The following is a 223,971-nucleotide window of genomic DNA, read 5'->3' as shown; positions in this document are numbered from 1 at the left end:
GCAGCTTGCCACCGGGGCAGATCTCCACCGACTCGGTCTGCGCCAGCTTGTCGCGCAGCACGGTCAGCGAGCCGTCGGCGGCGTCGTAGCGCATCAGCCGGCCGTCGTCGTGGCGGTCCTCGATGGCGTACAGGTTGTCGCCGTCGGCCTTCAGGCCCTGCACGTCGCGGCCCATGAACAGCTGGGTGACCTTGCCGTCCTTGAGCAACTGCACTGGCTTGTTGTCGAACTCCTGGCTGAAGGCGTGGCCACCCAGGAAGGGTGCCAGGCCGTCGGGCTTGGTCAGGCCGTCGACAATCACCGTGCGGGTGCCGTCCGGGGCGATACTGCTCAGGCGGCCCTTGTCGTCACGCAGTTCCTCGGTGACCAACACGTTGGCGCCGTCCAGGCCCAGGCCCGCGGCCTTCTCGACCTTGTCGTAGACCAGGCGCGTGCTCCAGCCGGAGGCGGCCTGCACCGGCCAGTAATGCTGCCAGCCCAGAAAACCCAGTGCCCCGACAACGGGGACGGCGGCCAGCAACAACAGCGGTTTGAGTTTCATCAGCGTTCCATGCGGTTAGTGATTGACGGTGTAGGCCAGCATTGCCGACAGCTGGCACATGGGGCGCCCGCTCTCGGCCTGCCATTGGTTGAACACTTCCTGGACCTTGGCCTGGTCGCGCTTGCTGCTGGGCACCTTGTCGACGATGCCCTGGGCGTTGAGCGCGGCCACCACGTCCCAGGTGGGGATGAAGGTGTCCTTGCCCACCATGCGCAGGAAGCGTGGCGCCGACAGGCCACCCATCTGGTTGCCGTGCTTGGCCAGGTACTGCCACAGGCCGGTGATGTCGGTCACTGGCCAGTCGGCGATGAAGTCGCCGAAGCTCTTGTGTTCGTGCTCGATGTCGAGGATCAGCTGGGCGTTGCGCGGCACGCTCTTGAGCTTGCCCAGGTGGCGGATGATGCGCGTGTCCTGCATCAGCCGCTCCAGGTGCTCGGCGCCCATCAGCACCACTTTCTCCGGGTCGAAGCCGAAGAACACCTGCTCGAAGGCCGGCCACTTGGCGTCCACCAGGCTGTGCTTGAGGCCGGCACGGAACACCCGCAGGGCCATGGTCGACAGGTAGCGGTCAGCGGGGATCTTGCGCAGTTGTGCCGGGGTTTTCGCGTCGGGGAGATGGTCTTGCAGTGCCTGCGCCGAGCCGAAGCGGTTAAGGCAGTATTCGTGTAGCCACTTGTAGTCCTGCATTCACACCAGGCCCTCTCCGGCCAGTTTCCGATTCAATTGAAAGCGCCAGCGCACGTACAGCAGGGCGCTGGTGAACACCGCCAGGCTGGCGGCCATTTCCAGCAGGCCGAACAGTTGGCGGTTGGGGTCGAAGGCGGCCAGGGCGCCCTTGATGAAGTACAGGTTGACCGCAAAGCAGGTCCACGAATGCCCGCGTGGGCTGCCCAGCAGCATGCCCGGGGTGAGCAGCAACAGCGGCACCAGCTCGATCAGCAGGATGACCCAGGGCCGTGCGCCGTGCAGGTCGGCCACCAGCAGGTAGTAGCCGCACAGCAGCGCGATGAAACCCAGGAAGCAGCCAAGGCTGGCCCAGCGCGCGGCCCGCACCCGCGGTTGCAACCAGTCGACGCCGGGCAGCACCCTGGCGCGTTTAGCCACGCGCCGGCTCCAGTTTCTGGGCGATGCCGCCCAGGCGCTGGCCCAGGGCGCGGCACAGGGCAATCTCGTGCTCGTCCAGGGCGCGCTTGCTGTCCGCCCCGGCGTGGTGGCTGGCGCCGTAGGGCGTGCCGCCGCCGCGGGTGTCCAGCAGTGCAGATTCGCTGTAGGGAATGCCGCTGATCAGCATGCCGTGGTGCAGCAACGGCATCATCATCGACAGCAGGGTGGTTTCCTGGCCGCCGTGCAGGCTGGCGGTGGAGGTGAACACCGAGGCCGGCTTGCCCACCAGGGCGCCGCTCAGCCACAGGCTGCTGGTGCCGTCCAGGTAGTACTTGAGCGGCGCCGCCATGTTGCCGTAGCGGGTAGGGCTGCCCATGGCCAGGCCGGCGCAGTTTTTCAAGTCGTCGATGCTGGCGTAGGGCGCGCCGTGCTCGGGAATGCTGGGGCCGCTGGCCTCGTGGTCGGCAGACACCGGCGGCACGGTGCGCAGGCGCGCCTCGATGCCGCTCAGCTCCACGCCGCGGGCGATATGCTTGGCCATCTGCGCCGTGGCGCCGCCACGGCTGTAGTACAACACCAGGATGTACGGCTGGGTCACGACAGGATCTCCAGCACTTTCTCCGGTGGGCGGCCGATGGCGGCCTTGTCGCCGGCAATCAGGATGGGCCGTTCGATCAGGCGCGGGTGCTGCACCATGGCCGCGATCAACTGGTCTTCGCCCAGGGTGGCGTCGGCCAGGTTCAGGGCCTTGTATTCGTCTTCGCCGGTGCGCAGCAGGGCCCGTGCGTGCAGGCCCAGCTTGGCCAGCACGGCCTTGAGGGCGGCGGCGTCAGGCGGGGTTTCCAGGTATTTCACCACGTTGGGTTCCAGGCCGCGGGCCTGCAGCAGTTCCAGCGCGGCACGGGACTTGGAGCAGCGCGGGTTGTGATAAAGCGTCAGGTCGGTCATTTGCGGTCGCACCTTGAGTCAAGTGGGGGCTATTCTAACCCTGTGGCGGGCAGTGTCTAACCGCTCGCCACCTTTTTGGCAGCACTTTAAGGAAGGTAGCAATCATGGCATGGCGTGTGGCGGTGTGTCTGGCCCTGGTGTTGTTGAGCGGGTGCGGGGCGGACTACGGGGTGGACCAGAACGGCAAGCTGGTCAAGGCGCGGCAGTTGCAGGATCAGTGGCTGGTGGTGAATTACTGGGCGGACTGGTGCGGCCCGTGCCGCAGCGAGGTGCCACAGCTCAACGCCCTGGCCGAGCAGCTCAAGGGCAAGGGTGTGGCGGTGCTGGGGGTGAACTTCGACGGCCTGCACGGCGATGACCTGAAGAAGGCCGCCCAGGAGCTGGGCATCACCTTCACGGTGCTGGCCGACGACCCGGCGCCGCGTTTCGACCTGCCGCAGAATGACGCGCTGCCCATCACCTACATCATCGATGCCAAGGGCAAGGTGCGCGAGCAGTTGGTGGGGGAGCAGACGGCGGCGGGGATCAGCGAGAAGCTGGCGAAGTTGAAGAGTTCGTGAGGGCGCCGGACGCGGCCTTTGTGGGAGCTGGCTTGCCAGCGAGCTTTTAAGGCCTCAACAGCTCGCTGGCAAGCCAGCTCCCACAAGGTCAGCCTTCGTCAGGCCACAGGCGCAGCGGCTTGCCTTCCTCGGGCCAGAGGCGAATCTGGCCTTCCTTGGACACGCTCCAGCGCTGCACGCCACCCAGGGCCTGCAGGAAGCGCTGTTCCTGCTCCATGGTGGCCGGGTCGCACAGGCGGCGCGTGCTGCCCACCGCACCAAACGTCAGGTGGTGATGCGACAGCGTGTACGGCGCGAACCAGTGGTTGCAGCCAGCGTTGCCGTAGGCGCGGCCGTCTTCGCCCAGGGTCAGGCTGATGTGGCTGTAGTCCATCAGCGGCTTGTCGCCGATCCACTCCAGGGTGTACGCCTGTTCCTGTTGCAGCTTGGGCCCGGACGCGCAGCCCGCGAGGGTGGCGGTCATTGCCGCCAGCAGCAGGGCTTGTTTCACGGGCGCGGCTCCTGGCATTTGCGGCACAGGTGCTTGTCGCCCTCGGTGCTCCAGCCCAGCTCGGCGATGCGCGCCGTGGCGGCAGGCTTCTGCGCCTTGGTGCCCAGCTTGGCGTCGACCGCGAATTCGAACTCGAGGTCCGCTGCACAGGCGTCGCACTGCACGTGCCACTGGTGAATGGCCAGCTCGCCGAACACCGGGCCACGGGCCACGGCTACCCATTGCCCCGGCGGGTTGATCAGGTGGCGGACTTTTTCGATGGTCAGGCGCATGGACAGGGTCTTGCTGCCCTTGAGGGTCACCAGCAGAACGTCGTCGTTGTGAATCGAACCACCGTTGCCGGTGACCTGATAGCGGCCTGGTGCCAGGGCGCGGCATTCAATCAGGGTGTGGTGCGGGTTGAGCAGGCTGTAGCGAAAATCGTGTTCGACCATGGGTCCTCCAAATCTGCGCGACATGCTAGCACGGGCGGCGGGTCAAGCCTCGACCAGATTCTGCGGGCAACCACGCCCCCAGTCGGAAATATTGGCCAGGGTGGTACTGGCGATCGCGGCCAGGGCCTCGCGGGTCAGGAATGCCTGGTGGGCGGTAATGATCACGTTGGGGAAGGTCAGTAGCCGGGCCAGCACGTCGTCCTGCAGGGGCAGGTCGGAGCGGTCCTCGAAGAACAGCTGGGCTTCCTCTTCATACACGTCCAGGCCCAGGTAGCCCAGTTGGCCGCTTTTCAGCGCGTCGATCAGCGCCGGGGTGTCCACCAGCGCTCCACGGCCGGTGTTGATGAGCATGGCGCCGGGCTGCAGGGTCGCCAGGCTGTGGGCGTTGATCAGGTGCTGGGTGGCGGGCGTGAGCGGGCAGTGCAGGCTGATGATCTGCGCCTGCGCCAGCACCTCGTCCAGCGGCAGGTAGCGCGCGCCCAGGGCCAGCACCGCGTCGTTGGGGTAGGGGTCGTAGGCCAGCAGCTGGCAGCCGAAGCCGTGCATGATGCGCGCGAAGGCGGCGCCGATCTGGCCGGTGCCGACCACGCCCACGGTCTTGCCCACCAGGTCGAAGCCGGTCAGGCCGTGCAGGGTGAAGTCGCCGTCGCGGGTGCGGTTGTAGGCGCGGTGCAGGTGGCGGTTCAGCGCCAGGATCAGCGCCACGGCGTGTTCGGCCACGGCGTGGGGCGAATAGGCCGGCACGCGCACCACGGCCAGGCCCAGGCGCCGGGCGCAAGCCAGGTCCACGTGGTTGTAGCCGGCCGAGCGCAGGGCAATCAGGCGCGTGCCGCCGGCGGCGAGTTGCTCCAGCACCGCGGCGCCGAGGTCATCGTTGATGAACGCGCATACCACCTCGAAGCCGGCGGCCAGCGGCGCGGTGTCCGGGGTCAGGCGCGCCGGCTGGAAGTGCAGGTCGATATCGGGGTCGCGAGGCACGGCCAGGAAGCTGTCCTGGTCGTAGTGCTGGCTGCTGAACAGGAGGGTGCGCATGGTCGGGCTTCCTTTGGCGGGAGGTTTGGAACCGTGGCGCGGCTATCGCGACCAAGGTCGGCTCCTACGCGGATCGTGGTAGGAGCCGGCCTTGGCCGCGATGGGGCCGACGCGGTCGTCAGGCAGAAATGCGCGCATGCTCGGCCAGGCGCAGGATGGCGGCATCCAGCTCATCCAGTGCGTCCTGCGCCTCGCTGTCGTTCTGCTTGAGCAGCGTCTCGCTGCGCTGGCAGGCCGCGCGCAGTTGCGGCACGCCGCAGTAGCGGGTGGCGCCGTGCAGGCGGTGCACGCGTTCGATGGTCAGGGTGTGGTCGGCGTCCTTGCGGGCGGCCTGGATGGCCTGACGCTCTTCTTCCAGCGAGGCCAGCAACATGGCCAGCATGTCGGCGGCCAGGTCTTCCTTGCCGGCGGCCAGGCGCAGGCCTTCGTCGGGGTCGAGCACGTGCAGCACGTCGTCTTCCTGCACCCATTCGCCGCGCTCGCTGGTGCGCGTGCGCAGCACCAGGCCGGTCCACTTGAGCACCACCTGGGCCAGCTGGCGGTCGCTGATCGGCTTGGTCAGGTAGTCGTCCATGCCGCTTTGCAGCAGGGCGCGTTTCTCGTTGGCCATGGCGTGGGCGGTGAGCGCCACGATGGGTAGCGCCGGCCCCGGCTGCGCGGCTTCCCACAGGCGGATTTTCTCGGTGGTCTCGCGGCCGTCCATGCCCGGCATCTGCACGTCCATCAGCACCAGGTCGAAGCGCTCCTCTTGCACCGCGCGCACGGCGCTGGCGCCGTTGTCCACGGCCAGCACCTCGGCGCCCAGGTCTTCGAGCAGGGTTTGCACCAGCAGCAGGTTGGCCGGGTTGTCGTCCACGCACAGCACCCGTGGGGCGCGGTTGATCAGCGGTTCGCTGCCGTCGGGGCTGTCGTGGCGCAGGCGCTTGGGGTTGATCAGGTCGCTGAGGCCGCGGCGCAGCTTGCGCGTGCAGGCCGGCTTGGGTTGCAGTTGGCTGTGCGGGTTGGGTACGGCAGGGTGGAACAGCGTCTGCTCGGTGGTGGGGCAGAGCACCAGCACCCGGCAGCCGGATTTCTCCACGTCGCGCACCTGCTGGGCCAGGCGATCGGGGCCGACGTCGTAGCTGGTCAGGCCCAGCACGGCCAGGTCGATGGGCTGGCCGGCCAGGTGCGCGGCGTCGGCGGCGGTGATCAGTTTTTCCACCGAGGGGAAGGTCACCACGTTCAGCCCCAGGTCTTCCAGCTGGTGCTGCAAGGCCTGGCGCGCCAGCTCGTGCTGTTCGACCACGGCAATGCTGCGGCCGTTGAGCGGCTCGCCGGGCAGGTCCTCGGCGTCGTCGCGGGCCTTGGGCAGACGCAGGCTGATCCAGAACTCCGAGCCTTCGCCGGGGGTGCTGTCGACGCCGATCTCGCCGCCCATCTGTTCGATCAGGCGCTTGGAAATCACCAGGCCGAGGCCGGTGCCGCCGGGCTGGCGGCTGAGGGAGTTGTCGGCCTGGCTGAAGGCCTGGAACAGGGTGCGCACATCCTGGCTGGACAGGCCGATGCCGGTGTCCTTGACGCTGATGCGCAGCTGCACGCCGTCGTCGCTTTCATCCTCGAGCATGGCGCGGGCGACGATGGTGCCTTCGCGGGTGAACTTGATGGCGTTGCTCACCAGGTTCGTGAGGATCTGCTTGAGCCGCAGCGGGTCGCCGATCAGCGAGATCGGGGTGTCGCGGTACACCAGGCTCACCAGCTCCAGCTGCTTGGCGTGGGCGGCGGGGGCTAGGATGGTGAGGGTGTCCTGCAGCAGGTCGCGCAGGTTGAACGGAATGCTGTCGAGCACCAGCTTGCCGGCCTCGATCTTGGAGAAGTCGAGGATCTCGTTGATGATGCCCAGCAGGCTGTCGGCGGATTTCTCGATGGTGCCCAGGTAGTCCAGCTGGCGCGGCGTGAGGTCGCTTTTCTGCAGCAGGTGGGTGAAGCCCAGGATGCCGTTGAGCGGGGTGTGGATCTCGTGGCTCATGTTGGCCAGGAACTCGGACTTGATGCGGCTGGCCTCCAGGGCTTCCTTGCGCGCCAGGTCCAGCTCGATGTTCTGGATCTCGATGGTCTCCAGGTTCTGGCGCACGTCTTCGGTGGCCTGGTCGACGCTGTGCTGCAGTTCTTCCTGGGCGCCTTGCAGGGTCTCGGCCATGCGGTTGATGCCGGCGGCCAGCTCGTCCAGTTCGTGGCTGCCCAGCGCCGGCAAGCGTGCTTCCAGGTTGCCGTCCTTGAGCTGCACCACGGTCTGCTTGATCTGGCTGATGGGGCCGTTGATGCCACGGCTCATGCGCATGGCCAGCAGGCCGGTGGCCAGCAACCCGCCGGCAATCAGCATGAGGCTGGCGAACAGGCCGCGGTACACCCGCAGCAACGTGCCGTCGTGGGACAGCTCCAGCTCCACCCAGCCCAGCAGCAGGTCGGCCTCGCTGGGTACCACTTCCCCGGCCAGGTCGCGATGGTGGCCGAACACCGGTAGCAGGTAGCGGGTGGCGTCGTTGCCGCTGCGCAGCAGCAGGTGGGTGCTGTTGCCGATGGGCACCGGGTTGAGCATGCTCGGCCCGGCGTGGGCCAGGGGCGTGTGGTCGGCGGCCAGGAACGACACCGCGCGCACATCGGCCTGTTCCAGCGCCTGGGCGGCGATGCGCTCCAGCAGCGGCGAGTCGTTGCGGGCCATGCCGCGGGCCACCAGCGGCGCCAGCTGCTCGGCAATCATCTGCCCGCGGCGCAGCAACTGCGCCTGCAGTTCGGCCTGCTGCATCCAGCTGAAATAGCCGCCCAGCAGCACCGCCATCAAGGTGGCGGGCAGCAGCGCCAGCAACAGCACGCGGCCGCGGATCCCGAGTCGTTTCAGCACGCCTGTTTCTCCCTTCAGGGCCGTGGTGGTTTACCCGGGGAAAATACCTCGATAGCGCCACTTATGCACTTCATACCTGCCGTTGTGTCGGGCAATGGTTGCCTAGAAGATGAAACATCCTGAATAATTAGTTATTGATAATCACTTCTAGATGCCAATGAATCCTGCAATCAGTTGTGTCGGCCACATCCTCGCCATCGAAGACGACCCGGTGCTGGGCGCCTACGTGCACGAGGAGCTGGGCCGCTGCGGGTTCCAGGTGACCTGGTGCCAGAACGGCAGCGACGGCCTGGCCCTGGCCCGCGGCGAGGGCTTCGACGTGGTGCTGATGGACATCCTGCTGCCGGGCATGAACGGCCTGGACGTGCTGCAACACCTGCGCGAGCACTCGGCCACGCCGGTGATCCTGATGTCGGCACTGGGCGCCGAGGCGGACCGCATCACCGGCTTCCGCCGTGGCGCCGACGACTACCTGCCCAAGCCGTTCAGCGTCGACGAGTTGCAGGCGCGGGTGGAGGCCATCCTGCGCCGCGTGGCCCTGGAGCGGCGGCGCAGCCAGGTGCCCCAGCGCAGCGAGGGCGACGGCCTGCACTTCCACGACACGCTGTTCGACGTGACGTTCGGCGATAAGGCCGCCGGCCTCACCCGCAGCGAATTCCGCCTGCTGGACACGCTCAACCGCAGCGCCGACGAGGTGCTGACCAAGGCCTTCCTCTACCAGCACGTGCTGCAGCGCGGCTACGCCCAGCACGACCGCAGCCTGGACATGCACATCAGCCAGATCCGCCGCAAGCTCAAGGCCGTGGGCTACCTGGCGCGCCAGGTGCGCACGGTGTGGGGCAAGGGCTACGTGTTCACCGCCAACGAGGACGTCTGAGGTGCCGGGGCGTCAGTCGCTGTTCTGGAAACTGGTGGTGCTGCTGGTCGCCTTCTGCCTGCTGATGATCTGGCTGAGCTGGTCGTGGGGGCGCTACATGGAGACCCAGAACGCCTTCCTCTCCCGCGACGCCAAGGCGCTGCTGGCCGACTACGCCGAAGACGCCGAGCGGGCCTGGGAGCAGGGCGGCAGCGCCGGGGTGGATGCCTGGCTGGCGACCATGGCCCGCCGCGAGAAGGGCTGGACGGGCGTGATTGGCCACGACCTGCAGCCGCTGGGCAGCCAGCCCCTGACCGACGCCCAGGCCCAGCGCATGACCTTCCTGCGCGGCCTGGACTGGCCCGTGAGCCGGCGCAGCATGGGCCTGCCGTGGCTGCGCGTGCCGTTTCCCGGCAACCCCCGCGCCGGCAGCCTGGTGATCGAACTGCCCGAGCGGCTGATGCCCGGCCGCTACGCGCTGCTGTGGCACCTGACCATCACCGGCATCATCCCCGGGGTGTTCACCTTTCTGTTGTGCGTGGGCCTGTACCGCCTGCTGATCGCGCCGTTGAACCGCCTGCGCGAACAGGCCAACGCCTGGCGCGCCGACCCGCTGCAAGGGCGCCTGAACGCCCAGGCCACCAGCCGTGCCGATGAGCTGGGCGAGCTGGGGCGCGCCTTCGACCACATGGCCGAGCGCCTGCAAAGCACCGTGGCCCTGCAACGCCAGCTGCTGCGCGACCTGTCCCATGAACTGCGCACGCCCCTGAGCCGCCTGCGGGTGGCCGGCGACAGCGAACAGGACTGCGCGCGCCTGCGCGACCGGGTGCAGCGCGAGGTGCAGGGCATGCAGCGGCTGGTGGACGACACCCTGCAACTGGCCTGGCTGGACACCGAGCGCAACGCCCCGGCCCTGGAACCCATCCAGGTGCAGGCACTGTGGGACATGCTGGCCGAGAACGCCTGCTACGAGAGCGGCTGGCCCAGCAGCCAGCTGCACTGCGCGGTGAGCGCCGACTGCTGGGTGCAGGGCAACCTCAACGCCCTGGCCCAGGCGCTGGAGAACATCCTGCGCAACGCCATCCGCCATTCGCCGCCGCGCGGCGTGGTCAGCCTGCACGGCCGTCGCGAAGGCGACCAATGGTTGCTGTGGTTGGATGACCAGGGCGGCGGCGTGGCCGAGCGTGACCTGGAGCGCATCTTCCACCCCTTCATTCGGCTGGACGGCTCGCGCCCCGGCGACGGTGGCTTCGGCCTCGGGCTGAGCATCGCGCGCAACGCCCTGGCCCGCCAGGGTGGGGCGATGTGGGCGCAAAACACCGGCGTGGGCCTGCGCCTGAACCTGCGCGTGCCGGCTGCTTATAGTTCAATGGAATAAGCCGCGCACTTTGCGTGATATGGCCTTGGGGCGTTTGCCGGTATGATAGGCGCCCCCGCAGTCCGGATTGCGAAGACGCCATGACCCTGCAGTACCCAACCATCGCCGATTGCGTCGGCAACACGCCGCTGGTGCGCTTGCAGCGCCTGGCCGGCGAGACCAGCAACATTCTCTTGCTCAAGCTCGAAGGCAACAACCCGGCAGGTTCGGTGAAAGACCGCCCGGCGCTGTCGATGATCAGCCGTGCCGAAGCGCGTGGCCAGATCCAGCCCGGTGACACCCTGATCGAGGCCACCTCCGGCAACACCGGCATCGCCCTGGCCATGGCGGCAGCGATCAAGGGCTACAAGATGATCCTGATCATGCCCGACAACTCCACTGCCGAACGCAAGGCGGCCATGACCGCCTACGGCGCCGAGTTGATCCTGGTGACCCGTGAGCAGGGCATGGAAGGCGCCCGCGACCTGGCCGAGCGCATGCAGGCCGAAGGCCGCGGCAAGGTGCTGGACCAGTTCGCCAACGGCGACAACCCCGAGGCCCACTACGTGAGCACCGGCCCGGAGATCTGGCGGCAGACCAACGGCACCATCACCCATTTCGTCAGCTCCATGGGCACCACCGGCACCATCATGGGCACTTCGCGCTACCTCAAGGAGCAGAACCCCAACGTGCAGATCGTCGGCCTGCAGCCGATGGAAGGCTCGGCCATCCCTGGCATCCGTCGCTGGCCCACCGAATACCTGCCGAAAATCTACCAGGCCGACCGCGTCGACCGTATCGTCGACATGGCCCAGGCCGAAGCCGAGGACGTCACCCGCCGCCTGGCGCGCGAGGAAGGCATCTTCTGCGGCGTGTCCTCGGGCGGTGCCGTGGCGGCCATGCTGCGCCTGTCCCGGGAAGTGGAAAACGCCACCATCGTCGCGATCATCTGCGACCGCGGCGACCGCTACCTGTCCAGCGGCATTTTCGATGCGACCAACTGATGGCTAAGAAGAACGTCGGCCTGCGCTTCCAGCCCACGGGCGGGCAGCGCGCCGTGCAGGTCCCTACCGGCAAGAAACAGCGCCTGGACATCGAGCGCCTGAGCAACGATGGCCGCGGCATCGCCTTCCTCGAAGGCCGCACCTGGTTCGTGCTGGGCGCCCTGGCGGGCGAGCAGGTGGAAGCCCGGGTGCTCAACGCCCACGGCAAGGTGGTGGAAGCACGCACCGAAAAGGTGCTCAAGGCCAGCGCCATGCGCCGCCCTGCATCCTGCAAGCATGCCGACCGCTGCGGCGGTTGCAGTGTGCAGCACGTGCCCCGCGAAGAGCAGCTGGCGCTGAAACAGCGCATGCTCGCCGAGCACCTGCAGCGTGCGGGCAATATCGCCCCGCTGCAGTGGGACGCGCCCCTCACCGGGCCCGAATTCGCCTACCGCCGCCGTGCCCGCGTGGCCGTGCGCTGGGACATCAAGGCGCGCAAGCTCGACGTCGGCTTCCGCGCCGCCGCCAGCCAGGACATCGTCGCCATTGATGAGTGCCCGGTGCTGGTACAGCCCTTGCAACCGATCATGAGCGGCCTGCCCGCGGCGCTGGCCGGCTTGAACAAACCCCAGGCCATCGGCCATGTGGAACTGTTCGCCGGCACCGCGCTGTGCGTGCTGGTGCGTCATACCGCAGCGTTGCCCGACGCCGACCTGCAAGCCCTGCTGGCGTTCTGCGCCCAGCACGGCGCCCAGCTGTGGCTGCAAGGCGAAGGCGCGCCGCAACCGGTGGATACCAATGCCACGCTGGGTTTTGCCCTGGCGCCGTGGGACCTGACCCTGGCATACCGCCCGGGCGATTTCGTGCAGGTGAACGAAGGGGTCAATACCGCGATGATCGAACAGGCTTTGGCCTGGCTCGAGCCGCAACCCCAGGAGCGCGTGCTGGATCTATTCTGTGGTTTGGGCAACTTCGCCTTGCCGCTGGCCACACGGGTGGCCGAGGTGGTGGCGGTGGAAGGCGTGCAGGCCATGGTGGACCGCGCGCAGGCCAACGCCCAGAGCAACAAGCTGGATAACGTGAAGGTTTTTCAGGCCGATCTGTCCCAGCCGCTGGCTGGCGCCGACTGGGCCGCCGGGGGCTTTTCTGCGGTACTCTTGGACCCACCGCGCGACGGTGCGTTCGAGGTGGTCAGGAACCTGCCGGCATTGGGTGCCAAGCGATTGGTGTATGTGTCCTGCAACCCGGCAACTTTGGCTCGCGACGCGGTCGAATTGATCAAGCAGGGCTACCGGTTAAAACGTGCCGCAATCCTCGACATGTTCCCCCAGACAGCGCATGTCGAGGCGATGGCGTTATTTGAAGCGGACCAGGACGGTCCGTCTAATCCGACTGGTGCTTGAAAGCAAGTCCTTCGCCGGCCCAGCGAAGGTCAAAGCCAGCGATCTGTTGATGCGTTAGCAACGTGTCATAGGGAAGGTAAACAAGATGGTACAGGTGAGAGCACACCAGCCGATCAACACTGACGGCAGTATCAATCTCGATGCATGGCTGGACCACATTGTCAGTGTCGACCTGGCACTGGACCGTGAGGCCCTGAAGGCGGCGTGCGAGTTCGCCCTGCAGGCCGAGCAGCAAGGCAACATGGCCAAGCATTCCTGGGCCGACGGCACGTCGTGTTTCCAGGCCGGCCTGGAAATAGCCGAAATTCTCGCCGACCTCAAGCTGGACCAGGACACCCTGGTGGCCGCGGTCATCTACCGCGCCGTGCGCGAAGGCCGGGTGACCCTGGCCGAGGTCGGCGAGCGCTTCGGCGCCGTGGTCACCAAGCTGATCGACGGCGTGCTGCGCATGGCCGCCATCAGCGCCAGCCTCAGCCCGCGCCAGTCGCTGGTGCTGGGCAGCCAGGGCCAGGTGGAAAACCTGCGCAAGATGCTCGTCGCCATGGTCGACGACGTGCGCGTGGCGCTGATCAAGCTGGCCGAGCGTACCTGCGCCATCCGCGCGGTGAAGAACGCCGACGAGGAGAAGCGCAACCGCGTGGCCCGCGAGGTGTTCGACATCTACGCGCCGCTGGCCCACCGCCTGGGCATCGGCCACATCAAGTGGGAGCTGGAGGACCTGTCCTTCCGCTACCTGGAGCCCGACCAGTACAAGCAGATCGCCAAGCTGCTGCACGAACGGCGGCTGGACCGCGAGCGCTTCATCAGCGACGTGATGACCCAGCTGCAGAACGAGCTGCTGGCCACCGGCGTCAAGGCCGACATCAGCGGCCGCGCCAAGCACATCTACTCCATCTGGCGCAAAATGCAGCGCAAGGGCCTGGAGTTCAGCCAGATCTACGACGTGCGTGCGGTGCGCGTGCTGGTGCCGGAAATGCGCGACTGCTACACCGCGCTGGGCATCGTCCACACCCTGTGGCGGCACATTCCCAAGGAGTTCGACGACTACATCGCCAACCCCAAGGAGAACGGCTACCGCTCGCTGCACACCGCCGTGATCGGCCCCGAAGGCAAGGTGCTGGAGGTGCAGATCCGCACCCACGCCATGCACGAGGAAGCTGAGCTGGGCGTGTGCGCGCACTGGCGCTACAAGGGCACCGACGTCAAGTCGGGCTCCAACCACTACGAAGAGAAGATCTCGTGGTTGCGCCAGGTGCTGGAATGGCACGAGGAACTGGGCGACATCGGCGGCCTGGCCGAACAGCTGCGCGTGGACATCGAGCCTGACCGCGTCTACGTCTTCACCCCCGACGGCCACGCCATCGACCTGCCCAAGGGCGCCACGCCGCTGGACTTCGCCTACCGGGTGCACACCGAGATCGGCCACAACTGCCGTGGCGCCAAGATCAACGGGCGCATCGTGCCGCTCAACTACAGCCTGCAGACCGGCGAGCAGGTGGAGATCATCACCAGCAAGCACGGCACGCCGAGCCGCGACTGGCTGAACTCCAACCTGGGCTACGTGACTACTTCGCGCGCCCGGGCGAAGATCGTCCACTGGTTCAAGCTGCAGGCCCGCGACCAGAACGTGGCGGCCGGCAAGACCCTGCTGGAGCGCGAACTCAGCCGCCTGGGCCTGCCCCAGGTGGACTTCGAGCAGCTGGCCGAGAAAGCCAACCACAAGACCGCCGAGGACATGTTCGCCGCCCTCGGTGCCGGCGACCTGCGCCTGGCGCACCTGGTCAATTCGGCCCAGCAGCTGGTGGAGCCGGAGCGCGGCAACGAGCAGCTGGAACTGATACCGCGCAAGTCCAGCACCGGTTACAAGCCGGGCAAGCGCGGCGACATCCAGATCCAGGGCGTGGGCAACCTGATGACGCAGATGGCCGGCTGCTGCCAGCCGCTGCCGGGCGATGCCATCGTTGGCTACATTACCCAGGGCCGCGGCGTGAGCATTCACCGCCAGGACTGCGCCTCGGTGCTGCAGCTGGCCGGCCGCGAGCCGGAGCGCATCATCCAGGTCAGCTGGGGCCCGGTGCCGGTGCTCACCTACCCGGTGGACATCATAATCCGTGCGTACGACCGTTCCGGCCTGCTGCGTGACGTCTCCCAGGTGCTGCTCAACGAGCGCATCAACGTGCTGGCGGTGAACACCCGCTCGAACAAGGAAGACAACACCGCGCTGATGTCGCTGACCATCGAGATTCCTGGCCTGGACGCCCTGGGGCGCCTGCTGGGGCGTATCTCGCAGTTGCCGAACATCATCGAGACCCGCCGCAACCGTACCCCATGAGTTACGATCCTGACACTGAACCTGTCAGGGTTTGAGAACACCTGTGGGAGCTGGCTTGCCAGCGAGCTTTTGAGGCCCCCAAAAGCTCGCTGGCAAGCCAGCTCCCACAGGGCATGTACCGAGGCTGATTGATGTACTCACTTGAAGACCTGCTACACCTCATGGCCCGCCTGCGCGACCCGCAACACGGCTGCCCGTGGGACATCAAGCAGACCTACGCCACCATCGTGCCCTACACCCTGGAGGAGGCCTACGAGGTCGCCGACGCCATCGAGCGCAGCGATTTCGAACACCTGCAGGGCGAACTCGGCGACCTGCTGTTCCAGGTGGTGTACTACAGCCAGCTGGCCCGCGAGGAAGGGCGCTTCGAGTTCGACGGCGTGGTCGACAGCATCACCCGCAAACTGATCCGTCGCCACCCTCACGTGTTCCCCACCGGCGACCTCTATGCGCCCCTGGACACCCCCCGCCTGAGCGAGGAGCAGGTCAAGCACCGCTGGGAAGAGATCAAGGCCCAGGAGCGCGCCGAGAAGGCCACGGCCCCCGAGCAGCTATCCCTGCTCGACGACGTGCCCCACGCCTTGCCGGCCCTGGCCCGTTCGGCCAAGCTGCAGAAGCGCGCTGCCGGCGTTGGCTTCGACTGGCCTGAAGCGCTCCCGGTGCTGGACAAGGTGCGCGAAGAACTGGACGAGGTGCTGGAGGCCATGGCCGGCGACGACCAGGCCGCGGTGGCCGAGGAGGTCGGCGACCTGCTGTTCAGCGTGGTCAACCTGGCGCGGCACCTCAAGGTCGACCCGGAAAACGCCCTGCGTGGCGCCAACGGCAAATTCGAGCGGCGCTTCCGTTTTATCGAACAGGCATTGCGCGACACCCACCGTCCCATTGAAGATTGCACCCTGGAAGAATTGGACGCCCTGTGGGGCGAGGCCAAACGTCAGGAAAAGAACCTGCCCAGCTGTGGCTGAGCCCGTTGCATAAGTGAGCCCGTACATGAGCATCTCTCTTCGTGACCAATTGCTGAAAGCCGGTCTGGTCAACCAGAAACAGGTCAAGCAAGCCAGCAAGACCCAGCAGAAACAGAAACGCCTGGAGCAGAAGGGCCAGGTCGAAGTCGACGACACCCAGCAGCGCCTGGCCAAGGAAGCCATGGCCGAGAAGGTCAAGCGTGACCAGGAGCTGAACCGCCAGCAGCAGGAAAAGGCCGAGCAGAAGGCCCGTGCCGCCCAGGTCAAGCAGCTGATCGAGGTGTCGCGCCTGCCCAAGCTGAACACCGAGGACTACTACAACTTCGTCGACGACAAGAAGGTCAAGCGCCTGTCGGTCAACACCCTGATGCGCGCCAAGCTGAGCTCAGGCTCCCTGGCTATCGTGCACCACGCCGGTGGCTACGAAGTGATCCCGCGCGAGGCGGCCCTGAAGATCCAGGAGCGCGCGCCCGAACGTATCGTGCTGTTGAACGTGGTGACCGAAGAGCCGGACGCGGATGACCCGTATGCCGCCTACGTCATCCCGGATGACCTGATGTGGTAAGCCACGCCCGTTAAACAAAACCCCGCCGAGGCGGGGTTTTTTATTGAAGGCAGTAAAGTTGGAAAGGTGACTTACTGCTGGGTGCGTTGCGCTTCCAGGTTTTCCAGTTCGGCCTTATAGCTGTGGGCGTCGTTCTCGTTGTGGAACATGCCGACCAGCAGGTCTTGTTGGTATACGTCCCAGATGCGGATGCCAGCGGCCACGCCTTCGTGAGACATATGTGAATCGTCGCGTTCGGTTACTTTTACAGTCATTTGAAAGCTCCAATTTCTCAAGTTATGCAGCAAGGCTCTGCATGACTCTTTTATAGAATTTGTTAGCTTCCTAAGTAAACACTCGATTTCTGCAAGGGTTTTTTGCAGGAACTGCGCGAATGGCCGAAAGCCCCGGCCCAGGCGGCCTGCGGCGGTTTGTCGCACCCTGCTCGGGGTTCATGAAAGTATCTTCATATTGTTTTATGGAACAAAAAAGCCCCGCGAAGGCGGGGCTCTTGGGGGAAGGGGGACGTTATTCGTCGTCGCCCATGCCCGACTGCAGGTAGTTCTCCAGGCTGACCTTGTCGATCAGGCCCAGCTGGGTCTCCAGCCAGTCGATGTGCTCTTCCTGGTCTTCGAGGATGTCTTCCAGCATTTCGCGGCTGCCGTAGTCGCCGGAAGTTTCGCAGTGGGCGATGGCGGCCTTGATGTCGCCATGGGCCTTGCGCTCGATCTTCAGGTCGCATTCCAGCATTTCGCGGGTGTGCTCGCCGATCAGGATCTTGCCCAGTTCCTGCAGGTTGGGGATGCCTTCCAGGAACAGGATGCGCTTGATCAGCTTGTCAGCGTCCTTCATGGCCTGGATGGACTCTTTGTACTCGAACTTGCCCAGCTTGTTCAGGCCCCAGTCTTCGTACATGCGCGCATGCAGGAAGTATTGGTTGATGGCGATGAGCTCGTTCCCGAGGATCTTGTTGAGATGCTGGATGACGCTGATATCGCCTTTCATGGTGGGGTCCTGTCCTGGTTGAAGTGTGCCAATTCAGGAAGTTTGAGCCCGACAACTTCGGCTGTCAAACCTAAGTTATTGAATAATATATAAAAATTAATCGGAATAAGAATGTTTGAGTTCTGCATCCAGCGCGTAACTACTTGAATTGCAGGCATAAAAAAACCGGACACTGGGTCCGGTTCCTTTGAATTCGGTGAATCAGGCGGCGGTAAATTCTACCGGGTAGGGCAGGGCGGCCTGGGTGGCTTGCAGTTCGGTGAGGGTTTCACGCACCACCTGCTTGGCCAGGCACGCGCATTTGCCACATTGTGAGGCCACGCCCAGGGTCTGGCGGACGTCCTTGTAGCTGCAGCATCCTTCATAGATCGCGTCACGGATCTGACCGTCGGTCACACCTTGGCAGAGGCAAACATACATAGGGGTACACACCGTCGCTGTGTCGTCTTGGTGCGGTGAGACTAATCGTAATGAGAATGCTTGTCAAAACAACTTCGCTCTATAAAGCGTGAGGGTCGATGAGCGGTCATTCAGGGAGGCTGGATGGGGAAAGAAATGTGGGAGCTGGCTTGCCAGCGAGCTTTGCAGAGGCAAAAACTCGCTGGCAAGCCAGCTCCCACAATGATCACGAAGTGATCAGAGAGGCGCAATCAATGATCGAAATCTTCCCAGCCGCCCATTTCCTTCCAGCGGTTGACGATGCCGCAGAACAGCTCGGCGGTCTTCTCTGTGTCGTAGCGCGCCGAGTGGGCCTCGCGGCCATCGAAGTCGATGTCGGCGGCCTGGCACGCCTTGGCCAGCACGGTCTGGCCGTAGGCCAGGCCCGCCAGGGTGGCGGTGTCGAAGCTGGAGAAGGGGTGGAACGGGTTGCGCTTGAGGTCGTTGCGCGCCACGGCGGCGTTGAGGAACCCCAGGTCGAAGCTGGCGTTGTGGCCGACCAGCACCGCGCGCTTGCAGCCGTTGGACTTCAGCGACTTGCGGATGCTGCGGAAGATTTCCGTCAGCGCCGACTCCTCGCTCACCGCCATGCGCAGCGGGTGGTCCAGCTTGATGCCGGTGAACTCCAGTGCGGCGGCCTCGATGTTGGCGCCCTCGAACGGCTCCACCCGGAAGAACAGGGTGTGCTCGGGGTACAGGAAGCCCATCTCGTCCATGCCGATGATGGTCGCGGCGATCTCCAGCAGGGCGTCAGTGGCGCTGTTGAAGCCGCCGGTCTCGACATCGACCACGACTGGCAGGTAGCCGCGGAAACGCGCCGCCATGGGGTGGCGCGACGCGCTGCTGCCGCTGTCCAGGTCTTCGTCGAATTGGTCTTCACTCACGCGTTTTGCTCCAGCAGGCGCCAGCGCAGTTTTTCACCGGCGCGCAGCGGGATGACGGACAGCTCGCCGAACGGCAGGCTGGCCGGGGCAGTCCACTCTTCGCGGACCAGGGTGATGGTGTCGGTGTTCACCGGCAGGCCGTAGAAGGCCGGGCCGAACAGGCTGGCGAAGCCTTCCAGCTTGTCCAGTGCGTTGCGCTGCTCGAAGGCCTCGGCGTACAGCTCGATCGCCGCATAGGCGGTGTAGCAGCCGGCGCAGCCGCAGGCCGATTCCTTGGCGTGCTGGGCGTGGGGCGCCGAGTCGGTGCCCAGGAAGAATTTCGGGCTGCCACTGGTGGCCGCGTCCAGCAGCGCCACCTGGTGGGTGTTGCGCTTGAGGATCGGCAGGCAGTAGAAGTGCGGGCGAATGCCGCCCACCAGCATGTGGTTGCGGTTGTACAGCAGGTGATGCGCGGTGATGGTGGCCGCCACGTTGGCCGAGGCCTCGTTGACGAACTGCACGGCATCGCCGGTGGTGATGTGTTCGAACACCACTTTCAGCGTCGGGAAGCGTTCCACGACGCGGCGCATGTGCTCGTCGATGAATTGCTTCTCGCGGTCGAACACGTCGACTTCGCCACGGGTCACTTCACCGTGCACCAGCAGCAGCATGCCCACTTCGGCCATGGCTTCGAGCACCGGGAAGATCTTGTCGACGCTGGTCACGCCCGAGTCGGAGTTGGTGGTGGCGCCGGCCGGGTACAGCTTGGCGGCGTGCACGAAGCCACTGGCCTTGGCGGCGCGGATCTCGTCGGGGGTGGTCAGGTCGGTGAGGTAGAGCACCATCAACGGCTGGAACTGGCTGCCGGCCGGGCGTGCGGCCAGGATGCGCTGACGATAGGCGTCGGCTTCCTGGGCGTTGCGCACGGGTGGGACCAGGTTGGGCATGATGATCGCGCGGCCAAAGGTGCGCGCGACGTCGCCGACGGTGTGGGGCAGCACGGCGCCATCGCGAAGATGGATGTGCCAGTCATCGGGACGCAGGAGGGTCAGGCGGTCGGACATTGGGGGGGTTCCAGGCGGTTCGAACTCGGGGGAATGCTACCGCAAATGGCCTCGGCAGGCACTCGCTATCAAGTTTTGCCGATGACGTCCGATAGCCCGAGGGTATGTGGTACAAATCTGTGGAGCCTCCCGTGCGCCAGCGTTATCTAGCCCTGTTCAGTATCTTCGCCAGCCTGCCCGCCATGGCTATCACTTTCCAGACCCGCCTGGAGAACGTCGAGTGGAAGGTCGAGGGCGACCAGTTCGAATGCCGTCTTGTCCAGCCGATCACCGACTTCGGCTCGGGTGAGTTCGTCCAGCGCGCGGGCGAGGGCGCCGTGTTCAGCCTCAAGTCCAGCAGCCGCCTGCTCGGCCGTGGCTCGGCGACCCTGCTGGCCGCCGCCGCGCCGTGGCAGCCAGGGCGTGGCGACATCAACCTGGGGGCGGTGCGCATGGGTGACGGCGCGACGCTGTTCAGCAGCTCCCAGGGCCAGGCCAGCCGCCTGATCGGCGGCTTGATCGAGGGCCGCAGCACCGTCATCCGCACCTTTTCCGGCACCACCGGGCGGCCGACCGAAGTGCGCGTGCTGCCGGTGAAATTCAGCCAGGGCTATAGCGACTTCCAGGCCTGCACCACCAAGCTGCTGCCGATGAACTTCGACCAGGTCAGCCGCACCCAGGTGGGCTTCCCCGGCGGCGGCAATGACCTGGACGCGGCCGCCAAGCGGCGCCTGGACACCATCCTGGCCTACATGAAGGCCGACCCGACGGTGAACCATGTGGAACTGGACGGCCACTCCGACAACAGCGGCAACCGCCTGACCAACCGCGACGTGTCGCGCCGCCGCGCCCTGGCGGTGATGGATTACCTCAAGGCCGCCGGCGTGCCGGAGTCCGACATCGTCATGCGCTTCCATGGCGAGCAGTTCCCGGTAGCGCCGAACACCAATGCCGCCAACCGGGCGCTCAACCGCCGGGTGAACATCCAGCTGTCGCGGGTGGCCGCGGCGGACAAGCCAGCGGTGCCGCCTGAGGCGGTGCAGCAGGCGCCTGCGCAGCCGGGCCCGGCGCAACCCAAGCCTCCCGCGCAACTGTAGCCGCTGCCGGCAGGCTGCGCTGGCCCTATGCCTCGCCGGAAAACTCCCGTGTATGAAGGGGCCAGCGCAGCCTGTCGGCAGCGGCTACGGGGTCGCCGAGGCGAAAGTTATTGTCGCTTCATCGTCATTTGCTGTCGCGCCTCTGTAATTCTGCGGGTTTGAACGGTAGACTAATCGGCTTTCCGTACAACCCCGTGGAGTGATGGCATGGCGGACGTAAACAAGGTCGTTCTGGCGTATTCCGGCGGCCTGGACACTTCGGTGATCCTCAAGTGGCTGCAGGACACTTATAACTGCGAAGTGGTGACCTTCACCGCTGACCTGGGTCAGGGCGAAGAAGTAGAGCCTGCACGTGCCAAGGCGCAAGCCATGGGCGTGAAAGAGATCTACATCGACGACCTGCGCGAAGAATTCGTGCGTGACTTCGTGTTCCCGATGTTCCGCGCCAACACCGTCTATGAAGGCGAGTACCTGCTGGGTACCTCCATCGCCCGTCCGCTGATCGCCAAGCGCCTGATCGAGATCGCCAACGAAACTGGCGCCGACGCCATTTCCCACGGCGCTACCGGCAAGGGCAACGACCAGGTACGTTTCGAGCTGGGCGCCTACGCCCTCAAGCCAGGCGTGAAAGTGATCGCCCCTTGGCGTGAATGGGACCTGCTGTCGCGCGAGAAGCTGATGGACTACGCCGAGAAGCACGCGATCCCGATCGAGCGTCACGGCAAGAAGAAGTCCCCGTACTCGATGGACGCCAACCTGCTGCACATCTCCTATGAAGGCGGCGTGCTGGAAGACACCTGGACCGAGCACGAAGAAGACATGTGGCGCTGGACCGTCTCGCCAGAGAACGCTCCGGACACCGCGCAGTACCTGGAACTGACCTACCGCAACGGTGACATCGTCGCGCTGGACGGCGTCGAGATGACCCCGGCCACCGTGCTGGCGACCCTGAACAAGATCGGCGGCGCCCATGGCATCGGTCGTCTGGACATCGTCGAGAACCGTTACGTGGGCATGAAGTCCCGTGGCTGCTACGAAACCCCTGGCGGCACCATCATGCTGCGCGCCCACCGTGCCATCGAGTCCATCACCCTGGACCGCGAAGTCGCTCACCTGAAAGACGAGCTGATGGCCAAGTACGCCAGCCTGATCTACACCGGCTACTGGTGGAGCCCTGAGCGCCTGATGCTGCAACAGATGATCGACGCCTCCCAGGTCAACGTGAACGGCGTGGTACGCCTGAAACTGTACAAGGGCAACGTCATCGTCACCGGCCGCAAGTCCGACGACTCGCTGTTCGACGCCAACATCGCTACCTTCGAGGAAGATGGTGGCGCGTACAACCAGGCCGACGCGGCGGGCTTCATCAAGCTCAACGCCCTGCGCATGCGCATCGCTGCCAACAAGGGCCGCAAGCTGTTCTGATTGCCCCTTGGTTGCACCCGAAAGCCCCGGCCCTTGCCGGGGCTTTCGCGTTTCCGGGCGCCAGTTTTCATGCCGGCGGCGCCGCTTGCCGGGCCGGCAGGCCGCCCTGGCGGCGGCTCAGCGTGGTGAGCGCGGCTTCATCCAGGTCGTAGGCGCTGATGGTGCATTCGGCGTTGTGCTCGAAGGCTTTGCCCAGCAGGTGCCCCAGCACCACGCTCACCGGGCTGCGCAGCTGCGACAGGCGATACAGCATGATCAAATGTCGTTCCCCAGGCGCTTTGGGGCGCAAGATCTCCTTGATCATGGCGTCCAGGTCCTGCTCGTTGGTGAAATGGCTGTAGTCGAGGATGTACAGGGCCCGGAACTCCTCGCTGCGGCCTTGGCGGACCACCGGCACATCGGCAACGGGCAGCGGGTGGCCAGGGGCGGCCGAAGGTGGCGGGAGCGGCGGTGGAGGCGTGTTGGTGTTGCCAGCCTGGGCGGGTGCCGGCTGGCCTTTGGCAATGTCCAGGAAGTCCTGTTCGTTGCTGAAGTCGGAGGGGGAATAAAGCACCTTGTAGTTGAAATTCAATGTTACAAAGAACAACAGTGTCAGGAACGGCGGGAAGCCGATAAGGAACCATGTATACAGGTCCTGGCTGTCGTCCTTTAGAAAGGGCAGCGAGGCCAGGGCTGACGCTTCGACTATGGCGGCAAATATGGCAATGATGGTCAGCGGGTTCTTTGTATGGGGCGGCGGGCTGGACATGAAAACTCCTTGGCACGGCCTGTTACCGGGCCGTATCTGTCGTTGGAATTCTAGAGTTTCTGCGGTGGTCGACCGGCTATGTATAGTTATTTTATTTGCGCATGTTGCGAATATATCGATTTATTCAGTTGTCATTTCCGTCGGGGCGGGAACGGCTTTCCCGCTGGATGCCTCGCCGGGCCCGGCCTGTAGGAGGATCTGCAGGAAGTGACAGGTGTAAGGTTATTTACAGTTCGATATAAAGAGAGACAACGGCAGTGAGCAGTATCTGCCACCCCACGACGTTATCCGCAGGTCGGATAATGTGCCCGTCTGGCTGTCCGACACAGAATGAATGGCTTGTAAGCAAATACTCAATTGCTGCTCATAAACCGATGTGCAATGCTTCTTGGTGTCAGATATTTTTCAATGTAGGGCTACCAATTGTCGGAAAAATCTGGAGAGAACTTCAAGGAGTGAGGTTTTCTGTAGGAATAGTCTCTCTCGGTTGTAGGTCTTGTCTTTGCCGTTAGGTAGCTGGCAGTGACGCAATGCAAAGTGCCGGACGACTAGGCTATTGTGCGGGCTCTAAAAATTCGAACAGCGAAAATTGGATTTTCCCATGAATAAAGTGCTGATCGTGGATGATCACCCTGTGGTTCGCCTGGCGTTGCGCATGCTGATGGAGCGCCACTGCTACGAAGTGGTCGGCGAAACCAACAATGGCGTGGATGCCTTGCAAATGGCCCGTGAGTACCAACCGGACCTCGTCATACTCGACATCTGCATTCCCAAGCTCGACGGCCTGGAGGTGATGGCGCGCCTGAGCAGCGAGCGCCGTGCCACCAAGGTGCTGGTGCTGACCTCGCAGATGCCCGGGCATTTTTCCATGCGTTGCATGCAGACCGGCGCGGCGGGCTACGTGTGCAAGCAGCAGGAGCTGACCGAGCTGCTCAGTGCCATCAAGGCGGTGCTGTCAGGCTACAGCTACTTCCCCAACCAGGCCCTGCATTCGGTGCGCTCCAGCCTGGGCAACGCTTCCGAGTCGCAGATGATCGAGCGCCTCTCGGGCCGCGAGATGATGGTGTTGCAGCAGTTGGCGCGGGGCAAGAGCAACAAGGAAATCGCCGACGGCATGTTCCTCAGCAACAAGACCGTCAGCACCTACAAGACCCGTCTGCTGCTCAAGCTCAATGCGCGGTCGCTGGTGGACCTGATCGAGCTGGCGCAGCGCAACGGCCTGGCGTGAGCCGGCCCGCGGCCGGCGCGCGAAAGGGCAGGGTGGAAAAAGGGTTATAGATCGAAGTCGTAGTCGGCCAGCTGCTTCTGCAGGCGACGTTCTTCCAGCAGGTTGTCGATGGTGCGGCGCTTGCTCAGGTTGGTTTTTGCGGTTTCCGCAGGGGCTTCGGCTTCATCGTTGTCGACAGGGGCAAACTCGTCTTCCACATCCAGTTCTTCTTTACCGGTGCTCATAAAGTCAACTCCAGGCTTGCAGTGCCATTGGCGCACCTTATATCGGTAAATCTTTCGCGCGTAAAAAAGATTTTTTCAATCGCCTGGTCAGCTTTTTCAATAAGCCTTCAATCGTCGGAGGTCTTGTGCTTGTAATCGCACAAATCTTCGATACGGCAGCTGCCGCAGCGCGGCTTGCGAGCCTGGCACACGTAGCGGCCGTGCAGGATCAGCCAGTGGTGGGAGTCGAGCAGGTATTCCCTGGGCACGAACTTGAGCAGGTTCTTCTCCACCTCCAGCACGTTCTTGCCTGGCGCGATGCCGGTGCGGTTGGCCACGCGGAAGATGTGCGTGTCCACCGCCATGGTCGGCTGCCGGAAAGCGGTGTTGAGCACCACGTTGGCGGTCTTGCGGCCCACGCCGGGCAGCGCTTCCAGGGACTCGCGGTCCTGGGGCACCTCGCCGCCGTGCAGCTCCACCAGCATGCGGCAGGCTTCGATCACGTTGCGTGCCTTGCTGTTGTACAGGCCGATGGTCTTGATGTACTCGGACAGGCCTTCCACGCCCAGGGCATGGATGGCCGCCGGGGTGTTGGCCACCGGGTACAACTTGGCGGTGGCCTTGTTCACGCCCACGTCCGTGGACTGGGCAGACAGAATCACCGCAATCAATAGCTCGAAGGCCGAGGTGTAGGCCAGTTCGGTCTTGGGTTCGGGGTTGTCTTCATGCAGCCGGCGAAAGATTTCCCGGCGTTTGACGTTGTTCATCGGTCACGGTGTCCTGGGTTCGGGGCGTCGGCGGTGGCGGCCTGCTGCGCCTTGATCCGCGCCAAGGCCGCTTGTATCGGGTCGCTGATGGCGGTGGGCGCAGGCGCCTGTGCGGCTGGCGCCGGGCGCTGGGCCTCGCGCCGTGCGGCCAGGCTGGCCAGCCGCGCGTTGCGCTGTTCGAAACGCCTGCGGGCGCGGTCACGCTTGAGGGTGCGCGCCTGGCGTTCGCCATCGGTCTGCGCCAGGCCGCCGACGATGGCCACGCTGGCGTTGGCTGGCAACGGCCGCAGTTCGATGCAGTCCACCGGGCAGGGCGCCAGGCACAGGTCGCAGCCCGTGCATTCGTCGACGATCACGGTGTGCATCAGCTTGGCCGCGCCGACGATGGCGTCCACCGGGCAGGCCTGGATGCATTTGGTGCAGCCGATGCATTCGGCTTCACGGATATAGGCCACCTGGGGTGGTGCGCTGCCGCGGCTGGTGTCCAGGGCGATGACCGGCACCTGCAGCAGGTTCGCCAGGGCGGCGAGGGTCTCGGTGCCGCCGGGCGGGCATTTGTTGATTGCGTCGCCCCTCGACATCGCCTGCGCATAGGGCAGGCAGCCGCCATGGCCGCATTTGCCGCACTGGGTCTGGGGCAGCAGGGCGTCGATGCGTTGGGTCAGGCTCATCTTTCTGTCCGGCATGGCCATGAACAATTGTGGGAGCTGGCTTGCCAGCGAGATTTTGAGGTGTCCCAAAAAGCTCGCTGGCAAGCCAGCTCCCACAAGGGTATTACTTGATGCGCTGGCCCGGCTTGGCGCCGCTGTCAGGGCTCAGCAGGTAGATCTCTTCGCCGCCAGGGCCTGCGGCCATGACCATGCCTTCGGACATGCCGAAGCGCATTTTGCGCGGCTTGAGGTTGGCGATCATCATGGTCAGGCGGCCTTCCAGCTCGGCCGGGTTCGGGTAGGCGCTCTTGATGCCCGAGAACACGTTGCGCTGCTCGTCACCGATGTCCAGGGTCAGGCGCAGCAGTTTGTCGGCGCCCTCCACGTGCTCGGCCTTGACGATCAGGGCCACGCGCAGGTCCACGGCAGCAAAGGTGTCGAACTCGATTTCCGCGGCCAGGGGCTCCTTGACCAGCTCGCCGTTGCCGGCCGGGGCGTTGGAGGCCTGGGCGGCTTCCAGGTCTTCCTTGGAGGCGTCGACCATGGCTTGCACCTTCACCGGGTCGATGCGGCTCATCAGCGCCTGGAACGGGTTGAGCTGGTGGTTGGCCAGCAGCGTGGCGTGGTCGGCCCAGGTCAGCGGTGCGACGTTGAGGAACGCCTCGGCGTCGGCGGCCAGTTGTGGCAGCACCGGCTTGAGGAAGATCACCAGCTGGCGGAACAGGTTCACGCCCAGGGCGCACACGGCCTGCACTTCGGCCTGTTTGCCTTCCTGCTTGGCCAGGGCCCACGGTGCCTTGTCGGCGATGAAGGCGTTGGCGCGGTCGGCCAGGGCCATGATCTCGCGCATGGCGCGGGCGAAGTCACGGTTCTCGTAGGCTTCGGCGATGCTTGGCGCGGCGGCCAGGAAGGCGTCGGTCAGCTCCGGCGCGGCGTTCTCGGCCACCAGCACGCCGGCATTGCCCTTGTGGATGAAGCCTGCGCAGCGGCTGGCGATGTTGACCACCTTGCCCACCAGGTCGGAGTTGACCTTCTGCACGAAGTCTTCCAGGTTCAGGTCCATGTCGTCGACGCCACGGCCCAGCTTGGAGGCGTAGTAGTAGCGCAGGTATTCGGGCGACAGGTGGTCCAGGTAGGTGCGCGCCTTGACGAAGGTGCCGCGCGACTTGGACATTTTCTGGCCGTTGACGGTCAGGTAGCCGTGCACGTTCACCGCGGTCGGCTTGCGGTAGCCGGCGCCTTCGAGCATGGCGGGCCAGAACAGGGCGTGGAAGTTGATGATGTCCTTGCCGATGAAGTGGTACAGCTCGGCGGTGGAATCCTTGGCCCAGTAGGCATCGAAGTCCAGGTCCGGACGGCGCGCGCACAGGTTCTTGAAGCTGGCCATGTAGCCGATCGGCGCGTCCAGCCACACGTAGAAGTACTTGCCTGGCTCGCCCGGGATCTCGAAGCCGAAGTACGGCGCGTCACGGGAGATGTCCCATTCCTGCAGGCCGCTGTCCAGCCATTCGGCCAGCTTGTTGGCGACGGCGTCCTGCAGGGTGCCGCTGCGGGTCCACTCCTGCAGCATGGCCTGGAAGTCGGGCAGCTTGAAGAAGAAGTGCTGGGAATCCTTGAGCACCGGGGTGGCGCCGGAGATCGCCGACTTGGGGTTCTTCAGCTCGGTGGGCGCGTAGGTGGCGCCGCATTTCTCGCAGTTGTCGCCGTACTGGTCTTCGGCCGCGCACTTGGGGCAGGTGCCCTTGATGAAGCGGTCGGCCAGGAACATCTGCTTGTCCGGGTCGAAGTACTGGGTCACCGAGCGCTGGGAGATGTGGCCGGCGTCACGCAGCTTCAGGTAGATCTGCGAGGACAGCTCGCGGTTCTCTTCGGCGTGGGTGGAGTGGAAGTTGTCGAACTCCACCAGGAAGTCGGCGAAGTCGGTGCTGTGCTCGACCTGCACGCCGGCAATCAGCTGCTCTGGCGTGATGCCTTCCTTTTCCGCGCGCAGCATGATGGCCGAGCCGTGGGCGTCGTCGGCGCAGACGTAGGTGCACTGGTTGCCGCGGTGCTTCTGGAAACGCACCCACATGTCGGTCTGGATGTACTCGACCATGTGGCCAAGGTGGATCGAACCGTTGGCATAGGGCAGGGCGCTGGTGACGAGAATCTTGCGGGGCTCGGACATGGGGCTCGGCTACTTAGAAGTCAAAACAAGATCGGCCACTATAAAGGCCTGGCGCATTTTTTTCACCCCCGTAGCCGCTGCCGAAGGCTGCGCTGGCCCTCGAATGCACCGAAGAACCGCAGTGGGGCTGCCGGCCAGCGCAGCCTACGGCAGCGGCTACGGGATTGGCGCAGATTTCCGGGCGCGGACGCGCTAGGATAGCCGTCTGTCTTGCTCTGTCTTTATAACGGGAGAACCCATGGGTGCCGTCAATCGCGCCGCCGTCGAAGCCGTACTTGGCCAGTACACCGATCCCTACCTGAACCAGGACCCGGTCAGCGCCGGGTGTGTGCGGGCCATCGATATCGACGGCGGGCAGGTCAACGTGGTACTGGAGCTGGGCTACGCCGCCGGCCTGTTCAAGAACGGCTTCGCCCAGGTGCTGCAGACCGCCGTCGAAGGCCTGGACGGCGTGAGCCGCGCCACCGTGCGCATCGACTGCGTGATCGGCGCCCACAAGGCCCAGGCCCAGGTGCCGGGCATGGCCAACGTCAAGAACGTCGTCGCCGTGGCCTCGGGCAAGGGCGGGGTGGGCAAGTCCACCACCGCCGCCAACCTGGCCCTGGCCCTGGCCCGAGAGGGCGCGCGCGTGGGTATCCTCGACGCCGACATCTATGGCCCCAGCCAGGGCGTGATGTTCGGCATCGCCGAAGGCACCCGCCCGCAGGTCAAGGACCAGAAATGGTTCGTGCCGCTCAAGGCCCATGGCGTGGAAGTGATGTCCATGGCCTTCCTCACCGACGACAACACGCCCATGGTGTGGCGCGGCCCCATGGTCTCCGGCGCCCTGCTGCAGCTGATCACCCAGACCGCCTGGGACGACCTCGACTACCTGGTCATCGATATGCCGCCAGGCACCGGTGACATCCAGCTGACCCTGGCGCAGAAAGTGCCGGTGGCCGGCGCGGTGATCGTTACCACGCCCCAGGACCTGGCCCTGCTGGACGCCAAGAAAGGCGTGGAGATGTTCCGCAAGGTCAACATCCCGGTGCTGGGCGTGGTCGAGAACATGGCCGTGCACATCTGCTCCAACTGCGGCCATGCCGAGCACCTGTTCGGCGAGGGCGGTGGCGAGAAGCTGGCGGCGCAGTACGGTGTCGAGGTGCTGGCGTCGTTGCCGTTGTCGATGCTGATTCGCGAGCAGGCCGACAGCGGCAAGCCGACTGCCATTGCCGAGCCGGAAAGCCAGATCGCCATGGTCTACCAGGAGCTGGCGCGCCACGTGGGTGCGCGCATCGTGATGCAGGAAGCGGCCGCCCCGGCCATGCCGAGCATCACCGTCAGCGACGACTGAACGTGCCTGTCGCCGCTGCCCCTGGCAGCGGCGACGGTAAACCGCAGGCATAAAAAAACCCCGCTCGTGAGCGGGGTTCTTTTGAACTGTTCAGTACAAGTTAGATAACTTGAACTTCTTCAGCTTGCATGCCTTTCTGGCCGCGGGTAGCGACGAAAGAAACCTGCTGGCCTTCTTTCAGGCTTTTGAAGCCGTCAGCCTGGATAGCTTTGAAGTGAACGAACAGGTCGTCACCGGATTGTGGAGTGATGAAGCCGAAGCCTTTTTCATCGTTGAACCACTTAACGGTACCGGTTTGGCGATTGGACATGGTGAGTCTCCTTGGACAAAGTTAACTGCGGTTCAGGAAATGCCCTGGCCGAGACTGAGTGCAAAGAGCAGGAAAATTCATGGAGATGTAAAACATCGGGTAGAGATTCTCAGTGACACAAGCAACACAGTGACGCCACCTTAACCCTTTTTCCGGGGCCTGCCAATGCCATTCGCCGCGAATAACACAAATCATGACTGACGGTGCCGGCAGGTGGCGAAAAGTCGCAGTTTTCGCGGGCTGCAAGGCATGAAATGACCGGGCGGTCCGAACAAATGACCACGGCGCTTTGAGCCGTGGCGCCCGGTCCGGTAAGATGCGGGCAACATTTTCACCACCTCGCTATTCAGGACACCCCGCCATGAGCATCAAATCGGACAAGTGGATTCGCCGCATGGCGCAAGAGCACGGCATGATCGAGCCTTTCGTCGAGCGCCAGATGCGCGGTGAAGGCGCCGACCGTCTGATCTCCTTCGGCGTGTCCAGCTACGGCTACGACGTACGCTGCGCCGATGAATTCAAGGTGTTCACCAACATCAACTCGGCCACCGTGGACCCGAAGAACTTCGACGAGAAAAGCTTCGTCGACGTGAAAAGCGACGTCTGCATCATCCCGCCGAACTCCTTCGCCCTGGCCCGCACCGTCGAATACTTCCGCATCCCGCGCAACGTGCTGACCATCTGCCTGGGCAAGAGCACCTACGCGCGCTGCGGCATCATCGTCAACGTCACCCCGCTGGAACCGGAGTGGGAAGGCCACGTGACCCTGGAGTTCTCCAACACCACCACGCTGCCGGCGAAAATCTACGCCAACGAAGGCGTGGCGCAGATGCTGTTCCTGGAGTCCGACGAAGAATGTGAAGTGTCCTACAAGGACCGTGGTGGCAAGTACCAGGGCCAGCGTGGCGTGACCCTGCCGCGTACATAATCCGACCGGCGCAAGGAATTAGTCGGGAAAAAGGCACTCTATCGAGGTGAACTGTTCCGTTTCGCGTCATGCGAAGCGGGCCATTGACCAGGGAGTGCCTATGAAAATCGACCCGACCATCAGCGCCGAACTGGCCAGGCTGGAGCCCAACCAGGTTGGCGTGCTTGCCTGGACCTTGCTGGCCAACCCCATGGCCCACCAGGCGGGCGGCGTACCGGGCCAACCGGACCCCGATCCCAACCCCGATTACCCGCAGCCCGAAGAACCGGGCGAGCCGACCATCCCCGATCAACCCCCACCCGCGCCCGTGGCCTGACGCCGCACCGGCCACACCTGGCCGTCGCCGACCACGAACAGCTGGTCGGCCCGGCCGGGGCGCAGCGCATGCCCCCCTGTGAAGGCGCCGAACGCCGGTAGCAGGCTGACCTCTTCCCCAAAGCTGAAACACGGCAGCCGCAGGCTTTGCCGCCCTTTGCCCTGCAAGCGGTACACCGGGTGCACGTGGCCGGCCAGCACCGGCAGCCGCGGGTGCGGCTCGGGTTCATGTTGCAACGCGAACGGCCCCAGCGGCAGCGGCTCGGCCACCACCTCGAACGCCAGCGAGGCAGGCGGGTCGCCGGCGCGGCGGTCGTGGTTGCCGCGAATCAGCGTCACCGCCAAGCCGCCATGCCGATCACGCCACTGCTGCAGCGCCGCCAGGGTCGCCGGCCCCTGGGAGCCGGGGGCGTGGAGGAAATCACCGAGGAAGACCAGCCGCTGGCAGTCATGCCGTGCCAGCAGCCGGTCCAGCACCGCCAGGTTGCTCGCGGTGGTGCCATGGGGCACCGGCTGGCCCAGGCGGCGGTAGGCGGCAGCCTTGCCGAAGTGCGCGTCGGCGATCAGCAGGGCGCGTTGCCCGGGCCAGTAGATGGCCTTCTCCGGCAGCAGCCACAAGGTGGTGCCGTGGAAGTCGAAGGCGTGATGGCCGCTCATGGCCCCGCCGCCGTTTCCAGGTCGCTGACCATGCGCGCGATGCGGTCCGCCAGCTTCTCCGAGCTGAGGCTTTCGCGGAAGCGCTCCACCATCAGCGGAAAGCCCAACGGCGTGGCGCGCTTGAGCGCGTGCAGGTCCAGGCGCTGGCCTTGCATGCGCACCAGCGTCTGTTCCAGGCGCTGCACGTCCAACTCCTGGCGCAGCACTTCTTCCTGGGCCTGGGTCAGCAGCAGGTTGCCGGCGTCGTATTGCTTGAACACCTCGAAAAACAGCCCGCTGGAGGCCTGCACCTGGCGGGTGCTTTTCTGCGAACCGGGGTAGCCGCCGAACACCAGCCCGGAGATACGCGCGATCTCGCGGAAGCGCCGCAACGCCAGTTCGCCGGCATTGAGGCTGGCGAGCACGTCGGCCAGCAGTTGCTCGGGGCTCAGCAGCGTGCCGTTCAGCCACTGCGACCAGTCCACGGCGGTGGCGCTGAGCAGCTCGAAGCCGTAGTCGTTGACGGCGATGGAGAAGGTCAGTGGCTGGCGTTGGCTCATCCGCGAGGCCAGCAGGCTGCCCAGCCCCAGGTGCACCTGGCGGCCAGCGAAGGGGTAGAGGAACAGGTGCCAGCCTTCGCGGGACTTCAGGGTTTCCGCCAGCAGGGTGTCGGGGGTGGGCAGGGCCGACCAGTGCTGCTGCACCTCCAGCAGCGGCCGCACCGCGCGCATGGGCGGGCTCTGGTATTCGCCCTGCGCGGCCAGGCCCAGCTGGCGCACCAGGGCGGCGGCCAGTTCGCTGGACAGCGGCATGCGCCCGCCATTCCAGCGCGGCACGGCGGCCTTCTTCGCGGTGCTGCGCTTGACGTAGGCGGTCATGTTTTCCACCCGCACCAGCTCCAGCTGGCGCCCGGCGAACAGGAAGCCGTCGCCGGGCCGCAGGCGGGCGATAAAGCCTTCCTCGACACTGCCCAGGGAGCGCCCGCCACCGCCTTTGCTCCAGAACTTCAGTTGCAGGCTGGCGTCGCTGACGATGGTGCCGATGCTCATGCGGTGGCGGCGCGCCAGGCGCGCGTCGGGCACGCGCCACACGCCGTGTTCGTCGGGTTCCACGCGGCGGTAATCGGGGTAGGCGGTGAGCGAGTGGCCGCCGTGGCGCACGAACGCCAGGGCCCAGGCCCATTCGTCGTCCGTGAGATCGCGGTAGGCCCAGGCGCTGCGCACTTCGGCCAACAGTTCATCGGGCCGAAAGCCGCCGCCCAGGGCCATGCTCACCAGGTGCTGCACCAGCACGTCCAAGGGTTTGTGCGGGGATTCACGCGGCTCGATCTGCCGCGCCGCCACGGCTTGTTCGGCCGCCGCAGCTTCCACCAACTCCAGGCTGTGGGTGGGCACCAGGGTCACCCGCGACGGCCGGCCGGGGGCGTGGCCCGAGCGCCCGGCGCGTTGCATCAGGCGCGCCACGCCCTTGGCCGAGCCGATCTGCAGCACCCGCTCCACGGGCAGGAAATCCACCCCCAGGTCGAGGCTGGAGGTGCAGATCACCGCCTTGAGCTGGCCGTCCTTGAGCGCGCGCTCCACCCAATCGCGGGTCTCCCGGGCCAGGGAGCTGTGGTGCAGGGCAATGATGCCGGCCCAGTCGGGGCGAGCATCGAGAATCGATTGAAACCAGATCTCCGCCTGGGAGCGGGTGTTGGTGAACACCAGGCAACTGCTGCTGGTGTCGATCTCGCCCACTACCTGGTCGAGCATGCGCAGGCCCATGTGGCCGCCCCAGGGGAAGCGTTCGATGGCCGCCGGCAGCAGCGTGTCGACTTCGATGCGCTTGGCTTCGGCGCCTTGCACAGTGATGCCCTGGCCGGCGCCCAGCAGCACGTCCTGGGCGTGGGCCTGGTTGCCCAGGGTGGCCGAAATACCCCACACGATCAGCCCCGGCTGCCAGCGGCGCAGGCGCGCCAGGGCCAACTGCAACTGCACGCCGCGCTTGTTGCCGATCAGCTCGTGCCATTCATCCACCACCACCATGGCCAGGCTGGCGAATTCTGTCTTGGCGTGCTCGCGGGCCAGCAGCAGGGTCAGGCTTTCCGGGGTGGTGATCAGCGTGGTGGGCAGCCGCCGGCCCTGGCGGGCGCGCTCGGCGCTGCTGGTGTCGCCGGTGCGCAGGCCCAGTGACCAGGGCAGTTGCAGGTCGTCCAGGGGCGCTTGCAGGGCGCGATGGGTGTCGGCGGCCAGGGCGCGCATGGGCGTCAGCCACAGCACCGTCAGCGGCGCGGTGCGCGGGCCGGGCCTGGCGAAACGGTTGAGGGCGGCGAACCACAAGGCGTAGGTCTTGCCGGCGCCGGTGCTGGCGTGCAGCAACCCCGACTGCCCAGCCTTGACGGCCGCCCAGACCTGTTTCTGGAACGCGAAGGGCTTCCAGTGGCGGGCGGCGAACCAGGGTTTGGCGTGGTCGGGCATGGGCGCTGTCCGTGGGGGTTAAACCAGTGACAGCGGGGCGGGCAAGTTAGTTTAGTGTGGTCTGGGCTGCCCTCATCGCGAGCAAGCTCGGCTCCTACGGGATTGATGCGTTCCGTAGGAGCCGAGCTTGCTCGCGATGAGGGCGATAGGGTTACTTCAGGTTGCCACTGAGGAACTGGCGCAACCGCTCGCTCTTCGGGTTGCCCAGCACGTCCGCCGGCACCCCTTCCTCCTCCACCAACCCTTTGTGCAGGAACATCACCTGGCTGGACACCTGGCGCGCGAAGCTCATCTCGTGGGTGACCATGATCATGGTGCGGCCTTCCTCGGCCAGGCCCTGGATCACCTTCAGCACTTCACCCACCAGCTCCGGGTCGAGCGCCGAGGTAGGCTCGTCGAACAGCATCACCTCCGGCTCCATGGCCAGGGCGCGGGCGATGGCCACGCGCTGTTGCTGGCCGCCGGAGAGGAACGCCGGGTACTGGTCGGCGACGCGCGCCGGCAGGCCAACCTTCTCCAGGTAGCGGCGGGCACGGTCCTCGGCCTCGTGCTTGCTCACGCCCAGCACCCGCCGCGGGGCCATGGTGACGTTCTCCAAAACGCTCATGTGGCTCCACAGGTTGAAGTGCTGGAACACCATGGCCAGGCGCGTGCGAATGCGCTGCAGTTCGTCAGGGTCGGCCACGCGCATGCCGTGGCTGTCTTGCACCATGCGGATCTGCTTGCCGTCCAGGCTCATGGCGCCGTCGTTGGGGGTTTCCAGGAAGTTGATGCAGCGCAGGAAGGTACTCTTGCCCGAGCCGCTGGCGCCGATCAGGCTGATGACGTCGCCGGTCTTGGCCTTGAGCGAAACCCCCTTGAGTACTTCGTTGTCGCCGTAGCGTTTGTGCAGGCCATCGATGGTCAGTTTGTACATGGGCAATCAGGTCTCAAGGCGAAAGAAGGTAGCCGCTGCGGTAGGCTTCGCGGCCGGCGACGTGGGCCACCACCATGCCGGCGGTGGCCATGCGCCGCAGCGAGCGGGCGTACATCACCCCGGCCTGGGCGCAGCGCACGGCGGTGATGCGGTCGCTGATGGGGTCGATGACGTCGGCGATCAGTTGGCCGGCGCTCACGACCTCGCCCGGCAGCACATGGAACACCAGCAGGCCGCCGGCGGCGCTGACCACCGGTTCCACCGCCGCCAGGGGCGTGGCCGGGTAGGGCAGTTCGGGCAGCGGCGGCTGCTCGCCGGCGATGGCGCCGTGGTGGGTCAGGTAGTCGATGATCGCCTGGCAGTCGGTGGCGGCGGTGTGGTGGTCGACATCGCCCTGGCCGCGCAGCTCCAGGGTCACCGAGAAGCTGCCCTGGGGAATTTCGAAGCGGTGGTTGAAGCGCTGCTGCAGCTCCCACCACACCAGGGTGAAGCACTCGTCGAACGACTGCCCGCCCGAGTCGGTGGCCAGCAGGCTGGCCTGGGCGCCCAGGTAGCGCGACAGTGGCTCCACCTTCGGCCAGGCCTCGGGCGTGGTGTACAGGTGTGCCACGGCCTCGAAGTCGCAGTGCAGGTCCAGCACCATGTCGGCGTCGCAGGCCAGGCGCTGCAGGATCAGGCGCTGGGACTGCAACTGCGTGGCCGGCACCTGGGCTTCCAGTGCCCGGCGCAGCGCCGCGCGGATCAGCCGCGCATTGTGCTGCGGGTCGTCGCCCAGGTGCGGCGCCACCTCGGTGCCCACTTCGTCGCTGAGGTCGACGAACAGGCGGTTGAAGTTCTGCCCGCTCTCCAGCTCGTAGCGGCCCAGGGGCACGTCCATCAGCACCTGCTCCAGCCCCACCGGGTTGGCCACGGGCACCAGGACGATCTCGCTGTTCAGCTGCCCGGCCTGCTCCAGCTCGGCCAGGCGCTGCTTGAGGTGCCAGGCCACCAGCATGCCGGGCAGTTCGTCGGCGTGCAGCGAGGCCTGGATGTAGATCTTGCCGGCGCCGTCCGTGGGGCCGTAGTGAAAGCTGTGGATCTGCCGGCCGGTGCCTGGCACCGGGCTGATAAGGTCATGGGTGCGATGGTGCATTTCCGGTTCCTAGTGCGCAGGGCCGAGGAAGGCCAGCCAGCGGCGTTCCGCCAGGCGAAACAGGCCCACCAGCGTGAAGGTGATGGTCAGGTAGATCAGCGCGGCGATGCCGAACGACTGGAAGGTCATGAAGGTGGCCGAGTTGGCGTCGCGGGCCACTTTCAGGATGTCCGGCACCGTGGCGGTGAAGGCGACGGTGGTGGAGTGCAGCATCAGGATCACTTCGTTGCTGTAGAACGGCAGCGAGCGGCGCAGGGCCGACGGCATGATCACGTAAGTGTAGAGCTTCCAGCCAGTGAGGCCGTAGGCCTTGGCCGCTTCCACCTCGCCGTGGTTCATGCTGCGGATGGCGCCGGCGAAGATCTCGGTGGTGTAGGCGCAGGTGTTCAGGGCGAAGGCCAGGATGGTGCAGTTCATGGCGTCGCGGAAGAACGCGTTCAGCTCTGGCTGGTTGCGCACCGCCTCGATGCTGTAGATGCCCGTGTAGCAGATCAGCAGCTGGATATACAGCGGCGTGCCGCGGAACAGGTAGGTGTAGAACTGCACCGGCCAGCGCAGCCAGAAGTGCGTGGACACCCGGGCGATGGACAGCGGGATGGACACCACGAAGCCGATGGCGATGGAGGCGGTCAGCAGCCACATGGTCATGGCCAGGCCGGTGATGTGCTGGCCGTCCGAATAGAGGAACGGGCGCCAGTATTGTTGCAACAGTTCAATCATCGCACGGCCTCCCGGCTGCCAGCGCTGTAACGCCGCTCGGCCCAGCGCAACACCACGTTGGAGGCGCTGGTGATCAGCAGGTAGATGACGGCCGCCAGGACCAGGAAGTAGAACAGCTGGTAGGTGCTCTTGCCTGCGTCCTGGGCGGCCTTGACCAGGTCGGCCAGGCCGATGATCGACACCAGGGCGGTGGCCTTGAGCATCACCATCCAGTTGTTGCCGATGCCTGGCAGGGCGAAGCGCATCATCTGCGGGAACACCACGTAGCGGAACCGCTGGCCGCGTTTCAGGCCATAGGCGGTGGCCGCTTCCACCTGGCCGCGCGGCACGGCGAGGATGGCGCCACGGAAGGTTTCGGTGAAATAGGCGCCATAGATGAACCCGAGGGTGATCACACCAGAGGTGAAAGGATCGATCTCGATGTAGTCCCAGTCCATGGCATCTGTGAGATTGGTCAGCCAGGTTTGTAGGCTGTAGAAGATCAGCAGCATCAGCACCAGGTCGGGCACGCCGCGAATCAGGGTGGTGTACAACTGTGCGGGAACCCGCAGCACTTTAAGGCTTGAGAGCTTGGCGCTGGCGCCCAGCAGGCCCAGGCCAACGCTCACCAGCAGTGACAGCACCGCCAGCTTGATGGTCATCCAGGTGCCTTCCAGCAGGATCGGGCCAAAGCCCTTCAGGCTGAATGCCGAAAGCCCCAGGTTTTGTAATAGGTCGTCGAACATGGATGGTGCCTGTGCAGGTAGAAAAAACGCCTTCCCCCGGACGGGAGAAGGCGTCGTTACCAATTGTTACTTGCCGCTGTACAGGTTCAGATCACCGAAGTGTTTCTTCTGAATGGTGTCGTAGGTGCCGTCCTTGTGTAACGCTTCGATACCTTTGTCCAGCAGGGCCTTGAGCTCTTTGTTACCCTTTTTGATACCGACGGCGGTCTTGGCCGGCAGCAGTGGGTCGTCAACCGGCTTGCTGACTTCGTAGTCGGCGCCCTGTGGCGATTTCAGGAAGCCCAGTTCGGCCTGCAGCATGTCCTGGATGGAAGCGTCCAGGCGGCCCGAGGTCAGGTCGGCATAGACCTGGTCCTGGTTGGCGTAGGCCTTGGTGGTCACGCCGGCCTTGTCCAGCACGGCCTTGGCGTAGGCTTCCTGGATGGTGCCCTGCTCGTAGCCCACGGTCTTGCCTTTGAGCGACTCGGGGGTGCTGTAGCCTGCACCTTTTTTGAACACCAGCGCGGTCGGGCCGGAGAACAGTTCGCTGGAGAAGTCGATGACCTTGGCGCGCGCGTCAGTCACGGTCATGGACGAGATCACGCCGTCGAACTTGCCGGCGTTGAGGCCGGGGATCATGCCGTCGAAGTCATTCTCGACCCACTTGCACTCCACTTTCAGCTCTTTGCAGATGGCATTGCCCAGGTCGATGTCAAAGCCCACCAGGCTGCCGTCGGCGGCCTTGGATTCGAACGGTGCGTAGGATGGGTCGACGCCGAAGCGCAATACCTTGTAATCCTTGGCCATCGCGGCGCCAGCAGACAAACATAAGGCCAGTGCAGAAAGGGTCAGCAATGCTTTTTTCATTGTGCAGTCCTTAGAACCTGAGAAGAGCGTACAGGTGTACGCGACATTCGTTACCGGCGGATGCCAGACATCATTCTGATAGCAATTTTCGCACCACAGTACCCGAACGAGCGTTTAAATGGGGCGCCCGGAAGGCTCTGGCGCGGCGGCCTGCCCAAAATCGGGCAGCCCCGCAAACGCGCCCCAAAAGTGGGCAATCAGCTCAACAGGTCTTGCAGCGTAGCCAGACTATCGGCTTCTTCCACCGGCTTGTCATGCCGCCAGCGCAACATGCGCGGAAAACGTACGGCAATGCCGCTTTTATGACGTTTTGACAGGGCAATGCCCTCGAAACCCAGCTCGAACACCAGGGTAGGGCGCACGCTGCGCACCGGGCCGAATTTTTCCACCGTGGTCTTGCGCACGATGGCGTCGACCTGGCGCATTTCCTCGTCGGTCAGCCCCGAGTAGGCCTTGGCGAACGGCACCAGGGTGCGCTCGCTGGCTTCGGGCGGGCCGTCCCACACGGCGAAGGTGTAGTCGCTGTACAGGCTGGCACGGCGGCCGTGGCCGGCCTGGGCGTAGATCAGCACGGCGTCGACGCTGAAGGGGTCGACCTTCCATTTCCACCAGGTGCCCATGTCCTTGGTGCGGCCCACGCCATACAGGGCGTCGCGGGCCTTGAGCATCATGCCTTCCACGCCCAGGCGCCGCGACTGTTCGCGCAGGCGGGCCAGGTCCAGCCAGCTCTCGCCATGCAGCAGTGGCGACAGCTGCAGCACGGGCGCCGCCGTGGCCGCCACCAGACGCTCCAGCTCGGCGCGCCGTTGCCCCTGGGGCCGGCTGCGCCAGTCGTGGCCCTGCCATTCCAGCAGGTCATAGGCCAGCACCACCACGGGCACCTCTGCCAGCAGCTTCTTGCCCAGGGTCTTGCGGCCGATGCGCTGCTGCAGCAGGGCGAACGGCTGCACCTGGGGCTGGGCGTCGGCTTTCCACACCACGATCTCGCCGTCGATGACGGTGCCGTCGGGCAGGCTTTGCTCCAGCGCCATCAGCTCCGGGAAGCGTTCGCTGACCAGTTCTTCACCGCGGGACCAGATCCACAGGCGGCCGTCGCGCTTGACCAGTTGCGCGCGGATGCCGTCCCATTTCCACTCCACCTGCCAGGCGTCGACCGGCCCCAGCAGGGCGTCGAACTGGTCCACTGGCTGCTGCTGCGAGTGGGCGAGGAAAAACGGGTAGGGCTGGCCGCCGCGCTGAGCGTGTTCGTCGGCGGATTCAGCGGCGATCAGCGTGCGGTAGCTGTCGGCGGTGGGCCGGTGGGACAGATCGGTGTAGCCCACCAGGCGCTGGGCCACGCGCTTGCTGTCGATGCCGGCCAACTGCGCCAGCGCGCGGGTTACCAGCAGTTTCGATACGCCCACGCGGAAGCTGCCGGTGATCAGCTTCAGGCACACCATCAGGCTCTGCCGGTCCAGTTGCGCCCATAGCTGCGGCAGGCGCTCGGCCAGGGCCTCCGGCGGCAGGCCGCGCAGGGGCAGCAAGGCTTCTTCCACCCACCAGGCCAGGCCCTGGTCGCTGCTGTGGGCGGTTTCCGGCAGCAGCAGGGAAAAGGTCTCGGCCAGGTCGCCGACGGCCTGGTAGCTTTCCTCGAACAGCCACTCGGGCAGGCCACTGGTGTGCACTGCTATGTCACGCAGCACGCGGCTGGGCACCAGCTGGCGCGGGCGGCCACCGGAAAGGAAATACACCGCCCAGGCGGCGTCGGCGGCGTCGGCCTGGCTGAAGTAGGCCAGCAGTGCGTCGCGCTTGGCGTTGGTGGAGGTGGTTTCGTCCAGGCGCCCGTAGAGTTCGGCAAAGGCTTTCATGCGCTGGCTTGCTCCTCGTCTTCATCACCGTACTCGGTGGTAAAGCCTTGGGCGTCCAGCCCCAGGTCGCGCAGGTAGCGCACCAGCACCGCCACCGAGCCGTGGGTGACCATGACCCGTTCGGCGCCGGTCTGCTCGATGGCCCACAGCAGGCCGGGCCAGTCGGCGTGGTCGGACAGCACGAAGCCGCGGTCCACGCCGCGCCGCCGGCGGGTGCCGCGCAAGCGCATCCAGCCGCTGGCGAAGGCGTCGCTGTAGTCGCCGAAACGGCGCATCCAGGTGCTGCCACCGGCCGAGGGCGGGGCCAGGATAAGCGCCTGGCGCAGGGCCGGGTCGGTCTTCTTGAAGTCGCCGGCGTACTGGGTCTGGGGAATGTGGATGCCGCCCTCGCGGTACACCCGGTTCAGCGGCTCGACGGCCCCGTGCACCAGGATCGGGCCAATGCTGGCGTCGATGCCGTGGAGGATGCGCTGGGCCTTGCCGAACGCGTAGGCGAACAACACGCTGGCCTTGCCGGCTTGGGTGTTGGCCCGCCACCAGTCATCTATTTCGGCGAAGATCTCCCGTTGCGGCTGCCAGCGGTAGATGGGCAGGCCGAAGGTGGATTCGGTGATGAAGGTATGGCAACGCACCGGCTCGAAGGGCGCGCAGGTGCCGTCGGCCTCCACCTTGTAGTCGCCGGACGCCACCCACACCTCGCCCTGGTATTCCAGGCGCACCTGCGCCGAGCCCAGCACGTGGCCGGCCGGGTGGAAACTGAGGGTGACGCCGTGGTGCACCAGGCGCTCGCCGTAGGCCAGGGTCTGCAGGTTGATGTCGGCGCCCAGCCTGGCGCGCAAGATGCCGGCGCCGGGGCTGGCGGCCAGGTAATGAGTGTTGCCGGTGCGCGCGTGGTCGCCGTGGCCGTGGGTGATCACAGAGCGTTCCACGGGCCGCCAGGGGTCGATGTAGAAGTCCCCGGGCGGGCAGTACAGGCCTTCGGGGCGGGCAATGACAAGGTCCATGGGCTGCGGCCTGTGGCAGGGGGCTTAATCGTCAGAGGCTGCGCCACCGCCGGAAGTTCGCTAATTGTGCGCGTTTGCGTAGGGACGTGACTGAGGGTAGGTTGGAGGTTCAAATCACTGAGGATGGCTGCCATGAACCTGCGCTGGATAACGGTTCCGCTCTTGATGCTTGCCGCCAGTGGGCCGGTGCTGGCCGCCGATTGCCCGGAACTGCTGCAAGGGCAGATGACCAAACTGCGCGGCAAGGAGGCCATCGACCTGTGCCAGCGCTTTGCCGGCAAGCCGCTGGTGGTGGTCAACACCGCCAGCTACTGCGGCTTCGCCCCGCAGTTCAGCGGGCTGGAAGGCCTGTACATTCGCTACAAGGACAAGGGCCTGGAAATGATCGGCGTGCCGTCCAATGACTTCAAGCAGGAGGCCCAGGACAGCGCCGAGACCGCCAAGGTCTGCTACGCCAACTACGGCGTCACTTTCACCATGACCCAGCCGGCGCCCGTGCGCGGTGCCGACGCCACCCATTTGTTCAAGGTACTGGCGGAGCAAAGTAGCGCGCCCAAGTGGAACTTTTACAAGTACGTGGTGGACCGCCAGGGCAATGTGGTGGCGAGCTTTTCCAGCATCACCAAGCCCGACGACCCGGACCTGATCGCCGCCGTGGAAAAAGCCATCGCCTCAAAACCCTGAGGCATGAAAAAACCCGCCGAGGCGGGTTTTTTCGTGCTGCAGGTACGTGAATCAGAAGCGGTAGGTAATCGAGGTACCGAAGCCGCTGGCGCTGTTCTTGTACTTGGAGCTGTAGGCCAGCTTGGTAGCCGACACTTCGTTGATCTTCACGCTCTCTTCCCACAGGTAGGAGTAGGCGAAGTCCAGGGTGATGTTTTCCACGGGGGTGTAGCCCACGCCGAAGCTGACGGCCTGGCGGTCGCCGGTAGGGATGCGTGGCGAACGGTCGACGTTGTTGGTAGGCGACTGGTCAACCGAGTAACCGGCGCGCAGCACCACTTCCTTGTTCAGCTGGTAGGCGGCACCGATGGCGTGGGCCCAGGTGTCGTGCCAGTTCTGCTCTTCGGTGATGGTGCTCAGCGAGCCCGACAGCAGCGCAGGCACGCCTTTGTTCTCCACGGTGATGTCTTTCAGGCGGCTCCAGCGGGTCCAGGTGCTGCCGGCGTACACGGTCCAGTCGTCACCCAGCTTCTGGGTCACGGAGAAGTCCACGGATTCCGGGGTGTCCAGGTCCAGCGAGGCGTCGTAGCTGTGGCCGCTCAGGCCCAGCAGGCTGAAGGTGCCGCCGGTGACCTTGGTGTCGCCGTCCAGGTGGTAGTCCACCTTGGAGTGGTAGGTCAGGCCCAGGCTGGTGGTCGGCGTGGCCTGCACCAGGATACCGGCGTTGAAGCCGATGGCGGTGTCGTTGCCGTTGATCTTCACCTTGCCGTCGTTGGTGCCGGGGGTGAAGGAGTTGGGCACCATGGAGCTCAGTTCGCCGTCGATGCGGTTGATGGTCGGGCCGAAACCGATCGACACGATATCGTTGAACGCATAGCTGACGGTAGGCTGGAAGGTCATGACCGAGACCTTGCTCTTGTTGGCGTAGTAACGGCCAGCGAAGTCGCTGTGGTAGTCGGTGATCAGGCCGAACGGCACGTAGAAGCCGACACCGAAGGCCCAGTGGTCATCGATTGGCTGTACGTAGTAACCCATGGGCACGGTAGTCACCGGCACCATGTCGCCACCCTCCTTGCCCCCCAGGGTGGCCTTGGTGTCGCTGATGTCGGTCTTCGCGTCAATCACGGCCGCGCCCACGGTGGCTTGGGCTTTCTTGAGGCGCGACATGCCGGCAGGGTTGCCGTAGATGGTGCTGGCGTCATCGGCAGAAGACGAACGGCCGGCGAAGCCGGTGCCCATGCCGCTGATGCTGGTTTCGTTGATGGCAAAGCCACTGGCGAACAGCTGGGTAGAGGCGAGTGCGACGGCGATGCTGATTGTGGTCTTGAGCATTACTTTTTTCATTATTAGAACTCCATGTGATCACCGAAGCGAAAACTACCAACATTTTCGCCGCGGCGCTATAGCCCGTATCGCAGGAGATAGAGCGGTTTTGTAGGACAATCCGACCAGGCTGGAAGCTTATAAGCTGGCGTTATGCCATGATCTTCAGCTGGCTAATCTGTCAGTAACGGTGATGCAGCTTGCCCAGGCGGCGGTGAAATCCCTTAAACGACCCTGGGGTTGGAAGGTTTGGCGCCATATTCTGGCCATGCCGATAACATCATCGGCCTGTGGCAAGGGCGTTTTCTGCTCTTCGATCAACAGCCAGGCAATAGCCGTGGCGTACCGAAGGTTGACGGTCAATTCCTGATGCGGGCCACTTAAAAAAGCATGCTGGCTGGCGAGCCCCCTCACGAGGCTGGCCAAATCGGGGTCCAGGGCCAGGTAATGGTCCCACAAGGCCTGGTGGCGCAACGCGCCGATGCGGTACAGGCCGTGGCCACGACGATCGTGCAGGGCGGTGCCCAGGGCCGATTGGCTGGCCGCCACGCCCAACAGCAAGGCCTCGGCGGTAGCGCAGTGACGGCCCAGGTACAGCAGCGTCGGGCGTATCACGTACTGGCTCAATTCCCGTGCGGCGATCCCCATAAAACCCTTCGACCTCTCTGTCTGGCCGACGGAACCTGGGTGCTTGGCAGCAGTGAATCGGATGGCTCCGCCGGAAGCGGCTTGGGGCCGCTTGAATTGAAGTGTAGTGTCATATTTGTGCTGTAAAGGGCTGTTTTTAAATTATTTGCCCGTTTGAGGTGGCGGCGTATATGCCCTCAGGTGATAAAGAAACCGGCTTGCAGCACGTAGCAGCGGCCGCAGGCCGCGTCCAAGGCGCCGCGCTGTTCCCGGCACACCGCGATGAACCCGGCCGCCGCCTTCGGCGGCTGCTACAGGGCGCGTTAAGTCATCACCCATAAAAAAGCCCCGCTCATGGCGGGGCCTTGGGTGCAGCCTGGGCGTTTTAGGCGACCAGTGCCTGGCGCGTACGGTCGATCACGGCCTGCAGCGGCTCGGCGCTGGAGTATTGCTCCGGGTACAGGCGTTCGCTGTGGCGGGCAATACCGTGCTCGTTGACGACGGTGAAGCTGAAGCAGCCTTTGCGAGCTGCCATGATCAGGCAGTTCAGCGGTGCGAAGGCGTTAGTCAGGGTGCGCATGGCGTCTTGGGTATGAATAGTGTTCATAGTTATTGGATGTTCCTGCAAAAGACACGGATATGATCCGTGCACACTAAAAACGTTCCAGTAACGCGGGCCACCATTGGCCGGACGAAGAACCTGACTGGAACAAAGCAGCCAGTGTGAGCGCATTTAAAATGTGGCGCTTGGGCTGACCGGTAGGTACTTAGGAGGACAGGCAACACACCGGGGCAAAGGTTCGCTGCCCGTGGGTGAAGATCCTGATCAATCAGCAGGTTGGTTAGGTCAGAGTAAAGAGGCTTGTCAGCGATGCCTGGCGTTGGCCACGGCTCGTGAAGTGTTTACCTGGAAACCATCGAGTAGGTCGGGTCCGCTGTTTCAGCAGGGGGTTCGCTTTGCTGCGAACGACGTGCTGGAGGACTGTGTCGACCAGAAATTGACTTTCAGCTTGGTACTAACAGTGGCAAGCCTAACTGATAGCCTGGGTGACTTGCAAGTGTTTTTTCAATTCACCTGCTGTATCACCGGCGGCCCGGGGTGCACCCTTGTGCCTCAGATCAGCAGCAGACCAGTTTGCCTACAAAAACTCGCCCTGTGAAGCCCCTGAAGTCGCTTTTTCGCGCCCCACGCTTGACAGGGAGTACGAAAATGGTGCGGCCCCGTGCCTCCATTCAGGGCGGTTGTACACATGTGGCAATGAAACCGTCATGTCCCTGCAAACGCCTTGCCGAAAGTTCCCCTACGCCGCATTGAAAATTTAAGTCAATGAAAAAAAACGCTTTTTTTAACTGGTGAAAAAATCGACAGTTTGACTGGAGGCCCTATTCTACAAGGGTTTGCGGGCGGGGAAGGGCGGTTGTCCACTGACTTATCCACAGCTTCTGTGGATTGTCCCGAGCGCTTGCTCTAGCACGGGCGTACCCGGATATTTCATGTTTCTTACCAAGTCGCCAGCGGATTTTGTCAATGGTGGGAGGGGGTAAAATTTCATCGGCCGGGCGCTGATATTTTTTTTTCCAACCGATGCAAACACGTGCGGCTATCGCCCGACCGGAGGCATTCACCTGTACGGGTTTGCCGCCAGTCGTCGCTTCGCTCAGACTGTGACCTTTGTTAGAACGCGGTGGAATTTGAAATGGCATTTGACATCACCAGCCTGTTGCTCGGCCTGCTGCTGGCGGGGGCGCCGAGCCTGGCGCTGGCCTGGGGCATACAGCGTCGCCTGAGCGCTTTGAGCGCCGAGTCGGCGCTGTGGCAGGAGCGCCTGACCACCGCGCAATTGGCCCAGGACGGCCTGAGTGCGCAGCTCGATGCCAGCCGCGACGAGGTCAGCGACCTGTCCCAGGCCAACGCGGTCAAGCAGGCGGAGCTGGCGGCCCAGGGGCGTGAGCTGGACCTGCTGCAGATCGAGCGCGACAACGCCCGCGATGCCGCCCACGCCTGGAATATCGAGCGCAGCGGCAAGGAAGGCGAGTTGCGCCGCCTGGATGCCCAATGCGCGGCGTTGCAGGCCGAGCTGCGCGAGCAGCAGGACAGCCACCAGCAGCGCCTCACCGACCTGCAGGGCTCGCGCGACGAGCTGCGGGCGCAATTCGCCGAGCTGGCCGGGAAAATCTTCGACGAGCGCGAACAGCGCTTCGCCGAGACCAGCCAGCAGCGCCTCGGGCAACTGCTGGACCCGCTGAAGGAACGCATCCAGTCGTTCGAGAAGCGCGTGGAGGAAAGCTACCAGCAGGAGGCCCGCGAGCGTTTCTCCCTGGGCAAGGAACTGGAACGCCTGCAGCAGCTCAACCAGCGCCTGAGCGACGAGGCCACCAACCTCACCCAGGCCCTCAAGGGGCAGAAAACCCAGGGCAACTGGGGCGAGCTGATCCTGGAGCGCGTGCTCGAGCATGCGGGCCTGGAGAAGGGCCGCGAGTACCAGACCCAGGTCAGCCTCAAGGGGCCCGACGGCGAGCGCTTCCAGCCGGACGTGCTGATCATGCTGCCGGGCGACAAGCAGGTGGTGGTGGACTCCAAGGTCAGCCTCACGGCGTACCAGCAGTACATCAGCGCCGATGACCCGGCGGTGGCGCAGACGGCGCTCAAGCAGCACGTGCTGTCGCTGCGCAACCACGTCAAGGGTTTGTCGGGCAAGGACTACAACCGCCTGGAAGGCCTGCACAGCCTGGATTTCGTCCTGCTGTTCGTGCCTATCGAGGCAGCGTTCTCTGCGGCGTTGCAGGCCGAGCCCAACCTGTTCCAGGAGGCCTTCGACCGGCAGATCGTCATCGTCAGCCCGACCACGCTGCTGGCCACCCTGCGGGTGATCGACAGCCTGTGGAAACAGGAGCGCCAGAGCCAGAACGCCCGGGAGATCGCCGAGCGCGCCGGCTGGCTGTACGACAAGTTCGTGCTATTCATCCAGGACCTGGACGAGGTGGGCAACCGCCTGCAGCAGTTGGACAAGGCCTACAGCGCGGCGCGCAACAAGCTCACCGACGGCCGTGGCAACCTGGTCAGCCGCACCGAGCAGCTCAAGCTGCTGGGCGCCCGCGCCAGCAAGAGCCTGCCGGCCGACCTGCTGGAGCGCGCCATGACCGACGCCGAGGGCGCCTCACTGCCGGCTGAGGTGCCGGTTCAGTAAGGCACGCAGCGCCGCCGGTTTCACCGGCTTGGCCAGATAGTCGAGGCCGGCGGCGTGCACCTGGGCCAGTATCTCGGGGCGGCCGTCGGCGCTGATCACCATGCCCGGCAGGGGCGCGCCCAATTGCGCGCGCAGCCAGGCCATCAGCTGCGGGCCGGTGTCGCCTTCGTCCAGGTGAAAGTCCACCAGCGCCAGGTGCGGGCGCATGCCCTGGGCCAGCAGCTGGCCGCAAGTGGCGCGGTCGCGAGCGGTGAACACCTGGCAGCCCCAGCGGCTGAGCAGGCTGTGCATGCCCATGAGAATGCTGTCCTCGTTGTCCACGCACAGCACCTGCAGGCCGGTGAGGTCCTGGCCCTTGCTGGCGATGGCGGTGACTGGCGCGCTGGTTTCGGCGGCCGCCAGCGGCACGCGCACACTGAACACGCTGCCCTTGCCCGGCCATGAGCGCACCTGCAGGCTGTGGCCCAGCACCCGGCACAAGCCGTCGGCAATCGCCAGGCCCAGGCCCAGGCCCTTCTCGGCGCGGGTCTGGTGGCTGTCCAGGCGCTTGAACTCCTCGAAGATCACCTGCAGCTTGTCCTCGGGGATGCCCGGGCCACGGTCCCACACCTCCAGGCTCAGGGCGTCACCCTGACGGCGTACGCCCAGCAGGATCGGGCTCTTGCCGTAGCGGAAGGCGTTGGTCAGGAAGTTCTGCAAAATACGCCGCAGCAGCTTGATGTCGCTGTTCACCCGCAGCTTCGACGAGCGCAGGTGGAACGCCAGGCCTTGCTCCTGGGCCAGGGCCTTGAACTCGGCGCCCAGGGTGTCGTACAGGTCACCCAGGGCGAAGGGCTTGCTGTCCGGGGTGATCTTGCCGTTTTCCAGGCGCGAGATGTCCAGCAGGTCGCTGATCAGGTCCTCGGCCGAGCGCAGCGAGCTGTCCAGGTGCTGCACCAGTTGCTGCGCTTCGCCGGACAGGCCGTCGCCCTGGTGCGACAGCGCCGCCGAGAACAGCCGCGCAGCGTTCAGCGGTTGCATCAGGTCATGGCTGACCGCGGCCAGGAAGCGCGTCTTCGACTGGTTGGCGGCTTCGGCGGTGTTGGTGGCCTGGGTCAGCGCCTGGTTGAGCTGCGACAGCTCGTGGGTGCGCTCCGCCACGCGCTGCTCCAGGCCCTCGTTGGCGGCGGTCAGAGCCTGTTCCGCCTCGCGGAACGCGGTAATGTCGGTGAAGCTCATGACGAAGCCGCCGCCGGGCATGGGGTTGCCGATCAGCTCGATCACCCGGCCATTGGGGAACAGCCGTTCGGAGGTGTGCGCACGGCCCTGGCGCATCCAGTGCAGGCGGCGCGCCACATGCACCTCGGCTTCGCCGGGGCCGCACAGGCCGCGCTCGGCGTTGTAGCGGATGATGTCGGCAATGGGCCGCCCGACGCTGATCAGGCCGTCGGGGTAGTTGAACAGTTCCAGGTAGCGGCGGTTCCAGGCCACCAGGTGCAGCGACTGGTCGACCACGCTCACGCCCTGGCTGATGTTCTCGATGGCGCCCTGCAGCAGCGCCCGGTTGAACTGAAGCACTTCGCTGGCTTCGTCGGCGATCTTGACCACATCTTCCAATTGCATGTCGCGGCCTTCGATGGCCGCGCGCACCACCGCGCGGGTCGAGGAACTGCCCAGCACGCCTGCCAGCAGGCGCTCGGTGTGGGCGATCCAGTCGTTGTCGGCGCTCTGGCTGGGGTCGAAGCCGATGCCCTGGCGGTAGGCGAAGCGGATGAAGCTCTGGCGCGCCCGTTCTTCGCCGACGAAACGCGACGCCAGGGTCAGCAGGTCTTCGATCTGCACCGACAGCGGCAAGCGGCCGCCGGGGCGGGCGCTGGTTTCCTGGCCGATGAAGCGGCCGGCCTGCCAGTGCTCCGAGACCCGCGTGCGCGACAACGCCGAGACCCAGGCGAAGAGGGTGAAGTTGCCGGCGAGCGACAGCACCACGCCCAGGGTCAGCGGCGTGATGGGCAGGCCCATGGCGTCGTCGTGCAGCCAGGCCAGGCCCGGGAACACATGCAGCGACAAGCCCAGGCTGTGGGCCGCCAGTGGCAGCACCAGGGTGTAGAACCATACGAAGGTGCCAGCGGCAAGGCCGGCGAACACGCCGCGGCGGTTGGCTTTTTTCCAGTACAACGCCCCCAGCATGGCCGGCGCCAACTGGGCCACGGCGGCGAAGGCGATCTGGCCGATGGTGGCCAGGCTGGCGGTGCTGCCCAGCAGGCGGTAGCTGACGTAGGCGAGCAACAGGATCATCACGATGCTGATGCGGCGCACCGACAGCATCCAGTGGCGGAACACCTCGAACGGCCGCTCGGCGCTCTGCCGGCGCAGCAGCCACGGCAGCAGCATGTCGTTGGAGACCATGGTCGACAGCGCCACGCTGGCGACGATGACCATGCCGGTGGCGGCGCTGGCGCCACCGATGAACGCCAGCAGCGCCAGGGCCGGGTGGGATTCGGCCAGGGGCAGGCTGATGACGAAGGAATCGGGAATTACCGAGCTGGGCAGGCGCAGTTGCCCGGCCAGGGCGATGGGCACCACGAACAGCGCGGCCAGCACCAGGTAGGCGGGGAATACCCAGCGCGCCAGGCGCAGGTCCTGGGGCTCGATGTTCTCCACCACGGTGACGTGGAACTGGCGGGGCAGGCAGATCATCGCCATCAACGCCACGCCGGTCTGCACCACCATGGACGGCCAGTTGATGGTCTCCTGCCAATAGGTTTCCAGGCGCGGCGCCAGGCTGGCCTGGCTGAGCAGGTCGTCGAAACCATCGTAGAGGCCGTAGGTGATGAAGGCGCCCACGCCCATGAAGGCGAACAGCTTGACCAGGGCCTCGAAGGCGATGGCCAGGACCATGCCGCGGTGGTGCTCGGTGACGTCCAGGCTGCGGGTGCCGAAGACAATGGTGAACAGCGCCAGCACCAGCGACACCACCAGGGCCGTGTCCTGCACGCGGGTGCCACTGGCGTCCGCGCCGGCACCGATCAGCAGGTTCACGCCGAGCACGATGCCCTTGAGCTGCAAGGCGATGTACGGCAGCACGCCCACCAGGCAGATCAGCGCCACCACCACCGCCAGCGATTGCGACTTGCCGTAGCGGGCGGCGATGAAGTCGGCGATGGAGGTGATGTTTTCCTGTTTGCTGATCAGGATCATCTTCTGCTGCACCCACGGCGCGAACACCATCAGCAGCACCGGCCCCAGGTAGATGGGCAGGAACGCCCACAGCTGCTCGGCGGCCTGGCCGACGGCGCCGAAGAAGGTCCAGCTGGTGCAGTACACCGCCAGCGACAGGCTGTACACCCAGGCCCGCAGGCGCGGCGACAACGGCGTGGCGCGCCGGTCGCCGTAGAAGGCAATGGCGAACATGACGGCCATGTAGGCCAGGGCAACCGCGGCGATCAGCCCGCTGGACAGCGACATCAAAGGCTCCGTTGCAAAGGAAGGGCCCCCGTAGCAGCGGCCACAGGCCGCGTCACCGGCGACGCGCCGGGGCAGGAAGACCGGGTGGGCCAGGACGCGGCCTGGCGGCCGCTGCTACGGGGTAGCGTGGTGCGTTCAGTCTCGCATGGCGCGGGGCGGCGCGTCAGCGGCGACGAAGGTCGCAGGCCAGGCTCAGGTCCACCAGCTCGTGCATCTGCTCGATGCTGGGCGCCGATTCGGCGAACAGGATGCGGTACACCACCGGGGCGACGATCAGGTTCAGCAGGTGGTCGGCATCGGGCGCGGTGTCGCCGCGCAGCCTGGCGCGCTCGATGATGGTCTGCAGCTGGCCGCGCAGCACGGTGGCGCACTGGAACGAGCAGCCGCTGGCGATGAAGTCGCGCATCATGTTGCGCCCCGGCTCCGAGTTCATCTCGTCCAGGTACTGCTCGGCCCAGGCCAGCAGGTCGCCGCGCAGGGTGCCGGTGTCGGCAGGGTCGCTGTCTGGGCGCAGGCGCGCCAGGCTGACATCGGCCAGCAGCGCGGCCAGCTCGCCCCAGCGCCGGTAGATGGTCGATGGGGTGACGCCGGCGCGGCTGGCGATCAGCGGCACGGTGAGGGTGTCGCGCTCCTGCTCTTGCAGCAAGGCGCGGACGGCCGCGTGTACGGACTCTTGCACACGGGCACTGCGGCCGCCCGTGCGAATACCTTCTTTGATAGCCATGCATGTACCTTAACACAAAGCGTTTGCTTTAAGCGCGAAGCAGGTGCAGACTCCACTAACGCAATAAATTAGCTTTAAGGAGCCCGCCATGTCCAACGTCTTCTCTGCGAGAAACAGCCTGGCCTACCTCTCGGTGGTGCTGCTGACCTTCCTGGCCGCCTCCAGCGCGCCGACGCCGCTGTACCATCTGTACCAGGAGGCCTGGCAGTTTTCGCCGGGCATGCTGACGATGATCTTCGGCGTCTACGCCCTGGCTCTTCTGGCAGCGCTGCTGACTGTGGGCGCGTTGTCGGATTATATCGGCCGGCGCCCGGTGCTGCGCATGGCGCTGGTGCTGAACATGGTGTCGATGCTGGGCTTTATCTACGCCCGCGACGTCAATTGGCTGCTGGCCGCGCGCATCCTCCAGGGCTTCGCCACGGGCATGGCCACCAGCTCCCTGGGCGCTGCGCTGCTGGACAACGACCGGCAGAAAGGCCCGCTGCTCAACAGCCTGGCGCCGCTGCTGGGCATGGCCCTGGGCGGCCTGGGTAGCGGCCTGCTGGTGCAGTACGCGCCCATGCCGCTGAGCCTGGTGTACATCGTGCTGCTGGTGCTGCTGGTAGCGCAGGCGGGTTTGCTGGTGTGGCTGCCGGAAAGCGTCAGCGCCCAGCCCGGCGCGCTGGCGTCGCTGCGCCCACGCCTGGCCGTGCCCGCCCAGGCCCGCGCGGCGGTGTGGCGCATGCTGCCGGTGAACACCGCGGTGTGGATGACCGGCGGCTTCTTCCTGTCGCTGGCACCGTCACTGGTGCGCGCCGCTACTGGCGCCACTTCGAACCTGATCGGCGGCGCGCTGGTGGCGACCCTGACCCTCAGCGGCGCGGCGGCGATTTATGCCCTGCGCGCCAGCGCCGCTGACAAGGTGCTGCGCCTGGGCACCGTGCTGCTGCCCATCGGCGTGGCGCTGGTGCTGGTGGCGGCCAGCCAGCAGGTGCTGGTGCTGTTCTTCATCGGTGCGGTGATCGCCGGCGCCGGTTTCGGCAGCGGCTTCCTCGGCTCGGCCCGCAGCGTGCTGCCCCTGGCCCACGCCCACGAGCGCGCCGGGCTGATGTCGACCTTCTACGTGCTCAGCTACCTGGCGTTCTGCGTGCCGGCCATTCTCGCGGGCTTCCTGGTGCGCAGCGTTGGCTTGCTGGCCACCAGCGAAGGCTACGGCCTGCTGCAGATTGCCCTGTGCCTGGCCGCCCTGCTGGGCATGTGGCTGCGCCGGGATGCGCGAGCTATATCTGCATAATCGATGACCTATAGCGAAACTACCCGTTTAGCAGATAAGCCAAGGACGGCTAGCATGGCCTGACCTCACACGAGGACAGGAGACCCCATCATGCAACGCCCGATTCCCCTGGCCACCCGGCCGTTCAGTGCGCTTCAGCACCCCCGCGAAGTGATTCGCCAATTCACCCCCAACTGGTTCGCCGTGGTCATGGGCACCGGCGTGCTGGCCCTGGCCCTGGCGCAATTGCCGGCCGGCTGGCCGCTGGTGCATGGCCTGGCCCATGGCCTGTGGCTGCTGGCGGCCGTGCTGTTTGGCGTGTTCACCGCTCTGTACGGCGCGCGCTGGGTGCTGTTCTTCGACGAGGCGCGGCGCATTTTCGGGCATTCCACCGTGTCGATGTTCATCGGCACCATTCCCATGGCCCTGGCCACCCTGATCAACGGCTTCGTGCTGTTCGCCTTGCCCCAGGTGGGCAACGCCGCGCTGCCATGGCTGCAGGGGCTATGGTGGCTGGACGTGGCCCTGTCGCTGCTGTGCGGGGTGGGTATACCGTTCCTGATGTTCACTCGCCAGCAGCACAGCATCGACCAGATGACCGCCGTATGGCTGCTGCCGGTGGTGGCCGCCGAAGTGGCTGCGGCCAGCGGCGGCCTGCTGGCCCCGCACCTGCCGGACCCGGCGGCGCAGTTCGGCATGCTTATCACCAGCTTCGTGCTGTGGGCGTTCTCGGTGCCGGTGGCGTTCGCCATCCTGACCATCCTGATGCTGCGCATGGCCCTGCACAAACTGCCCCATGAAAGCATGGCGGCGTCGAGCTGGCTGGCCCTGGGGCCCATCGGCACCGGCGCCTTGGGCATGTTGCTGCTGGGTGGTGACGCCCCGGCGATTTTCGCCGCAGCCGGCGTGCTGCCAGGTGTGGGCAGCATGATCGACGGCCTGGGCGTGGTCAGCGCGGTGATCCTCTGGGGCATGGGCCTGTGGTGGATGCTGCTGGCGGTGCTGATCACCGTGCGCTACCTGCGCAGCGGCATGCCGTTCAACCTGGGCTGGTGGGCGTTCATCTTCCCGTTGGGCGTGTACACCCTGGCCACGCTGCGCCTGGGCAACGTGCTGCACCTGGGCTTCTTCACCTGGTGCGGCCAGGGCCTGGTGGCCTGCCTGGCAATGTTGTGGGCGGTGGTGATGGCGCGCACCCTGGGTGGCGCCTGGCGCGGCGAGCTGTTTGTGTCGCCGTGCATCGCGGCGCGCAAACTTTAGGTAATCTAGGTGGCGGATGTGGCTTGCAGGGCAGCAGGCCGCATCCAATGCCAAAAGCCTATGCCGCAAGCGGCGCCACCAAGGTGCAAAGGACGATGAGTCACCCCTCGCAATTCAGCCTGTTGGGCAAGCGGCGCTTCCTGCCGTTTTTCCTCACCCAGTCCCTGGGGGCCTTCAACGATAACGTGTTCAAGCAGTCGTTGATCCTGGCCATTCTCTACAAATTAAGCATCGGCGGCGACCGCTCCATCTGGGTCAACCTGTGTGCGCTGCTGTTTATTCTGCCGTTCTTCCTGTTTTCCGCGCTGGCGGGGCAGTTTGGCGAGAAATTCGACAAGGACACGCTGATCCGCCTGATCAAGCTGGGCGAGATCGTGATCATGGCCGTGGGCGCCACTGGTTTCCTGTTCGACCACTTGTGGATGATGCTGGCGGCGCTGTTCGCCATGGGCACCCATTCGGCGCTGTTCGGCCCGGTGAAGTACTCGATCATGCCCCAGGCCCTGCGCGAAGAAGAGCTGGTAGGCGGCAACGGCCTGGTGGAAATGGGTACCTTCCTGGCCATTCTGGCGGGCACCATCAGCGCGGGCGTGCTGATGTCCCAGGCACACTACGCGCCGTTGGTCAGTGCCGCGATCGTCGGCGTGGCCGTGCTGGGCTACCTGGCCAGCCGTGGTATCCCGCGCGCGGCGGCCGACACCCCCGGGTTGAAGCTTGACTGGAACATCTTCAGCCAGTCCTGGGCCACGCTGAAAATGGGCCTGAACCAGACGCCTGCGGTGTCGCGTTCGGTGGTGGGCAACTCGTGGTTCTGGTTCGTCGGCGCTATCTACCTGACGCAGATCCCGGCCTACGCCAAGGACTGGCTCAACGGCGATGAAACCGTGGTCACCCTGATTCTCACGGTGTTCTCGGTGGGCATCGCCTTGGGCTCGGTGCTGTGCGAGAAGCTGTCGGGGCGCAAGGTGGAGATCGGCCTGGTGCCGTTCGGCTCGTTCGGCCTGACCCTGTTCGGCCTGCTGCTGTGGTGGCATTCGGGCGAGTTCGCCCAGGCGCCCCAGGCCAATGACTGGCTGACCCTGCTGGGCATCGGCCACACCTGGTGGGTGCTGCTGGATATTCTCGGCCTGGGCATGTTCGGCGGCTTCTATATCGTGCCGCTGTACGCGCTGATCCAGTCGCGCACCGCCGAGAACGAGCGGGCGCGGGTGATTGCCGCCAACAACATCCTCAACGCGCTGTTCATGGTGGTGTCAGCCATCGTCTCCATCATTCTGTTGAGCGTGGCCAAGCTGTCGATTCCGCAGCTGTTCCTGGTGGTGTCGGTGATGAATATCGCGGTCAACGCCTACATCTTCAAGATCGTCCCCGAGTTCACCATGCGTTTCATGATCTGGCTGCTCAGCCATTCCATGTACCGGGTGGAGCACCGCGACCTCGAGCGCATTCCCGACGAAGGCCCGGCGCTGCTGGTGTGCAACCACGTGTCGTTCGTCGACGCGCTGCTGATTGGTGGCGCGGTGCGGCGGCCGATTCGCTTCGTGATGTACTACAAGATCTTCCGCCTGCCGGTGCTCAACTTCATCTTCCGCACTGCCGGGGCGGTTCCCATCGCCGGGCGCAGCGAGGACCCGCAGGTCTACGAGCAGGCGTTCAAGCGCATCGCCCAGTACCTGGCCGACGGCGAGTTGGTGTGCATCTTCCCCGAGGGCAAGCTGACCACCGATGGCGAGATCGACGAGTTCAAGAGCGGCGTGACCCGGGTGCTGGAGCAGACCCCGGTACCGGTGGTGCCGTTGGCGTTGCTGGGGCTATGGGGCAGTTTCTTCAGCCGCGACCCGGCCAAGGGCTTCTTCCGCCGCTTGTGGTCGCGCGTGGTGCTGGTGGCCGGGCAGCCGGTGCAGGGCGACGACGCGGTGCCGGCGCAGCTGCGCGCCCGGGTGAGCGAGCTGCGCGGCGCCGGCCGTTGAGCAGCAGGCGTTGAGGCTCAGGCGCTGATTTTCAGGCCAATCAGGCCGGTGATGATCAGCGCCACGCTGGCGATGCGCATGGGCGCCACTGATTCGCCGAACAGCACGATGCCGGCGATCACCGTGCCCACCGCGCCCACGCCGGTCCAGATGGCGTAGGCGGTGCCCAAAGGCAGGTCGCGCATGGCCAGGCCCAGCAGGCCAAGGCTGGCCGCCATGGCGGCAACGGTGAGCAGGGTAGGCAGGGGGCGGGAAAAGCCGTCGGTGTATTTCAGGCCAATGGCCCAGCCCACCTCGAACAGGCCGGCGAAGAATAGAATCAACCAGGACATGAGCACGCTCCATCATCCAGTTTCAGTGATGGGGTCGTCCCCTGGGCAATAAAAAAGCGCATCGCCGGGTCGTCCCGTCGATGCGCATTATAGTGCACATTTTGCCGCGCAAGGGCAAGCCAGCCCTTATGGGCGGTCTTTCATCTTGCGGAAGAAGGTCGCCAGCAGGGCCCCGGAAATGTTGTGCCACACACTGAACAGCGCGCTGGGCACCGCCGCCAGGGGCGAGAAGTGCGCGCTGGCCAGGGCGGCGCCCAGGCCGGAGTTCTGCATGCCCACCTCCAGGGCCAGCGACTTGCGCTGCGCCAGGGGCAGCTTGAACAGGCGGCCGGTGACGTAGCCCAGCACGAAGCCGAAGCTGTTGTGCAGGATGACCACCGCCATGATCAGCAGGCCCGACTCGGCGATTTTTGCCTGGCTGGCGGCCACCACCGCGCAGACGATCATGACAATGCTGACCACCGACACCAGCGGCAGCACTTCCACCGCGTAGCGCACCCGCGCGCCCAGCAGGCGCTGGGCAACCACGCCCAGCACGATCGGCAGCATCACCAGCTGCAGGATCGACCAGAACATCTCCATGAATGACACCGGCAGCCAGGCCGAGGCCAGCAGCCAGATCAGCGCCGGCGTCAGCAGCGGTGCGAGCAGGGTGGTCACGGCGGCAATCGCCACCGACAGCGCCAGGTCGCCCTTGGCCAGCCAGGTCATGACGTTGGAGGCAGTACCGCTTGGGCAGCAGCCTACCAGGATCACGCCCACGGCGATCTCGGCCGGCAGGTGGAACAGCTGGCACAGCAACCAGGCCATGCCCGGCATAATCACGAAGTGGGCGCCCACGCCCAGCAGCACCCGCCAGGGGTGGCGGCTGAGTTCGGCGAAGTCGTCCATTTTCAGGGTCAGGCCCATGCCGAACATCACCAGGCCCAGCAGCGGCACGATCAGCACCTTGAGGGCGACGAACCATTGCGGGAACAGCAACGCCAGCACGGCGAACAGCAGGACCCAGTAAGCGAAGGTGTTGCCGACGAAGCGGCTGAGGGCGGCCAGGGCGCGCATGGGAGGTGTTTCCTTATTATGGATTGCGGTGGCAATGACGCGGCCTACGGCCGCTGCTACAGGTTTTTGTAGCAGTGGCCGTAGGCCGCGTCAGGGCCGCATCAGATACCTTGCGGCAGTTCTTCACCGCCCAGCGCTTCGAACAGCGCCGGCAGGAAGTCGCCGAAGGTCAGCATCATCAGGGTGAAGCTGGCGTCCAGCTGGCCCAGGGCCTCGTCGCCGCCGTCTTCCTCGGCCTGGTCCTGCAGCAGTTCCTCGAACTTCAGGCGCTTGACCACCATCTTGTCGTCCAGCACGAACGACAGCTTGTCCTGCCAGGCCAGGGCCAGCTGGGTCACCAGCTTGCCGGTGCTCAGGTGCAGCTGGATCTCGTCGGCGGTCAGGTCCTGACGCTTGCAGCGCACGATGCCGCCGTCTTCTTCGACGTCGCGCAGTTCGCACTCGTCCAGTACATAGAAGTCCGGCGCGGCTTGCTGGGTTTTCACCCACTCGGTCATCACGGCGGTCGGCGAGGTCTTCACGGTCAGTGGGCGCACCGGCAGCGAGCCCAGCACTTCGCGCAGGGTGGACAGCAGGTCTTCGGCGCGTTTCGGGCTGGCCGAGTTCACCAGGATCAGGCCCTGCTTGGGGGCGATGGCGGCGAAGGTGGCCGAGCGGCGGATGAAGGCGCGCGGCAGGAAGGCCTGGATGATCTCGTCCTTGATCTGGTCGCGCTCTTTCTTGTAGACCTTGCGCATCTGCTCGGCTTCGATCTCTTCGACCTTCTCCTTGACGGCGTCGCGCACGACGCTGCCTGGCAGGATGCGTTCTTCCTTGCGGGCGCTGATCAGCAGGAAGTCGCCGCTGACGTGAACCAGGGGCGCGTCCTCACCTTTGCCAAAGGGAGCGACGAAGCCGTAGGTGGTCAGCTCCTGGCTGGCGCAGGGGCGGGCCGGCTTGGTGGCCAATGCGGTTTCCAGTGCTTCGGCGTCGAAAGGAATATCTTGGGTCAAACGGTAGACAAGCAGGTTTTTGAACCACATGGGGTGAATCACTCCTCAGCACATAAGGGGCGCATTATTGTCCCGTGTGAGGGCGCAGGCCAACCCTGCGCTAAGTGTTTGGAAGGCTTGGAAAAATAATTTAAAAAAGAGCTTGCCAGGCCCTGGGTGCGTCCGTAGAATGCGCGCCACACCGAGAGACAAGGGTGATTAGCTCAGCCGGGAGAGCATCTGCCTTACAAGCAGAGGGTCGGCGGTTCGATCCCGTCATCACCCACCACTCAGTGTATCGCGCAGCGGTAGTTCAGTCGGTTAGAATACCGGCCTGTCACGCCGGGGGTCGCGGGTTCGAGTCCCGTCCGCTGCGCCATATTCGGTATCAGGAACACTGAACGCCTGATACCTACGAAAAAGCCTGCCTAGTGCAGGTTTTTTTTCGTCTGCAGAAAATGATTGGTGTCTCGATGCAATAATTGTCATTTTGCGGCTTGCCATATGCAGAATCCATCCGTAGAATGCGCGCCACACCGAGAGACGAAGGGTGATTAGCTCAGCCGGGAGAGCATCTGCCTTACAAGCAGAGGGTCGGCGGTTCGATCCCGTCATCACCCACCACTCGCTCACAGTGTATCGCGCAGCGGTAGTTCAGTCGGTTAGAATACCGGCCTGTCACGCCGGGGGTCGCGGGTTCGAGTCCCGTCCGCTGCGCCATATTCGGCACCAGGAACACTGAACGCCTGGTACCAAAAAAGAAGCCTGCCTTGTGCAGGCTTTTTTTCGTCTGCGATTTTTGTGGGGGAGTGGGACGCGGCCTGGGGCCGCTGCTACGGGGTTGTAGCAGCGGCCACAGGCCGCGTCTTTACTTGCCGGGTGTCAGCGTCAGGCGCTGGGTGCCGTAGGCGCGGTCATAGTTCTGCGACTGCAGCGGAATGCTCACGTACTGCGCCTTCATCCAGCCATCGATGCCGTCGGCGTAGTGCGGGCTGGCCGGGTTGCCGGACTGGCCCGGGCTGTTCTGCGCAAGCAGCGGTTCGTTCTGCGCGAAGTCGACGATGAAGCGCATGGACGCCGCCTGGGTGACGTCGAAGTTCGCGCCCCAGGCGTAGGCCGCGGCATTCAGGGTGGTGTGGTCGCCACCGGCCTGGCGCACGGGCAGCTGCGGACCCTTGGTGGCCCACTGGTAACGGTGCAGGTTGCCCCACTGCCAGGCCTTGTGGTCGGCGTCCAGTTGCCGCTCGCCTTCGTTGACCGCCGCCGCCAGGCTGCGGGCCAGGATGGCCGGCTTGTCTTCCTTCTGCGGGGTGCGCGAGTCATCCCAGAACGGGCTGTCCTCGCGCGCCAGCAGGTGGTCGGCCTGGGCCGAGTACGACAGGCTGCCCACGGTGACGAAGGCTTTCCAGGCCTGGCTGTCCTGCGGGCCGAGTTTGTCGAGGAAGGTCTGCTTGGCGCTTTCCTGCAGGAACAGTTCGTACAGGGCGGCGTCCGCGGACTGCGGCGCCAGGTTGCCGTTGAACGCCAGCAGGCGCGTCAGCGCTTCCTGGGCCTTGGCGCGGTCGGTGGCGGGCAGGGCGTCGATGGCCTGCTTCAACGGCTGAGCCATGCCCGGTGCCTGGAACATCGCCTTGAGCTTGTTGGCGAAGGTGGTGGTCTGGTCGTACTGCATGGCGATCATGCTGCGCGTGTCCTGCTTGCCGGCGCCGGCCAGTTCGGCCAGGCGCTCGCTGCGCTCCGGGTAGTACCAGGAGTTGGACAGCTGCATGCCGTAACCCTTCGGCACGGTGCGCTGGTTGGCGGTGCCCAGCCAGCCTTGCGGCGGGTCCTGGTCGTAGGGGTGCAGTATGGCGTCGGCGTAGCCGTCCCAGTCGTAGCGCCCATCCCAGCCCGGCGACGGCACCAGCCCGCGGCCTTCACGGCGGTTGGGCAGGCGGCCGGTTACCTGCCAGCCCACGTGCTGGGCGTCGGCAAAGACCATGTTGACGGCGATGGCGCGAACCTCACGGCTGGCATCGGACGCCGCTTCCACCGACTGCGCGCGCGACAGGTCGAACAGCGCGTCCAGGCTCTTGTCGTCCTTGTAGTCCGGGGTTTGCAGCGCCAGGCCCAGGCCGTTGGCGAGCGGGGCGCCGGCCAGGGCGCTGTTGAGCAGTGCGCCGTGGCGGGTGTCGTACACGGCTTCGCGCAACGGCGCCTGGCCCTTGATGAAGAAGGTCTCCTGGCGCACGCCCGCTGGGCGCCACTTGCCGTCGGCCAGGTACTGCAGCTGGTTGCCCTGGCGTTGCAGCTTCTCCAGGAACAGGTCCTGGTTGTCGCCCATGGCCGGGGCCATGCCCCAGGCGACCTTGCCGTTGAAGCCGGCCATGATGCCAGGGATGCCCGCCAGGGAGACGCCCGCTGCCTGGAACTTCGGCGCGCGGAGCTGCACGTAGTTCCACAGCGACGGGCTGGCCAGCGGCTGGTGCGTGTCGTTGGCCAGCAGGCTGCGGCCGCTGCGGGCGCGCGCCGGGGTGATGGCCCAGTTGTCGCCGCTGCTGATGCTCGACAGGTTCAGGCCCGCCAGGTCGCCGGCGACCTTGTCGACGTTGGCCAGGCCCGGGATCTGCGCCAGGCTGACGCCCTTGAGCTTGTCGGTCTCGTCGAAGGGCAGCGGTTCGTCCGGGTAGGTGGGGATCAGCCAGGCCAGCTTGTCGACGCCCACTTTCTGCGCCAGGGTCAGCGACGCCAGCTCTTCGCGCAGGTTCACCGACAGGCTGAAATTGAACAGGGCGAAGATCAGCGCCGAGTCTTCCGGCTTCCAGTATTCGGGCTTGTAGCCCGACTCGGCCAGGTCCATCGGCAGCTTGTCGCGGTAGCGGAACAGGTAGGCGTTGACGCCGCGGGCGTACACCTCGAAGAAGCGCTTGAGGCGCGGCGACGCCGCTGCGTACAGCTCATCGGCATTCTTCTTGAGATTGACGGCGCGCATGAAGCGGTCGACATCCAGCATCTGCGGGCCGGCCATCTCGGACAGGCGTCCCTGGGCCAGCAGGCGCATGCCCACCATCTGGCTGATGCGGTCGCTGGCGGCCACGTAGCCTTGGGCGAACAGCGCGTCATGGAAGCTGCTGCTTTCGATCAGCGGCATGCCGCTGGCGTTGCGGCGCACCGAGACGTTCTGGGCCAGCCCCTTGAGTGGCTGCACGCCGCTGTCGGGCGGCACGCTGTCGGCGTAGCGGCTGTCGAGCCAGGCCTGGCAACCGCTCAGGCTGATCAGCCCGGCCAGGGTCGCGGCGGCGCCGAACCGGGGAATGAAGTGAGTAAAGGCTGGCGAGGCCATGGCGGAAGCTCCTGCGGGGCTGGCGGCTAAAAGGCGCTACGTTAGTGAGCGCGCACACGCCACGCAAGCGGGCGGCCAGCTTTATTTGCATGGCAGGACGGCCGGTGCCCCGGGCCTTGCAGGCAAGGTCCGGAGGCGCGACGAAAATCAGGCTTTTGGCGGGTTGATCCGCTCGACCCAGGCGTACGCACGCCCGGTGGCCGGGCGCGCCTGGATGGCCAGGAACCAGCGTTTCAGGTTCGGGAAATCGTCGAGGTCCTGGCTCTGGCGCTGGTAAGGCACCACCCAGGGGTAAATGGCCATGTCGGCGATGCTGTAGGCCTCGCCTGCCACGAAGGCGCGGTCGGCCAGGCGCTTGTCCAGCACGCCATACAGGCGCGCAGTCTCGTCGATGTAGCGCTTCATGGCGTAGGGGATTTTTTCCGGAGCGAACACGTTGAAGTGGTGGTTCTGCCCCGCCATCGGCCCCAGGCCGCCCATCTGCCAGAACAGCCACTGCAGCACTTCTTCACGGCCACGCAGGTCCTTGGGCAGGAACTGGCCGGTCTTTTCCGCCAGGTATAAAAGGATGGCCCCGGACTCGAACAGCGAAATCGGCTCACCGCCGTCGGCAGGCTGGCTGTCGACAATGGCCGGAATGCGATTGTTGGGGGAAATCTTCAGGAAGGCCGGCGCGAACTGTTCGTTCTTGCCGATGTTCACCGGATGGACCTGGTACTCAAGCCCGGCTTCTTCCAGGAACAGGGTGATCTTGTGGCCGTTGGGGGTGGTCCAGTAATGCAGGTCGATCATGAAACGCTCCACGTTGAGGGGGCTACATCAAGAACGACTGTTGTACTGCGCCAGCGTTTTTGTTTCAAAGCATTTCAGTATTCCACGGCCAGGGCGCGGGCGCCTGGCCGTGGATCATTCAATCAGGCGCCGTGGCACTTCTTGAATTTCTTGCCGTTGCCGCAGGGGCACGGGTCGTTGCGGCCAACGTCCTTCAGGGCGTTGCGCACAGGCTCCTGGGGTTCGTGGTTGCAGTGCGGACCGTGTACATGGCCGTGGTCGTGGTGGTGATCATGGTCATGATCGTGGTTGCAGTCAGGGCCATGGACATGGGGTTGCTGGGTCATCTGGGTGTCTCCGAATTAGAACTGGGGGGAATTATCTCATTGCTGGTGGGGGGTGGGGAGGGCGGGGATAAAAGAAATGTCCTGCGTTGGGATCGGAAGCGGCTGACTGCGAGGAATGAGGTTTTTCCCCAGGCTTTCTTCTTTCGCACTGCGACGCGGAGTCATTATGGAAAAAGCCCTGTTTGAGCGCCTGCTGAAGGGGATGAAGGAAATGGGTGAAATCCATCGGGGGGCCAAGCGCCCTGTTCTGGTGACAAGGGTCGTTTGCAGAAACCGCCATTTGCTACTGCTTGGCGATGATTCCGAACCGGGGTGCGCAAGGCCGAGCTACAGCCCTCCTGGCTCGATATGGAGGGGGGCGAAGTAGCCGCTGCCGAAGGCTGCGCTGGCCCTTGGCTATGCTGAAGATCTCCAATGTGCACACCAGCGAGCGCAGCCTGTCGGCAGCGGCTACAGGATCGATGGCGCCGGTAATTGTGGCTACTTACCCATCAACTCCCCAGGCATGATCTCCCCGCTGCGCCGCAGCACCACGTCATCGCCCCAGAACCACCCGGTCTTCAGTTCCCCCTCCAGCCGGTAGGGAATCGGCCGGTCGGGGTGGCGCAGCAGCTTGACCACGTCGCGCAGGTGCTGCCACAGGTTGGTGCGGATCGGCACGTTGAAGCGGGCGCTGGAGTGGCCGTCCACGCGCAGCCATTCGTCGTATTCGTCGTCGGCCAGCAGGATATCGGCCAGGTGCACGCGGTAATGCAGGCCGCGCACGGTGAGGGTGCTGTCGTTAGGGTTGTCGATGCGGAAGTGCAGCATGAACTTCTGCTGCACCAGCTTGGCCTTCACCACCTCCACGGCCAGCAGGTGCACCTGCGGGGCCTGGCTGTCGTCGGCAAACCAGCTGGCGCAGCCGTTCAGGCCCAGGAACAGGCAGAAGGTGAGCAGGCGCAGTGTCCGTGTGTGCATGGCTGATCCCTCGCGATGCCTTGAGTCTACCCAATGCCACGGCTCGCTTGTTGGCAAAATCGCAGATGGGCCATACTGATGCCATTACTCTCGGTGGGCCAGTGCCCGTCAGGCAGGAGGCACAGGATGGGGTTGTTCGAAATTGTCTTCAGGGGCCAATTGGTGCCCGGCGCGCAGCTGGCGCTGGTGAAGGCCAACCTGGCCAAGCTGTTCCAGTCCGATGGCGCGCGTATCGATGCGCTGTTCAGCGGCCGGCGGCTGGTGCTCAAAAGTGACCTGGACCCCCAGGCAGCGGAAAAATATCGCTCTACCCTGGAACGCGCGGGCATCATCGTCACGGTGGAAGCGGTGCCGGTGCAGATGGAAGAAATCGAAATGGCACCGCCGCCGGACGCTCCCGGCTTTGTGCGCAAGCCCAGCAAGATGGTAGAGCCGTGGGTGCCACGTGATTGCTACATGGCGGCGTTCGTCGAGGTGCAGGCCCCTGGCTATGAAGTGGCCGAGGCGGGTGCCGACCTGCAGCCGCAGAAGCCCGATGTGGAGCCGCCGCGCCTGAACCTGTCGCAGTTCAGCCTGGCGCCGGCCGGCAGCGACATGGGCCAGGCCCGCGCGCCCGCCGCGCCGCCGGCGCCGGACACCGGGCATATCAAGCTTATGCCGTGACGTAGGCGGCGCAGCACTTCTTGAATTTCTGCCCGCTGGTGCAGGGGCAGGCGTCGTTGCGGCCAGCCTTCAGCGGCACGGTCGGGTCGATGAAGTACCAGCGCCCGCCGTTCTGTACGAAGGATGAACGTTCGCGGTGGCTGTGTTCCCCGCCCAGGTCATGCCAGCGCGCGACGAAGGTCACGAACGCATGCTCCGGCTGCCCGCCGAACACCTCGGCGCTTTCCACGGTCAGCCCCAGCCAGGTGCTTTGCGCGCTCCAGTCGCTGATGGACTGGCGGTCCAGGCCCGCTTGCTGCACTGGCAGCGTGGTGGCCACCAGGTAATCGATCAGCCCCAGCACATAGGCGCTGTAGCGCGAGCGCATCAGCGCCTGGGCGTCGGGGGCGGGCACGCCGCCATGGTAATGGCCGCAGCAGGCGTCCAGCAGGTTGCCGCTGCCGCACGGGCAAATGCTTGTACTCATTGCATCACCACCAATACTTGCCGAAGTTTTCCGGGTTGGCCCAGAACCGCGAGTTGAGCCAGTCAGGCACCTGCTTGTATTCGCGCAGGTCGTAGTTGAACAGGGTCAGCACCTGTTCGTCGCGCTGGAAGCGCTCGTTGGCCTGCAGCGCCAGGGCATAGAAGTCGGTTTCGCTCCAGCCGCTGGCCGCCAGGTCCACCAGCACGGCCAGGCGGCTGGCGTTGAGGTTGCGGATGCCGCCCAGCAGCTCCAGGGCCGTGCGCTTGGGCACATGTTCCAGGCAGTCGACCACTACCGCCAGGTCGAAACGCTGGCTGGCCAGTTCCGGCGGCAGCACGCCCGGCGCGGCCTGGGCGACGACGCTGTCGGGGTGGGCGTCCTTGAAGGCGGCCAGGGCCGGGAAATCACTGGCGCCCACCACCAGCAGGCGCTGCGGGGCGTAGCGGTCCAGCAAGGCGGCCAGGGCTTGTTGCGGCGTGCGCGAAGAAAAGCGTGCGGTCATTGAACGTCCTCGGTCAGAGCTGCCAAGGGTAGCCTTGTTCACGTCGGCAGCCTAGCCATATGGCTTATTGCTGGCGCATCTGCAAAGTGCCGTCTTTACTCCCAATGCATCGGTTCATGCGCCGATTTACCCCCCATCTGGAGAGAGACCTGATGAGCATAGTGAGTAAGGCATTACCTTTGGTACTGCTAACCAGTGTGTTGACTGGTTGCGCAGGGTTGCAGAAGACCGATTGGCCCAAGTGCGCGGCTGTCGGGGGTGTTACCGGTGCGGCGCTGGGCTCGCTGCAGAACTCCACCTACGCCGGTTGGGGCGTGCTGGTGGGCGGCGGCGTGGCGGCGGCCTACTGCTGGGTGCACGGCGATGGCGACGAGGACGGTGATGGCGTGCCGGACAGCCGCGACAAGTGCCCGCACACGCCTAAAGGCACCCCGGTGGATGCCACCGGCTGCCCATTCCCGCCACCAGCCCCAGCGCCTGTCGCGGAGCCGGCGCCGCTGCCCAAGCAGGAAGTCATCGTCATTCGTGACGTGCACTTCGAGTTCGACTCGGCCAAGTTGACCGGCCCTGACAAGATGCAGTTGGACAAGGTCGCCACCAAGCTGAAGACCGAGGCGCCTTCTACCCAGCTGACCGTGACCGGCCATACCGACAGCGTCGGCAAGCCTGGCTACAACAAAAAGCTGTCCGACCGCCGCGCCCATTCGGTTGTCGACTACCTGGTAGGCGCAGGCATTCCTCGCTCAAGCTTCGTGTCCATCAGTGGCGCCGGCGAGACCCAGCCTGTCGCCAGCAACAAGACTGCCGATGGCCGCGCGCAGAACCGTCGCGTGGAGATCCGCATCGACCGCTGAAAACCTCGCCCCGCGCGGCTTGTGAATTTCACAGGCCGGTCTTTACTCCTGTGTTACCGGCACCGGCCGGTGACACAGGAGCATTCATATGAGATTAATCTGGCGGGCAGCACTTCCCGTTCTTCTGGTCAGCAGTGTTCTCTCCGGTTGCGCCACTACCAGTGATGGCAGTGCCCCGCTCAATCAAAGGAACTGGCCTATCTGCAGCCTTATCGGTGGTGTGGTGGGTGGCGGCCTAGGCGCCATCAAGAGCTCTTCCTGGGCCGGCGGCCTGGGGGTATTGGGCGCGATCACCGGTGGCTTGATCTGTTACGCGCAGGATGGCGACGAGGACGGCGACGGCGTGTTCGACCGCCGCGACCATTGCCCGGGCACCCCGCCCAACACCCCGGTGGACCACATGGGTTGCCCGTTGCCGCAGTACCCGGCGACCGTGAAGGCCCCTGAACCCACCCCCGTACCCGAAGAAGTGATCACCCTGAGCGACGCCGGCAACGTGCTGTTTGCCTTCGATTCCTCGGCCCTGACCCAGGAGGCGCGCAACCAGCTGGTCGCCTTGCTCGACAAGCTCAAGGCCGCCGACGTGGTGAGCATCAAGGTGGTGGGCAATACCGACAGCAAGGGCAGCGATGCCTACAACCAGAAGCTCTCGGAGCGGCGTGCCGACAGCGTGGCGAAGTTCCTGATCAGCCAGGGCGTGCCTGCCAACAAGGTGACCAGCGAAGGCGACGGCGAACGCAAGCCGGTGGCCGACAACGACACCGACGAGGGCCGGGCGAAAAACCGCCGCGTGGAGCTGCACATCAACCGCTAGTCACGCGTGCTGTAGCCGCTGCCGCCAGGCTGCGCTGGTCCTGTGCTGCGCTGAAGTTCTTCAGGGTTCACACCGGCCAGCGCAGCCTGGCGGCAGCGGCTACGGATTGTCAGCACAATACTGTCATTTTTTGTTCATGCAGATATGGCACAAACACCACCCCGGCGTTACTGTGCGGGGAAAGAATAATCAATGGGGGCGGGCATGGCGTGGTGGTGTACCCTGGGCAAGGCCTTGACGGTGTTGTTCTGGTGGGTGGTGCTGGTCAATCTGCTCATGCCCATGACACATCCGTTCCGCACGCTGATCAACTTCACCGGCGCGACGCTGATGCTTCTGCACGTGCTGGAAGTCCTGCTGTTCCAGGCCAGCCTGCGTGGCCGCACCCATCCCTGGTTTGACCGCCTGCAGATCCTGCTGGTGGGTATATTTCATGTGCGTTCAATTCCGACCCGGTCGGTGCAGGAGAGCAACAATGCGTAGGTTGTGTCTGGTAGCGGCGTTGTTCACGCCTTTGGCGATGGCCGAAAGCCTGAGTGTCGAACCTCATTCATTGATGCGTCTGCCGGGCAAGGACGGCGTGCTGACCCTCGACCGCCTGGTGGTGGAGGACTACGCCACCCTGCTGGTGCCGGACAACCTGGTGGAACTGAAGGTGGGCGAGCTGCGCCTGGGCCATGAGGCGCGCATCGCCATCGTGCCGGGCCAGCAGGAGCTGCGTATCGAGGCGCGCCGCGCCGAACTGGGCGAAGGCAGCCAGATTCTTGCCCGTGGCGCCCCCGGCACCTATGAGAAGGCCGCGCTGCCTGGGCGCAACCTGGTGCTTCAACTGCAAGCGCTGCAAGGCCCGCAACTGGCGGTGGACGCCCGTGGCGGCGCCGGCGCGCCAGGCTACTTCGGCCTCGACGGCGCCAACGGCCAGGCGCCGGGCTGCCTGTGGGGCGAGGCCGGCCGCGGTGCCGATGGCCTCAACGGCGGCAACGGCCATGACGGCGCCAACGGCGCGCAAGTGCGCCTGCAGGTGCCCCGCGACTACCCCAACGACGCCATCAAGGTGCAACTCGACGGCGGCGTCGGCGGCCTGGCGGGTGCAGCGGGCAAGGCCGGTGCCGGTGGCAAGGCCAAGGGCTGCTTCATCTATAGCACCGCCGGTGCCAAGGCCGGCCGCCCTGGCCAGCCGGGCGAACCCGGTGTTGCCGGCCAGCCGGGCGCGCTGACGGTGCAGCGCCTGTAGGCAGCGTCAGAACGGTGGCCGCGCCGCGGCCACCGCCACCAGCAGGAACCCGATGATCAGGTTGATGCCCACCAGCCGGCGTATCTGCGCCAGGCTGGTACCCGCCGTGGCCCAGTCCTGGGCCTGGACCGCCGTATTGAACGTCGGCAACTGCAGCATTGTGATGCGAATGAACAACGCCACCATCACCAGGTACAAGCCCATCATCACCTGCACGTAGCGCGGCGCGGTCTCGAACCCGCTGAAGCTGATCTGGATCATGGCGATGCCACTTATCGGAAGAATCAGCACGGCCAGCCAGACCCAGAGAAAAAAGCGTCGGAAAACTTCCGCCCACAGCTTCAGCCGCGCAGGTGCCTCCAGGGCTGTAACCGCCGCCGGGCGCAGCACCAGCCAGGCGAAGAACATGCCGCCCACCCAGATGAGTGCTGCCCAGACATGCAAGGTGTAGAGGGGGGCATATGCAGCCATGTGGATCTCCGTTCAGCGCGCGAGGGTTTAGCGGGGTATGATAGCGGCCCTTAATGAAACACTGAAAATTTATCCAGGCGTTCACGCCCCAGAATCATGATCAGCAACCAACTCAAAACCCAGATCCAGGGCGCCTACACGCGTTTCCTCGAAGCCAAGAGCCTCAAGCCTCGCTATGGCCAGCGCTTGATGATCGCCGAAGTCGCCAAGGTACTGGGCGACATCGAGTGTGACGACGAAGGGCGTCGCTCGGGCGAATGCGCCGTGGTGGCCGTCGAGGCCGGCACCGGCACCGGCAAGACCGTGGCCTACAGCCTGGCGGCGATCGCGGCTGCCAAGGAAGCGGGCAAGCGCCTGGTCATTGCCACGGCCACCGTCGCCCTGCAGGAGCAGATCGTCTACAAGGACCTGCCGGACCTGATGAAGAACAGCGGCCTGAACTTCACGTTCTCGCTGGCCAAGGGCCGTGGGCGCTACCTGTGCCTGTCCAAGCTCGACATCCTGTTGCAGGAAGGCCACGCGCAGACCGCCACCGCCCAGCTGTTCGAGGAGGAGGGCTTCCGCATCGAGGTGGACGAAGCCAGCCAGAAGCTGTTCACCAGCATGATCGAGAAGCTGGCCGGCAACAAATGGGACGGTGATCGCGACAGCTGGGCAACCGCCCTGGAAGACAAGGACTGGGCGCGCGTCACCACCGACCATAGCCAGTGCACCAGCCGCCATTGCCCCAACTTCCAGCAGTGCGCCTTCTACAAGGCCCGCGAAGGCATGGGCAAGGTCGACGTGATCGTCACCAACCACGACATGGTGCTGGCCGACCTGGCCCTGGGCGGCGGCGCCGTGCTGCCCGACCCGCGCGACACCATGTACGTGTTCGACGAAGGCCACCACCTGCCGGACAAGGCCATCGGCCATTTCGCCCATTACACCCGCCTGCGCTCCACCGCCGACTGGCTGGAAAGCACGGCCAAGAACCTTACCAAGCTGCTGGCCCAGCACCCGCTGCCGGGTGACCTGGGCAAGTGGATCGAGCAGGTGCCGGAGCTGGCGCGCGAGATCAAGAACCACCAGCAGTTCATGTTCAGTGCCTGCGAGCAACTGGCCGATTTCCGCGCCGGCGAGGACATGGAAGGCCGCGAACGCCCACGCCATCGCTTCGTCGGCGGCGTGGTGCCCGAGCACATGCGTGAAATGGGCATCGAGCTGAAGAAGGGCTTTGCCCGTCTCAATGACCTGTTCACCCGCCTGGCCGACCTGCTCAAGGAAGGCATGGACGCCGAGAAGAGTATCGGCATCCCCAGCCACCAGGCCGAGGAATGGTATCCGCTGTTCGGCAGCCTGCAGTCCCGCGCCCTGGGCAACTGGGAGCTGTGGACCGCTTTCACCGCCGAGGACCCGGAAGACAGCCCGCCCATGGCGCGCTGGTTGACCCTGGCCGAGGCCGGCGCCATGTTCGACATCGAGGTCAACGCCAGCCCCATCCTGGCCGCCGAGATGCTGCGGCGCAACCTGTGGAACGTCGCCCATGGCGCGGTGGTGACCTCGGCCACCCTGACTGCGCTGGGCAAGTTCGACCGTTTCCGCATGCGCTCGGGCCTGCCCAAGACGGCTGTTACCGCCGTAGTGCCCAGCCCGTTCCACCACGCGGATGCTGGTTTGCTGCGCGTGCCAGACCTGCGCGCCGACCCGCGCGACGCCACGGCGCACACCGCGGCCATCATTCGCGACCTGCCCGGCCTGGTGGAAGGCTCGCGCGGCACCCTGGTGCTGTTCTCCTCGCGCCGGCAGATGCAGGACGTGTTCGACGGCCTGGACCGCGACTGGCGCAAGCAGGTGTTCATCCAGGGCAACCTGTCCAAGCAGGAAACCTTGAACAAGCACAAGGCGCGCGTCGATGGCGGCGATTCCAGCGTGCTGTTCGGCCTGGCCAGCTTCGCCGAAGGTGTCGATTTGCCGGGTGCCTACTGCGAGCACGTGGTCATCGCCAAGATCCCCTTCGCCGTGCCGGACGACCCGGTGGAAGCGGCCCTGGCCGAGTGGATCGAAGCGCGGGGCGGCAATCCATTCATGGAAATCGCCGTGCCCGACGCGTCCCTGAAGCTGATCCAGGCCTGTGGCCGGTTGCTGCGCACCGAACAGGACCGCGGCACCATCACCCTGCTGGACCGGCGCCTGGTCACCCAGCGCTATGGCAAGGCAATCCTCAACGCGCTGCCGCCATTCCGTCGCGAAATTTCCTGAAGCACGCAGGGTGAAAAATCCCTGCTTTGCTGTCTATAACCCTGACCGAGGCCGACACCGGCCATCAAGGAGAGCTGGAACCCCATGATTCGCCGTTCGTTACCCGCTGTATTCGCACTGCTGTGCACCACCCCGCTGTTGGCGGCCCCCGGTGCGCAGCAGACGCTGTTCAACTTCGTCCGTCCCGCCGATGTGGTACAGGTGACGGTCGCGGATGCCAGCCTGCCGCAGTACAACGCCGAACAGACGGCCGAAGGGGAGGTGTTGCGCCGGGTGACGTTCAACCCGGTGGCCGCGCCGAGCCTCACCCTCAAGCCCCAGGCCGGGGCCTGGGACTGGTCTGCCGACAGCGCCATGACCCTGCGTGCCCAGAGCGCCATGGACTGGGCGGTGACCCTGTACGTGAAAATCCAGAGCAACGACGGCAAGACCCTGACCAGCCGCATCGACCTGCCGGCCGGCCCGGCGCAGACCCTGGTCATCCCGCTGCAGGCCAATTCGGCCCTCAGCCAGGGCATGCGCGCAGGCCCGCCGATGCCGTGGATGCATGACGGCCAGCGCACCCTGCTGGCCAGCAGCCAGGGCGAGCTGACCGCCAGCCAGGTGGTGTCGGTGACCCTGTCCATGGACAAGCCGGCGGTGGCCCAGAACATCCTGCTCGAACGCTTCGGCGTGGTGGAGGGCGATGAGTTGCAGAAGGCTGCCTACGCCGACCTGGTCGACGAGTACGGGCAGTTCAACCGTGGGCGCTGGCCGGAAAAGGTCAGCAGTGACGATCAACTCAAGGCCGCCGCCAGCCGCGAACAGCAGCAGCTCAAGGGCTGGCTGGCCGAGCGCGGCAAGGCACCGCTGGACAAGTTCGGTGGCCTGGTCCAGGGGCCGGCGTTCAACGCCAGTGGCTTCTTCCGCACCGAAAAGCGCGATGGCCGCTGGTACCTGGTGACCCCCGAAGGGCACCCGTTCTATTCCCTGGGCGTGAACGCCGTGGCCGCCGACAACGACCGCACCTACGTGCAGGGCCGCGAGTGGATGTTTACCCACCTGCCCAAGGCCGACGAGCCCGAGGCCCAGTACTACGGGCAAAGCAACAACCAGGACGGCAACGGCTCGTCCGTGGGCCGTGGGTTCGGCAGCGGTCGCTGGTTCGACTTCTATGGCGCCAACCTGCAACGCACCTATGCCACGCCGTGCACGCCAACGGCCCAGGCGCCGTGCGCGAAGCAGCCGTTCGATGCCATTCGCTGGCAGCAGCACACCCTGGACCGCCTGCAGGCCTGGGGCTTCAACACGTTGGGCAACTGGAGCGCGCCGGCGCTGGAAGGCAACCAGCGGGTGCCCTACGTGCTGCCGTTGTCGATTGTCGGCGATTACGCCAGCATCAGCACCGGCATGGACTGGTGGGGACGCATGCCTGACCCGTTCGACCCGCGTTTCGCCATGGCCACCGAGCGTGCCGTGGCCATCGCCGCCCGCGACCACCGCGACGACCCGTTCCTGATCGGCTACTTCGCCGACAACGAACTGGCCTGGGCCGGCCCCGGCAACGACCCGAAATCGCGCTATGCGCTGGCCTACGGCACCCTGCGCCAGACCACCGACGTGCCGGCCAAACGCGCGTTCCTCAAGCAGCTGCGTGATAAGTACCGCAACCAGGAGGGCCTGTCCAAGGCCTGGGGCATCAGCCTGCCGGCCTGGGAACTGATGGAAGACCCCGGCTTCGAGGCGCCGCTGCCCAACCCGGAACATCCGGAGATCGAGGCCGACCTCAAGCAGTTCCAGCGCGTGTTCGCCGACACCTACTTCAAGACCATCGCCGACGCCCTGAAGTGGCATGCGCCCAACCACCTGCTGCTGGGTGGCCGCTACGCCGTGTCCAGCCCCGAGGCGGTGGACTCGTGCGCGCAGTACTGCGACGTGCTCAGCTTCAATTTCTATACGCCCAAGCCCCAGGACGGCTATGACTTCGCCCGCCTGCGCCAGTTGGACAAGCCGGTGCTGGTCTCCGAGTTCACCTTCGGCTCCCGCGACCGCGGCCCGTTCTGGCCTGGCCCCATGGAAGTGGCCAAGGAAGAGGACCGTGGCAACGCCTACGCCGGCTTCCTCAAGGCGGCCTTGCAGGAACCGACGATCGTCGGCGTGCACTGGTTCCAGTACCTCGACCAGCCCGTGACGGGCCGCCTGCTGGACGGCGAGAACGGCCACTTCGGCCTGGTGGGCATCACCGACGTGCCGTACCAGGGTTTCATCGCCGCGGTGCGCAAGAGCAACCAGGACACCCTGGACCAGCTGGCCAAGACCCTGCCCGCACCAGCCCCGGCCGAGAAAGGCGACAAAGGCGGCGCAGCCCACAAATAACCTGTAGCAGCGGCGGGGCGGCCATCCGCGGGAAGGCCGCGCCCTGCGGTCCAGGCCATTTCCCTCGCCGCAGCAGTTACACGCTGTATGCAGAAAGATACCCACCAACTGACCGGCATCTGTTCACAAAAGCCCCAAGGGCTGAAACAATGCCGGCCACTTCGTTCAATGTCGTGCAGGAGTCACTGGGTGCAGATTCAGGGTCATTACGAGCTTCAATTCGAAGCGGTGCGCGAGGCGTTTGCCGCCTTGTTCGACGATCCCCAGGAGCGTGGCGCAGCGCTGTGCATCCAGGTGGGCGGGCGGACGGTCATCGACCTGTGGGCGGGCACCGCCGACAAGGACGGCCAGGAAGCCTGGCACAGCGACACCATCGCCAACCTGTTCTCCTGCACCAAGACCTTCACGGCCGTCACGGCGCTGCAACTGGTGGGGGAAGGCAAGCTCGACCTCGACCTGCCCGTGGCCCGCTACTGGCCCGAGTTCGCTGCGGCGGGCAAGGAAAACGTCACCCTGCGCCAGCTGCTCTGCCACCAGGCCGGCCTGCCGGCGCTGCGCGAGCTGCTGCCGCCCGAGGCCCTGTATGACTGGCAGGTGATGGTCGATGCGCTGGCGGCCGAGGCGCCCTGGTGGACGCCGGGCACCGGCCACGGCTACGCCGCCATCACCTACGGCTGGCTGGTGGGCGAGCTGCTGCGCCGTGCCGATGGCCGCGGCCCCGGCGAGTCCATCGTCGCCCGGGTCGCCCGCCCCCTGGGGCTGGACTTCCACGTCGGCCTGGCCGACTCGGAGTTCCACCGCGTCGCGCACATCGCCCGTGGCAAGGGCAACATGGGCGACGAAGCCGCCCAGCGCCTGCTGCAGGTCACCATGCGCGAGCCCACCGCCATGAGCACCCGTGCCTTCACCAATCCGCCGTCGGTGCTCACCAGCACCAACAAGCCCGAGTGGCGGCGCATGCAGCAGCCGGCGGCCAATGGCCACGGCAATGCCCGCAGCCTGGCGGGCTTCTACAGCGGCCTGCTCGACGGCAGCCTGCTGGAGCCCGAACTGCTGGGCGAACTGACCCGCGAGCACAGCGTTGGCCCGGACAAGACCCTGCTGACCCCGACCCGTTTCGGCCTGGGCTGCATGCTCGACCAGCCGGCCCTGGCCAACGCCACCTTCGGCCTCGGGGCCAAGGCGTTCGGTCATCCTGGCGCCGGTGGCTCGGTTGGTTTTGCCGATCCCGAGCGCGACGTGGCCTTCGGTTTCGTCACCAACACGCTGGGCCCGTACATCCTGATGGACCCGCGCGCACAAAAGCTGGTGCGGGTACTTGCCACTTGTCTATAAACTGCGCGAATCGACCGACGGGCAGTTGCAAGCGGTCGATTCATCTAATATCAAATCAACGGTTTAAACGGGTTTTCTAACCCGCTTTGTATCAACCTCATCCTTGTGGAAAGCTTATGTACTCCAATAAATCCATCGCGTTTGCCCTGTGCCTGGCCGTGACCGGTTGCGCCCAGACTCCACAGAACAGCACGGCAGACAACAGCGGCTTCCGCTGGTGGCCGTTCGGTGCTGCGGACCACGCAGCCGACAAGAACGTGGCCGGCGCGATCAACGACAAAGTTGCCAAGGATGAAGCCAAGTCTGCAGCCGCCCCTGTAGTTGCCCCTGCCGTTGCCGCCGCGCCTGCCGACACCGGCAAGCACTGGTACTGGCCGTTCGGCGGCAGCAGCGATGCCGCCAAGCCAGCCGCCCCGGCCGTTGCCGTGGTGCCCAAGATCGACACCAAGATGACCCAGGCGTGGCTCGACAGCTACGAGCCGAAAGTGCGTGAAGCGGTCAAGGGCAGCAACTTCCAGGTCGAGCGCCGCGAAGACGTGCTGGTGGTCATCGCCCCGATCGACAGCAGCTTCAACCCGCGCCGTCCCGAACTGCTGCTGCCTATCACCCTGAGCCCCATCACCAACATCGCCAAGGCCGTCGAGAACGACCCCAAGACCGCCGTGCTGGTCCTGGGCCACGCTGACGCCAGCGGCGCCGCCGACGTGCAGGAAATCAGCCAGAAACGTGCGGGTTCCGTGGCTGCCATCTTCCACCTGAGCGGCCTGGACCGTAAGCGCCTGGCCATGCGTGGCATGGGCTCGCTGATGCCACGTGCCGCCAACGACAGCGCCCAGGGCCGTGCCCTGAACCGCCGTGTCGAAATCCTGCTGACCCCGCAGGAAACCATGGTGGCCCTGGTTGCCAAGTACAACTCGCCAACGCCGCCAGTGGCCGAAATGGTCGCCACCCAGGACGTCAAGCCAGTGGTAGCACCGGCGCCGGCCAGCAAGAAAGCCGCGGCCAAGAAAGCCACCGCGAAGAAGGCCCCGGCCAAACCCGCGGCCAAGAAGAAAGTGACCCCTGCCAAGGCGGCAGCGCCGGCCAAGAAAAAGGCTGACGCGGTAGCCCAGACCCAGAACTGATAGTCCAGGAAGCGCGCAATGACCCAGGCACTCGCCGACATGCGCCGTGACTACACCCGTGACGGCCTGACCGAGGCGAATGCCCCGGTCGAGCCGTTTGCGCTGTTCACGCGCTGGTTCGAAGAAGCGCTTGCCACCGAGCAAGCGCCCGTGGAGGCCAACGCCATGACGTTGGCCACCGTCGATGCACAGGGCCGGCCACACTGCCGCGTGCTGTTGCTCAAGGCCCTGGACCCCCATGGCTTTACCTTCTTCACCAACTACGAAAGCGACAAGGGCCGGCAGCTGGACGCCAACCCCTTTGCCGCCATGACGTTCTTCTGGCCCACCCTGGAGCGCCAGGTGCGCATCGAAGGGCGGGTGAGCAAGGTCAGCCATGACGAGTCCGACGCCTACTTCCAGGTGCGCCCGCTGGGCAGCCGCCTGGGTGCCTGGGCCTCGCCGCAGAGCCGGGTGATCGCCGACCGCGCTGAACTCGAGGGCCTGCTCAAGGCCACCGAGCAGCGCTTCAGCGACACCCAGCCCCACTGTCCCGAGCACTGGGGCGGCTTCCGCCTTGTGCCCGAGCGCATCGAGTTCTGGCAGGGGCGCTCCAGCCGCCTGCACGATCGGCTCAACTACCGCCTGGTGGACCAGGCCTGGCAGCGCGAGCGCCTGGCCCCCTGATCGGCGCGGCAGACCTTTTCCTCTCCTCAGTTGTCCAGACGATGTGGCATGATTGCACGCAAGCGTGCCATTTCGTCGGCCCTCCAAAGCCCGCCAGAACGGCTGTACTTCAGCTGAATGGACGCAATTTATTACAGCTGGCGTCGTGACACCCTGCGACGGCCAGCGTTTAATGGGCACCTACGCCCCACGGAGAATTTTCATGCGTAAATCCGCACTGCTTCTTGCCTGCTTCACGACTTCGTCCCTGTTCCTGGGTGGTTGCGTCTCCAACCTGCAGGGCGACACCTACTCGCGTGATGAAGCACGTCGTGTGCAAACCGTGCGCATGGGCACCATCGAGTCCCTGCGCCCGGTGAAAATCGAAGGCACCAAGACCCCGATCGGCGCTGGCGCCGGCGCCGTGGTCGGCGGCGTGGCCGGTAGCGCCATCGGTGGCGGCCGTGGCAGCATCATCACCGCCGTGATCGGCGCCGTGGCCGGTGGCCTGGTAGGCTCCGCTGCCGAAGAAGGCATGACCCGCGCCCAAGGCGTGGAAATCACCGTGCGCGAAGACGACGGCAGCATGCGTGCCTACGTGCAGCAGGTGCAGGAAAACGAGATCTTCCGCGTCGGCGAGCGTGTGCGCATCATGACCGTGGACGGTACCAGCCGCGTTTCGCACTGATACCCGCACGCAGCACACGAAAAACCCGGCCTAGGCCGGGTTTTTTTGTGCCGCATGGCCAGGTCAGGCTTTGCGGCTGGCCATCGCTGTCACCGCATAACCGATGAACGCCGCCAGGATCGAGCCCGTCAGGATGCCCATGCGGTCCTCGCCGGCGAACGGGCTTTGCCCCGGCACGTAGGCCAACGAGCCGACGAACAGACTCATGGTAAAGCCGATGCCGCACAGTATCGACACCCCCAGCAGCTGCCTCCAGCTGGCGCCTTCGGGCAGTGCCGCCAGGCCTGCCTTGATCGCCAGCCAGGTCAGGCCGAACACGCCCAAGGTCTTGCCCACCAGCAAGCCGGTGGCGATGCCCAACGGCACGTGGTGGGTGAAGCTTTCCAGGGTCACGCCCGCCAGTGGCACGCCGGCGTTGGCGAAGGCAAACAGCGGCAGGATGGCGTAGGCCACCCAGGGGTGCAGGGCATGCTCCAGGCTGCGCGACGGCGATGGCTCGGCGTTGCGGGTGCGCAAGGGAATGCAGAAGGCCAGGGTGACGCCCGCCAGGGTGGCGTGCACCCCGCTCTTGAGCACGCACACCCAAAGGATGGCGCCCACCACCAGGTAGGGCGCCAGCTTCACCACCCCCAGGCGGTTCATGGCGATCAGGGCCAGCAGGCAAGCGCCCGCCAGCATCAGCGCCAGGCTGGAGATGGCCCCCGAATAGAACAGGGCGATGACCACGATGGCGCCCAGGTCGTCGATGATCGCCAGGGTCATGAGGAACAGCTTCAACGACACCGGCACGCGCTTGCCCAACAGGGCCAGCACGCCCAGGGCGAAGGCAATGTCGGTGGCCATGGGAATGGCCCAGCCACTGAGGGCGGCGGGGTTGTCCTTGTTCAGGGCCCAGAAGATCAGCGCCGGCACCACCATGCCGCCAATGGCTGCGGCGCCCGGCAGGGCTACCTGCGAGACGCTGGACAGCTGGCCCTCCAGCACTTCGCGTTTCACCTCCAGGCCAATGATCAGGAAGAACAGCGCCATCAGCCCGTCGTTGATCCACAGCAGCAGCGGCTTGGCGATTTGCAAGGCGCCAACCTGGGCCACTACCGGCGTGTCGAGGAAGCTGTGGTACAGGCCGGAGAGCGGCGAATTGTTGATGATCAGCGCCAGCACGGCGGCCGCGATCAGCAGCAGGCCGCTGGCCGCTTCCAACTGAAAGAAACGTGTCAAAGTACTACGCAGAGGCACGGTCGCGCTCCATCCTGGTGTTCGAAGGGGGACACCCTAACCCGTACCGGCAGTTGTTAAAACAAAAGTTATATTCGTTTTTGTTATAACAAAAATGGCAGGCAAGGCAGGGCAGTGGACCCTAACAGCGAAGGACGCCAGGGGAGATAGGACGTGTCTGATTCGGATGTAGGACATTTCCCGTAGCAGCTGCCGCAGGCTGCGTCTTGAGCACCCAGGTGCTTCGGACGCCGCCTTCGGCAGCTGCTACAGGGGTTATCAGGCGTCGATGCCCAGCATGCTGCGGGCTACGGCTTCGGCGATGCGGATGCCGTCCACGCCGGCGGACAGGATGCCACCGGCGTAACCAGCGCCTTCGCCGGCCGGGAACAGGCCCTTGACGTTGAGGCTCTGGAAGCTGGCATCACGGGTGATGCGCAGCGGCGACGAGGTGCGGGTCTCGATGCCGGTGAGGATCGCGTCCGGGCGGGCGAAGCCGCGGATCTGCTTGTCGAAGGCCGGCAGTGCTTCGCGGATCGCCTCGATGGCGAAGGCCGGCAGCGACAGCGCCAGGTCGCCCAGGGACACGCCCGGTTTGTAGGAAGGTTCCACGTCACCCAAGGCCGTGGACGGCGTGTTGGCGATGAAATCGCCCACCAGTTGCGCCGGCGCCTGGTAGTTGCTGCCACCCAGCAGGTAGGCGGTGGACTCCAGCTTTTCCTGCAGCTCGATGCCGGCCAGCGGGCCACCCGGGTAGTCGACTTCCGGGGTAATGCCAACGACGATGCCCGAGTTGGCATTGCGCTCGTTGCGCGAGTACTGGCTCATGCCGTTGGTGACCACCCGGCCTGGCTCGGAAGTGGCGGCTACCACGGTGCCGCCCGGGCACATGCAGAAGCTGTACACCGAGCGGCCGTTCTTGGCGTGGTGCACCAGCTTGTAGTCGGCGGCGCCCAGCTTTGGGTGGCCGGCGTACTTGCCCAGGCGCGCCTGGTCGATCAGGCCTTGCGGGTGCTCGATGCGGAAGCCGATGGAGAACGGCTTGGCTTCCATGAACACGCCGCGGGCGTGCAGCATGCGGAAGGTGTCGCGGGCGCTGTGGCCCAGGGCCATGACCACATGGCGGGACATCAACTGTTCGCCGTTCTCCAGCACCACGCCTTGCAGCTGTTCGTTGTCGATCAGCAGGTCGGTGACCTTGTGCTCGAAACGAATCTCGCCGCCCAGGGCCTCGATCTCCTTGCGCATCGTCTCGACCATGCCGGTGAGACGGAAGGTGCCGATGTGCGGCTTGCTGACGTAGAGGATCTCTTCCGGCGCGCCGGATTTGACGAACTCGTGCAGCACTTTGCGGCCGTGGTGCAGCGGGTCCTTGATCTGGCTGTACAGCTTGCCGTCGGAGAAGGTGCCTGCGCCGCCTTCGCCGAACTGCACGTTGGACTCGGGATTGAGCACGCTTTTACGCCACAGGCCCCAGGTGTCCTTGGTGCGCTGGCGCACTTCCTTGCCACGCTCCAGCACGATCGGCTTGAAGCCCATCTGCGCCAGCAGCAGGGCGGCGAAGATGCCGCACGGGCCGAAGCCGACTACCAGTGGGCGTTCTTCCAGGCCTTCGGGGGCATGGCCCACCACCTTGTAGCTGACGTCCGGCGCCGGGCCGACGTTGCGGTCCTCGGCGAAGCGCGCCAGCACGGCGGCTTCGTCGCGCACGTTGAGGTCGATGGTGTAGATGAATTGCAGCTCGCTGTTCTTCTTGCGCGCGTCGTAGCTGCGCTTGAACAGGGTGAAGTCCAGCAGATCGGCGTCGGCGATCCCCAGGCGCTGCACGATGGCCGGGCGCAGGGCCTCGTCGGCGTGGTCCACGGGCAGTTTGAGTTCGGTGATTCGTAACATGACAGGGTCCAATATCCGGGCCACAGGGTTGACCCGGCAGCTTTGCACTAACCGGCCATTATAAGCGTTCGGAGGCGATTGCCGTCAGGTTTTAACTGCCCGACGGCAGATCTTCAGTCGTTGCGGGCGCCACCGAAGTAGGCGCAGCCCCGGTACGGCTGGTCATTGACGCGCAATTCGGCGCTCATCTGCATCACCCCGCCGGTGGTCGGGTCTACGCAGCGCTGGGGGGCCACCCACAATTCCACCTTCAGGCCGTTGGCCTCGGTGCTCAGGCTCAGGCGGCCGTCGGGCAGGGTTTCCTCGACGAAGGGCACGGCCAGCGGTGGCTGGTCGGCGCGGCTCAGCTCCAGGCCCTTGCCGCTGGCGCGCAGCTCCCACTTAGACGGCTCGGTGCCGGCGGCGCGCAGGGTCAGCAGCTTGAAGTTGGGGTCGTTGCAGGCGGTGGTGGAGCGTTCCAGGCGGTAGAACTGGCGCAGGTCGATGGTGCCGTCCAGGCCGCCGGTCTTGCTGGCCTCGAAGCGCCCGCGCACGTCGGCGTAGACCTGCCCGGACTTGCCGACGATGCCGGCGGCTTCCTGCAGCACGCCAGTATTACCGACATCGGTGACGGTGTAGTGGCGCTGTTCGCCGCAGGGCTGGAACAGCAAGTGGCCGTTATTGCCCATCAGCACGCCCTGCATGCGCGTGAGGTCGGCGTGGGAAGGCTGGCTGGGCGCGGAGGCGAACAGCTGGCAACCGGCGAACAGCGGTAGCAGGGCAAAACACAGCAGATTACGGGCAACGCGCATCGGGGGCCTCCTGGTCAGTGGGGCGCACCCTAGCACAGCAGAAGTGAAAATTCTGCGGCCCGCTAGCCGACGATAAACACCTGGCCGGTCTGCAGGCCTTCCACGCTCTTGGCGTAGGCCAGTGCCACCTCGGCGGCGGGCACCGGCTTGTAGCCGCGGAAGTAAGGCGCGTAGCTGCCCATGGCTTCCACCAGCACCGTAGGGCTGACGGCGTTGATGCGCAGGCCGCGAGGCAGTTCGATGGCTGCGGCGCGAACGAAGGCGTCCAGCGCGCCGTTGACCATGGCCGCCGAAGCGCCGCTACGGATCGGGTCGCGGTTGAGAATGCCCGAGGTCAGGGTGAACGAGGCGCCGTCGTTGGCGAACTCGCGGCCGATCAACAGCAGGTTTACCTGCCCCATCAGCTTGTTGTGCAGGCCGAGGCTGAAATCGCTGTCGGTCATTTCCCCCAGTGGCTTGAAGGTGACGCTGCCTACGGCGCTGACCAGGGCATCGAAACGCCCGGTCTGCTCGAACAGCGCGCGGATGGAAGCCGGGTCGCTGATGTCCACCTGGAAGTCACCGCTGGTGCGGCCCACGCGAACGACCTCGTGGCGCTGGGCAAGCTCGCTGGCGATGGCGGAACCGACGGTGCCGCTGGCACCGAGCAACAGAATCTTCATGGCTGAATCCTCGTGGGGAGAGTGTGCGACCAGTGTAGGCATTTGCTTTTCGCGGATAATCCCTCTAATAGGCAACCTTTGGTTTTCATATGGAAACAATCCATGAGCGAACTTGATGACCTGGCGGCCTTCGCCGTGCTGGTCGAGGCGGGCACCTTTACCCGGGCCGCCGAGCAGCTGGGCTGGAGCAAGGGGCAGCTGTCCAAGCGCATCAGCGCCCTGGAGGCCGGCCACGGCGTGCAACTGCTGCACCGCAGCACCCGGCGTTTGAGCCTTACAGCGGCGGGCGCGGCGCTGTTGCCGGAGGCGCAGGCCCTTGTGGCGCAGATGCAGCGCGCCCATCGGGCTTTGGCGCAGCTCAAGGACGAGCTGGCCGGGCCGGTGCGGCTGACGGTGCCGGTGTCCCTGGGCGAGACTTTTTTCGAAGGGTTGCTGCTGGCGCTGGGCCGCGATTACCCGCAGATCAACCTGGAGTTGGACCTGAGCAACGCCTACCGCGACCTGGCCCGCGAGGGCTTTGACCTGGCGGTGCGCGAGAGCGTGGCCAGCGACGAGCGCCTGGTGGCGCGGCCGCTGCTGACCATGCAGGAGATTACCTGCGCCAGCCCGGCCTACCTGGCTGCGCGGCCGGCCCCGCAAACCCCGCAGGACCTGGCCGCGCACGCCTGCCTGCTCAACAGCCACTACAGTGGACGGGAGGAGTGGCGCTACCACCTGCAGCATGAGCTGATCCGCGTGGCCGTGGCCGGGCCGTTCGCCAGCAACCATTACAGCCTGCTGAAGAAAGCTGCGCTGGCGGGGGCCGGGGTGGCCAGGTTGCCGTCATACATGCTGCACGAGGACCTGGCAGAGGGCAGGTTGGTGTGGCTGCTGCGTGAGTACCAGACCTCCAGCGCGCCTTTGTTCCTGGTGCATCCTTACCAGGGTGGCTTGCCACGCCGGGTGCAGGTGGTGGCGGATTACCTGGCGGCCTGGTCGACGCAGTAGGCGGTGGCTGTAATTGTCCTTGTGGGAGCTGGCTTGCCAGCGAGCTTTTGGGGCCTCAACAGCTCGCTGGCAAGCCAGCTCCCACAAGTTGGTTGTGCGCACAAAAAAGCCTCCACAAGGGAGGCTTTTTTAACGGTGGGGCAGGACCTTAGTTGGCCTTGGCCGGTGGCTTGCCTTGCAGCTTCTCGATGGCGTCGATCAGGCGCTTGGCCAGCGCCGGGTAATCTTCATCGAAGTGGTGGCCGCCAGGCAGCTTGAGGGTCTCGCCGGTGTAGGTCTTGTTGTCGGTGCAGCCGGTTTCATCGGCCTCCTCGACACCGTACACGCACAGAATCTTGTTCTGCGGCATCTTGGCGATTTCCGGCCCGGTCGGTGCTTCCTTGCCGGCGTTGCCCAGCCAACCCTCGACCTCGATCTCGAAGCTGCCGCTGCGGGCGAAGGCCAGCAGCAGCACGCCGTCGATGCGCTTCTGGTCATCGGCCGGCAGGCGGTTGTAGGTCGCAGGCAGCACGTCGGCGCCGAACGAATAACCGGCCAGGATGAAGCGCTTGGTGCCCCACTTCTGGCGGTAGTGCAGCATCAGCGCGGACAGGTCCTCGGCGCTTTGCTCAGGCGTCTTGTGCTGCCAGTAGTAGCGCAGCATGTCGATGCCCACCACCGGGTAGCCCATCTTCGCCATCTCGCCCGCAACGTCGCGGTCCAGGTCGCGCCAGCCGCCGTCGCCGGACAGGAACAGGGTCACGGTGTCGGTGGCCTGGCCAGCCGGCACTTCCACCACGGGCATGCTCAGGGCGTCCTTGTTGTCGCCCACCAGCAGCTTGGTCAGCTCGTTCTTGAGCACCTGCGGCAGGTGCACGTCGTAGTCGCTGATGCTGGTCTCGGCGTTGGGGGTGTCGCGCACGAACGAGGCGCTGGCGTCGTCCGGGTTGTCGTTCCAGGCGACGATCCAGTGGCCGTGGTCGGCCTTCTTCGGCAGCGGGGTGGCACAGCCAGGCTGTTCCAGGCTGAAGCCCACCGACACGGCGGTGGCCTTGTCGTCGGTCTGCTTGGCCAGCCATGACCAGGCTTCGGCCGCGCCGGAGCCAATGCCGCCGAACACGGTCACCGGGCCGTCCAGGTGCTGGGCGGCGGCCTTGATGTCGTTTTCCTGCTCGTCGCAGTCGGACTTGGCCAACAGTACCTGCACCAACTGCGCCGAGCCGTCCTTGCTGAGGTCGGTCAGTTGCTTGTCGGTCAGTGCCTGTTCGGCCGGCACCGACAGCACGACCCGGGCCTTGATGTGGCTGCCGGGGGTGACCAGGGTCACGGTGTTGCCGTCGTCCAGCTTCACCTGTTCTAGAAGGGGCGCGGGGGCGGGGCGGTTCATGTACCAGTAGACCGCCGCGGCGCCAGCGATCACTACCACCACGACCGCCAGCCCTTTACGCCAGTTGCGTCGAATCATCAGCGTTTCACCAATCCTGTCAGGCCGCCCGCGATAAGGGCGGCGGTATCGGCCAGTGCCACCAGCGGATCGAGTCCTGCGGGCACGGCCATGTAACGGGGTTCCCAGTCGGGCTGGAATTTATCCTTGAAGCGCCGCAGGCCCTGGAAGTTGTAGAGCTGCTCGCCACGGCGGAACACCATCGAACCCAGGCGCTGGGTCAGCGGTGCGCCGCGACGTGGTTGCAGGCCCGACAACGGCACCATGCCCAGGCTGAAGCGCGCGTAACCATGACTCTTATAATGTTGGATCAGGCCGACCATCATGAACTCCATGGTCAGCTTTGGTGCCTCGGGGTGTGCGCGCATCAGGTCGAGACTGGCCAGCTCATGGCTGTGGGTCTCGAGCAGGTTGGCGAACGCCACGGGGCGTCCCTCGAAATGAATGATTGCAATACGAAAATGCTGCAGGTACTCCGGGCTGAAACGACCCAGGGAGAAGCCTTTTTCCCGAACGTTCTTGCCGGTCAGCCAGGCATCGGAAATCACCTTCAGCTCGTCCAGCGGCGCCTGGCCCGGTTCGTGGATCTCCAGCGACAGGCCGTCGCGGGTACCGCGGTTCCAGGTGTAGCGCAGGTCCTTCATCTCCTTGCCCTTGGCTTCCAGGTCGAAGCGTTCCAGGTCCACCCGGGCTTCCTCGCCCAGCTTGATCGCAGTCAGGCCGATGTCCATGTAGAACGGCAGGTTCTCGGCACGCACCTGGTAAAACACCGGGCGGGCATGATGGAAATCGCACAGGTCACGGAACTGCCAGATCATTTCCGCCCGTTGCTGGGTCGAGCCAATGGGGTCGTACAGCGCCACCAGGCTCCGCCCGCGGCGGGCGTACATCATGAAGGCGTTATCGTTGGGGTGGAAGAGCAGGGCCTTGTCACCCGTCAGCGCCAGGCCACCGTCCGGCTGATCGGAGGTCATCAGGATCTTCGCCGCCTTGTGCAGTTCCTCGCTGTCGGGCAGGTGGATCACCGGCCGCGCAGTGCGCAGCAGCCAGGTCAGGGCGACGATCACCAGCAGCACGGCGCTGCCCAGGGCCGAACGCAGGCCACGGGGTGCGTCAGCGTCGAGGGTGAACTGCCACCACAGTTGATGTTTGTACGGAATGTCCTGGTAGGCGAACAGCAGCAGCCAGATCGAGGCACCGACCACGCAGGCGCTGGCCATCAGGTAGAACGGCGAGAACGGCAGCTCCAGCAGGCGGCTGGGGCGGTAGAACGAGCGGCGGAAGATCGCCAGCAGGCCCGCCGTGAAGATCAGCAGGCTGGCTTCCTCCCAGTCAAAGCCCTTGAGCAGCGACAGCAGCGCGCCCACCAGCAGCAGTGTGGTGGTCAGCATCCACGCGGCGGACAGGCGCCGGCGCAGGCCCTGGGCCAGCAGCAGGCACAGCACGCCGATCAGGCTGGCGCCGAAGTGCGAGGCGTCGATCAGGCGGTGGGGGATCAGGAAGCCCAGGTGCTCCAGGCGCGTATCGATTTCCGGGGTGGCGCCCGAGAACAGCAGCACCACGCCGGACAGGAACACCAGCAGCGCCAGGATCGGCGCCGCCATGCCCGAGGCCACGCGAATGGCCTGCTGGGCGAAGAAGAAGCGCTTGGCTTCGGTGGCCAGCAGCACGATACAGGCCAGCAGCAGCGGCAGCATCACGTAGATCAGGCGGTACAGCAGCAGGGCGGCGGCCAGGGGCGCGGCGCCCAGTTCGTTGGTGAACGCGGCCAGCAGGATGGCCTCGAACACGCCGACCCCGCCCGGCACGTGGCTGAGCACGCCAGCCGCGAGGGCCAGCAGGTACACCAGCACGAAGGCGCCGAACGGCGGCGCTTCGGGCAACAGCAGGTACAGCACGGTAGCGGCCAGCAACACGTCGAGGGCGGTGATCACCAGTTGCAGCAGGGTCAGGCGCACGCCCGGCAGGCGCAGGGTGCGACGGCCGACCTTGACCAGCAGGTTGTCCGCAATCGGTTGCTCGCCCAGGCGGCGGCGATAGATGCCGGCGGCCAGCAGCAGAGTCAGGGCAATCACGGCACCCGCGATGGCGCCCAGCACGCCGGGGGCGATGTGCAAGGCGGCGGATGCGGCCGGCAGATTGCTGAGGGTGGCCAGGGCAGCCAGGGGCGGCAGGGCGCAGCCCAGCGACAGGCTGGCGAACAGGGTCATGCGCGCCACTTCGGCGGCGCCGATGCCGTGGCGGGCGTACAGGCGGTAACGCACCGAGCCACCGGACAGCAGCGACAGGCCGATGGCATTGCCAATGGCGAACGCGGTGAAGCCGCCCAGCACCAGGGTACGGCGTGGCAGGGTCACGGCAGCGTAGCGGCTGGCCGACCATTCATAGCCCAGCAGCACGACGAAACCGGCGGCGGCTGCGGCCAATGCACCGAACAGGGAAGCCTTGGGCGTGCTCAATACCGAATCATGCAGGGCATAGATGTCGAGTTCCGCCAGCAGGTGGCGGCAGGCGATCAGGGCGATACCGAACAGCAACAGGGTTACGACCAGGCCGATGGGTTGGCGGTACTTGCTCAGCAGTTCCAGCCAGCGCATTTTGCTTGGGTTCAACGGATGTGGGGCAGTCACGGTTTCAGGCAGTTCTGGCGAGTCGGGGCGCATCAATCACCTCGTGGATTGTGCGCAACAGGATGAAGGTATCCAGTCAAGTTACCAATCCCTATACAAAAATAATTCGGAATATATTAACCCGTTTGACCTTTTATCGGGCTCGGACGCTTTATCTATAGGGGAAGTTTCATGTTTCTTCCACCTGCAGGTCCCGCAAGGGTGGACAACAATACGGCAGGTTTGTGCCGATTTTATTTCTGCGCGCAAACGAAAAAGGCCACTCTTGCGAGTGGCCTTCTACGATATTTGGTTGCGGGAGCCGGATTTGAACCGACGACCTTCGGGTTATGAGCCCGACGAGCTACCAGACTGCTCCATCCCGCGTCTGTGGGGGCGGATTCTACAGCACGGCGGCGGGGTGTCAACCGTTAATCCAGTGCTGCGACAAACTGGCGCGCTTCAGGCAAGTCTTTGAAGTGCTTAGGAATTCATCAATCTCCGTAGCAGCTGCCGAAGGCTGCGTCCAGGAGCGACGCAGCCTTCGGCAGCTGCTACGGGATGCAAAATACACGCGCACAAAAAAGGCCACTTTTTCAAGTGGCCTTCTTTGATGTTTGGTTGCGGGAGCCGGATTTGAACCGACGACCTTCGGGTTATGAGCCCGACGAGCTACCAGACTGCTCCATCCCGCGTCTGTGGGGGCGGATTCTACAGCACAGCGGCAGTGTGTCAACCGTTAACTCCTTGAACTACCAAATAATTCCCGCAGCAGCTGCCGAAGGCTGCGTCCAGGAGCAACGCAGCCTTCGGCAGCTGCTACGGGGGAGCGTATTATTTGAAACAAGCGGAAACAAAAAAGGCCACTTTTTCAAGTGGCCTTCTTCGATGTTTGGTTGCGGGAGCCGGATTTGAACCGACGACCTTCGGGTTATGAGCCCGACGAGCTACCAGACTGCTCCATCCCGCGTCTGTGGGATTGATTCTACAGACTTCCCCAGGCGTGTCAAACGCCCGCTGCAGGAAAAGTCTTTTCGTTCAAGCGCTTAGCACTTCGAAAAAAGGCTGCGAGGCAGGCGGGGCGGGGGTTTCAGCCCTATCGCAAGGCGCTGTTCAATTAAAAAAATAAATATCGGATCCGCCTTGGGTTCGCCATGGCGGCAGGCTGGGTGAGATACTGGTCAGCGTTTCGTACGAAAACGCCTCCTTTATACACAGACACATTTTGGCCATGACGCAGCGCAAAATCATCCACGTCGACTGTGACTGCTTCTACGCCGCCATCGAAATGCGCGACGACCCCAGCCTGGCCGGCAAGCCCTTGGCTGTGGGCGGCTCGGCGGACCGGCGCGGCGTGATAGCGACCTGCAACTACGAGGCCCGCGCCTATGGCGTGCGTTCGGCCATGTCGTCGCGCCACGCGCTCAAGTTGTGCCCCGACCTGACCATCGTCAAGCCGCGCATGGAGGCCTATAAGGAAGCGTCGCGGGAAATTCATGGCATTTTCCGCGAGTACACCGAGCTGATCGAGCCGCTGTCGCTGGATGAGGCCTACCTGGACGTGTCGGAGTGCGCGCACTTTGCCGGCAGCGCCACCCGCATTGCTGAGGACATCCGCCGCAAGGTGTCGCGGCGGTTGCACATCACCGTCTCGGCCGGGGTTGCACCCAACAAGTTTCTCGCCAAGATCGCCAGCGACTGGCGCAAGCCCAACGGCCTGTTTGTGGTGACGCCGCGGGAGGTGGAGGACTTTGTCGCCGCCTTGCCGGTCAGCAAGCTGCATGGCGTGGGCAAGGTCACCGCCGACAAGCTGGCACGCCTGGGCATCAGCAGCTGCCTGGAGCTGCGCGACTGGAGCAAGCTGGCCCTGGTGCGCGAGTTCGGCAGCTTTGGCGAGCGGTTGTGGGGGCTTGCCCGTGGCATCGATGAGCGCCCGGTGCACAACGACAGCCGCCGGCAGTCGATCAGCGTGGAAAACACCTACGACACTGACCTGCCGGACGTGGAGGCCTGCCTGGCGAAATTGCCGGAGCTGATGGAAACCCTGGCCACGCGCATGGCGCGCATCGACAGCAGCTACAAGCCGGGCAAGCCGTTCGTGAAGGTCAAGTTTCATGATTTCAGCCAGACCACCCTGGAGCAGGCGGGGGCGGGCAGGGACCTGGACAGCTACCGGCAGCTGTTGAGCCAGGCGGTGGCGCGCGGCGGCAAGCCAGTGCGCCTGCTGGGAATTGGCGTGCGCCTGCAGGACCTGCGTGGCGCGTTGGAGCAGTTGGAGTTGTTTGGTGAGAATGGGTAACGGCTGGACGCCGCCTGGCGGCAGCTGCTACACGTGATCCCGTAGCAGCGGCCGCAGGCCGCGTCCATCTGCGTCCCGGCTACAAGCCGGGATCAGCCACCAGGCGCCCCGCGTCGCGGGTCAGCGAGCGCAGGAATTGCTGTTGCAGTTCCGGATCGTTGCGGGTCAGCTCGATCAGGCTCTGCTCCAGTTCGCTGGCTTCCTCTTCCATGCCCAGGTCGGACAGGCGCTTGACCCGGTGCACCCACTGGCGCACGTCCTCGCCTTCGAGGTCGTCGTAGATCAGGCCATGGGCCTCCACCAGCTTGCCGCGCAGGTCACTGCCCAGCCCCAGCGTCGCATCGGCGCGCACGTTGTCGTCGGCGTCCTCGACACTGATCTTCAGCTGGTTGACGTTCTTCAGGTCCTGGTCAGCGAAGGGGCTGTCCAGCAGGTTGATCTTGAGCACGCCGTTGCGGTCGGTGGTCAGCTCATAGGTCTGCTTGCCCGACTGCACGTCCACCGGGCGCTCGCTCCAGGGCAGGCTGGTGGTTTCCAGGCGCTTGTCTTTCTGCACCTGGTCGACACCCGCGAGATTCTGTTGCGCGCGGCCGTTGGACTGCACGTTCATGAACGGGTTGAGGCCGGCGAAACCGTAGTTGATCCAATCCTTGGTGACGCTGTCAGGCAGTTGCCCGAACATCAGCACGTTCACCACGTTGGCGCCGACGCCGGCGACCACCGCCACCGCGCCCAACGGCACTTCGTACAACTCGCGCCAGGGCTGGTAGGGCGTGTAGCGATCGTAACGGCGGGTTACCTCGAACTCGGTGACTTCGAAGGTCTTCTGTTCGTGGATGCGCACCCGCCGTTGCGGCAGCTCCAGGGCCGCCGGGCTGCCGGCGTCGATCTGCAGGCTGTGGTCGATCAGCTTGCGCTCCACGCGCTCGTCATGTTCGCTGCGCTGGGACATGTGGTTGGCACAGCCGCCCAGCAGCAGAGCACCGCACAAGGCGGTGCTCCCCAGTTTTAAGCCACTTCGCTTGTACATGGTTTCCCTGAGTCTGGATCAGCGACGCACGCGGGCCTGGATGAACGACAGCACGTCGGCGACCGGAATGGCCTGGGCCTCGCCTTCGGTGCGGCTCTTGTATTCCAGGTTGCCTTCGGCCAGGCCGCGGTCGCTGACGACGATGCGATGCGGAATGCCGATCAGCTCCATGTCGGCGAACTTGATGCCGGGGCTGGTCTTCTTGTCGCGGTCGTCCAGCAGCACCTCGAAGCCTGCGGCGGTCAGGTCGGCGTACAGCTTGTCAGTCGCCTCGCGAACCTGCTCGGTTTCGTAGCGCAGCGGTACCAGGGCGATCTGGAACGGCGCCAGGGTGTCGTTCCAGATAATGCCGCCGGCGTCGTTGTTCTGCTCGATGGCCGCAGCCACCACGCGCGACACGCCAATGCCGTAGCAACCCATGGTCAGGGTGACCGGCTTGCCGTTCTCGCCCAGCACCTGGCACTTCATCGCTTCGCTGTACTTGGTGCCCAGTTGGAAGATGTGGCCCACTTCGATGCCGCGCTTGATCACCAGGGTGCCCTGGCCGTCCGGGCTTGGGTCGCCCTCGACGACGTTGCGCAGGTCGGCGACTTCCGGCAGCGGCAGGTCGCGCTCCCAGTTCACGCCGAAGTAGTGCTTGTCGTCGATGTTGGCGCCCACGCCGAAGTCGCTCATCAGCGCCACGGAGCGGTCGATGATGCACGGCAGCGGCAGGTTCAGCGGGCCCAGGGAGCCAGCGCCGGCGCCGATGGCGTCACGCAGTTCGGCGTCGCTGGCCATCACCAGCGGGCTGGCAACCAGTGGGTGGTTGCCGGCCTTGATTTCGTTCAGCTCGTGGTCGCCACGGACCACCAGGGCGATCAGCTTGCCTTCTTCGGCGGCGTGCACGATCAAGGTCTTGACGGTCTTCTCGATGGCCAGGCCGAAGTTTTCCACCAGCTCGGCGATGGTCTTGGCGTTAGGCGTGTCGACCAGGCGCAGTTCCTCGGTGGCGGCGCCACGTACGGTTTCGCGCGGGATGGCCTCGGCCTTCTCGATGTTGGCGGCGTAGTCGGACGTGTCGCTGAAGACGATGTCGTCTTCACCGGACTCGGCCAGCACGTGGAACTCGTGGGAGCCGGCGCCGCCGATCGAGCCGTTGTCGGCTTCCACCGGGCGGAACTTCAGGCCCAGGCGGGTGAACACGTTGCAGTAGGCCTGGTGCATGCGGTCATAGGTCTGCTGCAGCGAGGCCTGGTCGGCGTGGAAGGAGTAGGCATCCTTCATGATGAATTCGCGGCCGCGCATCAAGCCGAAGCGTGGACGGATCTCGTCACGGAATTTGGTCTGGATCTGGTACAGGTTGATCGGCAGCTGCTTGTAGCTGTTGAGCTCGTTGCGCGCCAGGTCAGTGATGACTTCTTCGTGGGTTGGGCCGGCGCAGAAATCACGACCGTGGCGGTCGTTCAGGCGCAGCAGCTCAGGGCCATACTGTTCCCAGCGGCCCGATTCCTGCCACAGCTCGGCAGGCTGGATGCCGGGCATCAGCACTTCCAGGGCGCCGGCGGCGTCCATTTCCTCGCGCACGATGTTTTCCACCTTGCGCATCACGCGCAGGCCCATCGGCAGCCAGGTGTACAGGCCCGAGGCAAGCTTGCGGATCATGCCGGCGCGCAGCATCAGCTGGTGGCTGATGACGACCGCGTCGTTGGGGATTTCTTTCTGGGTGGCGAGCAAATATTGACTGGTGCGCATGATAGGCCGTGTCTGTTGCTGAATTTTATCGAAGCTGGGCATTGTACGGTGCACGCCCGGCGACGTACAGGGTAGTGGTCATGAGGTATGGCGAGCAAAAGAAAGCCCGGCGTGCGCCGGGCTTCTTTATATAGCTGTCGTTACCGCTGGCGAGTGCCCTGTGGTTACAGGATCGACAGTGGGTAGTCGACGATCAGGCGGAACTCGTCGACGTTGCCTTCGGCCTGGTCGGCGTTGCCGCGGTGCCAGGCTTGGCGGATACGGAAGGACAGGTCTTTGGCTGGGCCTTCCTGTACTACGTATTTGGCCTCGACGTTGGTCTCGTGGTGCTTGCCGTCTTCACCGTAGCCGTAGGCGCGGTAAGGGCTGTCAGCAGCCATCTTGGTGCCGTCGATGTCATCACCGTGGGCGTAACGAGCCATGAAGCTCAGGCCAGGCACGCCGAAGGTAGCCATGTTCAGGTCATAACGAGCCTGGAACGATTTCTCGCCTGGGCCGTTGAAGTCGGAGTATTGGATGGAGTTGGCGAGGAAGATCGAGTCGCCACCGCGGTTGTTGTCACCCACACCGATGTAGTCGAACGGGGTGTCGCCGTTGACCTTCTGGAAGCCCAGGGTAATGGTGTGTGCCGACAGGAACGAGTAGGCAGCCGACAGCGAGAACGTGTTGTTGTCGATGGTGCCTGCTTTCGCGCTACCGGTGTCGGTGGTGCGGTAGTAGTTGAAGTCGAAGGTCAGCGACTGGGTATCAGCCAGTGGCAGCACGTAGTTCAGGTTGGTGTAGTACTGGTTCCAGATGTCTTCCAGCTTGGCGCCATACAGCGAAGCGGTGAAGTTGTCGTTGAACGCATACTTGCCGCCAGCGTAGTCGATCGAGTCGGCTGGCACGTTGGCGTAGGTGGCCCAGAGGGAGCCATCACGGTTGGTGCTGCTTTCGCTCGAAGCTGAGTAGAAGTGACCGCCTTCCAGGTCCAGGCCCTTGATCTCGCTGCTCATCAGGGAGATACCCGACGCGGTCTGCGGGGTCAGGCGCGAGCCGCCCACGGCGAATACCGGCGCGGTGCTTGGCTGCTGGTCACCGATTTTCAACATGGTCTTGGAGACGCGGAACTTGATCGCGGCGCCGGCCTTGCCGTAGCTGTCGTTCGGGCCGTCTTCGCCCACGGTCAGGTTGTTGGTGCCGGTGGTGCCTTTGGAGCCGTCCAGTTTCAGGCCCAGGTAGCCGAACGCATCGATACCGACGCCGATGGTGCCTTGGGTGAAGCCGGAGGTGAATACGCCCTGGATGCCCTGGGTCCAGTCAGCCGACTTGTGGTCGGAACCGAACGAGTAGCGGTTGAAGTAGTAGTTGCGCAGCAGCATGTTCAGGGTGGCGTCTTCGACGAAGCCCTTCGAGTCTGCTTGATCGCTAACGAATGCTGCGGCGCTGGCCAGCTGCGTGCTAGCCGCGGTAACTGCCAGTGCGATTGCGCTCCACTTAATCACTTTCATCGTGATTTGCTCCTTTGGTTTTTAGGAAGAGTACTGCCGTCCCACCTGGTTTATTATCTGGGCGGCTCTTTCTTTTTGTGTCGGCGTGAACTTATATCACGCTGACGCTTTATGGCGATACTTCTAAGCTCAATCGTCCGGCTTCTTCTCGAGCCTGTCGCAAAAACTTCCGTCCGTGTCGCAAACCACAGCTTCGGGTAACACAAGCTGCACAACTACAGCGCTGTTTTCAAGGGGGCGAGCATAGGAAAAATGGTTCTAAGCTCCTGCCTGAAAACTCCTTGGTCTTCCGTGCAGCTGTTGTTATTTGTCGCAAGTCATCCCGTCCCGGGCTGCCTGCCGACTTGGGTGGGTAGGAATGCAACAAGCGCGCCCAAACGTGCCAGAGCATGACATTTCTTTCACTTTTTTTGCGGTAGGGCCCTGCCGCCTCATGAAATCGGGGGTGCGCCGGGGAACTTGACGCGGTGGTGAAGATCGGGTGCGCTTCCAGGGCGTGACGGAAACGTTACCGTTGTCGTGCGCAAGTGGGAACTTGGCGGATGACTGGCGCACTGGCATTACTCACTCCGGTCTATTTTGGTGCGAAAAGTAGCGGTTGCCCCAGGCAGCCTAGCCCACAGTTGCACTTTGGCAAACCGCCCCGCCGGACGGGAGTGTTTCCGAATTAAACGATTGCGCGGCGGGCTCTGGCGGGAGGTGAGGGGCCGGCCAAAAAACCTTGAAGGGAAGGTGGTTTTTTGGTGCGTCACGCACTGTAGTGGTGCGATTTTCAGAGGTCCTGGCGACCCTTCTCCGGAGGCGCCAGCACGTTCTCCGTGAACGCAGGAGTGATCGCGGGTATCCTGTCGGTGCATGGTCCCTCCTGGTTCATGGGGCTAAAAAAATTTTCACCTTGCCGGAGATCTCGCGGTGTTTTCTTTAGATTCGCGCCTGCAGCACGACACCCACGTCATCGGGGATTTTCCCCTGAGCCGGCTGCTGCTGAGCAACGACGCCAACTATCCATGGTTTATCCTGGTGCCACGCCGCGACGGTATCAGCGAGCTGTTTCAGCTCAATGACACCGAGCAACTGCAACTGTGGGAAGAAACCAACTCTCTGGCGAAACTTCTTCACCAACATTTCTCAGCCGACAAGATGAATGTCGCCACCCTGGGTAACGTTGTCAGTCAGTTACATATGCACGTCATAGTTCGTTACAAGGAAGATGCCGCATGGCCGGCGCCGGTCTGGGGCAAAGTTGTTGGCCAGCCTTACAGCGCAGAACAAGTAGTGGCTATTCGCGAGCGGCTGAAAGGGCTGTTGCCGGCGGACTTCGTGTTTCTGGAGGCTCATGATGACGCTTGAGGCGCGGGTAATGGAGCTGGAGAGTCGCCTGGCGTTCCAGGATGACACCATCCAGGCGCTCAACGACGAGCTGGTGCAGCAGCAGCGGCAAGTGGAGCGCCTGCAGTTGCAGATGGCCGCCTTGCTCAAGCGCCAGGAGGAGATGGTGGGGCAGTTCGGTGTCAGTGAGCATGAGGCGCCGCCGCCGCACTATTGAGCGCCGCCCCGTCGCGGTGTCCGGGACGCTGCCTGGCGGCAGCTGCTACGGGGGGTGATTTGCAGGCATAAAAAAACCGCGCCAGGCGCGGTTTTTTTGTGGCTGGCGATCAGCGCCGCGGCGAGGCGGCGATCACGTCTTCGGCCTGCAGGCCCTTGTCGCGGTTCATGACCGAGAACTCGACGCGCTGGCCTTCGACCAATACACGGTGGCCCTCGCCACGAATGGCGCGAAAGTGCACGAAGATGTCATCGCCCGAATCGCGGGAGATAAAGCCGAACCCCTTGGAAGTATTGAACCACTTCACGGTGCCGGTATCGCGGTTGCTCATGTCGTAGGACGGCGCGGCAGCGGCAGGCGACGACTTGTAGAAGCTGACCGCCAGGTGTACCAGCACCGCCAGCACCGCGCAGGCCAGGCCTGGCAGTTGCGCCGGGAAGCCGGCGATGGTCGGCCATTCGGCCAGCAGGGCCACGGTCTGCGTCACTACGGCCAGGATCAGCAGCACGCTGACCAGGTTTTGCGCCTGATGGCGAGGGCCTTTGTTCCAGTAGGGAATCACTGGGGCCAGGGTCAGGTTGAGCAGGCCGAACAGTGCCAGGTAGATAGCTTCGGGTTGTTGCAGGTAAGGCACGGCTTCGGCCCGCAGGCTGGGTATGAACGACAGCAGCAAGGCTGCAGCGCCCGTTAGGAGGTGAACAATTTTCAACATTTTATTTAACTCACGTTCAGACGGATCACGAGGAAGAGCTGGCACGACACGGTGCGCATCGGAACAAAATGAGACGCAGTTCACGGGGCGGGCTCAGCCTGTGCGCACGCACGCAATGAAGGTGTACGTGGCACAGGTGTTCTATTTAACAGCAAAGCCGGTAGGTACTCAAATCAGCGCACCGGACGGTCATTTCGACGACGAGTCACCAAACGTTTGCGGTCTGCCTGCAGGGTGGTGTGGCGCTGCAATAAGAACAGGCTGCTGATGTTGTAGGGGGCGCGCCATTTACCGGTAGGGCTACTTGTTGGTAGGCGATTAAAACATTCGGTTGGCTCGCGCGTGGTGAGCCGCTCGCAGCGAAGTCGGGCGTCGGCCTGCAGGCACCAGCCAGCTTGGCTTTAAGCCGCATGGGCAGGGTTTTGAAGTGGTGTTGAGGTAAATAATTTACTTGTGTTTAGCGGCGTGTTCCTACGGTTTGAAGTGGCGCTTCCGCTGGTTGTAGATATTTAGTTAGGGCTTCATGGGGAGAGGGAATTGCTAAAACTGTAACTGTTTTTTCTCAGTGTTGTTTTACACAAGGATGTGGTGATGAATATGCCCAGCGAAATACTTCCAATTAGTCGAACAGTGGCCAGAACGGGAAAGATACCCCATGATCCTTTTCTTGCGGATTTCAATATGCAATTGGCGCAGCCTTTGTCGCGGTCGGTGCGGCTGAACGGCTTTGCCACTTGCCTGCGCCTGGAGTCGGTGTACTGGAAGGTGCTGGAGCGCATCGCCAGGGCCAATGGCTGTTCGGTCAATGCCATCCTGTCCCACGTCGATCGCGAGGTGCACCTGCGTCACGGTGGGGTAAAGAACTTCAGCGGGCTGGTGCGCGTGGTCTGCGTGGTGCACCTGCTCGAACGGTGTGCCAGGGCCCAGTGAGCGGGCTTGTAGGGGGAGGGCGACATTCGGGGTGTCGTCACGGCTGCACAGGCGCGCGGTATAAGGATATAATCCCGCTCTTTGCCGCAAAGTGCGGCCTGTGCCGTGTACCTGCTTGCCGAGACGTTCCCATGCCCATGTATGACTATCAATGCGCTTCCTGTGGTCACCAGATGGAAGTCATCCAGAAGATCAGTGCGTCGCCGTTGACGGACTGCCCGGCCTGCCAGGCCCCGGAGCTGAAGAAGATGCTCTCCATGCCAGGCTTTCGCCTGAGTGGCACGGGCTGGTACGAAACCGACTTCAAGACCGGCAGCAAAAAGAATCTGGCGGGTGGCGACAAAGCCGATTGAGTTGAACTGCACCCGCAGGGTCTTGCACTATTAGGCCAGCCAAGGCTTGCAAGGCCTTCCCCGAATACCGAATACGAGAAGCGAAACCACCATCATGATGCGCAGCCATTATTGCGGCCAACTGAACGAGACCCTGGACGGTCAGGAAATCACCCTTTGCGGCTGGGTCCACCGCCGTCGTGACCATGGCGGGGTTATCTTCCTCGATATCCGTGATCGTGAGGGCCTGGCCCAGGTGGTCTTCGACCCGGATCGCGCCGAGACCTTCGCCGCCGCCGACCGCGTGCGCAGCGAATACGTGGTCAAGGTCACCGGCAAGGTGCGCCTGCGCCCGGCCGGTGCCGGCAACGCCAACATGGCTTCGGGCATGATCGAAGTGCTGGGCTACGAGCTGGAAGTGCTGAACGAAGCGGAAACCCCGCCGTTCCCGCTCAACGAATACTCCGACGTCGGCGAGGAAACCCGCCTGCGCTACCGCTTCATCGACCTGCGTCGTCCGGAAATGGCCGAGAAGCTGCGCCTGCGTTCGCGCATGACCACCAGCATCCGTCGCTTCCTGGACGAGAACGGCTTCCTCGACGTCGAGACGCCGATCCTGACCCGCGCCACCCCTGAAGGTGCCCGCGACTACCTGGTGCCTAGCCGTACTCACGCCGGCAGCTTCTTCGCCCTGCCGCAATCGCCCCAGCTGTTCAAGCAGCTGCTGATGGTGGCCGGCTTCGACCGCTACTACCAGATCGCCAAGTGCTTCCGCGACGAAGACCTGCGTGCCGACCGTCAGCCTGAGTTCACTCAGATCGACATCGAGACCAGCTTCCTCAACGAGGAAGACATCATGGGCCTGACCGAAGGCATGATCCGCAACCTGTTCAAGGAAGTGCTGGACCTGGAATTCGGCGAATTCCCGCACATGACCTTCGAAGAGGCCATGCGCCGCTACGGTTCCGACAAGCCGGACCTGCGCAACCCGCTGGAGCTGGTTGACGTTGCCGACCAGCTGAAGGACGTGGAATTCAAGGTGTTCAGCGGCCCGGCCAACGACCCTAAATGCCGCGTTGCCGCCCTGCGCGTGCCTGGTGGCGCAAGCATGCCGCGCAGCAAGATCGACGACTACACCAAGTTCGTCGGCATCTACGGTGCCAAGGGCCTGGCGTACATCAAGGTCAACGAGCGCGCCAAAGGCGTCGAAGGCCTGCAGTCGCCAATCGTCAAGAACATCCCTGAAGCTGCGCTGAACACCATCCTGGACCGCGTTGGCGCGGTCGATGGCGACATCGTCTTCTTCGGCGCCGACAAGGCCAAGATCGTCAGCGAGGCCCTGGGCGCGCTGCGTATCAAGGTTGGCAACGACTTCAACCTGCACACCTGCGAATGGGCACCGATGTGGGTCGTCGACTTCCCGATGTTCGAAGAGAACGAAGACGGCAGCTTCACCGCGCTGCACCACCCGTTCACCGCGCCGAAGTGCTCGCCTGAAGAGCTGGAGGCCAACCCGGCCACCGCCCTGTCGCGCGCCTACGACATGGTGCTGAACGGCACCGAGCTGGGTGGCGGTTCGATCCGTATCCACCGCAAGGAAATGCAACAGGCCGTGTTCCGCCTGCTGGGCATCAACGAAGCCGAACAGGAAGAGAAATTCGGCTTCCTGCTGGACGCCCTGAAGTACGGCGCACCGCCGCACGGCGGCCTGGCCTTCGGCCTGGACCGCCTGGTGATGCTGATGACCGGCGCCCAGTCGATCCGCGAAGTGATCGCCTTCCCGAAAACCCAGAGCGCCGCGTGCGTGATGACCCAGGCCCCTGGCCTGGTCGACGCCAAGGCCCTGCGCGAGCTGCACATCCGCCTGCGCGAACAGCCCAAGGCTGAGTAAGAGCTGCACCAGAGCGCATCTTCGGATGCGCTTTTTACATGGCAGAGGGTTCTGCCTCCCCATCCAAAGTGGGGCACTGTTCCTGTGGGAGCTGGCTTGCCAGCGAGTTTTCAGGGCTTTCCAAAAAGCTCGCTGGCAAGCCAGCTCCCACAAAAAACACCTCCAGGTGTTTTGAAAAAAGAATTTCGGAGTTGTTATGGCTGGCCATTCCAAGTGGGCGAACATCAAGCACCGCAAAGAGCGTCAGGATGCCAAGAGAGGCAAGATCTTCACCAAGTGGATTCGTGAGCTGACCGTCGCTGCCCGTCAGGGTGGCGGCGATCCGGGCTCCAACCCACGCCTGCGCCTGGCCCTGGACAAGGCCCTGGGCGCCAACATGAGCCGCGACATCATTGACCGCGCGGTAGCGCGCGGCACGGGCGCCGCGGCCAGCGACGACGTGGTCGAGCTGACCTACGAAGGCTACGGCCCGGGCGGCGTGGCGGTGATGGTCGAGTGCATGACCGACAACCGCAATCGCACCGCGGCAGCCGTGCGCCATGCGTTCAGCAAGTCGGGCGGCAACCTGGGCACCGACGGTTCGGTGGCCTACCTGTTCGAGCGCAAGGGCCAGATCAGCTTTGCCACCGGCACCGACGAAGACGCGCTGATGGAAGCGGCGATGGAAGCCGACGCCGACGACGTGACCACCCACGAAGACGGCTCCATGGACGTGTTCACCTCGTTCGCCAGCTTCTACGCAGTGCGCAACGCCCTCGAAGCGGCGGGCTTCAAGTCCACCGACGCCGAGATCGTCATGGTGCCGAGCACCAGCGCCGAGCTGGACCTGGATGGCGCGGAAAAGGTCATCAAGCTGATCGACATGCTCGAAGACCTGGATGACGTACAGAACGTCTATTCCAACGCGCAGATCCCGGACGAGGTAATGGAAAAGCTCGGCTGATCCCGCGCCACGTTCTACTCTTGAGGCCGGAGCAGCAGAATCGCGTTGAACAACGCGACTTTGCCGCTCCGGTTTCTGCTTTTTCGGCACCCTTCGAGCTGCAGGCTTTATGACGTTAATTCTTGGTATCGACCCCGGTTCGCGCATTACCGGCTACGGCGTGGTGCGCGACACCGGGCGCGGGTGCGAGTACGTGGCTTCGGGCTGCATCCGCACCGGCAGCGGCGAACTGCAGGAGCGCCTGCAGATCGTCTTCCGTGGCGTGCGCGAGGTTATCCAGACCTACGGGCCGGTGACCATGGGCATCGAGAAGGTGTTCATGGCGCGCAACGCCGACTCCGCCCTGAAGTTGGGCCAGGCCCGTGGCGCCGCCATCGTCGCGGCCATGGAGGAGGGCCTGGAAGTGGCCGAGTACACCGCCACCCAGGTCAAGCAAGCCGTGGCCGGCACTGGCGGCGCCAACAAGGAACAGGTGCAGATGATGGTCATGCACCTGCTGAAACTGGTGGCCAAGCCGCAGATCGACGCCTCCGACGCCCTGGCCATTGCCCTGACCCACGCGCATACCCGTTCCAGCCTGATTCCCCACGGCCTGGGCACCGCCCGCAGCCGCGGTGGGCGCCTGCGGCTCTGATAGCATCATCTGCTGAAGATTTTTGACTTGCATGGCCCGCCGGGCCTGCAATGATGGCGAGCATTGCTTGCCTGGTATCGAACATAGGATTGAAACGTGATTGGACGCTTGCGCGGCACCCTGGCGGAAAAGCAGCCGCCGCACCTGATTCTCGACGTCAACGGCCTGGGCTACGAGCTGGAGGTGCCGATGACCACGCTGTATCGCCTGCCGCCGGTCGGGCAAGCGGTGACTTTGCATACCCATCTGGTGGTGCGCGAGGATGCTCAGTTACTCTACGGCTTCTTCGAGAAGCGCGAGCGCGAGCTGTTTCGCGAGCTGATCCGCCTCAACGGCGTGGGCCCCAAGCTGGCCCTGGCGCTGATGTCGAGCCTGGACGTGGATGAGCTGGTGCGTTGCGTGCAGGCCCAGGATGCGTCGGCGCTGACCAAGGTGCCGGGCGTGGGCAAGAAAACCGCCGAACGCCTGCTGGTCGAGCTCAAGGACCGCTTCAAGGCCTGGGAAACCGCGCCGGCGATGTTCGAACTGATGCCTACCGGGCCTAATACCGCGGCGCCGGTGCCAAGTGCCGAGAGCGACGCCGTGAGCGCGCTGATCTCCCTGGGCTACAAGCCCCAGGAGGCCAGCAAGGCCGTTGCCGCCATCAAGACCAAAGGCCTGAGCAGCGAAGAGCTGATCCGCCACGCCCTGAAGGGAATGATTTAAGTGATCGAAGCCGACCGCCTGATTGCCGCCACCAGTGGCCGCGACCGGGAAGAACAGCAGGACCGGGCCATTCGCCCGCTCAGCCTGGCCGACTACATCGGCCAGCCTACCGTGCGCGAGCAGATGGAACTGTTCATCCAGGCCGCCCGCGGGCGCAACGAGTCCCTGGACCACACCCTGATCTTCGGGCCGCCGGGCCTGGGCAAGACCACCCTGGCGAACATCATTGCCCAGGAAATGGGCGTGTCGATCAAGAGCACCTCGGGCCCGGTGCTCGAGCGCCCCGGTGACCTGGCCGCGCTGCTCACCAACCTCGAACCGCACGACGTGCTGTTCATCGATGAAATCCATCGCCTGTCGCCCATCGTCGAGGAAGTGCTGTACCCGGCCATGGAGGACTTCCAGCTGGACATCATGATCGGCGAAGGGCCGGCGGCGCGCTCCATCAAGCTCGACCTGCCGCCGTTCACCCTCGTGGGTGCAACCACTCGCGCCGGCATGCTCACCAACCCGCTGCGCGACCGCTTCGGCATCGTCCAGCGCCTGGAGTTCTACAGCACCGCGGACCTGGCCACCATCGTCAGCCGCTCGGGCAATATCCTCGGCCTGCCGGTGGAAGACGAGGGCGCCTTCGAAATCGCCCGTCGTGCCCGCGGCACCCCGCGTATCGCCAACCGCCTGCTGCGCCGCGTGCGCGACTTCGCCGAGGTGCGGGGCAAGGGCCATATCACCAAGCCCATCGCCGACCTGGCGCTGAACCTGCTGGACGTCGACGAACGTGGCTTCGACCACCAGGACCGGCGTCTATTGCTGACCATGATCGAGAAGTTCGACGGTGGCCCGGTGGGCGTCGACAGCCTGGCCGCGGCCATCAGCGAGGAGCGCCACACCATCGAGGACGTGCTGGAGCCGTACCTGATCCAGCAGGGCTACATCATGCGCACCCCGCGCGGCCGGGTGGTCACCCGTCATGCGTACCTGCATTTCGGCCTGAACATTCCCAACCGCCTGGGTGAAATGCCGGCCAGCGAGCAGTTCGTCGATCCGGCTGACGAATAACGCCATGGTGGCGATTTAATTGGAGTTTTTGCGGTCCTAGGGTGCGAGCAGTGTTTTGCCCTACCTGAACGGCGCAAAAACGATGAAAAAACAGTTGCCTGGCCGGATTGGCAACCTGAGGAGTAAGCACTAGAGTATGCGCGCGCAAAATGGGGTTGAGTCGTTCGCACATCGCTGTCGCGTCTATTACGAGGACACCGATGCGGGCGGCGTCGTTTATTACGTCAACTATCTCAAGTTCATGGAGCGGGCACGCACCGAAAGGCTGCGTGGGCTGGGGTACGTGCAGTCGGTTCTGGCACGCGAGAACCTGCTGTTCGTGGTGCATTCCAGCGAGGCGCGCTACCTGGTGCCGGCCCGCCTGGACGACGAGTTGCTCGTCACTGCGCAAGTAATTGAATTGAACCGTGCCAGCCTGCGCTTCAAGCAGCAGGTCTGGCGCGCAGCGGATATGACGCTGCTCTGCGAAGGGCAGTTTTTGGTGGCCTGCGTGCGCGCCGATACTTTCAAACCCCGGGCCATTCCCGAAGCTCTGCGCGCGGCCTTCGCCGCGGCAGACGGCCCGGGTACACACTCAAAAGCAGGAGATTAAGCGTGGAAGCTAACGTCGTCGACCATACCTCCATGTGGAGCCTGGTCAGCAATGCCAGCGTGGTTGTACAGCTGGTGATGCTGATTCTGGTAGCCGCATCGGTCACTTCATGGGTCATGATTTTCCAGCGCAGCGCACTGATTCGTGCCGGCCGCCGGGCCCTGGACACCTTCGAGGAGCGTTTCTGGTCGGGCATCGACCTGTCCAAGCTGTACCGCCAGGCGGGCAGCAACCCGGACCCGGATTCGGGTGTGGAGCAGGTCTTCCGCGCCGGCTTCAAGGAGTTCTCGCGCCTGCGCCAGCAGCCCGGCGTCGACCCTGACGCCGTGATGGACGGCGTCGGCCGTGCCATGCGCGTGGCCATCTCCCGCGAGGAAGAAAAGCTCGAGCAGACCCTGCCGTTCCTGGCCACCGTGGGTTCGGTCAGCCCCTACATCGGCCTGTTCGGCACCGTGTGGGGCATCATGAACTCCTTCCGCGGCCTGGCTGGCGCCCAGCAGGCCACCCTGGCCACCGTTGCCCCAGGTATTTCCGAAGCCCTGGTGGCCACCGCCATCGGCCTGTTCGCGGCCATTCCGGCGGTTATCGCCTACAACCGCTTCGCCGCCCGCAGCGAAACCTTGATCAGCCGTTACTACACGTTCGCTGACGAGTTCCAGGCCATCCTGCACCGTAAAGTGCACACCAGCGAAGAGTGAGCAGGTAATTACCCATGGCCCGAGTTCGCCAGAAACGCAAGCCGGTCGCCGAGATGAACGTGGTGCCCTACATCGACGTGATGTTGGTACTGCTGGTTATCTTCATGGTCACCGCACCGATGCTCAACCAGGGCGTGAAGGTTGACCTGCCCAAGGTTTCCAGCGAAGCCTTGCCGCAGGACAACAACACCCAGGTCCTGACCATTTCGATCAAGGCCGACAAGACCTACTACTGGAACCTTGGCAGCGAAGTCGACGCCGACAAGGTGCAGGACAAGGCGATGACCCTGCCTGCCATGACCGACGCCGTCACCAAGATCATTCGCGCCGGCAACGAAGGCGGCAAGCGCACCCAGGTGTTCATCCGCGGCGACAAGTCCGTGGACTACGGCGCCGTGATGGGCGCCATGGGTGGGTTGCAGAAGGCGGGTGTCGGTAACGTTGGCCTGATTACCGAGGCGCCCTGATGCGACAACGAGAGCCCTCCGCCTCGGAAAGCTATTTCTGGCCCAGTGTCTGGGCCATTGCCCTGCATATCCTGATTTTTGGCATGCTGTTCGTAAGCTTCGCCATGACCCCGGATCTGCCCCCTGCCAGGCCCATCGTTCAGGCTACGCTGTATCAGCTGAAGTCCAAGAGCCAGGCCACCACCCAGACCAATCAGAAGATTGCCGGGGAGGCCAAGAAGTCGGCTGCCAAGCAGACCGAAGTCGAGCAGATGGAGCAGAAGAAGGTCGAGCAGGAGAAGCAGGAGCAAGCTGAGAAGGCCGCGGAACAAAAGCAGGAAGAAGCCGCTCAAAAGGCCCAGGAAGCCAAGAAGGCCGATGACGCCAAGAAGGCTGCTGCCGACGAGGCCAAGGCGGCCGCGGCGGACGCTGCCAAGAAAGCCGACGACGCCAAGAAAGCTGCTGAAGCCAAGAAAGCCGAGCAGGCCGACATAGCCAAGAAGAAAGCCGAGGAAGCGGCGAAGGAAAAGGCCGAGGAAGACGCGAAGAAGGCTGCCGAGGCTGCGAAGAAAGCCGCCGAGGACGCCAAGAAGAAAGCCGCTGACGACGCCAAGAAAGCCGCCGAAACTGCGCAAGAGGCGAAGAAGAAAGCCGCCGAGGATGCGAAGAAGGCTGCGGCCGACGACGCCAAGAAGAAGGCCCAGGCAGCAGCCCGCAAGGCCGCTGAAGACAAGAAGGCGCAGGCCTTGGCCGACCTGTTGTCCGATACGCCGCAGCGTCAGCAGGCGTTGGCGGACGAGCAGGGCGACCAGACCGCCGGCAACTTCGATGACCTGATCCGTTCCCGTGCCGCCGAAGGCTGGACCCGTCCGCCCTCCGCGCGCAAGAACATGACGGTCGTGCTGCAGATCAACATGTTGCCTGACGGCACCGTGACCAACGTGACCGTGGCCAAGTCCAGCGGTGACGGTCCGTTCGATGCGTCGGCAGTGGCAGCGGTCAAGAACATTGGTCGTTTGACCGAAATGCAGGGCCTGAAACCCAGTGATTTCAACCCTTACCGCAATTTCAAGATGACATTCACCCCTGAGGACCTTGCCTTGTGATTAACCTTCTTCGAGGACTGCTGGTTGCACTGTGCTGCGTCGCAGCCGTTGCCCAGGCAGATGAAAAGAACATTCTGGTCACCAGCGGCAGCGACCGGGCCACCCCGATCGCCGTCGTGCCGTTCGGCTTCCAGGGCGGCTCCGTGCTGCCCGAGGACATGGGCCAGATCATCGCCAACGACCTGCGCAACTCGGGTTACTACTCGCCGATCGACAAGCAGAACATGATCAGCACCCCGTCGCAGCCAAGCGAAGTGGTATGGCGCGACTGGCAGGCCCTGGGCGCCCAGTACGTGATGGTCGGCAGCATCGTGCCCGCGGGCGGCCGCCTGCAGGTGTCGTATGCACTGCTCAACGTCAGCAGCCAGCAGCCCGTGCTGACCGGCAGCGTGTCGGGTAGCGTGGACCAACTGCGCGACATGGCCCACTACATCTCCGACCAGTCGTTCGAGAAGCTGACCGGCGTGAAGGGCGCGTTCTCCACTCGCCTTCTTTATGTAACGGCCGAACGCTTCAGCACCAACAGCACCCGCTACACCCTGCAGCGCTCGGACTACGACGGCGCCCGCGCCGTGACCCTGCTGCAATCGCGCGAGCCGATCCTGTCGCCACGCTACGCCCCGGATGCCAAGCGCATTGCCTACGTGTCGTTCGAACAGAAGCGTCCGCGCATCTTCGTGCAGAACGTCGACACCGGTGCCCGCCAGCAGATCACCAACTTCGAAGGCCTCAACGGTGCCCCGGCGTTCTCGCCTGACGGCAGCAAGCTGGCGTTCGTGCTGTCCAAGGACGGCAACCCGGAGATCTACGTGATGGACCTGGCCTCGCGTAACCTCACCCGCCTGACCAATGATCCGGCCATCGACACCGAACCGTTCTGGGGCAAGGATGGCTCGACCATCTACTTCACCTCCGACCGTGGTGGCAAGCCACAGATCTACAAACAGTCGCTGGGCGGTGGTGGTGCAACTCGCGTGACCTTCATCGGCAACTACAACGCCAACCCGAAACTGTCGGCTGATGAAAAGACCCTGGTGATGATCCACCGTCAGGATGGTTTCACCAACTTCAAGGTGGCCTCGCAGGACCTGGAACGCGGAACTGTAAAGATCCTCACAGATTCAAGTCTTGATGAGTCGCCTACTGTTGCGCCCAACGGCACCATGGTAATCTACGCCACCCGCCAGCAGGGCCGGGGAGTCTTGATGCTCGTGTCGCTAAACGGCCGCGTGAGGCTCCCGCTTCCTACCGCTCAAGGCGAAGTCAGAGAACCGTCCTGGTCCCCTTACCTGAACTGACGCGGCGCTACACGTTTTACTTAACACATTGGGGTTCATTAGGAGTTTCACGATGGAAATGCTGAAGTTTGGTAAGTTTGCTGCGCTGGCTCTGGCCATGGCCGTAGCTGTAGGTTGCTCTTCGAAAGGCGGCGACAACGCTGGTCAAGCAGCTGTTGACCCTAACGCTGGTTACGGCGCAAACACCGGTGCCGTTGATGGCTCCCTGAGCGAAGAAGCTGCTCTGCGCGCAATCACCACCTTCTACTTCGAATACGACAGCTCGGACCTGAAACCAGAAGCCATGCGCGCTCTGGACGTCCACGCTAAAGACCTGAAAGCCAATGGCGCTCACGTCGTACTGGAAGGCAACACCGACGAACGCGGTACCCGCGAGTACAACATGGCTCTGGGCGAGCGTCGTGCGAAAGCCGTTCAACGCTACCTGGTCCTGCAAGGCGTTTCGCCAGCTCAGCTGGAAATCGTTTCGTACGGCGAAGAGCGTCCAGTTGCAACTGGCAACGACGAGCAGTCGTGGGCTCAGAACCGTCGCGTCGAACTGCGTAAGTAATTCGATATGCGAACGTGCCGCCGTGCTGTAACTATTCTGGCTCTTGCCCTGCCACTCGTGGCCTGGGCAGAGGTTCCTGTGGTTGATGGTGATGGTACCAACGGTACCAGCAGTACTCCGCCATCGGGTTATGGCACGAGCGGCGCCTACGCTGATGCCGGGGCGCAAGCCCCGGTTTCCGCGCAGGGCCAGCTGTTCATGCAGCTGCAACAAATGCAGGAAGACATCGCGCGTCTGCGCGGACAGGTCGAAGTCCAGCAAAACGATATCCAGCAGCTGAAACAGCAGAGCCTGGAGCGTTATCAGGATCTCGATCGTCGCATTGGAACCGGCACTGCACCTGCAGCCGCCGCACCTTCCGAGAATTCTCCAGCCGGTGGCGATATCAACGCCGCTGGTTCGCCGGTACCTCCGTCAGCCGCCCAGGCGCCTGCCGCAAGCACCGAGCCGGGTGACCCGGCAAAAGAAAAGTTGTACTACGATGCCGCCTTCGACCTGATCAAGGCCAAGGACTTCGACAAGGCCAGCCTGGCGTTCGCCGCCTTCCTGCGCAAATACCCCAACAGCCAGTACGCAGGCAACGCCCAGTACTGGCTGGGTGAGGTGAACCTGGCCAAGGGTGACCTGCAAGGCGCCGGCCAGGCCTTCGCCAAGGTCAGCCAGCTGTACCCGAAGCACGCCAAGGTGCCTGATTCGCTGTACAAACTGGCCGATGTCGAGCGCCGCCTGGGTCATACCGACCGGGTCAAGGGCATCCTTCAGCAGGTTGTCAGCCAGTACCCTGGTACTTCCGCTGCGCAATTGGCCCAGCGCGACCTGCAGAAAATGTAAGCTGGCACTGCCAACGTGAAGAAACCCGCGCTTGCCGCGGGTTTTTTCGTTAGAATTGTTGCCCTTTTATTCGAACACGCTTCCCTGGACTACGCGTTTGCGGGTTCATCGAAGTGCCCAACGGAGGCGGTCAGCCTGTTTAGCTGTCACGCCCGTGGACCCTATGCAAGACACACTACGCATTACCGAAGTCTTCTACTCGCTGCAGGGGGAGACTCGTACGGCGGGCCTGCCCACGGTTTTCGTGCGCCTGACCGGCTGCCCCCTGCGCTGCCAGTACTGTGACAGCGCCTACGCCTTCACCGGCGGCACCATTCGCACCCTCGATTCGCTGATGGAGCAGGTGGCCGGCTTCAAGCCGCGCTACGTCTGTGTCACCGGCGGCGAACCGCTGGCCCAGCCCAACGCCATTCCCCTGATCGCGCAGCTGTGCGATGCCGGCTATGAAGTGTCGGTGGAAACCAGCGGCGCCCTGGATATCTCCAAGGTCGACACCCGCGCCAGCCGCGTGCTGGACCTCAAGACCCCGGCGTCGGAAGAGTCGCACCGCAACCGCTACGAGAACATCGAACTGCTGACCCCCAATGACCAGGTCAAGTTCGTGATCTGCTCGCGGGACGACTACGATTGGGCGGTCTCCAAGCTGATCCAGTATGGCCTCGACCGTCGCGTCAGCGATGTACTGTTCTCGCCGAGCAAGGGCCAGTTGAACGCCACCGACCTTGCCGACTGGATTGTCGCCGACAACCTGCCGGTACGCTTCCAGGTGCAACTGCATAAACTGCTGTGGAACGACGAACCCGGCCGCTAAGGTCCCGTAGCAGCGGCCGTCAGGCCGCGTCAGGCCGCACCGCGGCGCCTGTGACGCGGCCTGGGGGCCGCTGCTACAGGTCGATTTTCTTCAAGGACACCAGACATGACTGACAAAAAAGCGGTAATCCTGCTCTCCGGCGGCCTGGACTCGGCCACTGTCGTCGCCATGGCCAAGGCCGAGGGCTACAGCGTCTACACCATGAGCTTTGACTACGGCCAGCGCCACCGCGCCGAGCTGGACGCCGCTGCGCGCGTCGCCAAGGACCTGGGTGCAGTGGAGCACAAGGTCATCGGCCTGAACCTCAATGGCATTGGTGGCTCGGCCTTGACCGACAGCAGCATCGACGTGCCCGAGGCGCCCACCGAAGGCATTCCTGTCACCTACGTGCCGGCGCGCAACACCGTGTTCCTGTCCCTGGCCCTGGGCTGGGCGGAAGTGCTGGGTGCCCGTGACATCTTCATCGGCGTCAACGCCGTGGACTATTCCGGCTACCCGGACTGCCGTCCCGAGTTCGTCGAAGCGTTCGAGCGCATGGCCAACCTGGCCACCAAGGCTGGCGTGGAAGGGCAGGGCTTCACCATTCAGGCGCCGCTGCAGAACCTCAGCAAGGCCGATATCGTCAAGGCCGGTATTGCCCGTGGCGTGGACTACAGCCTGACCGTTTCCTGCTACCAGGCGGATGACCAAGGCCGTGCCTGCGGGAAATGTGACAGCTGCCGCCTGCGCGCCGAAGGCTTCGCCGCGGCTGGTGTCAGCGACCCAACCAGATATTTTTGATCTTTTTTCAAATTAGGTATTGAATTCTCGTTATAAATCAGTATTATACGCACCACAACACAGCGGGTCGTTAGCTCAGTTGGTAGAGCAGTTGGCTTTTAACCAATTGGTCGTAGGTTCGAGTCCCACACGACCCACCATATGCAAGAAGAAAAAAGCCGGAAAGCACCCAGTGCTCTCCGGCTTTTTTTCGTCCTCGATTTTGTCGCGGGGCAATCAATGAAAAAAAACTTGAATTCGCGCCATAAACCAGTAATATGCGCACCCCAACACAGCGGGTCGTTAGCTCAGTTGGTAGAGCAGTTGGCTTTTAACCAATTGGTCGTAGGTTCGAGTCCCACACGACCCACCATATGCAAGAAGAAAAAAGCCGGAAAGCACTCAGTGCTATCCGGCTTTTTTTCGTCCCGGTTTTTTGCCCTGCCAGGCTAGGGCATCGAGGGCTGGCTGATGTGCTCGGCCAGGTAGTCGATCAGCGCCCGGCACTTGGGCGGCAGGTAGCGGTTGGGCGGGTACAGGATCCAGGCCCTGCCGTGGTAGGTGGTCTCGTAGCGCCAGTCGCTCAGCACCTCCACGATCTGCTGGTTCGCCAGCGCCTGGGCAGCGGTGAAGTACGGCAGGCAACCCACGCCCAGGTTGGCCAGCACCGCGTTGAGGCGCACCTCGCTGTGGTTGCTGACGAAGCGGCCCTTGACGTTCACCGTGACCTTTTCGCCGCTGGGCCCATGGCGCAGCTGCCAGCGGTTGTCGCTCGGGGTTTCGCCCAGGTAGATGCAACTGTGGCGCGCCAGGTCGTCGGGGTGCTGTGGCGTGCCGGCCTGGGCCAGGTAGTGCTCGGTGGCGCACAGCACGTGATGCACGTCCAGCAGCGGCCGGGCTGCCAGGCCCAGGGGCGGGGTGTCGGTGATGCGGATCAGCAGGTCGAAGTCGTCGCTGATCAGGGCGCTGGGCTGGTCGCTGAGCATCAACTGCACGTCGACTTGTGGGTACAGGCGCAGGAATTGCGGAATCAACGGACTGATGATGATCTTGCCCAGCGCCTTGGGCGCGCTGACCTTGATCAACCCCTGGGGGCTGCTGACAAAGCGCTCGGCTATTTCCTGCACGGCGCGCGCCGAATCCACCATCTCCTGGCAGCGGGCGAACACCTGGGTGCCGACCTCGGTGAGGCGCAGCTTGCGGGTGGTGCGTTCCAACAGCTTGACGCTGAGTGCGCTTTCCAGAGTCGCGATCTGCCGGCTTACCGCCGAGGCCGTCAGGCCTATCTGTTCGGCCGCCGCAGAGAAACTGCCCAGCTCAACCACCTTCACAAACACCGACATATAGGGCATCAGCCGATTGGTTGATTCGTTCTCGTGGCGCAAAACTGTTGTCCCCAAAGGTGGGCTAATAGCCAGCCACCGGGCCATCGATAATTCCGGGGCACTCGCTGCATTCCCACTGATTGGCCCAAGGAGAGCCCGCTGCATGACCCGAGAAATGGATGTTCGAAGCCTGGACGACCTGGCGTTTATCGCCGAGCGCACGCCCCATGTGCTGACCCTGTTCAGCGGTGGCCTGGACAGCAGCTACCTGCTGTACCACCTGTCGAAACTGGACTGCAAGGTCACTGCACTGGCAGTGGATCTGGATGAAGGGGCAGATTACGCGGAACTGGAACGCATCACAAATTTCTTCGGGGCCACGCTGATGGTGGTCGATGGCCGCTCTGCGTTCGTCGAACAGGCAGTGTTGCCGGCCATCCAGGCCCAGGCGCAGTACCTGGGCATGTACCCGGTCAGCTCGTCGCTGTCACGTCCGATCATTGCCCGCTTCGCGGTGGAGACCGCGCACAAGCTGGGCTGCGGGGCACTGCTGCACACCGCCAACCAGTCGCAGAACAGCCTGCGCCGCCTCAACGGTGCCATCAAGCAGTTGGGCTACACCGGGTTTACCGGCAGCCCGTACGAATATTCGGCGCTGAGCCGCCAGGAAAAGGTGGCGCAACTGAGCGAGGCCGGCCTGAGCGGCTTTCAAGCCCGGGGCATGAGCGGCGACGCCAACCTGTGGGTGCGCGAATACGAGTCGGGCAGCCTGGACAACCCGGAAGACTTCAAGGTCTCGCCCGACATCTACCGCTGGACTCGTCCTCGCCAGCCCCGTGAGGTCGACCAGTTGGAAATCGAATTCCGCAGCGGCCGGCCGTTTGCCTTGAACGGGCAGATCCTGCCGCTGATCGAACTGATCCACCAGGTCAACCATCTGGCTGGCTGTTTCCAGATTGGCCGCTACAGCGGGCTTGAGCACCTGGAAGGCGGCGAGAAGGTGCTGGAAGTACGCGAGGCACCTGCCGCGGCCATCCTGCTGCAGGCGTATCGCACCCTTGAAACCGCGGTGCTGGACGCCGAGCTGATCCGCGAGAAGATCAGCCTCGAACAGGTGTGGGTGCGCGAGGCCATCGAGGGTCGCTGGTATGGCGCCTTGCATGGCGCGGCCAGCGCGTTCATCGCGCAAACGGCTACCGCGGTGACTGGCAAGGTCACCCTGCAGCTCAGCGAGGGCAGTGCGCAATTGGCTGCCATCAAGGCCCCTGCGGCGCTGTACCTGACCGACCGCGACCAATGGGAAAAGGACATTGCTCGGGAGCGCGGCAGCCGCAGCCTCGCCGAGCAGCATGGCCGCCGCCCGCTGCGTGGCGCCAGCGTGGCAGAAGGAGTGCACCCATGAGCCTCGTCTGTGCCGACATCGAGCTAGCTGCGCCCGCCGTGCAGTCGATCAGCGACGACATCAAGAAGCAGGGCTGGGCGTACCGGGACGGCGACGGCCTGGCCCGGCACTTCAACCTCGACGCCGAGAGCTGGGCCGAATTCGCCGGCTATTGGGACGGCCTGGTGCTGGACGAGTACATGGCTGACCGCGGCACCTACCGCTACCGCCGCTACAGCGAGTTCGACTTCAGGGACGGTGGCAGCCTGCACAAGCTGCCCCACGCACCCTACGAGCAGGCCAGGTACATCAATACCCTCAACGGCGGCGTGGCGCGGCATTTCCTGCCGCTGGAACAAGGCATGGTCGAGCATCCGTTCTTCAACGCCTTGCTCAGCGGCATGGCGCGGATCTTCGACGCCGCCGAAGGCACCACCTGCGACTGGAACATCCGCCTGCACCCGTATCGCATCGTCAGCAATGACGAGGAGCAGGGCAAGCCGACGCCCGAGGGCCGCCACCGTGACGGCGTGGACTACATCGTCATGCTGCTGATTCGTCGGGTGGGTATCACGGGCGGCACGACACGGGTGTCCACGCCGCTGAACAAGACGCTGTGCGAAGTAACCCTGGCCAACGGCCTGGACATGATCCTGGGTGACGACCACCAGATCATGCACGAAGTGTCCCCCATCAATAGCCTGGAAATCGGGCGCCAGGGCCATCGCGACGCGCTGGTCATTGCCTTTACCCGCAAGGGGAGCTGAACATGTCTCTATCGAAAATGCGCATCGCCGAAATCATGCTGCTGCTGGTGGCCTGCATCTGGGGCACCAGCTACGGCGTGGCCAAGGGCGCCCTGGTGTTCTACCCGGTCATGGGCTTCCTGTGCGTGCGCTTCATCATGACCTTCGTGCTGCTGTTGCCGGCGCTTCGCGGCCACCTGAAAACGGCGCTGCTGCCAGGGTTGGCGCTGGGCACCATCCTGCTGGGTATCTTCCTCAGCGAGACCTATGGCGTGCACCTGACTACCGCCAGCAACGCGGCCTTCCTGATCAGCATGTGCGTGGTGCTGACGCCGCTGGTGGAGTGGGCGGTGTTCCGCCGCAGGCCCAGCGCCGAGGCCATTGGCATTGCGTGCCTGTCGGTGGTGGGGGCGATGATGCTGACGGGCGCGTCCCAGGTGGAAATGAACACCGGCGACTGGCTGATGATTGTCGCGGCCGTCCTGCGCGCGTTCATGGTCTGCTCCACCAAGTACCTGCTGCAGAACGTCAAGGTGCCAGCCCTGGCGCTGACCGCGGTGCAGGTCGGGGTGGTGGGGTTCGGCAGCCTGCTGATCCTGTTGGTGACCACCGGCGGCGTGCCGGCGCTGCCCACCGAATGGTCGTTCTGGACGGCCACGGTGTACCTGGTGCTGTTCTGCACGCTGTTCGCCTTCTTCGCCCAGAACTATGCGCTGCAACACGCCAGCCCCACTCGTGCGTCCTTGCTGATGGGCTCCGAGCCGCTGTTCGGGGCCTGCTTCGCGGTGCTGTGGCTCAACGAGCAACTGACCCCGCTGGCCTGGTGTGGTGGTGGCCTGATCCTGATTGCTGCGCTGGTAGGCGGGCGCCCGGAGAAAGTCGTCAAGGCGCCGGCAGTGGCCTGAGCCGGCTCATCCACATGACAGGCGCAGCACGCCGGCATCGGTGATTGCCGCCTGCCAGGTGTAGCGGCAGCGGTGGCGGTCGACCTGTTGCTGCAAGGGCGCGTCCAGGCCGCTGGGGTTGTGCGCCAGGTCCAGGGGCGGGCCCAGCAGGTAGGCGGTGCTGGCGGGGCCCGGGTCGGCGGTGTCGGTGAAAAATCGATGCCTTGCCAGCGCCGGGTCCAGCTCGCGGTAGCGCGACACCGCCGCGGCGGCCCAGCCTTGCACCAGGATATTGCTGGGCGGCAGGCTCGCCAGCCATTCATACACGCCGGGCGCGCGAGACAGCCGGTAGGCACTGTGCTCGGCGAACGGCCAGCCTTGCAGCATCAGCACCCCGGCCAGGGTCCAGGCCAGCAGTTTGGGCAGCCGCCCCGGTTGCCCCAGCAGTTCGGCGATTACCAGGGCGTCGATTACCAGGCTCATTGCGGCCAGCCATAGCCATTGCCGGGGGTTGCCTAACGGCAACAGGCCCGTTGCGTGGGTGAACAGCAGCACGCACAGGACCAGTACGAACGCGCGGTTCAGGCTGCGCGCCAGGCCTTGGCCGAAACCTGCCAGCAGCGCCAGGTGGGCGGCCAGCGAAATCACCAGCAGGGGCAGGCCATAGGCGCCCATGGCGGCGGCCAGGGCGTCGGTGTCGGCCAGGTTGTGTGGCTGCATGTAGCGCCAGGACAACAACGCGCTCAGCAGCCACAGGCCGCCCTCGATCCGCCGGCCTGCCTGGCTGGCGGCAACCGCCAGTATCAACAGCAGGCCGCTGCTCAGCGCCAGCAGGTGGAAGGTCAGTTCGGGGAACAGCACCGGGCTGCCCAGGCAGTGGCCTGCCAGGCCCACGGCCAGCAACCAGCGCGCGCCGCGCCAGGGCGCCAACAGTTGGCCCAGCGCGGCGGCCAGCAGCACGGCGATCGCCAGCGCCCACAGGCGCAGGGAGACCACCGAGAACGGCAGGCCGCTGCCCAGCGGGGCGAAACACAGGCACAGATAGAGCAAAGCCAGCAGCCCGGGCGCTGCGAAGGCGCGGGCCGGAAGGAAGGCGTTCATGATGCAGTTCCTCATGCCAGGCCGCGTCTGGGCACGCGACCTGTAGCAGCGGCCGCGAGGCCGCGTCCGGGGGCGCCGTTACGCGACCTGTACGGGGGCGGCGTTACGTTGGGTCGTAGCGCCCCAGGCAGGCGCGTACCAGCACCGCCAGCACGGCCAGGTTGCCGCGCACGCTGCTGATCTTGGTCGGCACCTCGCCCTTGGGGTAACGGCGCACCGTGGGTAGTTCGATGCAGCTGTAGCCCAGGCGCGGCGCCTTGTAGGACAGGTACGCCAGCAGTTCGTAGGTCATGAACACATCGCGAAAGACCGCTACCCTGGGGTCGCTCAACAGCTGCCGGCTATAGGCCCGGAAACCCTGGGTGGTGTCGGTCCAGGCGAAGCCCGAGGCCCAGCTGAGCAGCGGCGCATGGATGAAGCGGATGGCCAGGTCCCGCGCGGCCGGGGTGTTCTCGGCCACGCCCCCGGCGATGAAGCGCGACGCCTGGACGAAATCCGCGCCGTGGCGCAAGGCCTGGATGAAGTCGGGAATGGCCTGGGGGTCGTCCTTGTCGTTGCCATCGATGGTCACCACGCCCTCGTAGCCCTGGTCCAGGGCGAAGGCGTAGGCGCAGCGCAACTGGGCGCTGAGCTGGCCGGGCCCGGTCTTGACCAGCAGCCCGCGCACCCGCGTGGCCTGCAGCAGGCCTGGCGGCAGCGAACCATCCTGGCTGCCACCGTCGACGATGATGATGTCGGCCAGGCGATCCAGGGCCAGGTTGGCCATGCGCTCCAGCAGCCGCCGAATCCGTGGGCCTTCGTTGATCACCGGGATCACCACGCACCAGGCGTGCTGGCGCCCCAGCCACAGCGGCGTGTCGAAGCGCGGCACCTGCCGCGGTGCCAGGTCGGCGGGGATCAGTTCAGCTGAACTCATGGGGTGGATCTCCTGTACGACTCAGGCCACGCGCGCGGTAATCAGCGCCACGCCGGCGATCACCAGAAAGACCCCGGCACCGGTGGTCCAATGAAAAGGCTCGCGCAGGAACAGCACCGAGGACAGCGCCACGGTGGCCACCGCGCCCGCCGTCAACACCGGGTGCGCCACGTTCAACGGCAGGCGCGCCAGGGCTGCGGCATACAGCAGGAAGGCGCTGCCATACAGCGCCAGGCCCAGCCAGAACGGCCAGTTGGCCAGCGCTTGCAGCGGCTCGGCCAGGGACGGAAAACGCCGCGGTGGCATCATCGCCATCTTCACCAGCACGCTGGCCGAGGCGTTGGACAGGATGCCCAGGATCAAAATTGCCCATTTCATGCGCTCACCCCGTTTCCCATGTGGCGGTAATGACGGCTCGCCGCCAGCAGCGCGCGTTCGATCGCCGGCAGCGGTGGCGCGCCGGCTTGGGTCAGCATCTCGATGGTCACCACGTGCCCGGGCAGGTGAGTGCGCAAGGCCTGGCGCATCCGCGCGTGGTCGGTAGTGCCATCGCCCAGGGGCAGCAGGTGGGGTTCGCTGGCGTGCACATGGCCGATCAAGTCGGCGCAGTCGTGCAGCACCTGCGCCGGGTCCTCGCCGTTGAGGGTCAGGGCCCCGGTATCCAGTTGCATGCGGATGGCGCCATGGGCCACGCGCCGCACTACGCGCGCCGTCTCGGCGCTGGTGAGCATGAAGTTGGCGCCGTAGCAGGCGGGGTTCGGCTCCAGGCAGATGATCACCCCGTGGTCGTGGGCGATATCCCCCAGGCGGCAGAAGAAGTCGCAGGCAATCTCCAGGCTCTGCTGGTCGTCCAGGCCGCTGCGGTCGCGGTTCTTCGGCGAACCGAAGACCAGGCGCCTGGCGCCCAGCCCCGCGGCGATACGGCAGACCGCCGCCAGGTGCAACAGCATCGCTGCCTGGCTGTCGCGCCCGCCGAACAGGTTCAGGCCCTGGGTGCCGAACAGCAGCGATTGCATGCCGGTGATCTGCACGCCACGGGCGCGCCACCAGCGGCGCACCTGGGCGATCTGGGCTTCGCTGGTGCGTGCCGGGTCGGCAAAGTACTTGCCGGGCGCCACGTCGATGGCATCCACCTGCAGGCGCTGCAACAACAGGCTGACGGCGTTGTCGTGGGGCCGGTCCCAGGCGATGTTGGAGATGGCCAGCCTCATGGGCATGCCTCGCTCGCCGCCAGGGACGGTTCGGATTGCGCATAGGCGCGCACGGCCAGCAGGGTATCGCGGGCGCTGTAGGGGTAGGGGCCGTTGGCGCCGTACAGTTGCGCGTGGCGGCTGCGCAGGTCGTAGCGGGCCGGCGGCGGCGGCAGGTGCTGCTCCAGCGCGCGGCCAAAGCCTTGCCACGCCAGGTCCGCCACGCTGATGGGCGCGGCGCACAGGTGCACCAGCGACAGCCCGGCCTGCAGCGCCACCTGGATGTCGTGCCAGAGGTTGACCATGGGGTAGAACTGGAACACCCCGCGGCTGTCCACGGCCGCCAGGTTGTTGTCGTGCCGCAGGTCGTACACCACGTTCTTGCGCAGCCCTGGCCCGACCAGGCCGGGCAGGCGCACGATCAGGTGGCGGGGAAAGTGCCCGGCCACGAAAGTCTCCAGGCGCCGCCGATGCAGGCCGTAGGGCTGCAGGCCCTGCTCGTCCACCGGGCTGCTTTCATCCACGCCAATGGGATGGGCGAACACATCCACGGTGCTGATCAGCACGAACACCTTGCAGCGCACGGTGCACAGGTGGTGGATCAAGGTGTCGATCGCCCGCAGGTCGCCTGCGGGGTCGCGGTTCGCCAGCCACTTCTGCGCCGGGGCGCCGGCGCACACCAGGGTATCGAATTGCTCATGCTCGATATCGGCGATGGTGGTGGAGCGGTAGCAGGCGTCGAACCGGGCCTGGCGCAGCAAGGTGGAACCGACGAAACCGGTATGGCCGATCAGCCCGTGGCGGGTGCTGTTCATGGAGTGCCTCGGCAGTTGAGGTGAAGAAGTTCGGCATCGGTGACGCTGAGCACCGAGGTGTAGCTGCAGTGGTAGCGGTCCAGGGCGCGCTGCATCAGGTTGCCTACCCCGGTCTCGCCGGGCTGCAGGTCCAGGTGCGAGGTAAGAAAGTACACCGAGTCGCCGGGGCGCTCGGCGAACAGGCGGTCGACGTCGGCGGCCATGGCCACCATCTCCTGGTTGGGGTCGCGGCGGTGGGTGCTCTCGTCGAGGCTGGTGATGAAGCGCTGCTGGTTCAGGCCGGGGTCGATCAACCGGTAGTATTCCAGCGACGGCTCGGCGTTGGGGTGCACCAGGATATCGCTGGGCGGCATGCCGGAGATGTACTGGTACAGGCGGTTGTTGTCGGTGTACTGGTAGTTCTCGCCCTCCAGGTTGTTGTAGCAGGCCTTGGCGGCCTGCAGCCCCAGCACCGCGAACAGCGCCCAGCCCAGCACTTTCAGGCCAAGGCGCGAGCTTGTGCTGAAGCGGACAATGGCGAAGGTGGAAATTACCAGGCTCAGGGGCACCAGCCAGATCACGTGGCGCGGGTAGACGGCAGGGTAGAAGCCCGCCACCTTGCCTACCAGCACCACCACGACCAGGGCGCAGAAGAACTGGTTCACCCGGTACAGGTAGTCGCGCTGGCCGTACCTGAGCAGGGCCAGGCTGGCCACCACCGAGACCGTCATCAGCGCCTTGCCGTAGGCGCCCAGCAGCGCGCGCACCACATCCTTCAGGGCGTCCAGGTGGCTGCTGGCGGCGTAGCTGTTGTAGTTGCCCAACTGGTACATGGTCAGGTACTTCATGTACAGGTACGACAGCGCCACGCAGGCGCTGGCCAGCAGGAAGCCGCCGATCTTGTAGCCGCGCTGGCGGCCGTCGTCGCGGGTCACGAACCACAGGCAGGCATAGGCCAGCAGGCCACCGGCGATGATCAGCGTGGAGAACCCCAGCAGGCTGACCAGCGCGGCCACCAGCAGCGTCCAGTAGATGTCCTGGTGCTCCTCTGCCTCGCGGATCGCCAGGATGGCGAGGAAGCTGCCGCTCATTTCCAGGAAGTAGAACTTGAGCTCGGTGAAGTGGAAACCGGTGGAAAACGAGTTGCCGATCAGCGCCACCAGGAACACGAACAACCCCCAGCGCTGCTGGCGAAACAGCAGCGCCACCGGCGCCACCAGCAACAGCGACAGCCCCAGCACGGACAGGCGCAGGGCGCGGATGTCGTAATGGAAGACCGCCGTCATCGCCTTGAAGAACACCGACGCCAGCACCGGCTCAGCCTGGTCGTAATAGGGCAGGGGCGCGGCGAAATCGGCCGGGTTGTCGATGGCGATGATGTTCTTCAGCAGCATCGCCTCGTCCAGCCACACCGAGCGGCTCGCCAGCGTCAGGAAGATGCTCGCCAGCACCAGCAGGGCCAGCAGCGTGCACACCCTGGGCAGGTCAAAGTATTTCGTCATCGAGCTTCTCCAGCACGTCGTAGAGGTTGTCGATCTTGCCGCCCAGCACCGAGTAGCAGCCGTGCAACGTGGCGTGCCGTTCGAACAGGATCGGCCGGCCGTCGTCGCCTTCGTTGCGTTGCAGCACGGTCTTGACCTCATACAGCGAGTCCACCGGCCGGGCGTCGAACACCGCCGGGATGTAGCGCCCCACGTCACGCACCATGCGTTCCACGCGGCTCACGGCCTGGTAGTCGTGCAGCTTGCCGTAGGGGTCCAGCCCGGCCTGGTCCTGCCAGTGCAGGTGCGGGGTGAAGCGCACGTGGGACAGGGTGTGCAGCCCGCGCGCGGGGAACGGCATCAATGAGAAGAACGGCCCGTCCATCACCGTGATGCCCAACCCGGCCAGCGCCGGTGGCATGGCCATCAGCGCCATTTCGGTGATTTCCTGCTTGAGCCCGGTGCTCACCCCGGGAAAGTCGCCGCCCAGTTGATTGGTGCCGCTGTAGGTGCAGTTGAATACGTAGCGGCAGCGTACGCTGCTGCCGGTGCCGCCGTGGTGGTGCAAGTGCACCCGCAGGGCCGGCCCGGGCTGGCGCTCAATGGCCGTGGCACGGGTGCGGTAGTGCACCTGCACGGCCTGGCGCTGCAGTTCGTGCAGCGCCCAATCGGCCAGGTGGCGGGTGTCGAACGCGTACTCCTGCACCTTGAACACTTGCTCGATCAGGCGCGGCTCGAACAGCCCGCGCAGGTGCGCGGGCGCCGGCTCGATGGCCGCGCCGATGTCGTGGCAGAAGCGTTCGAACTGGCGCGCAGTGACCTTGGAGTTCTGCCGGGCGATGGCGTAGAGCTTGGTGAAGTCCTGCCGTACCGCGCCGGGCCAGTCCTGCACGAAGCGCGGCAGGTTGATCCGGCTGCGGTAGGCGGTGGTGTAGCTGCGCGGGTAGTGATAGCCGTTGTGCACCCGCGCCTGGTTGTTGTACGAGGCGCGCTGCATCAGCGCTGCCTCGCGCTCCACCAGCAGCACGCGCTTGAGGCCGCGCTGGGCCGCCAGGTACACGGCGATGGCCGAACCGTAGAAACCGCCGCCGATGACCACCGCATCGAACGCCTCGTCGTTGCCCGCCATCACGAAAACCGTCCGCTGACGACCACGGTGCTCTCGGCGGGGCCGGCCACGGCTTCCTCGATGTTCAGGTGGTCGCGGCGGGTCATGCGCGCGCTGGTGAATTCCTGCGCCACGTGGCACACGGGCCCCTGCTGGGCGGCCCCGGCCATGTTCATCAGGTACTCGCCCAGCACCATCAGCACCAGGGATATCAGGAAAAACATGCCCGACTGCTGCAACGACAGGCTCACCCACCCCGGGGCGACGTCGGCCTTGAAGAAACCGATGCCCACCACGTACACGCAATACATCAGGTTGGTCACCGCGCCGAACAACGACAAGGCTGTGACCACGCGCATGGGCGCGCGTGTGGTGGACAGCAACAGGCCCACGCCGCGGTCGACGTTGTCGCGCAGGCGCTTGCGCCGCTGGGGCCTGGGCGGTTCGCTGTAGCGCAGGTTGGCGCGGGCGAAGCCGCCGGTGGCCGGCAGGTGGCGGTAGCCGATCACCGGCTTGGGGTGCTGCAGGATGAAGTTGATGACTTCCCGGGACATCAATCGATAGGGCGGCGCCTCCCGGGCCAGGTTGATGCCGTTGAAGCGCTGGTACCACCAGTGGAACGCCCGGAACGCCAGGCGGTAGAGCGGGCCCTGGCGCGGCCGCTGCTCGTTGTAGACGAACACCACGTCGGCGCCCTGGCGCGCCTGGTCCAACAGGTGGGGCAGGTAGTGAATGTCATCGGTCATGGGGTCGATCACCGCCACGTGGTCGCCCAGGGCGTTCTCTACCCCCACCCATGAGGCGGTGTCCAGGTCCACCTCCTTGGTCAGGGCGTAGACCTGCAGGTTGGCGATACCGGCCTCGGCCGTCAGGGTCTTGAGCATGGCGATGCTGGCGTCCGTGGAGGCGTTGTCGACCACGATCAGCTCGTAGTCGCGCACCATGGTGCTGACCACGGCGGTGGCGTCCAGCAGCAAGGTTTCGAGTGCGTCGGCGTGGTTGCGCACGACAAACACCACCGACAGGAAGCTTGGGGCCTGGGCCATGATGGAGGTTCTCTTTTCGACAGGACGACGAAAACAGCCCGGGGAATGGGCTGGGCGAAGGCAGAGTGGGGGGGGGACGCAGGCAAAGGGCGAGGCAGGCAAGCTACCGCCATGGCAACCCACGACGCGCAGCGGCGGGGGAGTGCCCGGGCGCCTGTCATGGGCGTAACGCAGCAGGGCAGGGAGCCCTTGATTAAACATCCTGTTACAGCCGAGGCTAGCGCAAGTGGCGGGCCCTTGGCTACAGGGGCAAGATGAAAAGTGCCAGGCTGCTGCCACCATCCGTCGTCAGCGGCGGCCAAGGGTGCCCGCACCCGGTAAAAAAATCTTTGGAAATCACATCATTGGCTGTAGCCTTCCCCGGCCCGGCGGTTTGTACCACCAGGGAAACAACGCCCAGGCTCGCGTAAGCCCGGGTGGTATACTCGACTTTCGCGCACAAGCGCCTGCAGGTCTTGACAATAATGACGCAGATTTCCGAACGCCTTCTGGTCCAGGCCCACCTCGATGCCAAGCAGCCCAAGCCGCTGACAGCCGAGCAGGAAGCCGACTACCGTGCCGCCATCGCCGCCGAGCTCAAGGCTCAGGACGCCGTGCTGGTCGCGCATTTCTACTGTGACCCGGTGATCCAGGCCCTGGCCGAGGAAACCGGCGGTTGCGTGTCCGATTCCCTGGAAATGGCCCGCTTCGGCAAGAACCACCCGGCCAAGACCGTGGTGGTGGCCGGCGTGCGCTTCATGGGCGAGACGGCGAAAATCCTTACCCCGGAAAAGCGCGTGCTGATGCCCACGCTGGACGCCACCTGTTCGTTGGACCTGGGTTGCCCGGTGGAGGATTTCTCGGCGTTCTGCGACCAGCACCCCGAGCGCACCGTGGTGGTGTACGCCAACACCTCGGCTGCCGTGAAGGCGCGCGCCGACTGGGTGGTGACCTCCAGCTGCGCGCTGGAAATCGTCGAAAGCCTGATGGACAACGGCGAGACCATCATCTGGGGTCCGGACAAGCACCTGGGCCGCTACATCCAGAAAAAGACTGGCGCCGACATGCTGCTGTGGGACGGTTCGTGCATCGTTCACGAAGAGTTCAAGTGGCGCCAGTTGGCCGACATGAAGGCCCTGTACCCGGACGCCGCCATCCTTGTGCACCCCGAGTCGCCGGAATCGGTGATCGAACTGGCCGACGCGGTGGGTTCCACCAGCCAGCTGATCGCCGCCGCCCAGAGCCTGCCGAACAAGACCTTCATCGTCGCCACCGACCGCGGCATCTTCTACAAGATGCAGCAGCTGTGCCCGGACAAGATCTTCGTCGAAGCCCCCACCGCCGGCAACGGCGCCGCCTGCCGCAGCTGCGCGCACTGCCCGTGGATGGCCATGAACACCCTGGAGCGCACGCTGACGGCGCTGCGCGAGGGCCGCAATGAAATCTTCGTCGACCCGGCGCTGATTCCCCAGGCCATCCGGCCGCTCAAGCGCATGCTCGACTTCACCCAGGCGGCGCGGATGAAACTGTCCGGCAACGCCTAAGCCCGGCTGGGCACGCCCGTCGCCACCGGCGCCGGGCTGGTCAGCCGCTTGTTCCAGTCCAGCCACTGCGCCAGGGCCAGCATCAGGCCCAGGCCCGCCAACGCGGTGGCAACCTGCATGGGCAGGCGGTCATCGCCCAGTGCGTTGGCCATGTCCGCCAGCGGCGCCAGCAGCACGCTCAGGCAGAAGATCTCCAGCGAATAGCGGCCCATCATCGCCACCCTCTGCACCAGCCAGTGCTGCACCCACGCACCGTCCGGCACCAGTTTGCCCACGCAATAGGCCAGCGCCAGGAAGTGCAGCAGGCGCACCGGCGCCAGGTTGGTCTTGCTGATGGGGTACAGGCGCTCGGCGATCCAGGTGGGCATGAAGGCGTCGTGCAACGCCGGCCACTTCCAGCTCAGCGCAACCACCGCGCTGACGCCCAGCGCGATGGCGCAGGCCATGAATAGCGGCTGCTGGCGCAGCGGCCGGGTAGCGGCCACCTGCGGCGCCTGGGCGTGCAGGGCCGCGGCGCCACCCAGCACGAACAGCGCCTGCCAGGCATAGGGGTTGAAATACCACAGGCCGTTGCCGTGGGCGGGAATGTTCCAGCCAAACCACTGGGTCAGGCCATACACCGCCAGCGACACGCCCACCGCGTGCCCCGTGTGCTTGATCAGCACCGGCAGCACCAGCGGCAGCCCCGCCAGCAACACGATGTACAACGGCAGCGGGTCCATCAGGTTGGGCTTGAAGCGCAGCAGCAGCTCATCCACCAGCGCCTGCTGGGGGTTGAGGATGAAGTAGTTGAGGTTCATCTCCTGGATCATGTCGCGGGTCTCGACATGGCTGTTGGCGACGAAAATGATGCCCATCAGCAGCACCAGCAGGAAGATGTGCACGATGTACAGCACCCAGGCGCGGCGCAGGATGCGCACCGTGGCGATCAGGTAGCCGCTGCGCAGGGCGATCTTGCCGTAGGCCAGCACCGCCGCGTAACCGGCCAGGAACACGAAGATCTCCGCCGCGTCGCTGAAGCCGAAATTGCGCGCGGTGAAGTTGGCGAGCGGGTTTTGCGGTATGTGATCCCAGAAAATGAAGATCAACGCCAGCCCTCGATAGAAGTCGATGCGGTGGTCGCGGCGAGTGATCATGATGAGTGGCCTTGAACGAAAGGTGATGGAATAAGGATAGGCATTCGGCAGGCAGGTTCCGCGTGAAGCATGACGACCGATCAGCGGCGGGGAGGGTCGCGTTTTTTGCCGGCGAATGCAAAACCGGGTTATTACCGAATGTCACAAAAGCGTCGCAAAACGAATGTTTGCATCACCCATTCACTAACCTGATGGTGCATGAGCCTGGCCGCTTCCTTCACTAGACTGGCCTCTACCATTCAAGGAACACAGGGCATTGGCTATGCACAATCGCATGATGATCACTGGCGCCGGCTCGGGCCTGGGCCGCGAGATCGCACTTCGTTGGGCCCGTGAGGGCTGGCACCTGGCGCTGGCTGACGTCAACGAGGCGGGCCTGGCAGAAACGCTGAAGCTGGTGCGCGAGGCGGGCGGCGACGGCTTCGTGCAGCGCTGCGACGTGCGCGACTACAGCCAGCTCACGGCCCTGGCCCAGGCCTGCGAGGAGAAACTGGGCGGCATCGACGTCATCGTCAACAACGCCGGCGTGGCGTCGGGCGGCTTCTTCAGCGAGCTGCAGCTGGAAGACTGGGACTGGCAGATAGCAATCAACCTCATGGGCGTGGTCAAGGGCTGCAAGGCCTTCCTGCCGCTGCTGGAGAAGAGCAAGGGCACGATCATCAACATCGCTTCCATGGCAGCCCTGATGCAGGGGCCGGCCATGAGCAACTACAACGTCGCCAAGGCGGGCGTGGTGGCGCTGTCGGAAAGCCTGCTGGTGGAACTGCGCCAGCAGGAAGTGGGGGTGCACGTGGTGTGCCCGTCGTTCTTCCAGACCAATCTGCTCGACTCGTTCCGCGGGCCTACCCCGGCCATGAAGGTGCAGGTGGGCAAGCTGCTGGAAAGCTCGCCGATCACCGCGGCCGACATTGCCGATTACGTTTACCAGCAGGTGGCGCAGGGTGTGTTCATGATCCTCCCACATGAGCAGGGGCGCCAGGCCTGGGCGTTGAAGCAGCAGCACCCGCAGGCGCTGTACGACGAGATGGCGAGCATGGCGGAGAAAATGCGCGCCAAGGCGCGGCAGGGCTCGTAACCACGGCGCTATCCTGAGTATCCTTGAAAAGCCCGGGCCAGACGCCCGGGCTTTTTTCTACCCGGGAGGCGCTGTGCTCAACTATCTGTGGTTCTTTTTGGCGGCGGTCTTCGAAATCGCCGGCTGCTACGCCTTCTATATGTGGCTGCGCCTGGGCAAGAGCGCCTGGTGGACGGTGCCCGCATTGCTCAGCCTGACCTGCTTCGCGCTGCTGCTCACCCGCGTTGAAGCTGCCTACGCCGGGCGTGCCTACGCCGCCTACGGTGGCCTGTACATCGTGACCTCGCTGGCCTGGCTGGCGCTGGTGGAGCGGGTGCGCCCGGCCGGTAGCGACTGGCTCGGCGCGGTGCTGTGCGTGATCGGCGCAAGCATCATCCTGTGGGGCCCGAAACTGCACAGTTCATAAGGGTTGAATGGCGTTCGAATTGGTGTGATTTGGTTCGTTCCTACGGCATTTCCTCAGACTTTTCTGTAGGCAAAGTCGACAAAGCTTGTAGGGCGATCCTGTTTTGATCCGTAAGCATTGATAGCGGTCAATACCCGGCGCAGTCTCAGGGTTCATTCAATGAGCGTGAGGGTTGGACGATGCTGGTATTGACGCGATCGGTGGGCGAGGCCATTGCCATAGGCGATGACATCTGGGTAAAAATTATCGAGGTGCGGGGCAACCAGGTGCGGTTTGGCATCCAGGCGCCCAAGCACATCGAGATTCACCGTGCCGAAGTGTACCGGCGCATCATGGCGCAGACGGCGCGCGAAGCAGCGGCGGTGATGCACCCAGGTTGACAGCCTGTGGGAGCTGGCTTGCCAGCGAGCTGTTGAGGCGCTAAAAGCTCGCCGGCAAGCCGGCTCCCACATGGCCGGCACGGCTGTTCAGTCGAACAGCTCCTTGGGAATATCGTGCTTGAGCATCAGCGTGCACTGCTGGCTCTCGGGGTCGAACACGATGAAGGCCTGGGCCTTCGCCAGGGCGTGGCGCACCCGCTCCACGCGGGTCTGCAACGGCGTCTCGTCGCCGTTGTCGGTGCCGTCGCGGGTGACGAAGTCCTCGATCAGCAGGGTCAGGGTCTCGGGCGACAGTTGGTCGTGGGGAATCAGCATGGCAGCTCTCGCAAAATGTCATGGCATCTTACCACGCGGGTCAAATGGCATTCGGCTCGAAACTGTCGGCGCGGGCCATGGCCCACATGCGCTGGTAGAACTCGCCGCTGACCTCGCCACTCAGCAGCTCACCGGGCTTGAGGAACACATGCAGCTGGGAAAACAGCTTCACCTCGGTGGCCGACATGCGCCGCACCAGGTGCTTGGCTTCCAGCTGCGAGGGGTGCACCAGGCCGGCGGCGGCGAGCATTTCCGCCAGCGCCTTGAGGGTGTTGTGGTGGAAGTTGAGGACCCGGTTGGCCTTGTCCGGCACCACCAGGGCGCGCTGGCGCAGCAGGTCCTGGGTGGCGACGCCGGTGGGGCATTTGTTGGTGTGGCAGCTTTGCGACTGGATGCAGCCAATGGCGAACATGAAGCCGCGCGCCGAGTTGGCCCAGTCGGCGCCGATGGCCAGCACGCTGGCGATGTCGAACGCGCTGACGATCTTGCCGCTGGCGCCCAGCTTGATCTTGTCGCGCAGGTTCATGCCCACCAGGGTGTTGTGCACGAACAGCAGGCCCTCGCGCATGGGCGTGCCCATGTGGTCGGTGAACTCCACGGGCGCGGCGCCAGTGCCGCCTTCCTTGCCGTCCACCACGATGAAGTCCGGCAGGATGCCCGTCTCCAGCATGGCCTTGGCGATGCCCATGAACTCCCACGGGTGGCCCATGCAGAACTTGAACCCCACCGGCTTGCCGCCGGACAGTTCGCGCAGTTGGGCGATGAAATGCATCATCTCGATGGGCGTGGAGAACGCCGAGTGGCGTGACGGCGACACGCAGTCCTCGCCCATCATCACCCCGCGGGTGTCGGCGATTTCGCGGGTGACCTTGTGCTTGGGCAGGATGCCGCCATGGCCGGGCTTGGCGCCCTGGCTCATCTTGATCTCGATCATGCGCACCTGCGGCTCGCGGGCCTGCACGGCGAATTTCTCCGGGTCGAACAGGCCGCTGCTGGTGCGGCAGCCGAAGTAGCCGCTGCCCAGCTCCCAGGTCAGGTCGCCGCCGTGCTCGCGGTGGTATGGGCTGATGCTGCCCTCGCCGGTGTCGTGGGCGAAGTTGCCCAGCTTGGCGCCCTGGTTCAGCGCGCGGATGGCGTTGGCGCTGAGGGCGCCGAAGCTCATGGCGGAAATGTTGAAGATCGACGCCGAGTAGGGCTGGGTGCACTGCGGCCCGCCGATGATCACCCGGAAGCTGGCCGGGTCGCTGAGCGGCGCCGGGCGCATGGAGTGGCCGATGAACTCGAAGCCGGGGTGGTACACGTCGATCAGGGTGCCGAAGGGCTTGTCGGCGGTCTCGTTCTTGGCTCGGGCGTACACCAGCGAGCGCTGGGCGCGGGAGAAGGGCAGGGCGTCGCTGTCGGACTCCAGCAGGTATTGGCGGATCTCCGGGCGTATGCCCTCCACCAGGTAGCGGATATTGCCCAGGATGGGGTAGTTGCGGCGCACCGCGTGCGGCGTCTGCAGCAGGTCGAAAATGCCGATCAGGCTGAGCACGCCGCTGCCGAACGCGAACGGCCACAGCCAGTCGTGCTGCATGAACGGCATGCAGGCGAGGGTGAACAGGACACAGGCGGCAAAGAAGGCGTAGCGGCTCAACAGCGACAGGCTCATGCAATATCCCCGGGTGACCAGTACATGTCAGGCTCAGGTGTTCTGGGCCTGCAGGAATATGGAAAATAGCTCGGATTGCGACTTGATGCCCAGCTTGCTGTACATGTGTTTCTTGTGCACCTTTACGGTTTCCACCGAAATATCCAGCTTGCGCGCGATCTCCTTGCTGGAGCAGCCGCTGAGCATCAGCCGGCCCACGTCCAGCTCGCGTGCGGTGAGCTGCGCGCCCTTGAGCTGCTGCACCGAGGCCTCCAGCTGCACCCGCCAGTCCGGGGCGGCGGCCACCGCGGGCGGGTTGCTGTCCTCGAACGCCAGGCGCTGGCGCAGCAGTGCCAGCACCCACGGCTGGACAAGCGACAGCAGGGCAATCTGCTCATTGCCGAAGCGCTGGGTGCTGCCCAGGGACAGGCACAGGGTGCGGTCGGCGTTGATGCGGCAGTTGAACTGGATCTCGTCGGCCACCACGTTCAGGCGGAAGTAGCGCTGGTAGTATTCGGTCAGCTCGAAATGCTCGGGCGCCACCTCGGCCAGGCGGTACAGGCCGTCGGGGGTAGGCTCGCGGCTGGCGATGTAGAACGGGTCCAGCAGGTACAGGCCCTTGAGGTAGTCCTGGAACAGCTGGTCGGGGCTGCCGTCCTCGCCCGGGCACTCGGCGAACACCACCGGCCGCTGGTTGCTGCTGAAAAGCAGCGCCACCCAGCTGTCGAAGCTGACGTACTCGCCCAGCAGGCGCACCAGGCGGGTCCAGAAATTAGCCTTGTCGAGGCCCTCGATCAATTGCCCGACGGCCCGGTGCCAGGCCACGTCGTCCAGCGAAAGACTCATGCAACTACCCCTATCGGGTTACCCCGGCTGCGTAATTCCCCTGGCGGGGTTGTGCTGCGCATACTGGCTCAATCCCGTAGCAGCTGCCGCCAGGCGGCGTCCGGCGCCACCACGGCGTTGGCAGTGACGCGGCCTGCGGCCGCTGCTACGGGGAATTCGTTATTCAACAAGGAGAACCCATGAAGGTCGAACTTGCCCAGCTGGCTGGCCAGGACAATGCCACCGCGTACAACCTGGAGCGCGCCCTGGCGGCCATTGCCGCGTGCGCCGAGGATACTCGCCTGGTGGTGTTCCCGGAAACCCACCTGATGGGCTTCCCCTCCGCCCACACCGTGGCCGCCGTCGCCGAGCCGCTGGACGGCCCCACCGTGCGCGCCATCGAGCAGGCTGCCCGCGAGCGCGACATCGCCGTGGTGATTGGCGTGGCCGAGCACGACCAGGGAAGGTTCTACAACACCACGCTGCTGATCACCCCCGAAGGCATCGCCCTCAAGTACCGCAAGACCCACCTCTGGGCCTCGGACCGTGGCGTGTTCAGCGCCGGTGACCGCTTCGCCACCACCCTGTGGCAGGGCGTGCGCGTGGGCCTGCTGATCTGCTACGACATCGAGTTTCCGGAAAGCGCCCGCGCCCTGGGGCAACTGGGCGCCGAACTGATCATCGTCACCAACGGCAACATGGACCCCTACGGCCCCACCCACCGCACCGCGATCATGGCCCGTGCCCAGGAAAACCAGGCGTTCGCGCTGATGGTCAACCGTGTCGGCAACGGCGACGGCGGCCTGGTGTTCGCCGGTGGCAGCGCCCTGGTCGACCCGTTCGGCACCCTGCTTGAAGAAGCCGGGCGCGACGAGCAGCAGTTCAGCGTCGAGCTCGACCTGGCCCGCCTGCAAGCCGCGCGCAAGGACTACCGCTACCTGGACGACCAGCGCCTGCGCCTGCCCGGTGAGGTGGTCGAGCATGCCAACGGCCTGCGCGAGTTGCTGATCCCGCGCTGATCCACCCTTGGCGCGCGGGCCCGCAGAGGCCCGCCGCCCACTGTTTTTGCCGACCTCGGTTCTGCCATAAATCCAATAATTCGCGGAGTAGTCGTACATGGCTCGTTTGCAACGCACCCTTTCCTTGGGTTCGGTGGTGCTGTTCGGCATCGCCTACATGACCCCGATCATCGTCCTGGGCACCTTCGGCATCCTCGCCCAGTCCACCGCCGGCATGGTGCCGGCCGCCTACCTGGCGGCACTGGTGGCGATGTTCTTCACCGCCATGAGCTACGGGCGCATGGCCGCGGCCTTCCCGGTGGCCGGCTCGGCCTACAGCTACGTGCGCAAGGCCATCAGTCCCAAGCTGGGCTTCCTCGCCGGCTGGGCGGTGCTGCTGGACTACCTGTTCCTGCCCATGGCCATCTGGCTGATCGGCGCCGCCTACCTGGGCTCGGCGTTCCCCGCCGTGCCGCAGTGGCTGTGGGTGCTGGCGTTCATCGGCGTCACCAGCCTGATCAACTGCGTGGGCCTGAAGCTGGCCAACACCGTCAACGCGCTGCTGATGCTGGTGCAGTTCCTGGTGCTGGTGGCCTTCGTCGCGCTGGCCGTGCACTACGTCGCCGGTGACGCCAGCACGCCGCTGTGGACCCTGGCGCCGTTCTTCAACGGCGACATGCAGATGCCCCTGGTGATGAGCGGCGCGGCCATCGCCTGCTACTCGTTCCTGGGCTTCGATGCGGTCAGCACCCTCACCGAGGAGACCCGTGACCCGCGCCGCACCATCCCGCGGGCGATCATGCTCATCACCCTGATTGGCGGGCTGATCTTCGTGGCGGTGTCGTACTTCGTGCAGCTGGCGCACCCCTCGTTCGTGTTCGACAACGTCGACTCGGCGGCCTATGAGATTGCCCGCAACATCGGTGGCGACCTGTTCGTGTCGATATTCATGATTGGCCTGATCGTCGGCCAGTTCGCCTCGGGGCTGTCGGCCCAGGCCAGCGGTTCGCGGCTGTTGTTTGCCATGGGCCGCGACGGCGTGTTGCCCAAGGCGTTCTTCGGCAGGCTCAGCGAGCGCTTCGGCACGCCGGTCAACAGCATCCTGCTGTGCGGCGTGGTGGCGTTGCTGGCGCTGAAAATGGACGTGACCACCTCCACCTCGTTCATCAACTTCGGCGCCTTCCTGGCCTTCAGCCTGGTGAACCTGTCGGTGATCTTCCATTACTGGATCAACGGCGACAAACGCGGGCCGCGAGAAGTGCTGCTGTTCCTGTTGTGCCCGTTGATCGGCCTGCTGGCGGACCTGTGGCTGATGATCAGCCTCGACCACCTGGCGATCATCCTCGGCGTCAGCTGGTTGGCGCTGGGCTGCGTGTACCTGCTGGTGCTGACCGGCGGCCTGCGCCGCCAGCCGCCGGAGATGGATTTCCAGGAAGCGGCTTGACACGCACCGTTCATGACAAATACCGCGGCTTTGTGGGAGCTGGCTTGCCAGCGAGATTTTCCGGGCCTCAACAGCTCGCTGGCAAGCCAGCTCCCACACTGTGCAGCAACGCGGCGCGCAGCGCTGGGGTTTCGGGTTCCCAATATTGCGGCTTGCCGGCGACGATCGCCGCCACCGGCAAGCCGTCGCGCAGCACCAGGCGGTTGCCGCTGATGGCCGGCACCTTGGCGCCGGGCAGCAAGGTGCCGGCCAGGTTCAGCGGGTCGCTGGCGCTGATGGCCACCAGGCTGTCGTCCAAGGGCCGCCTGCGTACCTCGCGCAGCACCGGAATGGCCTCGGGCAGGGCGAACTGCTCACCCGCCAGGCCGCTGACAAAACGCCCGCCGCGTATCTCGCCGCGCGCCTCCAGCCGATGGTAGGTGCGCAGCAGCTCGCGCCAGCTGGGCAGCCAGTCGGCCTCGCGCTCCAGCAACCGCCAGAACACCACGCCATAGCGGCGCAGCAAGGTCATGGCCACCTCTTCCAGCGGGTCACGTTCGTCATTGCCGACTGGCCGCAGCAGCGCCCAACGCCCTGCGTCGTCCATGCCGCCGATGAACGCGCCGCGCCCGCGCCGGGGGCTGCGGGCCTGGCGTTTGCTGGCGGGGGTGATCAGCGCGCGCAGGCCGGCGAAGCTGTCGGCGTTCACCATGCCCGCCGACACCAGCTCCTGCAGGGCGGTTTCCAGCTCGCTGCGCAGCAGGTGCGCGTCGCTGCCCAGTTCGTCGAAGAACAGTGCGCCGTGTTGCCCCAGCACCTCGTGCACCTTGCGCGCCCGCGGTGACAGTTCATCCACGCCCACTGCCGGCGACAGGCCGCGCCACAGGTTGGCCCGCGCCCGCGGCAGCAACACGATGGGCGTGCTGCGCAAGGTCGCGGTCAGCGCCTTGCCGCTGGCGGCCAGGCGCGTCCACAGGGTCTTGCCGGTGCGGCAGGCATCGTCCAGCCATTGGCCGCTGTAGCCCTTGAGGCGGCAGGGCAGCAGGTCGCTTTCCCAGGCGCCGGCCGGCGCGCTGTAGCCCTCCAGCAGGTCGAGCACCTGGCCCAGCGCCGCCTGGCCTTGCAGGCGGGTGCTGCTGCCCAGGTGCTGCCAGTCGAGCAGGAAGCGCATGAAGTCCTGCAGGCTGACCGGCTCGATCTCCCGGCGCAGGCGCTTGACCGTGTAGCGATGGATGCGCGCCAGCAGGTGGCGCTCGCACCACTGGCTGTCGCGCAGCCCGGGGCGGAACTGGCCGCGCAGCAGGTAGCCCTGGCCTTCGAGCCGCGCCAGCGCCTGCTCCACCTGGGGCAGCGGCAGGTTCAGCGGCCCGGCGATTTCCCCCAGGCGCAGCGGCGCGAAACCGCTCAGGCGCGCGCGCAGCAGTTCCTGGCAGGCAGCGTCGTTGGCCCAGGGCTCGTCGAAGCCGGGCAGCGGCTGCAAGGCCGGCGTGCAGTGTGCGGCGGGGTACAGCGCCTGCAGCAGCGGCAGGCGCTCCACCGCCAGCCACAGCAGCTGGCCGTTGCCGGCGTCCATCAGCGTTGCGCGGCCGCCCGCCGCCAGGGCCTGCAGCCAGCCTTGCCAGTGGGGCTGGCCGGCGGTTTCGTGGCTGTTGATGGCGGCCAGTTGCATCAGCGCTTCGTGCATCTCGTCAAGGCTGTGGGGCGCAGGCCAGGCTTCGGCGGCCACGGCGGTGATCGCCTCGGCGTCCAGCGCCCCCAGGTCGTCGGCGGCCTGGGGTTCGTGCCAGCGGCGGCTGAGCACCGCCTGGGTGCGGCGCTCCTCCAGCGGCGCGTCGTCGAGAAACGCATAGGGTCGGGCATTCAGAATCGCCGCGGCCAGCGGCGAGGGTGCCGGCAGGTCGTGGCTGATCAGCCGCACCTGGCCCTGTTCCATGCGCCGCAGCAGGGCCAGCCAGCCTTCGCTGTCCATGGCCTCGTGCAGGCAGTCGTCGAGGGTCTGTTCCACCAGCGGGTGGTCGGGAATCTCGCGCTCGCCGACGATGTTTTCCAGGCAGGCGATCTGGTCGGGAAATACGGTGGCAATCAGGTCTTCGCTTTTCATGCGCTGCACCTGCGGCGCCACCTTGCGCCCACCGGTGTAGCGCGGCAGCGCCAGGGCCACGCCGGTGGTCCAGCGCCAGCGCACGCCGAACAGCGGCGCGTCGAGCACGGCCTGGATCAGCAGGTGTTCGGCGCTGTTGCTGTTGAGGTAGCGCCACACCTCGTCCAGGGCGAAGCTGTGGCTGGTGGACAGCGACAGCACGATGGCGTCTTCGCTGGCGGCCGCCTGCAGCTCGAAGTTGAAGGTGCGGCAGAAGCGCTTGCGCAGCGCCAGGCCCCAGGCGCGGTTGATGCGGCTGCCGAACGGCGTGTGGATGATCAGCTGGGTGCCGCCGGACTCGTCGAAGAAACGCTCCATGATCAGCGTGTCGCGCGAGGGCAGGGCGCCCAGGGCGTTGCGCGTGCGGGCCAGGTAATCCACCAGTTGTTCGGCGCTGTCGGCGCCCAGGCCCAGCTCGGCCTGCAGCTGCTGGATCAACGCCGGCAGCTGGCCGTCGAGGGCGCCCAGGCGGGCGTCGATGTGCCCTTGCAGGCGCGCCACCGCCAGCGAAAGTTCGTCGCTGCGCCCCGGCGCCTCGCCCAGCCAGAATGGAATGTTCGGCGGCTGGCCCTGGGCGTCTTCCACGCGCACCCGGCCGGTCTCGATGCGCAGGATGCGGTACGAGGTGTTGCCGAGCTGGAAAATGTCGCCGGCGATGCTTTCCACCGCGAAGTCTTCATTGACGCTGCCCACGTTCAGGCCCTGGGGCTCCAGGACCACGCTGTAGTCGGCGTTGTCGGGGATGGTGCCGCCGCTGGTGACCGCGGTCAGCTGCGCGCCGCGGCGGCCACGCAGGGTGCCGCTGACCGCGTCGCGGTGCAGGTAGGCGGCGCGCACGCCCTGGCGGCCGCTGTAGCCCTCGGCGAGCATGCGCAGCAGCGCCTGATAATGGGCCGGGTCCAGCTGCGCATAGGGCATGGCCCGCTGCATCAGTGCCAGCAGCGCGTCTTCGTGCCATTCCTGGCAACTGACCTCGGCGATGATCTGCTGGGCCAGCACGTCCAGCGGCGCCCTGGGCACGTGCAGCACATCCAGCTCGCCGCGGCGCACGCAGTCGAGCAGCGCCGCGCATTCGATCAGGTCATCCAGCGAGGTGGCGAACAGCCGGCCCTTGGGCGTGCCGCCCACCTGGTGGCCCGAGCGTCCTACTCTTTGCAGGAACGCCGAGATCGAGCGCGGGGAGGCGATCTGGCACACCAGTTCGACGTCGCCGATGTCCAGGCCCAGCTCCAGCGAGGCGGTGGCCACCAGCACCCGCAGCTCGCCGCGCTTGAGCCGCTGTTCGGCGTCCAGCCGTTGTTCCTTGGCCAGGCTGCCGTGGTGGGCGGCCACCGCGTCGCGGCCCAGGCGGTCGCTCAAATGCCGCGCCAGGCGTTCGGCCAGGCGCCGGGTGTTGACGAAAATCAGCGTGGTGCGGTGCTGGCGGCTCAGTTCGGCGAGGCGGTCGTAGACCAGCAGCCACACGTCGTTGGCCATCACTGCGCCCAGCGGCACCGGCGGCACCTCGATGGCCAGGTCGCGGGGACGGGCATGGCCGATGTCGACGATGGCGCACGGCCGTTCGTGCCCCACCAGGAACCGCGCCACGCGCTCGATGGGCTGCTGCGTCGCCGACAGGCCGATGCGCCGCAGCGGCGCCGGGCACAACGCCTGCAGGCGCTCCAGGCTCAGCGCCAGGTGGCTGCCGCGCTTGCTGGCGGCCACGGCGTGGATCTCGTCGACGATCACCGTGCCGACGTTGCCGAGCATCTTGCGCCCCGAGGCCGAGCCCAGCAGCACATACAACGATTCCGGAGTGCTGACCAGGATGTGCGGCGCCTGCTTGCGCATGGCCGCGCGCTCTTTCTGCGGGGTGTCGCCAGTGCGCACCGCCGTGCGGATCGGCACCGGCGGCAGGCCCATGGCCTGCAGTTGCTCGCCGATGCCGGCCAGGGGGTGTTGCAGGTTGATCTGGATGTCGTTGGACAGCGCCTTGAGCGGCGACACGTAAACCACCAGGGTCTGCTCGGGCAAGGCGTCGCCCAGCTGCACCAGGTCGTCGATCACCGCCAGGAACGCCGTCAGGGTCTTGCCCGAACCGGTGGGTGCGGCCACCAGCAGCGATTCGCCAGCCTTGATCAATGGCCAGGCGCGCGCCTGGGCCGGGGTCACGGCCGGGAAGGTGTGCTGGAACCAGGCACGCACGGCGGGGTGGAAACCGTCGAGCGCCGGGTCGTCGGAGGCAGGCAGGTTCATTCAGTATTGATGCCCTCGCTGGCTGCAAGTTGCAACCACCGCCGACACCTTTCCAACAGGCCATGGCACGTTGCAACAAAATGTAGGAGCCGGGTTTACCCGCGAAAGGCCGCGCGGGCGGCCGGTAGTCGCCGTGATTGAGTCCCGAGACGAGCCGCGTATACTTCGCGGTTTTTTGGGAGCCGCCATGAACCGTACCATCCACATCGCCGCCGCCCTGCTGATCGGCCCCGACGGCAAGACTCTGCTGGTGCGCAAGCGCAACACCCTGGCGTTCATGCAGCCTGGCGGCAAGATCGAGCCCGGCGAGCAGCCGGTGCATGCCCTGGCCCGCGAACTGGACGAGGAACTGGGCGTGCGCATCGACGCTGCCCAGGCGCAGTACCTGGGCGCCTTCAGCGCACTGGCGGCCAACGAGCCGGGCTTCGAGGTGCGCTGCGAGCTGTTCCGCGTCGACGTGGCGGGGCCGGTGACCATCGCTGCCGAGATCGAAGAGGCGGTATGGGTGGATGGCGACAGCCATGCCCAGCTGAAGCTGGCGCCCCTGACCCGTGACCACATACTGCCGATTTACACTGCCCTGTAGCCGCTGCCGCAGGCTGCGCTGGCCCTGAGCCTCGCTGAAAATCTCCTGTGCAAACGAGGGCCAGCGCAGCCTGCGGCAGCGGCTACAACGTAATCAGCGCACCGCGCTGACCCCATCCAGGGTCGAGAACGAGGTGTCCTTGGCCGTCAGCAGGAAGTCGCGCATGTACGGCGCGTCGAGCATGTCGGCGCGCACCGCCGCGTACAGCGTGGCGAACAGGCCTTTCTCGCCCAGGCGCTTGCCCTTCACGTAGCCGCGCGAGCTGTATTCATGCAGCGCCCAGTGCGGCATGCCGCACACGCCGCGGCCGCTGGCCACCAGCTGCATCATCATCACCGTCAGCTCCGAGGTGCGCACCTGGGCCGGCTCGACGTCGGCCGGCTCCAGGAAGCGGGTGAAGATGTCCAGGCGGTCGCGCTCCACCGGGTAGGTGATCAGGGTCTCGCTGGCCAGGTCATCGGGCACGATGTACGGCTTGCTGGCCAGCGCGTGCTGGTTGGCCACCGCCAGCATGGCCTCGTAGGTGAACAGCGGCACGTAGGTGATGCCCGGCAGCTCCAGCGGGTCGCTGGTCACCACCAGGTCCAGGTCGCCACGGGCCAGGGCCGGCAGCGGCGCGAAGGCGAAGCCCGAGGCCAGGTCCAGTTCCACTTCCGGCCAGGCGTCGCGGAACTGGTCGATGGTGGGCATCAGCCACTGGAAGCAGCTGTGGCACTCGATGGCCATGTGCAGGCGCCCGGCGGTGCCGCCGGCCAGCCGCGCGATATCGCGCTCGGCGCCACGCAGCAGCGGCAGGGTGGCGTCGGCCAATTGCAGCAGGCGCAGGCCGGCGCTGGTGAAGCGGATAGGCTTGGTCTTGCGCATGAACAGCGGCAGGCCCAGGCGCTCTTCCAGCTCCTTGAACTGGTGCGACAGCGCCGATTGCGTCAGGTGCAGGCGCTCGGCCGCTTCCACCAGGCTGTCGGCCTCGCGCAAGGCGTGCAGGGTTTTCAGGTGTCGGATTTCCAGCATGAGCGCCTCTATGAAAATTTCTTGTGATCAACACGAATAGATTGAGTTTGTCTCATGTTGTACCGAATGTCGATAATGCGCCCATCGAATACGGAGTACTGCACCATGGCCAACGCCACCCCACACGACCTGTCGTTCTACACCCAACGCCTGCTGGACGAGGTCGAACAGGCCCGGGCGCGCGGCGAGATGCCACGGCCGGTGCTGATGGGGCCGCTGAGCTATCTGTGGCTGGACCAGGCCAACGGCAGCGACGTCCGCGCGCTGAGCCGCCTGGAAGTGGTGCTGCCGGTGTACGGCGAGATCCTGGTGCGCCTGGCGCGCCTGGGCGTGGAGTGGGTGCAGATCGACGAGCTGATCCTAACCCAGGCGTTGCCCCAGGCCTGGAAGAGCGCCTTCGAGCGCGCCTACCACATCCTCCAGTATTCGCCGCTGAAGAAGCTGCTGGCCACTTACGGCGGCGCGCTGCAGGACAACCTCGGCCTGGCCGCGCACCTGCCGGTGGACGGCCTGCACGTGGACCTGGCCAGCGCCCCCGAGCAGCTGACCGCGGTGCTGGACCGAGTGCCCAGCTACAAGGTGCTGTCCCTGGCGGTGGCCATCGATGGCGCCGACCTGTGGTGCTGCGAGCTGGAAGCGGTGCAGGCACAATTGCAGCCCGCCCGCCGGCGCTTCGGCGAAAACCTGTGGCTGTCAGGTGCGCGCTGGTTGGCCGACCTGGGCGCCCTGCTGCCCGACCTGCGCCCCGCCGGGCATGCCTGCCACATCACCAGCTGAGCGACCATTCAGCGAGGTTCATCAAACTGTCACTGAACTGTGGCAGCGCGCCCGCACGAAGTTCATCACACTCGCGCTCTACTGGGGATCTGCGTTTGTGGTGTTTTTCATGCGGGCAATTTTGTTTCTGGCGGCGCTGTTGTGCAGCCTTTCTTCTTTCGCGGCGTCTAGCTGTGATGTAAACGTCCCGGTGCGTCACGCACTGCTCAAGGACGTCAACCTGGCCTACCAAAGCATCGGTCGCGACTCCGACCCGGCGTTGCTGTTGGTGATGGGCCTGGGCGGGCAGCTCATCCACTGGCCCGACGAGGTGGTGGTGGCGCTGTGCGAGCAGGGCTTCCGGGTGATTCGCTATGACAACCGCGACGTCGGCCTGTCCAGCTGGGCCCAGGCCCCCGACAGCGTCAACCTGACCTTCGAGGTGCTGCGCTACAAGCTCGGCCTGCCGGTGTCGGCGCCCTACAGCCTGACCGACATGGCCAACGACGGCCTGGGCCTGATGGACGCGCTGCACGTGGGCCGCTTTCACCTGCTGGGCGCGAGCATGGGTGGCATGATCGCCCAGCACATGGCGGCCATGGCGCCGCAGCGGGTCGAGAGCCTGACGCTGATCATGAGCAGCTCCGGTGACCCCGGCCTGCCCATGCCCAGCCCGGCGCTGCTGCAACTGCTGGCCCGGCGTGGCGCGCCGAACCGCGAGGTGGCCATCGAGCAGCAGGCCGACCTGCTGGCGGCGCTGGGCAGCCCGGACGTGGTGGACGACCGCCAGGTGCTGCTGCACCAGGCGGCGGTGTCCTACGACCGCGCGTTCAACCCCGAGGGCGTGAAGCGGCAGATTTTGGCGATACTCGCCGAGCCCAGCCGGGTGACGCTGCTGGACAGCCTGCGGGTGCCGACCCTGGTGGTGCATGGCACGGCCGACCCGTTGCTGCCGGTGATGCACGGCGTGCACCTGGCGGCGCATATCCGTGGCAGCGAGCTGAAGCTGATTCCGGGGTTGGCGCACCGGTTCCAGGAAGCGTTCAAGGCGCCGTTGCTGGCGGCGGTGTTGCCCTACCTGGATGCACAGAAACTGCACGACGCGCCGGTGGCGGGGTTGTAGAAACCCGGGTGGGAGCTGGCTTGCCAGCGAGCTGTCCAGGCCGCCAAAAGCTCGCTGGCAAGCCAGCTCCCACACGCTTTTATCAAGCCCTACCGAGCAAACTTGCTGACCTGGATCGCCAGCTTCTTCAGCCGGTACCACAGGCTGCGCTCGGTAATGCCCATCAACTGCGCCGCTGCGGCCTGCACGCCGTTGGTCTGCTGCAGGGCGGCCAGGATCCAGGCCTTTTCCACCTCGGCCAGTTTGCCGTCCAGGTCATTGGGCACGCCGCTGGGCACGGCCTCGTCGGCCTGCCCGGCAGCGGCCTCGAACAGGTACGCGGGCAGGTCCTGCTGTTCGATCAGCGCGCCCTGGGCGACGATGGTTGCGCGTTCCACGCAGTTCTGCAGCTCGCGGATGTTGCCCGGCCACGGGTAGTTGAGCATCGACTGCATGGCCTGCGGGCTGAAGCCGGTGATGCGCTTGCCCGCCTCGGCGCCCAATAGGCCGGCGAAGTGGTGGGCCAGGCCGGGGATGTCCTCGCTGCGCTCGCGCAGGGCGGGCAGGGGGATGGGGAAAACGTTGAGGCGGTAATACAGGTCTTCGCGAAACTCCTTGCGCGCCACGGCTTCCACCAGGTTCTTGTGGGTGGCGGCGATGACCCGCACGTCCACCTTGCGCTCGCGGCTGTCGCCCACCGGCTCGATCAGCCGCTCCTGCAGCGCGCGCAGGATCTTGGCCTGCAGCGCCAGGGGCATGTCGCCCACCTCGTCGAGGAACAGCGTGCCCTTGTCGGCCTGCTGGAAGCGGCCGATGCGGTCGCTGACCGCACCGGTGAACGCGCCCTTGCGGTGGCCGAACATCTCGCTTTCCAGCAGCCCCTCGGGGATGGCCGCGCAGTTCACCGCCACGAACGGCTGGTCGGCACGGTTGCCGTGCTGGTGGATGGCGCGCGCGACCATTTCCTTGCCGGTGCCACTCTCGCCGGTCAGCAGGATGGTGGCGCTGCTCTCGCGCACCGAATCGATGGCCTGCAACACCCGGCGAAAGGCCGGGCTTTCGCCCACCAGGTTGTCGAACTGGTGATGGTTGTCGAGTTCTGCGCGCATGCGCGCGTTGTCGCGCAGGATGTCGCGGAATTGCAGCGCCTTGTGCACGGTGATGTCCAGCTCGTCGATGTCGAACGGCTTGGCGATGTAGTCGAAGGCCCCGTCGCGCATGGACTTCACGGCGTTCTTCACCGTGGAGTAGGCAGTCATGACAATGACCGGCACCTGGGGAAAGCGCTGCTTGATCTCGGCCAGCAGCTGCGGGCCGTCCATGCCGGGCATGCGCCAGTCACTGATGACCAGGTCGATGCTTTCCTGCTCCATCACCTCCAGCGCCAGCAGGCCGTTGCCGGCGGTGAACACCTGCACCTGGTCCTGGCTGAGTGCCGAGACCAGCAGGTCGCAGAGTTTCGGCTCATCGTCGACTACCAGGACGTTATGGCTCAAGCGGGCTCTCCTTCGCGGGCCGGTATGTACAGGTTGAACGTGGCGCCTTGGCCCGGGGTGCTGATGCACTCCACGCGACCGTCATGGTTTTCCATGATCGAGAACACTTTTGCAAGCCCAAGGCCGGTGCCCGAGGCCTTGGTGGTGACGAACGGGTTGAAGATGCGCTCCATCAGGTCGCTGGAAATGCCCTGGCCGTCGTCTTCCACGCTCAGGCGCGTGTTGGCGCCGTCGGTGCCGATGCCCAGCACCAGGTGGCCGCCGTCGGGCATGGCGTCGATGGCGTTGAGCACCAGGTTCAGGCAGGCCTGCTTGAGCTGGCGGCTGTCGGCGTACAGCGTGGCGCCGGGGGCCTGGTCTTCGATCAGCGCGTGAATGTCATGGGTGGCAAGCTCCGGCGCGCAGAAGCCGAGTATGTCTTCCAGCAGCGCCCGCGCTGACATCACCGTGCGGATCGGCGGGCTGGGCTTGGCGAAATCGAGGAACTCGGTGATCAGTTCGTTGATGCGGGTGACTTCCGAGATCACGTATTCCAGGTGGCGCATGTCCGCCTCGGGCAGGGCTGCGCGGCGGTGTAGCAGCTGGGTGGCGGTCTTGATGATGCCCAGCGGGTTGCGAATTTCGTGGGCCAGGCCCATGGCCACTTCGCCCATGGTGTGCAGGCGGTCGCGGCGGCGCATCTGCGCCTCCAGGTGCTGCAGGGCCTGCAAGCCCTTGGTCATGTGGTTGAAGGTCACGCCCAGCTCGGCCAGCTCGTCGTTGCCCAGCACTTCCACCTGTTGGCTGTAGTCGCCGGCGGTCACCGCGCGCACGCCTTCGGACAGGGCGCGCATCGGCCGGGTGAACCGCCGCGTCACCAGGGTGCCGACACCCAGGGACAGCGCCGAGCTGAGCAGGAAAATCAGCACGAACAGGTTGCTCTGGTTCACCAGCCCCAGCAGGTTGCTGTGGCGCAGCAGGCCGCTGAACACCACGCCCTGCAGGTTGCCCTTGTCATTGAGCAGGGGCCGGTACAGGCCGCTGTACTGGCTGGTGAACTGTTCGGTGGGGCTCTTGGTGTCGCGCAGCACCTGCTCGATGCGTTGTGGCAACAGGGGCGGGTGGTTTTCGAAGCGCTGGCTGGAAAACACCTCGGCGTAGCCCTGGTCGCTGGACAGGTACAGGCGCAGGTCGAGGGTGTGCACGTCGGCGACGCTGGTCAGGAAGCTGGCGTCGAGGAAGGTGGCGACCAGCAGCTGGTAGTCTTCGCCGTTCTGCTGGGTGGGAAAGGTGGAGACCACGGTGCCGATGCGCGCGCTGCCGTTGTGGATGGTCTGCAGCACGGCGTCGGGCGCCAGGCTGATCTGATCCACCACGTCGGCGGCGGCGGTGGAGAACACCACCTTGTGGTCACGGCTGCGGATCAGCGCCACCACGTCGATGCCCATGGCATCGGCGATGTCACCGATCAGTTTGTCCTGGTGCTGCGCGCGTTTCTCGGTGGGTGCCTCGGCCCGGGCGTAGCGCAGGAACAGTTGGGCGACGCGGGCGTTGTCGCGCAGGATCTCGCTGATTTCGTCCTCGACGATCTTGGTCGATTCCTGCAGCCAGACGCGCACGTTGCTGTCGAAAATTTCGGCCAGGGTGGTGGCGGCCAGTTCGGAGGCGATCATCGTCGGCACCACGCTGACCAGCCAGAACGCCAGGATCAACTTGCGTTGCAGGTTCCAGCGCGACAGTCGAAAGGCGGACGGTTTCGGGGCAGGGGGCGTCATCGATACTCGCTTATGGCCAGGTCGCAAATCCTCGTAGCAGCTGCCGCAGGCTGCGCTGGCCCTTGCGTACGCTCGAGATCTTCAGTGTACGCAAGGGCCAGCGCAGCCTGCGGCAGCGGCTACAGGGGTAGAGCATGCGGCTATCAGGATGCCTGGGCAAGGCCCGGGGCGTGAAGCTGGATGAACTCTGCGCTCAGGCTGATCACTTTCGGGTATTGCAGGTCCACGGTGATCATGTGATAGCAGTCGTCGAGCAGTACCTTGGTCACCGGGCCGCCGATGTGCGCTTCAATGTAGTCGGCGTTCCAGCGGCTGGTGATGTCGTCTTCGCTGGAATGCAGCACCAGCGCCGGCGCCTTGATGGTAGGCATGCCGCGTTTCACTTCGGCTACCAGGCGGTGCAGTTCGCGCACACTGATGCCCGACATGGTCAGCAGCCCTGCGTTGGCGCTCTCGCCGGCTTTCATCTGCTTCTCGACGATGGCACGCAACCGCGGGTTCTTGATCCCGTAGGGTGACTTCTCGTTGAAGCGGCAGATGTGCACGCCGAACGGGATGGCCATGAAGATGTTGGTCATGCGCGCCACCCAAGGCATGTTCCAGCCGTCATAGCGCAAGGTGGTCGAATACAGCAGCAACCCTGCCACTTCACCTGGCCGCTGGGCGGCCAGGTGCATCGACAGGACCGCGCCCATCGACAGGCCACCGACGAACACCTGCTCGTGCACCTTGCGGATGCCCTCGAAGGTGCTCAGCGCGCTGGCGTACCAGTCGCGCCACGTGGTGGCCTGCAGATCGGCGTTGTCCCCGCAGTGGCCAGCCAGGGTGGGCACGTACACCGTGTACCCCGCCTTGGCCAGCCCCTGGGCAACCTTGCGCAGCTCGGTGGGGGTGCCGGTCAGCCCGTGGATCAGCAGCACGGCCACCGGGCCGTTGCCGAGCACGAAGCTGGCGTCGCCAACACCCATATCGATCTGCGCGGCACTCACTTCTGGGTGACCCGGTGCAGCAGGCGGTCGAGCAGGGCGATGGCCAGGTCGATTTCCGGGTAGCTGATTTCCAGCGACGGTGCCAGGGTGATCACGTTCTTGTAGTAACCGCCCACGTCGAGGATCAGGCCCAGGCGGCGGCCGTCGATCTCGATGTCGCCCTTCATGCCTTCCTCGACCATTTCGTCGAGCTTGGCCTTGTCCGGGGTGAAGCCGTCTTCGCCGCAGATTTCCATGCGCAGGGCCAGGCCCAGGCCGTCGACGTCGCCGACGATCTTGTAGCGCTTCTTCAGGTCTTCCAGGCCGGCCAGGAAGTATTTGCCCTTGGCCATGACCATGGCGCCGTAGTCCACTTCGCTGGTCATCTTGAACATTTCCAGGCCCACGGCGGTGCCCAGCGGGTTGGAGGCGAAGGTGGAGTGGGTCGAACCTGGCGGGAAGATGCCCGGGTTGATCAGCTCTTCACGGGCCCAGATACCGCCCAGCGGGTTCAGGCCGTTGGTCAGTGCCTTGCCGAACACCAGCACGTCGGGTTTGACGTCGAAGTGCTCGATGGACCACAGCTTGCCGGTGCGGTAGAAGCCCATCTGGATTTCGTCGACCACCATCAGGATGCCGTGCTGGTCCAGGACCTGCTTCAGCTCGCTGTAGAAGTTCATCGGCGGGATCACGTAGCCGCCGGTGCCCTGGATCGGCTCGACGTAGAAGGCTGCGTATTCGCACTGGCCGACTTTCGGGTCCCACACACCGTTGTATTCGGTCTCGAACAGGCGGGCGAACTGCTTCACGCAGTAGCTGCCGTACTCTTCCTTGCTCATGCCCTTGGGGCCGCGGAAGTGGTACGGGAACGGGATGAACTGCGCGCGCTCGCCGAAGTGGCCGTAGCGGCGACGGTAGCGGTAGCTGGAGGTGATGGACGAGGCGCCCAGGGTACGGCCGTGGTAGCCGCCTTCGAAGGCGAACATCAGGCTCTTGCCGTTGGAGGCGTTGCGCACCACTTTCAGCGAGTCTTCGATGGACTGCGAACCGCCGACGTTGAAGTGTACGCGACCGTCCATGCCGAATTTCTTCTTGGCATCGACCGCGATCATTTCCGACAGCTCGATCTTGCCCTTGTGCAGGTACTGGCTGGCGATTTGCGGCAGGGTGTCGATCTGCTGCTTCAGGGCGTTGTTCAGGCGCGGGTTGGCGTAGCCGAAGTTGACCGCCGAGTACCACATTTGCAGGTCGAGGTAGGCCTGGTCATTGGTGTCGTAGACGTAGGAACCTTCGCAGCGGCTGAAAATGCGCGGTGGCTCGATGTAGTGAACGGTGTCACCGAACGAGCAGTAGCGCGATTCTTTGTCCAGAAGGATCTGGTCTTCTTCGCTGGTGATACGCGGGGTGTTAGACATGGTGGAAGAGTTCCTGCTGTTCTGAATTGAGGTGTGGAACGGTGTTGCGGGTGTCTTGCGGCAGGGCGGCCAGCAGGGCTGGCAGCTCGGCGAACGAATCGAAGCGGGCGTGGGCGATGCCATTGCGTTCGCAGTGGTCGGCCAGGCTGCCCTTGGCGAACACGAAGTCGGCGGTGCCAGCCACGCACATGTCGGACTTGCCGTCGCCGATCACCAGGATGCGTTTGCTGCCGGGCGTGGACTTGCATTTGCAGTTGCCGGAAGCGGCACGGCAGGCGTCGCTGGCGTGGGGGAACACGATGCGCCAGCTGTCGGCGTCGACCTGGCGCAGCTGGTTGGCAATGATCGGCAGCAGCGGCGCGCCGTTGCGCGCCAGGATGCGGGCGATGGCCTGCTCCAGGCCGTCGCTGACCACCGCCAGGCTGGCGCCGCGCTCCAGCACCAGCTCGACGAAGGCGGTGAACGCCGGGTCGATGGTGACGCTGTCGAAGTATTCCAGCAGCTGGGCAGGCTGGGCTTTCACCAGGGCCAGCTGTTGGCTCAGGCATTCACGCGAGCCGATTTCACCGGCCAGCCATTGCGCTTCGATGGCTTCCCAGCGTGGATCGGCGAAGCGATCCAGGATGTTGTCGATGACATCGCTCGGGGTGATGGTCCCGTCGAAGTCACACACGATATGCCAGTGCATCATCTGCAGTTACCTATGGGTCAGCAGCGCAGTTCGCGCTTGCCCAGCGGTAGAGCAGGGAGCGTGCCAACCCGGTTGAGCCCTTGTTCTGCGGGCTCTGGCGCTGCTTCGTAAGCGCGAAGCTACAATTTTTGTAGGTTGCTACAAAGAACATGAGTGCTTGCGCCGGCAGCCTCGCGTGCGCGTTCATGCGCGTACGAAAAACGTCACGAGAATTGCGATGTCACGAATCAACCTGCTGCTGGGGCTGCTGCTGACCAGCCTGGCCGGTGGCGCCTGGGCCACGCCATTGACCGGCGATGCCGGTGTGGGCCTGTCCTACCAGCCCAGCGAACCTTCCGGCAGCCGCTACGAAACCAAGCCCATGCCGTACCTGGACCTGACCTGGGGCAACATCGGCATCGACTCCGATGAAGGCCTGACCTGGGCCGCGCTGAAGACCGGCAACGGCTGGAGCGCTGGGCCCCTGGCCAACCTGGTGGAAGGGCGCGACGGCAATGACCGCCTGCGTGGCCTGCGGGATGTGCCGGACATGGTCGAGCTGGGCGGCTTCGTGCAGTACAGCCCGGTGGACTTCTGGCGCGTATACGCCCAGGCCGGCCGGGCTGAAGGGGGTGGCCATGGCCAGGGCGGCCTGCTGGGGCGGCTGGGCACCGAGCTGGATTACCCGCTGGGCGGCGGGGTGTTCGGCGCCACCGAACTGGTGGCGCATTTCGCCGACCAGCGCATGAACCAGACCTTCTTCGGCGTTGATGCCAGCGAGGCCCAGGCCAGCGGCATCGGCGCCTACCGCGCCAGCGGCGGGCTGCAGAACTGGACCCTGAGTCAGGGCGCGCAATTCCCGTTGGCGCCCCATTGGTCGTTGCTGGCCAACGTGGAGTGGGTGCACCTGAGTGGCTCGGCGGCGGACAGCAGCATCGTCAGCCAGCGCGGGCGGGTGAACCAGGGCGAAGTGCAGACGGCGGTGGCCTACAAGTTCTGAGGTGCCTGGGGGCGCAGCTGTTTTTGTGGGAGCTGGCTTGCCAGCGAGCTGTTGAGGCCCTAAAAGCTCGCTGGCAAGCCAGCTCCCACAATGCAGGTTGATGGTGCAGCTTATGACAGCCCGTACTTCTTCACCTTGTCGAACAAGGTGGTCTTGGCCATGCCCAGGTCCTGGCTGGCCTGGCTGAGGTTGCCGTTGTTGCGCGCCAGGGCGTCGCTCAGCAGGTTGCGCTCGAAGGCCTCCACGGCCTCGGCGAAGCCCACCCCCGGCACGGCCTGGGCGCCGCTTTTCTTGAACGCCGGCAGGCCCAGCGCGTAGCGCTCGGCGACGTTGCGCAGCTCCCGCACGTTGCCGGGCCAGTCGTGGCTCATCAGGCGCGACAGGGTCTGGCTGTCCAGTTCGGGCACCTCGCGGTCGAAGCGCAGGGCCGACTGTTCGAGGAAGTGTTCGAACAGTTGCAGGATGTCCTCGCGGCGCTCGCGCAGCGGCGGCAGCTCCAGGGTCACCACGTTGAGCCGGTAGTAGAGGTCGCTGCGGAAACCGTTGCTGCGGCTCAGTTCGTCGAGGTCGGCCTTGGTGGCGGCGATCACCCGGCAATCCACCTCGATGCTCTGGTTCGACCCCAGGCGCTCCAGGGTGCGCTCCTGCAACACCCGCAACAGCTTGATCTGCAGGTTCAGCGGCATGCTTTCCACTTCATCGAGGAATAGCGTGCCGCCGTTGGCGTGCTCGATCTTGCCGATGCGGCGCTTGCCGGCGCCGGTGAAGGCGTTGGCCTCGTGGCCGAAGATTTCGCTTTCGAACAGGTTCTCCGGCAGGCCGCCACAGTTCAGTGCCACGAAGGGCTGCGGCTGGCGGCGGCTGAAGTCGTGCAGGCAGCGCGCTACCAGTTCCTTGCCGGTGCCGGTCTCGCCTTCGATCAGCACGTTGGCCGACGTATCGGCGACGTTGGCGATCAGCTCGCGCAGGTTCTCCATGGCCGGCGAGCGGCCGATGATGCGCCCCTCGAGGCTGCTGCGCCCGGCCAGCTGGCGGCGCAGCGAGCTGACCTCGCGGGCCAGGCCGCGCTGTTCCAGGGCGCGGCGCACTACGTCCACCAGGCGCTCGGGGGAGAAGGGCTTTTCCATGAAATCGTAGGCGCCGCTGCGCATGGCGCCCACCGCCATGCTGATGTCGCCGTGGCCAGTGATCAGCACCACCGGCAGGCTCGGGTCGCGGGCCTTGAGGCGGTTCAGCAGCTCCAGGCCGTCGATGCCCGGCAGGCGAATGTCACTGACGACAATGCCGGCGAAGTCGTCGCCGATCAACGCCAGCGCTTCCTCGGCGCTACCCACGCCCTGGCACGGGATGTCTTCCAGGCTCAGGGCCTGTTGGCACCCGAGCAGCACATGGGGATCGTCCTCGACGATCAGAACGGTAAGCGAGGTGTTCATGACGGCTCGACTGGTGAAGTGGGCGGTTGGGCATTGAGTGCAGGCAAGGTCAGCACGAAGGCGGTGCCGCCGTCGTCGGGGTGCTCGGCGCCCAGGCTGCCACCGGCGGCGGCCGCCAGGCTGGCGGAAAGCGTCAGGCCCAGGCCCAGGCCTTGCTCGCCCGGTTTGGTGGTAAAGAACGGTTCGAACAGGTGCTGGCGCGTCTGCGCGGGCACGCCATGGCCGTTGTCGCGCACGCGCAGGCGGTAGCGGCCATCGTCCAGGGTTTCGCCCTGCAGCCACAGCGCCGGCTGGGCGATGCCCTGCAAGGCGTCCAGGGCGTTGCCGGCCAGGTTGCCGAGGATCTGCTCCAGGCGCGTCTGGCCCATGGGCAATTGTACCTCGATGAACTGCCGGTGTACCTGCACGCCCTGGTCACTGAGGCGCGCGGCCAGCACCTGCAGGGTGGCGTCCACGGCCTGGGTCAGCGAGGCGCGGCCACGGTCTTCGCCGCGGCGGGCGAACGAGCGCAGGCTGGCGGTGATGCGGCCCATGCGGTCGATCAGTTGGTTCATGGTGGCAAGGTTGGTGCTGGCCGTGTCCAGGGCACCGCGCTCGAGGAAGCGCACGGTGTTGCCGGACAGCGTACGCAGCGCCGCCAGCGGCTGGTTCAGCTCGTGGGCGATGCTGGTGGACATCTGCCCGATGGCCGCCAGCTTGCCGGCCTGCACCAGTTCGTCCTGGGCGTGGCGCAGGGTTTCCTCGGCCTGGCGGCGTTCGCGAATCTGGCTTTTCAGCCGTTCGTTGCTGGCGCGCAGGTTCTCGGTGCGCGCGGCGATGCGCCGCTCAAGCTGGCTGTTCGCCTCTTCCAGCGCCTCGCGGGCGGCCAGGCGGGTGGCGATGACCTTGCGCCGTTCGTTCCAGGCAATCAGCAGGAACGCCAGGAAGGCAAACGCCACCGCCACCAGCACGCCCTGGACCATGGCCTCGCGGCGCAGGTCCTGCAGGGGGGTGAGCAGGGTGAAGTGCCAGGGCGTGTCTTTCAGCTCGCGGGTCTGCGCCAGGTAGCTGACCTGGCGAGGGCTGCCGGTGCGGGTGGCGGGGCCGGGGAAGCTCAGGCGCTCCACGCCCTCGGCCAGGGTCTCGCGCTCCAGCGGTTGCAGCTCGGTGAGCGAGAACCAGTAGTACTGCAGGCTGCGGGCCAGGCGCTCCTTGATGTCCGGGGTCAGTGGGCGGACCGATTTCAGCCGCCGCGCCGGGTCGCTGGACAGAATGATGATGCCGTTCTCGTCGCTGACGAAGGCCTCCAGCTGCGCCTTCTGCCAGCGCTCCTCGAGGCTTTCCATGCGCACCTTGACCACCGCCACGCCGACGATCTTGCCGTGCTCTTCGAGGCCATGGGCCAGGTAGTAGCCGGGCTCGCCGGTGGTCGTGCCGATGCCGTAGAAGCGCCCGTCCTGGCCGCGCACGGCGTCCTGGAAGTAGGCGCGAAAGGACAGGTCCTCGCCCAGGTAGCTGTTGGCATCGCGCCAGTTGCTGGTGGCCTGCACCCGGCCGGTGGTGTCCAGCACGTAGATGGCGCTGCTGTGGCTGCGGCGGTTGAGGCCTTCCAGGTAGTCGTTGACCGCCTGGCGGTGGCCTTCGCCGTCGGGGTCGCCCAGCAGCGTCGAGACGCTACCTTCCAGCTCCAGCAGGCTGGGCAGGAAGGTGTATTTGTTGATCTCGCTTTCCACCGCCCGGCCGTTCAGTTCCAGCTGGCGCTCGCCGCTCTCGCCCAGGGTGCGGATGCCGTTGTACAGGCTGGCACGATAGCCGGCATAGCCCAGGCCCACGGTCAGCAGCAGGATCAGGGGGGGCAGGAACAGGTGGCGAATCAGACGGGGTTTCACGGCTAGGGCAGGCGAGGTCGCACGGGAGTGATCAGGGTCGCATTTCATCACAGTGCCTTGGGGCCTGCCAGCGCCGGGTGCCGGTGAGGGCACCCGGGCAGGGCTTTTAGTGTTGCAGGATCTTGGCGAGGAATTGCTGCGCACGTTCCGAACGCGCGCTCACGTCGCCGAAGAACTCTTCCTTGGGGCAGTCTTCGACGATCTGGCCCTTGTCCATGAAGATCACCCGGTTGGCCACCTTGCGCGCAAAGCCCATCTCGTGGGTCACGCACATCATGGTCATGCCTTCGTGGGCCAGCTGCACCATCACGTCCAGCACTTCGTTGACCATTTCCGGGTCCAGCGCCGAGGTGGGTTCGTCGAACAGCATGACGATCGGGTCCATGGCCAGCGCCCGGGCGATGGCCACGCGCTGCTGCTGGCCGCCGGACAGCTGGCCGGGGTGCTTGTGCGCATGGGCCGACAGGCCGACGCGCTCGAGCAGCTTCAGGCCCTTGGCCGTGGCCTCTTCCTTGCTGCGGCCCAGCACCTTGATCTGCGCGATGGTCAGGTTCTCGGTGATGGTCAGGTGCGGGAACAGCTCGAAATGCTGGAACACCATGCCCACCCGCGAGCGCAGCTTGGGCAGGTTGGTCTTGGGGTCGGCGATGGAGGTGCCGTCGACGTTGATGTCACCCTTCTGGAAGGGCTCCAGGGCGTTGACGCACTTGATCAGGGTGGATTTGCCCGAGCCCGAGGGCCCGCACACCACCACCACTTCACCTTTCTTGACTTCGGTGCTGCAGTCGGTCAGCACCTGGAAGTCCCCGTACCACTTGTTGACGTTCTTGATGGAAATCATACGGCTAACCTTTTATGCAGACGCTTGACCAGCAGCGAGGCGGAGAAGCTGATGACGAAGTAGACGAGCCCGGCGAAGATCAGGAACTCGTTGGACTGGCCGATGATGTCGCCATTGGCCCGTGCCGCGTTGAGGAAGTCCACCAGGCCCACGGTGTACACCAGCGAGGTGTCCTGGAACAGGATGATGCTCTGCTGCAGCAGCAGCGGGGTCATCTTGCGGAACGCCTGGGGCAGGATGATCAGGCGCATGGTCTGGCCGTAGGTCATGCCCATGGCCTGGGCGGCGCCCATCTGGCCCTTGGGAATGGACTGCACGCCGGCACGCACGATCTCGCAGAAGTACGCCGCCTCGAACATCATGAAGGCCACGACACAGGAGGTGAACGCGCCCACGGGCGTGTCCTGGCCGGTGATCCAGCGCAGCACGTAGGGCACCGCCAGGTAGAACCAGGTGATCACCAGCAGCAGCGGGATGGAGCGGAAGTAGTTGACGTAGGCGCCCGCCACCCGCGACAGCAGCTTGCTCGACGACAGGCGCATCAGCGCCAGCAGGGTGCCCAGCACGATGCCGCCGACGATACCCATGACCATCAGTTGCAGGGTCATGAGCATGCCGTTCCACAGGCCGGGCAGGGCGGGAATGATGCCACTGAAGTCCATTTACTTGCCCCCCACGGAGATCAGGCCGGGTACCGCGACTTTCTTCTCGATCAGGCGCATCAGCAGCATCAGGCTCATGTTCAGGGTGAAGTAGATCAGCGTCGCCAGGGTGAAGGCCTCGAACAGGTTGGCGGAGAACTCGGCGGTCTGCTTGGTCTGTGCCAGCAGCTCCATCAGGCCGATCAGCGAGGCCACCGAGGAGTTCTTGAACACGTTGAGGAATTCCGAGGTGAGCGGCGGAATGATGATGCGGTAGGCCTGGGGCAGCAGCACGTTCCAGTAGATCTGCGGCAGCTTGAAGCCCATGGCCCGGGCGGCCGATTCCTGGCCCTTTGGCAGCGCCTGGATACCGGTGCGCACCTGCTCGCAGACGCGTGCGGCGGTGAACAGGCCCAGGCACACCACCACGCTGAGGAAGGCGGCGGTGGTGGGGTTGAGGTCTTGCTTGAACCAGTCCTGGAAGCCCTGGGGCATCAGGTCGGGAATCACGAAATACCAGATGAACAGCTGCACCAGCAGCGGCACGTTGCGGAAGATTTCCACGTAAGTGGTGGCGATGGCCGATACCCAACGGTTGGGCACGGTGCGCATCACGCCGAGCACGGAGCCCAGCAGCAAGGCAATGATCCAGGCGGCGACGGCGATACCGATGGTCCAGCCCAGGCCGGCAATGTACCAGTCCAGGTAGATCTCGTTGCCAATACCGGTGGACTTGAAGAACACGCCCCAGTCCCAGTTGTAATTCATCAGGGTCTCCCCTTGAGTTGCGATTCACGGGCACCTGCAGTCATCCACCGGCGCAAGGGCGCCAGTGGATGATTGAAGGTTAGACGGTGCGGGCGGATCAGTCCTTGGCAGGCTGGTCGGTCGGGTTGGCGATCAGGTTCTTCAGTTCGTCGCTTTCCGGGAACATCAGGTTCAGGCCCTTCGGCGGGATCGGCTGGGTGAACCACTTGTTGTAGATGGTGTTGATCTCGCCGGACTTGAACACGGCGACGATGGCGTCATCTACGGCCTTCTTGAACGCCGGGTCACCCTTGCGCACCATGCAGCCATAGATCTCGTGGGACTGCGCGGTGCCGGTCACGGCCCAGTCGTCGGGCTTCTTGGCCTTGGCCATTTCGCCGGCCAGCAGGGCGTCGTCCATCATGAAGGCCACGGCGCGGCCCGATTCCAGCATCTGGAAGGATTCGCCGTGGTCCTTGGCCGAGATCACGTTCATGCCCATCTGCTTGTCGGCGTTCATGGCCTTGAGCAGGCGCTCGGAGGTGGTGCCGGCGGTGGTCACCACGTTCTTGCCCTTCAGGTCCGGGAAGTCCTTGTAGGGCGAGTCTTTCTTGGCCAACAGGCGCGTGCCGATCTCGAAGATGCCCACCGAGAAGTCGACCTGCTGCTGGCGTTCGGCGTTGTTGGTGGTGGAGCCGCACTCGATGTCGACGGTGCCGTTCTGCACCAGCGGGATGCGGGTCTGGGAGGTGACCAGGTTGTACTTGACGTTCAGGTTGGGCATGTCGAGGTCTTTCTTGATGGCCTCGACGATTTTCAGCTGGATGTCATGGGAGTAGCCGACCGGTTTGCCCGATGCATCGGCGATGTAGGAGAACGGGATGGAGGCGTCACGATGGCCCAGGGTGATCGTGCCCGAATCCTTGATCTTCTTGAGGGTGCCGGTCAGCTCTTCGCCCATGGCAGGGCTGCTGATCAGTGCTGCAGCGATGGCTGCACCCAACAGGGTGTGAATGATGCGCATCTATGTCTCCTCGACCTTTGTTTTTTTTATGGAGCCGTCTGGTGGCTCATTCGTTCAGCAGTCTGTGCCGCTGATTCCGATGGAGAGTGTAGAGCATGAGTCGTGCCAAAACCGGGACGATGGTCCAAGGCCTTGATTGGCAAGGGGATTAAACTTTGGTGAAGAGGATGTGGCGAGGCTGATCGGTCGGCTGGCCGAATGATGGCACGTTGAGCATTCGGAAAGCCGACCAGGTTTGGGCGCGCGCGAATTCCCCGTAGCCGCTGCCGCCAGGCTGCGCTGGCCCTCGAGTACACAGGAGATATCCAGGGTGCACACGGGCCAGCGCAGCCTGTCGGCAGCGGCTACAAGGGTGTGATCTCACGCCGCCTGTGTGTGGACCGGCTTGGCCAGGTAATCTGCCAGCTTCTGCTGCTCGGCCGCCGTGGTGAACAGGCCCAGCTTGGTACGGCGCCACAGGATGTCGGCGGCGTCCACGGCCCATTCCTGCTGGCGCAGGTAGTCCACTTCGCGGCTGTACAGGTTGGCGCCGATCAGGTCGCCCAGGTCGGCCAGGCTCTGCGTACCGTCCAGCAGCTGCCAGCTGCGGCTGCCGTAGGTGATGGCCCAGCGCCGGGCGAGGTCCTTGGGCAACCAGCCGTGCCTGGCCACCAGCGCCTCGGCCAGCGCCTGCGGGGTGGTCATCTGCTCGCCACCGGGCAAGGTAGCGGTGCCGGTCCAGCTGCCTTTCATCTGCTTGAAGAACGGCGCCAGCTGCGCCATGGCCGACTCGGCCAGCTTGCGGTAGGTGGTCAGCTTGCCGCCGAACACCGACAGCAGCGGTGCGTCATCGGCGCCGCCGGACAACGACAGGGTGTAGTCGCGGGTCACTGCCGACGGGTTGTCGGACTCGTCGTTGCACAGCGGGCGCACGCCCGAATAGGTGTGCAGGATGTCGTCGCGCTGCACCTGCTTCTTGAAGTGCGCGTTGACCACCTTCAACAGGTAGTCGGTCTCGGCTTCGGTGATGGTGACTTTCGCAGGGTCCCCGGTGTATTCGCGGTCGGTGGTGCCGATGATGGTGAAGCGTTCCATGTACGGAATGGTGAAGACGATGCGCTGGTCTTCGTTCTGCAGGATGTGCGCCTGTTCGCCTTCGTACAGCTTGGGCACGATCAGGTGGCTGCCCTGGATCAGGCGGATGCCGTACGGCGAGTCCAGCTTCAGGTCATCACGGATGAACTTCGCCACCCATGGGCCTGCAGCGTTGACCAGCGCCTTGGCGTGAATGGAGAACAGGCTGCCGTCGGCGCGCTCCAGGTGCACATGCCACAGGCCCTTGATGCGCCGGGCGTTCAGGCAGCGGGTGCGGGTGTGCAGGTGGGCGCCGTGTTCGCGGGCGGCCATGGCGTTCAGCACCACCAGGCGGGCGTCGTCCACCCAGCAGTCGGAGTATTCGAAACCGCGGGTGATCTCGCTCTTCAACACGCTGTTCGCACCGAACTTCAGGCTGCGCGAGCCGGCCAGTTTTTCGCGCTTGCCCAGGTGGTCGTACAGGAACAGGCCGGCGCGAATCATCCACGCCGGGCGCAGGTGCGGGCGGTGCGGCAGCACAAAGCGCATGGGCTTGACGATGTGCGGGGCCTTGGCCAGCAGCACTTCGCGCTCGGCCAGGGCTTCGCGCACCAGGCGGAATTCGTAGTGTTCCAGGTAGCGCAGGCCGCCGTGGATCAGCTTGCTGCTGGCCGACGAGGTGTGGCTGGCGAGGTCGTCCTTTTCGCAAAGGAACACCGACAGCCCGCGACCTGCCGCGTCCGCTGCGATGCCGACGCCATTGATACCGCCGCCAATCACGGCAACATCATAGACTTCGGCGAGGGGCGGGGTGGGCAAGGTGGTGTGGGGCATGGCGGCCTCCTGCGGTTATTCGAAATTGAAATCGAACATTAATGTTCATTTACGAAAATAGTAGCGCAACAGGAAGGCACAGGCCAGTCGAATTCGATTGAAAAAACTGATCGAATGGCCTTGAAATGAAAATTACCGAACATGAACGCACCCGTACTTGCGTTCGAGCTTCTGTGGGAGCTGGCTTGCCAGCGAGCTTTTGGGCCCTAACAGCTCGCTGGCAAGCCAGCTCCCACAGGGGGTTAGACGACTTCCAGGCGGATTTTGTGCTGGTTGAGCAGTTGCAGCAGCGCCGGCACCGGCGCCTTGTCGGTCACCAGGCAGTCGATCAGGCTGATGGAGCCCAGGCGCACCATGGCGTTGCGCCCGAACTTGCTGGAGTCGGCGGCCAGTATCACCTGGCGGGCGTTGGCGATGATGGCCTGGGACACGCGCACTTCCTGGTAGTCGAAGTCCAGCAGGCTGCCGTCTTCGTCGATGCCGCTGATGCCCACCAGGGCGAAGTCGACCTTGAACTGGTTGATGAAGTCGACGCTGGCCTGGCCCACCACGCCGCCGTCACGGCGCACGTTGCCGCCGGCCAGTTGCACCTCGAAGTCATCCTTGGCGCTGAGGATCGACGCCACGTGCAGGTTGTTGGTGATGATCTTCAGGTGGTTGTGGTTGAGCAGGGCGCGGGCGATGGATTCGGTGGTGGTGCCGATGTTGATGAACAGCGAGGCGTGGTCGGGGATCTGTGCGGCGATGGCTTCGGCGATGCGTTGCTTTTCATCGCGCATCTGGTCGGCACGCATGGCGTACGCGGTGTTTTCGATGCTGGAATCGTAGGCGGCGCCACCGTGGTAACGGCGCAGCAGGTTGAGTTCGGCCAGTTGGTTGATGTCGCGGCGGATGGTCTGCGGGGTGACGATGAACAGCTGGGCCATCTCTTCGATGCTGACGTAGCCGCGTTCACGCACCAGTTCGAGGATTTGTTGTTGGCGTGGAGGCAGATTCATTGGGCTTCCTTTGGCTGCCGGGGCAAATTTGCCCATCATGCCGCAGGAAGGAGGCGGGTGCTAGCACCACTCCCCGTAGCAGCTGCCGAAGGCTGCGTCCGGGGCCTCGACCGAGGTGTCCGGGACGCCGCCTGCGGCAGCTGCTACAACGGGGTGTCATGCTTCTTCGTGGGGTTCCCAGTCGCGGGTGCGGTCCACGGCCTTGCGCCAGCCGGCGTACAGTTTCTCCTTGGCGGCCTCATCCAGCTGTGGTTCGAACTCGCGCTCGATCACCGCCTTGCCGCGCAGTTCTTCCAGGCTGCCCCAGAAGCCCACGGCCAGGCCAGCCAGGTAGGCGGCGCCCAGGGCGGTGGTTTCGCGCATTTGCGGGCGTTCCACCTGGGTGCCGAGGATGTCGGCCTGGAACTGCATGAGGAAGTTGTTGGCCACCGCGCCGCCGTCCACGCGCAGGGCCTTCAGGCGTTCGCCGGCGTCCTGCTGCATGGCGTCGAGCACGTCGCGGGTCTGGTAGGCGATGGATTCCAGCGCCGCACGAATGATGTGGTCGACCTTGACGCCACGGGTCAGGCCGAACAGCGCGCCGCGGGCATAGGGGTCCCAGTACGGAGCGCCCAGGCCGGTGAAGGCCGGCACCAGGTACACACCGTTGCTGTCCTTGACCTTGCTGGCGAAGTACTCGGTGTCGTAGGCGTCGTTGACCAGTTTCAGTTCGTCGCGCAGCCACTGCACCGTGGAGCCACCGTTGAACACCGCACCTTCCAGGGCGTAGGCCACTTCGCCGCGCGGGCCGCAGGCGATGGTGGTGAGCATGCCGTGCTTGGACTTCACGGCCTTGTCGCCGGTATTCATCAGCAGGAAGCAGCCAGTGCCGTAGGTGTTCTTGGCCTGGCCGGGCTCCACGCACATCTGGCCGAACAGGGCGGCCTGCTGGTCGCCGGCGATACCGGCGATGGCGATGCCGCTCTTGGTGCGGCCGTAGACCTCGGACGAGCCTTTTACTTCCGGGAGCATTTCGCGCGGAATGTTCAGCACGTCCAGCATCTTGTCATCCCATTGCAGGGTATGGATGTTGAACAACATGGTGCGCGAGGCGTTGGTGTAGTCGGTGACGTGCACCTTGCCGCCGGAGAATTTCCAGATCAGCCAGGTATCGACGGTGCCGAACAGCAGGTCGCCTTGCTGCGCGCGCTCGCGGGCGCCTTCGACGTTGTCCAGGATCCACTTCAGCTTGGTGCCCGAGAAGTACGGGTCGGTGACAAGGCCCGTGGTCTCGCGGATGTACTCGGCGTGGCCGTCACGCTTGAGCTGTTCGCAGATCTCGGTGCTGCGGCGGCACTGCCAGACGATGGCGTTGTACACCGGCTGGCCGGTGTGCTTGTCCCACACCACGGTGGTTTCGCGCTGGTTGGTGATGCCGATGGCGGCTACCTGGTCGTGGTGCAGGCCGGCCTTGGCCAGGGCCTGGACCATGACCGCGCTCTGGGTGGCGAAGATGTCCATGGGGTCGTGCTCGACCCAGCCCGGCTGCGGGTAGTGCTGAGGGAATTCGCTCTGGCTGGAGCAGACAACGTTTGCGTCGCGGTCAAAAATGATCGCGCGCGAACTGGTGGTGCCCTGGTCCAGGGCGATGATGTAGTTCTTGTTCTGAAGGTCTGTCATGGCAATGGCCTTTCAAGAAAAGTAAAAGTCGGGAATACGGCTCAAGGTACTCGGGGGCGCTGGTCTAGGACGCCTGTACCTTGCTCCCGGTGTTGTCGGTGGCGGCTTCGCCAGCAGGTGCGGCGGCGGGCAGGTGGCGGGCCAGCAGGCCGCGGTAAATAGCCGCGCCGAGGCAGGCACCCAGGATCGGGGCGAAGATCGGCACCAGGAAATACGGGATGTCACGCCCGCCGGTAAAGGCTATTTCGCCCCAACCTGCGAAGAATGTCATCAGCTTGGGCCCGAAATCGCGCGCCGGGTTCATCGCGAAACCGGTCAGCGGGCCCATGGAGCTGCCGATCACGGCAATCAGCAGGCCGATCAGCAGCGGCGCCAGCGGGCCGCGGGGCAGGCCGTTCTGGTCGTCGCCCAGGGCCATGATCACGCCCATGAGAATGGCGGTGATCACCATTTCCACCAGGAACGCCTGGGCGGTGGACAGCGACGGGTGCGGGTAGGTGGAGAACACCGACGCCAGTTCCAGGCTTTCCTGGCTGCCGCGGATCATGTGGTGGGCTTGTTCGTAATCGAAGAACAGGTTGCTGTACAGCGTGTACACCAGCGCTGCGCCACAGAACGCGCCCGCCACCTGGGCCAGGATGTAGAAGGGCAGCTTGCGTTTTTCAAAGCCGGCAAACACGCACAGGGCGATGCTCACCGCGGGGCTCAGGTGCGCGCCGGATACCCCGGCGGTCAGGTAGATCGCCATGCTGACGCCCACCCCCCAGATGATGCTGATTTCCCACAGCCCGAAGCTGGCGCCCGCCACCTTGAGCGCCGCTACACAGCCGGTGCCGAAGAAGATCAGGAGGGCGGTTCCGAGAAACTCGGCCATGCACTGGCCGGACAACGCAGGTTGTTGCTGAGCAGTCGTCATCATTGACACCTTTTTTGTTGTTGTGCGGCGCCGTTCGGGCGCTCGAGTCATGCACCCGCCGGTAAAACCCCATACCGGCGGATGTGTTGCGTGCGCAAACTGGTCTAGGGTTTGCGATATTCAGAAACGAAAAAATATAGACAAGAAACGATTATGTCAAAGGTCGAAAATGAACCATGATTCAGAAACTGACTGGCGGGGGTTGGGCGGTGCTGGTGCTTGTCTTGATGTGTATGGCGTTCTTCAGCCCGAGCGCCGCCCGCGCGGCGCATCGCGGCCAAGGCCGGCTCCTACATTTGTTGCAACGTACCATGGCCTGTAATATCGAGTTGCCACCCTTGAATGCATGGAGTGAAAATGACCCCGGCGTTGGATTTGTTGAAAAAGGCCCGTGCCGAACACCACGTGCACAGTTACGAACACGACCCCAAGGCGGCCTCCTACGGCCTGGAAGCGGCGGAGAAGCTGGGGCTCAACCCGGCCCAGGTGTTCAAGACGCTGCTGGCCAGCAGCGAGAAGGGCGAGTTGCTGGTGGCCGTGGTGCCGGTGGCTGGCACCCTCGACCTCAAGGGCCTGGCCCACGCCGCCGGGGTGAAGAAGTGCGAGATGGCCGACCCGGCCGCCGCCCAGCGCTCCACCGGTTACCTGCTGGGGGGTATCAGCCCGTTGGGGCAGAAGAAGCGCCTGCGGACCTTCATCGACCAGTCGGCGCAGCCGTTGGCAACGATGTTCGTCAGTGCCGGGCGCCGAGGCCTGGAAGTGGAGCTGGCGCCGGCCCTGCTGGCGGAACACACCCGCGGGGTGTTCGCCGACATCGGCCGGGCCTGAATCAAGCCGCGGCGAACATCACCAGGTGTTCGCTGCGCAGGCGAATGCCGATGTGCTGGCCAGGCTCGCAGGCCAGGTGGCTGGGCAACAACGCCTCCACCTGGCTGCCGCTGCCCAGCTGCAGCTGGTACAGCGTGGCCGCGCCCTGGAAGCGCTTGCCGGTGACGCGTGCCTGCACCGGGCTGTCCGGGGCGTGCACGATGTTGTCCGGGCGCAGCAGCACGTCCACGGCACTGCCGCGCGGCCAGGCGCTGGCGCTGTCGCCGTGCAGCTCGCCCAGTTCGGTGTGCACCGACTGCGCGTCGCTCACGGTGCCGCGCAGGAAGTAGCCCTGGCCGATGAAGCTGGCGACGAAGGCCGTCTGCGGGCGGTGGTAAAGGTTGTAAGGCGTGTCCCACTGCTCCAGCCGCCCCTGCTGGAAGACGCCGACCTGGTCGCTCACCGAAAATGCCTCTTCCTGGTCATGGGTGACCAGGATCGCGCTGGTGCCGCGGCTTTTCAGGATGTCGCGCACTTCCTGGCTCAGGCGTCGGCGCAGCTCCACGTCGAGGTTGGAAAACGGCTCGTCCAGTAGCAGCAGCTGCGGTTGCGGCGCCAGCGCGCGGGCCAGGGCCACACGCTGCTGCTGGCCACCGGACAGCTCGTGGGGGTAACGCGCGCCCAGGCCGGTGAGGTTCACCAGCTCGAGCATCTCGTCCACCACTCGGGTCTGGTGCGGGTGCTGGCGGATGCCGAACGCCACGTTCTGCGCCACGGTCAGGTGGGGGAACAGCGCGTAGTCCTGGAACACCATGCCGAGGCGGCGCTTTTCCGGGGCCAGGGTGAAGCCTGGCCGGGAGATGACCTCGCCGGCCAGGCGAATCTCGCCCTGGTGCACCGGCTCGAAGCCGGCGATGGCGCGCAGGGTGGTGGTCTTGCCACACCCTGAGGCGCCCAGCAGGCAACCGATGTCACCGGCCTGCAGCTGCAGGCTGAGGTCGGCGACCACCGCCTGGCCCTGGTAACCGCAGGCCAGGTGGTGCAGCGCCAGCAGCGGCTGGCTCATGCCGGGCGGTAGGCCGGGGCCACCAGGAACTCCAGCAGCGCCTTCTGTGCGTGCAGGCGGTTCTCGGCCTGGTCCCACGCCACGGCGCGCGGGTCGTCGAGCACGTCCATGCTGATCTCCTCGCCACGGTGGGCGGGCAGGCAGTGCATGAACAGCACGTCGTCGGCGGCCAGGTCCAGCAGCGCGCGGCTGACCTGGTAGGGCGCGAACAGCTTCAGGCGGCGCGCGGTTTCCTCTTCCTGGCCCATGGAGGTCCAGACGTCGGTGCTCACCAGGTGGGCGCCGGCCACGGCGGCCTTGGGGTCGCGCATCACTTGCACGCGGTCGCCGGCCTGGGCCAGGAACTGCGGGTTGGGCTCGAAGCCTTCGGGGCAGGCCACGCGCAGCTGGAAGTCGAACTGGATGGCCGCTTCTATATAGCTGTTGCACATGTTGTTGCCGTCGCCGATCCAGGCCACGGTCTTGCCCTGGATGCTGCCGCGGTGTTCCAGGAAGGTTTGCATGTCGGCCAGCAACTGGCAGGGGTGCAGGTCGTCGGACAGGCCGTTGATCACTGGCACGCGCGAGTTGGCGGCGAATTCGGTCAGGGTGCTGTGGGCGTAGGTGCGGATCATCACCGCGTCGAGCATGCTCGACATGACGATGGCGCAGTCGCCGATCGGCTCGCCACGGCCCAGCTGGGTGTCGCGCGGGGACAGGAAGATGGCCTGGCCGCCGAGCTGGATCATGCCGGCCTCGAACGACAGGCGGGTACGGGTCGAGGATTTCTCGAAAATCATGCCCAGTACCCGGTTCTTCAGCGGCTCGAACAGCACGCCGCGGTTACGCAGGTCCTTGAGCTCGATGCCTCGACGGATGACGCTGAGAAGCTCTTCGGGCGTGCAATCCATCAGGGAGAGAAAGTGCCTTGCGCTCATCATTGACTACCTTTTTGCAACGTACCGCAGCACTCGTGACCAGCTTTTGAAAAAAACGAGAGAGGCCTGCGGCGAAAGCCGCACGCGGCGACGAAATTAGGGAAGACGCGATCTTATAATTAAATGTCGCGTCTCGCCAATATGTGTTTCATATTCCGATCACGGACAGTGTTTCAGGGCATGTCTCAAAAGCCGTGTGCGCAAGCGTCCGGCCCTGCTTTTTACACCCCCGTCGGTTCCCTTGGCAATCGTGCCCGGAATTGTCTAGCGTTAACCCTGTCTCAGGTATCAACCTGCGGCTGGCCGTCGCAGTGCGCATTTCGTACACTGCCAGCCATGGGTACACGACTGTATCCTGCACGATACGCGGAGAGGGTGAATGGATTCCAGAGAACAACAACTGCTCGAGCTGCTGGGCCTGACGGCGCGCACGCTCACGCACCTGACGGCCTCGATGACGTCCATGTCGTTCGAGTTGCTGCGCAGCGATGACGAGGTCACCGCCAGCGCGGCCAGGCGCATGATCGACCGCATGGCCACCATCAGTGGCGGGCTGGACGAGCATTGGAAGCTGATCGGCGAACTGACCGGCGTGCCCATCGGCCAGGAAGAGGTCGAGACCGTGGTGGAGATCCAGCTGCAGGCACCGCCCCCCGGCCTGCCGGCCAACTGAGCATCATCGGCTGGCCTGATGCCGGCCGATTCAGCCCGCCAAGCGTGCTGGTGCACTGGGTACTATCGTTCCATAGTCGGCTACCGCTGCCTGGACGAGACTGGCCATGACCAAGACCCTGCACCACCGCGCCTGCCACCTGTGCGAGGCCATCTGCGGCCTCAATATCGAAACCCAGGCCGACGACGCCGGGCACCTGACCATCACCTCGATCAAGGGCGACCCCCAGGACACCTTCAGCCGCGGCCACATCTGCCCCAAGGCCGTGGCCCTGCAGGACATCCAGAACGACCCCGACCGCCTGCGCCAGCCCATGCTGCGCACGGGCAGCGAATGGCAGCCGATCAGCTGGCAGGAAGCCTTCGACACGGTGGCCACGCGCCTGTGGGACCTGCAGCAGCGCCATGGCCAGGACGCCGTGGCGATCTACCAGGGCAACCCCAGCGTGCACAACTACGGGCTGATGACCCACGGTAATTACTTCCTGGGCCTGCTGAAGACCCGCAACCGCTATTCGGCCACCTCGGTGGACCAGTTGCCCCATCACCTGTCCAGCTTCCTGATGTACGGCCACGGGCTGTTGCTGCCCATCCCGGATATCGATCACACCGACTTCATGCTGATTCTGGGCGGTAACCCGCTGGCGTCCAACGGCAGCATCATGACCGTGCCGGACGTGGAGAAGCGCCTCAAGGCCATCCAGGCCCGTGGCGGCAAGGTGGTGGTGATCGACCCCCGGCGCAGCGAGACCGCGGCCATGGCCAGCCAGCACCTGTTCATTCGCCCCGGTGGCGATGCGGCGCTGCTGCTGGGCCTGCTCAACACTCTGTTCGAGGAAGGGCTGACGCGCGCCAGCCACCTGCCGGTGGATGGCCTGCAGTCGGTACGCGAGGCTATCGCCGGCTTCAGCGCCGAGGCCATGAGCTCGCGCTGTGGCGTGGCCGCAGCGGACATCCGCGCGCTGGCGCGGGCGTTCGCCGGCGCCGACAAGGCCGTGTGCTACGGGCGCATGGGCGTCTCCACCCAGGCGTTCGGCACCCTGTGCCATTGGCTGGTGCAGCTGATCAACCTGGTCACCGGCAACCTCGACCGCGTGGGCGGTGCCCTGTGCACCACGCCGGCGGTGGACCTGGTGGCCAACACCGGCGGCGGCCACTTCAATAGCTGGCAAAGCCGCGTCTCCGGCCTGCCCGAGTACGGCGGCGAGTTGCCGGTGTCGGCCCTGGCCGAGGAAATGCTCACCGCAGGTGACGGGCAGGTGCGGGCGCTGATCACCGTGGCCGGCAACCCGGTGCTGTCCACGCCTAACGGCCGGCAGCTGGAACAGGCCCTCGATGGCCTGGAGTTCATGCTCAGCATCGACCTGTACATCAACGAGACCACGCGGTACGCCGACCTGATCCTGCCGTCGACCTCGGCGCTGGAAAATGACCACTACGACACCACCTTCAACCTGTTCGCGGTGCGCAACGTCAGCCGCTTCAACCGCGCGATCCTGCCCAAGCCCGACGGCGCGCTGCACGACTGGGAGATTTTCGTCGGCCTGGCCGAGGCGTTCGCCGCCCGTGCCGGCAAGCCCCTGAAGCCCACCTGGCCGCCGGCGCAGCTCATCGACCGTGGCTTGCAGGCCGGGCCGTGGGGCCTGTCCCTGGCGGCCCTGGCCGAGCACCCCCACGGCCTCGACCTGGGGCCGCTGCAGCCCAACCTTGCGGCGCGCCTGAAAACCCCCGGCCAACGCATCCAGGCGGCGCCAGCGGTGCTGCTGGCAGACCTGCAGCGCTTCGCCGCGCAAGCCATGCCGGGCGCCGATGAGCTGGTGATGGTGGGGCGCCGCCACGTGCGCAGCAACAATTCCTGGATGCACAACTACCACCGCCTGGTGAAGGGCAAGCCGCGCCACCAGTTGCTGATGCATCCCGATGACCTGGCCGCCCGCGGCCTGGCGGACGGCCAGCGGGTGCGGGTGACGTCGCGGGTGGGCAGCGTCGAGGTGGAGGTGCTGGGCAGCCTGGAGATGATGCCCGGCGTGGTCAGCCTGCCCCACGGCTTCGGCCACGCGCGCCATGGTGTGCGCCTGGAGATCGCCCAGGCCCAGCCTGGCGCCAGTGCCAACGACCTGACCGACGAGCGGGTGCTGGACCAGGTTTCCGGCAATGCGGCGTTGAACGGCGTGCCGGTGCGGGTGGCGGCGGCGTGAACGGCTCCATCGGCAAGGCCGAGCGCGCCGCTCGGGTTTCCGTTACAATGCGTCACCGTGTCGACCTATGAGTCGGAAAGCTAAGCCGAGGTGCTCCATGGATATCATCGAAACGATTAAAGAGCAGATTGCCAACAACACCATTCTGCTTTACATGAAAGGCTCGCCGAACGCCCCGCAGTGCGGCTTCTCGTCGAAGGCGTCGCAGTGCGTGATGCAGTGCGGCGAGAAATTCGCTTATGTGGATATCCTGCAGAACCCGGAAATCCGTGCGAACCTGCCAAAGTACGCCAACTGGCCGACTTTCCCGCAGCTGTGGGTAGCCGGCGAGCTGGTTGGCGGTAGCGACATCGTTGCTGAAATGTTCGCCAACGGCGAGCTGCAGACGCTGATCAAGGCCGCTGCCGAGAAAGCCAAGGCCGGCGAAAACGCCTGATAGCCCTGCGCTTCAACAAAAAGCCCCGCTGTCGTGAGACAGCGGGGCTTTTTGTTGAAGGGTGTGGGAGCTGGCTTGCCAGCGAGCTTTTGAGGCCCTTAAAAGCTCGCTGGCAAGCCAGCTCCCACACCAACGTTGCAAATCAGCTACCTTTCACCGAACGGCCATCAACGGTACCGTCCTGCAGCATGATGTTGTACTCCTTGCCGTCGGTCTCGACCTGTTGCAGGCGAACCAGCAGGTAGTCCCAGTCCTTGGCGAACCACAGCACGGTGGTGCGCTTGTTCTGCGTGGGGTCGCGCACGCGCTCCACCTTGATGGCGTCGACCTGGCCAGCCTTGGTGTCGACCTTCTCGGTGCCCAGCACGCGGAAGTCGTAGGTGTCGACGTCGCCGCCGTCCACCACCTGGTAGCTCATGCTCTTCTTGCCGGCGGCCACGTCACGCTGCAGGGCCAGCTGGTAGGTCGACTTGTCGAGCATGCCGCGGTTGAGCGGCACTTTGACGGCGTCGCCACGGTCGGTGCCGGTGACCATTTTCTGCGACCAGTCGAAGTCCAGGTCGGTCTTCTTCGGCTTGCCCAGGCCGCCACGTTCGAAGTGGTAGGTCTTGGGCAGCAGCGCGTCCTTGTCGACGGTGAGGGTGCTTTCCTCGGTGAGGCTGGCAATCATCATCGACGCCTTGAAGCTCAGGGTCCAGGTGTCGTTGGCACCTTTTTCCAGGCTGCGCGAGGCGGTGCCGCTCATGGGCAGCTGTTTCCAGTCGGCGGTGTAGCTGGCCGTGAAGGGCTTCAGGTCGGCAGCGTGTACCGGCAAAGCCAGCAACGCGGCGCAGAACAGCAGGGCACGACGCATAAAATCTCCTAGGGTCGAATCAAGTGACCGCTGGCCCCGAGGGGCTTGCCGTCCAATAATGCACCGTGGGCGTCCAGACGCAAGCGTCCTTCGGCGAACCAGCGCACGGCCAGCGGATAGATCTGGTGTTCCTGGGCATGGACCCGCTGCGCCAGGGTGACCGGCGTGTCGTCCAACTGTACCGGTATTGCTGCCTGTACGACCAGTGGTCCGCCATCGAGTTCCTCGGTGACGAAATGCACACTGCAGCCATGCTCGGCATCACCGGCCTCGATGGCGCGTTGATGGGTGTGCAGGCCTTTGTACCTGGGCAGCAGGGAAGGGTGGATATTGAGCAGGCGCCCTTGATAGTGGCGCACGAAGCCTGGGCTCAGGATTCGCATGAAGCCGGCCAGCACCACCAGGTCGGGGCTGAAGCCGTCGATGAGTTCGACCAGCGCGGCGTCGAAGGCTTCGCGGCCTTCGAACGCCTTGTGGTCGAGCACGGCGGTGTCGATACCGGCGTGGCGGGCGCGTTCCAGGCCGTAGGCATCGGCGCGGTTGGAGATCACCGCGCGGATGCGGGCCGGGTGGGTCCCGGCCTGCTGGTTCACGCTATCGATCAGGGCCTGCAGGTTGCTGCCGGTGCCGGAGAGCAGCACCACTACGTTACAGCGTGCGGGCATCTGTTCGTGCATCAGTGTGCCTTGACGTTCTTCAGCTCGACCTGTGGGGCGCCTTCGGCGGCAACGCCGATCTGGCCGATGACCCATGGCTGCTCGCCAGCGTCACGCAGGGTTTGCAGGGCCACGTCGACGTGTTCCTGGGCCACGCAGATGACCATGCCCACGCCGCAGTTCAGCACGCGGTGCATTTCGTGCTCGTCGACGTTGCCTTTTTCCTGCAGCCAGTCGAATACCGCCGGGCGCTGCCAGCTGGCCACGTCAACCACGGCCTGGGCGCCTTTTGGCAGCACGCGCGGGATGTTGTCCAGCAGGCCGCCACCGGTGATGTGGGCCATGGCCTTGACGGCGCCAGTGTCCTTGATCAGCTTGAGCAGGGGCTTGACGTAGATGCGGGTCGGGGCCATCAGCAGGTCGGTCAGTGGCTTGCCGTCCAGCTGGGTGTTCTCGATGTCGGCACCCGACACTTCGATGATCTTGCGGATCAGCGAGTAGCCGTTGGAGTGCGGGCCGGACGATGGCAGGGCCAGCAGGGCGTCACCGGTGGCGACTTTCGAGCCGTCGATGATCTCGGCCTTCTCGACCACGCCCACGCAGAAGCCGGCCAGGTCGTAGTCCTCGCCTTCGTACATGCCTGGCATCTCAGCGGTTTCGCCGCCTACCAGCGAGCAACCCGACAGTTCGCAGCCAGCGCCGATACCGGTCACTACCTGGGCGGCGGTGTCCACGTTCAGCTTGCCGGTGGCGTAGTAGTCCAAGAAGAACAGGGGCTCGGCGCCGCACACCACCAGGTCGTTGACGCACATGGCCACCAGGTCGATGCCGATGCTGTCGTGCTTGTTCAGGTTCAGTGCCAGGCGCAGCTTGGTGCCCACGCCGTCGGTGCCCGAGACCAGGACAGGCTGCTTGTAGCCGGCCGGGATCTCACAGAGGGCGCCGAAACCGCCCAGGCCGCCCATGACTTCAGGACGCGCAGTACGCTTGGCGACGCTCTTGATGCGTTCGACCAATGCTTCACCGGCGTCGATGTCTACACCGGCGTCCTTGTAGCTCAGGGAGGGTTGCTTGCTCATGATCCAGGCCTTTAGAGGGAGGGATTCGAAAAATCGACCGCAAGCGGCGGGCTGCCCGGAAATACCGTTGCCGGGTATTTCCAATCGGCCAACCGTCGTTGGTCTGCGAAGGCGCGCGATTTTATCAGGCTTGCCCCTGTGCGGCCATCCTCAGGCCGACGGGCAGGGCTGCATTTAATTAAAAAACACCCTGGCGGGGCAGGATGAAATGTGGGAGCTGGCTTGCCAGCGAGCTTTTTGGGGGCATCAAAAGCTCGCTGGCAAGCCAGCTCCCACATCCCTGACACGCTATAGTAGGCGCATTACGAAAACTTCAATGGGCGGCTTGAATGTTTTGCTTGAAACTGTGGTCACAAGCCTCAGTCCGCTTATTGCCCGTCGGGAATCTTCCATGCGTCTGTGTAACTACCTTTTAGTCGGCTGCCTGTCGGTGTTCGCCCTGGCCGCTCACGCCGAAACCGTCAAGAACCTCTACCAGGTCCGCGAAACCGTGGGCGGCCAGAGCCCCGAAGAGCGCGACGCGGCCACCCAGCGTGCGCTCGAGACCCTGGTGCTGCGCCTCACCGGCGACCCCAAGGCGGTCAGCGCCGCCGGCCTTGCGGCCGTGCGCAAGGACCCGCAGCAGATCATCAGCCAGTTCGGCTATGAGGCCGGCCCGCCCGAGAGCCTGCGCGTGGACTTCGACCAGGCCAGCACCGACAACGCCCTGCGCCAGGCCGGCCTGCCCACCTGGGGCAACAACCGCCCCAGCGTGCTGGCCTGGTGGCTGAACGAAGGCACCGACGGCGCCAACCTGGTCGGCGACGGCCAGCCCACCGCCGAACCCCTGCGCCGCGCCGCCCAGCACCGTGGCCTGCCGCTGCGCTTGCCGCTGGCCGACCTGGGCGAGCAGTCCCTGGGCACCGCCAAGACCCTGGACGGCAGCGACGCCACGCCGCTGCGCGCGGCCTCCGAACGCTATGGCGCCGACGGCCTGCTGGCGGTGCACGCCAGGCAGGAAGGCGGCAAGTGGAGCGCCCAATGGCACCTGTACCTGGGCGACCGCCCCGAGCAGGGCAAGGCCGAGGGCGACGACCCCGCCGCCCTGGCCGATGCCGTGCTGCTGGCCGTGAGCGAGCGCCTGGCGCCGCGCTACGTGGTCAAGGCCGGCGGCGGTGCCAGCACTGACATGAGCCTGCAGGTCGAAGGCATGACCCTGGAGCACTACGCGGCCCTGGGCCGCCTGCTGGAACCCTTCAACGCCAAGCTGAAATCCGTGGATGGCGACAAGGTGGTCTACCAGGTCAGCGGCAGCAGCGACCAACTGCGCGCGCAACTGGCGCTGGGCAAGCTCAGCGAGCTGCCGCCGGAAGCGGCGCCCGTGGTCGCTACCCAGCCGCTGGCGCCTGGCGCCGCGCCAGCCCCTGCACCGCAACCTGCCCCTGGCCTGCGCTTCCATTGGTAATGCAGCGATCTTCTCTTTATATAAGGCTTGGGTGGTTTGATGACTGACATGCGTCGTTGGGTCTGGGCGGGGGCGGTGCTCCTGCTCTGCCTGTTCGTGTACTTCCTGCACCCCATCCTGTCGCCGTTCCTGGTGGCGATCGTGCTGGCCTACATGGCGGATCCGCTGGTGGACCGCCTGGAAAAGGTCGGCCTGTCGCGCACCTGGGGCGTGATCGTGGTCTTCTCGCTGTTCACCCTGGTGTTCATGATTGCCTTGCTGGTGCTGGTGCCGCTGCTGGCCAAGCAGTTCGTGCGCCTGTACGAGCTGGCGCCGCAGGTGCTGGACTGGCTGCAGCACGTCGCCCTGCCGTGGGTGCAGGCCAAGCTGGGCCTGGCCGACGGCTTCTGGAAGTTCGACAAGATCAAGGCCGCGATCACCGAGCACATGGGCCAGACCACCGACATCGTCGGCGTGGTGCTGAGCCAGGCCACGGCCTCCAGCCTGGCGCTGATCGGCTGGCTGACCAACCTGGTGCTGATCCCGGTGGTGGGTTTCTACCTGCTGCGCGACTGGGACCTGATGATGGCCAAGATCCGCAGCCTGCTGCCGCGCCACCGCGAGGGCAAGATCGTCGCCCTGGCCAAGGAGTGCCACGAGGTGCTGGGCGCATTCGTGCGTGGCCAGCTGCTGGTGATGCTGGCGCTGGGCATCATCTACGCTGCCGGTCTGATGCTGGTGGGGGTGGAACTGGGCCTGCTGATCGGCCTGATCGCCGGCCTCGCCGCCATCGTGCCGTACATGGGCTTCATCATCGGCATCAGCGCGGCGATGATCACCGGGCTGTTCCAGTTCGGCGGCGACATCTACCCGCTGATGGGCATTGGCGCGGTATTCCTGGTGGGGCAACTGCTCGAAGGCATGGTGTTGACGCCGATGCTGGTGGGCGACCGCATCGGCCTGCACCCGGTGGCGGTGATCTTCGCCATCCTCGCCGGCGGCGAACTGTTCGGTTTCGCCGGCGTACTGCTGGCGCTGCCGGTGGCCGCTGTGATCATGGTGCTGCTGCGCCATGCCCATGATCTGTATAAGGAATCGGACATCTACGGCGGCCAGGAAGACCCCGACCTGTAATGGCGCCGTGCACCCGCTGTTGCGGCAGCGGGTGTGCAAATGAATGCAAACCTTTGATTTTGCTTGTGGTCTGTTGCATTGTGCGCCCGGCGTCACGGGTATAAACTTTGCTAACTTCACACAGAGGCCCCCTGCGGTTCGCCAGAACCGTCAGCCAGCATGAAACCGATTCAGCTGCCCTTAGGTGTGCGTCTGCGTGATGACGCTACCTTCATCAATTACTATCCAGGCGCCAATGCCGCTGCACTCGGCTACGTCGAACGCCTGTGCGAAGCCGACGCCGGCTGGACCGAAAGCCTGATCTACTTGTGGGGCAAGCAGGGCGTGGGCCGTACCCATCTGCTGCAGGCCGCGTGCCTGCGCTTCGAGCAGATGGGCGAGCCGGCGGTGTACCTGCCCCTGGCGCAGCTGCTCGACCGCGGCGTGGAAATCCTCGATTACCTGGAACAGTACGAGCTGGTGTGCCTGGACGACCTGCAGGTCATTGCCGGCAAGCCCGAGTGGGAAGAGGCCATGTTCCACCTGTTCAACCGCCTGCGCGACAGCGGCCGGCGCCTGTTGATCGCCGCCTCCCATTCGCCGCGCGAGTTGGCGGTGAGGCTGCCGGACCTGAAGTCGCGCCTGACCATGGCGCTGATCTTCCAGATGCGCCCGCTGTCGGACGAAGACAAGCTGCGTGCCCTGCAGTTGCGCGCCTCGCGCCGCGGCCTGCACCTCACCGACGAGGTCGGGCACTTCATCCTCACTCGTGGTACCCGCAGCATGAGCGCGCTGTTCGACCTGCTGGAGCGCCTGGACCAGGCCTCGCTGCAGGCCCAGCGCAAGCTGACCATTCCCTTCCTCAAGGAAACCCTGGGTTGGTAGACCCGCAGCTGCTGGCCCGCGCCGGCGCTGCCCTGCGTGATGCCCGGCGCATCCTGGTGATTACCGGTGCCGGCCTCTCCGCCGACTCCGGTTTGCCCACCTACCGTGGCCTGGGTGGCCTGTACAACGGCACCACCAGCGAAGGCCTGCCCATCGAAAAAGCCTTGTCGGGGCCCATGCTCGAACGCGACCCGGTGCTGTGCTGGAAATACCTGGCGCAGCTGGGCGAGGCCTGCCTGGGCGCGCAACCCAATGCGGCGCACCACGCCATTGCCCAGCTGCAGAAAGCCAAGCCGGAGTGCTGGGTGCTGACGCAAAACATTGACGGTTATCACCGTCAGGCAGGAAGTCCCGACGAACGGTTAATTGAAATTCACGGGGAATTGGCGCCACTGTTCTGTCGCGCCTGTGGCGCTGTACGCGATGATTTGCGGGAAATCCTTGGTCAGCCACTGCCGCCGCGCTGCAACGTCTGTAATGGCGTTATGCGGCCTTCCGTGGTGCTTTTCGAGGAAATGCTGCCCGAGCGGGCGATTGAGGCGCTGTATCGGCAAATGGCGATCGGTTTCGAGGTGGTGCTGGTGATCGGCACCACGGCAAGCTTCCCCTACATCAACGCGCCCATCGCTGAAACCCGCGCCGCTGGCGGGTTTGCCATTGAGATCAACCCATTGCGAAGCGGGCTTTCTGCCAGCATGGACGTGTTTTTTGAGAGTAGGGCGTTAGAAGTCATGCCGAAACTGCTGAGTCACATTTTTTTCGATTGAATTTGCAAATGGATTTGATAGCGGGCATAGTCGCGTCTTCTTAACTATTACAGACACGGTCGTGCCCATGCTAAAGCGCTTCGCACCCCTCGTGCCCCTCGCACTCGTGACCCTGCTTTTCGGCTGCGCGGCTCATACGCCGGTATCGCAGCAACAGGCTCTCAACCCGGTGACTCCACAGTCCCAGGCCCAGGCGAAAGCTGTAACCCTGAATTTCCAAGAAGAAGAGCTGGATACCGAAAAGGAACTGGCTGACTTCTCCGAGAACAGCAAGCCCTACCAGATGCCCATGCTGGCTGACAGCATCCTGGAACGCGGCAAATCGCTGATCGGCACCCGCTATCGCACCGGTGGTTCCACTGAATCGGGCTTCGATTGCAGCGGCTTCATCGGTTACCTGTTCCGCGAGGAGGCCGGCATGACCCTGCCGCGTTCCACGCGTGACATGATCAACGTCAAGGCCCCCCTGGTAGCCCGCAACAACCTCAAGCCCGGTGACCTGCTGTTCTTCAGCACCCGTGGCCGTGGTCGCGTGAGCCACGCCGGCATCTACCTGGGCGATGACCAGTTCATCCACTCCAGCAGCCACCGTAGCGGCGGCGTGCGCATCGACAGCCTCGATGACGCCTACTGGAGCAAGACCTTTATCGAAGCCAAGCGTGCCTTGGCCATGGCACCGACCACGACTATCGCACGCAAGTAAGCAGTCTGGGCGGTACTCGCAGCGGCGGCGCACTGAAAAGTGTGCCGCCGTTGCGCGTTTTCGGGAATACAAGCTAGTCTTCAACGGCAGTTGAATCAGGATGGTTCTGTTTATGTCGCTAACGGCCCGTTTCGCGCTATTACTCTTCGCAGGCCTGCTCACCGCCTGCGCTGGCCACAAGCCGCCACCTGCGCCTGCGCCGGTGTATCAACCTTTTGTTTCAGCTCCCCAGCAGCCCCTGTCTCCCCAGGCCGATGACGTCCTGATGCGCGCCATCGGGCTGGTCGGCACCCCATACCGCTGGGGCGGCAACACGCCGGATTCGGGCTTTGACTGCAGCGGCCTGATCGCCTACGTCTATCGCGACGCGGCCGGCATCAGCCTGCCGCGCTCCACGCGGGAAATGATCAGCATGCGCGCCCCCGATGTCAGCAAGGATGCCTTGCAGTCCGGTGACCTGATCTTCTTCGCCACCAGCGGTGGTTCGCAGGTCAGCCATGCCGGCATCTACGTGGGCGAGGGCCGCTTCGTGCATGCGCCGGCCACAGGTGGCACGGTGAAGCTGGACTACCTCAACAAGCCGTATTGGCAACACGCCTACCTGAACGCCAAGCGCGTGCTGCAACCAGCAAGCCTGGCGCATAACCCTTGATGCGCCTGTGGGAGCTGGCTTGCCAGCGAGCTGTTCGGGTTTCCCCCAAAGCTCGCTGGCAAGCCAGCTCCCACAGGTTGTTTACTTCTCAGCCGTAATCCGCCAGATCTTGTTCCCCACGTCATCCGCCACCAGCACCCCGCCCTTGTGGTCCTCGGTCACGCCCACCGGCCGGCCCATGGCCTGTTCCTTGTCGTTGAGGAACCCGGTCAGCACGTCGATCGGCTGGCCGCTGGGCTTGCCGTCCACGAACGGCACGAAAATCACTTTGTAGCCACTGTGTGGCTTGCGGTTCCACGAACCGTGCTGGCTTACGTAGGCGCCATGGTTGAACGGCGCCGCCAGCCCGCCGCTGGTGCTGGCAAAGGTGAAACCGATGGAAGCGGTGTGCGGGCCCACGGCGTAGTCCGGGGCGATGGCCTTGGCCACCAGTGCCGGGTTCTGCGGGCTGACACGGTTGTCGATGTGCTGGCCGTAGTAGCTGAACGGCCAGCCATAGAAGCCGCCGTCCTTCACCGAGGTGATGTAGTCAGGCACCAGGTCGCTGCCGATCTCGTCGCGTTCGTTGACTGAGGTCCACAACTGCCCGGTCTGCGGCTCGAAGCCCATGCCGTTGGGGTTGCGCAGGCCGGAGGCGTAGATGCGGTGCTCGCCGCTGGCGCGGTCCACCTCCCAGATCGCCGCGCGGCCTTCTTCCTTGTCCAGGCCGTTCTCGCCGACGTTGCTGTTGGAGCCCACGGTGACGTACAGCTTGTTGCCCGAGGGGCTGGCGATGACGTTCTTGGTCCAGTGGTGGTTGAGCGGCCCGCCCGGCAGGTCCGTCACCTTGGTGCCCTGGCCGCTGATGGCGGTGGCGCCGGTGTCGTAATGGAAGCGCAGCAGGGCATCGGTGTCGGCCACGTACAGGTCGCTGCCCACCAGGGTCATGCCGAACGGCGAGTTGAGGTTGGCGATGAACACCGTACGGGTGTCGGCCACGCCGTCGCCGTCGGTGTCGCGCAGCAGAGTGATGCGGTTGGCGCTGGGCACCCCCGCGCCGGCCTTGCCCATGACCTTCTTCATCACCCAGCCCTTGATGCCCTTGGCGTCCTCGGGCTTGGGCGGCGCGTTGGTCTCGGCCACCAGCACGTCGCCGTTGGGCAGCACGTACAGCCAGCGCGGGTGGTCCAGGCCCTCGGCGAAGGCGGCCACCTGGGTGCCCTTGGCCGGTTGGGGTTTCTCGCCGTCGGGCCAGCCGATGGCGTCGGCGATGTTCACCGTGGGGATCAGTGTCTTGTTCGGTGCTGGCAGCTGCGGGTGCGGGCCGGTGCCGTCGGCCACCTTCAGGGTCGAGGACTCGCCGCAGGCCAGCAGCGTGCTGGAGGCGAGGATGATCAGGGCCAGGCGGGTCTTGTGCATTGTAATTGCTCGCTGAGGCGGAGGTATGTGCTGTAGAGGGGCGGGGTAGGGCAGTGGTTCCAATAAAACCCTGTGACGCGGCCTTTGGCCGCTGCTACGGGGAGTTCCGTAGCAGCGGCCGAAGGCCGCGTCCACAGGCGCTGCGGTGCAATAGCCAGGCCGCGTCAGGGCCGGACGCCGCCTGGCGGCAGCTGCTACAGGGGAGGTATGGCGAGCTTTAATTGACCTCCCACCCCCAACCCTCTAACCTTCCCGGCGTGTTTCAGGTGCCCTGCAGCCCCACGGCTGGCAGGGTGAAACAGGGAAGCCGGTGAGCCGCCGCAGGCGTGCGAGCCCGGCGCTGCCCCCGCAACGGTAAATGAGTCAAGGTCGCGCATGGCGCCACTGGGCCGAATTGGCTCGGGAAGGCGCGTGGCCCCGGGTGTGCATGCCCCCGCTCATGAGTCCGGAGACCGGCCTGGAACCCTTCTTGGCAAGCCGCTGGCTTGCCGGTCCCCTTTTGTTCTGTCGCGCGGGTGAGAGCGGCATTGACGAGTCTGTGCTGCGTCCGTCCGGGCGGCGGCTTTTCGTCGATGTCGCCTGTGTGCAGGTGTAGCGGAGAGCTGCGATGAGTGAATTCCAGGAACGTGAACAACGCCATCTGGCGCGCATGTTGCGCAAGAAGGCGATCATTGACGAGCGCATTGCCAATGCGCCCAACGAATGCGGGCTGCTGCTGGTGCTGAGCGGCAACGGCAAGGGCAAGAGCAGCTCGGCCTTCGGCATGCTCGCGCGCGCCATGGGCCACGGCATGCAGTGCGGCGTGGTGCAGTTCATCAAGGGCCGTAACGCCACCGGCGAAGAGTTGTTCTTCCGCCGCTTCCCCGAGCAGGTGCGCTACCACGTGATGGGCGAGGGCTTTACCTGGGAAACCCAGGACCGCCAGCGTGACATCGCCGCCGCCCAGGCCGCCTGGGAAGTGTCCCGTGGCCTGTTGCAGGATGAGAGCATCGGCCTGGTGATTCTCGATGAACTGAACATCGCCCTCAAGCACGGCTACCTGGACCTCGACCAGGTGCTGGCCGACCTGCAGGCGCGTCCCGCCATGCAGCACGTGGTGGTCACCGGCCGTGGCGCCAAGGACGAGATGGTCGAACTGGCCGACACCGTCACCGAGATGGGCATGCTCAAGCACGCCTTCCAGGCCGGCATTCGTGCCCAGAAGGGCATCGAGCTATGACCCAGCCGCGTCATTGCCCGGCGGTGCTGATCGCAGCACCCGCTTCTGGCCAGGGCAAGACCACCGTCACCGCCGCCCTGGCGCGCCTGCACCGCAACCAGGGGCGCAAGGTGCGGGTGTTCAAGTGCGGGCCGGATTTCCTCGACCCCATGATCCTGGAACGGGCCAGTGGCGCGCCGGTGTACCAGCTCGACCTGTGGATGGTGGGCGCCGAGGAAAGCCGGCGCCTGCTGTGGGAAGCGGCGGCCGAGGCCGACCTGATCCTGATCGAGGGCGTGATGGGCCTGTTCGACGGCACCCCCAGCAGCGCCGACCTGGCGCGGCACTTCGGCGTGCCGGTGCTGGGCGTGATCGACGGCACCGCCATGGCCCAGACCTTCGGCGCCCTGGCCCTGGGCCTGGCGCGCTACCAGCCGGACCTGCCGTTCGCCGGCGTGCTGGCCAACCGCGTCGGCACCCTGCGCCACGCGCAACTGCTTGAAGGCAGCCTCACCGAAGGCCTGCGCTGGTACGGCGCGTTGTCTCGCGAGACCGGCATCGAACTGCCCAGCCGCCATTTGGGCCTGGTGCAGGCCAGCGAGCTGAACGACCTGGACCTGCGCCTGGACGCGGCCGCCAATGCCCTGGCGGCAAGCTGCGAAGTCGCGCTGCCACCGCCGGTGACCTTCGCTGCGCCCACCCCGGTGCCGTGCGAACCGCTGCTGGCCGGCGTGCGCATTGCCGTCGCCCGTGACGAGGCCTTCGCCTTCACCTACGGCGCCAGCCTCGACCTGCTGCGCGCCATGGGCGCCGAGCTGAGCTTCTTCTCGCCGGTGCATGACCAGCAGCTGCCGCCCTGCGACAGCCTGTACCTGCCCGGTGGCTACCCGGAACTGCACCACCACACCCTGGCCGCCAACGCACCGATGCTGGCGGCGATTCGCGGCCACCACGCCGAAGGCAAGCCACTGCTGGCCGAATGTGGCGGCATGCTCTACCTGCTGGACGCCCTGACCGACGTTGACGGCCAGCGCGCCGAGCTGCTGGGCCTGCTAGCTGGCGAAGCGGTGATGCAAAAGCGCCTGGCGGCCCTGGCCCTGCAAGCCGTGGAGCTGCCCGAAGGCACCCTGCGCGGCCACACCTACCACCATTCGCTGACCAGCACCGCGCTTGAGCCCATCGCCCGTGGCCTCAGCCCCAACGGTGGCCGCGGCGCCGAGGCGGTGTACCGTGATGGCCGCCTCACGGCGTCGTACGTGCACTTCTATTTCCCGTCCAACCCGGCGGCCGTCGCCGCCCTGTTCTGCCCCAAAGGGGCCTCGCACATTTGATGACTGACAACGCCTACACCCCCGCCGAGCGCGCGGCCATCTACCGAGCCATCGGTGAGCGCCGCGACATGCGCCACTTCGCCGGCGGCGACGTCGCCCCGCAACTGCTGGCGCGCCTGCTGCACGCTGCGCACCAGGCGCCCAGCGTCGGCCTGATGCAGCCCTGGCGCTTCATCCGCATCAGCGACCGCGCCCTGCGCGAGCGTATCCAGGCGGTGGTGGAGGACGAGCGGGTGCGCACCGCCGAGGCCCTGGGCGAGCGCTCGGACGAGTTCATGAAGCTCAAGGTGGAAGGCATCAACGACTGCGCCGAGGTGCTGGTGGCGGCGCTGATGGACGACCGCGAGCGCTACATCTTCGGCCGCCGTACCTTGCCGGAGATGGACCTGGCGTCGCTGTCCTGCGCTATCCAGAACCTGTGGCTGGCGGCGCGTGCCGAAGGCCTGGGCATGGGCTGGGTGTCGCTGTTCGACCCCCAGGCCCTGGCCGACCTGCTGGGGCTGCCCGCCGGCGCCAAGCCCATGGCCGTGCTGTGCCTGGGCCCGGTGACCGAATTCTACCCATCGCCCATGCTGGTGATGGAAGGCTGGGCCGAGGCCAAGCCGTTGAGCGAGATGCTGTATGAGAACCACTGGGGGGTTAAGCCATGAGCATCGCCCTGGTCACCGTTGCCGGCGTGGCGCTGGATGCCCTGCTTGGCGAGCCGAAGAGCCGTCACCCGCTGGTAGCCTTCGGGCGCCTGGCCGACCGCCTGGAGCGCCGTTTCAACGGCGGCGGCCGTGGCTGGCGCAGCCACGGCGTGACGGCCTGGTTCCTGGCCGTCATCCCCTTGACCCTGCTGGCCACGCTGCTGTCCTGGCTGCCATACGTGGGCACCCTGGTGGAAATCCTGGCGCTGTACTGCGCCCTGGGCCTGCGCAGCCTCGGTGAGCACGTGGCGCCCGTGGCCCAGGCCCTGCGCAGCGATGACCTGGACACCGCCCGCACTCGCGTGGGCTACCTGGTCAGCCGCCAGACCAGCGAGCTGGACGCCAACGCCGTGGCGCGCGCCGCCACCGAGTCGGTGCTGGAGAACGGCAGCGACGCGGTGTTCGCCGCGCTGTTCTGGTTTGCCGTGGCCGGCGCGCCGGGCGTGGTGCTGTACCGCCTGAGCAATACCTTGGACGCCATGTGGGGCTACCGCAACGAGCGCTTCGAACGTTTCGGCTGGGCGGCAGCGCGCATCGACGACGTCCTCAACTATATTCCTGCACGGCTGGTGGCCCTGACCTACGCGGTGCTGGGCAAGACCCGCCTGGCCCTGCGCTGCTGGCGCCAGCAGGCGCCGAAGTGGGACAGCCCCAACGCCGGCCCGGTCATGGCTGCCGGTGCTGGCGCCCTGGGCGTCGAGCTGGGTGGCCCGGCGGTCTATCATGGCGAGCTGCATGAGCGCGCGACCCTGGGCGAAGGCCCGGCGGCCGACGCCGACGCCATCGACCGCGGCTGGCAACTGGTGCAGCGCGGTGTGTGGCTGTGGCTGCTGATCCTGTGTGTGGGAGGGCAATTCTATGCTTGAGCACGGTGGACGACTGCGCAAGGCCGCGCAGCAATACGGCATCGCCGAGGCCGACTGGCTCGACCTGTCCAGCGGCCTGGCGCCCTGGCCCTGGCCGATCCCGGCGATTCCCGAGCGCGCCTGGGCGCGCCTGCCGGAAACCGACGACGGCCTGGAAGCGGCGGCCTGCGCCTACTATGGGGTCAACCAGGTGCTGCCGGTGCCCGGCTCCCAGTGCGCCATCCAGCTGCTGCCGCGCCTGCGCCGGGGTGGCAAGATCGGCGTGCTGTCGCCGTGCTACGCCGAGCACGCCGAGGCCTGGCGCCGCGCTGGGCACCTGGTGCGCGAGGTCAGCGAGAGCGAGGTGGACTTCTTCCTCGACAGCCTCGACGTGCTGGTGGTGGTCAACCCCAACAACCCCACCGGCCGCGTGCTGCCCGCCAGCCGCCTGCTGGACTGGCACGCGCGGCTGGCCCAGCGCGGCGGCTGGCTGGTGGTGGACGAAGCCTTCATGGACAACACCCCGGCGGTCAGCCTGGCGCCCCACGTGGAGCGCACGGGCCTGATCGTGCTGCGCTCGTTCGGCAAGTTCTTCGGCCTGGCCGGGGTGCGCCTGGGCTTTGTGCTGGGGCAGAAAAAGTTTCTCCAGCTGCTGGCCGAGCAGGTCGGCCCCTGGGCCGTCAGCGGGCCCACGCGCATTCTCGGCCAGGCCTGCCTGGGCGACACTGCCGGGCACCAGCGCATGATCGAGCGCAGCGAACTGGCCAGCCTGCGCCTGGCCGGCCTGCTGGCGCAGTTCGGGCTGGCGCCCCATGGCGGCTGCGCGCTGTTCCAGTGGCTGGTCACCGACAAGGCCGTGGCGCTGCACGCGTTCCTGGCCCAGCGCGGCATTCTCGTGCGCCTGTTCGTCGCCACCAGTAGCGTGCGCTTCGGCCTGCCACCCGAAGAGCCCGACTGGCTGCGCCTGGAGCAGGCGCTGCAAGCCTTCAACGAGGAACACCCGTGAGTACATTGATGGTGCAGGGCACCACCTCCGATGCCGGCAAGAGCACCCTGGTGACCGCGCTGTGCCGCTGGCTGACCCGCCAGGGCGTGGCGGTGGTGCCGTTCAAGCCGCAGAACATGGCGCTCAACAGCGCGGTCACCGCCGACGGTGGCGAGATTGGCCGTGCCCAGGCGGTGCAGGCCCAGGCCGCGTACCTGGCGCCGCACACCGATATGAACCCGGTGCTGCTCAAGCCCAACAGCGACACCGGCGCCCAGGTGATCATCCATGGCCGCGCGGTCACCACCATGAACGCCGTGGCCTACCACGACTACAAGGCCATCGCCATGCAGGCGGTGCTGGCCTCGCACCAGCGCCTGAGCCAGCAGTACCCGGTGGTGATGGTGGAAGGCGCCGGTTCGCCGGCCGAGATCAACCTGCGCGCCGGCGACATCGCCAACATGGGTTTTGCCGAAGCGGTGGATTGCCCGGTGCTGCTGATCGCCGACATCAACCGTGGCGGCGTGTTCGCGCACCTGGTGGGCACCCTGGAACTGCTGTCGCCCAGCGAGCAGGCGCGGGTACAGGGCTTCATCATCAACCGTTTCCGCGGCGACATCGCCCTGCTGCAACCGGGCCTGGACTGGCTGGAGGCGCGCACCGGCAAGCCGGTAATCGGCGTGCTGCCCTATGTGCTGGACCTGCACCTGGAAGCCGAGGACGGCCTGGACCGGCGCCAGGCCGACAAGGCCGCCCAGGTGCTGAAGGTGATCGTGCCGGTGCTGCCGCGCATCAGCAACCACACCGACTTCGACCCGCTGCGCCTGCACCCCCAGGTGGACCTGCAGTTCATCGGCCCCGGCGACAGCATTCCGCCGGCCGACCTGATCATCCTGCCCGGCTCCAAGAGCGTGCGCAGCGACCTTGCCTACCTGCGCGCCCAGGGCTGGGAGGGCGCCATCGCCCGCCACCTGCGCTACGGCGGCAAGCTGCTGGGCATCTGCGGCGGCCTGCAGATGCTCGGCCAGCAGGTGCACGACCCGCTGGGCCTGGAAGGCGCGCCCGGTTCCAGCCCGGGCCTGGGCTTGCTGGCCTACGAGACCACGCTGGAACGCGAGAAGCAGCTGCGCAACGTCCAGGGCCGCCTGAGCCTGGAAGACGCGGCCGTGGTCGGCTATGAAATCCATGCCGGGGTCACCCGTGGCCCGGCGCTGGCAAAGCCCCTGGTGCAACTGGACGACGGCCGCTGCGACGGCGCCATCAGCGACGACGGCCAGGTGCTGGGCACCTATTTGCACGGCTTGTTCGAGGCATCGGCATCCAGCAGCGCGCTGCTGCGCTGGGCTGGCCTTGAAGACGTGCAGGACGTGGACTACCACGCCCTGCGCGAAGTGGACATCGAACGCCTGGCGGACCTGGTGGAAAAGCACCTCGACACCGACCGCCTGCGCGCCCTGTGCGGCCTGCCACAGGAGGCGCCGGCATGCTGCAACTGATCCTCGGTGGCGCCCGCTCGGGCAAGAGCCGCCTGGCCGAACAGCGCGCCGCCGACAGCGGCCTGGCCGTGACCTACATTGCTACCAGTCAGCCGCTGGACGGCGAGATGAACGAGCGGGTGCGCCTGCACCGCCAGCGCCGCCCCGAGCACTGGGGCCTGGTGGAAGAACCGGTGGAGCTGGCGCGGGTGCTGCGTGAACACGCCAGCGCCGAGCGCTGCCTGCTGGTGGACTGCCTGACCCTGTGGCTGACCAACCTGCTGATGCTCGAAGACCCCGCACGCCTGGCCCACGAGCGCGAGGCGCTGCTGCAGTGCCTGGCCCAGCTGCCGGGCGAAATCATTTTTGTCAGCAACGAGACCGGCCTCGGCGTCGTGCCCCTGGGCGAACTGACCCGTCGCTACGTGGACGAGGCCGGCCTGTTGCACCAGGCCCTGGCCGAACGCTGCCAGTGCGTGACCCTGACCGTCGCCGGCCTGCCCCTTACCCTGAAAGGAACCGACACATGAGCAATGCCTGGTGGCTGAACCCGTGCCAGCCCATCGACACCCTGGTGCTGCAACAGGCCCAGGAACGCCAGCGCCAGCTGACCAAGCCGGCCGGTTCGCTGGGCCCGCTGGAGGACGTGGCGGTGCAACTGGCCGGCCTGCAACACCGCCTGAAGCCGGCGGTGGACAAGGTCTGGATCAGCATTTTCGCCGGTGACCACGGCATCGTCGCCGAGGGCGTGTCGCCGTACCCGCAGGAAGTCACCTGGCAGATGCTGCTCAACTTCGTCAATGGCGGCGCGGCCATCAGCGTGCTTGCCCGCCAGCTGGGCGCGCAACTGGAAGTGGTCGACCTGGGCACCGCCAGCGCCGTCGACAACCTGCCCGGCGTGCGCCACGAACGCGTCGGCCCGGGCACCCGCAACTTCGCCAAGGAGCCGGCCATGACCCGCGCCCAGGGCGAGCAGGCCCTGCAGGTTGGCCGCGACAGCGTGCAGCGCGCCCTGGCCGCCGGCACCCAGCTGTTCATCGGCGGCGAGATGGGCATCGGCAACACCAGCTCGGCCGCGGCCTTGGCCTGCGCCTTGCTGGATTGCCCGATCACCGACCTCGCCGGCCCCGGCACCGGCCTCGACGCTGCGGGCGTCAGCCACAAGGCCCAGGTCATCCAGCGCGCGCTGGAGACTCACGCCAACCTGCCCGCCGACCCGCTGGAACGCCTGCTGTGCTTCGGTGGTTTCGAAGTGGTGGCCCTGGTCGGTGCTTATCTCGCTGCTGCCCAGGCTGGCATCGCCGTGCTGGTGGACGGCTACATCTGCACCGTCGCCGCCCTGGTGGCCACGCGCCTGAACCCCGGTTGCCGTGACTGGCTGCTGTTCGGCCACCGTGGCGCCGAACCGGGCCACCGCCATGTGCTGGCGGCGCTGGACGCCCAGCCGCTGCTGGACCTGGGCCTGCGCCTGGGCGAGGCCAGCGGCGCCGCCCTGGCCGTGCCGCTGCTGCGCCTGGCCTGCGACCTGCACGGGCAGATGGCGACCTTCGCCGAAGCCGCGGTGGCGGACCGCGCCGAATGACCCTGGTGCTGGACCTGCTGCGCCACGGCGAAACCGAACAGGGTGGCGGCCTGCGCGGCAGCATCGACGACGCGCTGACCGCCCATGGCTGGCAGCAGATGCGCGATGCCGTGGCCGAGCGCGGCGGCTGGGACCGCATCATCAGCTCGCCGCTGCAGCGTTGCCGGCTGTTCGCCGAGGCGCTGGCGGCCGAGCGGCAGCTGCCGCTGAGCCTGGAGCCGGGCTTGCAGGAGCTGCACTTCGGCGACTGGGAAGGGCGCAGCGCCGCCGAACTCATGGAGACCGACGAACGTGGCCTGGGCCTGTTCTGGGCCGACCCCTACGGCTTCACGCCGCCTAACGGCGAACCGGTGCTGGCGTTCAGCGCGCGGGTGCTGGGGGCGGTCGAGCGTTTGCAGGCGGCCTATGCCGGCCAGCGCCTGCTGGTGGTTTGCCACGGCGGCGTGATGCGCCTGCTGCTGGCCCGCGCTCGTGGCTTGCCGCGCGAGCAGTTGCTGTCGGTGGAGGCGGGCAATGGCAGCCTGTTCACCCTGGCGGTGGCTGCCGACGGCCACCTGCGCGAGGACGCCTGAGCCATGTTGCCGTTCTGGATCGCCCTGCAATTTCTCAGCAGCCTGCCCGTGCGCCTGGCCGGCATGCCGCCGCCCCAGGCCATGGGTCGCTCGTTGTTGTGCTACCCGCTGGTGGGCCTGCTGTTCGGCGTGCTGTTGTGGGCGCTGAACCTGCTGCTGGCCGGCAGCCCGGCGCTCCTGCACGCCGCCTTGCTGCTCAGCGCCTGGGTGCTGCTCAGCGGCGGCCTGCACCTGGACGGCCTGGCTGACAGCGCCGACGCCTGGCTGGGCGGCTTCGGCGACCGGGCGCGCACCCTGGAAATCATGAAGGACCCGCGCAGCGGGCCCATCGCCGTGGTCACCCTGGTGCTGGTGCTGCTGCTCAAGTTCTGTGCGTTGCTGGCAGTGGTGGACAGCGGCCATGGCGCAATCCTGCTGATTGCGCCGTTGCTGGGTCGCGCGTCGTTGCTGGGCCTGTTCCTCAGCACGCCTTACGTGCGTGCGGGCGGCCTGGGCCAGGCGCTGGCCGACCATCTGCCACGCGCGGCGGGGCGGGGGGTGTTGCTGCTCAGCGCCGTGGCCTGTGTGTTACTGGCGGGCGTCAAGGCCCTGTGGATACTGGCCATCGCCCTGGCCGCCGGCCTGTGGCTGCGCCAGCTGATGGTGCGCCGCCTGGGCGGCACCACCGGCGACACCGCCGGGGCGTTGCTGGAGTTGCTGGAGATGATCGTGCTGGTGGCCTGGGCCCTGATGGCCTGAAGCCAGGCGGACCTCCTGTGGGAGCTGGCTTGCCAGCGAGCTTTTAGGGGCCTCGACAACTCGCTGGCAAGCCAGCTCCCACAGGGCTTGGCAGCCGCCGCAGGCATGGGGCTCGCTATGCGCTTGCGCCACGGCGGCTGGAAAGGACAATCGCCAACAGAATCAGCGCCCCACCCAGCAGCATCCGCAATGTCGGTGTCTCGCTGAAAATCACCCACGCAAACGCAATCCCGTAGACCGGCTCCAGCGCGAACACCACCGCCGCCGTGCGTGCCTTGATCACCGCCAGGCTGGCGACGAACAGGCTGTGGGCGATGCCGGTGCAGAACACCCCCAGCAGGCCGATCCACAGCCAATCCATGGCGCTGACGGCGGGTAATTGCGGCCACGCGGCAGGCACCAGGCACAGCGCCACCACGGCGTTCTGGCACAGCGCTGCCTGCACCGGCGGCACGCGTGTGCCACTGGCGCGGTTGACCAGCGACAGCACGGCGAAAGTCAGGCCGCTGAACACCGCCCACAGCAGGCCGGCCGTGGCCTGGCTGGCGATGTCGAACGCCGGGGTCACCAGTACCAGGCCAATGCTCACCAACAGCACCAGCAAAATCTCATTACGGCGAATACGCTCGCGGAACACCAAGCCTTCCAGCAGCACGGTAAACGCCGGGAAGCTGGCGAAACCCAGCGTCGCCACGGCCACACCGGCCATTTTCACGGCGATGAAAAAGCTCACCCAATGCGCCGCCAGCAGGCCCCCGGCGCCCAGCAGCTGGCCCCAGTCCGCCGCTTCCAGGCGCTGCCAGCCGCGCCGCGCCAGGCCCAGGAACGCCGCCAGCGCCGCCACGGCGAACACCGCCCGGCCAAACACGATCACCACGGCACCAGCATTCGCCAGCTTGCCGAACACCCCGGCCAGGCCAAAGAACAAGGCGCCGAAATGCAGGGCGGCGAGGGCGGTGCGGTGGTTCATGTGATGTCCTTATCCAGGGAGCGGCGCTGTCATTTTATTGTTGCACGAGCGTCATGGTCATTTCATGACGCCGTCGCAAGCTTGTGCAAACCCTGACGGAAGCCTGCCCATGACCAGCGCCCAGTTTCCCAAGCCTACCGGCAAGCAGCGCGTGCGCACCTTGTGGATTTCCGACGTACACCTGGGCACTCGTGATTGCCAGGCCGAGCACCTGTCACGCTTCCTCAAGACCTACCACGCCGACCGCATCTACCTGGTGGGCGACATCATCGACGGCTGGAAAATGCGCGGCGGCATGTACTGGCCCCAGGCGCACACCAACGTCATCCGCCGGCTGCTGACGATGAGCAAGCGTGGCACCGAGGTGATCTACGTCACCGGCAACCACGACGAATTCCTGCGCCGCTATTCCAAGCTGATCCTGGGCAACATCCAACTGGTGGACGAGGCCGAGCACGTCACCGCCGACGGCCGCCGGCTGCTGGTGATCCACGGCGACCAGTTCGACGTCATCACCCGCTACCACCGCTGGCTCGCCTTCCTGGGGGATTCGGCCTACGAATTCACCCTTACCCTGAACCGCTGGCTCAACCACTGGCGGGCGCGCTACGGCTATGGCTACTGGTCGCTGTCGGCGTACCTCAAGCACAAGGTCAAGACCGCGGTCAGCTTCATCAGCGACTTCGAGGAGGCCATCGCCCACGAGTGCGTGAAGCGCGGCTTCCACGGCGTGGTGTGCGGGCACATTCACCACGCCGAGATTCGCCAGGTGGGCGAGGTGGAATACCTCAACTGCGGCGATTGGGTGGAGTCGTGCACGGCGCTGATCGAGCATTGGGACGGCCAGATCGAGCTGTACCGCCTGGCGGATGCGCAGGCCGCGCAACTGGCCGAAGCCACCGCAGTCACCCCGTAGCAGCGGCCAAAGGCCGCGTCCCAGGCCCCACGCTCACGCCGGCATATTGGCCAGGGCTTCGCGGTACAGCGACCGCTTGGGTTCGGCGAACACCCGCGCCAGCATCGGCTCGAAGAACGCCAGGGGCAGGTGCTCGTAGGCCGGGTCGAACGCCGCGGCGTCGTACTTGGCGCAGAACTCGATGGTCTGCCGGTACTGCGGGTGGTCCTGGAATTGCTCGCGCAGGTGGCGGTCCATGCCCAGGTGGTGGAAGAAGTAATAGCCCTGGAATATCCCGTGCTTCTCCACCATCCAATGGTTCTCGGGGCTGACGAACGGCTTGAGGATGGCCGCGGCGATGTCCGGGTGGTTGTAGCTGGCCAGGGTGTCGCCGATGTCGTGCAACAGCGCGCACACCACGTATTCCTCGTCGCGGCCATCGCGGTGGGCGCGGGTGGCGGTCTGCAGCGAGTGGGTCAGGCGGTCCACCGGGAAACCGCCGAAATCACCGTCCAGCAGGCGCAGGTGGGTGAGGATGCGCTGGGGCAACTGGCGGGCGTACTGGGCAAAGTCGTTGGCAATAATGGCCCAGTCCTGCTCGGTGCCATCCTTCATGTGGGTGAAGCGTGCTTGTTCGCTCATCTCGGCTCCGTCTGTCGCGGGTTGCGGCGAGTATAGACGCAGTTGTCAAAAGCCCACTTTGCCCACCAGCATGTCGCGGTACATCACGAAGTCGCCGAACAGGCTGTACAGCGGGTGGCGAAAGGTCGCCGGGCGGTTCTTCTCGAAGAAGAAATGGCCCACCCAGGCGAAGCTGTAGCCGGCCAGCGGCAGGGCGATCAACAACAGCCAGCTGCCGCTGGCGACTATCCAGGCCACCAGCGCGATCACAAGGCTAGTGCCGACGAAATGCAGCCGGCGGCACGTGCTGTTGCTGTGCTCGGCCAGGTAATAGGGATAGAAATCCCTGAAGCTTGCAAACTCATGGCTATTGTTCACGACGGCAGTCTCGCAGACGATCAATGGGACTACGTGGCACCTTATTTAAGTCTAGAGTGAACGACAAGGCGGGCCAGTGGCCGAGGGCGCCAGTTTCGTATCTTTTGACACAATTGCCACGGTTTGAAAGGAATGGGGCGGCAGCGGCATGAGCGAACGGACCACATCGGCCAGTTGGGCCGGGGGCATTGTCAAGGCGCTGGAACTGGAAGGGCTGGACTGCCGGGCGCTGTTCGCCCAGCTGGGGCTCGACTACGGCGCGCTGGACGATCCCGATGCACGTTTTACCCAGGATTCCATGACCCGTCTCTGGACCCTGGCCGTCGAGCTGTCAGGCAACCCGGCCATTGGCCTGAACATGGCGCGGGTGGTGCGCCCGGCGTCCTTCCATGTGGTGGGCTACGCGCTGATGTCCAGCCGCACCCTGGCCGAGGGCTTCGAACGGCTGGTGCGCTACCAGCGCATCATCGCCGAAAGCGCCGACGTCAGCTTCAAGCTGCTGCCCGAGGGCTACGGCTTGATCGTCACCGTGCACGGCGACCACCTGCCACCCACCCGCCAGAGCGCCGAGGCCTCGCTGGCGTGCGCCTTATCGCTGTGCGGCTGGCTGTGCGGGCGTGTGCTGCAGCCGCGCAAGGTGCTGATCCAGGGCAGCCAGCCCCATGACCTGGCGCCTTACCAGCAGGCCTTTCACGCGCCGCTGGTGTTCGGCGCGCCTTACGATGCATTGATTTTCGAACGCACCGACATGGAGGAACCGCTGGCCACCGCCAACGAGGCCATGGCGGCGCTGCATGACCGCTTTGCTGGTGAATACCTGGCGCGTTTCTCCGAAAGCCGCGTGACCCACCAGGCGCGCCAGGTGCTGTGCCGGCTGCTGCCCCAGGGCGAGCCCAAGCGCGAGGCGGTGGCCCAGGTGCTGCACCTGTCCCAGCGCACCTTGCAGCGGCGCTTGCAGGACGAGGGCACCAGCTTCCAGGCGCTGCTGGATGACACCCGCCGCGAGCTGGCCGAGCAGTACCTGGCCCAGCCGCACATGACCTTGCTGGAAGCCGCCTACCTGTTGGGCTTTGCCGACCCCAGCAACTTCTTCCGCGCCTTCCGGCGCTGGTTCGACACCACGCCGGGTGAATACCGCGCGCGCCTGCTGGGCAGCGAGCTGGTCGAGGTCAGTGCCGCCAGAACGCCGGCATGCACAGCACCAGCACCGTGATGATCTCCAGCCGGCCGAGCAGCATGCCGCCGGACAGAATCCACTTGGCGACGTCCGGCAGCCCGGCGAAGTTGCCGGACGGGCCGATGGCCTCGCCCAGCCCCGGGCCCACGCCGGACACGGTGCTGGCGGCGCCGGTCAGCGCGGTCATCCAGTCCAGGCCCAGCAGCGACAGGGCCAGGGCGATGCCGCTGATGGTGATGGCGAAGAAGAACGAGAACGTCAGGATCGAGCGCACGATGTCTTCGTCCAGGCGGTGACCGTTGTACTTCTGGCGGATCACCGCGCGCGGGTGGATCAGCTGGTTGAGGTTGGCCTTGAGCAGGATGTAGGCCACCTGGAAGCGGAAAATCTTCACCCCGCCGGCGGTAGAGCCCGAGCAGCCGCCAATGAATCCCAGGTAGAAGAACAGCATCAGGGCGAAGTTGCCCCACAGGCTGTAGTCACCCAGGGCAAAGCCGGTGGTGGTGACCACCGAGGTCACGTTCAGCGCCACGTGGCGCAGGGCCGTCCACCACGGCAGGTTGGTCTGCCACCAGTACCAGGTGGTCATTACCAGCCAGGTCACCAGCAGCAGGCCGAGGAACCCCTGCACCTGTTCGTCGCGCAGCAGCGCCCGGCGGTTGCCGCGCAGGGTGGCCACGTACAGGGTGAACGGCAGGCTGCCGAGGATCATCACCACCACCGCCACCCAGTGCACCGCTGGCTGCGACCACTTGGCCAGGGACTGGTCGGAGGTGGAGAAACCGCCGGTGGAAATCGCCGACATGGCGTGGTTGATGGCGTCGAACACGCTCATGCCCGCGGCCCAGAAGGCCAGGCTGCCCAGCGCGGTGATGCCGATGTACACCAGCACGATGGACTTGGCCACCATGTGCGAGCGCGGCATGACCTTCTCCGAGCGGTCCGAGGACTCGGTCTGGAACAGGCGCATGCCGCCCACCCGCAGCAGCGGCAGGATCGCCACCGCCATGCCGATGAAGCCGATGCCGCCCAGCCAGTGCAGCAGCGAGCGCCACATCAGGATGCCGGGGGACATGCTGTCCAGGCCGCTGAGCACGGTGGAGCCGGTGGCGGTGATGCCCGACATGCTCTCGAAGAAGGCGTCGGTGTAGCTGGTGTGCTCGGTGAGCACGAAGGGCAGGGCGGCGAACACGCACACCACCAGCCAGCTGGACACGGTCAGCAGGTACATGTCGCGCGGGCGCAGGTTGACGTTGTCCGGGCGGCCGGGGACCAGCAGCGCCAGGCCGGCGACGAAGGTGATCAGGCTCGACCACAGGAAGGACGGCAGGTCGCCGGTGTGGCCGAAGATCAGCAGGGTGGCCATGGGGACGACCATGCTGATCGCCAGGGTGATCAGGAAGATGCCGATGATAAAGCCAATGATGCGCAGGGTCGGCAACGCCATGGAGTCCGCTCGGGGCTGAAAAAAGAAGGGCGCCATTCTACCTGCGGGTCTGTGCATGTAAACCCGGCAAGGGTTTGCTCGTTATGTCTAGAATAGGTGCTCTTTCACTGTTCAGGAGGTGGCCGATGGAGGCCCTCGACGCATTGCTCAACCGTGTATCCGTTCCGCGCCTGGTGGAGCCCGCGCCGTCGGCGCAACAGCGTGAAGTGCTGTTCCAGGCCGCCCTGCGCGCGCCGGACCATGGCCAGCTGCGGCCGTGGCGGTTCCTGACCGTGGAAGGCGCGGCCCGCGAGCAGCTGGGTGAAATCCTGGCCGAGGCGGTGCAGCTCAAGGGCGACGCCACCCCGGCGGCGCTGGAGAAAGCCCGTGGCATGCCGCTGCGGGCGCCGCTGGTGGTCGTGGTGGTGGCGCGCCTGCAGGATCACTTCAAGGTGCCCAAGGCCGAGCAACTGCTGGCGGCCGGTTGCGCGGCGCAGAACATCCTGCTGGCGGCGTTCGCCCAGGGCATCGGCGCGGTGTGGCGCACCGGCGAGCTGGCCTACGCCCCGCACGTGGCCAAGGGCCTGGGGCTGGGCGAAGGCGAGGAGGTGATTGCCTTCCTGTACCTGGGCACGCCGCTGAACCCGCCGCGCGAAGCGCCAGTGGTCAGCACCGCCGACTACGTCAGCGCCTGGTCGGCCTGACAGGCCAGGGCGTTTGACGCGGCCTGCGGCCGCTGCTACGGGGGCATGGGCGTGTAGCAGCAACTGTCTTCCGTGGGAGTGGGCTCTGCCCACGAAAAGGGCACCGCGCGGTATCAGGTACTCTGCGGTGCGGTCTTCGCGGGCAGAGCCCGCTCCCACAGGGAGCGTAGCAGCGGCCGCAGGCCGCGTCAGGCGGCGGTCACTGGGGTCAGCGGCAGGTCCAGGGTGGCCATGAAGCCGCCCTGGGGGTGGTTGGCCAGGCTCAGGTTGCCGCCGTGGCGCTCCACCGCCCGCCGCGCAATGGCCAGCCCCAGGCCATGGCCCGCTGCGGTCTGCCCCGGCGCCCGGTAGAACGGCTCGCCCAGCTGCGCCAGGTGCTCGTCCGCTACCCCAGGGCCGTGGTCGCGCACGCTCAACTCCACGTGCTCGTTCACCAGCCGCGCGCTCAGCTCGATGGGCTGGTCCTCGGGGTTGAAGCGCAAGGCGTTGCGCACCAGGTTGTCCACCGCCCGCTCGATCATGGTCGGCCAGCCGGTCAGGGTCAGGCCCGGTTCACAGTCAATCTTGATCTGCTGTTCCGCCGCGCTCAGGCGCGCATCGTTGCGCACGCTTTTCAGCACCGTGGCCACGTCCACCGGCTCGGCGGTGGCGTGCTCGGCGTCCAGCCGCGCCAGGGTCAGGATCTCGCTTATCAGCGCTTCCAGGCGGTCGCACTCGCGGGTCAGGCGCGGCCACAGGCGTTCGCGCTGCTCGGGCTCGGCGCGCTCGGCCAGGGCCAGGGCGATGCGCAGGCGCGCCAGCGGCGAGCGCAGCTCGTGGGAGACGTCGCGCAGCAGTTGCCGCTGGCTGCCGATCAGGCTTTGCAGGCGGCCGCCCATGCGGTTGAAGTCGTTGGCCAGCACGCCGAACTCGTCGCGCCGCTTGGCCAGCTGCGCCAGGCTGTTCTGCTGGTAGGTGGTCTGCCCCAGTTCATGCACCGCGCCGCGCAGGCGGCTGAGCGGGCGGGTGATGGACAGGGTCACCAGCAGGCTGAACAGGGTCAGCACCACCAGGGCGATGCCCAGCGCACTGAGCGGCCATACCAGGCTCTGGCGGCGCCAGGCATCCAGCTCCGGGTGGGCGATGCGGTAGATCAGCAGGTAGGTGTCGCCGGTCTTGGGGCTGGTGTATTCGGCGGTCAGGCGCCGCCAGGGCAGGGGGCGGTCGTCATTGCCATCGCTCTGGCGCGCCTCGAAGGCTGCCGCGCGGCGCGGGAAGGTGCCGGGCACCACCGCTTCGCCGGCTTCGTTGAGCACCTGCACATCGATGTGGTAACGCCACTTGCGCTCTTCCAGCAGCTGCTGGGCCGCGTCCTGGCCGTCTTTCTCGTACGTCTGCACCCAGGTCTGCGCCAGGTTGTGCAGGCCGGGGTGGCGGCTGAGAATCCAGGTGTCCTGGTTCAATACGTGGCCCAGCAGGATCGACAGGCCGGCGACGAGGGCGATGGCCAGCCAGAAGCTTGCCAGGATGCGCCAGAACAATGATCGCAAGGGGAGTACCTCAAATGCAGAAGCCCGGACACGCGTGAGCGTGCCGGGCGGGGGTCAACGATAGGTGAAGCTTACTGGGCTTTCTGGTCCTTTTGGGCCTTCCACGCCTGGAACTCTTTCCATTCGGCGCGGCGCGCGTCCTGTTGCTTCTTCATTTCGTCGAACTGTTTCTGCTGGGTCGGGTTCAGCACGGCGCGGATGTCGGCGCGGGCCTTGTCATGCTTGGCGGTGATCTCGTCCTTCATCGCCTTCTGGTCGGCTGCCGGCAGCTTTTCCAGGTACTTGTGCAGCACTTCGCGGTCGATGTGGCGTTCTTCACCCATCAGCTGGCCGATTTTCTGACGCTGTTCGGGGCTCAGGTCCAGCTTGGCGAAACCGTCGCGCGGGCCGCGCTCGTGGTGCATGCCAGGGCCGCCGAAGCCAGGGCCGCCAGGGCCAGGGCCGAAACCTGGGCCATCGCCGCCTTCAGGTGCAGCCATGGCAACGGCGGGCAGGGCGGCGGCGAACATCAGAGCCATAAGGGTCTTGCGCATGGTGAATCTCCTTGTCTCGTTGCCGGTGGTATCAACCGGATGAGCTCAGTTTATGGAGATCAAGGTCAGCTGCAGTCAGTGGACGGTAAAGCTTAGGTAAAGACGTCTAGAGCGGGGTTTACACAAACAACCGCGTGATCCACATCGCGGCCAAGGCCGGCTCCTACGCCGATCGTGTAGGAGCCGGCCTTGGCCGCGATGGGGATGACGCGATGTTTGAATAATCACTCGGCGTAGTAGTAGCCGCGGCTGCGCAGCGCGACGATGCGCGGGCGGCCGTCGGCGTGGGGGCCGATCTTCTTGCGCAGGTTGCTCACGTGCATGTCCAGGCTGCGGTCGTACAGGGTCAGCTTGCGGCCCAGGGCGATCTGCGCCAGCTCCTGCTTGTCCAGCGGCTCGCCCGGCTGGCGCAGCAGGGCTTCGAGCAGGCGGCTCTCGGAGATGGTCAGGGTGATGTCGTGCTCGTCGATGGTCACCACGCCGCGCGCCTGGCTGAAGCACAGGTCGCCCAGTTCCAGCTGGCCGCTGGCGGCGCTGGGGTGGCTGCGGCGCAGCACGGCGCGCAGGCGTGCGGTCAGCTCGCGCGGGTCGCAGGGCTTGGCCAGGTAGTCATCGGCGCCCAGCTCCAGGCCCAGGATACGGTCCAGCGGCTCGCCGCGGGCCGACAGCATCAGCACCGGCAGGTCGGGGTGTTCGTTGCGCAGTTGCTTGAGCAGCTCCAGGCCGCTGCCGTCGGGCAGCATCACGTCCAGCACCACGGCCGCGGGGGACAGCTCGGCCAGGGCCTTGCGGGCGCTCCCGCCGTCATGGCAGGCGCGCACCACGAAGCCTTCCTGGCTCAGCCAGCTGCCGAGCAGCTCGCACAACTCCACGTCATCATCAATCAGTAACAGATCGCTCATGAAACTCTCAATTCAACCATTGCCGACGTTGTCTACGCCCGCCGCTGATAAAGATACCGCACATGGCGGCCAACAAGGCCACGCCGCCGCCGGTAACAAACCATTGCTGTTGCTCGGTCAGCAGGCGCACGCCTGGCGCCATCTTGCCCTGGGCTTCCTGCAACTGCAGTTTGAGCCGCTGGATTTCCTGGTTCAGGTCGGCCCGGGCCCGCTCGCTGTCCTTGAGCCGCTGCTGCAGGTCGCTGACCTGGCTGCCGGCGTTCAGTGCCAATGGCGTGGAAGGCTCGTCGGCCTGGGCATCGCCGGCACCGAGCAGGAGCAGCACGAACAGCGAAAACAGCACACTCTGGCGCATACAGACTCCCGATTCTGTCGATTGTTCGGCAGGTTGTCGGCAGTCGTGGGGGAATGATGAGCAATGGATCAGTACAAAGAAACAGTTTTTTGCAGCACAAACGACGTAGCCGCTGCCGCCAGGCTGCGCTGGCCTGTATCAACACCGGAAAACTCCAGCGAGGCACAGGGCCAGCGTAGCCTGGCGGCAGCGGCTACGCGATAGTGGCAGCGGGGGTTACGGCAGGGTCTGCTTGAACGGCTTGACCAGTACGTCGGCGTACACGCCGGCTTCCACGAACGGGTCGGCACCGGCCCATTCCTGGGCGGCGGCCAGGGATTCGAACTCGGCCACGATCAGGCTGCCGGAGAAGCCGGCGGCGCCTGGGTCGTTGCTGTCTACCGCCGGGTGCGGGCCGGCCAGGACCAGGCGACCGTCATCCTTGAGCTTCTCCAGGCGCGCCAGGTGGGCTGGGCGCACGCTCAGGCGTTTGTCCAGCGAGTTTGGCGTGTCGGTGGCAATGATTGCGTAGAGCATGTCAGTCCTCGGTCTTCGGGGTGGTGGTGTCTGCGTCATGCAGGTGGCGGGACAGGTAGATGCCCTGGCCTACCAGGAACAGCAGGGTCATGCCCAGGCTGCCGAAGACCTTGAAGTCCACCCAGATGCTCTGGAAGGTAAAGGCCACGAACAGGTTGGCGGCACCGCTGAACAGGAAGAAGATGATCCAGGCCACGTTCAGCCGCGCCCACACGGCGTCCGGCAGGGTCAGGGCGTGGCCCATCAGGCGCTTGATCAGCAGGCGGTCGCCAATGAAATGGCTGCCGGTGAAGGCCAGGGCAAACAGCCAGTTGACCACCGGTGCCTTCCATTTCAGGAAGGTCTCGCTGTGGAACGCCAGGGTCAGGCTGCCGAACACCAGGCACGCGGCCAGGGTCAGCCATTGGCTCTTCTCCAGCTTGCGCTGGGTGATGAACAGGATGCCGTAGACGATGATCGAGCTGGCGATCAGCACGCCGGTGGCGCTGAAGATGCCGCCCAGGGTGACCTGCTGGCCGGCGACTTCGACGGTGCGTGGGTCAAGCTTGTAGACGATGAAAAACAGGAACAGCGGGATGAAATCGATGAATTGTTTCACAGTGGCAGCCAGAAGCAGGATGTGACGGCATAATAACAAACATCAAAGACAGCGAAAGCGCCACCACATGAATGTTGACCTGCACTGCCACAGCACCGCCTCCGACGGCTCCCTCTCGCCGACCGAGCTGGCTGCGCGCGCCCACGCCAATGGCGTGCGGGTACTGGCGCTGACCGACCACGACACCCTCGAAGGCCTGCCCGAGGCCCGCGAAGCCACGCGGGCGCTGGGCATGCAGTGGGTGAGCGGGGTGGAAATGTCCTGCACCTGGGGCGGCGCCACCATCCACGTGCTGGGCTACGGCTTCGAACTTGACGCGCCACCGTTGGTCGCCGCGGTGGAAGCCCTGCACACCGGCCGCTGGCTGCGCGCCGAGGAAATCAGCCGACGACTGGCGCTCAAGGGCATGCCCGGCGCCCTGGAAGGCGCACGCGCCATCCAGCAGGAACTGGGCGACAGCGGCAACGCCCCGGCGCGCCCGCACTTCGCCGAGTTCCTGGTGCGACAGAACTACGTCAAGGACCGCGCCGAAGCCTTCCGCAAGTGGCTGGGCGCCGGCAAGCTGGGTGACGTCAAGCTGCACTGGCCTACGCTGGAAGAGACCGTCGGCACCCTGCGTGCCGCGGGCGCGTGGGTGAGCCTGGCGCACCCGCTGCATTACGATTTCACCCGTAGCAAGCGCCGCAAGCTGATTGCCGACTATATTCAAGCCGGTGGCCAGGCAATCGAAGTGGTGAATGGCATGCAGCCTGCCGAACAGGTGGGCACCCTGTCGATCCTGGCGCGCGAGTTCGGTCTGCTGGTCAGCGCCGGCAGTGATTTCCATGGTCCAGGGGCCTGGTCCGAGATCGGTGTGTACCGACCCGTGCCAGAGGACTTGCCACCTTTATGGTGCCGGTTCAAACATGAGCAGCCACTCGTCGTCTGACCAACAGGTAGAGAACGTGAGTCAATTCTTCCAGATTCATCCGGAAAACCCCCAGCCGCGCCTGATCAAACAGGCCGTGGAGATCATCCGCAAGGGCGGCGTGGTGATCTACCCCACCGACTCTTCCTACGCCATGGGCTGCCAGATCGGTGACAAGGGTGCCATCGAGCGCGTGCGTCGCCTGCGCAAGCTGGACGACAAGCACAACTTCACCCTGATCTGCCGCGACCTGTCGCAACTGGGGCTGTTCGCCAAGATCGACACCGGCGCGTTCCGCCTGCTGAAGGCGCACATTCCCGGGCCCTACACCTTTATTCTCAACGCCACCCGCGAGGTGCCGCGCCTGTTGTTGCACGACAAGCGCCGCACCATCGGCCTGCGCGTGCCTGACCACCCCATCTCCCACGCGCTGCTGGAAGAGTTGGGCGAGCCGCTGATGAGCGTGAGCCTGATCATGCCCGGCGAGACCCTGCCCATGACCGACCCCTACGAGATGCGCCAGCTGCTGGAGCACCACGTGGACCTGATCATCGACGGCGGTTTCGGTGGCGTGTCGGCGTCGACGGTGATCAACCTCGCCGACGGCGAACCGCAGGTGGTGCGCGTGGGCTGCGGCGACCCGTCGCCGTTCATGGCCGAGGCGTGAGTGGCGTGACCATCGCTGAAAACACCCCTGCCGTTGACGAACCGCGTGTGCCCGAGCAGCTGGCGCTGGTGTATGGCCAGTCGTTCACGGAAATGCCCGTGGACCTGTACATCCCGCCCGACGCCCTGGAAGTCTTCCTCGAGGCCTTCGAGGGCCCACTGGACCTGCTGCTGTACCTGATTCGCAAGCAGAACATCGACATCCTCGACATTCCCGTGGCGGAAATCACCCGCCAGTACATGGGCTACGTCGAGCTGATGAAGACCGTGCGCCTGGAACTGGCCGCCGAGTACCTGGTGATGGCCGCCATGCTCGCCGAGATCAAGTCGCGCATGCTGCTGCCGCGTTCGGCCGAGGCCGAGGTGGAAGAAGACGACCCACGCGCCGAGCTGATCCGCCGCCTGCAGGAGTACGAGCGTTTCAAGGCCGCGGCCGAGAACCTCGATGGCCTCAAGCGCCTGGGCCGTGACATCTATGTGCCGCAGCTGGATGCGCCCCAGGCCAAGGTGCGCAAGCTGGTGCCTGACGTGGCGCTGGAGGAGGTGCTGTTGGCCATGGCCGAGGTGATGCGGCGGGGGGATCTGTTCGAGAGCCACCAGGTGAGCCGTGAGGCGTTGTCGACCCGCGAGCGCATGAGTGAGGTGCTGGAGCGGTTGAAGGGCGGGGGCTTTGTGCCGTTTGTCGAGTTGTTTACCAAGGAGGAGGGCAAGTTGGGGGTGGTGGTGACGTTTATGGCCATCCTGGAGCTTGTGAAGGAATCGTTGGTGGAATTGGTGCAGAATGAGCCGTTTGCGGCGATTCATGTCCGCGCGCGCGCGGATTAACGCCGCGAACTGCTTTTGATCTTGATCCCGTGCGGCCTTTGATCTTGATTGTGTGCCCCGTAAAGCGCCAGGGCCGACTGGAGGCGTTGGCCAAGCGGGCTGAGGCGTAGCCGAAGAAGACGGAACCGGAGGCGCTTCTATTCCGGGCCGTCGGCCGCTTGGGCGACGCCGGAGGGAGGGGACCCGCAGCGCAGCGGAGGGACCAAGCAGGGGCAAGCCTTTTTTGGTTACTTTTTGAGGCGTTTGTCAAAAAGTGACCCGGCGTAAGGCCGGAAAGGTGATTCTGCATCACCCTTGATAATGGATATGTTCACGGATTCTGTATCCTGCTTCGGCGATTTCGAACATATCCATTTTCGCGGGGCGACCACCGACCGTTTCGCCCTTACGGCGACTCCCTTTTTGGCAGTCGCCCCAAAAAGGAAGCAAAAAGGGCTCGCCCCTGCTTGGGCCCTCCGCTGCGCTACGGGTCCCCTCCTTCCGGCGTCGCCCAGGCGGCAAAACGGCCCCCGCTAACAAAGCGGGCGGGCTGCCGTTTCCTTCGGCTGCGCCGAAGGGCCCTGCGGGCTGCCGCCTGGTCAACGCCTCCAGTCGGCCCTGGCGCTTAACGGGGCCAAGATCAAAAGCCAGATCAAAAGCAAAAGCAAAGCAAGATCAAGATCAAGATCACTAGCAACGGCAAGAGCTGCAGAGAGCGCTGGATCAGAATTGTGAACAAGAGCCAATAGATGAATTTGACCGAACCCCGCGAGCTGGCGTCCCTGCTCGAAGCCTTCCTGCTCGCCTCCGGCAAGCCGCAATCGCTGGACCGCCTGTACGAGCTGTTCGAGGAAGCCGAGCGCCCCGAGCCTGCTGTGTTCAAGAAGGCCCTGGACCTGCTGCGCAAAAGCTGCGACAGCCGCTCCTTCGAGCTGGTGGAGGTGGCCTCCGGCTACCGCCTGCAGATCCGCGAAAAGTTCGCTCCCTGGGTCGGTCGGCTGTGGGAAGAGCGCCCGCAGCGCTATTCCCGTGCACTGCTGGAAACCCTGGCGCTGATCGCCTATCGCCAACCCATTACCCGCGGTGAGATCGAGGACGTGCGGGGCGTGGCGGTGAACAGCAACATCACCAAGACCCTGCTCGAGCGCGAGTGGATTCGCGTGGTGGGCTACCGCGAGGTGCCCGGGCGGCCGGCGATGTTTGCCACCACCAAGGCGTTCCTCGACCACTTCAACCTGAAGAACCTCGACGACCTGCCGCCGCTGGCCGAGCTGCGCGAGATCGAGCCCGAGCCGCTGGTCGAGGACCTGGATGAAGATCCGCCGGTGCCCGCGCACCTGCAGGCCCTGGCCGATGCCAGTGCCGAGCCGGGCGAGGAGGGCGAGGCGCCGAAGGAGGAAACCAGCTTCCACACCCTGCTGGCCGAACTCGACAGCATGGAACAGGGTCTCAAGACTGACTTCGACGATTTGCTCGACGCGCCCCTGGCCCCCTTCGACGAGACGGAAGACGGCGAGGAGGAGCAAGAGCCCCGCCACGAGTGAGTGCCCATGAGCAGCAAGGATCCCTGTATCGGTGTCTGCAAGTTCAACGACGATGTCTGCGTGGGCTGCGGGCGCACCAAGCGTGAAATCAAGGGCTGGAAGAAGCTGGGCAAGGGCGAGCGGCGCGAGGCGCTGGCCCAGGCGCACCTGCGTTTGCTGGCGCTGGGTGCCACCGGCCGACGGAAAAAGAAATAACCCACGCTATTTCGACTAGTCTCAGGTGCGCAACGCCGCACATGCGCGTATGATTCGCGACCCTTCGGGCGACATGAACGCCCCACATCACACACCGGGAGGTGCTAAAAGATGAGTGAACCTATCAAGCCAGAAGTCCAGGAAATGGGCCCCGCCGGCGAAAAACTGCAAAAAGTCCTGGCCCGTATCGGCGTCGGCTCGCGTCGCGACGTGGAAGCCTGGATCGGTGAAGGCCGCATCAAGGTCAACGGCGTGGCCGCTACCCTGGGCCAGCGCGTCGACCTGCACGACGCCATCAGCGTCGACGGCAAGGTGATCAAACGCGAAGAAGCCTCGGAAACCGTGCGCCGCGTGATCATCTACAACAAGCCGGACGGCGAGATCTGCACCCGTGACGACCCGGAAGGCCGCCCGACTGTGTTCGACCGCCTGCCGCGCCCGCGCGAAGGCCGCTGGATCAACATCGGCCGCCTGGACATCAATACCACCGGGCTGCTGATGTTCACCACCGACGGTGAGTTGGCCAACCGCCTGATGCACCCGTCCTACGAGATGGACCGTGAATACGCCGTGCGCGTGCGCGGTGAAGTCGACGACGACATGCTGCTGCGCCTGAAGAACGGCGTGATCCTGGAAGACGGCCCGGCGCGGTTCACCGACATCCAGGTGGCACCGGGTGGTGAAGGCTTCAACCACTGGTACCACTGCGTGGTCATGGAAGGCCGCAACCGTGAAGTGCGTCGCCTGTGGGAATCCCAGGGCCTGGTGGTCAGCCGCCTGAAGCGCGTGCGTTTCGGCCCGGTGTTCCTCAACTCCGACCTGCCCATGGGCCGCTGGCGCGAACTGAGCCAGCACGAAGTGGACGTGCTCAGCGCCGAAGTGGGCCTGAGCGCCGTGGCCATGCCGACCATGAGCACCAAGAGCAAGGACAAGCTGGACCGCATGCAGCGCAAGTCGTCGCGCCCCATGGCCCGCAGCGAGCGCGTGCGCACCTTGCGCCCTGCCCACGACGGTGCCGCCGGTGCCGAGCGCCCAGCCCGCGCGCCACGCCTGGAAGAAGGCGAGCGCCCGGCGCGCAAGCCGCGTGGTGACGCACCGGCCCCGCGCCGTGGCGAAGCGCCGGCCCGCAAGGACGGTCGTGGTTCGGCGGTGGCCGAGCGCCCGGCCGACATGAACAAGCGTCCAGCCAAGCCAGGTGCCCAGCGCCCAGGCCTGAAGCTGTCGGACGACAGCAAGCGCCGTGGCCCAGCCGCGGACAAGCGTGCGCCGGTCACCCGTCGCAAGCCCAAGCCTGAGTAATCAGCGCGCTTGAACTGCAAAACGCCAGCCTTCGGGCTGGCGTTTTGCATTGTGGCGTGTGGAAAATTGCCGTTGCAGGCTGTAAACATTTGTTTACGATCGTGGCGTTGGCCAAAAGCTCGCTGGCAAGCCAGCTCCCACAGAGAACATTGGGGAAATGTGGGAGCTGGCTTGCCAGCGAGCTGTTAGGGTGTAAAGAAATGTTTCCACTCGTGCACTAATTTGTAACATTCCCTGCCTTTTTGCCCTCTTGCCAGCCTCGACCCCTCGCGCTCTGATGCCCGGCGTGTACAATGCGCGCCCTTTACTGTGGCACCCTGCGTTAACGCGCGCCTGTCTACCGCCTCATCACGAGTGGGGCGGGTCCGTTCCGTCACAGATAAAAATAACCAGGTGACCAACACAATGAGTGCACAAGACTCATCCGGCCAGCTCAAGCGCGGCCTGAAAAATCGACACATCCAATTGATTGCCCTCGGCGGTGCCATCGGCACCGGGCTGTTCCTCGGCTCGGCCGGGGTGCTCAAGTCGGCCGGGCCCTCGATGATCCTCGGCTACGCCATCTGCGGTTTCATCGCCTTCATGATCATGCGCCAGCTGGGCGAGATGATCGTCGAAGAGCCGGTGGCCGGCTCGTTCAGCCATTTCGCGCACAAGTACTGGGGCGGCTTCGCCGGCTTTCTGTCGGGCTGGAACTGCTGGGTGCTGTACATCCTGGTGGGCATGTCGGAACTGACCGCAGTTGGCAAGTACGTGCACTACTGGTGGCCGGAGATCCCGACCTGGGTCTCGGCCGCGGTGTTCTTCGTCATGATCAACGCCATCAACCTGGCCAACGTCAAGGTGTTCGGCGAGGCCGAGTTCTGGTTCGCCATCATCAAGGTGGCGGCCATCGTCGGCATGATCGCCCTGGGCAGCTACCTGCTAGTCAGCGGCCACGGCGGCCCGCAGGCCTCGGTCAGCAACCTGTGGGACCACGGCGGCTTCTTCCCCAATGGCGTCAAGGGCCTGGTGATGGCGCTGGCGATCATCATGTTCTCGTTCGGCGGCCTGGAAATGCTCGGCTTCACCGCTGCCGAGGCCGACCAGCCCAAGACCGTGATTCCCAAGGCCATCAACCAGGTCATCTACCGCATCCTGATCTTCTACATCGGCGCCCTGGTGGTGCTGCTGTCGCTGACCCCGTGGGATGGCCTGCTGCAAACCCTGGATAGCGCCGGCGACGCCTACAGCGGCAGCCCGTTCGTGCAGGTGTTCTCGATGCTGGGCAGCAACACCGCGGCGCACATCCTCAACTTCGTGGTGTTGACCGCGGCGCTGTCGGTGTACAACAGCGGCACCTACTGCAACAGCCGCATGCTGCTGGGCATGGCCGAGCAGGGCGACGCCCCTGCGGCGCTGGCCAAGGTGGACAAGCGCGGCGTGCCGGTGCGGGCCATCCTGGTGTCGGCGGCAGTGACCCTGGTGGCCGTGCTGCTCAACTACTTCATGCCCCATGACGCGCTGGAACTGCTGATGTCGCTGGTAGTGGCCACCCTGGTGATCAACTGGGCGATGATCAGCTTCTCGCACCTCAAGTTCCGCCAGCACCAGGTGCGCAACGGCCAGGTGTCGTCGTTCAAGGCGCTGTGGTCGCCGTGGGGCAACTACATCTGCCTCGCGTTCGTGGTGTTCATCCTCGGCATCATGCTGATGATCCCGGGCATCAATGTCTCGGTGTATGCCATTCCTGTGTGGGTGGTGGTGATGTACGTGGCGTACCTTGCCAAGAACCGCCGCGCCGCCCTGGCGCTGGGTTGATTCGCGCCATCCTCCGCGCGTAGCCGCTGCCGCAGGCTGCGCTGGCCCTGAGTCGCGCTGGGTATCTCCAGTGCACGCGCGGGCCAGCGCAGCCTTCGGCAGCGGCTACGCGCGTGATGGTGTACCCTTGCGGTCTTTGACCCTGCCGAAACCCCTTCATGCTGGAAATCTCCAACAACGTCCACCTGCCCGATGCCGAAATCGAGCTGAGCGCCATCCGCGCCCAGGGCGCCGGCGGCCAGAACGTCAACAAGGTGTCCAGTGCGGTGCACCTGCGCTTCGACATCAACGCCTCGTCATTGCCGCCTTTCTACAAGGAGCGGCTGCTGGCCCTGCGCGACAGCCGCATCACCAGCGAAGGCGTGATCGTGATCAAGGCCCAGCAATATCGCACCCAGGAGCAGAACCGCGCCGACGCCCTGGAGCGGCTGCGCGAGCTGATCGTGAATGCGGCGAAGGTGGAAAAGGCGCGGCGGCCCACCAAGCCAACCAAGGGCTCGAAAACCCGTCGGCTGGATGGCAAGAGCAAGCGCGGCGCCATCAAGGCAGGCCGCGGCAAGGTCGACTTTTAAAGCGCGGCGTCCGGGTGGCGCGGCTGGTTGAGGGTTTGCCGGTACAGGTACAGGCTCAGCGCCAGGCCGGCGAACGAGGCGATGCCGGCGAACAGGAAGATCGAACTGAAGCCGAAGCCGGCGGCAATCGCGCCCGCCAGCGGGCCGGTGATGCCCAGCGACAGGTCGACGAACAGCGAGTAAGCACCCACTGCCGCGCCGCGGCTGGAGGCCGGCACCAGGTTCACCGCTTCCACGCCCAGGGCCGGGAACACCAACGAGAAACCAAAGCCGGTCAGGGCCGCGCCGGCCATGGCCAGCTCGGCGCTGGGCGCCAGCCACAGCAGCAACAGGCCGATGGTTTCCACGGTCATGCAGCCGATGGCCACGCGGAAGCCGCCGATGCGGTTGATCAGGTTGCCGAAGATCAGCCGCGCGACAATGAAGCAGGCGCCGAACAGGCTCAGCGACAGCGCGGCGTTGTCCCAGTGGTTGGTGGCGTAATACAGGGTGATGAAGGTGGCGATGGTGCCGAAACCGATGCCGCCCAGGGCCAGGCCGGTGCCGTGGGGCAGCACCTTGCCCAGCACGTGCATGAATGGCATGCGCTCGCCGGCGACGATCGGCGCCGGGGTCTTGTTCCAGGCCAGGGCAATGCCCAGCGCCGCCAGCAGCAGGATGCTCACGCCCATCGCCCACAGGCCCAGGTGTTGCACCAGCAGCACGCCGGCCGGGGCGCCGATGGCCAGGGCGCCGTAGCTGGCGATGCCGTTCCAGGAGATGACCTTGGCGGTGTGCTGTGCGCCCACGCGGCCGATCCCCCAGCCGATGGAGCCCGAGCCCACCAGGCTTTCGGCGCTACCCAGCACCAGGCGGCCGACGAACAGGCTGGCCAGGCTCACCACCGGCAGGCTCTGGGTGAACGCCGCCAGCAGCATGAACAGCCCGCTGGCGCCACAGCCGAACAGGCCGTAGATCACCGCCTTCTTGCTGCCGTGGTTGTCGATGATACGGCTGGCGTACGGCCGGCTAAGCAGGGTGGCCAGGTACTGGACGCTGATCACCAGGCCCGCGATCACGGCGTTGAAGCCCAGGCCGGTATGCACGAAACCGGGCAGCACGGCCAGCGGGATGCCGATGTTCAGGTAGCCGATGAAGGTGAACAGCACGATGGAAACGACTTGCAGCGTGACCGCCAGCGGCCGCGGGTTTGAAGACATTGGGAATTCCAGGGGGATAGGTGTCGGGTGCTAGCACACTAGACGCTTATCATAGGGCGGCGAGCCACACAGTGCACGACCAGCGGCAAGATTTTATCTCGCCGAAGGCTCAAGCCTGCGGTTGTGCCAGCAGTCGGGTGGCCACCAGGGCGGCGAGGGCGTTTTCCTGGGTGCCGAAACGTTGCAGCAGGGCTTGCTGTTTTTCCGGGGAGAGGCGGGCCCAGATGTCGATCATCTGTTGCGCGGTGTCGATCACCTGCGCGGCCTGTGCTTCGTTGAAAGTGTCTTGCATGAGGGGCTCCGTTCAGCGCTGAGGTGGTGCGATCACGCGGCATGGCCGCCGTGGGGATCGTACCACCTGCGGTCGGCGCTTAGTCGTCGCGATCAGCGCTCGAGGCTTCGTCGGCCTCGTTTTCAGTGGCCTGGCTGGCCGATTGTGGCGGTTGAGGCTGCTCTGGTTGATGCAGGCTCGGGAAAGGAAGGTTTGGGATCTCGTGCATCGTCATCGCTCCTCGCAATTACAGGTTGAGGGTGGCGCTGGATAGCGCGTGCTGGTTAAAGCCGGGACAGGATACAGCACTGCGCATGACAAACTGACTTCGCCGGCGGCCATTGGTCGCACAATGAACGGATTTTCATGGAGGCTGAATGTGGGAGCTGGCTTGCCAGCGAGCTCTTCGAGGCCCTCAAAAACTCGCTGGCAAGCCAGCTCCCACAGGTTCAACACACCTTGGCGAGGGCGGCCGCCAGTTCGTCCAGGCGGCTGGCGTCGATGCCGGCGACGTTGGCGCGGCCCGAGCGCACCATGTACACGCTGTGCTCGTCGCGCAGGCGGTCTACCTGCTCGGGGCTGAGCCCGGTGTAGGAGAACATCCCGCGCTGTTCGCCAATGTGGGCGAAACGCGCCGACAGCCCGTGCGGCCCCAGCGCCTCGACCAGCCCGGCCCGCAGCTGGGCGATGCGCGAACGCATGTGCTCCACCTCATCCGCCCACAGGCTCTTCAACTGCGCATCACCGAGGATGGTGGCGACCACGGCGGCGCCATGGTCCGGCGGCGTCGACCACAGGTTGCGCGCCAGGCCGGCCAGTTGGCTGCGCACGTCCAGCAACTGTTCAGCGGTGTGCGTGCAGGCGATCAACGCGCCGGTGCGTTCGCGGTACAGGCCAAAGTTTTTCGAGCACGAACTGGTGACCAGCAGCTCCGGCAGTTCCTTGGCGAACAGGCGCACGCCCCAGGCATCCTCGTTCAGGCCATCGCCAAAGCCCTGGTAAGCGAAGTCGATCAGCGGCAGCAGCTCGCGGCGCTTGGCCACGTCCAGCACCCGGTGCCAGTCGTTGTGCCGCAGGTCGAAGCCGGTGGGGTTGTGGCAGCAGGCGTGCAACAGCAGCACGTCGCCGCGCGGTATGTCTTCCAGCGCCAGCAGCATGGCTTCCATGTCCAGGCGGTTGTCACGGCCCACGTAGGGGTAGTGATTCACCTTGAGGCCCACGGCGGCAAAGATGCTTTCGTGGATGGGCCAGGTCGGGTCGCTGAGCCAAATGCCCTTGCCGGGCAGGCAATGGGCGATGAACTCGCCGGCCAGGCGCAGGGCCCCGGTGCCACCCGGGGTCTGGGTGGCGCCGGCGCGCTCATGGGCCAGCAGCGGCGAGTCCTTGCCCAGCACCAGCTCACTGACCAGGCGGCCAAACGCCTGGTCGCCGTGGCCACTGACGTAGGTCTTGCTGGTCTGGTGGTCGAGCAGGAACCGCTCGGCCTGCTTGACCGCCGACAGCACCGGGGTCAGGCCCTGGGCGTCCTTGTACACGCCCACCCCCAGATCGAACTTGCGCGGGTTGGGGTCGCGGGCGTAGGCGTCCATCAGGCTCAGGATCGAGTCGCCGGGAATTCGCTGGATCGCGCTGAAGTGCATTATTTGCGGCCCTCGGCCCCCTGGCTGACGTCGTCGGTGCGGGCGGCCATGATGAAATCGTTGCGGTGCAGGCCCTTGATCGAGTGGCTCCACCAGGTCACGGTGACCTTGCCCCATTCGGTCAGCAGGCCCGGGTGGTGGCCCTCGGCCTCGGCGATCTCGCCCACGGCGTTGGTGAACGCCAGGGCGTGCTTGAAGTTCTTGAACAGGTAGACCTTTTCCAGCTGCATGACACCGTCACGCACCTCGATGTTCCAGTCCGGGATCTGCCGCAGCAGCCCTGGCAGCTCCTCGTCGCTGACCTGCGGGGCGTCGGCGCGGCAGGCTTCGCAATGGGCCTGGTTCAATGGGTTCATGGTTGCTTCCTTATAGTAGTTAAAAGCGGGTCAGGCCGCCTTGGGCGGAAATTTCGGCGCGTGCAGGCCCAGCTGCTGGGCGCGGGCCACCAGGGCCATGATGTCCTCGTGGGCCAGGCCGAACAGGCGCTTAAGGTCCGGCAGCACGAAATACAGCGGCTGCAGGATGTCGATGCGGTATGGGGTGCGCATGCATTCCAGTGGGTCGAAGGCCTGGTGCTCGGGGGCGTCCGACAGGCTGTAGAGGGTTTCCTTGGGCGACGAGAGAATGCCGCCGCCATAGATGCGCCGGCCCTGGGGCGTGTCCACCAGGCCGAATTCAATGGTCATCCAGTACAGGCGCGCCAGGAACACCCGTTGTTCCTTGCTGGCCGCCAGGCCCAGCTTGCCGTAGGTGTGGGTGAATTCGGCGAACCAGGGGTTGGTCAGCAGCGGGCAGTGGCCGAAAATCTCGTGGAAAATGTCCGGTTCCTGCAGGTAATCCAGCTCTTCGGGCGTGCGAATGAAGGTGGCCACGGGAAAGCGCTTGCTGGCCAGCAATTCGAAGAAGGTCTGGAAGGGGATCAGGGCCGGCACCCGGGCGACCTGCCAGCCGGTGGTGCGGGCCAGCACCTGGTTGACCTCGGCCAGTTGCGGAATGCGCTCATGGGGCAGGGCCAGTTGCTCGATGCCGTCCAGGTATTCCTGGCACGCGCGCCCCTCTACCAGCTTGAGCTGGCGGCTGACCAAGGTGTGCCATACCGCGTGCTCGGTGTCGGAGTAATGGATGAACCCCTTAGCATCCGGTTCGCGGGCCACGTAGTGGGTCTGCTTCATGCTGTTCTCCAGCGCACATTTTTATTATAGATGGGCCCGCACACATCCCCGTAGCAGCTGCCAAAGGCTGCGTCCGCAGACCCCACGCTCCATTGATAGCCCACCGCCCCACGGCTGTCAGCCCCACCTAGCGCCCCGCATCGCAGGCACAGCCCGCACTTTTCGTAAACTATTCGATACAGCTACCGCGTTCATCGGCGGCAAAGTCTTGTCGGCACCCTCAAGCGTCACATATTCTTTACGAATATCTTCGCCTTTCGCCAAAAAACAGGCCCCTCATGCGCATCAAAGTCCACTGCCAGAACCGCATCGGCATCCTGCGTGACATCCTCAACCTGCTGGTGGAATACGGCATCAACGTCGCCCGCGGCGAAGTGGGTGGCGAGCACGGCAACGCCATCTACCTGCATTGCCCGAACCTGATCAACCTGCAGTTCCAGGCCCTGCGCCCCAAGTTCGAAGCCATACCCGGCGTGTTCGGCGTCAAACGCGTGGGGCTGATGCCCAGCGAGCGCCGGCACATGGAGCTCAATGCGCTGCTGGGCGCACTGGAATTCCCGGTGCTGTCCATCGACATGGCCGGCTCCATCGTCGCCGCCAACCGCGCCGCCGCGCAGCTGCTGGGGGTGCGGGTGGACGAGGTGCCGGGCATGCCGTTGTCGCGTTACGCCGAGGACTTCGACCTGCCGCAGCTGGTGCGCGACAACAAATCGCGCATCAACGGCCTGCGGGTGAAGGTGCGCGGCGACGTGTTCCTTGCCGACATCGCCCCGCTGCAGTCCGAGCATGACGACAGCGAAGCCCTGGCCGGTGCGGTGCTGACCCTGCACCGCGCCGACCGCATCGGCGAGCGCATCTACCACGTGCGCAAGCAGGAACTGCGCGGCTTCGACAGCATCTTCCAGAGCTCGAAAGTGATGGCCGCCGTGGTGCGCGAGGCGCGCCGCATGGCGCCACTCGACGCACCGCTGTTGATCGAGGGCGAGACCGGCACCGGCAAGGAACTGCTGGCCCGCGCCTGCCACCTGGCCAGCCCGCGCGGCCAGTCGCCGTTGATGGCGCTCAACTGCGCCGGCTTGCCCGAGTCCATGGCCGAGACCGAGCTGTTTGGCTACGGCCCCGGCGCCTTCGAAGGCGCGCGCGCCGAGGGCAAGCTGGGCCTGCTGGAGCTGACCGCGGGCGGCACGCTATTCCTCGATGGGGTAGGGGAGATGAGTCCGCGCCTGCAGGCGAAATTGTTGCGCTTCCTGCAAGACGGCTGCTTCCGCCGCGTAGGCAGTGACGAAGAGGTGTACCTGGATGTGCGGGTGATCTGCGCCACCCAGATGGATCTGTCGGAGCTGTGCGCCCGCGGCGAATTCCGCCAGGACCTGTACCACCGCCTCAACGTGCTGTCGTTGCACATTCCGCCGCTACGCGAGTGCATGGACGGCCTCGACCCGCTGGTGGAGCACTTCCTTGACCAGGCCAGCCGCCAGATCGGCTGCCCGCTGCCGCGCCTGGCGCCCGCCGCCAAGGACAAGCTGGCCCGCTACCATTGGCCGGGCAACGTGCGGCAACTGGAGAATGTGCTGTTCCAGGCCGTGTCATTGTGCGACGCCGGTTGGGTCAAGCCCGAGCATATCCGCCTGCCCGACTACGGTGTGCGCCAGCCCTTGGGCGATTTCTCCCTGGAGGGTGACCTGCAACAGATCGTCGCGCGCTTCGAGCGCGCGGTGCTGGAGCAACTGCATGCCCAGCACCCCAGCAGCCGCTTGCTGGGCAAGCGCCTGGGGGTGTCGCATACCACCATTGCCAACAAGCTGCGCGAGCATGGGTTGGGCAAGGCGGAACTGGCACTCAGTCCAGCGGGTAAGGTTCCAGGAAATTGATGCTCATGCTGGCTTGGGGGAACAGTAGCTTGAGTTGCGGCAGTACGATGGCGCCGCATGAACGGCAGGTGTCCATGCGCGTGAACACCTGCAGGTCGGTCACTGGCTTGTCGCGCAGGTCGGCCTTGAGCACTGTGGCGATCAGGCGTTCGGCGTCCTGGTCGCGGGGGTGGGGGCGGATGATCTTGCGTCCAGCGTGGCGCACCACCGGCAGGCTGGTCATTTGCGGATCAGGGCCGCGAGTACGCATGATCGCGCGCGCGTCTATCCATTCCACCCCATCGAGGGTCTGGCGCGGGCTGCTGGCCACATCGATCTTCAAGCGGATCGCCGCAGCACGTTTACCGCCGGACAGGGCGTAGTAAACCATCCGCCGTCCATCGGCCAGGCTCACCCGGATGAAGGCCAGGTTGGCCTGCGCCATGGTGTGGCGCAGTGCGGCATGCACGCTGGCATCGCCGAGGTTATCGGCGGTGATGGGAGCGAAGGTGCCTGGCGAGGTGCCTTGCGGCGGGGCCAGCCGATTGAGCACATCAATGTGTGCCTGTTGCACGTTCCTGGGGCGCGTAGTGAGAAGGCCGCGGTCGGGGATCAGCGCCTGCATCCGCTCGAACAGGCGCAGCTGCTGGCTATTGCCCGCCAGGATATGGGTGGCGTAGTCGAGCAGCTCGTTGTGTATACCTGCTGCCTCCGCGTAGGCGGCATAGGTGGGGAAGGCGTCGAGGGGAATGTCGCCGGGGGCAGGCTGGTGCTTGGCCAGGTCAAACAACAGCGTGGCAATGTTTTCCCGGTCGCGGGGAGCTGAAGGCGTGCCGCTGACGATGCGGTAGGTTTCGCTGGTGGTGAGAAAGCGGTTGATATCCTCTTCGGCGGTGACGCGCTCGAAGCTTAATTCGCCGGGGCGGTCGGGCGCACGGTAGATCACGTGGGTGTCGGCCTCGACCGCAATGCACGGGCCCTGAGGGGTGTCCATGACGTGGCCGCGCAGGATGCGGCGGTCCCCCACGCCGGCCACCAGTTCATCAAGCTCCAGGACCGGCAGCGTGTCGTTGATCAACCCGGCCTGCTCGGCGGTCAGTGAGGGGGTGAGGCCAAAGCGGCTGTCGGTAGAGCGTCGGCCGCTGATGCTCGGCAGGTAGTTCACCGACGGACCGTTGGCAGTGGCCAAGGACAGGCCAAAGGTAGCGCGTTCGGCATCGGTGACCGGTACCAGGCGCCCGGCGCGGGTCCGCTCGCGTCGCCACAGGGTGCCATCCATGACCACCACATCCAGGTTGGCGGGCGCCTGGCTGCTGCTGCCGCCGGCAATCGCCAGGCTGCCCAGGCGGTAGGTACGCGCCTGCCAGGCGTGTGCGGCATGCTCCCCGGCGGTCGCGTGGGGGGGCAATGCGGTGACAGGAAGTTGGTGGGTGTACAGGCTGGCGCATCCCGGGGCGTCGGCTGCCCGTGGGATGCGGCAAGGGGTGGGCGTCTCGATCATGCGGCGGGGTTTGCGCAGCGTGCCAAGGCGATCATGGCGCACGTAGTATTTACCGCTGATTTCCTGGCTCAAGCGGTACAGGTGGCCATCAATGAGCACGTCCACGCTGCGGTCTGCCCGGGGGATCAGCATGACTTGGCTATCCACGTGGCTGCGCAGGTAGCGCAGGCCATCGGGCCCGCGATGCAGGGCCAGGGCGCCAGGGGCGAGCCCGGGGCGGGCCATGGCGAAGGCCTCGATGAAGGTGCGCTCGGCGCCGCCGGGCGTCAGGTCCAGCAGAGGCGGGCCGTAGGTGCGGCTGATCTGGGCGGGCTGGAGGTGCCAGATGCCGTGGCTGGGGCGCGCCACTTGCCCTGTGGAAATTCCCAGGTCCCTGGCAAAATTGAAGGGGAAACGGCGTTGATGCAGGTTGAGCCAGCGGCTCACCGCAAAGGCTGTGTTTGCCAGTGGCGAGCGACCGCCGCTGTGCAGCAGGCGGTTGATGAGGCGACGGTTGGCCACCAGCGTTTTTAGTACAGGCGTTAGCGCCGTCAGGGGCAGGGTCACTGCATCAAGCACGCACATGGACACGCCGCCGCTGCCCTGGGTATCGAAGCAACTGGCAAAAGGCACGCCGATGCGTGCCAGGTGGGCCGCGAGGCTGCGGCCCTGGATGTTTTTTTGCTGCAGCTCCAGTTGGGTCATGCCCCGGCACTGCTGCCTCAGGTCGTCGAAGTGGTGCATCCACACGTGGTCCAGCGCGATGTCGACCAGGCGTGCCAGTGGTCCGGCAGGCAGCAGCGGGCCTACCGCCTGCACGCCCCCGGCGGTGCTGTAGGTGAATGGGTGCTCGGCGTCGTGGTAGTCCTCGAACTGCAGCTGCAGGTGTTCGCGTGCCCACTGCTCCATTGGCACCCCCTGGCGGTCGATGGCCCGGCTGTCCCACCGCCATTGCTGGGGAAACCAGCGGTACAAGGTTTCGCCCTGGCTGCCCTGGCACAGAATCAGCAGGGCGGGGCAACGGCGCAGGGCCCATAGTTCGGGATCGGCATCGCCCAGTTGCGGGATGCTCATCTGGTTCGGCCCGATGAATTCATGCCAGTGCACCGCGTACGCCTGCAGCGATGCGGCTTCCATTACCGCGCGGTCGTTGTCGGGTAGCCGCTGGATGAACAGCTCGAGCAAGTCTTTCAGTGCGCGGTGGCAATGGCCGCGGTAGGCGCTGAACAGTTGGTCGAACTGCGCGGTGATATCGGCGGCGGTCGTATGCTTGAGTGCGGCATGGCGAAAGCCCGGGCCGCTGTCGAGCAGGCGCTCCAGGTGGGAGGTCTTGCGAGCGCCCGAGACAATTTCATGCGGCTTGATGCCAAATGATTCCAGGTAGCCAATGGCCATTTTTATGCGCGAGGGTGGGCTGCTCAGTTGTGCCAGTGTCGCCATGATGTCGAAGGCATCGAGGGCGGCGTTGATGTCGGCCGGCGTGTACCAAGGTTGCCTCGGTAGTATGCGGTTGTACTCCGCCCATTGCATGACGAGTGGCGCGCGGGCGAGCAGGATGTTGACCTGGTCTTCTTGCGTGGTCGCTTGCGCTTGTTTCAGTAGCGCCACCTGCAGCGCCGTCTCGGGCGTCAACAGCCAGGGGTCGCGTTCCGACAGGCTGATGCCCAGGCGCAATTGCACGGAGTAAAGGTCCGGCAGGTGCTCGAAGTCAGGCGGCAGGTCTTCGAGTAGCAGCAGCGGGGCATGTTGACGCAGCAACAGCGGCGCTACCAGTGCCAGTTCGGTAGGGTTGCAGTCCAGGTGTGCCGCGAGCGCCTGGTCCAGGCGTACACGTAACGCCTGTGCGTTGCCCTGGGGGGTGAGCGACACGCCGGCAAGTTCACCCTCGATGCGCGAGCTGCGGGGGTCGAGATAGTCGACGATGGCCTGCATGGCCAGTTCGCGTTGCAGATAGTGGGGGGGTGGTACCCATTGCAGGTCGTCAATCACGGCTTTTTCAAAGGCGTCGAAGGTAGCGCAACCAAACAGGCACGGCATCAGCCGCCGTGGCTCGGTGGTGCAGGCCAGGGCGAAATCCATCTGCAGGTAATCGAGCAGCCGCGCCATGCGCCCGCCGCCAACGCGTTTGTGCAGGATACGCGAGACGCACGCTGACAGGTCCGTATGCAGGTGGCTGAAAGCGCCGTTCCGGGTTTGCAGCGGGTGCTGCGTGGGCGTGGCTTTGCTGGCCAGCCTCGGATACAGCAGCAGGCAGGCCAGCCAGGCGCAATCTGTCGCCCGTGCGAAGGTTGCCTGTAGCCACAGGTGGCTGGCGGCGCTGAACACCCGGCGTCCAGCCTTGGCCCGCCGGGACACCTTGCGCAGTGTTGCCGGCAATGCCGGGTCCACGTCGCGCAAGGCTTGTGTTGCCTGGGCCTGCAGGTACCGGGTCAGTTGCGCGGGGGCGTCATTGGTGTCGTTGTTCAGTGAGGGGGGAATCAGAGCGACGACGTCGGGGGCCGCGCACAGTGCCTCGACGTTATCCAGCCATTGGAAATCACTGCCCAGCGGATCAATGCGTGAAAAGTCATCGCGCTGAAACAGGGTTGTCAGTAATTGGCCAAAAGGCGAAATGGCTTTCTTGATCGGCGGGACGGAAGGCGGGATATAAAGTGCCATGCAAACTCCATGATGCGGGAAAGATCGAACAAAAAGTTCGGCGCATCATCAAGCGTTGTGCTGGCGGGCAGGTGTTGAATAATTATTCGATCAATTAAATAGGCCAGCGCCTCCTGAAGAGGCGCTGAAGCACTGTGAACTTATCCGTTCGAGCAGCCGTTGCCCATCACGCGGTATTCAAGTATGTGTTTCTGGCCAGTGGAGTCCAGGTAAGTCATGCGTGCTGGCACCACTTCGCAGACGTTGGGGATTTCGCTGGTGCTGATGACCTTGGCAATATCAAGGTGCTGCGAATAGTTGTAGTGCTCCACCGGAACTTCAGTGTTGGCGGTGTTCGAAACTTCATCAGCCATGGCTGCCAGCGAGAAAGTACTCAGGGCCAAGACAATTAAAGCTTTCATTTTAAAGTTTACCTTTGTGCGGTCGTCAGGGGGCACGCAATCCTTGTGGGACTGCGTGTGTTGCTCGGGAAAGTTAGAGTCGGATTAACGTGCCTTCGTGGGGGCTGTTGCGTGTGTTAATCACAGTGCCGGTTGGCGAGGTGAATTTTAGGGCGATGGCGGGGGGTTAAACAGACAGAGTTTTGATAAACAGTTTTATCTGAATCTGTAACAATCAATTTCGTAGCGGCCGGTGGCGCGCGTTTTCCTGCAAAGACACGCGGCCGTCGAGGCGCCCCGCGCCCGGGCTTGAGCCTTGCCGCGCGCCGTCATCAAAGAGTAGGGTAATGGTTACTACCATCGTCGAATGGCCTCGGCGTGCGCTTAGCCTTACAACGAGGTCATACAAAAACAACTACATAGCTCCGAGGTAAGAAAGATGAGTGCGGCGTCCCTGTATCCCGTTCGTCCCGAGGTGGCAGCCACCACGCTGACCGATGAAGCGACCTACAAGGCCATGTACCAGCAGTCGGTGGTGAACCCTGACGGCTTCTGGCGCGAGCAGGCCCAGCGCCTGGACTGGATCAAGCCCTTCACCAAGGTCAAGCAGACCTCTTTCGATGACCACCACGTGGACATCAAGTGGTTCGCCGACGGCACTCTCAACGTCTCCTACAACTGCCTGGACCGGCACCTGGCCGAACGCGGCGACCAGATCGCGATCATCTGGGAAGGCGACGACCCCTCCGAGCACCGCAACATCACCTACCGCGAACTGCACGAGGAAGTCTGCAAGTTCGCCAACGCCCTGCGTGGCCAGGATGTGCACCGCGGTGACGTGGTTACCATCTACATGCCGATGATTCCCGAAGCCGTGGTCGCCATGCTGGCCTGTACCCGCATCGGCGCCATCCATTCGGTGGTGTTCGGTGGCTTCTCCCCCGAGGCCCTGGCCGGGCGCATCATCGACTGCAGCTCGAAGGTGGTGATCACCGCCGACGAAGGCCTGCGTGGCGGCAAGAAGACCGCGCTCAAGGCCAACGTCGACCGCGCCCTGACCAACCCGGAAACCAGCAGTGTGCAGAAGGTCATCGTCTGCAAGCGCACCGGCGGCGACATCGAGTGGAACCGCCACCGCGACATCTGGTACCACACCCTGCTGGACGTGGCGTCCAGCACCTGCGCGCCGAAAGAAATGGGTGCCGAGGAGCCGCTGTTCATCCTCTATACCTCCGGCTCCACCGGCAAGCCCAAGGGCGTGCTGCACACCACCGGCGGCTACCTGGTGTACGCAGCCCTCACCCATGAGCGCGTGTTCGACTACCGCCCGGGCGAAATCTACTGGTGCACCGCCGACGTCGGCTGGGTCACCGGCCACAGCTACATCGTCTACGGCCCGCTGGCCAACGGCGCCACCACGCTGCTGTTCGAAGGCGTGCCGAACTACCCGGACATCACCCGCGTGTCGAAGATCATCGACAAGCACAAGGTCAACATCCTCTACACCGCACCCACCGCCATCCGCGCCATGATGGCCGAGGGCACTGCGGCGGTGGAGGGCGCCGATGGCTCCAGCCTGCGCCTGCTGGGCTCGGTGGGCGAGCCGATCAACCCCGAGGCCTGGGGTTGGTACTACGACACCGTGGGCAAGCAACGCTGCCCGATCGTCGACACCTGGTGGCAGACCGAGACCGGCGGCGTGCTGATCAGCCCGCTGCCGGGCGCCACCGCGCTCAAGCCGGGCTCGGCGAGCAAGCCGTTCTTCGGCGTGGTGCCGGGGCTGGTGGACAACCTGGGCAACCTGATCGACGGCGCCGCCGAGGGCAACCTGGTGATCCTCGACTCGTGGCCGGGCCAGTCGCGCAGCCTGTACGGCGACCACGACCGCTTCGTCGACACCTACTTCAAGACCTTCCGTGGCATGTACTTCACCGGCGACGGCGCGCGCCGCGACGAGGATGGCTACTACTGGATCACCGGCCGCGTCGATGACGTGCTCAACGTCTCCGGCCACCGCATGGGCACCGCCGAGATCGAGAGCGCCATGGTTGCCCATCCCAAGGTGGCCGAGGCCGCGGTGGTGGGCGTGCCCCACGACATCAAGGGCCAGGGCATCTATGTGTACGTGACCCTCAACCATGGCGTGGAAGCCAGCGAGACCCTGCGCCAGGAACTGAAGAACTGGGTGCGCAAGGAGATCGGCCCGATCGCCTCGCCGGATGTGATCCAGTGGGCGCCGGGGCTGCCCAAGACCCGCTCGGGCAAGATCATGCGCCGTATCCTGCGCAAGATCGCCACCGGCGAGTACGACGCGCTGGGTGATATCTCCACCCTGGCCGACCCGGGCGTGGTGCAGCACCTGATCGACACCCACAAGGGCATGAAGGCGGCGTAAGGCTGCTGCGCTAACCCCGGAACCCCGCCCGTTGGCGGGGTTCTGCGTTTATACCCCACATGACCGGGATATATCGGTGTTACCGTCCGTCACCTTTCTGTGCGCCAAAAGGAGGCGAAACGCCACAAATCGGTGCGCCGGTCCTACGAAAAATGACAAAGCCAAACGCCAGGGTTGCCGGATTACAAGGCTTTGCCAATAATAGGCGCGCAATTTGCTTGATAGATCGGTTCCCTGTCATTTGCCTTTGCATAAACATGAAAGGCTGTCAATAATCTCGGGTCGTATTCTCGGTGCATCTGTAACTAGTTGTCGCATTGAAGAAATATCGGCTTCGGGGCTGTCGCTAAAATGCCGGTCACTCGCCGTCGCCCGATGAGCCATGCTCCCGAGCCGCGCGCCGCTATCTGCGTTGTACCCATTCGCATATTGGGCCTGTGCTCACTCTGCCATTTATTGCCCTTTACCGATGGAGTCCTGAGATGAAGAAACTCGTGCTTCTTGGCGCCCTGGCGCTGTCCGTGCTGTCGCTGTCCTCGTTCGCCGACGAGAAGCCTTTCAAGATCGGTATCGAAGCGGCCTACCCACCGTTCGCCTCCAAGGCTGCCGACGGCAGCATCGTGGGTTTTGACTACGACATCGGCAACGCCCTGTGCGAAGAGATGAAGGTCAAGTGCCAGTGGGTCGAGCAGGAATTCGACGGCCTGATCCCGGCGCTGAAAGTGCGCAAGATCGACGCCATCCTGTCGTCCATGTCCATCACCGAAGACCGCAAGAAGTCGGTTGATTTCACCAACCGCTACTACCTGACCCCAGCGCGCCTGGTGATGAAGGAAGGCACCACCGTCGCCGACAACCTCGACGGCCTGAAAGGCAAGAAGGTCGGCGTGCAGCGCGGTTCCATCCACGAGCGTTTCGCCCGCGAAGTGCTGGCGCCAAAAGGCGTGGAAGTGGTGCCGTACGGCTCGCAGAACGAAATCTACCTGGACGTGACCGCTGGCCGCCTGGACGGCACCCTGGCCGACGCCACCCTGCTGCAGGACGGCTTCCTGAACACCGACGCCGGCAAGGGCTACGCCTTCGCAGGTCCATCGTTCACCGACGTCAAATACTTCGGTGACGGCGTGGGCATCGCCGTGCGCAAGGGTGACAAGGCTGACCTGGACAAGCTCAACGCTGCCATCGCCGCCATCCGCGCCAACGGCAAGTACAAGCAGATCCAGGACAAGTACTTCAACTTCGACATCTACGGCCAGTAACTGGCTGTAAGCGTCACCCGACAGATGGTGCAAGCCGCAGGCGCTGAGGCTTGCACCATTTTTTCATTTCCACGGTCGAGGAAATTTACATGTTAGAAGGCTACGGGGCAGTCATCCTCGATGGCACCTGGCTGACCTTGCAGTTGGCCCTGTCGTCGATGGCGCTAGCCATTGCCCTGGGATTGATCGTCGTCGCACTGCGGCTGTCGCCCGTGCGTTGGCTGGCCTGGCTGGGGGCGACCTATTCCACGGTCATCCGCGGCATTCCCGACCTGGTGCTGATCCTGCTGATCTTCTTCGGCGGCCAGGACCTGCTCAACCGCGTCGCGCCCCTGCTGGGCTTCGACGACTATATCGATCTCAACCCCATGGCGGCCGGCATCGGCACGCTGGGCTTCATTTTCGGGGCGTACCTGTCGGAAACCTTCCGCGGTGCGTTCCTGGCCATCCCCAAGGGGCAGGCCGAGGCTGGCCTTGCCTATGGCATGAACAGCCGCCAGGTGTTCTTCCGCGTGCTGGTGCCGCAGATGATCCGCCTGGCCATTCCCGGCTTCACCAACAACTGGTTGGTACTGGTCAAGGCCACGGCGCTGGTGTCGGTGGTGGGCCTGCAGGACATGATGTTCAAGGCCAAGGCCGCGGCGGACGCCACGCGCCAGCCGTTCACTTTCTTCCTGGCGGTGGCCGCGCTGTACCTGGTGATCACCAGCGTATCGCTGCTGGTGCTGCGGTTCCTGGAAAAACGCTACTCGGCTGGCGTAAGGGTGGCTGAACTATGATTTTTGATTACAACGTGGTCTGGGACAACCTGCCGCTGTACTTCAGCGGCGTGCTGGAGACCATCAAGCTGTTGCTGCTGTCGCTGTTCTTCGGCCTGCTGGCGGCCTTGCCGCTGGGCCTGATGCGCGTGTCCAAGCGGCCGCTGGTGAACCTGCCGGCCTGGCTGTACACCTACGTGATCCGCGGCACGCCGATGCTGGTGCAGCTGTTCCTGATCTACTACGGGCTGGCGCAGTTCGCCGTGGTGCGCGAGAGCATCTTCTGGCCGTGGCTGTCCAGCGCCACCTTCTGCGCCTGCCTGGCATTTGCCATCAACACCAGCGCCTACACCGCGGAAATCGTCGCCGGCAGCCTCAAGGCCACGCCCCATGGCGAGATCGAGGCGGCGCGGGCCATGGGCATGTCGCGGGTCAAGATGTACCGTCGCATCCTGCTGCCGTCGGCCCTGCGCCGGGCGCTGCCGCAGTACAGCAACGAAGTGATCATGATGCTGCAGACCACCAGCCTTGCGTCGATTGTCACCCTGATCGACATCACCGGCGCGGCACGCACGGTGAACGCGCAGTACTATCTGCCGTTCGAAGCCTACATCACCGCAGGCGTTTTCTACCTGTGCCTGACCTTTATCCTGGTTCGCCTGTTCAAGCTGGCCGAGCGCCGCTGGCTGGGCTACCTGGCACCACGCAAGGGCTGAAGACATGCAACGCATCGATCATCCATTGCCCTGGAGCACCCTGGGCAGCGAGCGTCACCTGAGCGTATTCCGCTTCGGCAGCGGCGAGCGCAAGGCCTACATCCAGGCCAGCCTGCACGCCGACGAACTGCCGGGCATGCGCACCGCCTGGGAACTGAAAAAGCGCCTGCTGGCGCTGGAGGAGGCTGGCCAGCTCAAGGGCGTGGTCGAGCTGGTGCCGGTGGCCAACCCCATCGGCCTGGGCCAGTTGCTGCAGGGCGCCCACCAGGGGCGTTTCGAGTTCGGCAGCGGCAAGAACTTCAACCGTGACTTCCACGAGCTGAGCGAGCCGGTGGCTGCCGCGCTGGATGGCCAGCTGGGTGACGACGCCCACGCCAACATCCGCCTGGTGCGCCAGGCCATGCGCGACACCCTGGCGGCGCTGCCGCCAGCCGCCAGCCAGCTGCAGGGCCTGCAACGCCTGCTGCTGGGCCACGCCTGCGACGCCGACGTGGTGCTGGACCTGCACTGCGACGCCGACGCCGCGCTGCACATGTACGCGCTGCCGCAGCACTGGCCGCAGTGGCGCTCGCTGGCCGCGCACCTGAACGTGCGGGTAGGCCTGCTGGCCGAGGACTCGGGTGGCAGTTCGTTCGACGAAGCCTGCTCGTTGCCGTGGCTGCGCCTGTCCCGGCGCTTCCCCGAGGCCCAGCTGCCGCTGGCCTGCCTGGCCACTACCGTGGAACTGGGTGGCCAGGCCGACACCGCGCGCGACGACGCCGAGCGCCACGCCGAGGGCATCCTGGCGTTCCTCGCCGAACAGGGGCTGATCGCCGGCGAATGGCCGCCAGCCGCCAACGAGCCCTGCGAAGGCATGCCGTTCGAGGGCACTGAATTGCTGTTTGCCCCACACCCCGGCGTGATCAGTTTCCTGCGCGCCCCCGGTGAATGGGTAGAGGCGGGCGACCCGCTGTTTGAAGTGATCGACCCGCTGGCCGATCGCGTTACCGTCGTGTGTGCCGGCACTGCCGGCGTGCTGTTTGCCATCGAACGACTGCGTTACGCCCAGCCAGGTTTCTGGCTGGCCAAGGTCGCCGGGCGCCAACCCCTTCGTCGCGGGCGCCTGCTCAACGACTGACTGCTTTGTGAGAACCGCTATGTACAAACTTGAAGTCCAGGACCTGCATAAACGCTACGGCAGTCATGAAGTGCTCAAGGGTGTGTCCCTGGCCGCCAAGGCCGGCGATGTCATCAGCATCATCGGCTCCAGCGGCTCGGGCAAGAGTACCTTCCTGCGCTGCATCAACCTGCTGGAGCAGCCGCACGCGGGCAAGATCCTGCTCAACAACGAAGAGCTGCAACTGGTGGCCAGCAAGGACGGCGCCCTCAAGGCCGCCGACCCCAAGCAGTTGCAGCGCATGCGCTCGCGCCTGTCCATGGTGTTCCAGCACTTCAACCTGTGGGCGCACATGACCGCCCTGGAAAACATCATCGAGGCGCCGGTGCACGTGCTGGGCGTGTCGAAGAAAGAGGCGTTGGAAAAGGCCGAGCACTACCTGAACAAGGTGGGCGTGGCGCACCGCAAGGACGCCTACCCGGGCCACATGTCCGGCGGCGAGCAGCAGCGCGTGGCCATCGCCCGTGCCCTGGCCATGGAGCCTGAGGTCATGCTGTTCGACGAACCCACCTCGGCGCTCGACCCCGAGCTGGTGGGCGACGTGCTGAAGGTGATGCAGGACCTGGCCCAGGAAGGCCGCACCATGGTGGTGGTCACCCACGAGATGGGCTTCGCCCGCGAGGTGTCCAACCAGCTGGTGTTCCTGCACAAGGGCCTGGTGGAAGAGTCGGGCTGCCCGCGCGACGTGCTGGCCAACCCCAAGTCCGAGCGCCTGCAGCAGTTCCTGTCCGGAAGCCTGAAGTAGTCGTCATTTGATACAAACGATGACTGCCACGTTGTTGTAGAAAGGGGCATGCTGCGCGTCTTGGCAGCATGTTCCTTCCATCCGCTCTGCCGAGCATTGATCCTGAACAGGTTTCGGACCGCACCCCATGACAGCCCAACGAATCGGTTTTCTCATCTGGCCGAGCACCAAGGCCCTGACCCTGGCGCTGGCTGAAGAGGCCCTGGATGTGGCCCAGAAGGTGCACCCCGAAGTGGCCTACGAGATGGTGTTCCTGCACGCCGAGCCTGCCCCTGAAGGCGGCTGGCAGTTGCCGGGCGAGCCGTGGGCGGGGCGCCTGGAAGGCTGTCAGAAACTGTTCCTGCTGGCCGACGAGCCGCCGGCTGCGCTGGCGCCAGCTCTGGCCACCGCGCTCAAGCAACTGGTGCGTTCGGGCTGCGTGATTGGCGGCCTGTCCGCTGGCGTCTACCCCATGGCCCAGGTCGGCCTGCTGGACGGCTACCGCGCCGCGGTGCACTGGCGCTGGCAGGATGATTTCGCCGAGCGCTTCCCCAAGGTGATTGCCACCAGCCACCTGTTCGACTGGGACCGTGACCGCATGACCGCGTGTGGCGGCCTCTCGGTGCTGGACCTGCTGCTGGCGGTGCTGGCCCGCGACCACGGCGCCGAGCTGGCGGGCGCGGTGTCGGAAGAACTGGTGGTGGAGCGCATCCGCGAAGGCGGCGAGCGCCAGCGTATTCCGCTGCAGAACCGCCTGGGCTCCAGCCATCCCAAGCTCACCCAGGCGGTGTTGCTGATGGAGGCCAACATCGAAGAGCCGCTGACCACCGACGAAATCGCCCAGCACGTGTGCGTGTCGCGCCGCCAGCTGGAGCGCATCTTCAAGCAGTACCTGAACCGGGTGCCGAGCCAGTATTACCTGGAGCTGCGCTTGAACAAGGCGCGGCAGATGCTGATGCAGACCAGCAAGTCGATCATCCAGATCGGCCTGTCGTGCGGGTTCTCGTCGGGGCCGCATTTTTCCAGCGCCTATCGCAATTTCTTCGGCGCAACGCCGCGGGAAGACCGCAACCAGCGCCGCAGCAGCAGCCCGTTCGAGCTGTCGTCGGTGCCCGCCGAGCGCGGGTAACCATCATCCCGCAACGCCCGCAGACCCCGTAGCCGCTGCCGCCAGGCTGCGCTGGCCCTCAGCCACACTGAAAATCTCCAGCGTACTCAGGGGCCAGCGCAGCCTGACGGCAGCGGCTACGGATAGTGGTGAGGCTGGCGGGTGCACGCCTTGGTTTTTCTGGCGCTCTTGAGATCGAGCGCCGCCCGCGCGGCGCAACGCAGCCTGGCGGCAGCATCTACATTTGTTGCACCGTGCCATGGCCTGACGGATCGGCGTTGTCCGCCTTGTGCGCATGGCAGGGATCTTCGGGCGCCTATGCCACATTCGCGCGACCAAACCGTTGCCTGATGCAATAATATGTCGCATTACCGAAAACCCCTCGTTTTCACGGTTTGGCGCTGTAATAAGTTGTCGCTTGGCGACAAGGACAAGCGCTGGCCAGTCCTTACAATCCCCCCATCGCTCGCCAATACCAGGCGGGCGTTCCTCTTCAGGAGACTCCGATGTCCGTTGAGCATGCCCAGGTGCAACGCGCCGATTTCGACCAGGTGATGGTCCCCAACTACGCCCCGGCCGCCTTCATTCCCGTGCGCGGCGCAGGTTCCCGGGTGTGGGACCAGGCAGGTCGCGAACTGGTCGACTTCTCGGGCGGCATCGCCGTCAACGTGCTGGGCCACGCCCACCCGGCGCTGGTCAACGCCCTGACCGAGCAGGCCAACAAGGTCTGGCACGTGTCCAACGTGTTCACCAACGAGCCGGCGCTGCGCCTGGCGCACAAGCTGGTCGACGCCACCTTTGCCGACCGCGTGTTCTTCTGCAACTCCGGCGCCGAGGCCAATGAGGCCGCGTTCAAGCTGGCCCGCCGCGTGGCCCACGACAAGTTCGGCCCGGAAAAATACGAAATCATCGCCGCCACCAACAGCTTCCACGGCCGCACCCTGTTCACCGTGAGCGTGGGCGGCCAGCCCAAGTACTCCGACGGTTTCGGTCCGAAGATCACCGGCATCACCCACGTGCCGTACAACGACCTGGCTGCGCTGAAAGCGGCCATCTCGGACAAGACCTGCGCCGTGGTGCTGGAGCCTATCCAGGGTGAAGGCGGCGTGCTGCCGGCGGACCTGGCCTACCTGCAGGGCGCCCGCGCGCTCTGCGACCAGCACAACGCGTTGCTGGTGTTCGACGAAGTGCAGAGCGGCATGGGCCGCAGTGGCGAGCTGTTCGCCTACATGCACTACGGCGTCACCCCGGACATCCTCTCCAGCGCCAAGAGCCTGGGCGGCGGTTTCCCGATCGGCGCCATGCTGACCACCACCGAGCTGGCCAAGCACTTCGCCGTGGGCGTGCACGGCACCACCTACGGCGGCAACCCGCTGGCCTGCGCCGTGGGCGAGGCGGTGATGGACGTCATCAATACCCCGCAAGTGCTGGCTGGCGTCAAGGCCAAGCACGAGCGCTTCAAGGCCCGCCTGCAACAGATCGGCGAGCAATACGGCGTGTTCACCGAAGTACGCGGCCTGGGCCTGCTGATCGGTTGCCAACTGAGCGATGCCTGGAAAGGCAAGGCCAAGGACTTCTTCAACGCTGCCGAGCAGCACGACCTGATGATCCTGCAGGCCGGCCCCGACGTGGTGCGTTTCGCGCCTAGCCTGGTGATTGAAGACGCCGACATCGACGAAGGCCTGGACCGCTTCGAACGTGCCGTGCAGCAACTGACCCAAGCCTGATTCCGGGCCGGCAAAAGGCGAGCGTCACGGCGCTCGCCGTTTTTTCAAGCAATTCCAAGGAGTGACACCATGCTGGTAATGCGCCCTGCGCAAATGGCTGACCTGGCCGAGGTCCAACGCCTGGCCGCGGACAGCCCGATTGGTGTCACGTCCCTGCCGGACGATGCCGAGCGCCTGCGCGACAAGATCGCGGCGTCCGAAGCGTCGTTCGCCGCCGAGGTCAGCTTCAATGGCGAGGAGAGCTACTTCTTCGTCCTCGAAGACAGCCAGACCCAGCGCCTGGTGGGCTGTTCGGCCATCGTCGCGTCGGCGGGCTATTCCGAGCCTTTCTACAGTTTCCGTAATGAGACCTTCGTGCACGCCTCCCGCGAGCTGAAGATCCATAACAAGATTCACGTGCTGTCCCAGTGCCATGACCTGACCGGCAACAGCCTGCTCACCAGCTTCTACATGGTGCCGGACATGGTTGGCAGCGCCTGGTCCGAGCTGACCTCCCGGGCGCGCCTGCTGTTCATGGCCAACCACCCCGAGCGCTTCGCCGACTCGGTGGTGACCGAGATCGTCGGCTACAGCGACGACAACGGCGACTCGCCGTTCTGGGACGCCATCGGCCGCAACTTCTTCGACATCAACTACGCCGAGGCCGAGCGCCTGTGCGGTATCAAGAGCCGGACCTTCCTGGCCGAACTGATGCCCCATTACCCGATCTACGTGCCGCTGCTGCCCGACGAAGCCCAGGAAGCCATGGGCCAGGTGCACCCGCGCGCGCAGATCACCTTCGACATCCTCATGCGCGAGGGTTTCGAGACCGACCACTACATCGACATCTTCGACGGCGGCCCGACGCTGCACGCGCGGGTCTCGGGCATTCGCTCCATCGCCCAGAGCCGCGTGGTGCCGGTCAAGCTCGACAGCGGCAACAGCGACGTGGTCAAGGGCGGCCGCCCGTACCTGGTGGCTAACGCCCAGCTGCAGGACTACCGCGCGGTGCTGCTGGAACTGGACTGGGTGCCCGGCAAGCCGGTGACCCTCAGCCTGGAAGCGGCCGAGGCACTGGGTGTGGGCGAGGGCGCCAGCGTGCGCCTGGTAGCGGTTTGATACCTGTCATTCACAGGTCGAGTTCTGCGGGTTGCCACTGCGGCCCGCGCAAGGAGAAAGCATGATCGTTCGTCCCGTACGCAGCAGCGACCTACCCGCGCTGATCGAGCTGGCACGCAGTACCGGCACCGGCCTGACCACCTTGCCGGCCAACGAGGAGCGCCTGGCGCACCGCGTGGGCTGGGCCGAGAGGACCTTCCGGGGCGAAGCCGGGCGCGGCGACGCGGACTACCTGTTCGTGCTGGAGGATGACGACGGCAAGGTCGTCGGCATTTCCGCCATCGCCGGCGCCGTGGGGCTGCGCGAGCCCTGGTACAACTACCGGGTGGGCCTGACGGTCAGCGCTTCGCAAGAGCTGGACATCTACCGCGAGATCCCCACGCTGTTCCTGGCCAACGACCTGACGGGCAACAGCGAGCTGTGCTCGCTGTTCCTGCGCAGCGAATACCGCACCGGCCTCAACGGCCGCCTGCTGTCCAAGGCGCGGTTGATGTTCATCGCCGAGTTCCCGCAGCTGTTCGGCAACAAGATCATCGCCGAGATGCGCGGCATGTCCGACGAGCAGGGCCGCTCGCCGTTCTGGGAAAGCCTGGGCCGGCACTTCTTCAAGATGGAATTCAGCCAGGCCGACTACCTCACCGGCGTGGGCAACAAGGCCTTCATCGCCGAGCTGATGCCCAAGTTTCCGTTGTACACCTGCTTCCTGTCGCCCGCCGCGCGCGAGGTGATCGGCCGCGTGCACGCCGACACCGAGCCGGCGCTGACCATGCTCAAGGGCGAGGGCTTCAGCTACCAGGGTTATGTCGACATCTTCGACGCCGGCCCGGCCATCGAATGCGAGACCGCGAAGATCCGCGCCGTGCATGACAGCGAAGCGCTGGTGCTGGCCGTGGGCACCCCCGGTGACGACGCTACGCCGTTCCTGATTCACAACCGCAAGCGCGAAGAGTGCCGCATCACCGCCGCCCCGGCGCGCCTGGCGGCTGGCACCCTGGTGGTCGACCCGATGACCGCCAAGCGCCTGCGCCTGAGTGCCGGCGACCAGGTGCGCGCTGTCGCCCTGTCGCCGCAGCCCGTACGGGAGGTACGCAAATGAGCACGTTGTACGTGGCCGGCCAATGGCTGGCAGGGGCGGGCGAGGCCCTGCAATCCCTCAACCCGGTGACCCAGGCCGTGGTGTGGCAAGGCCGCGCGGCCAGCGCCGAGCAGGTCGACCAGGCGGTGTTCGCCGCGCGCCAGGCCTTCGTCGGCTGGGCGTCGCGCTCGCTGGACGAGCGCATCGGTGTGCTCGAGACCTTCGCCGTCACGC

211 protein-coding genes, 9 tRNA genes, 2 pseudogenes and 1 riboswitch (2 of these 223 running past the window's edge) are annotated in these 223,971 nt (G+C 65.2%); of the genes and pseudogenes, 112 read left to right on the top strand and 110 right to left on the bottom strand.

Translation table 11 applies throughout. The annotated features are described in order from the left end of the window. The 5 genes in view from RAM80_RS10920 to arsC are tightly spaced (at most 15 nt apart) and all read right to left on the bottom strand, a layout consistent with a single transcriptional unit that may run on beyond the window. Window positions 1-541 carry the 5' portion of a hypothetical protein gene (locus tag RAM80_RS10920; RefSeq protein WP_416426425.1) on the bottom strand. 293 nt of this gene lie to the left of the window's left edge, so the window shows 541 of its 834 coding nt (coding positions 1-541); its start codon is at window positions 539-541; its stop codon lies beyond the left edge, outside the window. A gap of 15 nt (window positions 542-556) precedes the next feature. After that, a complete protein-coding gene (locus RAM80_RS10915; protein ID WP_416426423.1) occupies window positions 557-1,228 on the bottom strand; it encodes a DNA-3-methyladenine glycosylase I in 672 nt (223 codons plus the stop codon). Continuing rightward, window positions 1,229-1,645 (bottom strand): DUF2069 domain-containing protein, encoded by a 417-nt coding sequence (locus RAM80_RS10910; RefSeq protein WP_416426421.1) that lies wholly within the window; start codon window positions 1,643-1,645, stop codon window positions 1,229-1,231. Continuing rightward, entirely contained in the window at window positions 1,638-2,243 is a 606-nt protein-coding gene (wrbA, locus tag RAM80_RS10905) for an NAD(P)H:quinone oxidoreductase (protein ID WP_416426419.1), read from the bottom strand. The genes RAM80_RS10910 and wrbA overlap by 8 nt, the downstream gene beginning before the upstream one ends. After that, complete coding sequence (gene arsC, locus RAM80_RS10900) at window positions 2,240-2,593, bottom strand: arsenate reductase (glutaredoxin) (protein WP_416426417.1); 354 nt, start codon at window positions 2,591-2,593, stop codon at window positions 2,240-2,242. The genes wrbA and arsC overlap by 4 nt, the downstream gene beginning before the upstream one ends. A 104-nt stretch (window positions 2,594-2,697) precedes the next feature. Between arsC and RAM80_RS10895 the strand changes: the two genes are divergently transcribed. Continuing rightward, a complete protein-coding gene (locus RAM80_RS10895; RefSeq protein WP_416426415.1) occupies window positions 2,698-3,153 on the top strand; it encodes a TlpA disulfide reductase family protein in 456 nt (151 codons plus the stop codon). A gap of 88 nt (window positions 3,154-3,241) precedes the next feature. Here RAM80_RS10895 and RAM80_RS10890 read toward each other — a convergent pair whose 3' ends face one another. From RAM80_RS10890 to RAM80_RS10875, 4 genes are all read right to left on the bottom strand, one after another. Then, entirely contained in the window at window positions 3,242-3,616 is a 375-nt protein-coding gene (locus RAM80_RS10890; protein ID WP_416427454.1) for an META domain-containing protein, read from the bottom strand. Window positions 3,617-3,639: 23 nt separating this feature from the next. Beyond that, window positions 3,640-4,077 carry a hypothetical protein gene (locus RAM80_RS10885; protein ID WP_416426413.1) on the bottom strand — a complete coding sequence of 146 codons (438 nt, stop codon included), beginning with the start codon at window positions 4,075-4,077 and terminating at the stop codon, window positions 3,640-3,642. 42 nt (window positions 4,078-4,119) lie between these two features. After that, entirely contained in the window at window positions 4,120-5,109 is a 990-nt protein-coding gene (locus RAM80_RS10880) for a 2-hydroxyacid dehydrogenase (protein WP_416426411.1), read from the bottom strand. 118 nt (window positions 5,110-5,227) lie between these two features. Then, a complete protein-coding gene (locus RAM80_RS10875) occupies window positions 5,228-7,987 on the bottom strand; it encodes a response regulator (RefSeq protein WP_416426409.1) in 2,760 nt (919 codons plus the stop codon). 157 nt (window positions 7,988-8,144) lie between these two features. Between RAM80_RS10875 and RAM80_RS10870 the strand changes: the two genes are divergently transcribed. The 7 genes from RAM80_RS10870 to RAM80_RS10840 all read left to right on the top strand — a co-directional run bounded on the left by RAM80_RS10870 (window position 8,145) and on the right by RAM80_RS10840 (window position 16,448). Continuing rightward, window positions 8,145-8,864, top strand: coding sequence for a response regulator transcription factor (locus RAM80_RS10870; RefSeq protein ID WP_416426408.1), 720 nt, complete (start codon window positions 8,145-8,147; stop codon window positions 8,862-8,864). Window position 8,865: 1 nt separating this feature from the next. Continuing rightward, window positions 8,866-10,221, top strand: a complete 1,356-nt coding sequence (locus RAM80_RS10865) for a histidine kinase sensor domain-containing protein (protein ID WP_416426407.1) — start codon at window positions 8,866-8,868, stop codon at window positions 10,219-10,221. Between the two features lie 80 nt (window positions 10,222-10,301). Then, window positions 10,302-11,204 carry a cysteine synthase CysM gene (cysM, locus tag RAM80_RS10860; protein WP_416426405.1) on the top strand — a complete coding sequence of 301 codons (903 nt, stop codon included), beginning with the start codon at window positions 10,302-10,304 and terminating at the stop codon, window positions 11,202-11,204. Further along, the gene (gene rlmD, locus RAM80_RS10855) at window positions 11,204-12,586 is read left to right on the top strand and encodes a 23S rRNA (uracil(1939)-C(5))-methyltransferase RlmD (protein WP_416426403.1); all 1,383 of its coding nucleotides are present in this window, start codon (window positions 11,204-11,206) and stop codon (window positions 12,584-12,586) included. Before cysM ends, rlmD begins: the two co-directional genes overlap by 1 nt. A gap of 85 nt (window positions 12,587-12,671) precedes the next feature. Further along, on the top strand, window positions 12,672-14,918 hold the full coding sequence (gene relA, locus RAM80_RS10850) for a GTP diphosphokinase (protein ID WP_416426401.1): 2,247 nt from the start codon (window positions 12,672-12,674) through the stop codon (window positions 14,916-14,918). A gap of 131 nt (window positions 14,919-15,049) precedes the next feature. After that, window positions 15,050-15,883: a nucleoside triphosphate pyrophosphohydrolase gene (gene mazG, locus RAM80_RS10845; RefSeq protein ID WP_416426399.1), complete on the top strand. Its 834-nt coding sequence runs from the start codon at window positions 15,050-15,052 to the stop codon at window positions 15,881-15,883. Between the two features lie 25 nt (window positions 15,884-15,908). Then, entirely contained in the window at window positions 15,909-16,448 is a 540-nt protein-coding gene (locus RAM80_RS10840) for a DUF2058 domain-containing protein (protein ID WP_416426398.1), read from the top strand. Between the two features lie 71 nt (window positions 16,449-16,519). On the opposite strand, the gene RAM80_RS10835 is transcribed toward RAM80_RS10840, so the two are convergent. From RAM80_RS10835 to pyrC, 5 genes are all read right to left on the bottom strand, one after another. Next, window positions 16,520-16,702, bottom strand: coding sequence for a hypothetical protein (locus RAM80_RS10835; RefSeq protein WP_416426396.1), 183 nt, complete (start codon window positions 16,700-16,702; stop codon window positions 16,520-16,522). A gap of 253 nt (window positions 16,703-16,955) precedes the next feature. Further along, the gene (gene bfr, locus RAM80_RS10830) at window positions 16,956-17,432 is read right to left on the bottom strand and encodes a bacterioferritin (protein WP_416426394.1); all 477 of its coding nucleotides are present in this window, start codon (window positions 17,430-17,432) and stop codon (window positions 16,956-16,958) included. 201 nt (window positions 17,433-17,633) lie between these two features. Further along, the gene (locus RAM80_RS10825; RefSeq protein WP_008365903.1) at window positions 17,634-17,852 is read right to left on the bottom strand and encodes a bacterioferritin-associated ferredoxin; all 219 of its coding nucleotides are present in this window, start codon (window positions 17,850-17,852) and stop codon (window positions 17,634-17,636) included. A 230-nt stretch (window positions 17,853-18,082) separates the two neighbouring features. Continuing rightward, window positions 18,083-18,754, bottom strand: a complete 672-nt coding sequence (rnt, locus tag RAM80_RS10820) for a ribonuclease T (RefSeq protein WP_416426392.1) — start codon at window positions 18,752-18,754, stop codon at window positions 18,083-18,085. Then, entirely contained in the window at window positions 18,751-19,797 is a 1,047-nt protein-coding gene (pyrC, locus tag RAM80_RS10815) for a dihydroorotase (RefSeq protein WP_416426391.1), read from the bottom strand. The genes rnt and pyrC overlap by 4 nt, the downstream gene beginning before the upstream one ends. A 131-nt stretch (window positions 19,798-19,928) precedes the next feature. Here pyrC and RAM80_RS10810 point away from each other — a divergent pair, with 131 nt between their 5' ends. Together RAM80_RS10810 and RAM80_RS10805 are read left to right on the top strand one after the other, a co-directional pair. After that, the gene (locus RAM80_RS10810; RefSeq protein ID WP_416426389.1) at window positions 19,929-20,873 is read left to right on the top strand and encodes a flagellar protein MotY; all 945 of its coding nucleotides are present in this window, start codon (window positions 19,929-19,931) and stop codon (window positions 20,871-20,873) included. Window positions 20,874-21,080: 207 nt separating this feature from the next. Beyond that, window positions 21,081-22,298, top strand: coding sequence for an argininosuccinate synthase (locus RAM80_RS10805; RefSeq protein ID WP_262147423.1), 1,218 nt, complete (start codon window positions 21,081-21,083; stop codon window positions 22,296-22,298). Window positions 22,299-22,365: 67 nt separating this feature from the next. Here RAM80_RS10805 and RAM80_RS10800 read toward each other — a convergent pair whose 3' ends face one another. Beyond that, window positions 22,366-23,046: a hypothetical protein gene (locus RAM80_RS10800; protein ID WP_416426387.1), complete on the bottom strand. Its 681-nt coding sequence runs from the start codon at window positions 23,044-23,046 to the stop codon at window positions 22,366-22,368. A 601-nt stretch (window positions 23,047-23,647) separates the two neighbouring features. Here RAM80_RS10800 and RAM80_RS10795 point away from each other — a divergent pair. After that, window positions 23,648-24,274, top strand: a complete 627-nt coding sequence (locus tag RAM80_RS10795) for a response regulator (protein WP_416426386.1) — start codon at window positions 23,648-23,650, stop codon at window positions 24,272-24,274. Window positions 24,275-24,318: 44 nt separating this feature from the next. Here the strand turns inward: RAM80_RS10795 and RAM80_RS10790 are convergent, their stop codons facing one another. From RAM80_RS10790 to metG, 4 genes and pseudogenes are all read right to left on the bottom strand, one after another. Continuing rightward, on the bottom strand, window positions 24,319-24,498 hold the full coding sequence (locus RAM80_RS10790; RefSeq protein ID WP_416426384.1) for a PA3496 family putative envelope integrity protein: 180 nt from the start codon (window positions 24,496-24,498) through the stop codon (window positions 24,319-24,321). A gap of 107 nt (window positions 24,499-24,605) precedes the next feature. Further along, window positions 24,606-25,244, bottom strand: coding sequence for an endonuclease III (gene nth, locus RAM80_RS10785; protein ID WP_416426382.1), 639 nt, complete (start codon window positions 25,242-25,244; stop codon window positions 24,606-24,608). Between the two features lie 154 nt (window positions 25,245-25,398). Next, window positions 25,399-25,930 (bottom strand): annotated as a pseudogene (gene rsxB, locus RAM80_RS10780) (electron transport complex subunit RsxB); the annotation flags it as partial. Window positions 25,931-26,018: 88 nt separating this feature from the next. Beyond that, window positions 26,019-28,061, bottom strand: coding sequence for a methionine--tRNA ligase (metG, locus tag RAM80_RS10775; protein ID WP_416426381.1), 2,043 nt, complete (start codon window positions 28,059-28,061; stop codon window positions 26,019-26,021). 238 nt (window positions 28,062-28,299) lie between these two features. Here metG and apbC point away from each other — a divergent pair, with 238 nt between their 5' ends. Then, window positions 28,300-29,394 (top strand): iron-sulfur cluster carrier protein ApbC, encoded by a 1,095-nt coding sequence (apbC, locus tag RAM80_RS10770; RefSeq protein WP_416426379.1) that lies wholly within the window; start codon window positions 28,300-28,302, stop codon window positions 29,392-29,394. A gap of 100 nt (window positions 29,395-29,494) precedes the next feature. Here apbC and RAM80_RS10765 read toward each other — a convergent pair whose 3' ends face one another. Then, on the bottom strand, window positions 29,495-29,704 hold the full coding sequence (locus tag RAM80_RS10765) for a cold-shock protein (protein ID WP_008365925.1): 210 nt from the start codon (window positions 29,702-29,704) through the stop codon (window positions 29,495-29,497). Window positions 29,705-30,065: 361 nt separating this feature from the next. On the opposite strand from RAM80_RS10765, the gene dcd reads away from it, so the two are divergent. Both dcd and RAM80_RS10755 read left to right on the top strand, forming a co-directional pair. Then, window positions 30,066-30,632: a dCTP deaminase gene (dcd, locus tag RAM80_RS10760; protein WP_003184751.1), complete on the top strand. Its 567-nt coding sequence runs from the start codon at window positions 30,066-30,068 to the stop codon at window positions 30,630-30,632. Between the two features lie 100 nt (window positions 30,633-30,732). After that, window positions 30,733-30,948: a hypothetical protein gene (locus RAM80_RS10755; protein WP_416426377.1), complete on the top strand. Its 216-nt coding sequence runs from the start codon at window positions 30,733-30,735 to the stop codon at window positions 30,946-30,948. On the opposite strand, the gene pdeM is transcribed toward RAM80_RS10755, so the two are convergent. From pdeM to RAM80_RS10710, 9 genes are all read right to left on the bottom strand, one after another. Beyond that, window positions 30,921-31,604 (bottom strand): ligase-associated DNA damage response endonuclease PdeM, encoded by a 684-nt coding sequence (gene pdeM, locus RAM80_RS10750; protein ID WP_416426375.1) that lies wholly within the window; start codon window positions 31,602-31,604, stop codon window positions 30,921-30,923. The genes RAM80_RS10755 and pdeM overlap by 28 nt on opposite strands. Beyond that, a complete protein-coding gene (locus RAM80_RS10745; RefSeq protein WP_416426373.1) occupies window positions 31,601-34,039 on the bottom strand; it encodes a ligase-associated DNA damage response DEXH box helicase in 2,439 nt (812 codons plus the stop codon). Before RAM80_RS10745 ends, pdeM begins: the two co-directional genes overlap by 4 nt. Before the next feature lie 151 nt (window positions 34,040-34,190). Then, entirely contained in the window at window positions 34,191-34,955 is a 765-nt protein-coding gene (locus RAM80_RS10740; RefSeq protein ID WP_416426371.1) for an ABC transporter ATP-binding protein, read from the bottom strand. A gap of 13 nt (window positions 34,956-34,968) precedes the next feature. Further along, the gene (locus RAM80_RS10735; RefSeq protein WP_416426369.1) at window positions 34,969-36,087 is read right to left on the bottom strand and encodes a succinylglutamate desuccinylase/aspartoacylase family protein; all 1,119 of its coding nucleotides are present in this window, start codon (window positions 36,085-36,087) and stop codon (window positions 34,969-34,971) included. A 9-nt stretch (window positions 36,088-36,096) separates the two neighbouring features. Next, entirely contained in the window at window positions 36,097-36,807 is a 711-nt protein-coding gene (locus tag RAM80_RS10730) for an ABC transporter permease (RefSeq protein ID WP_416426368.1), read from the bottom strand. Continuing rightward, window positions 36,804-37,532, bottom strand: coding sequence for an ABC transporter permease (locus tag RAM80_RS10725; RefSeq protein ID WP_416426366.1), 729 nt, complete (start codon window positions 37,530-37,532; stop codon window positions 36,804-36,806). The genes RAM80_RS10730 and RAM80_RS10725 overlap by 4 nt, the downstream gene beginning before the upstream one ends. Window positions 37,533-37,598: 66 nt before the next feature. Next, on the bottom strand, window positions 37,599-38,378 hold the full coding sequence (locus RAM80_RS10720) for a transporter substrate-binding domain-containing protein (protein WP_416426365.1): 780 nt from the start codon (window positions 38,376-38,378) through the stop codon (window positions 37,599-37,601). Window positions 38,379-38,575: 197 nt separating this feature from the next. Beyond that, window positions 38,576-40,225: an ATP-dependent DNA ligase gene (locus tag RAM80_RS10715; RefSeq protein ID WP_416426364.1), complete on the bottom strand. Its 1,650-nt coding sequence runs from the start codon at window positions 40,223-40,225 to the stop codon at window positions 38,576-38,578. Continuing rightward, window positions 40,222-41,229, bottom strand: coding sequence for a ligase-associated DNA damage response exonuclease (locus tag RAM80_RS10710; RefSeq protein WP_416426363.1), 1,008 nt, complete (start codon window positions 41,227-41,229; stop codon window positions 40,222-40,224). Before RAM80_RS10710 ends, RAM80_RS10715 begins: the two co-directional genes overlap by 4 nt. A gap of 132 nt (window positions 41,230-41,361) precedes the next feature. Between RAM80_RS10710 and RAM80_RS10705 the strand changes: the two genes are divergently transcribed. Continuing rightward, window positions 41,362-41,913, top strand: a complete 552-nt coding sequence (locus tag RAM80_RS10705) for a glutathione peroxidase (protein ID WP_416426362.1) — start codon at window positions 41,362-41,364, stop codon at window positions 41,911-41,913. Window positions 41,914-41,964: 51 nt separating this feature from the next. Here RAM80_RS10705 and RAM80_RS10700 read toward each other — a convergent pair whose 3' ends face one another. From RAM80_RS10700 to RAM80_RS10690, 3 genes are all read right to left on the bottom strand, one after another. Beyond that, window positions 41,965-43,236, bottom strand: coding sequence for an OmpP1/FadL family transporter (locus RAM80_RS10700; protein ID WP_416426361.1), 1,272 nt, complete (start codon window positions 43,234-43,236; stop codon window positions 41,965-41,967). 144 nt (window positions 43,237-43,380) lie between these two features. Further along, on the bottom strand, window positions 43,381-43,863 hold the full coding sequence (locus RAM80_RS10695; protein ID WP_416426360.1) for a hypothetical protein: 483 nt from the start codon (window positions 43,861-43,863) through the stop codon (window positions 43,381-43,383). Between the two features lie 364 nt (window positions 43,864-44,227). After that, window positions 44,228-44,449 carry a hypothetical protein gene (locus RAM80_RS10690; protein ID WP_416426358.1) on the bottom strand — a complete coding sequence of 74 codons (222 nt, stop codon included), beginning with the start codon at window positions 44,447-44,449 and terminating at the stop codon, window positions 44,228-44,230. A 1,204-nt stretch (window positions 44,450-45,653) separates the two neighbouring features. Here RAM80_RS10690 and rmuC point away from each other — a divergent pair. Then, complete coding sequence (gene rmuC, locus RAM80_RS10685) at window positions 45,654-47,030, top strand: DNA recombination protein RmuC (RefSeq protein ID WP_416427453.1); 1,377 nt, start codon at window positions 45,654-45,656, stop codon at window positions 47,028-47,030. On the opposite strand, the gene RAM80_RS10680 is transcribed toward rmuC, so the two are convergent. Together RAM80_RS10680 and RAM80_RS10675 are read right to left on the bottom strand one after the other, a co-directional pair. Continuing rightward, a complete protein-coding gene (locus RAM80_RS10680) occupies window positions 47,001-50,474 on the bottom strand; it encodes a NahK/ErcS family hybrid sensor histidine kinase/response regulator (RefSeq protein WP_416426357.1) in 3,474 nt (1,157 codons plus the stop codon). The two genes, rmuC and RAM80_RS10680, sit on opposite strands and share 30 nt — an antisense overlap. 163 nt (window positions 50,475-50,637) lie before the next feature. Then, window positions 50,638-51,198, bottom strand: coding sequence for a TetR/AcrR family transcriptional regulator (locus RAM80_RS10675; RefSeq protein WP_416426356.1), 561 nt, complete (start codon window positions 51,196-51,198; stop codon window positions 50,638-50,640). 88 nt (window positions 51,199-51,286) lie between these two features. Here RAM80_RS10675 and RAM80_RS10670 point away from each other — a divergent pair, with 88 nt between their 5' ends. From RAM80_RS10670 to RAM80_RS10660, 3 genes are all read left to right on the top strand, one after another. Continuing rightward, entirely contained in the window at window positions 51,287-52,471 is a 1,185-nt protein-coding gene (locus tag RAM80_RS10670) for an MFS transporter (protein WP_416426355.1), read from the top strand. Window positions 52,472-52,561: 90 nt separating this feature from the next. Then, window positions 52,562-53,710: a TDT family transporter gene (locus tag RAM80_RS10665; protein ID WP_416426354.1), complete on the top strand. Its 1,149-nt coding sequence runs from the start codon at window positions 52,562-52,564 to the stop codon at window positions 53,708-53,710. Window positions 53,711-53,805: 95 nt separating this feature from the next. Then, window positions 53,806-55,680, top strand: a complete 1,875-nt coding sequence (locus RAM80_RS10660; protein WP_416426352.1) for an MFS transporter — start codon at window positions 53,806-53,808, stop codon at window positions 55,678-55,680. 17 nt (window positions 55,681-55,697) lie between these two features. Here RAM80_RS10660 and sugE read toward each other — a convergent pair whose 3' ends face one another. The 3 genes from sugE to rdgC all read right to left on the bottom strand — a co-directional run bounded on the left by sugE (window position 55,698) and on the right by rdgC (window position 58,093). Next, window positions 55,698-56,012, bottom strand: coding sequence for a quaternary ammonium compound efflux SMR transporter SugE (gene sugE, locus RAM80_RS10655; RefSeq protein WP_416426351.1), 315 nt, complete (start codon window positions 56,010-56,012; stop codon window positions 55,698-55,700). Between the two features lie 126 nt (window positions 56,013-56,138). Continuing rightward, entirely contained in the window at window positions 56,139-57,071 is a 933-nt protein-coding gene (locus RAM80_RS10650) for a bile acid:sodium symporter family protein (RefSeq protein ID WP_416426350.1), read from the bottom strand. Between the two features lie 101 nt (window positions 57,072-57,172). Further along, window positions 57,173-58,093 carry a recombination-associated protein RdgC gene (gene rdgC, locus RAM80_RS10645; protein WP_416426349.1) on the bottom strand — a complete coding sequence of 307 codons (921 nt, stop codon included), beginning with the start codon at window positions 58,091-58,093 and terminating at the stop codon, window positions 57,173-57,175. A gap of 162 nt (window positions 58,094-58,255) precedes the next feature. On the opposite strand from rdgC, the gene RAM80_RS10640 reads away from it, so the two are divergent. The 4 genes from RAM80_RS10640 to RAM80_RS10625 all read left to right on the top strand — a co-directional run bounded on the left by RAM80_RS10640 (window position 58,256) and on the right by RAM80_RS10625 (window position 58,762). Then, window positions 58,256-58,331: transfer RNA gene (locus RAM80_RS10640), tRNA-Val, on the top strand. A gap of 13 nt (window positions 58,332-58,344) precedes the next feature. Then, window positions 58,345-58,421: transfer RNA gene (locus RAM80_RS10635), tRNA-Asp, on the top strand. Window positions 58,422-58,590: 169 nt separating this feature from the next. Further along, a tRNA-Val gene (locus tag RAM80_RS10630) sits at window positions 58,591-58,666 on the top strand. 19 nt (window positions 58,667-58,685) lie between these two features. Next, window positions 58,686-58,762, top strand: a tRNA-Asp gene (locus RAM80_RS10625). A gap of 148 nt (window positions 58,763-58,910) precedes the next feature. On the opposite strand, the gene RAM80_RS10620 is transcribed toward RAM80_RS10625, so the two are convergent. From RAM80_RS10620 to RAM80_RS10605, 4 genes are all read right to left on the bottom strand, one after another. After that, window positions 58,911-61,364 carry a penicillin acylase family protein gene (locus RAM80_RS10620; protein ID WP_416426347.1) on the bottom strand — a complete coding sequence of 818 codons (2,454 nt, stop codon included), beginning with the start codon at window positions 61,362-61,364 and terminating at the stop codon, window positions 58,911-58,913. Window positions 61,365-61,511: 147 nt separating this feature from the next. Then, window positions 61,512-62,156, bottom strand: coding sequence for a glutathione binding-like protein (locus RAM80_RS10615; protein ID WP_416426345.1), 645 nt, complete (start codon window positions 62,154-62,156; stop codon window positions 61,512-61,514). Window positions 62,157-62,278: 122 nt separating this feature from the next. Continuing rightward, window positions 62,279-62,482: an SEC-C metal-binding domain-containing protein gene (locus RAM80_RS10610; protein WP_027977214.1), complete on the bottom strand. Its 204-nt coding sequence runs from the start codon at window positions 62,480-62,482 to the stop codon at window positions 62,279-62,281. Window positions 62,483-62,962: 480 nt separating this feature from the next. After that, window positions 62,963-63,442, bottom strand: coding sequence for an LEA type 2 family protein (locus RAM80_RS10605; protein WP_416426343.1), 480 nt, complete (start codon window positions 63,440-63,442; stop codon window positions 62,963-62,965). A 126-nt stretch (window positions 63,443-63,568) separates the two neighbouring features. Between RAM80_RS10605 and RAM80_RS10600 the strand changes: the two genes are divergently transcribed. Continuing rightward, window positions 63,569-64,105, top strand: coding sequence for a hypothetical protein (locus RAM80_RS10600; RefSeq protein ID WP_416426341.1), 537 nt, complete (start codon window positions 63,569-63,571; stop codon window positions 64,103-64,105). Here RAM80_RS10600 and RAM80_RS10595 read toward each other — a convergent pair. Both RAM80_RS10595 and RAM80_RS10590 read right to left on the bottom strand, forming a co-directional pair. Further along, window positions 64,095-64,571 carry a YchJ family protein gene (locus RAM80_RS10595; RefSeq protein WP_416426339.1) on the bottom strand — a complete coding sequence of 159 codons (477 nt, stop codon included), beginning with the start codon at window positions 64,569-64,571 and terminating at the stop codon, window positions 64,095-64,097. The genes RAM80_RS10600 and RAM80_RS10595 overlap by 11 nt on opposite strands. A 4-nt stretch (window positions 64,572-64,575) precedes the next feature. After that, window positions 64,576-65,073 (bottom strand): DUF6231 family protein, encoded by a 498-nt coding sequence (locus RAM80_RS10590; protein ID WP_416426337.1) that lies wholly within the window; start codon window positions 65,071-65,073, stop codon window positions 64,576-64,578. 152 nt (window positions 65,074-65,225) lie between these two features. Here RAM80_RS10590 and RAM80_RS10585 point away from each other — a divergent pair, with 152 nt between their 5' ends. From RAM80_RS10585 to RAM80_RS10570, 4 genes are all read left to right on the top strand, one after another. Further along, on the top strand, window positions 65,226-65,927 hold the full coding sequence (locus RAM80_RS10585) for an OmpA family protein (RefSeq protein ID WP_416426335.1): 702 nt from the start codon (window positions 65,226-65,228) through the stop codon (window positions 65,925-65,927). 88 nt (window positions 65,928-66,015) lie between these two features. Next, window positions 66,016-66,741 carry an OmpA family protein gene (locus RAM80_RS10580; RefSeq protein WP_416426333.1) on the top strand — a complete coding sequence of 242 codons (726 nt, stop codon included), beginning with the start codon at window positions 66,016-66,018 and terminating at the stop codon, window positions 66,739-66,741. Between the two features lie 192 nt (window positions 66,742-66,933). After that, on the top strand, window positions 66,934-67,224 hold the full coding sequence (locus RAM80_RS10575) for a DUF1145 domain-containing protein (protein WP_416426331.1): 291 nt from the start codon (window positions 66,934-66,936) through the stop codon (window positions 67,222-67,224). After that, on the top strand, window positions 67,217-67,975 hold the full coding sequence (locus RAM80_RS10570; protein ID WP_416426329.1) for a collagen-like protein: 759 nt from the start codon (window positions 67,217-67,219) through the stop codon (window positions 67,973-67,975). Before RAM80_RS10575 ends, RAM80_RS10570 begins: the two co-directional genes overlap by 8 nt. Before the next feature lie 6 nt (window positions 67,976-67,981). On the opposite strand, the gene RAM80_RS10565 is transcribed toward RAM80_RS10570, so the two are convergent. Further along, window positions 67,982-68,446 carry a CopD family protein gene (locus RAM80_RS10565; protein ID WP_416426327.1) on the bottom strand — a complete coding sequence of 155 codons (465 nt, stop codon included), beginning with the start codon at window positions 68,444-68,446 and terminating at the stop codon, window positions 67,982-67,984. A 96-nt stretch (window positions 68,447-68,542) separates the two neighbouring features. Between RAM80_RS10565 and dinG the strand changes: the two genes are divergently transcribed. The 6 genes from dinG (at window position 68,543) to RAM80_RS10535 (ending at window position 76,834) form a co-directional block, all read left to right on the top strand. Next, entirely contained in the window at window positions 68,543-70,687 is a 2,145-nt protein-coding gene (dinG, locus tag RAM80_RS10560; RefSeq protein ID WP_416426325.1) for an ATP-dependent DNA helicase DinG, read from the top strand. 84 nt (window positions 70,688-70,771) lie between these two features. Continuing rightward, complete coding sequence (locus tag RAM80_RS10555; protein WP_416426323.1) at window positions 70,772-73,042, top strand: beta-agarase; 2,271 nt, start codon at window positions 70,772-70,774, stop codon at window positions 73,040-73,042. A gap of 189 nt (window positions 73,043-73,231) precedes the next feature. Next, window positions 73,232-74,377, top strand: a complete 1,146-nt coding sequence (locus tag RAM80_RS10550; RefSeq protein ID WP_416426322.1) for a serine hydrolase domain-containing protein — start codon at window positions 73,232-73,234, stop codon at window positions 74,375-74,377. A gap of 116 nt (window positions 74,378-74,493) precedes the next feature. After that, entirely contained in the window at window positions 74,494-75,501 is a 1,008-nt protein-coding gene (locus RAM80_RS10545; protein WP_416426321.1) for an OmpA family protein, read from the top strand. Window positions 75,502-75,519: 18 nt separating this feature from the next. After that, the gene (gene pdxH, locus RAM80_RS10540; RefSeq protein ID WP_416426320.1) at window positions 75,520-76,167 is read left to right on the top strand and encodes a pyridoxamine 5'-phosphate oxidase; all 648 of its coding nucleotides are present in this window, start codon (window positions 75,520-75,522) and stop codon (window positions 76,165-76,167) included. A gap of 202 nt (window positions 76,168-76,369) precedes the next feature. Then, window positions 76,370-76,834 carry a glycine zipper 2TM domain-containing protein gene (locus RAM80_RS10535; RefSeq protein WP_416426319.1) on the top strand — a complete coding sequence of 155 codons (465 nt, stop codon included), beginning with the start codon at window positions 76,370-76,372 and terminating at the stop codon, window positions 76,832-76,834. A gap of 63 nt (window positions 76,835-76,897) precedes the next feature. Here the strand turns inward: RAM80_RS10535 and nhaA are convergent, their stop codons facing one another. The 4 genes from nhaA to RAM80_RS10515 form a co-directional block, all read right to left on the bottom strand. Next, on the bottom strand, window positions 76,898-78,070 hold the full coding sequence (nhaA, locus tag RAM80_RS10530) for a Na+/H+ antiporter NhaA (RefSeq protein WP_416426318.1): 1,173 nt from the start codon (window positions 78,068-78,070) through the stop codon (window positions 76,898-76,900). Between the two features lie 258 nt (window positions 78,071-78,328). Further along, window positions 78,329-79,942 (bottom strand): NAD(P)/FAD-dependent oxidoreductase, encoded by a 1,614-nt coding sequence (locus RAM80_RS10525; protein ID WP_416426317.1) that lies wholly within the window; start codon window positions 79,940-79,942, stop codon window positions 78,329-78,331. 113 nt (window positions 79,943-80,055) lie between these two features. Beyond that, complete coding sequence (locus RAM80_RS10520) at window positions 80,056-80,733, bottom strand: COG3650 family protein (protein ID WP_416426316.1); 678 nt, start codon at window positions 80,731-80,733, stop codon at window positions 80,056-80,058. Window positions 80,734-80,795: 62 nt separating this feature from the next. Continuing rightward, window positions 80,796-81,395 (bottom strand): short chain dehydrogenase, encoded by a 600-nt coding sequence (locus tag RAM80_RS10515; protein ID WP_416426315.1) that lies wholly within the window; start codon window positions 81,393-81,395, stop codon window positions 80,796-80,798. A gap of 102 nt (window positions 81,396-81,497) precedes the next feature. Between RAM80_RS10515 and RAM80_RS10510 the strand changes: the two genes are divergently transcribed. Further along, window positions 81,498-82,382, top strand: a complete 885-nt coding sequence (locus RAM80_RS10510; RefSeq protein ID WP_416426314.1) for a LysR family transcriptional regulator — start codon at window positions 81,498-81,500, stop codon at window positions 82,380-82,382. 148 nt (window positions 82,383-82,530) lie between these two features. Here RAM80_RS10510 and RAM80_RS10505 read toward each other — a convergent pair whose 3' ends face one another. From RAM80_RS10505 to RAM80_RS10485, 5 genes are all read right to left on the bottom strand, one after another. After that, window positions 82,531-83,826 (bottom strand): virulence factor family protein, encoded by a 1,296-nt coding sequence (locus tag RAM80_RS10505; protein ID WP_416426313.1) that lies wholly within the window; start codon window positions 83,824-83,826, stop codon window positions 82,531-82,533. Next, complete coding sequence (mprF, locus tag RAM80_RS10500; protein ID WP_416427452.1) at window positions 83,826-86,402, bottom strand: bifunctional lysylphosphatidylglycerol flippase/synthetase MprF; 2,577 nt, start codon at window positions 86,400-86,402, stop codon at window positions 83,826-83,828. Before mprF ends, RAM80_RS10505 begins: the two co-directional genes overlap by 1 nt. A gap of 322 nt (window positions 86,403-86,724) precedes the next feature. Further along, window positions 86,725-86,801, bottom strand: a tRNA-Met gene (locus tag RAM80_RS10495). A 231-nt stretch (window positions 86,802-87,032) separates the two neighbouring features. Then, window positions 87,033-87,109: transfer RNA gene (locus tag RAM80_RS10490), tRNA-Met, on the bottom strand. A 198-nt stretch (window positions 87,110-87,307) separates the two neighbouring features. Then, window positions 87,308-87,384, bottom strand: a tRNA-Met gene (locus RAM80_RS10485). 261 nt (window positions 87,385-87,645) lie between these two features. Between RAM80_RS10485 and dinB the strand changes: the two genes are divergently transcribed. Continuing rightward, entirely contained in the window at window positions 87,646-88,713 is a 1,068-nt protein-coding gene (gene dinB / locus RAM80_RS10480) for a DNA polymerase IV (protein ID WP_416426312.1), read from the top strand. A 79-nt stretch (window positions 88,714-88,792) separates the two neighbouring features. Here dinB and RAM80_RS10475 read toward each other — a convergent pair whose 3' ends face one another. The 3 genes from RAM80_RS10475 to RAM80_RS10465 all read right to left on the bottom strand — a co-directional run bounded on the left by RAM80_RS10475 (window position 88,793) and on the right by RAM80_RS10465 (window position 92,967). Beyond that, window positions 88,793-89,743, bottom strand: coding sequence for a hypothetical protein (locus RAM80_RS10475; RefSeq protein WP_416426310.1), 951 nt, complete (start codon window positions 89,741-89,743; stop codon window positions 88,793-88,795). A gap of 18 nt (window positions 89,744-89,761) precedes the next feature. Further along, the gene (locus tag RAM80_RS10470) at window positions 89,762-91,477 is read right to left on the bottom strand and encodes a proline--tRNA ligase (RefSeq protein WP_416426309.1); all 1,716 of its coding nucleotides are present in this window, start codon (window positions 91,475-91,477) and stop codon (window positions 89,762-89,764) included. A gap of 164 nt (window positions 91,478-91,641) precedes the next feature. Further along, window positions 91,642-92,967, bottom strand: coding sequence for an OprD family porin (locus RAM80_RS10465; protein WP_416426307.1), 1,326 nt, complete (start codon window positions 92,965-92,967; stop codon window positions 91,642-91,644). A 912-nt stretch (window positions 92,968-93,879) separates the two neighbouring features. On the opposite strand from RAM80_RS10465, the gene RAM80_RS10460 reads away from it, so the two are divergent. After that, complete coding sequence (locus RAM80_RS10460) at window positions 93,880-94,317, top strand: HIT domain-containing protein (protein WP_416426305.1); 438 nt, start codon at window positions 93,880-93,882, stop codon at window positions 94,315-94,317. After that, entirely contained in the window at window positions 94,307-94,513 is a 207-nt protein-coding gene (locus tag RAM80_RS10455) for a SlyX family protein (RefSeq protein WP_416427451.1), read from the top strand. Before RAM80_RS10460 ends, RAM80_RS10455 begins: the two co-directional genes overlap by 11 nt. Window positions 94,514-94,622: 109 nt before the next feature. On the opposite strand, the gene RAM80_RS10450 is transcribed toward RAM80_RS10455, so the two are convergent. Next, window positions 94,623-95,225, bottom strand: coding sequence for a cold shock domain-containing protein membrane protein (locus tag RAM80_RS10450; RefSeq protein WP_416426303.1), 603 nt, complete (start codon window positions 95,223-95,225; stop codon window positions 94,623-94,625). A 597-nt stretch (window positions 95,226-95,822) separates the two neighbouring features. Here RAM80_RS10450 and RAM80_RS10445 point away from each other — a divergent pair. The 18 genes from RAM80_RS10445 (at window position 95,823) to RAM80_RS10360 (ending at window position 109,183) form a co-directional block, all read left to right on the top strand. Then, window positions 95,823-96,155: a ribbon-helix-helix domain-containing protein gene (locus RAM80_RS10445; protein ID WP_416427450.1), complete on the top strand. Its 333-nt coding sequence runs from the start codon at window positions 95,823-95,825 to the stop codon at window positions 96,153-96,155. Between the two features lie 131 nt (window positions 96,156-96,286). Further along, window positions 96,287-96,508: an FmdB family zinc ribbon protein gene (locus tag RAM80_RS10440; RefSeq protein ID WP_027978767.1), complete on the top strand. Its 222-nt coding sequence runs from the start codon at window positions 96,287-96,289 to the stop codon at window positions 96,506-96,508. Between the two features lie 94 nt (window positions 96,509-96,602). Beyond that, a complete protein-coding gene (aspS, locus tag RAM80_RS10435) occupies window positions 96,603-98,378 on the top strand; it encodes an aspartate--tRNA ligase (RefSeq protein ID WP_416426301.1) in 1,776 nt (591 codons plus the stop codon). A 196-nt stretch (window positions 98,379-98,574) separates the two neighbouring features. Then, a complete protein-coding gene (locus RAM80_RS10430; RefSeq protein WP_416426299.1) occupies window positions 98,575-99,321 on the top strand; it encodes a YebC/PmpR family DNA-binding transcriptional regulator in 747 nt (248 codons plus the stop codon). A 109-nt stretch (window positions 99,322-99,430) separates the two neighbouring features. Further along, entirely contained in the window at window positions 99,431-99,955 is a 525-nt protein-coding gene (ruvC, locus tag RAM80_RS10425) for a crossover junction endodeoxyribonuclease RuvC (RefSeq protein WP_416426297.1), read from the top strand. A gap of 96 nt (window positions 99,956-100,051) precedes the next feature. Continuing rightward, the gene (ruvA, locus tag RAM80_RS10420) at window positions 100,052-100,660 is read left to right on the top strand and encodes a Holliday junction branch migration protein RuvA (protein ID WP_416426296.1); all 609 of its coding nucleotides are present in this window, start codon (window positions 100,052-100,054) and stop codon (window positions 100,658-100,660) included. Continuing rightward, the gene (gene ruvB / locus RAM80_RS10415) at window positions 100,661-101,719 is read left to right on the top strand and encodes a Holliday junction branch migration DNA helicase RuvB (RefSeq protein WP_416426295.1); all 1,059 of its coding nucleotides are present in this window, start codon (window positions 100,661-100,663) and stop codon (window positions 101,717-101,719) included. A 136-nt stretch (window positions 101,720-101,855) separates the two neighbouring features. Continuing rightward, window positions 101,856-102,311, top strand: a complete 456-nt coding sequence (gene ybgC / locus RAM80_RS10410) for a tol-pal system-associated acyl-CoA thioesterase (RefSeq protein ID WP_416426293.1) — start codon at window positions 101,856-101,858, stop codon at window positions 102,309-102,311. Between the two features lie 2 nt (window positions 102,312-102,313). Beyond that, window positions 102,314-103,009: a protein TolQ gene (tolQ, locus tag RAM80_RS10405; protein ID WP_027978760.1), complete on the top strand. Its 696-nt coding sequence runs from the start codon at window positions 102,314-102,316 to the stop codon at window positions 103,007-103,009. Window positions 103,010-103,023: 14 nt separating this feature from the next. Further along, window positions 103,024-103,476 carry a protein TolR gene (tolR, locus tag RAM80_RS10400; protein ID WP_008366529.1) on the top strand — a complete coding sequence of 151 codons (453 nt, stop codon included), beginning with the start codon at window positions 103,024-103,026 and terminating at the stop codon, window positions 103,474-103,476. Continuing rightward, window positions 103,473-104,561, top strand: coding sequence for a cell envelope integrity protein TolA (tolA, locus tag RAM80_RS10395; RefSeq protein ID WP_416427449.1), 1,089 nt, complete (start codon window positions 103,473-103,475; stop codon window positions 104,559-104,561). Before tolR ends, tolA begins: the two co-directional genes overlap by 4 nt. Then, entirely contained in the window at window positions 104,558-105,859 is a 1,302-nt protein-coding gene (tolB, locus tag RAM80_RS10390; protein ID WP_416426292.1) for a Tol-Pal system beta propeller repeat protein TolB, read from the top strand. The genes tolA and tolB overlap by 4 nt, the downstream gene beginning before the upstream one ends. 52 nt (window positions 105,860-105,911) lie before the next feature. After that, entirely contained in the window at window positions 105,912-106,409 is a 498-nt protein-coding gene (gene pal / locus RAM80_RS10385; protein ID WP_027978757.1) for a peptidoglycan-associated lipoprotein Pal, read from the top strand. 6 nt (window positions 106,410-106,415) lie between these two features. Continuing rightward, entirely contained in the window at window positions 106,416-107,240 is an 825-nt protein-coding gene (gene ybgF, locus RAM80_RS10380) for a tol-pal system protein YbgF (RefSeq protein ID WP_416426291.1), read from the top strand. A gap of 163 nt (window positions 107,241-107,403) precedes the next feature. Then, a complete protein-coding gene (gene queE, locus RAM80_RS10375) occupies window positions 107,404-108,051 on the top strand; it encodes a 7-carboxy-7-deazaguanine synthase QueE (protein WP_416426289.1) in 648 nt (215 codons plus the stop codon). A 105-nt stretch (window positions 108,052-108,156) separates the two neighbouring features. Then, a complete protein-coding gene (queC, locus tag RAM80_RS10370; protein ID WP_027978755.1) occupies window positions 108,157-108,831 on the top strand; it encodes a 7-cyano-7-deazaguanine synthase QueC in 675 nt (224 codons plus the stop codon). Window positions 108,832-108,895: 64 nt separating this feature from the next. Beyond that, window positions 108,896-108,971, top strand: a tRNA-Lys gene (locus RAM80_RS10365). A 136-nt stretch (window positions 108,972-109,107) separates the two neighbouring features. Then, window positions 109,108-109,183 (top strand) — tRNA-Lys (locus RAM80_RS10360). A 76-nt stretch (window positions 109,184-109,259) separates the two neighbouring features. Here the strand turns inward: RAM80_RS10360 and RAM80_RS10355 are convergent. Beyond that, entirely contained in the window at window positions 109,260-110,153 is an 894-nt protein-coding gene (locus RAM80_RS10355; RefSeq protein ID WP_416426288.1) for a LysR family transcriptional regulator, read from the bottom strand. 145 nt (window positions 110,154-110,298) lie between these two features. On the opposite strand from RAM80_RS10355, the gene RAM80_RS10350 reads away from it, so the two are divergent. The 3 genes from RAM80_RS10350 to RAM80_RS10340 are packed head-to-tail and all read left to right on the top strand — an operon-like array spanning window position 110,299 to window position 113,167. After that, window positions 110,299-111,537, top strand: coding sequence for an argininosuccinate synthase-related protein (locus RAM80_RS10350; protein ID WP_416426287.1), 1,239 nt, complete (start codon window positions 110,299-110,301; stop codon window positions 111,535-111,537). Continuing rightward, entirely contained in the window at window positions 111,534-112,283 is a 750-nt protein-coding gene (locus RAM80_RS10345; protein ID WP_416426286.1) for a 2OG-Fe dioxygenase family protein, read from the top strand. Before RAM80_RS10350 ends, RAM80_RS10345 begins: the two co-directional genes overlap by 4 nt. 2 nt (window positions 112,284-112,285) lie before the next feature. Further along, complete coding sequence (locus tag RAM80_RS10340; protein WP_416426285.1) at window positions 112,286-113,167, top strand: DMT family transporter; 882 nt, start codon at window positions 112,286-112,288, stop codon at window positions 113,165-113,167. Window positions 113,168-113,173: 6 nt separating this feature from the next. On the opposite strand, the gene RAM80_RS10335 is transcribed toward RAM80_RS10340, so the two are convergent. The 8 genes from RAM80_RS10335 to RAM80_RS10300 form a co-directional block, all read right to left on the bottom strand. Continuing rightward, complete coding sequence (locus tag RAM80_RS10335; RefSeq protein WP_416426284.1) at window positions 113,174-114,247, bottom strand: hypothetical protein; 1,074 nt, start codon at window positions 114,245-114,247, stop codon at window positions 113,174-113,176. A gap of 103 nt (window positions 114,248-114,350) precedes the next feature. Continuing rightward, on the bottom strand, window positions 114,351-115,163 hold the full coding sequence (locus RAM80_RS10330) for a glycosyltransferase family 2 protein (protein ID WP_416426283.1): 813 nt from the start codon (window positions 115,161-115,163) through the stop codon (window positions 114,351-114,353). Window positions 115,164-115,184: 21 nt separating this feature from the next. Then, on the bottom strand, window positions 115,185-115,541 hold the full coding sequence (locus RAM80_RS10325) for an EamA family transporter (RefSeq protein WP_416426281.1): 357 nt from the start codon (window positions 115,539-115,541) through the stop codon (window positions 115,185-115,187). Then, on the bottom strand, window positions 115,538-116,380 hold the full coding sequence (locus RAM80_RS10320) for a sugar phosphate isomerase/epimerase family protein (RefSeq protein WP_416426280.1): 843 nt from the start codon (window positions 116,378-116,380) through the stop codon (window positions 115,538-115,540). Before RAM80_RS10320 ends, RAM80_RS10325 begins: the two co-directional genes overlap by 4 nt. Further along, window positions 116,371-117,168 carry a pyridine nucleotide transhydrogenase gene (locus RAM80_RS10315; protein WP_416426278.1) on the bottom strand — a complete coding sequence of 266 codons (798 nt, stop codon included), beginning with the start codon at window positions 117,166-117,168 and terminating at the stop codon, window positions 116,371-116,373. Before RAM80_RS10315 ends, RAM80_RS10320 begins: the two co-directional genes overlap by 10 nt. Further along, entirely contained in the window at window positions 117,165-118,649 is a 1,485-nt protein-coding gene (locus RAM80_RS10310) for a hypothetical protein (protein WP_416426277.1), read from the bottom strand. The genes RAM80_RS10315 and RAM80_RS10310 overlap by 4 nt, the downstream gene beginning before the upstream one ends. Further along, complete coding sequence (locus tag RAM80_RS10305; RefSeq protein ID WP_416426276.1) at window positions 118,633-119,757, bottom strand: NAD(P)/FAD-dependent oxidoreductase; 1,125 nt, start codon at window positions 119,755-119,757, stop codon at window positions 118,633-118,635. Before RAM80_RS10305 ends, RAM80_RS10310 begins: the two co-directional genes overlap by 17 nt. Then, entirely contained in the window at window positions 119,757-120,782 is a 1,026-nt protein-coding gene (locus RAM80_RS10300; RefSeq protein ID WP_416426275.1) for a glycosyltransferase, read from the bottom strand. Before RAM80_RS10300 ends, RAM80_RS10305 begins: the two co-directional genes overlap by 1 nt. Before the next feature lie 464 nt (window positions 120,783-121,246). Here RAM80_RS10300 and nadA point away from each other — a divergent pair, with 464 nt between their 5' ends. Beyond that, a complete protein-coding gene (gene nadA / locus RAM80_RS10295) occupies window positions 121,247-122,305 on the top strand; it encodes a quinolinate synthase NadA (RefSeq protein WP_416426274.1) in 1,059 nt (352 codons plus the stop codon). Here nadA and RAM80_RS10290 read toward each other — a convergent pair. Then, the gene (locus RAM80_RS10290; RefSeq protein ID WP_416426273.1) at window positions 122,302-123,441 is read right to left on the bottom strand and encodes an OpgC family protein; all 1,140 of its coding nucleotides are present in this window, start codon (window positions 123,439-123,441) and stop codon (window positions 122,302-122,304) included. The two genes, nadA and RAM80_RS10290, sit on opposite strands and share 4 nt — an antisense overlap. 262 nt (window positions 123,442-123,703) lie before the next feature. Here RAM80_RS10290 and RAM80_RS10285 point away from each other — a divergent pair, with 262 nt between their 5' ends. The 3 genes from RAM80_RS10285 to csrA all read left to right on the top strand — a co-directional run bounded on the left by RAM80_RS10285 (window position 123,704) and on the right by csrA (window position 125,302). Continuing rightward, on the top strand, window positions 123,704-124,516 hold the full coding sequence (locus tag RAM80_RS10285; protein ID WP_416427447.1) for an SDR family oxidoreductase: 813 nt from the start codon (window positions 123,704-123,706) through the stop codon (window positions 124,514-124,516). A gap of 73 nt (window positions 124,517-124,589) precedes the next feature. Next, window positions 124,590-124,922 carry a YnfA family protein gene (locus RAM80_RS10280; protein ID WP_416426272.1) on the top strand — a complete coding sequence of 111 codons (333 nt, stop codon included), beginning with the start codon at window positions 124,590-124,592 and terminating at the stop codon, window positions 124,920-124,922. Between the two features lie 179 nt (window positions 124,923-125,101). After that, the gene (csrA, locus tag RAM80_RS10275) at window positions 125,102-125,302 is read left to right on the top strand and encodes a carbon storage regulator CsrA (protein ID WP_416426271.1); all 201 of its coding nucleotides are present in this window, start codon (window positions 125,102-125,104) and stop codon (window positions 125,300-125,302) included. Between the two features lie 87 nt (window positions 125,303-125,389). Here the strand turns inward: csrA and RAM80_RS10270 are convergent, their stop codons facing one another. Genes RAM80_RS10270 through RAM80_RS10260 form a run of 3 tightly spaced genes read right to left on the bottom strand, consistent with a single transcriptional unit; the run spans window position 125,390 to window position 128,093 of the window. Then, window positions 125,390-125,617 (bottom strand): YheU family protein, encoded by a 228-nt coding sequence (locus RAM80_RS10270; protein ID WP_416426270.1) that lies wholly within the window; start codon window positions 125,615-125,617, stop codon window positions 125,390-125,392. A 40-nt stretch (window positions 125,618-125,657) separates the two neighbouring features. Beyond that, window positions 125,658-127,268 (bottom strand): FMN-binding glutamate synthase family protein, encoded by a 1,611-nt coding sequence (locus RAM80_RS10265; protein ID WP_416426269.1) that lies wholly within the window; start codon window positions 127,266-127,268, stop codon window positions 125,658-125,660. A 33-nt stretch (window positions 127,269-127,301) separates the two neighbouring features. Beyond that, on the bottom strand, window positions 127,302-128,093 hold the full coding sequence (locus tag RAM80_RS10260; protein WP_416426268.1) for a response regulator transcription factor: 792 nt from the start codon (window positions 128,091-128,093) through the stop codon (window positions 127,302-127,304). Between the two features lie 179 nt (window positions 128,094-128,272). Here RAM80_RS10260 and RAM80_RS10255 point away from each other — a divergent pair, with 179 nt between their 5' ends. Further along, window positions 128,273-129,091, top strand: a complete 819-nt coding sequence (locus RAM80_RS10255; protein ID WP_416426267.1) for a carbon-nitrogen hydrolase family protein — start codon at window positions 128,273-128,275, stop codon at window positions 129,089-129,091. 97 nt (window positions 129,092-129,188) lie between these two features. Beyond that, complete coding sequence (locus RAM80_RS10250; RefSeq protein WP_416426266.1) at window positions 129,189-130,514, top strand: APC family permease; 1,326 nt, start codon at window positions 129,189-129,191, stop codon at window positions 130,512-130,514. A 67-nt stretch (window positions 130,515-130,581) separates the two neighbouring features. Here RAM80_RS10250 and RAM80_RS10245 read toward each other — a convergent pair whose 3' ends face one another. Continuing rightward, window positions 130,582-134,868: a DEAD/DEAH box helicase gene (locus tag RAM80_RS10245; protein WP_416426264.1), complete on the bottom strand. Its 4,287-nt coding sequence runs from the start codon at window positions 134,866-134,868 to the stop codon at window positions 130,582-130,584. A gap of 187 nt (window positions 134,869-135,055) precedes the next feature. Between RAM80_RS10245 and RAM80_RS10240 the strand changes: the two genes are divergently transcribed. Beyond that, window positions 135,056-135,454 carry an NUDIX hydrolase gene (locus tag RAM80_RS10240; protein WP_416426262.1) on the top strand — a complete coding sequence of 133 codons (399 nt, stop codon included), beginning with the start codon at window positions 135,056-135,058 and terminating at the stop codon, window positions 135,452-135,454. Window positions 135,455-135,547: 93 nt separating this feature from the next. On the opposite strand, the gene metR is transcribed toward RAM80_RS10240, so the two are convergent. After that, complete coding sequence (gene metR / locus RAM80_RS10235) at window positions 135,548-136,465, bottom strand: transcriptional regulator MetR (RefSeq protein WP_416426261.1); 918 nt, start codon at window positions 136,463-136,465, stop codon at window positions 135,548-135,550. A gap of 120 nt (window positions 136,466-136,585) precedes the next feature. Between metR and RAM80_RS10230 the strand changes: the two are divergent. Together RAM80_RS10230 and RAM80_RS10225 are read left to right on the top strand one after the other, a co-directional pair. Next, a pseudogene (locus tag RAM80_RS10230) lies at window positions 136,586-137,167 on the top strand (5-methyltetrahydropteroyltriglutamate--homocysteine S-methyltransferase); the annotation flags it as partial. Window positions 137,168-137,351: 184 nt separating this feature from the next. After that, window positions 137,352-138,344: an alpha/beta fold hydrolase gene (locus RAM80_RS10225; protein WP_416426260.1), complete on the top strand. Its 993-nt coding sequence runs from the start codon at window positions 137,352-137,354 to the stop codon at window positions 138,342-138,344. 89 nt (window positions 138,345-138,433) lie between these two features. Here the strand turns inward: RAM80_RS10225 and RAM80_RS10220 are convergent, their stop codons facing one another. The 5 genes from RAM80_RS10220 to RAM80_RS10200 all read right to left on the bottom strand — a co-directional run bounded on the left by RAM80_RS10220 (window position 138,434) and on the right by RAM80_RS10200 (window position 144,647). Beyond that, on the bottom strand, window positions 138,434-139,819 hold the full coding sequence (locus tag RAM80_RS10220; protein ID WP_416426259.1) for a sigma-54-dependent transcriptional regulator: 1,386 nt from the start codon (window positions 139,817-139,819) through the stop codon (window positions 138,434-138,436). Continuing rightward, on the bottom strand, window positions 139,816-141,573 hold the full coding sequence (locus RAM80_RS10215) for an ATP-binding protein (RefSeq protein ID WP_416426257.1): 1,758 nt from the start codon (window positions 141,571-141,573) through the stop codon (window positions 139,816-139,818). The genes RAM80_RS10220 and RAM80_RS10215 overlap by 4 nt, the downstream gene beginning before the upstream one ends. A 143-nt stretch (window positions 141,574-141,716) precedes the next feature. Further along, window positions 141,717-142,541 carry an alpha/beta hydrolase gene (locus RAM80_RS10210; RefSeq protein WP_416427446.1) on the bottom strand — a complete coding sequence of 275 codons (825 nt, stop codon included), beginning with the start codon at window positions 142,539-142,541 and terminating at the stop codon, window positions 141,717-141,719. Between the two features lie 17 nt (window positions 142,542-142,558). After that, a complete protein-coding gene (locus RAM80_RS10205) occupies window positions 142,559-143,956 on the bottom strand; it encodes an aminotransferase class III-fold pyridoxal phosphate-dependent enzyme (RefSeq protein WP_027978733.1) in 1,398 nt (465 codons plus the stop codon). Further along, a complete protein-coding gene (locus RAM80_RS10200; protein WP_416426255.1) occupies window positions 143,949-144,647 on the bottom strand; it encodes an MtnX-like HAD-IB family phosphatase in 699 nt (232 codons plus the stop codon). The genes RAM80_RS10205 and RAM80_RS10200 overlap by 8 nt, the downstream gene beginning before the upstream one ends. 217 nt (window positions 144,648-144,864) lie before the next feature. Here RAM80_RS10200 and RAM80_RS10195 point away from each other — a divergent pair, with 217 nt between their 5' ends. Beyond that, a complete protein-coding gene (locus RAM80_RS10195) occupies window positions 144,865-145,626 on the top strand; it encodes a MipA/OmpV family protein (RefSeq protein WP_416426254.1) in 762 nt (253 codons plus the stop codon). Window positions 145,627-145,736: 110 nt separating this feature from the next. On the opposite strand, the gene RAM80_RS10190 is transcribed toward RAM80_RS10195, so the two are convergent. From RAM80_RS10190 to RAM80_RS10145, 10 genes are all read right to left on the bottom strand, one after another. Continuing rightward, window positions 145,737-147,059: a sigma-54-dependent transcriptional regulator gene (locus RAM80_RS10190; protein WP_416426253.1), complete on the bottom strand. Its 1,323-nt coding sequence runs from the start codon at window positions 147,057-147,059 to the stop codon at window positions 145,737-145,739. After that, window positions 147,056-148,975 (bottom strand): sensor histidine kinase, encoded by a 1,920-nt coding sequence (locus RAM80_RS10185; protein WP_416426252.1) that lies wholly within the window; start codon window positions 148,973-148,975, stop codon window positions 147,056-147,058. Before RAM80_RS10185 ends, RAM80_RS10190 begins: the two co-directional genes overlap by 4 nt. A gap of 58 nt (window positions 148,976-149,033) precedes the next feature. Next, complete coding sequence (locus tag RAM80_RS10180) at window positions 149,034-149,768, bottom strand: amino acid ABC transporter ATP-binding protein (protein WP_416426251.1); 735 nt, start codon at window positions 149,766-149,768, stop codon at window positions 149,034-149,036. After that, the gene (locus tag RAM80_RS10175) at window positions 149,765-150,430 is read right to left on the bottom strand and encodes an amino acid ABC transporter permease (RefSeq protein ID WP_416426250.1); all 666 of its coding nucleotides are present in this window, start codon (window positions 150,428-150,430) and stop codon (window positions 149,765-149,767) included. The genes RAM80_RS10180 and RAM80_RS10175 overlap by 4 nt, the downstream gene beginning before the upstream one ends. Further along, window positions 150,431-151,177, bottom strand: a complete 747-nt coding sequence (locus tag RAM80_RS10170) for an amino acid ABC transporter permease (protein ID WP_416426249.1) — start codon at window positions 151,175-151,177, stop codon at window positions 150,431-150,433. Window positions 151,178-151,274: 97 nt separating this feature from the next. Next, window positions 151,275-152,180, bottom strand: a complete 906-nt coding sequence (locus tag RAM80_RS10165) for a glutamate/aspartate ABC transporter substrate-binding protein (RefSeq protein ID WP_416426248.1) — start codon at window positions 152,178-152,180, stop codon at window positions 151,275-151,277. Window positions 152,181-152,540: 360 nt separating this feature from the next. Beyond that, window positions 152,541-154,067, bottom strand: coding sequence for a glycerol-3-phosphate dehydrogenase (gene glpD, locus RAM80_RS10160; RefSeq protein ID WP_416426247.1), 1,527 nt, complete (start codon window positions 154,065-154,067; stop codon window positions 152,541-152,543). Between the two features lie 242 nt (window positions 154,068-154,309). After that, on the bottom strand, window positions 154,310-155,065 hold the full coding sequence (locus tag RAM80_RS10155) for a DeoR/GlpR family transcriptional regulator (RefSeq protein WP_416426246.1): 756 nt from the start codon (window positions 155,063-155,065) through the stop codon (window positions 154,310-154,312). 156 nt (window positions 155,066-155,221) lie between these two features. Next, window positions 155,222-156,724, bottom strand: a complete 1,503-nt coding sequence (gene glpK / locus RAM80_RS10150; RefSeq protein ID WP_416426244.1) for a glycerol kinase GlpK — start codon at window positions 156,722-156,724, stop codon at window positions 155,222-155,224. Window positions 156,725-156,788: 64 nt separating this feature from the next. Beyond that, window positions 156,789-157,640, bottom strand: a complete 852-nt coding sequence (locus RAM80_RS10145; protein ID WP_416426242.1) for an MIP/aquaporin family protein — start codon at window positions 157,638-157,640, stop codon at window positions 156,789-156,791. A gap of 357 nt (window positions 157,641-157,997) precedes the next feature. Here RAM80_RS10145 and ybaK point away from each other — a divergent pair, with 357 nt between their 5' ends. Then, window positions 157,998-158,468 (top strand): Cys-tRNA(Pro) deacylase, encoded by a 471-nt coding sequence (gene ybaK, locus RAM80_RS10140; RefSeq protein ID WP_416426240.1) that lies wholly within the window; start codon window positions 157,998-158,000, stop codon window positions 158,466-158,468. Between the two features lies 1 nt (window position 158,469). Here ybaK and RAM80_RS10135 read toward each other — a convergent pair whose 3' ends face one another. Together RAM80_RS10135 and argF are read right to left on the bottom strand one after the other, a co-directional pair. After that, window positions 158,470-159,513 carry an ABC transporter ATP-binding protein gene (locus tag RAM80_RS10135; protein ID WP_416426238.1) on the bottom strand — a complete coding sequence of 348 codons (1,044 nt, stop codon included), beginning with the start codon at window positions 159,511-159,513 and terminating at the stop codon, window positions 158,470-158,472. Further along, on the bottom strand, window positions 159,510-160,430 hold the full coding sequence (gene argF / locus RAM80_RS10130) for an ornithine carbamoyltransferase (RefSeq protein WP_416426237.1): 921 nt from the start codon (window positions 160,428-160,430) through the stop codon (window positions 159,510-159,512). Before argF ends, RAM80_RS10135 begins: the two co-directional genes overlap by 4 nt. A 379-nt stretch (window positions 160,431-160,809) precedes the next feature. Here argF and RAM80_RS10125 point away from each other — a divergent pair, with 379 nt between their 5' ends. The 3 genes from RAM80_RS10125 (at window position 160,810) to grxD (ending at window position 163,736) form a co-directional block, all read left to right on the top strand. Beyond that, on the top strand, window positions 160,810-161,103 hold the full coding sequence (locus tag RAM80_RS10125) for a hypothetical protein (RefSeq protein ID WP_416426235.1): 294 nt from the start codon (window positions 160,810-160,812) through the stop codon (window positions 161,101-161,103). Between the two features lie 106 nt (window positions 161,104-161,209). After that, window positions 161,210-163,300 (top strand): molybdopterin oxidoreductase family protein, encoded by a 2,091-nt coding sequence (locus tag RAM80_RS10120; protein WP_416426233.1) that lies wholly within the window; start codon window positions 161,210-161,212, stop codon window positions 163,298-163,300. A 97-nt stretch (window positions 163,301-163,397) separates the two neighbouring features. Then, complete coding sequence (gene grxD, locus RAM80_RS10115) at window positions 163,398-163,736, top strand: Grx4 family monothiol glutaredoxin (protein ID WP_158154208.1); 339 nt, start codon at window positions 163,398-163,400, stop codon at window positions 163,734-163,736. A 142-nt stretch (window positions 163,737-163,878) separates the two neighbouring features. Here the strand turns inward: grxD and RAM80_RS10110 are convergent, their stop codons facing one another. From RAM80_RS10110 to purM, 3 genes are read right to left on the bottom strand one after another with little or no spacing between them, the layout of a single operon-like run. Further along, window positions 163,879-164,589 (bottom strand): DUF3108 domain-containing protein, encoded by a 711-nt coding sequence (locus tag RAM80_RS10110; protein WP_416426232.1) that lies wholly within the window; start codon window positions 164,587-164,589, stop codon window positions 163,879-163,881. Window positions 164,590-164,597: 8 nt separating this feature from the next. After that, window positions 164,598-165,254, bottom strand: a complete 657-nt coding sequence (gene purN, locus RAM80_RS10105) for a phosphoribosylglycinamide formyltransferase (protein ID WP_416427445.1) — start codon at window positions 165,252-165,254, stop codon at window positions 164,598-164,600. A gap of 11 nt (window positions 165,255-165,265) precedes the next feature. Further along, complete coding sequence (purM, locus tag RAM80_RS10100; RefSeq protein WP_416426231.1) at window positions 165,266-166,324, bottom strand: phosphoribosylformylglycinamidine cyclo-ligase; 1,059 nt, start codon at window positions 166,322-166,324, stop codon at window positions 165,266-165,268. 391 nt (window positions 166,325-166,715) lie between these two features. On the opposite strand from purM, the gene RAM80_RS10095 reads away from it, so the two are divergent. From RAM80_RS10095 to RAM80_RS10070, 6 genes are all read left to right on the top strand, one after another. Next, window positions 166,716-167,768, top strand: coding sequence for a DUF2066 domain-containing protein (locus RAM80_RS10095; RefSeq protein ID WP_416426230.1), 1,053 nt, complete (start codon window positions 166,716-166,718; stop codon window positions 167,766-167,768). A 39-nt stretch (window positions 167,769-167,807) separates the two neighbouring features. Beyond that, window positions 167,808-168,881, top strand: coding sequence for an AI-2E family transporter (locus tag RAM80_RS10090; protein WP_416426228.1), 1,074 nt, complete (start codon window positions 167,808-167,810; stop codon window positions 168,879-168,881). 159 nt (window positions 168,882-169,040) lie between these two features. Further along, entirely contained in the window at window positions 169,041-169,745 is a 705-nt protein-coding gene (gene hda / locus RAM80_RS10085) for a DnaA regulatory inactivator Hda (RefSeq protein WP_416426226.1), read from the top strand. Further along, on the top strand, window positions 169,739-170,512 hold the full coding sequence (locus RAM80_RS10080; protein WP_416426225.1) for an NAD-dependent deacylase: 774 nt from the start codon (window positions 169,739-169,741) through the stop codon (window positions 170,510-170,512). Before hda ends, RAM80_RS10080 begins: the two co-directional genes overlap by 7 nt. 67 nt (window positions 170,513-170,579) lie before the next feature. Then, window positions 170,580-171,215 (top strand): C40 family peptidase, encoded by a 636-nt coding sequence (locus RAM80_RS10075; protein ID WP_416426224.1) that lies wholly within the window; start codon window positions 170,580-170,582, stop codon window positions 171,213-171,215. Between the two features lie 112 nt (window positions 171,216-171,327). Beyond that, window positions 171,328-171,867, top strand: coding sequence for a C40 family peptidase (locus tag RAM80_RS10070; RefSeq protein ID WP_416426223.1), 540 nt, complete (start codon window positions 171,328-171,330; stop codon window positions 171,865-171,867). A gap of 81 nt (window positions 171,868-171,948) precedes the next feature. Here the strand turns inward: RAM80_RS10070 and RAM80_RS10065 are convergent, their stop codons facing one another. After that, window positions 171,949-173,265: a PQQ-dependent sugar dehydrogenase gene (locus RAM80_RS10065; RefSeq protein WP_416426221.1), complete on the bottom strand. Its 1,317-nt coding sequence runs from the start codon at window positions 173,263-173,265 to the stop codon at window positions 171,949-171,951. Between the two features lie 247 nt (window positions 173,266-173,512). After that, window positions 173,513-173,741, top strand: a riboswitch (cobalamin riboswitch). Window positions 173,742-173,872: 131 nt separating this feature from the next. Between RAM80_RS10065 and cobO the strand changes: the two genes are divergently transcribed. Genes cobO through RAM80_RS10015 form a run of 10 tightly spaced genes read left to right on the top strand, consistent with a single transcriptional unit; the run spans window position 173,873 to window position 182,680 of the window. Then, a complete protein-coding gene (gene cobO, locus RAM80_RS10060; RefSeq protein WP_416426219.1) occupies window positions 173,873-174,484 on the top strand; it encodes a cob(I)yrinic acid a,c-diamide adenosyltransferase in 612 nt (203 codons plus the stop codon). Further along, window positions 174,481-175,794 carry a cobyrinate a,c-diamide synthase gene (locus RAM80_RS10055; protein ID WP_416426218.1) on the top strand — a complete coding sequence of 438 codons (1,314 nt, stop codon included), beginning with the start codon at window positions 174,481-174,483 and terminating at the stop codon, window positions 175,792-175,794. The genes cobO and RAM80_RS10055 overlap by 4 nt, the downstream gene beginning before the upstream one ends. Beyond that, window positions 175,794-176,444: a 5,6-dimethylbenzimidazole synthase gene (bluB, locus tag RAM80_RS10050; RefSeq protein ID WP_416426216.1), complete on the top strand. Its 651-nt coding sequence runs from the start codon at window positions 175,794-175,796 to the stop codon at window positions 176,442-176,444. Before RAM80_RS10055 ends, bluB begins: the two co-directional genes overlap by 1 nt. Further along, a complete protein-coding gene (gene cbiB, locus RAM80_RS10045) occupies window positions 176,441-177,349 on the top strand; it encodes an adenosylcobinamide-phosphate synthase CbiB (protein ID WP_416426214.1) in 909 nt (302 codons plus the stop codon). Before bluB ends, cbiB begins: the two co-directional genes overlap by 4 nt. Beyond that, window positions 177,342-178,334 (top strand): threonine-phosphate decarboxylase CobD, encoded by a 993-nt coding sequence (cobD, locus tag RAM80_RS10040; protein ID WP_416426212.1) that lies wholly within the window; start codon window positions 177,342-177,344, stop codon window positions 178,332-178,334. Before cbiB ends, cobD begins: the two co-directional genes overlap by 8 nt. A gap of 8 nt (window positions 178,335-178,342) precedes the next feature. After that, the gene (locus tag RAM80_RS10035) at window positions 178,343-179,809 is read left to right on the top strand and encodes a cobyric acid synthase (protein WP_416427444.1); all 1,467 of its coding nucleotides are present in this window, start codon (window positions 178,343-178,345) and stop codon (window positions 179,807-179,809) included. After that, on the top strand, window positions 179,797-180,318 hold the full coding sequence (gene cobU / locus RAM80_RS10030) for a bifunctional adenosylcobinamide kinase/adenosylcobinamide-phosphate guanylyltransferase (protein WP_416426210.1): 522 nt from the start codon (window positions 179,797-179,799) through the stop codon (window positions 180,316-180,318). The genes RAM80_RS10035 and cobU overlap by 13 nt, the downstream gene beginning before the upstream one ends. Continuing rightward, complete coding sequence (gene cobT, locus RAM80_RS10025; protein WP_416426208.1) at window positions 180,315-181,370, top strand: nicotinate-nucleotide--dimethylbenzimidazole phosphoribosyltransferase; 1,056 nt, start codon at window positions 180,315-180,317, stop codon at window positions 181,368-181,370. Before cobU ends, cobT begins: the two co-directional genes overlap by 4 nt. Continuing rightward, the gene (cobC, locus tag RAM80_RS10020; protein ID WP_416426206.1) at window positions 181,367-181,942 is read left to right on the top strand and encodes an alpha-ribazole phosphatase family protein; all 576 of its coding nucleotides are present in this window, start codon (window positions 181,367-181,369) and stop codon (window positions 181,940-181,942) included. The genes cobT and cobC overlap by 4 nt, the downstream gene beginning before the upstream one ends. 3 nt (window positions 181,943-181,945) lie before the next feature. Continuing rightward, entirely contained in the window at window positions 181,946-182,680 is a 735-nt protein-coding gene (locus RAM80_RS10015; RefSeq protein WP_416426204.1) for an adenosylcobinamide-GDP ribazoletransferase, read from the top strand. Between the two features lie 115 nt (window positions 182,681-182,795). On the opposite strand, the gene RAM80_RS10010 is transcribed toward RAM80_RS10015, so the two are convergent. After that, window positions 182,796-183,650, bottom strand: a complete 855-nt coding sequence (locus tag RAM80_RS10010; protein WP_416426202.1) for a DMT family transporter — start codon at window positions 183,648-183,650, stop codon at window positions 182,796-182,798. 109 nt (window positions 183,651-183,759) lie between these two features. Between RAM80_RS10010 and RAM80_RS10005 the strand changes: the two genes are divergently transcribed. Continuing rightward, window positions 183,760-184,566 carry a UDP-2,3-diacylglucosamine diphosphatase gene (locus RAM80_RS10005; RefSeq protein WP_416426200.1) on the top strand — a complete coding sequence of 269 codons (807 nt, stop codon included), beginning with the start codon at window positions 183,760-183,762 and terminating at the stop codon, window positions 184,564-184,566. 33 nt (window positions 184,567-184,599) lie between these two features. On the opposite strand, the gene RAM80_RS10000 is transcribed toward RAM80_RS10005, so the two are convergent. Continuing rightward, complete coding sequence (locus RAM80_RS10000; protein ID WP_416426198.1) at window positions 184,600-185,187, bottom strand: HD domain-containing protein; 588 nt, start codon at window positions 185,185-185,187, stop codon at window positions 184,600-184,602. 45 nt (window positions 185,188-185,232) lie between these two features. Further along, complete coding sequence (locus RAM80_RS09995) at window positions 185,233-185,544, bottom strand: Mpo1-like protein (protein WP_416426196.1); 312 nt, start codon at window positions 185,542-185,544, stop codon at window positions 185,233-185,235. A gap of 148 nt (window positions 185,545-185,692) precedes the next feature. On the opposite strand from RAM80_RS09995, the gene RAM80_RS09990 reads away from it, so the two are divergent. Further along, on the top strand, window positions 185,693-186,757 hold the full coding sequence (locus RAM80_RS09990) for an AraC family transcriptional regulator (RefSeq protein WP_416426195.1): 1,065 nt from the start codon (window positions 185,693-185,695) through the stop codon (window positions 186,755-186,757). Here the strand turns inward: RAM80_RS09990 and RAM80_RS09985 are convergent. Next, the gene (locus RAM80_RS09985; protein ID WP_416426194.1) at window positions 186,714-188,168 is read right to left on the bottom strand and encodes a TrkH family potassium uptake protein; all 1,455 of its coding nucleotides are present in this window, start codon (window positions 188,166-188,168) and stop codon (window positions 186,714-186,716) included. The genes RAM80_RS09990 and RAM80_RS09985 overlap by 44 nt on opposite strands. Window positions 188,169-188,293: 125 nt before the next feature. Between RAM80_RS09985 and RAM80_RS09980 the strand changes: the two genes are divergently transcribed. Then, window positions 188,294-188,851 carry a nitroreductase family protein gene (locus RAM80_RS09980; protein WP_416426192.1) on the top strand — a complete coding sequence of 186 codons (558 nt, stop codon included), beginning with the start codon at window positions 188,294-188,296 and terminating at the stop codon, window positions 188,849-188,851. A 188-nt stretch (window positions 188,852-189,039) separates the two neighbouring features. Here RAM80_RS09980 and RAM80_RS09975 read toward each other — a convergent pair whose 3' ends face one another. The 6 genes from RAM80_RS09975 to RAM80_RS09950 all read right to left on the bottom strand — a co-directional run bounded on the left by RAM80_RS09975 (window position 189,040) and on the right by RAM80_RS09950 (window position 193,284). Next, window positions 189,040-190,380 (bottom strand): sensor histidine kinase, encoded by a 1,341-nt coding sequence (locus tag RAM80_RS09975; protein WP_416426191.1) that lies wholly within the window; start codon window positions 190,378-190,380, stop codon window positions 189,040-189,042. A gap of 71 nt (window positions 190,381-190,451) precedes the next feature. Further along, window positions 190,452-190,913: an LTXXQ domain protein gene (locus tag RAM80_RS09970; RefSeq protein WP_416426190.1), complete on the bottom strand. Its 462-nt coding sequence runs from the start codon at window positions 190,911-190,913 to the stop codon at window positions 190,452-190,454. 224 nt (window positions 190,914-191,137) lie between these two features. Further along, window positions 191,138-191,815 (bottom strand): response regulator transcription factor, encoded by a 678-nt coding sequence (locus tag RAM80_RS09965; RefSeq protein ID WP_416426189.1) that lies wholly within the window; start codon window positions 191,813-191,815, stop codon window positions 191,138-191,140. A 7-nt stretch (window positions 191,816-191,822) separates the two neighbouring features. After that, window positions 191,823-192,170: a translation initiation factor 2 gene (locus RAM80_RS09960; protein WP_416426187.1), complete on the bottom strand. Its 348-nt coding sequence runs from the start codon at window positions 192,168-192,170 to the stop codon at window positions 191,823-191,825. Window positions 192,171-192,386: 216 nt separating this feature from the next. Next, window positions 192,387-192,686 (bottom strand): YciI family protein, encoded by a 300-nt coding sequence (locus RAM80_RS09955; protein ID WP_416426185.1) that lies wholly within the window; start codon window positions 192,684-192,686, stop codon window positions 192,387-192,389. A 1-nt stretch (window position 192,687) separates the two neighbouring features. Continuing rightward, a complete protein-coding gene (locus RAM80_RS09950; protein ID WP_416426183.1) occupies window positions 192,688-193,284 on the bottom strand; it encodes a septation protein A in 597 nt (198 codons plus the stop codon). A 67-nt stretch (window positions 193,285-193,351) separates the two neighbouring features. Here RAM80_RS09950 and RAM80_RS09945 point away from each other — a divergent pair, with 67 nt between their 5' ends. The 8 genes from RAM80_RS09945 (at window position 193,352) to arfB (ending at window position 201,071) form a co-directional block, all read left to right on the top strand. Next, on the top strand, window positions 193,352-194,212 hold the full coding sequence (locus RAM80_RS09945; protein WP_416426181.1) for a PHP domain-containing protein: 861 nt from the start codon (window positions 193,352-193,354) through the stop codon (window positions 194,210-194,212). A gap of 16 nt (window positions 194,213-194,228) precedes the next feature. Then, window positions 194,229-194,858, top strand: coding sequence for an L-threonylcarbamoyladenylate synthase (locus tag RAM80_RS09940; RefSeq protein WP_416426179.1), 630 nt, complete (start codon window positions 194,229-194,231; stop codon window positions 194,856-194,858). Window positions 194,859-194,983: 125 nt separating this feature from the next. Further along, on the top strand, window positions 194,984-195,682 hold the full coding sequence (locus tag RAM80_RS09935; RefSeq protein WP_416427443.1) for a segregation and condensation protein A: 699 nt from the start codon (window positions 194,984-194,986) through the stop codon (window positions 195,680-195,682). Between the two features lie 728 nt (window positions 195,683-196,410). Continuing rightward, complete coding sequence (gene scpB / locus RAM80_RS09930; RefSeq protein ID WP_416426178.1) at window positions 196,411-197,205, top strand: SMC-Scp complex subunit ScpB; 795 nt, start codon at window positions 196,411-196,413, stop codon at window positions 197,203-197,205. Window positions 197,206-197,211: 6 nt separating this feature from the next. Beyond that, complete coding sequence (locus RAM80_RS09925; protein ID WP_416426177.1) at window positions 197,212-197,400, top strand: DUF1289 domain-containing protein; 189 nt, start codon at window positions 197,212-197,214, stop codon at window positions 197,398-197,400. 111 nt (window positions 197,401-197,511) lie between these two features. Further along, complete coding sequence (rluB, locus tag RAM80_RS09920; protein ID WP_416426176.1) at window positions 197,512-198,699, top strand: 23S rRNA pseudouridine(2605) synthase RluB; 1,188 nt, start codon at window positions 197,512-197,514, stop codon at window positions 198,697-198,699. Window positions 198,700-199,104: 405 nt separating this feature from the next. Further along, on the top strand, window positions 199,105-200,499 hold the full coding sequence (locus RAM80_RS09915; protein WP_416426174.1) for an amino acid permease: 1,395 nt from the start codon (window positions 199,105-199,107) through the stop codon (window positions 200,497-200,499). Window positions 200,500-200,657: 158 nt separating this feature from the next. Then, window positions 200,658-201,071 (top strand): alternative ribosome rescue aminoacyl-tRNA hydrolase ArfB, encoded by a 414-nt coding sequence (gene arfB / locus RAM80_RS09910; RefSeq protein WP_416426173.1) that lies wholly within the window; start codon window positions 200,658-200,660, stop codon window positions 201,069-201,071. Here the strand turns inward: arfB and RAM80_RS09905 are convergent. The 5 genes from RAM80_RS09905 to phhA form a co-directional block, all read right to left on the bottom strand. After that, the gene (locus tag RAM80_RS09905; protein WP_416426172.1) at window positions 201,068-202,270 is read right to left on the bottom strand and encodes an MFS transporter; all 1,203 of its coding nucleotides are present in this window, start codon (window positions 202,268-202,270) and stop codon (window positions 201,068-201,070) included. The genes arfB and RAM80_RS09905 overlap by 4 nt on opposite strands. 109 nt (window positions 202,271-202,379) lie before the next feature. Continuing rightward, the gene (locus RAM80_RS09900) at window positions 202,380-202,562 is read right to left on the bottom strand and encodes a hypothetical protein (RefSeq protein ID WP_416426170.1); all 183 of its coding nucleotides are present in this window, start codon (window positions 202,560-202,562) and stop codon (window positions 202,380-202,382) included. Between the two features lie 428 nt (window positions 202,563-202,990). After that, on the bottom strand, window positions 202,991-204,181 hold the full coding sequence (locus RAM80_RS09895; protein ID WP_416426169.1) for an amino acid aminotransferase: 1,191 nt from the start codon (window positions 204,179-204,181) through the stop codon (window positions 202,991-202,993). Further along, the gene (locus RAM80_RS09890; protein WP_416426167.1) at window positions 204,181-204,537 is read right to left on the bottom strand and encodes a 4a-hydroxytetrahydrobiopterin dehydratase; all 357 of its coding nucleotides are present in this window, start codon (window positions 204,535-204,537) and stop codon (window positions 204,181-204,183) included. Before RAM80_RS09890 ends, RAM80_RS09895 begins: the two co-directional genes overlap by 1 nt. Window positions 204,538-204,567: 30 nt before the next feature. Then, window positions 204,568-205,353 (bottom strand): phenylalanine 4-monooxygenase, encoded by a 786-nt coding sequence (phhA, locus tag RAM80_RS09885; RefSeq protein ID WP_416426166.1) that lies wholly within the window; start codon window positions 205,351-205,353, stop codon window positions 204,568-204,570. Between the two features lie 278 nt (window positions 205,354-205,631). On the opposite strand from phhA, the gene RAM80_RS09880 reads away from it, so the two are divergent. Continuing rightward, window positions 205,632-207,224, top strand: a complete 1,593-nt coding sequence (locus tag RAM80_RS09880) for a sigma-54-dependent transcriptional regulator (protein ID WP_416426165.1) — start codon at window positions 205,632-205,634, stop codon at window positions 207,222-207,224. Here RAM80_RS09880 and RAM80_RS09875 read toward each other — a convergent pair. Both RAM80_RS09875 and RAM80_RS09870 read right to left on the bottom strand, forming a co-directional pair. Then, window positions 207,193-211,341 (bottom strand): deaminase domain-containing protein, encoded by a 4,149-nt coding sequence (locus RAM80_RS09875; RefSeq protein ID WP_416426163.1) that lies wholly within the window; start codon window positions 211,339-211,341, stop codon window positions 207,193-207,195. The genes RAM80_RS09880 and RAM80_RS09875 overlap by 32 nt on opposite strands. Window positions 211,342-211,481: 140 nt before the next feature. After that, on the bottom strand, window positions 211,482-211,742 hold the full coding sequence (locus RAM80_RS09870) for a DUF2790 domain-containing protein (RefSeq protein ID WP_416426162.1): 261 nt from the start codon (window positions 211,740-211,742) through the stop codon (window positions 211,482-211,484). A gap of 418 nt (window positions 211,743-212,160) precedes the next feature. Between RAM80_RS09870 and acs the strand changes: the two genes are divergently transcribed. The 11 genes from acs to astD all read left to right on the top strand — a co-directional run. Beyond that, window positions 212,161-214,116, top strand: coding sequence for an acetate--CoA ligase (gene acs, locus RAM80_RS09865; RefSeq protein ID WP_416426161.1), 1,956 nt, complete (start codon window positions 212,161-212,163; stop codon window positions 214,114-214,116). Window positions 214,117-214,598: 482 nt separating this feature from the next. Beyond that, the gene (locus RAM80_RS09860) at window positions 214,599-215,375 is read left to right on the top strand and encodes an ABC transporter substrate-binding protein (RefSeq protein WP_416426159.1); all 777 of its coding nucleotides are present in this window, start codon (window positions 214,599-214,601) and stop codon (window positions 215,373-215,375) included. 89 nt (window positions 215,376-215,464) lie between these two features. Next, window positions 215,465-216,154, top strand: a complete 690-nt coding sequence (locus tag RAM80_RS09855) for an ABC transporter permease (RefSeq protein ID WP_416426158.1) — start codon at window positions 215,465-215,467, stop codon at window positions 216,152-216,154. Next, window positions 216,151-216,849, top strand: coding sequence for an ABC transporter permease (locus tag RAM80_RS09850; protein WP_416426157.1), 699 nt, complete (start codon window positions 216,151-216,153; stop codon window positions 216,847-216,849). Before RAM80_RS09855 ends, RAM80_RS09850 begins: the two co-directional genes overlap by 4 nt. A gap of 4 nt (window positions 216,850-216,853) precedes the next feature. Further along, the gene (locus RAM80_RS09845) at window positions 216,854-217,966 is read left to right on the top strand and encodes a M14 family metallopeptidase (RefSeq protein ID WP_416426156.1); all 1,113 of its coding nucleotides are present in this window, start codon (window positions 216,854-216,856) and stop codon (window positions 217,964-217,966) included. 19 nt (window positions 217,967-217,985) lie between these two features. Beyond that, complete coding sequence (locus RAM80_RS09840) at window positions 217,986-218,750, top strand: ABC transporter ATP-binding protein (RefSeq protein WP_027978661.1); 765 nt, start codon at window positions 217,986-217,988, stop codon at window positions 218,748-218,750. A gap of 127 nt (window positions 218,751-218,877) precedes the next feature. Then, the gene (gene argR / locus RAM80_RS09835) at window positions 218,878-219,858 is read left to right on the top strand and encodes a transcriptional regulator ArgR (protein ID WP_416426155.1); all 981 of its coding nucleotides are present in this window, start codon (window positions 218,878-218,880) and stop codon (window positions 219,856-219,858) included. Between the two features lie 485 nt (window positions 219,859-220,343). Beyond that, window positions 220,344-221,564 carry an aspartate aminotransferase family protein gene (locus tag RAM80_RS09830; protein ID WP_416426154.1) on the top strand — a complete coding sequence of 407 codons (1,221 nt, stop codon included), beginning with the start codon at window positions 220,344-220,346 and terminating at the stop codon, window positions 221,562-221,564. A 69-nt stretch (window positions 221,565-221,633) separates the two neighbouring features. Beyond that, window positions 221,634-222,662, top strand: a complete 1,029-nt coding sequence (gene aruF / locus RAM80_RS09825; protein WP_416426153.1) for an arginine/ornithine succinyltransferase subunit alpha — start codon at window positions 221,634-221,636, stop codon at window positions 222,660-222,662. A gap of 61 nt (window positions 222,663-222,723) precedes the next feature. Beyond that, window positions 222,724-223,758 carry an arginine N-succinyltransferase gene (gene astA, locus RAM80_RS09820; protein WP_416426152.1) on the top strand — a complete coding sequence of 345 codons (1,035 nt, stop codon included), beginning with the start codon at window positions 222,724-222,726 and terminating at the stop codon, window positions 223,756-223,758. Continuing rightward, window positions 223,755-223,971, top strand: the 5' portion of a protein-coding gene (astD, locus tag RAM80_RS09815; RefSeq protein ID WP_416426150.1) for a succinylglutamate-semialdehyde dehydrogenase. The gene runs 1,247 nt beyond the window's last position; the window shows 217 of its 1,464 coding nt (coding positions 1-217); its start codon is at window positions 223,755-223,757; its stop codon lies off the right edge, out of view. Before astA ends, astD begins: the two co-directional genes overlap by 4 nt.

The organism is Pseudomonas sp. App30 (assembly GCF_047947025.1).
GTDB lineage: Bacteria > Pseudomonadota > Gammaproteobacteria > Pseudomonadales > Pseudomonadaceae > Aquipseudomonas.
The sequence above is the reverse complement of the archived record's forward strand: the minus strand, read 5'-3'. Positions and strand labels throughout refer to the sequence as shown.

Coding starts and splice junctions, on each gene's coding strand:
- RAM80_RS10915 (WP_416426423.1), bottom strand. CDS start 1,228: ATGCAGGACTACAAGTGGCTACACGAATACTGCCTTAACCGCTTCGGC.
- arsC (WP_416426417.1), bottom strand. CDS start 2,593: ATGACCGACCTGACGCTTTATCACAACCCGCGCTGCTCCAAGTCCCGT.
- RAM80_RS10895 (WP_416426415.1), top strand. CDS start 2,698: ATGGCATGGCGTGTGGCGGTGTGTCTGGCCCTGGTGTTGTTGAGCGGG.
- RAM80_RS10890 (WP_416427454.1), bottom strand. CDS start 3,616: ATGACCGCCACCCTCGCGGGCTGCGCGTCCGGGCCCAAGCTGCAACAG.
- RAM80_RS10885 (WP_416426413.1), bottom strand. CDS start 4,077: ATGGTCGAACACGATTTTCGCTACAGCCTGCTCAACCCGCACCACACC.
- RAM80_RS10880 (WP_416426411.1), bottom strand. CDS start 5,109: ATGCGCACCCTCCTGTTCAGCAGCCAGCACTACGACCAGGACAGCTTC.
- RAM80_RS10870 (WP_416426408.1), top strand. CDS start 8,145: ATGAATCCTGCAATCAGTTGTGTCGGCCACATCCTCGCCATCGAAGAC.
- cysM (WP_416426405.1), top strand. CDS start 10,302: ATGACCCTGCAGTACCCAACCATCGCCGATTGCGTCGGCAACACGCCG.
- rlmD (WP_416426403.1), top strand. CDS start 11,204: ATGGCTAAGAAGAACGTCGGCCTGCGCTTCCAGCCCACGGGCGGGCAG.
- relA (WP_416426401.1), top strand. CDS start 12,672: ATGGTACAGGTGAGAGCACACCAGCCGATCAACACTGACGGCAGTATC.
- mazG (WP_416426399.1), top strand. CDS start 15,050: ATGTACTCACTTGAAGACCTGCTACACCTCATGGCCCGCCTGCGCGAC.
- RAM80_RS10840 (WP_416426398.1), top strand. CDS start 15,909: ATGAGCATCTCTCTTCGTGACCAATTGCTGAAAGCCGGTCTGGTCAAC.
- RAM80_RS10835 (WP_416426396.1), bottom strand. CDS start 16,702: ATGACTGTAAAAGTAACCGAACGCGACGATTCACATATGTCTCACGAA.
- bfr (WP_416426394.1), bottom strand. CDS start 17,432: ATGAAAGGCGATATCAGCGTCATCCAGCATCTCAACAAGATCCTCGGG.
- RAM80_RS10825 (WP_008365903.1), bottom strand. CDS start 17,852: ATGTATGTTTGCCTCTGCCAAGGTGTGACCGACGGTCAGATCCGTGAC.
- pyrC (WP_416426391.1), bottom strand. CDS start 19,797: ATGTCCGACCGCCTGACCCTCCTGCGTCCCGATGACTGGCACATCCAT.
- RAM80_RS10805 (WP_262147423.1), top strand. CDS start 21,081: ATGGCGGACGTAAACAAGGTCGTTCTGGCGTATTCCGGCGGCCTGGAC.
- RAM80_RS10800 (WP_416426387.1), bottom strand. CDS start 23,046: ATGTCCAGCCCGCCGCCCCATACAAAGAACCCGCTGACCATCATTGCC.
- RAM80_RS10795 (WP_416426386.1), top strand. CDS start 23,648: ATGAATAAAGTGCTGATCGTGGATGATCACCCTGTGGTTCGCCTGGCG.
- RAM80_RS10790 (WP_416426384.1), bottom strand. CDS start 24,498: ATGAGCACCGGTAAAGAAGAACTGGATGTGGAAGACGAGTTTGCCCCT.
- nth (WP_416426382.1), bottom strand. CDS start 25,244: ATGAACAACGTCAAACGCCGGGAAATCTTTCGCCGGCTGCATGAAGAC.
- metG (WP_416426381.1), bottom strand. CDS start 28,061: ATGTCCGAGCCCCGCAAGATTCTCGTCACCAGCGCCCTGCCCTATGCC.
- apbC (WP_416426379.1), top strand. CDS start 28,300: ATGGGTGCCGTCAATCGCGCCGCCGTCGAAGCCGTACTTGGCCAGTAC.
- RAM80_RS10765 (WP_008365925.1), bottom strand. CDS start 29,704: ATGTCCAATCGCCAAACCGGTACCGTTAAGTGGTTCAACGATGAAAAA.
- dcd (WP_003184751.1), top strand. CDS start 30,066: ATGAGCATCAAATCGGACAAGTGGATTCGCCGCATGGCGCAAGAGCAC.
- RAM80_RS10755 (WP_416426377.1), top strand. CDS start 30,733: ATGAAAATCGACCCGACCATCAGCGCCGAACTGGCCAGGCTGGAGCCC.
- pdeM (WP_416426375.1), bottom strand. CDS start 31,604: ATGAGCGGCCATCACGCCTTCGACTTCCACGGCACCACCTTGTGGCTG.
- RAM80_RS10745 (WP_416426373.1), bottom strand. CDS start 34,039: ATGCCCGACCACGCCAAACCCTGGTTCGCCGCCCGCCACTGGAAGCCC.
- RAM80_RS10740 (WP_416426371.1), bottom strand. CDS start 34,955: ATGTACAAACTGACCATCGATGGCCTGCACAAACGCTACGGCGACAAC.
- RAM80_RS10735 (WP_416426369.1), bottom strand. CDS start 36,087: ATGCACCATCGCACCCATGACCTTATCAGCCCGGTGCCAGGCACCGGC.
- RAM80_RS10730 (WP_416426368.1), bottom strand. CDS start 36,807: ATGATTGAACTGTTGCAACAATACTGGCGCCCGTTCCTCTATTCGGAC.
- RAM80_RS10725 (WP_416426366.1), bottom strand. CDS start 37,532: ATGTTCGACGACCTATTACAAAACCTGGGGCTTTCGGCATTCAGCCTG.
- RAM80_RS10720 (WP_416426365.1), bottom strand. CDS start 38,378: ATGAAAAAAGCATTGCTGACCCTTTCTGCACTGGCCTTATGTTTGTCT.
- RAM80_RS10715 (WP_416426364.1), bottom strand. CDS start 40,225: ATGAAAGCCTTTGCCGAACTCTACGGGCGCCTGGACGAAACCACCTCC.
- RAM80_RS10710 (WP_416426363.1), bottom strand. CDS start 41,229: ATGGACCTTGTCATTGCCCGCCCCGAAGGCCTGTACTGCCCGCCCGGG.
- RAM80_RS10705 (WP_416426362.1), top strand. CDS start 41,362: ATGAACCTGCGCTGGATAACGGTTCCGCTCTTGATGCTTGCCGCCAGT.
- RAM80_RS10700 (WP_416426361.1), bottom strand. CDS start 43,236: ATGAAAAAAGTAATGCTCAAGACCACAATCAGCATCGCCGTCGCACTC.
- RAM80_RS10695 (WP_416426360.1), bottom strand. CDS start 43,863: ATGGGGATCGCCGCACGGGAATTGAGCCAGTACGTGATACGCCCGACG.
- RAM80_RS10690 (WP_416426358.1), bottom strand. CDS start 44,449: ATGAACACTATTCATACCCAAGACGCCATGCGCACCCTGACTAACGCC.
- RAM80_RS10680 (WP_416426357.1), bottom strand. CDS start 50,474: ATGTCGCTGTCCAGCGGGCTGATCGCCGCGGTTGCCCTGGCCTACATG.
- RAM80_RS10675 (WP_416426356.1), bottom strand. CDS start 51,198: ATGGCTATCAAAGAAGGTATTCGCACGGGCGGCCGCAGTGCCCGTGTG.
- RAM80_RS10670 (WP_416426355.1), top strand. CDS start 51,287: ATGTCCAACGTCTTCTCTGCGAGAAACAGCCTGGCCTACCTCTCGGTG.
- RAM80_RS10665 (WP_416426354.1), top strand. CDS start 52,562: ATGCAACGCCCGATTCCCCTGGCCACCCGGCCGTTCAGTGCGCTTCAG.
- RAM80_RS10660 (WP_416426352.1), top strand. CDS start 53,806: ATGAGTCACCCCTCGCAATTCAGCCTGTTGGGCAAGCGGCGCTTCCTG.
- sugE (WP_416426351.1), bottom strand. CDS start 56,012: ATGTCCTGGTTGATTCTATTCTTCGCCGGCCTGTTCGAGGTGGGCTGG.
- RAM80_RS10650 (WP_416426350.1), bottom strand. CDS start 57,071: ATGCGCGCCCTGGCCGCCCTCAGCCGCTTCGTCGGCAACACCTTCGCT.
- rdgC (WP_416426349.1), bottom strand. CDS start 58,093: ATGTGGTTCAAAAACCTGCTTGTCTACCGTTTGACCCAAGATATTCCT.
- RAM80_RS10620 (WP_416426347.1), bottom strand. CDS start 61,364: ATGGCCTCGCCAGCCTTTACTCACTTCATTCCCCGGTTCGGCGCCGCC.
- RAM80_RS10615 (WP_416426345.1), bottom strand. CDS start 62,156: ATGATCGACCTGCATTACTGGACCACCCCCAACGGCCACAAGATCACC.
- RAM80_RS10610 (WP_027977214.1), bottom strand. CDS start 62,482: ATGACCCAGCAACCCCATGTCCATGGCCCTGACTGCAACCACGATCAT.
- RAM80_RS10605 (WP_416426343.1), bottom strand. CDS start 63,442: ATGCACACACGGACACTGCGCCTGCTCACCTTCTGCCTGTTCCTGGGC.
- RAM80_RS10600 (WP_416426341.1), top strand. CDS start 63,569: ATGGGGTTGTTCGAAATTGTCTTCAGGGGCCAATTGGTGCCCGGCGCG.
- RAM80_RS10595 (WP_416426339.1), bottom strand. CDS start 64,571: ATGAGTACAAGCATTTGCCCGTGCGGCAGCGGCAACCTGCTGGACGCC.
- RAM80_RS10590 (WP_416426337.1), bottom strand. CDS start 65,073: ATGACCGCACGCTTTTCTTCGCGCACGCCGCAACAAGCCCTGGCCGCC.
- RAM80_RS10585 (WP_416426335.1), top strand. CDS start 65,226: ATGAGCATAGTGAGTAAGGCATTACCTTTGGTACTGCTAACCAGTGTG.
- RAM80_RS10580 (WP_416426333.1), top strand. CDS start 66,016: ATGAGATTAATCTGGCGGGCAGCACTTCCCGTTCTTCTGGTCAGCAGT.
- RAM80_RS10575 (WP_416426331.1), top strand. CDS start 66,934: ATGGGGGCGGGCATGGCGTGGTGGTGTACCCTGGGCAAGGCCTTGACG.
- RAM80_RS10570 (WP_416426329.1), top strand. CDS start 67,217: ATGCGTAGGTTGTGTCTGGTAGCGGCGTTGTTCACGCCTTTGGCGATG.
- RAM80_RS10565 (WP_416426327.1), bottom strand. CDS start 68,446: ATGGCTGCATATGCCCCCCTCTACACCTTGCATGTCTGGGCAGCACTC.
- dinG (WP_416426325.1), top strand. CDS start 68,543: ATGATCAGCAACCAACTCAAAACCCAGATCCAGGGCGCCTACACGCGT.
- RAM80_RS10555 (WP_416426323.1), top strand. CDS start 70,772: ATGATTCGCCGTTCGTTACCCGCTGTATTCGCACTGCTGTGCACCACC.
- RAM80_RS10545 (WP_416426321.1), top strand. CDS start 74,494: ATGTACTCCAATAAATCCATCGCGTTTGCCCTGTGCCTGGCCGTGACC.
- pdxH (WP_416426320.1), top strand. CDS start 75,520: ATGACCCAGGCACTCGCCGACATGCGCCGTGACTACACCCGTGACGGC.
- RAM80_RS10535 (WP_416426319.1), top strand. CDS start 76,370: ATGCGTAAATCCGCACTGCTTCTTGCCTGCTTCACGACTTCGTCCCTG.
- RAM80_RS10525 (WP_416426317.1), bottom strand. CDS start 79,942: ATGTTACGAATCACCGAACTCAAACTGCCCGTGGACCACGCCGACGAG.
- RAM80_RS10520 (WP_416426316.1), bottom strand. CDS start 80,733: ATGCGCGTTGCCCGTAATCTGCTGTGTTTTGCCCTGCTACCGCTGTTC.
- RAM80_RS10515 (WP_416426315.1), bottom strand. CDS start 81,395: ATGAAGATTCTGTTGCTCGGTGCCAGCGGCACCGTCGGTTCCGCCATC.
- RAM80_RS10510 (WP_416426314.1), top strand. CDS start 81,498: ATGAGCGAACTTGATGACCTGGCGGCCTTCGCCGTGCTGGTCGAGGCG.
- RAM80_RS10505 (WP_416426313.1), bottom strand. CDS start 83,826: ATGATTCGACGCAACTGGCGTAAAGGGCTGGCGGTCGTGGTGGTAGTG.
- mprF (WP_416427452.1), bottom strand. CDS start 86,402: ATGCGCTGGCTGGAACTGCTGAGCAAGTACCGCCAACCCATCGGCCTG.
- dinB (WP_416426312.1), top strand. CDS start 87,646: ATGACGCAGCGCAAAATCATCCACGTCGACTGTGACTGCTTCTACGCC.
- RAM80_RS10475 (WP_416426310.1), bottom strand. CDS start 89,743: ATGTACAAGCGAAGTGGCTTAAAACTGGGGAGCACCGCCTTGTGCGGT.
- RAM80_RS10470 (WP_416426309.1), bottom strand. CDS start 91,477: ATGCGCACCAGTCAATATTTGCTCGCCACCCAGAAAGAAATCCCCAAC.
- RAM80_RS10465 (WP_416426307.1), bottom strand. CDS start 92,967: ATGAAAGTGATTAAGTGGAGCGCAATCGCACTGGCAGTTACCGCGGCT.
- RAM80_RS10455 (WP_416427451.1), top strand. CDS start 94,307: ATGACGCTTGAGGCGCGGGTAATGGAGCTGGAGAGTCGCCTGGCGTTC.
- RAM80_RS10450 (WP_416426303.1), bottom strand. CDS start 95,225: ATGTTGAAAATTGTTCACCTCCTAACGGGCGCTGCAGCCTTGCTGCTG.
- RAM80_RS10445 (WP_416427450.1), top strand. CDS start 95,823: ATGCCCAGCGAAATACTTCCAATTAGTCGAACAGTGGCCAGAACGGGA.
- RAM80_RS10440 (WP_027978767.1), top strand. CDS start 96,287: ATGCCCATGTATGACTATCAATGCGCTTCCTGTGGTCACCAGATGGAA.
- aspS (WP_416426301.1), top strand. CDS start 96,603: ATGATGCGCAGCCATTATTGCGGCCAACTGAACGAGACCCTGGACGGT.
- RAM80_RS10430 (WP_416426299.1), top strand. CDS start 98,575: ATGGCTGGCCATTCCAAGTGGGCGAACATCAAGCACCGCAAAGAGCGT.
- ruvC (WP_416426297.1), top strand. CDS start 99,431: ATGACGTTAATTCTTGGTATCGACCCCGGTTCGCGCATTACCGGCTAC.
- ybgC (WP_416426293.1), top strand. CDS start 101,856: ATGCGCGCGCAAAATGGGGTTGAGTCGTTCGCACATCGCTGTCGCGTC.
- tolR (WP_008366529.1), top strand. CDS start 103,024: ATGGCCCGAGTTCGCCAGAAACGCAAGCCGGTCGCCGAGATGAACGTG.
- pal (WP_027978757.1), top strand. CDS start 105,912: ATGGAAATGCTGAAGTTTGGTAAGTTTGCTGCGCTGGCTCTGGCCATG.
- ybgF (WP_416426291.1), top strand. CDS start 106,416: ATGCGAACGTGCCGCCGTGCTGTAACTATTCTGGCTCTTGCCCTGCCA.
- queE (WP_416426289.1), top strand. CDS start 107,404: ATGCAAGACACACTACGCATTACCGAAGTCTTCTACTCGCTGCAGGGG.
- queC (WP_027978755.1), top strand. CDS start 108,157: ATGACTGACAAAAAAGCGGTAATCCTGCTCTCCGGCGGCCTGGACTCG.
- RAM80_RS10355 (WP_416426288.1), bottom strand. CDS start 110,153: ATGTCGGTGTTTGTGAAGGTGGTTGAGCTGGGCAGTTTCTCTGCGGCG.
- RAM80_RS10350 (WP_416426287.1), top strand. CDS start 110,299: ATGACCCGAGAAATGGATGTTCGAAGCCTGGACGACCTGGCGTTTATC.
- RAM80_RS10345 (WP_416426286.1), top strand. CDS start 111,534: ATGAGCCTCGTCTGTGCCGACATCGAGCTAGCTGCGCCCGCCGTGCAG.
- RAM80_RS10340 (WP_416426285.1), top strand. CDS start 112,286: ATGTCTCTATCGAAAATGCGCATCGCCGAAATCATGCTGCTGCTGGTG.
- RAM80_RS10335 (WP_416426284.1), bottom strand. CDS start 114,247: ATGAACGCCTTCCTTCCGGCCCGCGCCTTCGCAGCGCCCGGGCTGCTG.
- RAM80_RS10330 (WP_416426283.1), bottom strand. CDS start 115,163: ATGAGTTCAGCTGAACTGATCCCCGCCGACCTGGCACCGCGGCAGGTG.
- RAM80_RS10325 (WP_416426281.1), bottom strand. CDS start 115,541: ATGAAATGGGCAATTTTGATCCTGGGCATCCTGTCCAACGCCTCGGCC.
- RAM80_RS10320 (WP_416426280.1), bottom strand. CDS start 116,380: ATGCCCATGAGGCTGGCCATCTCCAACATCGCCTGGGACCGGCCCCAC.
- RAM80_RS10315 (WP_416426278.1), bottom strand. CDS start 117,168: ATGAACAGCACCCGCCACGGGCTGATCGGCCATACCGGTTTCGTCGGT.
- RAM80_RS10310 (WP_416426277.1), bottom strand. CDS start 118,649: ATGACGAAATACTTTGACCTGCCCAGGGTGTGCACGCTGCTGGCCCTG.
- RAM80_RS10305 (WP_416426276.1), bottom strand. CDS start 119,757: ATGGCGGGCAACGACGAGGCGTTCGATGCGGTGGTCATCGGCGGCGGT.
- RAM80_RS10300 (WP_416426275.1), bottom strand. CDS start 120,782: ATGGCCCAGGCCCCAAGCTTCCTGTCGGTGGTGTTTGTCGTGCGCAAC.
- nadA (WP_416426274.1), top strand. CDS start 121,247: ATGACGCAGATTTCCGAACGCCTTCTGGTCCAGGCCCACCTCGATGCC.
- RAM80_RS10290 (WP_416426273.1), bottom strand. CDS start 123,441: ATGATCACTCGCCGCGACCACCGCATCGACTTCTATCGAGGGCTGGCG.
- RAM80_RS10285 (WP_416427447.1), top strand. CDS start 123,704: ATGCACAATCGCATGATGATCACTGGCGCCGGCTCGGGCCTGGGCCGC.
- csrA (WP_416426271.1), top strand. CDS start 125,102: ATGCTGGTATTGACGCGATCGGTGGGCGAGGCCATTGCCATAGGCGAT.
- RAM80_RS10270 (WP_416426270.1), bottom strand. CDS start 125,617: ATGCTGATTCCCCACGACCAACTGTCGCCCGAGACCCTGACCCTGCTG.
- RAM80_RS10265 (WP_416426269.1), bottom strand. CDS start 127,268: ATGAGCCTGTCGCTGTTGAGCCGCTACGCCTTCTTTGCCGCCTGTGTC.
- RAM80_RS10260 (WP_416426268.1), bottom strand. CDS start 128,093: ATGAGTCTTTCGCTGGACGACGTGGCCTGGCACCGGGCCGTCGGGCAA.
- RAM80_RS10255 (WP_416426267.1), top strand. CDS start 128,273: ATGAAGGTCGAACTTGCCCAGCTGGCTGGCCAGGACAATGCCACCGCG.
- RAM80_RS10250 (WP_416426266.1), top strand. CDS start 129,189: ATGGCTCGTTTGCAACGCACCCTTTCCTTGGGTTCGGTGGTGCTGTTC.
- RAM80_RS10245 (WP_416426264.1), bottom strand. CDS start 134,868: ATGAACCTGCCTGCCTCCGACGACCCGGCGCTCGACGGTTTCCACCCC.
- RAM80_RS10240 (WP_416426262.1), top strand. CDS start 135,056: ATGAACCGTACCATCCACATCGCCGCCGCCCTGCTGATCGGCCCCGAC.
- metR (WP_416426261.1), bottom strand. CDS start 136,465: ATGCTGGAAATCCGACACCTGAAAACCCTGCACGCCTTGCGCGAGGCC.
- RAM80_RS10225 (WP_416426260.1), top strand. CDS start 137,352: ATGCGGGCAATTTTGTTTCTGGCGGCGCTGTTGTGCAGCCTTTCTTCT.
- RAM80_RS10215 (WP_416426257.1), bottom strand. CDS start 141,573: ATGACGCCCCCTGCCCCGAAACCGTCCGCCTTTCGACTGTCGCGCTGG.
- RAM80_RS10210 (WP_416427446.1), bottom strand. CDS start 142,541: ATGGGTGTTGGCGACGCCAGCTTCGTGCTCGGCAACGGCCCGGTGGCC.
- RAM80_RS10205 (WP_027978733.1), bottom strand. CDS start 143,956: ATGTCTAACACCCCGCGTATCACCAGCGAAGAAGACCAGATCCTTCTG.
- RAM80_RS10200 (WP_416426255.1), bottom strand. CDS start 144,647: ATGATGCACTGGCATATCGTGTGTGACTTCGACGGGACCATCACCCCG.
- RAM80_RS10195 (WP_416426254.1), top strand. CDS start 144,865: ATGTCACGAATCAACCTGCTGCTGGGGCTGCTGCTGACCAGCCTGGCC.
- RAM80_RS10190 (WP_416426253.1), bottom strand. CDS start 147,059: ATGAACACCTCGCTTACCGTTCTGATCGTCGAGGACGATCCCCATGTG.
- RAM80_RS10185 (WP_416426252.1), bottom strand. CDS start 148,975: ATGAAATGCGACCCTGATCACTCCCGTGCGACCTCGCCTGCCCTAGCC.
- RAM80_RS10180 (WP_416426251.1), bottom strand. CDS start 149,768: ATGATTTCCATCAAGAACGTCAACAAGTGGTACGGGGACTTCCAGGTG.
- RAM80_RS10175 (WP_416426250.1), bottom strand. CDS start 150,430: ATGGACTTCAGTGGCATCATTCCCGCCCTGCCCGGCCTGTGGAACGGC.
- RAM80_RS10170 (WP_416426249.1), bottom strand. CDS start 151,177: ATGAATTACAACTGGGACTGGGGCGTGTTCTTCAAGTCCACCGGTATT.
- RAM80_RS10165 (WP_416426248.1), bottom strand. CDS start 152,180: ATGCGCATCATTCACACCCTGTTGGGTGCAGCCATCGCTGCAGCACTG.
- glpD (WP_416426247.1), bottom strand. CDS start 154,067: ATGCCCCACACCACCTTGCCCACCCCGCCCCTCGCCGAAGTCTATGAT.
- RAM80_RS10155 (WP_416426246.1), bottom strand. CDS start 155,065: ATGAATCTGCCTCCACGCCAACAACAAATCCTCGAACTGGTGCGTGAA.
- glpK (WP_416426244.1), bottom strand. CDS start 156,724: ATGACAGACCTTCAGAACAAGAACTACATCATCGCCCTGGACCAGGGC.
- RAM80_RS10145 (WP_416426242.1), bottom strand. CDS start 157,640: ATGACGACTGCTCAGCAACAACCTGCGTTGTCCGGCCAGTGCATGGCC.
- ybaK (WP_416426240.1), top strand. CDS start 157,998: ATGACCCCGGCGTTGGATTTGTTGAAAAAGGCCCGTGCCGAACACCAC.
- RAM80_RS10135 (WP_416426238.1), bottom strand. CDS start 159,513: ATGAGCCAGCCGCTGCTGGCGCTGCACCACCTGGCCTGCGGTTACCAG.
- argF (WP_416426237.1), bottom strand. CDS start 160,430: ATGAGCGCAAGGCACTTTCTCTCCCTGATGGATTGCACGCCCGAAGAG.
- RAM80_RS10125 (WP_416426235.1), top strand. CDS start 160,810: ATGGATTCCAGAGAACAACAACTGCTCGAGCTGCTGGGCCTGACGGCG.
- RAM80_RS10120 (WP_416426233.1), top strand. CDS start 161,210: ATGACCAAGACCCTGCACCACCGCGCCTGCCACCTGTGCGAGGCCATC.
- grxD (WP_158154208.1), top strand. CDS start 163,398: ATGGATATCATCGAAACGATTAAAGAGCAGATTGCCAACAACACCATT.
- RAM80_RS10110 (WP_416426232.1), bottom strand. CDS start 164,589: ATGCGTCGTGCCCTGCTGTTCTGCGCCGCGTTGCTGGCTTTGCCGGTA.
- purN (WP_416427445.1), bottom strand. CDS start 165,254: ATGCCCGCACGCTGTAACGTAGTGGTGCTGCTCTCCGGCACCGGCAGC.
- purM (WP_416426231.1), bottom strand. CDS start 166,324: ATGAGCAAGCAACCCTCCCTGAGCTACAAGGACGCCGGTGTAGACATC.
- RAM80_RS10095 (WP_416426230.1), top strand. CDS start 166,716: ATGCGTCTGTGTAACTACCTTTTAGTCGGCTGCCTGTCGGTGTTCGCC.
- RAM80_RS10090 (WP_416426228.1), top strand. CDS start 167,808: ATGACTGACATGCGTCGTTGGGTCTGGGCGGGGGCGGTGCTCCTGCTC.
- hda (WP_416426226.1), top strand. CDS start 169,041: ATGAAACCGATTCAGCTGCCCTTAGGTGTGCGTCTGCGTGATGACGCT.
- RAM80_RS10075 (WP_416426224.1), top strand. CDS start 170,580: ATGCTAAAGCGCTTCGCACCCCTCGTGCCCCTCGCACTCGTGACCCTG.
- RAM80_RS10070 (WP_416426223.1), top strand. CDS start 171,328: ATGTCGCTAACGGCCCGTTTCGCGCTATTACTCTTCGCAGGCCTGCTC.
- RAM80_RS10065 (WP_416426221.1), bottom strand. CDS start 173,265: ATGCACAAGACCCGCCTGGCCCTGATCATCCTCGCCTCCAGCACGCTG.
- cobO (WP_416426219.1), top strand. CDS start 173,873: ATGAGTGAATTCCAGGAACGTGAACAACGCCATCTGGCGCGCATGTTG.
- RAM80_RS10055 (WP_416426218.1), top strand. CDS start 174,481: ATGACCCAGCCGCGTCATTGCCCGGCGGTGCTGATCGCAGCACCCGCT.
- bluB (WP_416426216.1), top strand. CDS start 175,794: ATGACTGACAACGCCTACACCCCCGCCGAGCGCGCGGCCATCTACCGA.
- cbiB (WP_416426214.1), top strand. CDS start 176,441: ATGAGCATCGCCCTGGTCACCGTTGCCGGCGTGGCGCTGGATGCCCTG.
- cobD (WP_416426212.1), top strand. CDS start 177,342: ATGCTTGAGCACGGTGGACGACTGCGCAAGGCCGCGCAGCAATACGGC.
- RAM80_RS10035 (WP_416427444.1), top strand. CDS start 178,343: ATGGTGCAGGGCACCACCTCCGATGCCGGCAAGAGCACCCTGGTGACC.
- cobU (WP_416426210.1), top strand. CDS start 179,797: ATGCTGCAACTGATCCTCGGTGGCGCCCGCTCGGGCAAGAGCCGCCTG.
- cobT (WP_416426208.1), top strand. CDS start 180,315: ATGAGCAATGCCTGGTGGCTGAACCCGTGCCAGCCCATCGACACCCTG.
- cobC (WP_416426206.1), top strand. CDS start 181,367: ATGACCCTGGTGCTGGACCTGCTGCGCCACGGCGAAACCGAACAGGGT.
- RAM80_RS10015 (WP_416426204.1), top strand. CDS start 181,946: ATGTTGCCGTTCTGGATCGCCCTGCAATTTCTCAGCAGCCTGCCCGTG.
- RAM80_RS10010 (WP_416426202.1), bottom strand. CDS start 183,650: ATGAACCACCGCACCGCCCTCGCCGCCCTGCATTTCGGCGCCTTGTTC.
- RAM80_RS10005 (WP_416426200.1), top strand. CDS start 183,760: ATGACCAGCGCCCAGTTTCCCAAGCCTACCGGCAAGCAGCGCGTGCGC.
- RAM80_RS10000 (WP_416426198.1), bottom strand. CDS start 185,187: ATGAGCGAACAAGCACGCTTCACCCACATGAAGGATGGCACCGAGCAG.
- RAM80_RS09990 (WP_416426195.1), top strand. CDS start 185,693: ATGAGCGAACGGACCACATCGGCCAGTTGGGCCGGGGGCATTGTCAAG.
- RAM80_RS09985 (WP_416426194.1), bottom strand. CDS start 188,168: ATGGCGTTGCCGACCCTGCGCATCATTGGCTTTATCATCGGCATCTTC.
- RAM80_RS09980 (WP_416426192.1), top strand. CDS start 188,294: ATGGAGGCCCTCGACGCATTGCTCAACCGTGTATCCGTTCCGCGCCTG.
- RAM80_RS09970 (WP_416426190.1), bottom strand. CDS start 190,913: ATGCGCAAGACCCTTATGGCTCTGATGTTCGCCGCCGCCCTGCCCGCC.
- RAM80_RS09965 (WP_416426189.1), bottom strand. CDS start 191,815: ATGAGCGATCTGTTACTGATTGATGATGACGTGGAGTTGTGCGAGCTG.
- RAM80_RS09960 (WP_416426187.1), bottom strand. CDS start 192,170: ATGCGCCAGAGTGTGCTGTTTTCGCTGTTCGTGCTGCTCCTGCTCGGT.
- RAM80_RS09955 (WP_416426185.1), bottom strand. CDS start 192,686: ATGCTCTACGCAATCATTGCCACCGACACGCCAAACTCGCTGGACAAA.
- RAM80_RS09945 (WP_416426181.1), top strand. CDS start 193,352: ATGAATGTTGACCTGCACTGCCACAGCACCGCCTCCGACGGCTCCCTC.
- scpB (WP_416426178.1), top strand. CDS start 196,411: ATGAATTTGACCGAACCCCGCGAGCTGGCGTCCCTGCTCGAAGCCTTC.
- RAM80_RS09925 (WP_416426177.1), top strand. CDS start 197,212: ATGAGCAGCAAGGATCCCTGTATCGGTGTCTGCAAGTTCAACGACGAT.
- rluB (WP_416426176.1), top strand. CDS start 197,512: ATGAGTGAACCTATCAAGCCAGAAGTCCAGGAAATGGGCCCCGCCGGC.
- RAM80_RS09915 (WP_416426174.1), top strand. CDS start 199,105: ATGAGTGCACAAGACTCATCCGGCCAGCTCAAGCGCGGCCTGAAAAAT.
- arfB (WP_416426173.1), top strand. CDS start 200,658: ATGCTGGAAATCTCCAACAACGTCCACCTGCCCGATGCCGAAATCGAG.
- RAM80_RS09905 (WP_416426172.1), bottom strand. CDS start 202,270: ATGTCTTCAAACCCGCGGCCGCTGGCGGTCACGCTGCAAGTCGTTTCC.
- RAM80_RS09900 (WP_416426170.1), bottom strand. CDS start 202,562: ATGCAAGACACTTTCAACGAAGCACAGGCCGCGCAGGTGATCGACACC.
- RAM80_RS09895 (WP_416426169.1), bottom strand. CDS start 204,181: ATGCACTTCAGCGCGATCCAGCGAATTCCCGGCGACTCGATCCTGAGC.
- RAM80_RS09890 (WP_416426167.1), bottom strand. CDS start 204,537: ATGAACCCATTGAACCAGGCCCATTGCGAAGCCTGCCGCGCCGACGCC.
- phhA (WP_416426166.1), bottom strand. CDS start 205,353: ATGAAGCAGACCCACTACGTGGCCCGCGAACCGGATGCTAAGGGGTTC.
- RAM80_RS09880 (WP_416426165.1), top strand. CDS start 205,632: ATGCGCATCAAAGTCCACTGCCAGAACCGCATCGGCATCCTGCGTGAC.
- RAM80_RS09875 (WP_416426163.1), bottom strand. CDS start 211,341: ATGGCACTTTATATCCCGCCTTCCGTCCCGCCGATCAAGAAAGCCATT.
- RAM80_RS09870 (WP_416426162.1), bottom strand. CDS start 211,742: ATGAAAGCTTTAATTGTCTTGGCCCTGAGTACTTTCTCGCTGGCAGCC.
- acs (WP_416426161.1), top strand. CDS start 212,161: ATGAGTGCGGCGTCCCTGTATCCCGTTCGTCCCGAGGTGGCAGCCACC.
- RAM80_RS09860 (WP_416426159.1), top strand. CDS start 214,599: ATGAAGAAACTCGTGCTTCTTGGCGCCCTGGCGCTGTCCGTGCTGTCG.
- RAM80_RS09855 (WP_416426158.1), top strand. CDS start 215,465: ATGTTAGAAGGCTACGGGGCAGTCATCCTCGATGGCACCTGGCTGACC.
- RAM80_RS09850 (WP_416426157.1), top strand. CDS start 216,151: ATGATTTTTGATTACAACGTGGTCTGGGACAACCTGCCGCTGTACTTC.
- RAM80_RS09845 (WP_416426156.1), top strand. CDS start 216,854: ATGCAACGCATCGATCATCCATTGCCCTGGAGCACCCTGGGCAGCGAG.
- RAM80_RS09840 (WP_027978661.1), top strand. CDS start 217,986: ATGTACAAACTTGAAGTCCAGGACCTGCATAAACGCTACGGCAGTCAT.
- argR (WP_416426155.1), top strand. CDS start 218,878: ATGACAGCCCAACGAATCGGTTTTCTCATCTGGCCGAGCACCAAGGCC.
- RAM80_RS09830 (WP_416426154.1), top strand. CDS start 220,344: ATGTCCGTTGAGCATGCCCAGGTGCAACGCGCCGATTTCGACCAGGTG.
- aruF (WP_416426153.1), top strand. CDS start 221,634: ATGCTGGTAATGCGCCCTGCGCAAATGGCTGACCTGGCCGAGGTCCAA.
- astA (WP_416426152.1), top strand. CDS start 222,724: ATGATCGTTCGTCCCGTACGCAGCAGCGACCTACCCGCGCTGATCGAG.